The organism is Telluribacter sp. (assembly GCF_035998675.1).
Taxonomy (GTDB): Bacteria; Bacteroidota; Bacteroidia; order Cytophagales; family Spirosomataceae; genus Telluribacter.
Genome location: NZ_DASYHI010000015.1, coordinates 229,654 through 460,339, shown reverse-complemented (window position 1 = coordinate 460,339; position 230,686 = coordinate 229,654). Strand labels below are relative to the sequence as shown.

194 protein-coding genes, 3 tRNA genes and 1 pseudogene (1 of these 198 cut by a window edge) are annotated in these 230,686 nt (G+C 50.8%); 101 read left to right on the top strand and 97 right to left on the bottom strand.

What is annotated here, in order from left to right; genetic code table 11:
- Nucleotides 1–702: the 3' end of a tail fiber domain-containing protein gene (locus tag VGN67_RS09625; RefSeq protein WP_327486599.1), read on the top strand. 1,476 nt of this gene lie to the left of the window's left edge; only the last 702 of its 2,178 coding nucleotides appear in the window; its start codon lies beyond the left edge, outside the window; its stop codon occupies nucleotides 700–702.
- 84 nt (nucleotides 703–786) lie between these two features.
- Here the strand turns inward: VGN67_RS09625 and VGN67_RS09620 are convergent, their stop codons facing one another.
- Entirely contained in the window at nucleotides 787–1,299 is a 513-nt protein-coding gene (locus tag VGN67_RS09620) for a hypothetical protein (protein WP_327486598.1), read from the bottom strand.
- Nucleotides 1,300–1,313: 14 nt separating this feature from the next.
- Entirely contained in the window at nucleotides 1,314–2,468 is a 1,155-nt protein-coding gene (locus tag VGN67_RS09615; RefSeq protein ID WP_327486597.1) for a zinc-dependent alcohol dehydrogenase, read from the bottom strand.
- A 292-nt stretch (nucleotides 2,469–2,760) separates the two neighbouring features.
- Here VGN67_RS09615 and VGN67_RS09610 point away from each other — a divergent pair, with 292 nt between their 5' ends.
- Together VGN67_RS09610 and VGN67_RS09605 are read left to right on the top strand one after the other, a co-directional pair.
- On the top strand, nucleotides 2,761–5,085 hold the full coding sequence (locus VGN67_RS09610; protein ID WP_327486596.1) for an OPT family oligopeptide transporter: 2,325 nt from the start codon (nucleotides 2,761–2,763) through the stop codon (nucleotides 5,083–5,085).
- 504 nt (nucleotides 5,086–5,589) lie between these two features.
- A complete protein-coding gene (locus VGN67_RS09605) occupies nucleotides 5,590–6,075 on the top strand; it encodes an FKBP-type peptidyl-prolyl cis-trans isomerase (RefSeq protein ID WP_327486595.1) in 486 nt (161 codons plus the stop codon).
- Nucleotides 6,076–6,311: 236 nt separating this feature from the next.
- On the opposite strand, the gene VGN67_RS09600 is transcribed toward VGN67_RS09605, so the two are convergent.
- The 4 genes from VGN67_RS09600 to VGN67_RS09585 form a co-directional block, all read right to left on the bottom strand.
- Complete coding sequence (locus VGN67_RS09600; protein ID WP_327486594.1) at nucleotides 6,312–7,691, bottom strand: Gfo/Idh/MocA family oxidoreductase; 1,380 nt, start codon at nucleotides 7,689–7,691, stop codon at nucleotides 6,312–6,314.
- A 25-nt stretch (nucleotides 7,692–7,716) separates the two neighbouring features.
- Nucleotides 7,717–9,873 carry a GH92 family glycosyl hydrolase gene (locus VGN67_RS09595; RefSeq protein ID WP_327486592.1) on the bottom strand — a complete coding sequence of 719 codons (2,157 nt, stop codon included), beginning with the start codon at nucleotides 9,871–9,873 and terminating at the stop codon, nucleotides 7,717–7,719.
- Between the two features lie 250 nt (nucleotides 9,874–10,123).
- Nucleotides 10,124–14,371, bottom strand: coding sequence for a hybrid sensor histidine kinase/response regulator transcription factor (locus tag VGN67_RS09590; protein ID WP_327486591.1), 4,248 nt, complete (start codon nucleotides 14,369–14,371; stop codon nucleotides 10,124–10,126).
- A 439-nt stretch (nucleotides 14,372–14,810) separates the two neighbouring features.
- Nucleotides 14,811–14,945: a hypothetical protein gene (locus tag VGN67_RS09585; protein ID WP_327486590.1), complete on the bottom strand. Its 135-nt coding sequence runs from the start codon at nucleotides 14,943–14,945 to the stop codon at nucleotides 14,811–14,813.
- Nucleotides 14,946–15,055: 110 nt separating this feature from the next.
- On the opposite strand from VGN67_RS09585, the gene VGN67_RS09580 reads away from it, so the two are divergent.
- Nucleotides 15,056–15,790 carry a S41 family peptidase gene (locus VGN67_RS09580; protein ID WP_327486589.1) on the top strand — a complete coding sequence of 245 codons (735 nt, stop codon included), beginning with the start codon at nucleotides 15,056–15,058 and terminating at the stop codon, nucleotides 15,788–15,790.
- 301 nt (nucleotides 15,791–16,091) lie between these two features.
- Here VGN67_RS09580 and VGN67_RS09575 read toward each other — a convergent pair.
- The 4 genes from VGN67_RS09575 to rpoN all read right to left on the bottom strand — a co-directional run bounded on the left by VGN67_RS09575 (nucleotide 16,092) and on the right by rpoN (nucleotide 19,245).
- Nucleotides 16,092–16,165, bottom strand: a tRNA-Arg gene (locus VGN67_RS09575).
- A gap of 91 nt (nucleotides 16,166–16,256) precedes the next feature.
- Nucleotides 16,257–17,036 (bottom strand): enoyl-CoA hydratase/isomerase family protein, encoded by a 780-nt coding sequence (locus tag VGN67_RS09570; RefSeq protein ID WP_327486588.1) that lies wholly within the window; start codon nucleotides 17,034–17,036, stop codon nucleotides 16,257–16,259.
- 38 nt (nucleotides 17,037–17,074) lie between these two features.
- Nucleotides 17,075–17,713, bottom strand: a complete 639-nt coding sequence (locus VGN67_RS09565) for a hypothetical protein (RefSeq protein WP_327486587.1) — start codon at nucleotides 17,711–17,713, stop codon at nucleotides 17,075–17,077.
- Between the two features lie 80 nt (nucleotides 17,714–17,793).
- Nucleotides 17,794–19,245: an RNA polymerase factor sigma-54 gene (gene rpoN / locus VGN67_RS09560; protein ID WP_327486586.1), complete on the bottom strand. Its 1,452-nt coding sequence runs from the start codon at nucleotides 19,243–19,245 to the stop codon at nucleotides 17,794–17,796.
- 335 nt (nucleotides 19,246–19,580) lie between these two features.
- Here rpoN and asnS point away from each other — a divergent pair, with 335 nt between their 5' ends.
- Both asnS and VGN67_RS09550 read left to right on the top strand, forming a co-directional pair.
- Complete coding sequence (asnS, locus tag VGN67_RS09555) at nucleotides 19,581–21,032, top strand: asparagine--tRNA ligase (protein WP_327486585.1); 1,452 nt, start codon at nucleotides 19,581–19,583, stop codon at nucleotides 21,030–21,032.
- A 670-nt stretch (nucleotides 21,033–21,702) separates the two neighbouring features.
- Nucleotides 21,703–23,421 carry a capsule assembly Wzi family protein gene (locus VGN67_RS09550; protein WP_327486584.1) on the top strand — a complete coding sequence of 573 codons (1,719 nt, stop codon included), beginning with the start codon at nucleotides 21,703–21,705 and terminating at the stop codon, nucleotides 23,419–23,421.
- Between the two features lies 1 nt (nucleotide 23,422).
- Here VGN67_RS09550 and VGN67_RS09545 read toward each other — a convergent pair whose 3' ends face one another.
- The gene (locus VGN67_RS09545; protein ID WP_327486583.1) at nucleotides 23,423–24,520 is read right to left on the bottom strand and encodes a hypothetical protein; all 1,098 of its coding nucleotides are present in this window, start codon (nucleotides 24,518–24,520) and stop codon (nucleotides 23,423–23,425) included.
- 287 nt (nucleotides 24,521–24,807) lie between these two features.
- Here VGN67_RS09545 and treS point away from each other — a divergent pair, with 287 nt between their 5' ends.
- Both treS and VGN67_RS09535 read left to right on the top strand, forming a co-directional pair.
- Nucleotides 24,808–28,158, top strand: a complete 3,351-nt coding sequence (gene treS / locus VGN67_RS09540) for a maltose alpha-D-glucosyltransferase (protein WP_327486582.1) — start codon at nucleotides 24,808–24,810, stop codon at nucleotides 28,156–28,158.
- 117 nt (nucleotides 28,159–28,275) lie between these two features.
- Nucleotides 28,276–29,361 carry a complex I subunit 1 family protein gene (locus VGN67_RS09535; RefSeq protein WP_327486581.1) on the top strand — a complete coding sequence of 362 codons (1,086 nt, stop codon included), beginning with the start codon at nucleotides 28,276–28,278 and terminating at the stop codon, nucleotides 29,359–29,361.
- Nucleotides 29,362–29,602: 241 nt separating this feature from the next.
- On the opposite strand, the gene VGN67_RS09530 is transcribed toward VGN67_RS09535, so the two are convergent.
- The 3 genes from VGN67_RS09530 to VGN67_RS09520 form a co-directional block, all read right to left on the bottom strand.
- Entirely contained in the window at nucleotides 29,603–34,945 is a 5,343-nt protein-coding gene (locus VGN67_RS09530) for a LamG-like jellyroll fold domain-containing protein (protein ID WP_327486580.1), read from the bottom strand.
- A gap of 227 nt (nucleotides 34,946–35,172) precedes the next feature.
- Nucleotides 35,173–37,926 carry an ATP-binding protein gene (locus VGN67_RS09525; protein ID WP_327486579.1) on the bottom strand — a complete coding sequence of 918 codons (2,754 nt, stop codon included), beginning with the start codon at nucleotides 37,924–37,926 and terminating at the stop codon, nucleotides 35,173–35,175.
- A 317-nt stretch (nucleotides 37,927–38,243) separates the two neighbouring features.
- The gene (locus VGN67_RS09520) at nucleotides 38,244–38,480 is read right to left on the bottom strand and encodes a hypothetical protein (RefSeq protein ID WP_327486578.1); all 237 of its coding nucleotides are present in this window, start codon (nucleotides 38,478–38,480) and stop codon (nucleotides 38,244–38,246) included.
- Between the two features lies 1 nt (nucleotide 38,481).
- Here VGN67_RS09520 and VGN67_RS09515 point away from each other — a divergent pair, with 1 nt between their 5' ends.
- The 4 genes from VGN67_RS09515 to VGN67_RS09500 all read left to right on the top strand — a co-directional run bounded on the left by VGN67_RS09515 (nucleotide 38,482) and on the right by VGN67_RS09500 (nucleotide 41,867).
- The gene (locus VGN67_RS09515; RefSeq protein WP_327486577.1) at nucleotides 38,482–39,141 is read left to right on the top strand and encodes a DUF6624 domain-containing protein; all 660 of its coding nucleotides are present in this window, start codon (nucleotides 38,482–38,484) and stop codon (nucleotides 39,139–39,141) included.
- A 218-nt stretch (nucleotides 39,142–39,359) separates the two neighbouring features.
- Entirely contained in the window at nucleotides 39,360–40,130 is a 771-nt protein-coding gene (locus VGN67_RS09510) for a hypothetical protein (protein ID WP_327486576.1), read from the top strand.
- Nucleotides 40,131–40,178: 48 nt separating this feature from the next.
- The gene (gene hemH, locus VGN67_RS09505) at nucleotides 40,179–41,243 is read left to right on the top strand and encodes a ferrochelatase (protein ID WP_327486575.1); all 1,065 of its coding nucleotides are present in this window, start codon (nucleotides 40,179–40,181) and stop codon (nucleotides 41,241–41,243) included.
- A gap of 30 nt (nucleotides 41,244–41,273) precedes the next feature.
- On the top strand, nucleotides 41,274–41,867 hold the full coding sequence (locus tag VGN67_RS09500) for an NAD(P)H-dependent oxidoreductase (protein ID WP_327486574.1): 594 nt from the start codon (nucleotides 41,274–41,276) through the stop codon (nucleotides 41,865–41,867).
- 61 nt (nucleotides 41,868–41,928) lie between these two features.
- On the opposite strand, the gene VGN67_RS09495 is transcribed toward VGN67_RS09500, so the two are convergent.
- From VGN67_RS09495 to VGN67_RS09470, 6 genes are all read right to left on the bottom strand, one after another.
- Nucleotides 41,929–43,074, bottom strand: coding sequence for a cysteine desulfurase family protein (locus tag VGN67_RS09495; RefSeq protein WP_327486573.1), 1,146 nt, complete (start codon nucleotides 43,072–43,074; stop codon nucleotides 41,929–41,931).
- A 173-nt stretch (nucleotides 43,075–43,247) separates the two neighbouring features.
- Nucleotides 43,248–44,651: a phosphoglucosamine mutase gene (glmM, locus tag VGN67_RS09490; protein ID WP_327486572.1), complete on the bottom strand. Its 1,404-nt coding sequence runs from the start codon at nucleotides 44,649–44,651 to the stop codon at nucleotides 43,248–43,250.
- Nucleotides 44,652–44,754: 103 nt separating this feature from the next.
- Nucleotides 44,755–45,594, bottom strand: a complete 840-nt coding sequence (locus VGN67_RS09485) for a transglutaminase family protein (protein ID WP_327486571.1) — start codon at nucleotides 45,592–45,594, stop codon at nucleotides 44,755–44,757.
- Nucleotides 45,584–46,327 carry a peptidase gene (locus VGN67_RS09480; RefSeq protein WP_327486570.1) on the bottom strand — a complete coding sequence of 248 codons (744 nt, stop codon included), beginning with the start codon at nucleotides 46,325–46,327 and terminating at the stop codon, nucleotides 45,584–45,586. The genes VGN67_RS09485 and VGN67_RS09480 overlap by 11 nt, the downstream gene beginning before the upstream one ends.
- 92 nt (nucleotides 46,328–46,419) lie before the next feature.
- On the bottom strand, nucleotides 46,420–47,427 hold the full coding sequence (locus VGN67_RS09475) for an alpha-E domain-containing protein (RefSeq protein WP_327486569.1): 1,008 nt from the start codon (nucleotides 47,425–47,427) through the stop codon (nucleotides 46,420–46,422).
- A 209-nt stretch (nucleotides 47,428–47,636) separates the two neighbouring features.
- Entirely contained in the window at nucleotides 47,637–48,500 is an 864-nt protein-coding gene (locus VGN67_RS09470) for a M28 family peptidase (RefSeq protein WP_327486568.1), read from the bottom strand.
- A gap of 189 nt (nucleotides 48,501–48,689) precedes the next feature.
- Here VGN67_RS09470 and VGN67_RS09465 point away from each other — a divergent pair, with 189 nt between their 5' ends.
- The gene (locus VGN67_RS09465) at nucleotides 48,690–50,240 is read left to right on the top strand and encodes a DUF1800 domain-containing protein (protein WP_327486567.1); all 1,551 of its coding nucleotides are present in this window, start codon (nucleotides 48,690–48,692) and stop codon (nucleotides 50,238–50,240) included.
- 19 nt (nucleotides 50,241–50,259) lie between these two features.
- Complete coding sequence (locus tag VGN67_RS09460) at nucleotides 50,260–51,825, top strand: DUF1501 domain-containing protein (RefSeq protein ID WP_327486566.1); 1,566 nt, start codon at nucleotides 50,260–50,262, stop codon at nucleotides 51,823–51,825.
- A gap of 36 nt (nucleotides 51,826–51,861) precedes the next feature.
- Here VGN67_RS09460 and VGN67_RS09455 read toward each other — a convergent pair whose 3' ends face one another.
- The 8 genes from VGN67_RS09455 to VGN67_RS09420 all read right to left on the bottom strand — a co-directional run bounded on the left by VGN67_RS09455 (nucleotide 51,862) and on the right by VGN67_RS09420 (nucleotide 59,709).
- Nucleotides 51,862–52,899 (bottom strand): methionine synthase, encoded by a 1,038-nt coding sequence (locus tag VGN67_RS09455; RefSeq protein ID WP_327486565.1) that lies wholly within the window; start codon nucleotides 52,897–52,899, stop codon nucleotides 51,862–51,864.
- 205 nt (nucleotides 52,900–53,104) lie between these two features.
- A complete protein-coding gene (locus tag VGN67_RS09450; RefSeq protein WP_327486564.1) occupies nucleotides 53,105–53,812 on the bottom strand; it encodes a hypothetical protein in 708 nt (235 codons plus the stop codon).
- 141 nt (nucleotides 53,813–53,953) lie between these two features.
- Nucleotides 53,954–54,733 carry an SIS domain-containing protein gene (locus tag VGN67_RS09445; RefSeq protein WP_327486563.1) on the bottom strand — a complete coding sequence of 260 codons (780 nt, stop codon included), beginning with the start codon at nucleotides 54,731–54,733 and terminating at the stop codon, nucleotides 53,954–53,956.
- Nucleotides 54,734–54,760: 27 nt separating this feature from the next.
- On the bottom strand, nucleotides 54,761–55,549 hold the full coding sequence (gene blaOXA, locus VGN67_RS09440) for a class D beta-lactamase (RefSeq protein ID WP_327486562.1): 789 nt from the start codon (nucleotides 55,547–55,549) through the stop codon (nucleotides 54,761–54,763).
- Nucleotides 55,550–55,687: 138 nt separating this feature from the next.
- The gene (locus VGN67_RS09435; RefSeq protein ID WP_327486561.1) at nucleotides 55,688–56,575 is read right to left on the bottom strand and encodes an ROK family protein; all 888 of its coding nucleotides are present in this window, start codon (nucleotides 56,573–56,575) and stop codon (nucleotides 55,688–55,690) included.
- 9 nt (nucleotides 56,576–56,584) lie between these two features.
- Nucleotides 56,585–57,373 carry an SDR family oxidoreductase gene (locus tag VGN67_RS09430; RefSeq protein ID WP_327486560.1) on the bottom strand — a complete coding sequence of 263 codons (789 nt, stop codon included), beginning with the start codon at nucleotides 57,371–57,373 and terminating at the stop codon, nucleotides 56,585–56,587.
- Nucleotides 57,374–57,479: 106 nt separating this feature from the next.
- A complete protein-coding gene (gene clpX, locus VGN67_RS09425) occupies nucleotides 57,480–58,721 on the bottom strand; it encodes an ATP-dependent Clp protease ATP-binding subunit ClpX (RefSeq protein ID WP_327486559.1) in 1,242 nt (413 codons plus the stop codon).
- A gap of 313 nt (nucleotides 58,722–59,034) precedes the next feature.
- Complete coding sequence (locus VGN67_RS09420) at nucleotides 59,035–59,709, bottom strand: ATP-dependent Clp protease proteolytic subunit (protein ID WP_327486558.1); 675 nt, start codon at nucleotides 59,707–59,709, stop codon at nucleotides 59,035–59,037.
- A 222-nt stretch (nucleotides 59,710–59,931) separates the two neighbouring features.
- Here VGN67_RS09420 and VGN67_RS09415 point away from each other — a divergent pair, with 222 nt between their 5' ends.
- Nucleotides 59,932–60,312, top strand: a complete 381-nt coding sequence (locus VGN67_RS09415) for a helix-turn-helix transcriptional regulator (protein ID WP_327486557.1) — start codon at nucleotides 59,932–59,934, stop codon at nucleotides 60,310–60,312.
- A gap of 203 nt (nucleotides 60,313–60,515) precedes the next feature.
- Here VGN67_RS09415 and tig read toward each other — a convergent pair whose 3' ends face one another.
- Together tig and VGN67_RS09405 are read right to left on the bottom strand one after the other, a co-directional pair.
- Nucleotides 60,516–61,862 carry a trigger factor gene (gene tig, locus VGN67_RS09410; protein ID WP_327486556.1) on the bottom strand — a complete coding sequence of 449 codons (1,347 nt, stop codon included), beginning with the start codon at nucleotides 61,860–61,862 and terminating at the stop codon, nucleotides 60,516–60,518.
- Nucleotides 61,863–62,115: 253 nt separating this feature from the next.
- A tRNA-Leu gene (locus tag VGN67_RS09405) sits at nucleotides 62,116–62,197 on the bottom strand.
- Nucleotides 62,198–62,384: 187 nt separating this feature from the next.
- Here VGN67_RS09405 and VGN67_RS09400 point away from each other — a divergent pair.
- The 19 genes from VGN67_RS09400 to VGN67_RS09310 all read left to right on the top strand — a co-directional run bounded on the left by VGN67_RS09400 (nucleotide 62,385) and on the right by VGN67_RS09310 (nucleotide 82,968).
- Nucleotides 62,385–64,634, top strand: a complete 2,250-nt coding sequence (locus VGN67_RS09400) for a RelA/SpoT family protein (RefSeq protein WP_327486555.1) — start codon at nucleotides 62,385–62,387, stop codon at nucleotides 64,632–64,634.
- A gap of 96 nt (nucleotides 64,635–64,730) precedes the next feature.
- Complete coding sequence (locus tag VGN67_RS09395; protein ID WP_327486554.1) at nucleotides 64,731–65,237, top strand: transcriptional repressor; 507 nt, start codon at nucleotides 64,731–64,733, stop codon at nucleotides 65,235–65,237.
- Between the two features lie 146 nt (nucleotides 65,238–65,383).
- Nucleotides 65,384–66,679 carry an adenylosuccinate synthase gene (locus VGN67_RS09390; RefSeq protein ID WP_327486553.1) on the top strand — a complete coding sequence of 432 codons (1,296 nt, stop codon included), beginning with the start codon at nucleotides 65,384–65,386 and terminating at the stop codon, nucleotides 66,677–66,679.
- A 127-nt stretch (nucleotides 66,680–66,806) separates the two neighbouring features.
- On the top strand, nucleotides 66,807–68,009 hold the full coding sequence (locus tag VGN67_RS09385; protein ID WP_327486552.1) for a glycosyltransferase: 1,203 nt from the start codon (nucleotides 66,807–66,809) through the stop codon (nucleotides 68,007–68,009).
- 115 nt (nucleotides 68,010–68,124) lie between these two features.
- Nucleotides 68,125–69,366 (top strand): sulfite oxidase, encoded by a 1,242-nt coding sequence (locus VGN67_RS09380; protein WP_414717301.1) that lies wholly within the window; start codon nucleotides 68,125–68,127, stop codon nucleotides 69,364–69,366.
- Complete coding sequence (locus VGN67_RS09375) at nucleotides 69,363–69,800, top strand: hypothetical protein (protein WP_327486550.1); 438 nt, start codon at nucleotides 69,363–69,365, stop codon at nucleotides 69,798–69,800. Before VGN67_RS09380 ends, VGN67_RS09375 begins: the two co-directional genes overlap by 4 nt.
- Nucleotides 69,800–70,471, top strand: coding sequence for a hypothetical protein (locus VGN67_RS09370; protein ID WP_327486549.1), 672 nt, complete (start codon nucleotides 69,800–69,802; stop codon nucleotides 70,469–70,471). The genes VGN67_RS09375 and VGN67_RS09370 overlap by 1 nt, the downstream gene beginning before the upstream one ends.
- 179 nt (nucleotides 70,472–70,650) lie before the next feature.
- Nucleotides 70,651–71,799 carry a hypothetical protein gene (locus VGN67_RS09365; RefSeq protein ID WP_327486548.1) on the top strand — a complete coding sequence of 383 codons (1,149 nt, stop codon included), beginning with the start codon at nucleotides 70,651–70,653 and terminating at the stop codon, nucleotides 71,797–71,799.
- A gap of 96 nt (nucleotides 71,800–71,895) precedes the next feature.
- Nucleotides 71,896–73,284, top strand: coding sequence for a hypothetical protein (locus tag VGN67_RS09360; RefSeq protein WP_327486547.1), 1,389 nt, complete (start codon nucleotides 71,896–71,898; stop codon nucleotides 73,282–73,284).
- A gap of 106 nt (nucleotides 73,285–73,390) precedes the next feature.
- Entirely contained in the window at nucleotides 73,391–73,912 is a 522-nt protein-coding gene (locus VGN67_RS09355) for a GNAT family N-acetyltransferase (RefSeq protein WP_327486546.1), read from the top strand.
- Between the two features lie 22 nt (nucleotides 73,913–73,934).
- Complete coding sequence (locus tag VGN67_RS09350; RefSeq protein ID WP_327486545.1) at nucleotides 73,935–74,780, top strand: MBL fold metallo-hydrolase; 846 nt, start codon at nucleotides 73,935–73,937, stop codon at nucleotides 74,778–74,780.
- Between the two features lie 117 nt (nucleotides 74,781–74,897).
- Nucleotides 74,898–76,604, top strand: coding sequence for an AMP-binding protein (locus VGN67_RS09345; protein ID WP_327486544.1), 1,707 nt, complete (start codon nucleotides 74,898–74,900; stop codon nucleotides 76,602–76,604).
- Between the two features lie 190 nt (nucleotides 76,605–76,794).
- The gene (locus tag VGN67_RS09340) at nucleotides 76,795–77,526 is read left to right on the top strand and encodes an alpha/beta hydrolase (RefSeq protein WP_327486543.1); all 732 of its coding nucleotides are present in this window, start codon (nucleotides 76,795–76,797) and stop codon (nucleotides 77,524–77,526) included.
- Between the two features lie 109 nt (nucleotides 77,527–77,635).
- Nucleotides 77,636–79,006, top strand: coding sequence for a sugar porter family MFS transporter (locus tag VGN67_RS09335; RefSeq protein ID WP_327486542.1), 1,371 nt, complete (start codon nucleotides 77,636–77,638; stop codon nucleotides 79,004–79,006).
- Nucleotides 79,007–79,066: 60 nt separating this feature from the next.
- Nucleotides 79,067–80,269 carry an alpha/beta hydrolase family protein gene (locus tag VGN67_RS09330; protein ID WP_327486541.1) on the top strand — a complete coding sequence of 401 codons (1,203 nt, stop codon included), beginning with the start codon at nucleotides 79,067–79,069 and terminating at the stop codon, nucleotides 80,267–80,269.
- A gap of 92 nt (nucleotides 80,270–80,361) precedes the next feature.
- Nucleotides 80,362–81,327: a mechanosensitive ion channel family protein gene (locus VGN67_RS09325; RefSeq protein ID WP_327486539.1), complete on the top strand. Its 966-nt coding sequence runs from the start codon at nucleotides 80,362–80,364 to the stop codon at nucleotides 81,325–81,327.
- Between the two features lie 51 nt (nucleotides 81,328–81,378).
- On the top strand, nucleotides 81,379–82,251 hold the full coding sequence (gene cysM, locus VGN67_RS09320; RefSeq protein ID WP_327486538.1) for a cysteine synthase CysM: 873 nt from the start codon (nucleotides 81,379–81,381) through the stop codon (nucleotides 82,249–82,251).
- A 122-nt stretch (nucleotides 82,252–82,373) separates the two neighbouring features.
- Nucleotides 82,374–82,607: a hypothetical protein gene (locus VGN67_RS09315; protein ID WP_327486537.1), complete on the top strand. Its 234-nt coding sequence runs from the start codon at nucleotides 82,374–82,376 to the stop codon at nucleotides 82,605–82,607.
- Nucleotides 82,608–82,740: 133 nt separating this feature from the next.
- On the top strand, nucleotides 82,741–82,968 hold the full coding sequence (locus tag VGN67_RS09310) for a hypothetical protein (protein WP_327486536.1): 228 nt from the start codon (nucleotides 82,741–82,743) through the stop codon (nucleotides 82,966–82,968).
- Nucleotides 82,969–83,027: 59 nt separating this feature from the next.
- On the opposite strand, the gene VGN67_RS09305 is transcribed toward VGN67_RS09310, so the two are convergent.
- Nucleotides 83,028–85,148 (bottom strand): PQQ-binding-like beta-propeller repeat protein, encoded by a 2,121-nt coding sequence (locus VGN67_RS09305; protein WP_327486535.1) that lies wholly within the window; start codon nucleotides 85,146–85,148, stop codon nucleotides 83,028–83,030.
- 66 nt (nucleotides 85,149–85,214) lie between these two features.
- The gene (locus tag VGN67_RS09300) at nucleotides 85,215–85,637 is read right to left on the bottom strand and encodes a cytochrome B (protein WP_327486534.1); all 423 of its coding nucleotides are present in this window, start codon (nucleotides 85,635–85,637) and stop codon (nucleotides 85,215–85,217) included.
- A 172-nt stretch (nucleotides 85,638–85,809) separates the two neighbouring features.
- Between VGN67_RS09300 and VGN67_RS09295 the strand changes: the two genes are divergently transcribed.
- The 5 genes from VGN67_RS09295 (at nucleotide 85,810) to VGN67_RS09275 (ending at nucleotide 92,876) form a co-directional block, all read left to right on the top strand.
- On the top strand, nucleotides 85,810–86,112 hold the full coding sequence (locus VGN67_RS09295) for a DUF4286 family protein (RefSeq protein WP_327486533.1): 303 nt from the start codon (nucleotides 85,810–85,812) through the stop codon (nucleotides 86,110–86,112).
- Between the two features lie 247 nt (nucleotides 86,113–86,359).
- The gene (gene hpf, locus VGN67_RS09290) at nucleotides 86,360–86,734 is read left to right on the top strand and encodes a ribosome hibernation-promoting factor, HPF/YfiA family (RefSeq protein ID WP_327486532.1); all 375 of its coding nucleotides are present in this window, start codon (nucleotides 86,360–86,362) and stop codon (nucleotides 86,732–86,734) included.
- Nucleotides 86,735–87,003: 269 nt separating this feature from the next.
- On the top strand, nucleotides 87,004–88,209 hold the full coding sequence (locus tag VGN67_RS09285; RefSeq protein ID WP_327486531.1) for a hypothetical protein: 1,206 nt from the start codon (nucleotides 87,004–87,006) through the stop codon (nucleotides 88,207–88,209).
- A 431-nt stretch (nucleotides 88,210–88,640) separates the two neighbouring features.
- Nucleotides 88,641–89,723: an efflux RND transporter periplasmic adaptor subunit gene (locus VGN67_RS09280; RefSeq protein WP_327486530.1), complete on the top strand. Its 1,083-nt coding sequence runs from the start codon at nucleotides 88,641–88,643 to the stop codon at nucleotides 89,721–89,723.
- 39 nt (nucleotides 89,724–89,762) lie between these two features.
- Complete coding sequence (locus VGN67_RS09275; RefSeq protein WP_327486529.1) at nucleotides 89,763–92,876, top strand: efflux RND transporter permease subunit; 3,114 nt, start codon at nucleotides 89,763–89,765, stop codon at nucleotides 92,874–92,876.
- Between the two features lie 93 nt (nucleotides 92,877–92,969).
- On the opposite strand, the gene VGN67_RS09270 is transcribed toward VGN67_RS09275, so the two are convergent.
- From VGN67_RS09270 to VGN67_RS09245, 6 genes are all read right to left on the bottom strand, one after another.
- Nucleotides 92,970–93,866: an MBL fold metallo-hydrolase gene (locus tag VGN67_RS09270; protein WP_327486528.1), complete on the bottom strand. Its 897-nt coding sequence runs from the start codon at nucleotides 93,864–93,866 to the stop codon at nucleotides 92,970–92,972.
- Nucleotides 93,867–93,995: 129 nt separating this feature from the next.
- Entirely contained in the window at nucleotides 93,996–95,276 is a 1,281-nt protein-coding gene (gene metK, locus VGN67_RS09265) for a methionine adenosyltransferase (protein ID WP_327486527.1), read from the bottom strand.
- Nucleotides 95,277–95,303: 27 nt separating this feature from the next.
- Nucleotides 95,304–95,516, bottom strand: coding sequence for a hypothetical protein (locus VGN67_RS09260; RefSeq protein ID WP_327486526.1), 213 nt, complete (start codon nucleotides 95,514–95,516; stop codon nucleotides 95,304–95,306).
- Between the two features lie 70 nt (nucleotides 95,517–95,586).
- Nucleotides 95,587–96,747, bottom strand: a complete 1,161-nt coding sequence (locus tag VGN67_RS09255) for a lycopene cyclase family protein (protein WP_327486525.1) — start codon at nucleotides 96,745–96,747, stop codon at nucleotides 95,587–95,589.
- 134 nt (nucleotides 96,748–96,881) lie between these two features.
- Nucleotides 96,882–97,760: a lipoyl synthase gene (lipA, locus tag VGN67_RS09250; protein ID WP_327486524.1), complete on the bottom strand. Its 879-nt coding sequence runs from the start codon at nucleotides 97,758–97,760 to the stop codon at nucleotides 96,882–96,884.
- 103 nt (nucleotides 97,761–97,863) lie between these two features.
- Nucleotides 97,864–98,625: a hypothetical protein gene (locus tag VGN67_RS09245; protein ID WP_327486523.1), complete on the bottom strand. Its 762-nt coding sequence runs from the start codon at nucleotides 98,623–98,625 to the stop codon at nucleotides 97,864–97,866.
- A 147-nt stretch (nucleotides 98,626–98,772) separates the two neighbouring features.
- Here VGN67_RS09245 and VGN67_RS09240 point away from each other — a divergent pair, with 147 nt between their 5' ends.
- Entirely contained in the window at nucleotides 98,773–99,201 is a 429-nt protein-coding gene (locus VGN67_RS09240; RefSeq protein WP_327486522.1) for an OsmC family protein, read from the top strand.
- Nucleotides 99,202–99,260: 59 nt separating this feature from the next.
- On the opposite strand, the gene ytxJ is transcribed toward VGN67_RS09240, so the two are convergent.
- Both ytxJ and VGN67_RS09230 read right to left on the bottom strand, forming a co-directional pair.
- Nucleotides 99,261–99,614, bottom strand: a complete 354-nt coding sequence (gene ytxJ, locus VGN67_RS09235) for a bacillithiol system redox-active protein YtxJ (RefSeq protein ID WP_327486521.1) — start codon at nucleotides 99,612–99,614, stop codon at nucleotides 99,261–99,263.
- Between the two features lie 85 nt (nucleotides 99,615–99,699).
- Complete coding sequence (locus VGN67_RS09230; RefSeq protein WP_327486520.1) at nucleotides 99,700–100,080, bottom strand: hypothetical protein; 381 nt, start codon at nucleotides 100,078–100,080, stop codon at nucleotides 99,700–99,702.
- A gap of 129 nt (nucleotides 100,081–100,209) precedes the next feature.
- On the opposite strand from VGN67_RS09230, the gene VGN67_RS09225 reads away from it, so the two are divergent.
- Nucleotides 100,210–101,424, top strand: a complete 1,215-nt coding sequence (locus VGN67_RS09225) for a 3-deoxy-D-manno-octulosonic acid transferase (RefSeq protein WP_327486519.1) — start codon at nucleotides 100,210–100,212, stop codon at nucleotides 101,422–101,424.
- A 15-nt stretch (nucleotides 101,425–101,439) separates the two neighbouring features.
- Here the strand turns inward: VGN67_RS09225 and VGN67_RS09220 are convergent, their stop codons facing one another.
- Entirely contained in the window at nucleotides 101,440–102,663 is a 1,224-nt protein-coding gene (locus VGN67_RS09220; RefSeq protein WP_327486518.1) for an ROK family protein, read from the bottom strand.
- Nucleotides 102,664–103,002: 339 nt separating this feature from the next.
- On the opposite strand from VGN67_RS09220, the gene rsgA reads away from it, so the two are divergent.
- Complete coding sequence (gene rsgA, locus VGN67_RS09215) at nucleotides 103,003–103,914, top strand: ribosome small subunit-dependent GTPase A (RefSeq protein ID WP_414717303.1); 912 nt, start codon at nucleotides 103,003–103,005, stop codon at nucleotides 103,912–103,914.
- A gap of 84 nt (nucleotides 103,915–103,998) precedes the next feature.
- Complete coding sequence (gene mce, locus VGN67_RS09210; protein WP_327486516.1) at nucleotides 103,999–104,403, top strand: methylmalonyl-CoA epimerase; 405 nt, start codon at nucleotides 103,999–104,001, stop codon at nucleotides 104,401–104,403.
- 31 nt (nucleotides 104,404–104,434) lie between these two features.
- Here the strand turns inward: mce and VGN67_RS09205 are convergent, their stop codons facing one another.
- Genes VGN67_RS09205 through VGN67_RS09195 form a run of 3 tightly spaced genes read right to left on the bottom strand, consistent with a single transcriptional unit; the run spans nucleotide 104,435 to nucleotide 112,496 of the window.
- Nucleotides 104,435–106,789 carry a BamA/TamA family outer membrane protein gene (locus VGN67_RS09205; RefSeq protein WP_327486515.1) on the bottom strand — a complete coding sequence of 785 codons (2,355 nt, stop codon included), beginning with the start codon at nucleotides 106,787–106,789 and terminating at the stop codon, nucleotides 104,435–104,437.
- Nucleotides 106,786–111,705, bottom strand: a complete 4,920-nt coding sequence (locus tag VGN67_RS09200; RefSeq protein WP_327486514.1) for a translocation/assembly module TamB domain-containing protein — start codon at nucleotides 111,703–111,705, stop codon at nucleotides 106,786–106,788. The genes VGN67_RS09205 and VGN67_RS09200 overlap by 4 nt, the downstream gene beginning before the upstream one ends.
- Nucleotides 111,706–111,764: 59 nt before the next feature.
- Nucleotides 111,765–112,496: a hypothetical protein gene (locus VGN67_RS09195; protein ID WP_327486513.1), complete on the bottom strand. Its 732-nt coding sequence runs from the start codon at nucleotides 112,494–112,496 to the stop codon at nucleotides 111,765–111,767.
- Between the two features lie 325 nt (nucleotides 112,497–112,821).
- Here VGN67_RS09195 and VGN67_RS09190 point away from each other — a divergent pair, with 325 nt between their 5' ends.
- The gene (locus tag VGN67_RS09190; RefSeq protein ID WP_327486512.1) at nucleotides 112,822–114,195 is read left to right on the top strand and encodes a cystathionine beta-synthase; all 1,374 of its coding nucleotides are present in this window, start codon (nucleotides 112,822–112,824) and stop codon (nucleotides 114,193–114,195) included.
- A 96-nt stretch (nucleotides 114,196–114,291) separates the two neighbouring features.
- Here the strand turns inward: VGN67_RS09190 and VGN67_RS09185 are convergent, their stop codons facing one another.
- A complete protein-coding gene (locus VGN67_RS09185; RefSeq protein WP_327486511.1) occupies nucleotides 114,292–116,715 on the bottom strand; it encodes a TonB-dependent receptor domain-containing protein in 2,424 nt (807 codons plus the stop codon).
- A 482-nt stretch (nucleotides 116,716–117,197) separates the two neighbouring features.
- Between VGN67_RS09185 and msrB the strand changes: the two genes are divergently transcribed.
- On the top strand, nucleotides 117,198–117,638 hold the full coding sequence (gene msrB, locus VGN67_RS09180) for a peptide-methionine (R)-S-oxide reductase MsrB (protein ID WP_327486510.1): 441 nt from the start codon (nucleotides 117,198–117,200) through the stop codon (nucleotides 117,636–117,638).
- Between the two features lie 33 nt (nucleotides 117,639–117,671).
- Here msrB and VGN67_RS09175 read toward each other — a convergent pair whose 3' ends face one another.
- The 5 genes and pseudogenes from VGN67_RS09175 to VGN67_RS09155 form a co-directional block, all read right to left on the bottom strand.
- On the bottom strand, nucleotides 117,672–118,439 hold the full coding sequence (locus VGN67_RS09175; protein ID WP_327486509.1) for an EcsC family protein: 768 nt from the start codon (nucleotides 118,437–118,439) through the stop codon (nucleotides 117,672–117,674).
- A 247-nt stretch (nucleotides 118,440–118,686) separates the two neighbouring features.
- Nucleotides 118,687–119,472, bottom strand: coding sequence for an arylamine N-acetyltransferase family protein (locus VGN67_RS09170; RefSeq protein ID WP_327486508.1), 786 nt, complete (start codon nucleotides 119,470–119,472; stop codon nucleotides 118,687–118,689).
- Between the two features lie 124 nt (nucleotides 119,473–119,596).
- Nucleotides 119,597–120,412, bottom strand: coding sequence for a helix-turn-helix domain-containing protein (locus VGN67_RS09165; protein ID WP_327486507.1), 816 nt, complete (start codon nucleotides 120,410–120,412; stop codon nucleotides 119,597–119,599).
- Between the two features lie 152 nt (nucleotides 120,413–120,564).
- Nucleotides 120,565–120,948 (bottom strand): annotated as a pseudogene (locus VGN67_RS09160) (oxidoreductase); the annotation flags it as partial.
- A gap of 45 nt (nucleotides 120,949–120,993) precedes the next feature.
- Complete coding sequence (locus VGN67_RS09155; protein WP_327486506.1) at nucleotides 120,994–121,854, bottom strand: DUF2306 domain-containing protein; 861 nt, start codon at nucleotides 121,852–121,854, stop codon at nucleotides 120,994–120,996.
- Between the two features lie 283 nt (nucleotides 121,855–122,137).
- On the opposite strand from VGN67_RS09155, the gene VGN67_RS09150 reads away from it, so the two are divergent.
- The 3 genes from VGN67_RS09150 (at nucleotide 122,138) to VGN67_RS09140 (ending at nucleotide 126,631) form a co-directional block, all read left to right on the top strand.
- Nucleotides 122,138–123,184, top strand: coding sequence for a quinone-dependent dihydroorotate dehydrogenase (locus tag VGN67_RS09150; protein WP_327486505.1), 1,047 nt, complete (start codon nucleotides 122,138–122,140; stop codon nucleotides 123,182–123,184).
- A gap of 47 nt (nucleotides 123,185–123,231) precedes the next feature.
- Nucleotides 123,232–125,832: an FtsK/SpoIIIE family DNA translocase gene (locus VGN67_RS09145; protein ID WP_327486504.1), complete on the top strand. Its 2,601-nt coding sequence runs from the start codon at nucleotides 123,232–123,234 to the stop codon at nucleotides 125,830–125,832.
- A 148-nt stretch (nucleotides 125,833–125,980) separates the two neighbouring features.
- On the top strand, nucleotides 125,981–126,631 hold the full coding sequence (locus VGN67_RS09140) for an outer membrane lipoprotein carrier protein LolA (RefSeq protein WP_327486503.1): 651 nt from the start codon (nucleotides 125,981–125,983) through the stop codon (nucleotides 126,629–126,631).
- A 154-nt stretch (nucleotides 126,632–126,785) separates the two neighbouring features.
- Here the strand turns inward: VGN67_RS09140 and purQ are convergent, their stop codons facing one another.
- From purQ to VGN67_RS09100, 8 genes are all read right to left on the bottom strand, one after another.
- A complete protein-coding gene (gene purQ / locus VGN67_RS09135; protein WP_327486502.1) occupies nucleotides 126,786–127,475 on the bottom strand; it encodes a phosphoribosylformylglycinamidine synthase subunit PurQ in 690 nt (229 codons plus the stop codon).
- Nucleotides 127,476–127,674: 199 nt separating this feature from the next.
- Nucleotides 127,675–128,991 (bottom strand): adenosylhomocysteinase, encoded by a 1,317-nt coding sequence (gene ahcY / locus VGN67_RS09130; RefSeq protein ID WP_327486501.1) that lies wholly within the window; start codon nucleotides 128,989–128,991, stop codon nucleotides 127,675–127,677.
- 473 nt (nucleotides 128,992–129,464) lie between these two features.
- The gene (locus VGN67_RS09125; protein WP_327486499.1) at nucleotides 129,465–130,292 is read right to left on the bottom strand and encodes a hypothetical protein; all 828 of its coding nucleotides are present in this window, start codon (nucleotides 130,290–130,292) and stop codon (nucleotides 129,465–129,467) included.
- A gap of 12 nt (nucleotides 130,293–130,304) precedes the next feature.
- Nucleotides 130,305–130,712 (bottom strand): hypothetical protein, encoded by a 408-nt coding sequence (locus VGN67_RS09120; protein ID WP_327486498.1) that lies wholly within the window; start codon nucleotides 130,710–130,712, stop codon nucleotides 130,305–130,307.
- 171 nt (nucleotides 130,713–130,883) lie between these two features.
- Nucleotides 130,884–131,033 (bottom strand): hypothetical protein, encoded by a 150-nt coding sequence (locus tag VGN67_RS09115; protein ID WP_327486497.1) that lies wholly within the window; start codon nucleotides 131,031–131,033, stop codon nucleotides 130,884–130,886.
- Nucleotides 131,034–131,390: 357 nt separating this feature from the next.
- Nucleotides 131,391–131,948, bottom strand: coding sequence for a hypothetical protein (locus VGN67_RS09110; RefSeq protein WP_327486496.1), 558 nt, complete (start codon nucleotides 131,946–131,948; stop codon nucleotides 131,391–131,393).
- A gap of 5 nt (nucleotides 131,949–131,953) precedes the next feature.
- On the bottom strand, nucleotides 131,954–132,400 hold the full coding sequence (locus VGN67_RS09105; protein ID WP_327486495.1) for a hypothetical protein: 447 nt from the start codon (nucleotides 132,398–132,400) through the stop codon (nucleotides 131,954–131,956).
- Nucleotides 132,401–132,419: 19 nt separating this feature from the next.
- Nucleotides 132,420–133,007: a hypothetical protein gene (locus VGN67_RS09100; RefSeq protein WP_327486494.1), complete on the bottom strand. Its 588-nt coding sequence runs from the start codon at nucleotides 133,005–133,007 to the stop codon at nucleotides 132,420–132,422.
- A gap of 968 nt (nucleotides 133,008–133,975) precedes the next feature.
- Here VGN67_RS09100 and VGN67_RS09095 point away from each other — a divergent pair.
- The gene (locus tag VGN67_RS09095) at nucleotides 133,976–134,182 is read left to right on the top strand and encodes a helix-turn-helix transcriptional regulator (protein ID WP_327486493.1); all 207 of its coding nucleotides are present in this window, start codon (nucleotides 133,976–133,978) and stop codon (nucleotides 134,180–134,182) included.
- Nucleotides 134,183–134,529: 347 nt separating this feature from the next.
- Here VGN67_RS09095 and VGN67_RS09090 read toward each other — a convergent pair whose 3' ends face one another.
- The gene (locus tag VGN67_RS09090; protein WP_327486492.1) at nucleotides 134,530–134,850 is read right to left on the bottom strand and encodes a hypothetical protein; all 321 of its coding nucleotides are present in this window, start codon (nucleotides 134,848–134,850) and stop codon (nucleotides 134,530–134,532) included.
- Nucleotides 134,851–135,131: 281 nt separating this feature from the next.
- Between VGN67_RS09090 and VGN67_RS09085 the strand changes: the two genes are divergently transcribed.
- The gene (locus VGN67_RS09085) at nucleotides 135,132–135,428 is read left to right on the top strand and encodes a nucleotidyltransferase family protein (protein ID WP_327486491.1); all 297 of its coding nucleotides are present in this window, start codon (nucleotides 135,132–135,134) and stop codon (nucleotides 135,426–135,428) included.
- Nucleotides 135,419–135,772 carry a DUF86 domain-containing protein gene (locus tag VGN67_RS09080; RefSeq protein ID WP_327486490.1) on the top strand — a complete coding sequence of 118 codons (354 nt, stop codon included), beginning with the start codon at nucleotides 135,419–135,421 and terminating at the stop codon, nucleotides 135,770–135,772. Before VGN67_RS09085 ends, VGN67_RS09080 begins: the two co-directional genes overlap by 10 nt.
- 251 nt (nucleotides 135,773–136,023) lie before the next feature.
- Here VGN67_RS09080 and VGN67_RS09075 read toward each other — a convergent pair whose 3' ends face one another.
- The gene (locus VGN67_RS09075; RefSeq protein ID WP_327486489.1) at nucleotides 136,024–137,325 is read right to left on the bottom strand and encodes a UDP-N-acetylmuramoyl-tripeptide--D-alanyl-D-alanine ligase; all 1,302 of its coding nucleotides are present in this window, start codon (nucleotides 137,323–137,325) and stop codon (nucleotides 136,024–136,026) included.
- A gap of 116 nt (nucleotides 137,326–137,441) precedes the next feature.
- Here VGN67_RS09075 and VGN67_RS09070 point away from each other — a divergent pair, with 116 nt between their 5' ends.
- From VGN67_RS09070 to VGN67_RS09055, 4 genes are all read left to right on the top strand, one after another.
- Entirely contained in the window at nucleotides 137,442–139,667 is a 2,226-nt protein-coding gene (locus VGN67_RS09070; RefSeq protein ID WP_327486488.1) for an FG-GAP-like repeat-containing protein, read from the top strand.
- 211 nt (nucleotides 139,668–139,878) lie between these two features.
- Nucleotides 139,879–140,277 (top strand): hypothetical protein, encoded by a 399-nt coding sequence (locus tag VGN67_RS09065; protein ID WP_327486487.1) that lies wholly within the window; start codon nucleotides 139,879–139,881, stop codon nucleotides 140,275–140,277.
- 314 nt (nucleotides 140,278–140,591) lie between these two features.
- Entirely contained in the window at nucleotides 140,592–141,047 is a 456-nt protein-coding gene (locus VGN67_RS09060; protein ID WP_327486486.1) for a hypothetical protein, read from the top strand.
- 216 nt (nucleotides 141,048–141,263) lie between these two features.
- Nucleotides 141,264–141,596 carry a hypothetical protein gene (locus VGN67_RS09055; protein WP_327486485.1) on the top strand — a complete coding sequence of 111 codons (333 nt, stop codon included), beginning with the start codon at nucleotides 141,264–141,266 and terminating at the stop codon, nucleotides 141,594–141,596.
- Nucleotides 141,597–141,708: 112 nt separating this feature from the next.
- Here VGN67_RS09055 and VGN67_RS09050 read toward each other — a convergent pair whose 3' ends face one another.
- A complete protein-coding gene (locus tag VGN67_RS09050) occupies nucleotides 141,709–142,038 on the bottom strand; it encodes a DMT family protein (RefSeq protein ID WP_327486614.1) in 330 nt (109 codons plus the stop codon).
- Nucleotides 142,039–142,254: 216 nt separating this feature from the next.
- Between VGN67_RS09050 and VGN67_RS09045 the strand changes: the two genes are divergently transcribed.
- Together VGN67_RS09045 and VGN67_RS09040 are read left to right on the top strand one after the other, a co-directional pair.
- The gene (locus tag VGN67_RS09045) at nucleotides 142,255–143,658 is read left to right on the top strand and encodes a hypothetical protein (RefSeq protein WP_327486484.1); all 1,404 of its coding nucleotides are present in this window, start codon (nucleotides 142,255–142,257) and stop codon (nucleotides 143,656–143,658) included.
- A 173-nt stretch (nucleotides 143,659–143,831) separates the two neighbouring features.
- Nucleotides 143,832–144,011 carry a hypothetical protein gene (locus VGN67_RS09040; protein ID WP_327486483.1) on the top strand — a complete coding sequence of 60 codons (180 nt, stop codon included), beginning with the start codon at nucleotides 143,832–143,834 and terminating at the stop codon, nucleotides 144,009–144,011.
- Between the two features lie 44 nt (nucleotides 144,012–144,055).
- Here VGN67_RS09040 and VGN67_RS09035 read toward each other — a convergent pair whose 3' ends face one another.
- Nucleotides 144,056–144,205, bottom strand: coding sequence for a hypothetical protein (locus VGN67_RS09035; protein WP_327486482.1), 150 nt, complete (start codon nucleotides 144,203–144,205; stop codon nucleotides 144,056–144,058).
- Between VGN67_RS09035 and modA the strand changes: the two genes are divergently transcribed.
- The 3 genes from modA (at nucleotide 144,204) to VGN67_RS09020 (ending at nucleotide 146,676) form a co-directional block, all read left to right on the top strand.
- The gene (modA, locus tag VGN67_RS09030; RefSeq protein ID WP_327486481.1) at nucleotides 144,204–144,968 is read left to right on the top strand and encodes a molybdate ABC transporter substrate-binding protein; all 765 of its coding nucleotides are present in this window, start codon (nucleotides 144,204–144,206) and stop codon (nucleotides 144,966–144,968) included. The genes VGN67_RS09035 and modA overlap by 2 nt on opposite strands.
- A gap of 204 nt (nucleotides 144,969–145,172) precedes the next feature.
- On the top strand, nucleotides 145,173–145,946 hold the full coding sequence (locus tag VGN67_RS09025) for a LytTR family DNA-binding domain-containing protein (RefSeq protein WP_327486480.1): 774 nt from the start codon (nucleotides 145,173–145,175) through the stop codon (nucleotides 145,944–145,946).
- Nucleotides 145,947–145,998: 52 nt separating this feature from the next.
- On the top strand, nucleotides 145,999–146,676 hold the full coding sequence (locus VGN67_RS09020; protein WP_327486479.1) for an SGNH/GDSL hydrolase family protein: 678 nt from the start codon (nucleotides 145,999–146,001) through the stop codon (nucleotides 146,674–146,676).
- 52 nt (nucleotides 146,677–146,728) lie between these two features.
- On the opposite strand, the gene VGN67_RS09015 is transcribed toward VGN67_RS09020, so the two are convergent.
- The 4 genes from VGN67_RS09015 to VGN67_RS09000 all read right to left on the bottom strand — a co-directional run bounded on the left by VGN67_RS09015 (nucleotide 146,729) and on the right by VGN67_RS09000 (nucleotide 150,298).
- A complete protein-coding gene (locus tag VGN67_RS09015; protein ID WP_327486478.1) occupies nucleotides 146,729–147,712 on the bottom strand; it encodes a sterol desaturase family protein in 984 nt (327 codons plus the stop codon).
- Between the two features lie 186 nt (nucleotides 147,713–147,898).
- Entirely contained in the window at nucleotides 147,899–148,825 is a 927-nt protein-coding gene (locus VGN67_RS09010) for a DNA-3-methyladenine glycosylase (protein WP_327486477.1), read from the bottom strand.
- Nucleotides 148,826–148,910: 85 nt separating this feature from the next.
- Nucleotides 148,911–149,807: a nucleotidyltransferase gene (locus tag VGN67_RS09005; RefSeq protein WP_327486476.1), complete on the bottom strand. Its 897-nt coding sequence runs from the start codon at nucleotides 149,805–149,807 to the stop codon at nucleotides 148,911–148,913.
- Nucleotides 149,808–149,971: 164 nt separating this feature from the next.
- Entirely contained in the window at nucleotides 149,972–150,298 is a 327-nt protein-coding gene (locus tag VGN67_RS09000) for an iron-sulfur cluster assembly accessory protein (RefSeq protein ID WP_327486475.1), read from the bottom strand.
- A gap of 152 nt (nucleotides 150,299–150,450) precedes the next feature.
- Between VGN67_RS09000 and VGN67_RS08995 the strand changes: the two genes are divergently transcribed.
- A complete protein-coding gene (locus VGN67_RS08995; RefSeq protein ID WP_327486474.1) occupies nucleotides 150,451–151,851 on the top strand; it encodes a PQQ-dependent sugar dehydrogenase in 1,401 nt (466 codons plus the stop codon).
- Between the two features lie 53 nt (nucleotides 151,852–151,904).
- On the opposite strand, the gene VGN67_RS08990 is transcribed toward VGN67_RS08995, so the two are convergent.
- The 3 genes from VGN67_RS08990 to thrA all read right to left on the bottom strand — a co-directional run bounded on the left by VGN67_RS08990 (nucleotide 151,905) and on the right by thrA (nucleotide 155,954).
- A complete protein-coding gene (locus VGN67_RS08990) occupies nucleotides 151,905–152,843 on the bottom strand; it encodes a homoserine kinase (RefSeq protein ID WP_327486473.1) in 939 nt (312 codons plus the stop codon).
- A 119-nt stretch (nucleotides 152,844–152,962) separates the two neighbouring features.
- Nucleotides 152,963–153,334: an endonuclease domain-containing protein gene (locus tag VGN67_RS08985; RefSeq protein WP_327486472.1), complete on the bottom strand. Its 372-nt coding sequence runs from the start codon at nucleotides 153,332–153,334 to the stop codon at nucleotides 152,963–152,965.
- A gap of 163 nt (nucleotides 153,335–153,497) precedes the next feature.
- Nucleotides 153,498–155,954 carry a bifunctional aspartate kinase/homoserine dehydrogenase I gene (gene thrA / locus VGN67_RS08980; RefSeq protein ID WP_327486471.1) on the bottom strand — a complete coding sequence of 819 codons (2,457 nt, stop codon included), beginning with the start codon at nucleotides 155,952–155,954 and terminating at the stop codon, nucleotides 153,498–153,500.
- Between the two features lie 178 nt (nucleotides 155,955–156,132).
- On the opposite strand from thrA, the gene VGN67_RS08975 reads away from it, so the two are divergent.
- A complete protein-coding gene (locus VGN67_RS08975) occupies nucleotides 156,133–157,416 on the top strand; it encodes an MFS transporter (RefSeq protein WP_327486470.1) in 1,284 nt (427 codons plus the stop codon).
- Nucleotides 157,417–157,449: 33 nt separating this feature from the next.
- Here VGN67_RS08975 and VGN67_RS08970 read toward each other — a convergent pair whose 3' ends face one another.
- Complete coding sequence (locus VGN67_RS08970) at nucleotides 157,450–158,187, bottom strand: hypothetical protein (protein WP_327486469.1); 738 nt, start codon at nucleotides 158,185–158,187, stop codon at nucleotides 157,450–157,452.
- Entirely contained in the window at nucleotides 158,184–159,779 is a 1,596-nt protein-coding gene (locus tag VGN67_RS08965) for an McrB family protein (protein ID WP_327486468.1), read from the bottom strand. Before VGN67_RS08965 ends, VGN67_RS08970 begins: the two co-directional genes overlap by 4 nt.
- Before the next feature lie 178 nt (nucleotides 159,780–159,957).
- Here VGN67_RS08965 and VGN67_RS08960 point away from each other — a divergent pair, with 178 nt between their 5' ends.
- The gene (locus VGN67_RS08960) at nucleotides 159,958–160,206 is read left to right on the top strand and encodes a hypothetical protein (RefSeq protein WP_327486467.1); all 249 of its coding nucleotides are present in this window, start codon (nucleotides 159,958–159,960) and stop codon (nucleotides 160,204–160,206) included.
- A gap of 18 nt (nucleotides 160,207–160,224) precedes the next feature.
- Here the strand turns inward: VGN67_RS08960 and VGN67_RS08955 are convergent, their stop codons facing one another.
- Nucleotides 160,225–163,182, bottom strand: a complete 2,958-nt coding sequence (locus VGN67_RS08955; protein ID WP_327486466.1) for an FAD-binding and (Fe-S)-binding domain-containing protein — start codon at nucleotides 163,180–163,182, stop codon at nucleotides 160,225–160,227.
- A 168-nt stretch (nucleotides 163,183–163,350) separates the two neighbouring features.
- Here VGN67_RS08955 and VGN67_RS08950 point away from each other — a divergent pair, with 168 nt between their 5' ends.
- Nucleotides 163,351–164,925 carry a TlpA family protein disulfide reductase gene (locus tag VGN67_RS08950; RefSeq protein ID WP_327486465.1) on the top strand — a complete coding sequence of 525 codons (1,575 nt, stop codon included), beginning with the start codon at nucleotides 163,351–163,353 and terminating at the stop codon, nucleotides 164,923–164,925.
- Between the two features lie 132 nt (nucleotides 164,926–165,057).
- On the top strand, nucleotides 165,058–166,377 hold the full coding sequence (locus VGN67_RS08945; protein ID WP_327486464.1) for a porin: 1,320 nt from the start codon (nucleotides 165,058–165,060) through the stop codon (nucleotides 166,375–166,377).
- Between the two features lie 73 nt (nucleotides 166,378–166,450).
- Here VGN67_RS08945 and VGN67_RS08940 read toward each other — a convergent pair whose 3' ends face one another.
- Entirely contained in the window at nucleotides 166,451–167,029 is a 579-nt protein-coding gene (locus VGN67_RS08940) for a DUF4136 domain-containing protein (protein ID WP_327486463.1), read from the bottom strand.
- A gap of 350 nt (nucleotides 167,030–167,379) precedes the next feature.
- Complete coding sequence (locus VGN67_RS08935; protein ID WP_327486462.1) at nucleotides 167,380–168,624, bottom strand: DUF6786 family protein; 1,245 nt, start codon at nucleotides 168,622–168,624, stop codon at nucleotides 167,380–167,382.
- A gap of 239 nt (nucleotides 168,625–168,863) precedes the next feature.
- On the opposite strand from VGN67_RS08935, the gene VGN67_RS08930 reads away from it, so the two are divergent.
- Both VGN67_RS08930 and VGN67_RS08925 read left to right on the top strand, forming a co-directional pair.
- Nucleotides 168,864–170,057 carry a pyridoxal phosphate-dependent aminotransferase gene (locus tag VGN67_RS08930; RefSeq protein ID WP_327486461.1) on the top strand — a complete coding sequence of 398 codons (1,194 nt, stop codon included), beginning with the start codon at nucleotides 168,864–168,866 and terminating at the stop codon, nucleotides 170,055–170,057.
- A gap of 107 nt (nucleotides 170,058–170,164) precedes the next feature.
- Nucleotides 170,165–171,022, top strand: coding sequence for a prephenate dehydrogenase (locus VGN67_RS08925; protein ID WP_327486460.1), 858 nt, complete (start codon nucleotides 170,165–170,167; stop codon nucleotides 171,020–171,022).
- Between the two features lie 31 nt (nucleotides 171,023–171,053).
- On the opposite strand, the gene VGN67_RS08920 is transcribed toward VGN67_RS08925, so the two are convergent.
- Both VGN67_RS08920 and VGN67_RS08915 read right to left on the bottom strand, forming a co-directional pair.
- Nucleotides 171,054–171,500, bottom strand: a complete 447-nt coding sequence (locus tag VGN67_RS08920) for a DUF86 domain-containing protein (protein WP_327486459.1) — start codon at nucleotides 171,498–171,500, stop codon at nucleotides 171,054–171,056.
- Complete coding sequence (locus tag VGN67_RS08915; RefSeq protein WP_327486458.1) at nucleotides 171,487–171,765, bottom strand: nucleotidyltransferase family protein; 279 nt, start codon at nucleotides 171,763–171,765, stop codon at nucleotides 171,487–171,489. Before VGN67_RS08915 ends, VGN67_RS08920 begins: the two co-directional genes overlap by 14 nt.
- Before the next feature lie 162 nt (nucleotides 171,766–171,927).
- On the opposite strand from VGN67_RS08915, the gene VGN67_RS08910 reads away from it, so the two are divergent.
- The gene (locus VGN67_RS08910; RefSeq protein ID WP_327486457.1) at nucleotides 171,928–172,497 is read left to right on the top strand and encodes a Uma2 family endonuclease; all 570 of its coding nucleotides are present in this window, start codon (nucleotides 171,928–171,930) and stop codon (nucleotides 172,495–172,497) included.
- A gap of 197 nt (nucleotides 172,498–172,694) precedes the next feature.
- Here the strand turns inward: VGN67_RS08910 and VGN67_RS08905 are convergent, their stop codons facing one another.
- A complete protein-coding gene (locus VGN67_RS08905; RefSeq protein WP_327486456.1) occupies nucleotides 172,695–173,048 on the bottom strand; it encodes a calcium-binding protein in 354 nt (117 codons plus the stop codon).
- 135 nt (nucleotides 173,049–173,183) lie between these two features.
- Nucleotides 173,184–173,798, bottom strand: a complete 615-nt coding sequence (locus VGN67_RS08900) for a hypothetical protein (RefSeq protein WP_327486455.1) — start codon at nucleotides 173,796–173,798, stop codon at nucleotides 173,184–173,186.
- 186 nt (nucleotides 173,799–173,984) lie between these two features.
- Here VGN67_RS08900 and VGN67_RS08895 point away from each other — a divergent pair, with 186 nt between their 5' ends.
- The 5 genes from VGN67_RS08895 (at nucleotide 173,985) to VGN67_RS08875 (ending at nucleotide 179,847) form a co-directional block, all read left to right on the top strand.
- Nucleotides 173,985–175,298: a TolC family protein gene (locus VGN67_RS08895; protein ID WP_327486454.1), complete on the top strand. Its 1,314-nt coding sequence runs from the start codon at nucleotides 173,985–173,987 to the stop codon at nucleotides 175,296–175,298.
- A gap of 82 nt (nucleotides 175,299–175,380) precedes the next feature.
- Nucleotides 175,381–176,475, top strand: a complete 1,095-nt coding sequence (locus tag VGN67_RS08890) for an efflux RND transporter periplasmic adaptor subunit (protein WP_327486453.1) — start codon at nucleotides 175,381–175,383, stop codon at nucleotides 176,473–176,475.
- A 318-nt stretch (nucleotides 176,476–176,793) separates the two neighbouring features.
- Nucleotides 176,794–178,044: an ABC transporter permease gene (locus tag VGN67_RS08885; protein WP_327486452.1), complete on the top strand. Its 1,251-nt coding sequence runs from the start codon at nucleotides 176,794–176,796 to the stop codon at nucleotides 178,042–178,044.
- Nucleotides 178,045–178,118: 74 nt separating this feature from the next.
- Complete coding sequence (locus VGN67_RS08880) at nucleotides 178,119–178,826, top strand: ABC transporter ATP-binding protein (protein WP_327486451.1); 708 nt, start codon at nucleotides 178,119–178,121, stop codon at nucleotides 178,824–178,826.
- Nucleotides 178,810–179,847, top strand: coding sequence for a sensor histidine kinase (locus tag VGN67_RS08875; RefSeq protein WP_327486450.1), 1,038 nt, complete (start codon nucleotides 178,810–178,812; stop codon nucleotides 179,845–179,847). The genes VGN67_RS08880 and VGN67_RS08875 overlap by 17 nt, the downstream gene beginning before the upstream one ends.
- Before the next feature lie 76 nt (nucleotides 179,848–179,923).
- Here the strand turns inward: VGN67_RS08875 and VGN67_RS08870 are convergent, their stop codons facing one another.
- On the bottom strand, nucleotides 179,924–180,466 hold the full coding sequence (locus tag VGN67_RS08870) for a ferritin-like domain-containing protein (protein WP_327486449.1): 543 nt from the start codon (nucleotides 180,464–180,466) through the stop codon (nucleotides 179,924–179,926).
- Between the two features lie 154 nt (nucleotides 180,467–180,620).
- Here VGN67_RS08870 and VGN67_RS08865 point away from each other — a divergent pair, with 154 nt between their 5' ends.
- Nucleotides 180,621–181,376, top strand: a complete 756-nt coding sequence (locus VGN67_RS08865; protein WP_327486448.1) for a class I SAM-dependent methyltransferase — start codon at nucleotides 180,621–180,623, stop codon at nucleotides 181,374–181,376.
- Between the two features lie 185 nt (nucleotides 181,377–181,561).
- On the opposite strand, the gene VGN67_RS08860 is transcribed toward VGN67_RS08865, so the two are convergent.
- The 5 genes from VGN67_RS08860 to VGN67_RS08840 form a co-directional block, all read right to left on the bottom strand.
- Nucleotides 181,562–182,068, bottom strand: coding sequence for a DUF6691 family protein (locus tag VGN67_RS08860; RefSeq protein ID WP_327486447.1), 507 nt, complete (start codon nucleotides 182,066–182,068; stop codon nucleotides 181,562–181,564).
- A 35-nt stretch (nucleotides 182,069–182,103) separates the two neighbouring features.
- Entirely contained in the window at nucleotides 182,104–182,676 is a 573-nt protein-coding gene (locus tag VGN67_RS08855) for a YeeE/YedE family protein (RefSeq protein WP_327486446.1), read from the bottom strand.
- Between the two features lie 40 nt (nucleotides 182,677–182,716).
- Entirely contained in the window at nucleotides 182,717–184,132 is a 1,416-nt protein-coding gene (locus tag VGN67_RS08850; protein ID WP_327486445.1) for an MBL fold metallo-hydrolase, read from the bottom strand.
- A 411-nt stretch (nucleotides 184,133–184,543) separates the two neighbouring features.
- Nucleotides 184,544–185,341 carry a sulfite exporter TauE/SafE family protein gene (locus VGN67_RS08845; RefSeq protein WP_327486444.1) on the bottom strand — a complete coding sequence of 266 codons (798 nt, stop codon included), beginning with the start codon at nucleotides 185,339–185,341 and terminating at the stop codon, nucleotides 184,544–184,546.
- A 134-nt stretch (nucleotides 185,342–185,475) separates the two neighbouring features.
- On the bottom strand, nucleotides 185,476–186,861 hold the full coding sequence (locus tag VGN67_RS08840; RefSeq protein ID WP_327486443.1) for an MATE family efflux transporter: 1,386 nt from the start codon (nucleotides 186,859–186,861) through the stop codon (nucleotides 185,476–185,478).
- Nucleotides 186,862–187,322: 461 nt separating this feature from the next.
- On the opposite strand from VGN67_RS08840, the gene hflX reads away from it, so the two are divergent.
- From hflX to VGN67_RS08810, 7 genes are all read left to right on the top strand, one after another.
- Nucleotides 187,323–188,585 carry a GTPase HflX gene (hflX, locus tag VGN67_RS08835; RefSeq protein ID WP_327486442.1) on the top strand — a complete coding sequence of 421 codons (1,263 nt, stop codon included), beginning with the start codon at nucleotides 187,323–187,325 and terminating at the stop codon, nucleotides 188,583–188,585.
- A 76-nt stretch (nucleotides 188,586–188,661) separates the two neighbouring features.
- Nucleotides 188,662–188,733, top strand: a tRNA-Arg gene (locus VGN67_RS08830).
- Nucleotides 188,734–188,921: 188 nt separating this feature from the next.
- Nucleotides 188,922–190,103, top strand: coding sequence for a site-specific integrase (locus tag VGN67_RS08825; protein ID WP_327486441.1), 1,182 nt, complete (start codon nucleotides 188,922–188,924; stop codon nucleotides 190,101–190,103).
- A 55-nt stretch (nucleotides 190,104–190,158) separates the two neighbouring features.
- The gene (locus tag VGN67_RS08820) at nucleotides 190,159–190,905 is read left to right on the top strand and encodes a hypothetical protein (protein ID WP_327486440.1); all 747 of its coding nucleotides are present in this window, start codon (nucleotides 190,159–190,161) and stop codon (nucleotides 190,903–190,905) included.
- A 74-nt stretch (nucleotides 190,906–190,979) separates the two neighbouring features.
- Nucleotides 190,980–191,249, top strand: coding sequence for a helix-turn-helix domain-containing protein (locus VGN67_RS24520; RefSeq protein WP_414717300.1), 270 nt, complete (start codon nucleotides 190,980–190,982; stop codon nucleotides 191,247–191,249).
- 40 nt (nucleotides 191,250–191,289) lie between these two features.
- Nucleotides 191,290–191,703, top strand: coding sequence for a hypothetical protein (locus VGN67_RS08815; RefSeq protein ID WP_327486439.1), 414 nt, complete (start codon nucleotides 191,290–191,292; stop codon nucleotides 191,701–191,703).
- Between the two features lie 64 nt (nucleotides 191,704–191,767).
- Complete coding sequence (locus VGN67_RS08810; protein WP_327486438.1) at nucleotides 191,768–193,147, top strand: primase-helicase family protein; 1,380 nt, start codon at nucleotides 191,768–191,770, stop codon at nucleotides 193,145–193,147.
- A gap of 829 nt (nucleotides 193,148–193,976) precedes the next feature.
- Here the strand turns inward: VGN67_RS08810 and VGN67_RS08805 are convergent.
- The gene (locus VGN67_RS08805; RefSeq protein WP_327486437.1) at nucleotides 193,977–194,177 is read right to left on the bottom strand and encodes a hypothetical protein; all 201 of its coding nucleotides are present in this window, start codon (nucleotides 194,175–194,177) and stop codon (nucleotides 193,977–193,979) included.
- A 19-nt stretch (nucleotides 194,178–194,196) separates the two neighbouring features.
- Nucleotides 194,197–195,249: a RimK family alpha-L-glutamate ligase gene (locus tag VGN67_RS08800; protein ID WP_327486436.1), complete on the bottom strand. Its 1,053-nt coding sequence runs from the start codon at nucleotides 195,247–195,249 to the stop codon at nucleotides 194,197–194,199.
- Between the two features lie 1,185 nt (nucleotides 195,250–196,434).
- Between VGN67_RS08800 and VGN67_RS08795 the strand changes: the two genes are divergently transcribed.
- The 4 genes from VGN67_RS08795 to VGN67_RS08780 all read left to right on the top strand — a co-directional run bounded on the left by VGN67_RS08795 (nucleotide 196,435) and on the right by VGN67_RS08780 (nucleotide 199,632).
- Nucleotides 196,435–196,770, top strand: coding sequence for an NINE protein (locus VGN67_RS08795; RefSeq protein ID WP_327486435.1), 336 nt, complete (start codon nucleotides 196,435–196,437; stop codon nucleotides 196,768–196,770).
- Between the two features lie 85 nt (nucleotides 196,771–196,855).
- Entirely contained in the window at nucleotides 196,856–197,881 is a 1,026-nt protein-coding gene (locus VGN67_RS08790; protein WP_327486434.1) for a hypothetical protein, read from the top strand.
- Complete coding sequence (locus VGN67_RS08785; protein WP_327486433.1) at nucleotides 197,862–198,602, top strand: hypothetical protein; 741 nt, start codon at nucleotides 197,862–197,864, stop codon at nucleotides 198,600–198,602. Before VGN67_RS08790 ends, VGN67_RS08785 begins: the two co-directional genes overlap by 20 nt.
- 1 nt (nucleotide 198,603) lies before the next feature.
- Nucleotides 198,604–199,632: a nucleoid-associated protein gene (locus VGN67_RS08780; RefSeq protein ID WP_327486432.1), complete on the top strand. Its 1,029-nt coding sequence runs from the start codon at nucleotides 198,604–198,606 to the stop codon at nucleotides 199,630–199,632.
- Between the two features lie 189 nt (nucleotides 199,633–199,821).
- Here the strand turns inward: VGN67_RS08780 and VGN67_RS08775 are convergent, their stop codons facing one another.
- Entirely contained in the window at nucleotides 199,822–200,172 is a 351-nt protein-coding gene (locus tag VGN67_RS08775; RefSeq protein WP_327486431.1) for a hypothetical protein, read from the bottom strand.
- 467 nt (nucleotides 200,173–200,639) lie between these two features.
- On the opposite strand from VGN67_RS08775, the gene VGN67_RS08770 reads away from it, so the two are divergent.
- The 8 genes from VGN67_RS08770 (at nucleotide 200,640) to VGN67_RS08735 (ending at nucleotide 211,797) form a co-directional block, all read left to right on the top strand.
- Nucleotides 200,640–202,058: a DegT/DnrJ/EryC1/StrS family aminotransferase gene (locus VGN67_RS08770; protein WP_327486430.1), complete on the top strand. Its 1,419-nt coding sequence runs from the start codon at nucleotides 200,640–200,642 to the stop codon at nucleotides 202,056–202,058.
- Nucleotides 202,055–203,425 carry a neutral/alkaline non-lysosomal ceramidase N-terminal domain-containing protein gene (locus VGN67_RS08765; protein WP_327486429.1) on the top strand — a complete coding sequence of 457 codons (1,371 nt, stop codon included), beginning with the start codon at nucleotides 202,055–202,057 and terminating at the stop codon, nucleotides 203,423–203,425. Before VGN67_RS08770 ends, VGN67_RS08765 begins: the two co-directional genes overlap by 4 nt.
- A 21-nt stretch (nucleotides 203,426–203,446) precedes the next feature.
- A complete protein-coding gene (locus VGN67_RS08760) occupies nucleotides 203,447–204,769 on the top strand; it encodes a hypothetical protein (RefSeq protein WP_327486428.1) in 1,323 nt (440 codons plus the stop codon).
- Nucleotides 204,770–204,988: 219 nt separating this feature from the next.
- Nucleotides 204,989–207,463 carry a glycoside hydrolase family 2 TIM barrel-domain containing protein gene (locus VGN67_RS08755; RefSeq protein ID WP_327486427.1) on the top strand — a complete coding sequence of 825 codons (2,475 nt, stop codon included), beginning with the start codon at nucleotides 204,989–204,991 and terminating at the stop codon, nucleotides 207,461–207,463.
- A gap of 233 nt (nucleotides 207,464–207,696) precedes the next feature.
- Nucleotides 207,697–208,323, top strand: a complete 627-nt coding sequence (locus tag VGN67_RS08750; protein ID WP_327486426.1) for a hypothetical protein — start codon at nucleotides 207,697–207,699, stop codon at nucleotides 208,321–208,323.
- 666 nt (nucleotides 208,324–208,989) lie between these two features.
- Entirely contained in the window at nucleotides 208,990–210,087 is a 1,098-nt protein-coding gene (locus tag VGN67_RS08745; RefSeq protein WP_327486425.1) for a hypothetical protein, read from the top strand.
- Between the two features lie 303 nt (nucleotides 210,088–210,390).
- Entirely contained in the window at nucleotides 210,391–211,218 is an 828-nt protein-coding gene (locus VGN67_RS08740; protein ID WP_327486424.1) for a helix-turn-helix domain-containing protein, read from the top strand.
- Nucleotides 211,219–211,290: 72 nt separating this feature from the next.
- On the top strand, nucleotides 211,291–211,797 hold the full coding sequence (locus VGN67_RS08735) for an SgcJ/EcaC family oxidoreductase (RefSeq protein WP_327486423.1): 507 nt from the start codon (nucleotides 211,291–211,293) through the stop codon (nucleotides 211,795–211,797).
- Nucleotides 211,798–211,881: 84 nt separating this feature from the next.
- On the opposite strand, the gene VGN67_RS08730 is transcribed toward VGN67_RS08735, so the two are convergent.
- Nucleotides 211,882–212,046 carry a hypothetical protein gene (locus VGN67_RS08730; protein WP_327486422.1) on the bottom strand — a complete coding sequence of 55 codons (165 nt, stop codon included), beginning with the start codon at nucleotides 212,044–212,046 and terminating at the stop codon, nucleotides 211,882–211,884.
- Between the two features lie 17 nt (nucleotides 212,047–212,063).
- On the opposite strand from VGN67_RS08730, the gene VGN67_RS08725 reads away from it, so the two are divergent.
- From VGN67_RS08725 to VGN67_RS08710, 4 genes are all read left to right on the top strand, one after another.
- Nucleotides 212,064–212,306: a hypothetical protein gene (locus tag VGN67_RS08725; RefSeq protein ID WP_327486421.1), complete on the top strand. Its 243-nt coding sequence runs from the start codon at nucleotides 212,064–212,066 to the stop codon at nucleotides 212,304–212,306.
- 651 nt (nucleotides 212,307–212,957) lie between these two features.
- Complete coding sequence (locus VGN67_RS08720; protein ID WP_327486420.1) at nucleotides 212,958–213,782, top strand: hypothetical protein; 825 nt, start codon at nucleotides 212,958–212,960, stop codon at nucleotides 213,780–213,782.
- Between the two features lie 430 nt (nucleotides 213,783–214,212).
- Complete coding sequence (locus VGN67_RS08715; protein ID WP_327486419.1) at nucleotides 214,213–214,785, top strand: hypothetical protein; 573 nt, start codon at nucleotides 214,213–214,215, stop codon at nucleotides 214,783–214,785.
- Between the two features lie 116 nt (nucleotides 214,786–214,901).
- Nucleotides 214,902–216,461, top strand: coding sequence for a calcineurin-like phosphoesterase family protein (locus tag VGN67_RS08710; protein WP_327486418.1), 1,560 nt, complete (start codon nucleotides 214,902–214,904; stop codon nucleotides 216,459–216,461).
- A gap of 49 nt (nucleotides 216,462–216,510) precedes the next feature.
- Here VGN67_RS08710 and VGN67_RS08705 read toward each other — a convergent pair whose 3' ends face one another.
- The 5 genes from VGN67_RS08705 to VGN67_RS08685 all read right to left on the bottom strand — a co-directional run bounded on the left by VGN67_RS08705 (nucleotide 216,511) and on the right by VGN67_RS08685 (nucleotide 220,081).
- The gene (locus VGN67_RS08705; RefSeq protein ID WP_327486417.1) at nucleotides 216,511–216,930 is read right to left on the bottom strand and encodes a response regulator; all 420 of its coding nucleotides are present in this window, start codon (nucleotides 216,928–216,930) and stop codon (nucleotides 216,511–216,513) included.
- Between the two features lie 214 nt (nucleotides 216,931–217,144).
- The gene (locus VGN67_RS08700; RefSeq protein WP_327486416.1) at nucleotides 217,145–217,603 is read right to left on the bottom strand and encodes a hypothetical protein; all 459 of its coding nucleotides are present in this window, start codon (nucleotides 217,601–217,603) and stop codon (nucleotides 217,145–217,147) included.
- 128 nt (nucleotides 217,604–217,731) lie between these two features.
- Nucleotides 217,732–218,739: a lytic transglycosylase domain-containing protein gene (locus tag VGN67_RS08695; protein WP_327486415.1), complete on the bottom strand. Its 1,008-nt coding sequence runs from the start codon at nucleotides 218,737–218,739 to the stop codon at nucleotides 217,732–217,734.
- 195 nt (nucleotides 218,740–218,934) lie between these two features.
- On the bottom strand, nucleotides 218,935–219,318 hold the full coding sequence (locus tag VGN67_RS08690; protein WP_327486414.1) for a DUF3037 domain-containing protein: 384 nt from the start codon (nucleotides 219,316–219,318) through the stop codon (nucleotides 218,935–218,937).
- Complete coding sequence (locus VGN67_RS08685) at nucleotides 219,296–220,081, bottom strand: HipA family kinase (protein WP_327486413.1); 786 nt, start codon at nucleotides 220,079–220,081, stop codon at nucleotides 219,296–219,298. The genes VGN67_RS08690 and VGN67_RS08685 overlap by 23 nt, the downstream gene beginning before the upstream one ends.
- Nucleotides 220,082–220,424: 343 nt before the next feature.
- On the opposite strand from VGN67_RS08685, the gene VGN67_RS08680 reads away from it, so the two are divergent.
- On the top strand, nucleotides 220,425–221,396 hold the full coding sequence (locus tag VGN67_RS08680) for a L,D-transpeptidase (RefSeq protein WP_327486412.1): 972 nt from the start codon (nucleotides 220,425–220,427) through the stop codon (nucleotides 221,394–221,396).
- Between the two features lie 23 nt (nucleotides 221,397–221,419).
- On the opposite strand, the gene VGN67_RS08675 is transcribed toward VGN67_RS08680, so the two are convergent.
- On the bottom strand, nucleotides 221,420–223,735 hold the full coding sequence (locus VGN67_RS08675) for a hypothetical protein (protein WP_327486411.1): 2,316 nt from the start codon (nucleotides 223,733–223,735) through the stop codon (nucleotides 221,420–221,422).
- Nucleotides 223,726–224,694: a hypothetical protein gene (locus VGN67_RS08670; protein WP_327486410.1), complete on the bottom strand. Its 969-nt coding sequence runs from the start codon at nucleotides 224,692–224,694 to the stop codon at nucleotides 223,726–223,728. The genes VGN67_RS08675 and VGN67_RS08670 overlap by 10 nt, the downstream gene beginning before the upstream one ends.
- A gap of 295 nt (nucleotides 224,695–224,989) precedes the next feature.
- Here VGN67_RS08670 and VGN67_RS08665 point away from each other — a divergent pair, with 295 nt between their 5' ends.
- Nucleotides 224,990–225,223 (top strand): DUF819 family protein, encoded by a 234-nt coding sequence (locus VGN67_RS08665; protein WP_327486409.1) that lies wholly within the window; start codon nucleotides 224,990–224,992, stop codon nucleotides 225,221–225,223.
- 22 nt (nucleotides 225,224–225,245) lie between these two features.
- On the opposite strand, the gene VGN67_RS08660 is transcribed toward VGN67_RS08665, so the two are convergent.
- Entirely contained in the window at nucleotides 225,246–227,459 is a 2,214-nt protein-coding gene (locus VGN67_RS08660; protein ID WP_327486408.1) for a xanthine dehydrogenase family protein molybdopterin-binding subunit, read from the bottom strand.
- 23 nt (nucleotides 227,460–227,482) lie between these two features.
- Complete coding sequence (locus VGN67_RS08655) at nucleotides 227,483–227,950, bottom strand: (2Fe-2S)-binding protein (protein WP_327486407.1); 468 nt, start codon at nucleotides 227,948–227,950, stop codon at nucleotides 227,483–227,485.
- Nucleotides 227,951–228,399: 449 nt separating this feature from the next.
- Here VGN67_RS08655 and VGN67_RS08650 point away from each other — a divergent pair, with 449 nt between their 5' ends.
- Both VGN67_RS08650 and VGN67_RS08645 read left to right on the top strand, forming a co-directional pair.
- Nucleotides 228,400–229,947 (top strand): sensor histidine kinase, encoded by a 1,548-nt coding sequence (locus tag VGN67_RS08650; RefSeq protein WP_327486406.1) that lies wholly within the window; start codon nucleotides 228,400–228,402, stop codon nucleotides 229,945–229,947.
- Entirely contained in the window at nucleotides 229,947–230,666 is a 720-nt protein-coding gene (locus VGN67_RS08645; RefSeq protein WP_327486405.1) for a LytTR family DNA-binding domain-containing protein, read from the top strand. Before VGN67_RS08650 ends, VGN67_RS08645 begins: the two co-directional genes overlap by 1 nt.
- Nucleotides 230,667–230,686: the final 20 nt, after the last annotated feature.

Genomic DNA, 230,686 nt, shown 5'->3' with positions numbered 1-230,686 from the left:
GATGTAAAAGGACTGGACTTCATTCTGAAACTACGGCCGGTGACCTACCACTGGGACATTGATAGTCTCAACCGATTTATCTACGGCAAAGCGGCTGATACGCTTTTCGCCAGACCAGAGGCACAGGAAGGCATAGCCCAGCAGGAACGCATCACTTACACAGGCTTTCTGGCGCAGGAAGTTGAGCAAGCCGCTAAGTCAGTCGGTTTTGATTTCAGTGGGGTAGTAGCTCCGCCCAACAAACATACGCCATATAGTGTTCGCTACGCGGAGTTTGTAGTGCCACTGGTAAAAGCGGTACAGGAGCAGCAGAATCAGTTGGGGCAGCAGAACGAGCTACTGGTAGGCCTTAGTTCCCGTATAGCCAGACCCGTTGTTCAGTTAGCATCAGCCAAGGAGTGGGCGGACAGGGTATTTGAGCCGGGGTATCGACTGCGTCCTTTAAGTGAAGTTGAAAAGTACATGCAGAAGTACAAGCACCTGCCAGGTATTCCTTCGGCGCAGGAGCTGACTGAGAAAGGGATAGATGTGTCACTGATGCTTTCCAAACAGATGGAGAAGATAGAAGAGCTCACCCTGTACGTAGTAGAGCTGGAAAAGAAGAATAAGGTACTTGAGAAGAAAAGTGAGAAACTGGAACAGCTCGCGGCCATAGTAGCAGAACTTCAAAAGGAAATGAAGGAGCAGCGGGGGGTAAAGTAGTACCTTATTTCAAGGTTCTGGCATGTAAATAAACAGCCCGACTCTTCAGAGCCGGGCTGCCTGTTTGTAGGTACTTCTTAGTATTTAATCATCGTCGCTGTCGCGGCTCAGGAAGGTATACAGAGCGGCGGCTACCAGTACGCCAACGGCGACTTTCTTGATAACTCCCTCCGGATTGTGCTTCCACTCCGCCTTGATACCCCGTTCGGCGAAGATGTTGGGTACGTGCCCCTGTTTTATATCATCAATGATACCCTCCACGACATTGACCCGGTCGGCCAGGAGCAGGGGCAGCCAGTGGCCGTAGCTGTTTTCGCTGTATTGAAACGCAAACCGCCGAAGCTGCCCACTCAACCCCTGGGGGGGTACAGTAGCTCCAAATACAGCCGTGACATTGGGCCGCTCGTTGGAATGAAGTACCTCGCTCGTAATGGGTTGTTGCGCCGGACGCTCCCAGCTATAGCCTTTGTGTTCTTCGTTAGTGCGTTGTTTCATGGGGTAAGTAGGATCATTCTTGGGATCAGCATCAATGCCCCATCCCTTGATATGCGAGTGATCGCCCCCCCGGTTATTTTCAAAACTCATTTTATCATCCATACTTTTCTGATTTTTTAGGTTCTGGCGGTTGGTGGCAGAAGTACCGGTTTTATACAATTGTCCAGTTTATCCGCAAACAAACGGTAAGCGTCCGAAACTTCTTCTAGCGGAATGCGGTGCGTAATAAGTGCTTTCGGGTCCAGGATACCGTTCTGTACGTGCTCAATCAGCCTTGGCAGCAGGCGCTTGACCGAGGCCTGATTTGCCCGGATGGTAATACCCTTATTGACCACATTACCAATAGGTACGAGGTTGTCGGTAGGTCCGTAGACACCCACTATAGAAACAATACCTCCTTTCTTTACGGAGTTAATAGCCCAGTGCAAGGCCGTAGCCGAACCCGCCTGTAGCAGCAGTTTACGGCCGGTGATGGTTTGCATGGCATTACCCGCCGCTTCCGCTCCAACGGCATCAATACACACATCAGCCCCCAGTGAGTCGGTTGTTTTTTTGATAAATACTACCGGGTCTCCCAGCGAATTGAAATTATACGCTTCACACTGCGCGTAGTTCCGCACGAATTCCAGCCGGTATTCTACCTGGTCAATGACAATAACCCGACCGGCGCCAAACAACCAGGCACACCGGGCCGCCATAATCCCTACCGGACCGGCCCCAAACACGACAACGGTATCACCCTTCTGAATTCCGCCCATTTCGGCAGCCTGATAACCGGTAGGTACTACGTCGGTCAGCATCACGGCGTCATCCAGGTCCATTCCTTCGGGTATGACCGTTGGCCCAAAGTTGGCATAGGGTACACGCACGTATTCGGCCTGTCCGCCGCCATAGCCACCGGTTGTGTGGGAGTAACCAAAAATACCACCCGCCGCGGTAGCCTGTGGGTTGGCTTCGTGGCAGTTGCCATACAGGCCCTGCTTACAGAAGGCGCACCGGCCGCAGGCTATATTAAAAGGTACAAGTACATTGTCGCCCACTTTCAGCTTATGTACGGCCTCGCCTATTTCTTCTACTACTCCGACAAATTCATGTCCAAACGTTTCACCTACGCGCGTATCCGGTACATTGCCGTTGTACAGGTGTAAATCAGACCCACAAATACAGGAGCGGGTCACCCGTACAATGGCATCCTCGGGATGTTGTATCTGGGGTAAAGGCTTGTGATCAATCCGGACCCGTTGGGGTCCCCGGTAATTCATTGCCAGCATGTGTTTCTCCTTTCTTTTTAGTTAATTATCAAACCCTACATTGCCTGCCTGGCCCGCCAGACAGATCTCTAAAAGCTCTTCCGAAGCAGGATGAGCGCCACACAGAAGGAAGGAACCGTGGGTACAAAGCAGCATAAAAAGTATACCACGAAAAAGTATAAACGACAATGATGTGGGATTGTTTGCCGGGCGTTTCACCTAGTCTTCTGACTCTTTGGGTCGCCCGCCTGGTATTGGAAATTTAATTCTTTACTACTACCTTCCCTTCCTGTAAAAGTCACCTTTCTGTCTGATGACCAAGAATCCCTTTCTGGCAAATTTCCGCCCTTATATTGCCGACACCGTAAAAAACATGCGCGAGCTAACGCCGGTGCCACTCCTGGTAGGTACCCTGCTCGGCGTTATTTTCGGCATCTCTTCGCTGTACCTGGTCCTGAAGGTAGGTCTTACGGTATCGGCGTCTATTCCCGTAGCGGTTATTTCTATTACCCTTTTTCGCTTGCTTTCCCGGTTGGGTCTGCGCGATATCACCATTCTGGAGCATAACATTGTACAAACAGCGGGCAGCGCGGGCGAGTCCATTGCCTTTGGCGTTGGTGTAACCATGCCGGCCATCCTGATTCTGGGCTTTGACCTGGAAATCTGGCGCGTTACGCTGGTGGCGGTACTGGGCGGACTGCTGGGAATTTTAATGATGATTCCGCTGCGGCGGGCCATGATCAGGGAACAGCACGGTTTTCTTAAATATCCGGAAGGAACCGCCTGCGCCGAAGTACTCAAAGCCGGAGCGAATCAGGAATCGCGGCGAGCTTCCATTGAGGCCGAAACAGCGGTAACTGATAGCTCCATCAGCAGTGGCGGCAAAACCATAGGGGCGGGCTTTGGCCTGGGTTTTCTCTTTGTAACGCTGATGCAGGTATTCAAGGGCTGGAAAGAAGTACCGGGCAAGGAATTTGGCCCACCCTTCCAGGGAGGTTCCATTTCCTTGGAAAACAACCCGGCGCTGCTGGGGGTAGGCTATATTATCGGCCCCCGCATTGCCGGGGTGATGTTTGCCGGTGGGGCGCTGGCCTACCTGGTCTTGATTCCGATGATCGCCTACTTTGGGGGAGGCCTGGGCCAGCCCCTGACTCCCGCCACCGCTAAACTAATCAGTGATATGGCGCTGGAAGGCAAAGACAGCATTCAGAGTACTTACATCTTGTACATTGGGGCCGGGGCGGTAGCCGCCGGAGGTATCATCAGCCTGTTCAGGTCGTTCCCCATGATTTTTGGCGGAATCAGATCGGGGATCAGAGACTTCAGGAGTGGCGATAAAGTAGCGGTCAAAGAAGCGCTGCCCCGTACCGACCAGGATATTTCTATGAAGTGGGTCATCGGTGGCATCCTGGCCCTGACTGTTATACTGGCTCTGGTACCTGCTCTCAAAATGAATATCATGGGGGCCGTTTTTGTAATCTTATTCGGCTTTTTGTTTGTGACGGTTTCTTCCCGGCTCACCGGTGAAATCGGTTCCTCTTCCAATCCCATTTCGGGTATGACGGTAGCTACCCTGCTGCTCACCTGCCTGGCTTTTCTGCTCCTGGGCTGGACCCAGCCTGACCCCTATTTTGTAACGGCGCTGTCTATCGGGGGCATTGTCTGTATTGCTTCTTCTAACGGAGGTACTACCTCCCAGGACCTCAAAACCGGCTTTCACGTGGGCAGTACCCCCTGGAAACAGCAAGTGGCTATCCTGGTCGGGGCGCTGGTTTCGGCCCTGGCGCTGGGGCCCGTACTCATCGGGCTCAACGAGGCCTCAACGGTGTACGTACCCGTAGCACCTGCGGCCTTCGCAACCGAGTTTCGGGTACCCGACAGCCAACTGCTGCGGCTTGGCGACGAGCCAAAACGGGAAGGGGTGAAGGATGAGCGGCTGAACGATGAAGCCAGCTATTTTGTCTGGCACAATACCGATGTCGCCCGGGGCGAAGCCGGTAGGTACCTGGTCGATGAGGCCGGAAAACCGGCCTATCTGGTAGACCCCGGCATCAATGGCACCATCACCGAGCGGGCCGATGGTACCTCCATTACCAAGTACTACGCGCCCAAAGCCACCCTCATGAGCTATATCATCAAAGGTATACTGAGTCAGGAGCTGCCCTGGAATCTGGTGCTGCTGGGGGTAATGATAGCCATAGTACTGGAACTCGCCGGTATACCGTCCCTGGCTTTTGCCGTGGGACTGTACCTGCCTATAGCCGTGTCGGCGCCTATTTTTGTGGGTGGGCTGGTGCGGTGGCTGGTCGACAAAGAGGTGGTAAAGGGCCTGCGGGGGCGAAACCTGAAGGAAGAAGAAATCATTGCCGAAACCGATAAAAGCCCCGGGGTACTGCTGGCCTCCGGCTACATAGCGGGTGGTGCCTTAGCCGGTATTATGGTAGCGCTGGCCGCCGAATTCCTCAGCGGCACGGTACTTACCTTCACCAACTGGTCCGAAGCCAACAACCCTTTCTTTGCCGGAGCCAACGCCGACTGGCTGGCCCTCCTGCCTTTTGGGCTATTAGCCGTACTGCTTTACCTTACCGGACGATCCCTGCTGTTGGCCGGAAAGCCTGCGACCGAAGTACCTCGTTAACCATCGGGTGGGAGAGAGGTACCTTTGTTCCTGCCAGCCTGGTACTTTCCGGTGGTACCCCTGCACGTAGTAACCGAAGGCCGCCACCGACGGCTTCTCCCGGGCGTATGGAGCCTTTAACCGGATACTTTGTGAAGCGGGCAGATAGACAAAAGTGGAGGAGTTGTCGATAACTTTCGCGGAAACGTCTATTCTGCGGGCACCAGACTCTCTGGTAGCCTATGTTTGTACCAGCGTTTTATTTCGTGAGAATAGGACAATTTTTCCCGCTTCATCTTCTGATTGAATCTCTGATACGGGATCAAGGGGAATTCTTAACCGACAGTGGTGGTTCACTGTCGGTTTTCTTTTTTATGATCGGGTAGGTATTAAAATTTGTATCGGAAGTACTACGCTCAGCCGGATATTTCAACTAATCCCGCTAACAAACTACTGCATACGAACCATTATCCATCCGGATAGTTAAGACACTATACGACCACTTTACCAACGACGGCAATGGGAATGAAATGGAATGGATTACTTTTACTTACCTTGATGTTACTGGCTAGTAGCTGTCAGAATGACGATTCGACTGATCCGGCTGATTGCAACCTGGCTATCCCCACCACAAAGGCACCACAGAGCGAAGTAACTGCTCTAAAACAATATATTGATACGAATAAAATCAATGCTACGGCTGATGAAAGGGGTTTCTATTACACCATTCACTCCCCCGGCACCGGTGCCAAACCCACTCTGTGTTCTGATGTTACAGTTGACTATACGGGCACGCTAACGAATGGGAGTACTTTTGAAACCGCTTCTGATGTAAGTTTCAACTTATCCAGGCTCATCCTCGGCTGGCAGCAAGGCATTCCCCTGATTAGTCCTGGTGGAAGTATTACATTGTATTTACCGCCAAGTCTGGCTTATGGACCACAGGCCCAGCAGGGTATACCGGCTAATTCAATACTTATTTTCAAGATTGATCTCATCTCCATTGATTAATAGCCTGATTTTTTTACTTTGACTAATCAGTTGGGAAATGGCTTCTGCTTTCAGTATCAGGCCCTATATTTTGAGTCTAAGAGCTGGTAACACCCTTGCCCGGAGGCGCTCCTCCAGGCAAGGATTTTTTTATTCGCGTTTTAAACGCTATTTGATGACACCCTGATTGCAAATCAGGGTGAGCTTGGGGTACCATTATTTTTTTGAATAATCAAGTTCAGGTCTAGATACACTATTTAGACCCGGTCAGGATGCGGGTGCTTGTACGGCTGCCGATAGTCACGCTCGAGCAGCTTGGTGAGCTCCCGGTCCCCGACGACTATCCGTTTCTGCGGGTCATAGACTACCGGGCGGCCCGTCTGCATGGATAGATTCGCGAGGATGCAGCTCGCTGTCGAAATATGGCCCTGTTCGATGTCGGCTATCGGGCGGCTTCCCTTGTCGATAGCATCCAGGAAATTGAGCATATGAAGACGGGTGGCCGGTGCTGCGTTCAGTTCGATTTTGGGGTTCGTGGGTTCAGTCAGGTCTTCGGGGTACTTTTCCTTTTCGTAAACTACGTCCAGGTGAATTTTCTTACCTTTTTTATCTTCCGGAATAAAGTCGCATTGCATGGTGCTGGCCCACAGGGTACCCTTCTCGCCGTAGAGGGTGAATGACCAGGGGTAGTCCGGGTTGTTAGGAGTGCCCCAGGTGCGGTGCTGCCAGATACAGTTCAGCCCATCGTACTCGAAGACAGCCGACTGGGTGTCAGAGATATTGGATTTGCCGCCAGTCTGCACGTAAATACCCCCTTCTGAGTTGATGCGCTTCGGCCAGCCGAGTCCCAGCATCCAGCGCACGGTATCGAACATATGGATGCACATATCGCCAGTGATGCCGTTGCCATACTCCATGAATGTCCGCCACCAGCGCACGTGCGGCAGACCGTCGTATGGGCGCAAAGGGGCCGGTCCGGTCCACATCTCGTAGTCCAGAAAGTCGGGGACGGGCTGCACCGGGGGATTGCCGTTGGCCCGCATGTGGAGGTAGCAGCACATTTCCACGTGGGAAATCTTGCCCAGCAAACCCGCGTCCACGATGTCGCGCTTGGCGGTGATCAGGTGGGGTGTACTCTTCCGCTGCGTCCCGACCTGCACCACTTTTTTGTACTTGCGGGCGGCAGCTACCATCGCCTCGCCTTCCATTACATCGACGCTGATGGGTTTCTGCACGTAAACGTTCGCCCCGGCCTTCACCGCGTCGATCATCTGCAGCGCGTGCCAATGGTCGGGGGTGCCGATGAGCACGATGTCTAGTTCGTTCTCGGCCAGCATCTTCTGGTAATCGCCGTAGAGTTTAGGCGTTTTGCCCGATTTCTGGCGTTGGCTGACGAGCTGAGCCGCGGCGGCAAGCATATTCTTGTCCACGTCGCACAGGGCTACTACCTCCACATCAGTGACCTGAATCAGGCGCAACAAATCGCTTTTACCGTACCAACCCGTTCCAATTAATGCGACGCGCTGGGTTTTGGCCGGATTAATCAAGTCCAACCCCCGCTCTCCGAAGGTTGAAAGTGCCAAAGCGGCGGTGGAACTTTGCATGAAGCGGCGACGGGTGATGTTAAATGAGTCCATAACGATGTAGGGATTAGTGAAGTAATTATTTGGTGAGAATTTCCAGGGTACCGCCATTTTTGAACAAATCGTGGGATACGAAATAGCCCTTGTTAGCTTTGCCATTTACCTTAATGGTTTTCAAGTCTCGGCCTTTGTTGGGCTTTTTGATGGTGAGTGTTTTGCCGCTGCTGGTACGCCAGGTAACCTCATCGAACAGCGGGGCGGTCACTATATATTCTGCATCGGTGGCCGAAAACGGGTACAGGCCCAACGCACTGAACACGTACCAGGCCGAAAGCTCGCCCGCGTCGTCCATGCCGCAGAGGGCCAGACCGTCCTCACCGATGCCGTAGAAGTTGTTCAGAATGTTGTCAAGGATCTTCTGCGATTTTTCGGGCTTGCCGATGAAATGGTAGGCGAACGGAGCCTCGTGGTCCGGCTGATTGCCGTGGCAGTATTGTCCGATGAACGACTCGACGTTCCGGGCGATGTACCTGGGGTTCCATGGCACGGTAAAGAGTGAATCCAGCTTCGACTCAAAGCCAGCTGCCCCGCCATACAGCGCGATCAGCCCCGGCATATCGTGGGGCGCGTAGAACGAAACCTGCCAGGCGTTGGCCTCCCGATACATGTACTCGTAGTAAGGGTACTGCGGGTTGAAGGGCGTAATCCAGTCGCCGTTGGCCAGTCGGCCCCGCATGAACCGGGTAGCCGGGTCGAACACATTCTTATAGTTTTTTGACCGCGCCATCATAAGGCGATAGTTGGTGGTGTCACCCAAGTGTTTAGCGATTTGGGCCACTGAATAATCGTCGTACGCGTATTCCAGTGTCTTGGACACGCCCGCGTTGGCCTTTGTTTCCACTTTAGGATTCGGGATGTCGGGGTCGGAGATGAAACCCTTTTCGATGTATTCGGCGATGTGGGCGCGGGGGCCGCCCGGCATATTGGCGTTTTTGAGCATGATCTGGTAGGTACCCTTGATGTCAAAATCCGTAATGCCCCGCTGGTAGGCCCCGGCAATAGATGATAATCCGTGGTCGCCGTGAAAGAAGGTAGGCAGAAATCCCTTTTTATCCCCTACATCCTTCATGGACTTGATGACATCGAGCGTCACCTTGGGAGAGATAAGGCCCAGCAGAACGTCTTTATTGCGGTAGGTGTCCCATAGCGAAGGCTCCGTGTAGTACCGGAAGTCGCCCTTTACAACCTGCTTTTTGGCATCGGTGTACTCGCCGTTGACGTCGCTGCGCAGGGCGGGCCACAAAAACGACCGGTAAAGGCAGGAATAGAGCATCTGCATCTGCTTGTCAGTGCCGCCCTTCACCTGAACGGACGACAGGAGTTTTTCCCAGGTTTGGGTGGCTTCGTTACGAACGGTTTCAAATGATTTGTCCGCTATCTCAGCCTCCAAATTTTGTTTGGCATTTTCCACGCTCACGAATGACAGCCCGATTTTGAGTTCGACAGGCTGGGTGCTGCCATTCGCCAGATGCACGACGGCATTACCGTTGCGTTGCCCGTCGTCCTTTTTCTCGATCCGGTCGATATTCGTATTCAGGCGAGCGTAGAAGTAGATGCGTTCGCCCGTCTGCTGGTAGCCCTGCACCGCCATCGGCCCGGCCTGCTCGATATTCCAGCCCGAGACACGGTTGTTGGCCCGGCCCAAATCGAAGAGTACCTGCCGGTCCGTGTTGTCGCGAAACGCGTATTGGTGGTAGCCGCAGCGCAACGTGGAAGTCAGCTTCACATCGACGTTATAATCATCCAGATAGACCTGATAAAATCCGGGAGCAGCACTTTCCTTCTGGTGGCTGAACCGGGAAGCGTAAGTCTCGGCCGGTCTGGAAAGCGGCAGAATGGGAATGTTACAAAGGTTCCAGTGGCCTTTGTTGGTGTGGGTAAAGCCATAAATCATGGAATCTTCGTATTCGTAGCCCGCGCCGGATCCGTATTCTGTCACGGGGCTTAGCTGCACCATCGCGTTGGGTAGCGAACTGCCGGGAAAGGTCAGCCCCGCCCACGAACGCCAGCCCTTCGGGTACTCGTAGCCGACAATCTCAGGGTCATAGAGGGGCGCTGTGCCAATAAAGGTGTTGACGTATTTGGTGTAGACGGGTTTGGGCTGGCTTATCCCTAGGGTAGAAACCAATAAAATGATCCCTAACATGGGTATGATGGCGTTGTATTTTATTTTCATAATTGTTTTTGGTGAGTCAATTAACCTGCTGTTTGCCCAGCGTGACGATGCCTGCCATTCACAAACTGGCACAGCAAGGAAGAATTCTCCATCAGACTACGGCTTATACTCTGTACTCGCCAGGACGCCTGCGGAACCCGAGCCTTGGCAAGATCCCTTCGGGTTAAGATTTCGGTTCGGAATGGGACTGGCGCAAACTTAGGTTTTATCAGGCGCTTTCCCGGTGGATATTTTCGTCAAAAAAGGTGTATTATTTCGTCTCACAAGAATTTTCATCAATTCCGGAATGCTGTTTTGCGTAATCTGAGGGCGATAGAATGAATACCCCCTGGAATGTTTTGCGGAAATAATTCAAGTCATCCATACCTACCTGGGCGGCCACCTCCGACACGCGCAGCTGGCCCGTTGCCAACAATTGAGCGGCCCGTTTCATACGGACATCCTTGATGAATTTGACGACCGGCTGCCCCGTAATCGCTTTGATCTGCCGGTAGAACGAAGACTGGCTCATGCCCATTTCCCGAACCAACGTCTGTACATTGAATGCCGAATCATGCATATTGGCTTCAATAATACGCATGGCCTTTTCAAGCAACTGCCGTTCCGCATTCGGAATAACAATGTCGGTCGGCTTTAACAGAATCTGACGCTGGTAATACTCTTTCAATTGATGCCGTCCCCGAAGGATGGACGCAATTTTGGCGTGCAGGATGCTGAGGTCAAAGGGTTTAGCCATGTATTCGTCAGCTCCCGTTTCCAGCCCTTCCAGCTCATGGACAGCCGCTACCCGAGCAGTCAGCAGGATGACCGGAATATGTTGTGTTTTGAGGTTTTGCTTTATTTTCCGGCACAGCGTCAGTCCATCGCTGCGGGGCATCATGATATCACTAATGACCAGGCTGGGCAGGAGGCTGAGCGTTTTCTCCCAACCATCAACGCCGTCGACAGCCGTAAAAACGGTATACGCTGGGGCAAGAAGTTGCTGTAGATACTGCCGTAGTTCGTCGTTGTCTTCAACCACCAGAATACGTGACGCCCCTAAATTGGCTTCCCCTTTCGGTAAATGACTGGTTTCGTCTTCATCAACGACCCTGTTCCGAACCAGGGCTGGCGATTTGGTGGTCGGTGGTTCATCGACTATATCCGTCTGCGACAGGTGTGCCTGACCAAACGGCAACCGCAGGGTGAATTCAGTACCGACATCTGGTTCGCTCGTTACCGCTACTTCACCGGCGTGTGCTTCCACAAATTGCTTCACCAGCGATAGCCCGATACCCGTGCCCATGATATGCATGGTTTCGGTATGCGACGCCTGGTAATAGGAATCGAAAATTCGCTCGATCTCCATCGGGTTCATGCCCACCCCCCAATCGCGCACAACAAGCTGGATATAATTGTCGATTAATTTATTTTCTTTGAATACCGCCGGCTCATCCGATAAGCCTACGACCGAAAGAAACAGCCTGATTTTTCCACCTTCAGGGGTGTATTTCAGGGCATTGGCCATCAGGTTGGTCAAGATGATTTCAAGCTTGTCCCGGTCAAAGTACATGGGTACCGGCGTGACGGGTACTTCAATGGCGTAATCAATGTGCTGTTCCTGAGCTTTGAAGCGGAAGATCATAAATAACTCGTTCACGAACGCAACGATATCATCCCTACTGGCCCGCAGGGAAATATTCCCCGTTTCGACCTTACGGAACTCCATGAGCTGATTGACCAAATTCAGGAGCTTGCGGGTTTGGTGCTGCACCAGGTCCATCTTTTCTTTGAAGCCGGGAAACGAACTTTTGGCGTTGGCCATTTCTTCCATTGGGCCCAGAATCAGGGTGAGCGGGGTACGTAATTCGTGTGAGATACCGGTAAAAAAACGAAGCTTAATATCAGTTACTTCCCTTTCTTTTTCGGCCTGAAATTTTTCCAATGCCAGATTATTCTCCAACCGCTGTTGGGTTAGCGTAATGTGGCGGTAAAGCAACAGAGCACCGATTATCAAAAGAATATACATCCCGTACGCCAGTCCGGTGCGGTACCAAGCGGGCGTGATGGTGATTTTAAGCGTGGCGGGCTTGGTGGACCATTTACCTTCGCCGTTGCTCGCTTTCACCACAAAGGTGTAATCACCGGCGGGCAAGTTGGCAAAGCTGGCCGAGCGTTGACCCGGCGCGGCCGTAATCCAGCCGTCGTTGTAGCCAATGAGCCGGTACGCATAGCTATGCTTGCGGGTATTGGCGTAATGTAGACCCACAAAATCCAGTGAAAAATCGTTTTCGGATGCCCGCAGAGTAATGGTTTTGGTTCCATTGATACCTCTCGTAAGGATCATGTGACCATTGACGGGCTTGTCGGCCTCCACCAGTTTGTTGAAAATACGCAGCCCAGTCAGGTGAACAACGGGCGCATAGGGGTTGGGCTTGATAAACCTGGGCTGAAAATACGTGACGCCGTTGACGCCACCGAAGAAGAGCGTACCATCGGCAGCCCGCCAGGCGGCGCCCACCTTGAAGGAGTTGCTTTGGATGCCGTCGGCCACAACGTAGGACACCCACTGGCCGGTGGCCGGGTTGACCCGCAGCAATCCGGTTCCCGCCAGCCAAAGGTGGCCGGTTTCGTCTTCCAGCAGGCTTTCTACGTCTGATAGGGGTAGTCGATGACTGAACCGTTGAATCACCTCCTGCCCTTTTGCATTGACCGTCAATAAGTTCAAGCCACCGCCAATTGTGCCAATCCAAAGCCGTCCTTGATGGTCTTTGAGTAGCGGCCAGGCATAATTAACGCTTAGGCTGGTGCTATCGTTAGCCCGGTAGCTGAACTGTTTCTGGACCTGAAGGGACTTGGGCGTTAGTTTCAGCTTAAGTACACCTGCGTCATGCGTACTAGCCCACATCAGGTCTTTTTCGGAGTCGTATAGTAAAAAAGTAAAACGGTTGGTAGGCAGGCCGCTGTTTTCGGTATTGAATCGCTGGAGGAAGCGTCCCTGTCGGTCAAAACGCAGTAGTCCCTTGTCAAACGTAGCCACCCAAATGGTTGCGAACCGGTCTTCCACAATGCTTTCCAACCGGGTAGTCCGTAACGAGAACCCATCCGGAAGGACGGTTTGTGTGTGGAGTTGGTCATCTTTGAGCGTGATCAGACCGCTGTACCGGGTACTGACCCAGAGGGTACCATCTGAGGCCCGACAAAACGCCGATACCTCAACCCCAGTCGCATAGCCGGGCAGTGACTGACTGAGGTAGTTACGGTACGTTTTCGTGGTCAGATCGTAACGGGAGAAGCCGTTGCGGGTCCCAATCCAGAGCCAGTTCCGGGCTTCGTCCTTTAGGATCGCATTGACGGCATTGTCGGCCAGCGTCGGTTGACTTGTGGCCTGTCGTTGCAAATTTGTAAACGGTTTATTCCACAGGTTTAATTTGTTTAGACCACCAGACGGGGTTGAGAACCAGATAATCTGGTTGCGGTCCTCAAAAATTTGTTCAACCCGCCCGGAATTGATTGTGTGTGAACTGGCATTTTCCGGCAGAAACAGCCTGTGCCTGTCTGGCAGAACGGGAATCCGGGACGATGAGTCGGACGCCGGACGCGGTTCCCATAAATGCAGCCCGGCGTTCGTTCCCACCCACAGATGCCCGAATGAATCGACATAAATGCACTGAGGTTCGTTGATGGGCTGGGGCAGGGAATATTGCGAGAAAGACCTTTGAGCCAGACGGTCGTCCTGCGACACCCAAAGAATTTGCTGATTAGTCCCAATCCAAAGGTTGCCTTGACGATCGAGGTGTAACGCCCGAATGAAGCGGGTTGCTAACGGAGCCGTCTGCGCCATAGATGGCAGTGACGGCTGCCCCGCACCGATTGACCATAGACCGTTGGAAAGCGTACCAATCCAGATTGTTCCGTCGCGGTCGGCGGCCAGACTCGATACGCCGAATGTAACGTCGGATGGCTTCGATAACCCGATTTGCCGAATATCGATTAGTTGATTAGCGGTGTTTAGGACCAGCACAAATAGCCCATCCGAGCGCGTACCGACCCAGATTCGCTCTTTCTGGTCAGCGGAAATCACTTCCACGTCGGCCAACTGAAGCCGTTCCATCAGCGCGTGGTTGACGGACGAACGGGCCAATTGGCTGACATTGATAAACCGATCGTGCGCGGCATCGAATAAGCTCAGACCGGCCCCCTCGGCACCCACCCACAACCGGTTTTGGGCATCCGTGTACAAATCCCGGATCCGGTTGCCGGACAGACCACTGCGGGTGTTGATGGGGAGCGAATACTTTTTCAGTTCGTAGCCGTTGTACCGATTGATCCCGTCGTTTGTCCCGATCCAGAGGAAGCCCTCGGCATCCTGCTCGGCGCACATCGCATCGCTGTGGGCCAAGCCATCATTCACCGTAATGTGGTCAAAGCGGTATTGGTCCGCAACAGACTGGCCCTGAACGATTGTGGCTATTAAATCAAAAGCCAGCAGAAGAACATACCCGCAAAACCTATTCATGATAAAGTGACACAACCTCCAATGTATTCCAATATAGAAAGGTATGGGAGGTAATGAAACTACTATTAACGAATACTTTGCACGGTACGGATTTAATAGTATGCTACGGAAATGGTTTGACAGGTAGGGGTGGGAGCTGAATGTCAGTGGGATATTGGACATTTCTGCTCCCGTAGCCCGGCGTAGTGAATTTTTTAGGGGTACCGTTTTAGGGCGTGGTATCTCGTCCATAATAGGATTACAAGCTTACTCCCTGTCTCGTCCTGATTTTAATTTACACCTTATCCAGTGTCAAGCAACTCTTTTATATTTTTTTATACCATTCTTTTTTATCCAGTTGGATAGGGTTGTTTCCGTGATGAGGTAGCGTTCAGCAATGTACTTCTGACTCGAACCATGCAGCAGTAAAGCTTCGATCTCCGGCCTGTACTGGTCCAATTTACTTTTCCCCGGGCCAATAGGCCGACCTAGTTTTACTCCGGCCATTTTCTTGTATGAATTCTACCTTTCCTAAATTCTTCTCGTTGGCCAGGTTCAGTATGTCGGCTTTGTTCTTTTCCAGATCCTGGTCCATTGTCGAGACACGTAAATAGGCAATAGTTCAGGACATTTTTTAAGCGATTAGATGAAAACCTAATTAGCCGTATTATTTTATAACAATACCAATACAATATTAAAGGCTTTTTGCTAAATTATCCTTATGGTTATACGACCCTTTTAAATGTAATAATCAACCGATCGAACAAAGACACTACCTTTTACTATGCCGACCCGGCGAAGACAGACGGCTTGATCCTTTCTATGCCGATGTATATATTGACCAGCAGAAAAACTTTTTCAGGCGGTGAGGACTTCAGCTATGGTATGCAGCAGGCCAAACGGGCAACTATCATAGGGGAAGTTACCGGCGGTGGTGCGCATCCCACTAATCCCTTTTCTGTGGGGCAAGGCTATATTGTTCAAATCCCATTTGGCCGTTCATCAAATCCTGTTACTAAGACCGATTGGGAGGGCACGGGTGTAATTCCTGATGTAAAAGTGGAGGCTGCAAAAGCCCTTATCAAAGCACAGGAGCTTATATTTAGAGAACGCCAGGCAACTGCAAAAACTGAAAAGGAGAAACAAAAGATGGAGTACTTGATCAATGCGCTCCATGTAAACCAGGACCTTGGCACCCTACCCGTGGATCAGTTTGATAAATTCGTCGGCACATACGGCCCCTTGGCCATCTATCGTGAGGGAAACAAGCTTTTTTGCAATATCTCAGGTAATATATCTGAGCTTGCTCATATATCTAAAAACCTTTTCGTCTTGGACGGCAATGCGCAGATTGAGTTCATACAAAACAGCAATGGCGTCTATTCCAAGGCCAAGCTGTTTGTCAGTCACGGAGACGTGTTTGAGGAGCTAAGAAAATAGAATGGCGTATATGTAGAGCAAGTACTTCAATTGTAATACTGAAGTATACTGAAATAGCTTTACACTTGTCTCTTCCTGATATTGGTTTACACATTCTATTTTAGGTCAATTCCCGTTGTTCTATAAGCCCCTTTATGTAAAGTATTCAAGCTTAAGAAGTATGCAAGCGAGGCTATTGGGAAAAAATCTTGATCCGATTTTACTCTTTTATGAAAGTGCATTGAAAGAGAAAGCTTATAAATGTGGGCGAGGTAAAAGAAAAAGCACTTAACAATTTCTTGCTAAGTGCTTGATAGTGAAGTGGTCTCGTAGGGATTCGAACCCCAAACCTCCTGATCCGTAGTCAGGTGCTCTATCCAATTGAGCTACGAAACCGTTGTATTGAATCGGACTGCAAAACTAACCGTTGGCGGTATTTTTAGCAAGCGTTCCGGCTAAAAAATTTTGCAAAATACCTCCTGAGCCTCTACCGGCCCTGATACACAGCCTGTCGCTTCTGAAGAAAAGCCCCGATACCTTCGGCCGCGTCCTGGGTTTGGCTGAGTTCGTCCTGGTAGCGGGCTTCCAGTTCCAGCATCGCAGGCAGGTCCGAATACAGAGACTGGTTAAGTACCTGCTTCATGGTACCTATGGCCCGGGTGGGAGCCGAGCGGTAGTAGTCAAGTACTTCGTTGACGGCCTCGTCGAGTTGGGCGGCCGGTACGGCGCGCTGGATCAGCCCCAACTCAACCGCCTCGGGCGCGTACACCCGCCGCCCCGTCGAGGCCAGCTCAAAGGCCCGGGCCATACCTACCAAACGAGGCAGAAAAAAAGTAGAACCGGCGTCGGGCATCAGCCCGATGTTGACAAAAATCTGGGACAGGTAGGCTTCTTCGGTGGCAATGACGACGTCGCAGGCCAGGGCCAGGGAGCAACCCGCCCCGGCGGCCAGGCCGTTGAGGCGGCACACAACCGGCTTGGGCAGGTTCCGCAGCGCCAGGATCATGGGGTTGTAACGGGTACGCAGGGCGTCGCCCATACCGGTGGCTTCGCCCATACCGGCTTTCAGGTCGGCTCCCGAGCAGAAAGCTTTGTCGCCCGCACCGGTCAGCAGTACCACCCGGACGCTCTCGTCGGCCTCGGCGGCCTGTACGGCGGCGGTAATTTCCTGGATCAGTTCGGGGCTGAGGGCATTGTAGACCTGGGGGCGGTGGAGGGTAATGCGGGCCAGGCCGTCGCTTAGTTCGTAAAGCAGGTGCTGATACATGGGGGCAGGAAGTTAGTAGAAGTCGCGAGGCGGCGCGCTCAGAAAAACACAAAGATGGCAATAGTACTTACCCCCATACCCAGTACCAGCCCGGCCCCTACCTGGGCGGGGGTGTGCGCGTTGAGGTGCAAACGGGCGCTCATGAGCCAGCCGGTAATAAGGATACCCAGAATAAGCGGATAAAACAGGGTGTTGTCGCCGTAGCGCAGGAACAGGCAGGCAATAGCCCCCAGACTGCCTCCCATGCCGGTGGCGTGGGCGCTTATTTTCCAGCGCAGGCTCACCAGCGCTACCACAGCCATGGATATGGTAATACTACCCAGCACCACGGCAATGTTGGGGGCCAGCTCACTGATGGGCTGAAACTGCCAGCCAAACAGGTAGGTAGCAAAGCTATAGATCAGGATAGTAACGATATAGGGCAGGCGGCGGTCCCGGAGCGTGTCCAGGTGCAGGCTTTTGACGTGGCCAAGGCGGTAGAAGTAGTAAATGACCAGGGCCGGGGCCATAAAGGTATTCAGGAACAGGAGTACCAGCAGGCTACTCTGCGCCGAACCGCTGAGGGCATTTACACCAAGTACCTCCGGTACAAACAGGAACAGTAAGCCAAACAGGTAGGTGGGCATCAGCAACGGATGCAACAGTACAGACAGAATAAGCGCTAACCGGGTATTCAAAGGAATTGTGACAGCTTCGTTCGTGTATCAAACCACAAAATTAACTTAAAACACTACACGAACAATGTCACTCGGCTGGTTCAGATCTGTTTGCGCAGGCGGGCTACGGGAATATTCAACTGCTCGCGGTACTTGGCTACCGTCCGGCGGGCTATGTTGTAGCCTTTTTCGTTCAATAATTTTTCTAATTTATCGTCAGAAAAAGGTTTGCGCTTAGGTTCGCTCTCAATGAGTTCCCGCAGAATATTCTTCACTTCGCGGCTGCTGACGTCTTCGCCCGATTCGGTCGAGATACCTTCCGAGAAGAAGTACTTGAGCGGATACAGACCAAACTCCGTCTGCACGCACTTGCTGCTGGCTACCCGCGACACCGTCGACACGTCCATGTCAATAATGGTGGCGATGTCTTTCAGGATCATGGGTTTGAGACGGGTTTCGTCGCCTTCCAGGAAGAAGTCGTACTGGTACTTCAGGATGGCGCTCATGGTACGCATCAGGGTAGCCTGCCGCTGCTTGATAGCATCGATAAACCACTTGGCCGAGTCCAGTTTTTGCTTCACAAAAGTGACCGTTTCCCGGATGTTACGGTTGGTTTTGTCGCTTTTCTGGTAGGTGTCCAGCATTTCGGCAAAGGTGCGGTTGACCCGCAGTTCGGGCGCATTACGCGAGTTGAGGCTTACTTCCAGCCGACCGTTGTGGCTGGTAAGGATAAAGTCAGGGGTGAGGTAGTGGGCGCGGTCGTCGTCGCCTTCCACGGAGCCGGGCTTGGGGTTGAGCCGGGTAATAAGGGTAAGTACCTGCCGGGCCTCTTCCTGGTTCATGCCCAGGCGCTTCTGAATCTTTTCGTAATGCTTTTTAGAGAATTCTTCAAAGTAGTGCTCAATGATTTGCAGGGCCAGCTGTACAATAAGGTCGCGCTGGTCTTTGCGGCGGAGCTGTAGCAGCAGGCACTCCTGCAGGTTGCGGGCGCCAATACCGGCGGGCTCCAGGCTTTGTACTTTCTTAAGAATGCTTTCCAGTTCCTGCTCGCTGGTATAAACGCCCTGCGTAAACACCAGGTCACTGGCGATGGCTTTAAGGGGGCGGCGCAGGTAGCCGTCGCCTTCAATGCTGCCCAGCAGGTGCAGGCCCAGGTAGCGCTGCTGGTCGGTCAGGTATAGAAAACCAAACTGCTGGTACAGGCTGTCAACAAGAGTCAGGCGGGTAGGCATGGGGTAGTCGCGGTCCTCTTCGTCGTTGGAAAACGAACCGTCGCCGTACATTTTATAGCCGTTGAGCTCGTCCGGATTAAGGTAGCTCTCAATGTCAAGATCGTCGCTGCGGCGGTCGTCGTAGGTGTCGTCCTGCAGGTCAGTTTCGTACTCGTTGTTTGGTAGTTCTTCGGCCCCTTCTTCCAGAGCCGGGTTTATTTCAAGCTCTTCCTTGATACGGGCATCCAGCTCGGCGGTAGGGATCTGCAATAACTTGATAAACTGAATCTGCTGCGGAGACAGCTTCTGCAGTAGTGTTTGGTTTAAACTCAGCTTTTGCATGTATCAGTAAAGGTTTTTCATAAGCAATATCTGTTTGTCTCACGAGCCTTAAAAACATCAAACATTTAATACTTTATTTGGCTATTCTAACAATAGTTGTACCAAATTAGCGCAAATTCTATAATAAGAATAAAATATTTTGTAACCTTTTTTGATATAATTGAAAATTAACACCTTAGCCTATAAAATATTTTTAATGCTAAGTACAATAGAGGCACAAAAACCCAAAAATAGGGTAAATCTTTAACTTGTAGGGCAGGTAGGTTTTCGAGCCTTAACTTCCTAAATTTGCAGCCTTATTCAGTTAAGCCAGAACATTTAGAAGTTAAATAACAATGGGTCCCGTACAGATTAAGCAGTTAATAAATAGTACGCCCGTAGGCGAGTCGGTAGAGGTAAAAGGATGGGTACGTACCAAGCGCGAAAGCAAAAATGCCATATTCATTGCCCTCAATGATGGCTCCACCATCCATACGATCCAGGCCGTAGCCGAGCCGGGGCAGTTACCCGATGACCTACTGCGTCTGATTACGACGGGCTCCTGTATTAAAGTAACGGGCCAGCTGGTAGCGTCGCTGGGTTCGGGGCAGTCGGTAGAGGTAAAAATCCAGGATGTACAGGTATACGGTACCGCCGACCCGGAGGTGTACCCGCTACAGCCTAAGAAACACTCGCTGGAGTTCCTGCGGGAAATCGCCCACCTGCGCCCCCGTACCAATACCTTCGGCGCTATCCTGCGCCTGCGCCACACGCTGGCCTACGCCGTGCATAAGTACTACAACGACAACGGGTTCTTTTACCTGCATACGCCCATTATTACCGCTTCCGACGCGGAGGGTGCCGGCGAGATGTTCCGGGTTACTACGCTGGATATGTACAACCCTCCCAAAGACGAGGCGGGTAAAATTGACTTCAAAGAAGATTTCTTCGGCCGCGAAACCAACCTTACCGTATCCGGGCAGCTGGAAGGTGAGCTGGGCGCGCTTGCCCTCTCAAAGATATATACCTTTGGACCTACCTTCCGGGCCGAAAACTCCAATACTACCCGCCACCTGGCTGAGTTCTGGATGATTGAGCCGGAAATGGCTTTCTTTGAACTGCAAGATAACATGGACCTGGCCGAAGACTTCGTCAAGTACGTGATTCGTTATGCCCTGGAACACTGCGCCGACGATCTGGCTTTTCTGGAGAAGCGCCAGGCCGAAGAGGAAAAGAACAAGCCCCAGAACGAGCGCTCCATGCCGTTGCTGGAAAAGCTGCGCTTTGTGGTAGATAGCCCGTTTGAACGGCTGACTTATACCGAGGCAATCGATATTCTGGTGAAATCGAAAGCGCATAAGGAAAAGAAGTTTCAGTACCCGGTAGAGTGGGGCATAGACCTGCAGAGTGAGCACGAGCGGTACCTGGTCGAGAAGCACTTCAAAAAACCCGTCATCCTGACCAACTACCCCCGCGAGATAAAGGCGTTTTATATGAAGCAGGACGACGAGTCGGCGGCGGCCCCCGGGCCAACCGTCCGGGCCATGGATGTACTGTTTCCGGGGATCGGTGAAATTATTGGTGGGAGCCAGCGGGAAGAAAATTACGAAAAGCTACTCCAGCGTGTACACGAGGTAGGTATTGAGCCCGAGAGCCTGTGGTGGTACCTCGAAACCCGGCAATTTGGTACGGCTCCCCACGCCGGCTTTGGTTTGGGCTTCGAGCGCCTGGTCCTGTTTGTGTCGGGTATGGGTAATATCCGTGATGTGATTCCCTTCCCCCGCTACCCCAAGAGCGCGGAGTTTTAAGAAAAACCGAGCTTTGAAAATATAGTTTCCAGGCAAAAAGGCCAGAGAACCGCAGCTGCGGTTCTCTGGCCTTTTTGCCTGGTATAGTACCTCGCTCCGGCTTTTGGCAGATTGGACATTTTTACTCCCTTCCCGGGATTCTTCGTATATGGACAGTTGGGGAAAAAAGTACATAAAATTGCTTATCGCTTTCTCCACACTCCGGGCGTTTTAGCACGTATATACGTCTAAAAAAGATAATTGTACTTTTCTAAGCTACTGGCACAATTTTTTGCTAAGTCACCAGCAGGCCTGATAAAAGCCTGCCAGATGTATATCCACGCCATACATAATAGACATATATCCACACCAAACTAAACCAGTCTAATGTTAGTACACTACCTACTCCCACCTGTATCTTTTCAGCCTACGGTACTTCCTGGTGCTGCATCTTTCTACCTGACAAACCTCCCGGAAAAGCAATCCTTTTCATCTCGTTATTCGCTATCAGAATCCAAGTCTGATTGATACGTATAGTTTGATACGTGGAGGAGGAGGTTGGGGCTGCAAGTTTGGAAAACCAGCAACTACCTGCTCAATTATGGCAACATTGCCTGTTGATAGATATTAAATATTAATCTGTCGGCCAGTGTCAGGAAGTCTAGATTACTCTTACTTGCACCAATAGATTATGAAGAAAGGTCTTTACAGATTTTTACTGCTGGCTGTGTACATGCTGTCGTTGACCGCGTATGCGCAGGAGCCTCCAAAAAACCAGCCCAATACAGGCTTTGAACTGACCGGAATCAGGAGAGCATCTATTCCCGGCCAGTCCGTTATAAAGGTACAACCCGCCGGAAAAACCGACAACCGGACAAAAACTTCCCTGGATAAAGAGGACAATCAGCCCGCTGCCACCCTGGTACGTCCTGAAGAACCTGGCTGGCGAACCACGCGGTTTCAAGTTGAAACAGGTACCTATCTTTCCCACGCGGGGCTGTCGCAGGGAGGGAGCCTGCCCTTTTGGTTTCGTACCAATCAGTACGGCATAGTACCCCAGGGGTCGGTAGCCGGAGTACTGCGGGGGAATGTCCATACGAGTTATAAATCAGTAATTCAGACCGCTAAATTTGATAAGGTTGATTTTGGTTACGGTGCTGACGTAGTCCTGAACACTACAGGGCGCGACTGGCAACTGCTGGTACCGGAGGCCTATGTAAAAATGCGTTACGGGCCTTTTGAACTGTACGGCGGTCGCCGCCGCGAGGTAGTAGGGCTACTGGACACGCTGCTCAGTTCGGGGTCGTATATCTGGTCAGGTAACGCCCTGCCTATCCCTAAGGTTGAGCTGAGAATTCCCGACTACTGGCCGGCCCGCTCCTTTGTGGGGATAAAAGCCAGCTATTCACACGGTTTTTTTGAGAACTCGCGTCCTTTTGTCACCGGTGCCCTTCTGCATCAGAAGTCGCTGTACGTACGCCTGGGAAAAGCCGATTCCCGCCTGCGTTTTTACGGAGGCATGAACACGCAGGCACAGTGGGGCGGGCGTTCTCCCTTCTTTTCTACCGAAGGCCGACTCCCAAGTAACCTGGAAGCCTACCTGTACGTGGTTTCGGGTAAGAGTGTAGCGGGTGACTCTCTCAAGTTTGGTAACAGCTTCGACGGGGGCAACCGGGTGGGGAATCACCTGGGGAGTATTGACGGAGCGCTGGAGGTGAATCTGGGCTACTCATCGCTCCTGGTGTACCGGCAAAGTGTCTACGAAGATGGCTCCCTGTATTACCTGACCAGCCTGGTCGACGGCCTCAACGGAATCAGCTGGCAGAACCGCCGCCAGCCGCTGGCCGGTGTACAGCTCGAGCGCCTGACGGTAGAGTACCTGCACACAATGAGCCAGGGAGGTGATATGTTTCTGGACTCTCCCGCTAAGTACCGCGGTCGTGACAACTACTTCAACCACGCCCAGTACCGCGACGGATGGTCGTATTTCGGGCGCACCCTGGGTACTCCATTTATCACGGCCAATCCCGAACTGAAACAAGGACTGCCCCCGGCCGGTGGGGCTTTTACCAGCAATAACCGGGTGCAGGCCTGGCACATGGGGGCTGCGGGCCGTTTTTCGCCAGCGGTGTCTTTTATAGGAAAAGTTTCTTATTCGCGCAATGCAGGTACCTACGACGTCGCCCTTGAACCCATGCTAACCCAACTGTCGGCTTATCTGAGTGTGGGAGCAGACGTGGGTTTCTGGCCGGGGGTACAGGTGAGCGGGGCGCTGGGCTGGGACCGGGGCCAACTGCTCAACGACGCCCTCGGGCTGCACCTGCGCATCCGGAAAACCTGGGTCGACAAGTACCGAAAAGACCTGGTACAAAACGTTGAGGGACAGCCGAAGGGGCTGGCAAAACGCTAAATCAGTTGCCGCCCGTAATCTCCCGTAACAAAGTAAAGAACCCCCGCTTTCTATCGGAATTAATACCCCAGTCGGCGGGTATACTCTGGTAGCCTTCGTGGAATCCTTCCCCTTCTTTGCGGTAGTCGAAGTACCCCCAGGAGGCGTACGCTTTTACGGCGTTTACGAAGTTATTGACCGGCTGGTCAAAGTCAAAATGGTCGTCCTCGTTGAATACAATGGGTTGGTTGCGGTAGCCCTCTACCTGCCGGGTTTGTTCAACCAGGCGGGTAATGCGTTCGGGCTCTTTGATTCCGTTGCCGTGGAGCAGAATAAAGTCGGCGGCGCTTACGACATTAGGCCTGGGCAGGGTGCCTCCTCCGTAACTGGTACTTACCAGCAAACGGTACCCCTTTTCCTCTTTTTGCTGTACCCACTCTATCAGCTCGTGTACGCGCTCGGGTTGCAGAATAGCGTGGTCATAGCGGACATTACACTCGTTATTGATTTCAATGAGGACATGGCGATACCCTTTCCTTAGCAGCCAGTCGGTAGCCCGGTCTACGGCGTTTACTACGGCTTTCTCGTCTTCCAGAATTTCGTCCTGCCCAAAGTAAAAAAGTCCCAGTATAACTACCATCCCGAGTTCATCAGCCCGTTGGAGTATTTTGTCCAGCCGGGTGAAGTAGTCGAACCGGAGGTTGCCTTTGGCATCAAAAGCTGAGTTGACCCAGCCCTTATTGCCGTAGCCGGTGGGGCTGCCACCCTGCAGGTTCAGTGTGAAGGCCAGCAGGCCGTGCCGGTACCACTCTTCCATGGCATTGACAAACTCGTTGGTGTTGCGGTCGGCGTCCCACAGGCGGGTATCGGGGTAGACAAACAACGACCGGGTTTCGGGGTTTTGGTCGTCAAATATGCCCTGTACCATCCGGGAGTTCATCAGCAGGCCTTCTATTTTATGACCATTCCAGTACCGGTTGGGGTAGGTAGGCTGGCCGTTGATGTAGAACTGGTTTCCTTTTATTTCCACAATAGTGCGGGGAGGCTGCTGGGAATAGCTACGGTAAGAAGTACCTACCGTATAGACAAGCAGTACAATAAGAAAAGCGGTGTTTTTCATGACAGATGACCACAGGGCGTAAGTGAGAAATTCTCCTGCTAAAGTACCTTAAGAAAGCTTCTTTCTAAACATGACTACTTAGATACAGTTATAATCATAGGAACGGCTCTGACCACGGCCAATGGGCGGAGGCGCTGTAAATCTATTCAGGCACGGGCTACTTACAAGGCCGGGTATAGACTTTGTAAATAGCAAGTACTTAAACCAAACCTGCCGCTGAACTGCCGGCGCCGCTGGCTGAGGTGGCACGTAAATTATGCACCATACAAAAGAAAAATAAAGAAATTATGGCAAAAAATAAGACGGTATTTGATGATAATCTCCACTGGTACAAAGACGCCATTATTTATGAATTACATATCAAGGCGTTCCGGGACGGTAACGGTGATGGAATCGGCGATTTCCAGGGTATTATGGAAAAGCTGGATTATCTGGAAGATCTGGGCGTAACGGCCATCTGGGTACTTCCTTTTTATCCTTCTCCCCTGCGGGACGACGGCTACGACATAGCAGACTACTACAGTATCAATCCGTCTTATGGTGATATACAACAGTTTCAACTGTTTCTTAACGAAGCGCATAGCCGTAACCTGAAAGTAATTACGGAGTTGGTAATAAACCACACCTCCGATCAGCATCCGTGGTTTCAGCGGGCGCGGCGGGCACCCAAGGGCTCGCCCGAACGTGATTTTTACGTATGGAATGACGACCCGACGAAGTATAAGGATGTCCGTATTATTTTTCAGGATTTCGAAGCGTCCAACTGGACCTGGGACTCCGTAGCGCAGCAGTACTACTGGCACCGCTTTTTCCACCACCAGCCCGACCTCAACTACGACAGTCTGCTGGTGCAGGACGAGATATTCAAGATCATAGACTACTGGTGCGAAATGGGCGTGGATGGTTTCCGGCTGGATGCCGTTCCGTACCTATACGAGCGCGAGGGTACCAACGGTGAAAACCTGCCCGAAACCCACGTTTTCCTTAAAAAGCTACGGACGCACATTGACCAGAGGTTTCCCGGTACGGTCTTTCTGGCCGAGGCCAATATGTGGCCCGAAGACTCGGCTTCGTACTTCGGCGACGGCGACGAGTGTCACATGAACTACCATTTCCCGGTAATGCCCCGGATGTTCATGGCCCTGCAGATGGAAGACCGGTACCCCATTACAGATATATTTGAGCAAACTCCCGACATTCCCGAAAACTGTCAGTGGGCCATATTCCTGCGCAACCACGATGAGCTGACGCTGGAGATGGTGACGGACGAAGAGCGGGATTATATGTACAAGGTATACGCCAAGGACCCAAAGGCGAAGATAAACCTGGGTATCCGGCACCGCCTGGCGCCGCTCATGGAGAACAACCGTCGCAAAATAGAACTGATGAACTGCCTGCTGTTCTCGCTCAGCGGCACGCCCGTAATTTACTACGGCGATGAAATTGGTATGGGTGATAATTTTTACCTCGGTGATCGCGACGGCGTTCGTACGCCGATGCAGTGGTCACCCGACCGTAACGCCGGTTTCTCGTTATCAAATCCGCAGAAACTGTACCTGCCCGTTATTCTCGATCCGGAATACCACTACGAGTCGGTCAATGTCGAAACGCAGCGCCGTAACCCGTCGTCGTTGCTGTGGTTTATGAAGCGCATGATTACTATGCGGAAGCGGTACAAGGCTTTTGGCCGTGGCGACATGGAATTTATCAATGTTGATAACCCGAAAGTACTGGCCTTTACCCGTAGCTACGATGATGAAACGGTACTCGTGATAGTTAATCTGTCGAGGTACTCACAACCCGCCGAACTGGACCTGGGTGCGTTTAAAGGATACGTGCCGGTAGAGGTATTCAGCAAAAATCGTTTTCCGGTTATCAAAGAAGACAGCCCCTACTTCTTTACCCTGGGCTCCTACGGGTACCAGTGGTTTGTGTTGGAAAAGGTATTCCTTAGCGCGGATGAAGTGAGACCACTTCCAAGAATCAGAATAAATAAATGGGAGAACCTGGTTCAGAAAGAAACACTGAAGCAACTGGAAACTAGCATACTTCAGGATTATCTGAAGAAAATGAGCTGGTTTAACGGAAAAAAACGAACGGTACTAAGTGCCGAAGTGGTGCAGCATGCGGGTTGGTCGTTAACCGAAAGCGAGGTCCGCATACTTCTTATTGAGGTACACTACGAAAGCGGATTACCCGAAACGTACCAGTTGGCGCTGACCATGGTAACGGAAGACACCTCAAAACGTATCATTGAAAACTGCCCGCAGGCGGTACTGGCTGAGATACAGGTAGGAGAACAGGCGGGGCTTCTTTGCGATGCTCTCTTTACCGTTGAAATGCAGCAGCAGCTCTTTAAAAATATTGCAGGTAAAGAATCAATCTCGCTCGATAAGGGGCAGCTGGTGTTCAGGGGAGATGGTATTTCAGACCTGCTACCCGAAGGCCAGGAGGAGATAAAGTCGCGGCTGCAGGCGTCAGAGCAAAATACCTACATTACCTACGACAACGATTTCTCGCTCAAAATGTACCGCCGCGTGGACCGTGCCATCAATCCGGACATGGAAATAACGCGTTTCCTGAGCGAGCAGGCCCATTTTGACTATATGCCTTCCTTTATTGGGGCGATAGAATGGAAAGTTGAGGGGGATTCTATTGTACTGGGCATGATGCAGAAATCGGTCGAGAGCCACGGCGAAGGCTGGAACTACATGCTGGAAAGGCTGAACAACTACTACGAGCGTATTCTGGCGCTGGATCAGGACGCGCTGCCTTCTTACCAACTGAAAGGCAGCCTGACCGAGCCGGTGGCGTATGATGATATACCCGAAGACCTGAAAGAGCTGCTGGGCGGGCCCATCGCCGAAGGTACCCGGCTACTGGGTTTACGAACGGGCGAAATGCACAAAGCGCTGGCTTCGGACACCAGTCAAAAAGACTTCGCCCCCGAAGATTTCTCCCTGCATTACCAGCGTTCGTTGTTCTCGGCGCTGCAGTCGCTGGTTCGGGAGACTTTCCAGAACCAGTCCCGCAACCTGCAAAAACTGCCGGATAACGTGCGGGAAGATGCCGAAAAGCTGCTGGCCCAGAAGGAAGAAATATTGAGCCTGCTGAAGCGGATTTATACTAAAAAGCTGGATGTGGTAAAAATCCGGATTCATGGCAATTACCACCTGGGGCAGGTCCTGTTTACGGGAAAAGACCTGGCTATTTTTGACTTTGGAGGAGATCCCAGCCGCAGCCATAGCGAGCGCCGACTGAAACGTTCGCCCCTGCGCGACGTCATCGGTATGGTTCATTCGTTTTACTACGCGGCCTACTCAGCCCTGCTGCGGAACGACCAGATTCGGGAGGAAGACATTCCAAAACTGCTGCCTTTCGCCGAGATTTGGGTACACTACGTATCGGGCTTCTTTATGCAGGCTTACCTGGAAACCGTAGAAGGCAGCCTGTTTATTCCCCGGGAAAAAGAAGACCTGAACGTAATGACCCAGACGTTCATTCTCGAAAAAGCGATCTTTGACCTTAACGAGGAGCTCAATAACCGTCCCGATTGGGTCATCGTACCGCTCCAGATCATTAAATCAATTTTGAATCAGGTAGAAAATCAGAAAGAGGTACCTGAAGCCAGTTCCTGACCGGCTACAGATACCATATTTTCTCTACCTTTGCGGGTAATCAAGTACAAGCCACCCCAGGACCGGTAGCAAAAGCCGGTCCTGGAGTGACTTAGCTGACTAACTACGTACCTGCCCGTGCCTCTTACGCTACTCCTGTTTTTACTTATGGTACCCGGCTTTGTGGTGGTGGGGGTATACCTCGAACGCAAAGTTTCCGCCTTCATTCAGGACCGTATGGGTCCGATGGAAGTGGGAAAATGGGGACTGCTACAGCTGTTTGCTGATTTACTAAAACTCCTGCAGAAAGAAGACATTGTGCCAAAGGCCGCCGATCGCTGGATGTTCCTGCTGGCGCCCATTGTTATATTCACGGCTATCTTTGCCGGCTACGCGGTAGTACCGCTGGCACCGGACCTTTCGGGTTCAGGGGCTGCGGTGGGGGTTTTTTACCTGCTTACTATTGTTTCCATTGATGTCATAGGTCTGCTGATGGCGGGTTGGGGGTCCAACAACAAGTACTCACTCTTTGGGGCCATGCGCGCCGTTGCCCAGATTGTTTCCTACGAGGTGCCGCTGGGGCTTTCGGTGTTGTGCGTGGTCATGATCGCCCAGACCCTGGACCTGCAGGTTATTAGTTTTCAGCAGGGTATTTATTCACCCGATGCCAACTACCTTTTCGGGCTGAAAGGCCTGGGGCTGGACGTCACGAACGTAGGGGGCTTCCTGACCTGGAATATTTTCCGCAATCCGTTCCTGCTCATAGCGTACGTTGTTTTCTTCATTGCTTCCCTGGCCGAGTGCAACCGCGCCCCCTTTGACCTGCCCGAGGGCGAATCGGAGATTGTGGCTGGTTTTCATACCGAGTACTCGGGTATGCGCTGGGCGCTGCTGATGCTGTCGGAGTACGGCATGATGCTGCTGGTGTCGCTGCTGGGAGCTATTCTGTTTCTGGGTAGCTGGAATACCCCTTTCCCCAACATAGGCCCCGTACGCCTGGCCGACTGGACGAGTGGCGAGCCGGGTACTATTTTTGGGTACCTGTCGGGTGCTTTCTGGCTCTTATCCAAGGCCCTGCTGGCGGTACTGGTGCAGATGTGGGTACGCTGGACACTACCCCGCCTGCGCGTAGACCAGCTCATGTACCTGGGCTGGAAGGTACTTACACCCGTAGGGCTGGCGCTGTTTTTCTTCTCGGGCGTGTGGCGGCTGCTGGGGGTGTAGAGGTAGCGCTATTTATATAATCTCTATTTTTTGAAATTAGGGTTATCACCTTTTATCGCTTTTCTTGAAAGAGGCATAAAAGTCATAGTAGAAAGCTACTAACGGTTAGAGGAACAGCCTTTATTATCTATCCGTAGCTATTGCAAAGAAGGAGTTTTGGTGATAGCGTTGACTTGGTAAAGGACAGAGTCCTGACTGCATGGCAGCCAGGACTCTGTCCTTTTGATTATCGGAAAGAACTTTACTGGTTCTTCACCACCTTAATTACTCTCCGCTCAGTTGCTGTCTGCACGTTCAGCAGGTACAAGCCTTCTGGGTACATATTCAGAGAAACTTCCTGACGTAGCCGAGTACCAGCAGTTGGTACTGTACGCGACTGCATGAGTTGACCGCGCAGGTCACGTACTTCAAGTACCACATCCGTAGCCTGAGGAAGCCTGATCTCCACCATAAAGCGGTCACTGGCGGGGTTAGGTCCTACCGTTACCGTCAGCTCCTTCACTGACTCATCCGCCAGGTCAACTACTACTGCGGTAGGTTGTACTTCCTGGGGAGCTGCCGTACGACTGGTAGGCGCTGCGCAGGTACCAAGGGTGCTTCCATTGGCCAAATGAGTGGCTACGGCATTAGCATCTACACAAATCTGGTTCCAGGGATTCTTTGCACTGCTAGTTTTTTGGCATACCAGCACCTTATCATTCTTATTGCCGCAACGCACATCGACCATCTTGACCGATACAACACTCGTGCTCTGCACACAACCCCGGGCGTCGGAGATGCTCACGCTGTAGTTTCCAGCCTCTGTCAACACCAGTGAGGAGCCCATTGAGCCGTTTGACCAGGTGTAGCTGTAAGGCGCCGTGCCTCCGCTAACGACCGGTTCGTAGGTAAGACTCTGAGGGCCATAGCCTACGTAGATCGTGTTGGGCTGCGCCCCCGCCCCGATGGAGTTCACGCTGGCGAGCGACACACTCAGAGGAGCATTGATGACCACCGTACGGCTGCACTGCGAGTGGTTGCCGCTCTGGTCGGTCACCGTCCACTGAATCGTGCTGGTACCCACCTGGAACTCCCCGCTGGCATCTGTGCCTGTACCGGTGCGGTTGGTAGCCCCGCTGATCGTAAAGCTCACCGAAGCAATCTGGCAGTTGTCGGTTGCCACCAGATCCGGAATCGTATAGGTGTTGGTAGCGGCAAAGCAATGGGTTATCTCTTCGGCCGGGCAGGTGATGGCAGGCTGGAGTTTGTCTTCTACGGTTACCACTACCTCAGCCTTAGCGCTGTTTCCGCTGGCGTCGGTTACGGTCAGAATGACGGTGTTGGGGCCAGTGTTTGAGCAGTCGAAGCTGGATTTGTCCAGGCTCAGTTGCAGACTGGCCGCATCGGTGCAGTTGTCACTGGAACCGTTGTTAAGCTGGGCGGGGCTGATTGTAGCCTTACCCGAAGCGTCGAGTTGGACCGTCAGGGGCCTGGCCAGTGCCAGGGGCTCCTTCTCATCCTTAGCCGTCAGCGTAACGATTTCCTCCGTGTAGTTGCCCGCTTCATCGGTGGCCGTGATGGTCACCGTGTGCGTCTGATTCGGCGCTGAACTTAGTACGGTTCCTGCGGCTGGGCTTTGGGTGAAGCTGGCCATGCTGCAGTTATCGGTGCCGGTCAGACCCATCAGCAGATCGGGCACGGTAAAGCTACAGTTTTCCAGCAGGCTCACCGTACGGTCGGCCGGTGTTGTGAATGTTGGGCCCTGCTTGTCTTCCACGGTGATAGTGGTATTGACACTACTTATGGCACCACGTGCGTCCGTAACGGTAAACACAATGTCTGTGACTCCTTTTGAGTAAGGGCCGACTGGCAAGACGCTGAAGGTCAGCTTATCTCCATCGGGGTCAGACGAGCCATCATCGAAGGCCTCTGCCGTAGTGGTACCCTGGCAGTTGGCATCGGCCGAAACAACAAGCGGTTTTGCGACCGCAACCGGAGCTTTATTACAGGAGGACTGGGGGTCGGTTACAGTCACGGTGACCTGGACACTGGTTGATTTTCCGTTTACATCCGTAGCCGTAACTGTAATTGTATTGTCACCGAGGTTGCTGCAATCGAAGCTTGACTTGCTGAGTTGCAGACTGGCTACACCACAGTTATCCGAATAGGCGGTTACCACATCATCAACCTGTATGGTGGCCGAGCCGGCAACCAACGGTATGGTTTTATTAACAGCCGTCAGCGTGGGGGCGATGTTATCGACTACGGTCACCTTGGCCACCGCCGACGAACTCAGGCCCGCTGCGTCTGACACGGTCAAGGTGACGTTGTTCTCGCCAACTCCCAACTGCTGAATAACACCGGGGGCTACGAACGGCTGGTAGCTGGTCATGTTAAAGAGGGTACCATCGTTCTTGCTGGGTGACTTATCCTTTACCTTGGTGCTTCCCGGCCCATCTTCAAAATCATAGTAAGCAAACAGACCGAATTCATTGCCTGATAGCGACTTATCCTTGAAAGTGTTGATGTCGGCGGAACTTCTGGCTACGCTCCAGATACGCACTTCATCCATCTGCCCCTTCAGAAAAGGATCAGCATACTGCGATTTGCCGATAAAGTTGTTGTTCGTAATTCCACCATTCAGGCTGTTCGGGGTCAGTGTCATGGCGTTATTGGTACCCACCACCTTCCCATCAATGTACATGGTGCCGGTCACGCTGTTGCTTGATACCTGCTTGAGGACCACAGCAACGTGGTGCCAGCCCGTGGGCATAGCTATATTGGAGTTAATCACTTGCTCGCCATTTATGCCTCCAATCGTAATGGCAAATCGTGGATTTCCCAAACCAGGATTCCGGCCGTTTTTTGCGGTAAAAAACATGTTTACATTGGTGTTATTACCAAAATCCATGAACCTTGTCCAGTTGCCATTGTCGGTATAATTTACCCAAGCCTCAAACGTGAAATTGGTCAGTCCTTTTACCACGCCGGCGGGTAAGGTAAAATAGCCGCCCGGATTAGTACCATTGAAGGCCAGGGCGTAGTTGGCCGGATTGCAACCGAACGTGGTGTTGGAGATGGCTTTGTTGGTGATAGCCTGATCATCGGTGCTACCGCCGTCAATGTCATCCGGCGTGATAGTGGCCTTGCCATTGGCATCCAGCGCAATGACAATGTCTTTTGCAACCGCAACCGGAGCCTGATTGGCCTTGCCGACTACCGAAAGGACAGCCGGGGTATTGCTCAAGGTATAGTTGTCCAGCCTGTTGTTGGGATCATTCAGGGTGGCGATAATTGGATACCCTCCATCTCTCTCTTCGCTGGTATTATCGGCAGTAGTGCTGTACTGAACAGTTATACCATCAGAAGGTACAATACCAGTAACCGTGCCCGTTAATTGGGGATTGTCCTGGCCATAATCCTTTGTTTTATCATCAACAACAATGGTCAGATCAGCCTGGCTGATTTTTAGTGTTACTTTGGTCCGGCTTGTACTAACGCATCCGTTGAGGGAAGCCTGGGCGTAGAAGGTATAGGTACCTGCGTCAGTGGCTACGGGGTTTTCGGTCTCCCCGCCGGTTGGTGCCAGGAAGTACTGCACAGTAGCACCATTGCCTGCCGTGGCGGTTGCCGTCTGCGTATTGCCATTGTAGGTGAAAGTATTTGACGCATCGTTTACCGTTGGTGCATCAGGTGCAGCAGATTGTACAGTACCTGAGAAGGTTATCTGGGCAGCGGAAGCGCCTGTAATCACAGGGCTTCCTGATACGTTTCCTGCCGTAGCGCCACTGGCAATGCGTACGTACACCGTACTAGCTGTGGTGCCTGTGTTGAGCGTCAGAATATCGGTATAGGTATTTCCATCGGCGGATAACTCAAAATTAGCCGGAGCTTCAATCACAACCGGGTTTCCAATACATTTGCCCAGAACCGTGAATGTTTTGGCGGCTCCTGCAACACATCCAGTAGATGTAAGACTACTAACAGATTGGGTACTGGGGGTTAAGGTTCCATTTAGCCTGGCCACGTTTGCTGCCGGACTGGTCAAAAAGCCTGTGGCATCAACGGGTCCTGTATAGCTATTGCCAGTTCCGCCTAAGGATGTTGGGCCGTTGGGTGCTCCCCAATAGTTACCCCTAGCGATCAAGGTTTCAAGTCCATTGTTAAATACAGCACTGCCATTTCCCTGAAAAGTATTGTCGGTAATAGTAAGGGAGCCATTTGATGTTACAGTCAAGCCCCTTGTACAGCTTACCAGGTTATTGGCGATTAGCTGCCCGGAAGTGGTACCTGCAACACTAATACCTGTTGCCCGGCTACAGACGCTGTTAGTGGTCACTGTAGCCGAACTACAATTGTTCAATATCAGTCCTGTACCAAAGGAGGAGTTTCTATTATACGAAAGGTTAAGTTTCTCTATCAGGGCGTTGTCACAGCTTGCCAGTTGGAGAGCAGTACCGCCGAAGCCGTGAAGGTCCCCATCCCTTAGCACCACATTGGCTCCGCTCACCGACTCATCGCCAATGACCAGACCCTCCATGTTCAGCAGGTATATTCCATTGCCACCCCCGCTGAAGGTGTTGTCTCTGACCAGCAGGCCTTTGGGCAGGCTGGCCGTTGTCACCCCATTTACCTGCAAGGCGAAGCCGCTTCCTGCGCTCGCGTTGACAAAGCTGTTGCTCAGCACCCGCAGGTCCTTGCCCCCGCTAGACGCGATGCCGACTTGGCGGTTGCTAATTTGGCAGTTCTGGATCAGCACATTGTCGTTGTCGGCTCCAGCCAGATTAATTCCTACTCCGAGTACTCCACTGCTTCGACCCACGTCCAGATTGTCGATGACTGCGTTGTCACAAGCTGCCAGTTGGAGAGCAGTACCGCCGAAGCCGTGAAGGTCCCCATCCCTTAGCACCACATTGGCTCCGCTCACCGACTCATCGCCAATGACCAAACCCTCCATGTTCAGCAGGTATATTCCATTGCCACCCCCGCTGAAGGTGTTGTCTCTGACCAGCAGGCCTTTGGGCAGGCTGGCTGTTGTCACCCCATTTACCTGCAAGGCGAAGCCGCTTCCTGCGCTCGCGTTGACAAAGCTGTTGCTCAGCACCCGCAGGTCTTTGCCCCCGCTAGACGCGATGCCGACCTGGCGGTTGCTAAAGGCACAATTAAGGATTATAGCTCCATCGACATTATTTAAGCTTATAGCTGTTCCGACCACACCCGTTACTGACGCCAGCGCTAACCCTTTAATTTCCAGCCTGCTTCCTCCTGAGACGTTAATTATTGTCCCATTGAACAGAATGCTGATAAGAGGGGTACCCCCATAGCCGGGCTGGGTAGTGCCATCAATGGCGACAGAACCATTGATTTGTGGGAGAGCAGCGCTCAAAATAATAGAGTGTGGTCCCGTACCAATATTAAAGTTAATTTCATCCGATCCAGAATTAGCGTTGGCATTCAAAATAGCTTGCCGCAGAGAGCCCGGTCCGTCGTCATTTGTGTTGGTGACGGTAAAAATATCCCCTCTGGCTTGAGAGAACCCGAACAGAAACGAAGATAACAATAACACCCTTGCCAGGTGCCTGAGAAAATGGTAGTGTTGTTTCATAGTAAAAATGGGTTGGTTCTGCAGCACAAATCAAGCCCTTTCTACGTGCACCAGCGTGCCAACTTAGGTACACCAGCGTGCCAATTTGTGTAGCCCATTAATTTTCAGGCCTCTTTTGCAAGAATCAGCTGGCCCAGGATTCGGTAGCCACAAACAAGCCGGGCCGCTTTCCCTAAGGGAGAGCGGCCCGTAATAACTAGCGGCGTAGACTACAACATCGTTCCCTTTTAAAGATAATCGGAAGGGCTTTTGCCAAATTGATTTTTATAGCTTATTGAGAAATGTTTTATCTGCCGGAACCCTACCACAGAGGCCAACTGCTTGATAGAAGTGACCTCACGGTTTTCCAGGAGTTGCCGGGCGTGCCTAAAGCGGGCGGTCGTAATGTACTGGGTGGGTGTAAGGCCGGTCAGCCGTTTTATCTCCCGGAATAGGGTTCGTCGGCTCACGGCCATATCGTCGGCCAGCCACTCCGCCGTCAGGTCGGCATTGCCCAGTTGCGCCAGGGTGGCGGCTTCCAGTTTCAGCAGCCAGGCCATATCCTCGGCCGAAGCCGTCGGAGCGGGCACCTCTTCGCTGTGGGTCGGAGTGTCGGCCTCCGTGAGTACGTGCTTCTGTCGCTCTTTCTGATTGAGGAGGAGGCTGGTGATCCGGGCCAGTAGCTCGTCTTCATCAAACGGTTTGAGCAGGTAGTCGTCTACCCCGATGCGTAGTGCCCGCAGCTTGTCGGCTCTATCGGCGCGGGCCGTCAGCATGATCACTGGGATCAGCCGGTAGGCATCACTGCCTTTCAGGTGGTCGAGTAGTTGAAAACCGTCCATCCGGGGCATCATTACGTCGGATATAATCAGGGAGGGCAGGGTAGTCGCCTGCGCCAGTAGATCCAGTGCTGCCTGACCATCCTCGGCCAGCCATACTTTAAACCGGGGCTGTAGTACAGTTAGTAAATAGTTGCGGAGGCTGGGGTTGTCTTCCACCACCAGCACCGTTTCGCCGGAGGTAGAGACCGGTGGCTCCGCCGGTACCCGAGGCACATAGGCCATATCCTCTTCCGGGTCGGATGCACTGGCTTCGGTACCCGCAGGTGCTACCAGCAAGGGTAGCTCTAAAAAGAAAGTAGTACCCTGGCCCCACTGACTCTCAACCCAAAGCCGCCCCTGCATAGCCCGGGCGTATTCCTGACAGAGAGCAAGACCTATGCCGGTGCCGCCCTCCACGGCTGCGTCAGGCTGGTTGGTCTGAAAGAAGCGGTCAAACACGTGGGGCAGATCGTCGGGGTGAATGCCCCGGCCGGTGTCGCTCACCCGCAGCAGTAGCTTATCTGGGCTGACCTGCACACCCAACGTGATGGTGCCGCCGGCGGGAGTGGCCTTGATGGCGTTTGACAGCAGGTTTTCCAGCACATGGCGGATTTTTTTTACATCCAGCGCCAAAACAAGGAGTTCCTCTACCTCGTAGTTTAGCTCCAGCGCGATGTTGCGCAGCTGCGCTTGTGACTCAAAGTTGGCGACAGCGAGCCGGGCAACCTCAACGAGCCGGACCGGCCTGAGGGATACCGCTACTTTACCGGCTTCTAGCTTACTCAGGTCCAGAATTTCATTTACCAGCTTCAGTAATTGGCGGGCGCTGCGCTGCGCTGTTTCAATCAGCCGGGTATCCTCGCCGTCAGTCCGCTGTCGCTTCAGTACGCTACCGAGCGGCCCCAAGATGAGCGTTAGGGGGGTACGAAGTTCGTGGGAAACATTGGTAAAAAAGTCGGTTTTGAGTTTGTCAAGGGCCTGAATATTTTCGCGCCTGGACTGTTCCAGGCTCAGGTTTTCAGCGGTTCGGATGCGGTCGCGGGTAGCTTCCCAGAGTATACCCACCCAGATTAACGGGGTAGCCAGCGTAGAAAAGAGCAGCGGATATTTAAGGGTTTCTTCACTAATGAGGCCGATAAAGAAACCGGCATTGCGTCCGTAGAAATAGGCATATATCGGGGAGGTCAGGATGATGGAGATTATATACCAAAAGGCTGGCTGTATGCGTCGTCGGTATAAAGCCAGCAGAGTCAGTACAATGGATATATGCATGATGCATAATGCTGCCACTATAGCCCATGTAATGTAAGGGTGCCGTACAAAAAAACTCAGCCCGGCATACAACAGCCCTATTCCCCCAAAAAACTGGTACAGCACCACCACACGGGGCATGTACCTGGGCAGCTTACACACCCTAACAATGTAGTAAGCCAGAACCGGCATGACTATCGCCACACCAACATAATGACTCGTGTGCGCCCAGTACGGGGAGTTAGGAAATATAACGTTTGACAAACCGGTGCCTACTACCGCAGAAGCAGCAACCGCTAACCCCAGAAGACTATAGGCCCGCAGCACCACAAACCGGTACATAAACAGCAATCCACCCAGGGGAAACAGGGCAAGCATGAGCAAAAGCGCGAAGGAAATATACCGCTCTATGTCGGGTAGCCGGTGCGTCATAAACGGAGCCTGGTTCCAGATCTGCCAGCGGTAACTATGGTGCTGTGATGCAAGAATACGGGCGTAAAAGGTCTGCGGCCGGGTGCCCGAAACTGTAACATAAAAAGCTGGAAATCGCGTCGCGGGGGTTCGCCGGGCAAAGGGAATCATGTCTCCCGAATGCTGCACCGACCAGCCTTTCAGCGAATCAGGCTGGTACAGGGTTAGGCTATCAACATAGTAGTTAGTGATTTCCAGCGCGAAGTCCCGGCTGGTATCAGCCGCCTGCTGCAGGGTAAACCGGCACCAGACCGGGTGGGGGGTAAAGCCGAGTATCAAAGTTGGGTCTTCCGAAGTTTGCCAACGGGCCTGTGGACTGCTTACCTGCTCAATAGTAAGCCCATCTGTGGAGTCTACCAGGTACTGGACCCGTAATGAAGTAGGGCTGGCTAAACCAGCGGCGGGTAAAGGATTGGGGGCTGATTGTGCGTTTGCGTTGAAGAATACCAGCAACCACAAGCAAAGAAATGCAATTACCGTAATGGATTGCTGCCTACACCTTCCAGGCTGCTTATGGATAACCCGGAAAGAAAAGAAATGCCAGGGTTCTGCCAACCTAAGCAGAAACCACTTGATATAAAAATAAATAATCAAACAGACAGGAGTTGTTTCTTGATGGTACTATCAGTGTGTTACTACTACTGTATATTCGGGTAAATACCGTGAACTTCAGTTTACTAACCGTTGTAAATCTATACTAAATTCTCAAAATATTCCACTCTATTTCTAATTAAAGTGAGTTAAAAAAGAGAAGTGGTATCTAAGTAGAAGAAGCATTAAAGAAAGCCTATCCAAACATAATACACCCGGGCCAGATACCAGCCCGGGTGTGCAATAAACAACCCATTCACGTGGTCAGAGCGCTGAGGCCTGCGCGTAGACCAGCTCATGTACCTGGGCTGGAAGGTACTTACGCCCGTAGGGCTGGCGCTGTTTTTCTTCTCGGGCGTGTGGCGGCTGCTGGGGGTGTAGGTATTTTTGGGCGATATTGTACTTTTTCCAATAAAGGCCAATATGAAAACTCTTTCTCTTTTGTCAGCCCTAATTTTTACTATTTCCGCTTCTGTTGGTTATGCTCAATTTGATAGTAGCCTTAAGGCTGAATTAGATAGTATTTACAAGGTGGACCAGTTTTATAGAGAAATCTTGGCCAAACAACCAAAGATGGACTCACTGGCGAAAGTGGAAGGAATTAGTCTACAACAAGTTCAGCAAAGAATATTTATCAAAATGAACTCAGTAGATGCGTCAAATACAAGCAGGGTCAAAGAGATAATTGAGCAATATGGCTATCCTGGTAAATCCATAGTAGGAGAACCAACTAACGAAGCGGCTTGGCATGTTATTCAGCATTCAAAGGATATTGAACAGTATTTTCCAATAGTTGAAGAAGCTGGTAAAAAGAAAGAGATTCCTTTTACATTAGTTGCCAAAATGCTCGACAGATTGTTAGTAAATCAAGGGAAAGAGCAAATTTACGGTACGCAAGGAAGGTGTGACTTCCCACAGGGAGGCTCTACACAAAATCAAAAGCCAGATTGCTACATCTGGCCTATTGCGGATGCTGCACATGTAAACGAACGTCGCAAACAAGCTGGATTTACGGACACAATAGAAGAGAATGCCAAACGTCTAGGGATTGATTACCAACCAAGATCCTTATCTAAGAAATAACTATAATAAGAAGCATCACTACTTCCAGCTTGTAGCAGCAAGTACTTTAATTCTTTTATCCAAACACAATACACCCGGACCAGATACCAGCCTGACCTAAGGCCGGGTAGAAAAATGACAGTTGTCAGCTATTTACGTTAAGTTTACAGACAAAACAGATTACAGATTGTTATCTGTAATAAATACTTAGTCACTTACTTAAAAACATCGTAGACTTTATGAAGCTTCGTAGCTTGTACTTCCCCCTGCTGATTGTCACCCTGCTGAGCAGCGCTAGTGTCGCACAGAAGAAATCGTTAAACCCCGCCGCCCAGGGGTTTAATGCTTCCGGCTCTGATCCCAAAGCCGTAGAACTGGCCGACCAGGTAATGGCGGCCATGGGCGGCCGTAAAAACTGGGATAATACCCGCTACATTACCTGGAATTTTCTGGGAAACCGACGTCTGTACTGGGACAAATGGTCGGGCGATGTACGCGTGGAAAATTTGAAAAATGATCAGACGGTACTTCTTAATATTAACACCGACAAGGGACGGGTATTTAAAGGCGGAAAAGAACTCACCCACGCCGACTCCATCGCCAAATACGTAAAGCAGGGCAAAAGCGCCTGGATCAATGACTCCTACTGGCTGGTAATGCCCTACAAGCTTAAGGACTCCGGCGTAACCCTCAAGTACCTGGGCGAAGAGCAGACCGAAGGGGGTGAAAAAGCCGAGAAAATTCAGCTTACGTTTGAAGAAGTAGGCGATACCCCTCAGAATAAGTACTATGTCTGGGTTAGTCCGGAAACGCGTCTGGTGAACCAATGGGCTTATTTTTCCAAAGCTGATAGCGAAAAGCCGAACTTTGTACTACCCTGGAAGAGTTATAAGAAACACGGGAAGGTCATGCTTTCGGGCGACCGCGGGCAGCGACAACTGACCGACATTCAGGTATTTGAAAAGCTGCCACCCAGCGTGTTTCAGGAGTTCGATAAGCCTTCCCTGTAACGGAGGTGAATTTGCTTTTTTACCAGAATAAATAAGGACAGGATTTTCATGACAACCCAAACTTTATCGGTTTCTTCATCAACAACTACCAGGTCGCTTGGTAAAACCGGCGTACTGATTGTAAACCTGGGTACCCCCGATAGCCCCAATACCCCCGACGTAAGGAAGTACCTGCGCGAGTTCCTGATGGACGGACGCGTTATTGATATTCCGTATGTGTCGCGCTGGATGCTCGTGAACCTGATTATTGCGCCCTTCCGCGCTCCCAAGTCGGCTAAAATTTACCAGGCGGTATGGACGCCGGAAGGCTCCCCGCTGAAAGTGTACGGATTAGCCGTGGAAGAAATGCTGGCCAAAGCCCTGGGCGACGACTACGTGGTAAAGCTGGCCATGCGCTACCAGAGCCCGGGTATTGAGGCGGGCCTGAGTGAGCTGCAGCGCCAGGGGCTGTCCCGGATTGTGGTAGTACCTTTCTTCCCGCAGTACGCTTCGGCCACTACGGGTTCGGTGTACGAGGAGGTAATGCGGGTGCTGAAAGACTGGCAGATCATGCCGGAGCTGCGTTTTATCAATAGCTTCCTGGACCACCCCAAGTTCATTGAAGGATTTGTGCGGCTGGGCAAAAAGTACATGGCTGAGCACCCGTACGACCACTACATGTTCAGCTACCACGGCTTGCCGGAGCGCCAGATTCGCAAAGGCGACGTGACCCAGCAGTACTGTAAGCTGGGAAGCTGCTGCGATACGCTGACTGCGGCTAACCAGCACTGCTACCGCGCGCAGTGCTTTGAAACCACCCGGTTGCTGGTCAGGGAGCTGGGTATTCCCGAAGGAAAGTACACAACTTGTTTCCAGTCGCGCCTGGGCAAAGAGCCCTGGATACAGCCCTACACCGAAGACCTGGTACGGGAGCTACCTAAGAAAGGAATAAAGAGCGTGCTGGCGTTTTCACCCGCCTTTGTGTCTGATTGTCTTGAAACTACCATTGAGGTAGGAGAGGAGTACAAGGAGATGTTTGAAGAGGAAGGCGGGGAGCACTGGCAGCTCGTGGAAAGCCTTAACGATAGTGAAATATGGGTCGAAACCCTGGTCGACCTGGTTAAAAGGGCCTGATTTTTTTATTCATTACTACCTGAATTAATTGTGAAAGTTGCTGTACTATCTACCTCCCCCCGCCCGGGAAGCAATTCCCTGAAAGCCGCCAGGTACCTTAAGCGGGTATTGGCGGAGCAGGGGATGAATGACGTAGAACTATTTGATTTTGAAGAAGTAGATGTGCCCATGGTTGGGCGGGGTAGTCTGGACAAAAACCAGCTTACCCCATTTCAGAAGCAGTTGCTCGCTACCTGGAGCACCGCCGACCTGGTAATATTTACCCTGCCCGAGTACAACTGGACTACCAGCGCCGAGTTTATCAATACCCTGCATCAACTGGGTGGTAAAGACTTTGCCCATTTGTTCAACGAAAAAGTATTCGCGCTGGTGGGCGTATCTACCGGTCGGGGCGGGCGGCAGCCGTGTCTCGAAATAAATATGGTTATCAATAAGCTCATCAGCTTCCTGAACCAGTACGCGGTAGTTTCGCCCAAGCTATTCGAATCGCACGAAACGAATAAAAATCTGGACGAAGAAGGAAATTCGACGGGAAACCCGATTTACGAAAAAGGAGTAAAGGACTTCGTCAGCTATACCCTGAAGATTGCCCGGAAGTGGCACGGAGCAGCGATTGAAGCCTAGCGGGAAACAGGTACTTAGAGAAATAGCAAAGCGGCAGCAAGTACTTGCTGCCGCTTTGCTATTAAAACGATACTTCCTTTTTATACAGCTCAGCGACTTTCTCAACGGCATAGTCTACCTCTTCGACCGTATTGTACTTTCCGAACGAAAACCGGACATTGCCCCGCTCCGGCGCGACGTTAAGGGCCGTCAGTACGTGCGAGCCTACATCGGTACCACTGGCGCAGGCGCTCCCCCCCGATACCGATATACCCGAAATATCTAGGTTGAACAGCAGCATATCGTTCAGGTCCGAAGGAGGCAGACTCACGCTTAGTACCGTGTACAGGCTCTGGTCCAGGTCCGCCGACAGACCGTTGAAAGTAACCCCTTCCAGCTTGTCCCGAAGCTGCTCAATTACCCTTATTTTCAGGCTTTCAATGTGTTGCCGGTGGCTGTCCATGTCGCGGTAGGCTATTTCAAGGGCTTTGGCCAGCCCTACTATGCCGTAAACGTTTTCGGTACCTCCGCGCATGTTACGTTCCTGCGCGCCCCCGTGTACAAAAGGATGGATTTTGGAACCGGGCCGCACGTACAGGAAACCGACGCCCTTCGGGCCGTGAAATTTATGCGCGGAACCTACGATAAAGTCTGCTTTCAACTGCTGCAGATCATGTACATAGTGCCCCATAGTTTGTACGGTATCACTGTGAAAGACGGCCCCATAATGCCGGCAAAGGTCACCCACCGCGTCGAGGTCCAGCAGGTTTCCAATCTCGTTGTTTCCGTGCATGAGCGACACCAGCGAGCGGGGCTTGCTTTGCAGCAGTTCTTCCAGGTGCTGGAGGTCTATACGGCCCTGCTCATCCACCCGCAGCAGGCTCAGCTCTACCTGCCCGTGCTTTGCCAGGTGTTCCAGCGTGTGCAGTACCGCGTGGTGTTCCAGGGGAGACGTAATGGCGTGCCTGAGGCCAAAGGTTTCAATACTGGACCGGATAGCGGTATTGTCGGCCTCGGTGCCGCCCGAGGTGAAGAATATTTCGGCCGGTGCCGCGTTCAGTAGCTCCGCCACGGTTTTGCGGGCGCGTTCCAGGGCCGAGCGCACGACCCGCCCGTGCGCATGAATGGACGAAGGATTTCCGAACTGCTCCGTCATGAGCGGCAGCATGGCTTGCAGTACTTCCGGGTCCAGACGGGTGGTGGCGGCGTTATCGAAGTAGGCTTTCATTTTTTAATACCAGGTGAAAATCAGGCAGGTACCGGTACCGTTGTAAGTACCAGTGGGCCGGTGTATTTAGTACAAATATACAATGCCTGCGGTGGGGATAAAAATAATTACTTGTCAATGCAAATAAAGAAGCCCGCCGGAAAGGGCGGGCTTCGGCGTTCTTATTGATAAACCTAGTTCTTACGATCCGAAAGTACCTCCTTGATATCCGAAATGATTTTATTCGCCAGATTTTCGGCGGTAGTGCGGGTTTCGGATTCGGAGTATATGCGGATAATAGGCTCCGTATTGGACTTACGCAGATGTACCCACTCTTTATCAAACTCAATGCGTACCCCGTCGATGGTATTCATGGGTTGTTTGGCGTAACGCGTCTGGATACGCTCCAGTACGTGGTCTACGTCGATATCGGGTGTGAGTTCAATTTTATTCTTGGAAATATGGTAGTTGGGATACGACCTGCGTAGCATGGAGGCCGACTTTCCAAACTTGGCCAGGTGGCTCAGGAATAAGGCTATCCCTACCAGAGCGTCGCGTCCGTAGTGTGATTCGGGATAAATAACGCCTCCGTTGCCTTCGCCCCCGATAACAGCCTGGTGCTCTTTCATCATCGTTACTACATTGACCTCGCCCACGGCCGAGGCAAAGTACTTACCTCCGGCTTTCAGGGTTACGTCGCGCAGGGCGGCAGTCGACGACAGGTTGGAGACCGTGTTACCAGGCTGGTGCTTAAGTACATAGTCGGCTACGGCCACCAGGGTGTATTCTTCGCCAAAGGGAGAGCCATCCTCACAGATCAGCGCCAGGCGGTCTACGTCCGGGTCAACTACCACCCCCAGGTGATACGAGCCATTCTTGATTTCGCTGCGAATCTCCCGCAGGTGCTCCGGCAGAGGCTCCGGATTATGCGCAAAGTGGCCCGTTGGTTCGCAGTTGATCCGAAGGATATTTTCCATCGGAATCCCCAACGCCTGCAGCAGCATGGGTACGGCAATACCGCCCGTTGAGTTCACGGCATCAACCGCTATCCGGAAATTAGCCGCCCGGATGGCGTCTTGGTCTACCAGCGGGAGAGAAAGTATATGGGTGATGTGCTTGGCCAGGTAGCTTTCGTCCTGCTGGTAGGTACCCAGTTTTTTTACATCCACAAAGTCAAATTCCTCTGCTTCGGCTATTCGAAGTACTTCTTTACCTTCTTCACCCGAAATAAACTCACCGGTATGGGTAAGTAGTTTCAGTGCATTCCATTGCATTGGGTTGTGGCTGGCGGTAAGTATAATACCTCCGGCGGCTTTTTCGAGCGGTACGGCCAGCTCGACCGTTGGCGTGGTTGACAGGCCCAGATCAAGTACGTTGAGCCCCACCCCCTGGAGGGCAGCGGCTACCAGGCGGCTTACCATGTCGCCCGAAAGGCGGGCGTCGCGCCCGATAATGACCAGATGATTAGTAGGATTGGTTCGGCGCAGCCAGGTACCGTAGGCGGCGGCAAATTTCACGACGTCAACTGGGGTAAGGGCTTCACCGGTTTTTCCTCCAATGATTCCCCGAATCCCGGAAATAGATTTTATCAGCGTCACAGGTCAGTGTTACTAGTTAGTTTGGGTACAAAAGTAGAAATTTTTGTTCAGTCAGGATTAATGTTTTAATTCAGTGTGCCTTTCTATCCAACGGTAGTTAGGCTCAGGCGGGGTCAATGTCAACCTCCGTAGAAAGGGTGGAGGCAGCCTGCCCCTGGAATGTACCCATAACGGGTGCCAACTGGTCAAAATCAGCGGAAGCACCCAGGCTGATATGATTATTCATAATGGCCCGGCCTTCGGTGGGGTCAAAACCACGCCAGCCCGCTCCCGGCAGATATACCTCCGCCCAGGCGTGCAGCTCGTGCTCCTGCTGCGGGTTACCGTACAGGTACCCACTCACAAAACGGGCAGCAATTCCCAGACTCCGGCAGGCGGCAATGAAAAGCCGTGAGAAGTCCCGGCACGAGCCGCAGCGGTCGCGGAGGGTATCTTCGGGTGGAAGCGCGTTGCCTTGCTCACGCAGCTGATAGGCGAAGTTTTCGTAGATGTACCGGCCGAGCTCCACCAGAAAAGGTACCGTTTCCCACCTGGCTTCGGCGGCAATCTGCCGGGAAAACTGCTCGACGTAGGGCGTGATTTCGTTGCGGCCCAGGTACGGAACCAGGTACTTATAGAGGTGCTCGGGGTACTGGAAGGGAATATTTTTGGTGTTGAAAGGAAACAGTACGAAATCAAACACATTAAACTCATGGGAACTAAGTACCATGGATGCCTCCACTAAGAGGCGGCTGGTTGGCTCCCCGAAATAAACTATCTGCTGTACGTTGCCCTCAGCGTCAACATTCCGGACAATACTGGCGGGCTGGGGGTCAACCCGAAGCTTGTAATCAATGAGTTGCTGGTGGGGGTACGAGCGGGGGTACAGGTACAGGGTGTGTGGGGTTAGTGCTACGGCCTTATCGTACGCATAGGCAAGCCGGTGCTTTACTTTAAGATTCATGGTGTGGTTCCGAATATTTTGAGAAGATGGGGGTCATCCACTCAACGGGCAGTTTTTGTACTGCATTTTTAAGCAAAACACTCCACTGTTTGGCAATATAATCCAAATCGTCTTTTTCGAAGCGATGTTCTATGATATGGAAAGAGTCTTTTTCATACATAACGACATCGACGGGATAGTCTACGTCATTGGAACTCACGCGGGTTGAGTCAAAGGAAAGTACCCCCATTTTCAGGGCATCCTGCATGGAAGTATCATAGCGCAGACTGCGGTACAGGAGCGGCTTGCCGTAGCCCGAGTTGCCAATAATAAAAAAGGGCGAGCCCTGCCCTACCTCTATCCAGTTACCTTCGGGGTACAGCAGAAAAAGCTTATGCTCTTCGTCGTCTTCGAGCTGCCCGCCCACAATGGCGTACAGGTTAAACGACAGGCCGGCGTCGAGCAGGGGTACTTTGTCTTCTTCGGCTACCCGCCTGACCTGCGCTCCAAAGGCGTTGACGGCCTTGTAGAGTTTATTAAAAGTGTCGTCCTGTTCGTCAAGTACCTCTTTAAAGTAGGTAATAGCCTTATCGCGCACCGAACGTAACCCCGAGGTCATAATGAACAGGGAGTGATTTTCGAGCTGATGCACGGATACCTTCTTATTACTGGATACTTCGGACCCAGAAGTGAGGCGAGTATCAGCAATAGCTACTAAGCCGGAAGCTACCTTTATACCAAGGCAATACGTCATAGAGTAATGGGCTACTTTAGGAAGTGGTTAAATGGTGAACAAAAAGGGTAATTGCCTTTGTTCACGAACCGCTAAGTTAAAAAAAAGTTTTGTCAGTCCATTCGCTGACTCTGGAATTGTCCGCCAACTCCCTGGCTTTGGGACTGAACCGGCTTAAGGCCGAAGTACATTTCAAAAATGGCGTTATCCACCTCGTTGTTGCGAATCTGGAACCCATCGAGGTACTGGTGCAGGCCCGCCCGGAAAATATCCTCTATTTCGGTATATTCTATTTCGCTCCGCAGCTTACTGAGCGCTTTTTCGGCCGGATTAGTATACCCTCTTTCGGGCGTAGAACCGGCAATACAATAAAGCGATAGCTCGGCCTGACGCATGCAGTAGGAAATAGACCGGGGAAAAAGCTTGTCCAGGATCAGGAACGCTACGATGTTCATTGGGGTCAGAGCGCGGTGGGTCTGCCGGTACATATTGTAGGCACTCACGGACTTGAGCACAGCCGTCCAAAGCATCAGGTCCAGCGTGGAGCCTACGGTGTTGGTGTCCTGCAACAGGGTAAAATACTTGACGTCCAGGAAGCGGGAGCTTTTGTCGGCCCGCTCGAGGTGGCGCCCTATCCGGCCAAAGTGCCAGGCCTCGTTGCGCGTTATGGTAGAGTCAACCACGCCGTGAAAAAGCTGACAGTCCCGTTTTATGTCGTTAAAAAACTCCTGCATTTGGTCCATATTCCGGAAGTGGTCCGGCGAGGTATCGCGCAGCTTCAGATAGAACGTATTGATACTTTCCCACATCTCCCGGGAAATGGTTTCGCGGATGGTGCGGGCATTTTCGCGGGCTTCCGACAAGCAGCTCACAATGGAGTTGGGGTTGCGCTTGTCAAAAGTCATGAAATGAATGATATCCTCCCGCGTGGGCTTTTCGTAGTACTGATAAAACAAAAAATTATCGGCCGTAGCGATCAGGAGCGGTTCCCACTGCTCGTCTACATTAGGCGGCAGGTCGAGGGCCAGATTAAAATTAACTCCTACAAAGCGAGCGTAATTTTCGATCCGCTCCATGTAGCGGTTCATCCAGTAAATAGAATTGGCAACGCGGCTCAGCATTTTTTAAAAATGATTAGTTCAAAAAGGTACTTAGCGCTTAGGGTATGGTACGGCTAAGGGTACAGATAGGTTAAGAAATAAATGAAAATTGAATGGTAGATGCAAGTAAAGGACAGCGTATCAGAGAAAAGTATAAAAAAAGATCTTAATATTTCCAAATTTGCAGCGGAGGCGCGCTTTGGAATAAAGCAACCGGACTTTTCCGGGTTTCAGGTAAAGTGAGTGATAGCCCGGTAGGTACAGTTCACTACTTCGACCATCCTTTTAAAATCAAGGGTTTCGATGGTATCCGATTTTCTATGGTAATGGGGGTTCCGGATAAAGGAGGTGTCGTTGATCATCAGAGCCGGATACCCAAATTTCCAATAGCTACGCTGGTCAGATAGCCCGGCCAGGCCGTCCCCCGATGGGAATGTAATGACCTGCACATCAATATTCGCGTCGACTTGCATGAGGCGGTGCACCTGGTTGGTAAAGTCCGCGTAGGAATCAATGCCCACTACTATAATAAAATTGCCGGTATGGGGATACAACTTCGCCAGCTCAGGGGTAGGAAAGTGCTGCGAACCCGGCGCATCCGAGAAGTACCCGATCATTTCGTAGCAGAGCATCCCAAGTACCTCGGCCTTCTGGTCATGAAGGGATTTCGCGTGTACGTAGCTTCCCATCTGCTCCGAACCGAAGAACGGAGGTTCTTCCAGGCAGTAAGCTACAAAGTCAACGCGGTAGTCAAGGGCGGGCTTTTGCGCGAACACCAGCCGCGCCGTTTCGAGCAGGCCCGCCACGGCGCTGGCGTTATCGTCGGCGCCGGGCTGGTCGCCGGCCACGTCATAGTGGGCTCCTACCACCAGCCGACGGGTAGCGCCGGGGTTATAGGAGGCAATGATATTTTTGTATTCATTTCCCGCCGCAACCCAGGTTTGGATTTCGGTGGGAGAGCCCGCTTCTTTGAATTCACGCTCGAGGTAGGTAACTACCCGTTCCAGCGACTGTAGGTTCTGGTAGTTCCGGTAAGGTTTTATGGTTGTCAGAAATTCAACATCCTGGTATAATCGGGTTATCTGTGCATTCATTGCATCGGGTATATGATGAGTAGTTATTTACCTCCTTTTACTTCTTATAATTCTTCACTAACTTTGTTCTATTACTGGTCACATTAAGCAGGTAACCAGGACCGATTCAGTAGTTTAGACTTTAAATGTACCTCATTGTGATAGAAGTCTATAACAACCGGTACTCCACGATGTTCTACTAAATTTTTTATGCCCTGGCTAGATATCTACGAGGTTTCACTCACTACTTCCCAACTGGCTCATCTGCTGCGCCGGGCGATATCTGGTCCTCAGCTTGGCTTTGAGGCACAGTATAGGGGACAAACGGCCGCTCAGGTTGTTGACTTACTCATGGCGCCAGTTGAACCGCCCCCTCCCCCTACCGATGCTACCGGTAAAACATTCCATGATCTGTCTTTTGGTGCCCCCGAAACTACACAGGATACCCGGAACAACCTGAACAATCAGCAGCGTCAGCTTCTGAAACAGTGGTGGATAGGGCTCATGGCTCAGCCTGCGCACCGGTTTAGAGAGAAAATGGTCCTGTTCTGGCAAAACCATTTCGTGGTGGCCTCCCAGGATGTGAACGATGTACGCTTCATGTACCGGTACAACGATCTCCTGCGAAAGCACGCTCTCGGAAATTTCCGGACGTTTGTGTTAGAAATCACCCAGGATCCGGCCATGCTCTGGTACCTGAATGGAAACGAAAATGTAGTAGGCCGACCCAACGAAAATTACGCCCGCGAGCTGATGGAGCTGTTTACGATTGGTCTGGGGAACTACGCAGAGGAAGATGTAAAGGCCGCCGCCCGGGTTTTGACCGGATGGCAGGCGGTAGGCTACCGCAACGCCAACACGCCCACTGTCGGAGTCAATTTCAGGTTCAATCAGCACGATAGCGACAACAAGCAATTTTCAGCCCACTTCCAGAACAAAGTCATCAAAAGCGATGTAGGACTTGCTGAGTTGGAAGCTCTCGTGGATATGATTCTGCAGCAGCCGGAAACGGCCCGGTTTATTGTTCGTAAGCTGTACCGTTGGTTTGTGGCGGCGGAAATCAGTAAAGAGATTGAAGAAAATTTTATTGAGCCCCTGGCAGCAGAGTTTCGCCAGGATTATGAAGTGGCCCCTGTGGTGAAAAAGCTTCTTAGAAGTGAACATTTCTTCGCAGAAAGTCAAATAGGCGCTCAGATAAAATCGCCCCTGGACCTGGCTATCGGTACTCTGCTAGGCTTGGGACTTGCAGCACCGTCACCTATAAGCAACCGAAGCGGGTACGATGGCTTTACAAATTATATTCTGGGTCTTACACGCCCTCTCGAGATGGAAGTTATGGAGCAGGCTACCGTCTTTGGGTGGCGTCCCTATTACGACACCGGCTTGTATAAACTGTGGATTAGTGGTACAAGTCTGGGGCTGCGCGGGCAGTTCACGGACCAGGTAATTCAGGGCCTCCCTCTCCGGGGAATATATACGGATCTGATCCATGTCGCAGGTAGCGTGTCTGAACCCAGCGATCCGGTAGTGCTGATCAGAGAGTTGTGGGGGTGGTTCATAGCCGTTCCTCTTTCGGATGAAATACTCACCAGGCTGGTTGACGATGTATTTCTGGAAGGTATACCGCGTTACGAGTGGACCGGAATATGGAATGCCTATCAGGCTGGTAAAGATAACCAGTCCAGATTTCTGGCGGTGCACACCAGGCTCATGGCGCTCTTTATGTACCTGTTCAGACTGGCCGAGTACCAGCTTTGTTAATCTTTTCCATTCTCTGTCCATGAACCGTCGCACATTCCTGCAAAAATCGGCATTCTCAGCTATTCTGCCCTGGGCATTGAATGGCTTTGGAGCGCGGGCCTACAGTAGTCAGGCCTCCGCTTTTCTGTCGGCCTTATCTACTACCTCTGAGATTAATGACAGAGTGCTGATTGTAATTCAACTCAACGGGGGGAACGACGGCCTGAATACAGTCATTCCACTGGATCAGATGGGGTTGTATAATAACCTGCGTACCACCATAGCCATACCAGAAAATAAAGTCCTGAAGCTAGCTAACCGCCTGGATGCAGGCCTTCACCCCAGCATGAGCGGCTTTCAGAACTTGTACAGCGATGGGCAGTTAGCCATAGTTGAAAATGTAGGGTACGCTAATCCAAGTTTTTCTCATTTTGAGGCTAATGACATATGGTTTAAGGCCAGTACCAACACCAATTCTCTTTCATCAGGCTGGTTGGGACGTTACCTTGATGCTCGTTTCACCAACTATCCGGGTGGCTATCCCAACGATACTATGCCTGATCCGCTGGCTATTCAGATCAGCTCGGTTCCTTCGACGGCATTGCTGGGGCCAAACCAGTCGGTGGCGCTCGCTATTCAGGATATCAACACTTTTGCCCGTCTTATTGGGGAGCGGCCTGCCAGTGCACCCGAGACGGGTGGTAAGCTGGCCAGGGAGTACCTTACCTTTATCCGGGAGCAGCAGGTGTCGTCTGTTGCGTATGCCAAACAGCTCCAGTCGGCAGCTGCAAAGGGAGCGAATCAGGTATCCTATCCAACGGGTAACCGGCTGTCAGAGCAGCTCAGAGTGATAGCACGGCTTCTGCATGGGGGACTGAAAACAAAGGTTTTTTACGTATCGTTGGGAGGATTTGATACCCATTCAGGGCAGGTGGATACCGGCGACAAAACCCAGGGGGTTCATGCTAATCTTCTCCGGCAACTTTCGGAGGCTGTGAAGGCTTTTCAGGGAGACCTGAAAGTCATGGGACTGGCCGACCGGGTAGTAGGAATCACTTTTTCTGAGTTTGGCCGTAGGGCACAGTCCAACGGGAGCCGGGGGACCGACCACGGCTGGGCTTCTCCGCAGTTTGTGTTCGGAGAGGCAGTAAAAACCCAGTGGATAGGTCGTACCCCTGACCTGAAGAACCTGGAAAAGAATAATGTCAGAATCCAGACGGACTTTCGTCAGCTATACGCTACGCTGCTGACGGATTGGTTTGGTGCCAATGAGGCTACGGTACGTAAGGTACTGCTAGGTACAGACTACGAGATCCTGCCAATCTTCCAGGACCCTATTTTATCGACGGCACCCCCGGAAGCAGATCGCTGGGTGGTGTATCCTAATCCATGCCGGACAGAGGCCACCCTTGAATGGCCGGAGGGGGAGCAGGTTCAACGTATTCTGCTTACAGATATCGCCGGACGTGAGGTGCCTGTTCAATCCGTACCAGTACGTTCTAACCAAGCTATAGTCCGGGTTAACCAACTGCCAGCCGGCAGGTATACCTTAACATTCCAGACGGGAAAAGGGCATATACATCGACCGTTACTAGTAGTACCTTAGTGAACAGACTAAGGGGTACATAGTGGCGGCAGTACATTACAGCCCCAGCTCCTCCTTTACCTGCCGGGCACCGGCGCACATATTCGCCAGCTTCTGGCGGGAGGCCCAGCGGGCGGTCTGGCTGAGGCCGCAGTCGGGCGCCACGGCCAGTTTCTCGGCGGGCAGGTACTTCAAACAGCGGTGAATCCGCTCCACCACATCGGCTACGCTTTCGACGTAGTAGTTTTTGACGTCAATGATCCCGACGGCCACGTCCATCTTCTGCCCGAACTCCGCGATCAGTTCCAGCTCGTCAAACTCCCGGTTGGCCATCTCTACGTGTACTTCGTCTACGCTCAGGTCCAGAAAGTCGGGCAACATGGGGTGCAGCTTGCGGTACCCGACGGGGCGGCCCTTGAAATTACCGAAGCAAAGATGCGTCGAAAGGCGACATTTTCCGACAATGGGCGCAACGGTACGATTAAATATATCCACGAAGCGACGGGTATTTTCGCGGTAGGCGTAGCAGCTCATGGAAGGTTCATCCACGGTGATTTCGGTGCAGCCCGCCGCTACCAGGTCTTCCAGCTCTTTCCGGACAAAAGGCAGCAGCGCTTCGGTCAGGTCGTAGCGGTCTTTGTACAGGTTGCCATCGGGGATCATCCGGCCGCTGAGGGTATAGGGCCCGGGTATCGAAGCTTTGAGCGTAGGTCCCGCCGGTGCCAGGCGTTTGAGGCGTTTGTATTCCGCTACGGCACCCAGTCCATTGGGAGCGGTCAGTGGCTCCACCACGCTATGCTTGCCGCGCTGGTCGTGGGCGGGCGGGCCAAACTTACGCGTTTCGGAATGATTGGGCTGCAAGCCTTTCAGGAATCCGTAAAACGACAGGTTGAAGTCCAGCCGGGTCTGCTCACCGTCCGAGATTACATCCAGCCCGGCCGAAACCTGGTCGTGAATGGCGGCCACTACGGCGTCCTCGATCATTTCGTCCACGTCGGCGGGACCAAATTTTTCGAGGTTCTGGGAAGCGAATTCCAGCCAGCCGGGAAAAGGATAGCTGCCGATAACGGTAGTACGTATGGGAGTAGGTTGCATGGGTCAAATAGATTAAGAGTTGGTTTGTTAGAATTTGTAAAGTAGTAATAGGCTACTACTTAAATAGATGGTAAGCGGGCGAGACTTGCTGCTGTGGGGGATTTCGAAGCACTTTACTTTCAGCCATCAAAAACGTTTGATCAAAATATAAACCTTAAATTCTGTAAGTAAGCTCACATTGCGTCAAACCCATATGAACACCATTTTATTCTTCCCAAAATATTTTCTTTTTGTTTAACCCTTTGGGTAAAATTTTTCCTATTGGTGTCAGGTCATACCAAGTTGTTCCAATTTCAGGAAGTCCACGAGTAATAGTCCCGTCTTTATTTTTATAGACGAAATTCATACTCTTATTTAGTCTTGTCGATACTGCTATATGAGAAATAGAATCTCCTCTTATCTGTATTGTTGTAGCGCCAAGAGGGAAACGTAAAATTTCATTCTTGTCTCTTACCAAGTGAATGAAAATAGAATCGTTAGTTGTCCGGATAGAGTCAAAGTCTAATATTGACCTGTAACCAGCATTCGACGCTCCATAAAATACCGTCTTCACAGTAAAATCTCCTATTTCCTGGTATTTAACCTTTGTGGGAAAAGTATCTTGTGGCTGTTCTAAGTTTGATTTAAAATTAAAAACCAATAGTGTATCATTTGAAATCCATTCACTTATTGCTCCATTTATTTCTTCACCTTTGCCTTCTGTGAAAGTATCGTAAGCTTTTAATACCTCTGTTCTCGAAATGTCTGAACTAAAAGCCATAGGTCCATATCTTGCATAATCATAGATTATATATTTTCCACTTGGCGTTATTTGTTTGCTAAATCTGTAATATTCATAATTCTCGGCTTTTTCGTCACAAGAGCCAAGTAAGAATATTGTAATTATCAACATTAAAATTCTCTGTATCGTCATTCTCAAAATTTTGAGGCTAATTCTAGGCTATGTACTATTGTAATGGTTAAAAAGTTAGGGCCTTTTCCCCTTGCCCGTTGAGACTCAGGCTTCATTTGACATCTTGTCTGTACAATTGGGAACAAATGTAGCAGCTATCAGCTATTTCCCCACCTGCGCGTACAGTCGGGCCAGGCGGTGGGCGTGCTCGTCGTAGGCCGCTTCAAACAGCTCTACGGCCCGTTCGGCACCCACTACCACGCCGGCACTAAGTACCTTGGGCGGTTGCCCCGCCTCGGTTAGCAGTCGGGCTACTTCGGCCTTGATACAGTTGACCAGTACAGCCCCGCCGAGGGTACTTCCGGGAGCCACGGGCGTATCCAGCCCCGGTACCTGTACCATGGCATCGCCCACCGGAGCGCCGGTATCGAGTACCAGATCGGCAAAGTCGCCCAGTTTCCTGCCATCAGCTCGCTTGGAAGTACTCTTTTCGGAATGTTCTTTCGTAATCAAAGCTACTACCTTTACGCCCCGCTGCTGAAACAGCTCCGCGATCTCGATGGGTACTACGTTGCAGCCGCTCGACGAAATAACCAGCGCCGTATCCTGATCCGACAGGTCAAAGTTACGCAGGATGCGATCGGCCAGACCGGGTACATTCTCCAGAAACATGGCCTGCCGCTGCCCGTTGGCCCCTACCACCAGGTTATGAAACGTCAGCGACAGCTCTACAATGGGGTTGAAACCGGGAAAAGAGCCGTAGCGGGGCCACATTTCTTCCACCATAATACGGCTGTGGCCGCTCCCGAACACGTGTACCATGCGTCCGGCCAGAATGGTGTCGGTAAACCAGCGGGCGGCGGTTTGAATAGCAGACTCCTGGTTGGCGACGGTGTCCAGTATGGCCCGGCTTTTATCTATATACTCCTGAATTACGTTCATGAAGGTGGGGTAGTAGTAGGTACTTAGTTAAAGAATAGTTAAATCGTGCAGGATTTGGCGGGTAATGGTTTTTCGTTTCGGACCGAAATCATCCATTTTCTCGTCGAGCGGTTTATAGATTCGGGTAGCGAAAAAATAGACATTGCCCTTCGACTCTACGTAGCCAATGTACCAGCCAATATCGGAAGGGTCCACTTCGGCCCAGCCGGTTTTGGCGCGCAGCGTATAGGCATCAGTCTTTTCTTCTACCATGATTTCCTTCCCGATCCGGTAGGTACGCTCGCTGAAAGGCAGCGACTCATTATGTACTTTTTGCAAAAATTTCAGTTGCTCTTCGGGAGAGATTTTCAGACTCGTTCCCAGCCAGAACTGCGTCAACCCGCCGCTGATCTCCCGGTTGCCGTAGTCAAGCCGTTTAAGGTAGCTCTTGTACTTATCCGCACCGATACGCCGGGCCAGCTCCTGGTAAAACCATACCGTAGAGTTCTTGTAGGCCATTTTCAGGTCGTTGTCCTGATTCCAGGCGGGTACCATCCGCTGGGTACCGTCCCACTTAAGTACTTCGTTTTCGTCCCTGATAGCCTTTTCTTCCAGTGCAATAAAGGTATTAGGTACCTTAAAGGTCGAAGCGGGTGAGGTAGCTTTTCTGAACTCCGCTTTATCCGTCGTAAAGTACTGCTTTTTGCCCAAATCGTACAGGCTGAAGCTACCGGTAACGTCGGCTTCCCGGAAGTACTTATCGAAGGGGAGCAGGGTCTGGGCGGAAGCCAGCAGGCTGGTCAGGAGTATGAAAAGGGGAATCAATAGGTACTTCATGGTCAGGTACTTGATTGACAAAAAACTTTTTTAAATCAATGATATCCGGCACAGCCGGTGGAGACACAGGAAACGGACGATAGGCTCCTATTATAATGAAAAAGAAGCTAACACCTGATAGCTAACGGCTAACAACTCCTAACTCTTTCTCAGCGCAAAACTCGCCGCCCCGATAGCCCCGGCCATGTCGCCGAACTGCGCCTGGACAATGGGCGTTTGTTTGCCGCCCGGCCGCCATTCGTACACGTCGAGAAAGGAGCGGAGCGGCTCAAACAGAGCGTCATCGGCCAGGGTAATGCCCCCCGCCAGCACAATACGCTCGGGTGAGAATACATTGATGATAGAACTCAGCGCCACCGCCAGTGACCGTACCGAATGGAGCCATACGTAGGAGGCAAAGTGGTCGCCCTGGCGGTAAGCTTCGACTAGTTCCCAGGTAGAGGTAAAGCGGTTGCGGGAGCGTTTGGCTACGGAGTAGTTACCGATGGCGTACTCTAAGCTGCCCGGCATACCTACTATGCTGCACTCGTCGTCGCTGGTGTTGAGGCACAGGTGGCCCAGGTGTCCGGCCATCTGCGAGAGGCCCTGGTAAAGTTCGCCGTTGAGCAGGATACCGCCCCCTACGCCCGTACCCAGGGTCAAAAGTACTACATTCCGGTCGCCCATGGCGGCACCAAAGGCGGCTTCGGCCATGAGGGCGGCGTGGGCGTCGTTGAGTACGTAGGTAGGTAGTTCAAAACAATCACCCCAAACGAAGTTTTCCAGTCCGGGGAGGCGGTTGGGCAGAAACGCAATACTGCGGTTGGTGGCGTCGGGCAGTCCGGGGGCGGAAAGCCCCACGGTACTTACGGGCTCCTGCCAGTAGTTCTGCAGGTACCTGACCATTTCCTTTACGTTTTCCCGCCATAGCCCTTGCGCATCGTCCTGCGTAGGTATGTAGTGTTGTTTAAGTACTTCCCCCGCCTCGTTTATCAGGATGCCTTTTATGTTGGTACCTCCCAGGTCAATGCCTATCGCGACGCTCATAGCTCCGGCTCAGTATTGACCTTCGGTGAGCGCCCAGCCACCGTCGACGGTCAATACCTGACCGGTAGCAAATTTAGAGTAGTCCGACATGAAATAGACCGCCGCGCCGTCCAGATCAGCAGGTATGCCGTTGCGCCCGCCGTCGAGGGGTTGTTTCTGCTGGATAAATTTCAGGATCTGGTCGTCCTTCGAGGCCCGTTGAGACATGGGGGTATCTACCAGCGCGGGCGCCAGCACATTGATCCGGATATCGTAGCGGGCGTAGTAGGAAGCCACCGACTTGGTAAACCCGATCACGGCCGACTTGGAGGCGGCGTAAGCGTGGGTAGAGAAGTAGTGCGGCGAAGGTGACTGTCCCAGTACCGAACCGATATTCAGAATGGTTCCTCCTTTGTTCAGCCCCATAAAAGCCTGAACGGCGGCCTGGTTGGAGAGCATCAGCGAGGTCATGTTCATTTCAAAGGTGCGGTTCCAGCCTTCCAGCGTAAGCTCGTGTAGGGGGCCGTCGCCGTACTTGCGACCGCTGCCACCCGCTACGTGGTACAGGCCGTCAAAGCTGCCAAACTCACGGACACACAACTGAATAGCATCAAGCGCGGTTTGGGGTTGGGTAGCATCGCCCTGCTTGGCGCGTACCTGACGCCCCAGCTCCACCTCCGCCATGAGACAGCTCTCGGGATTACGACCCACTACTACTACGTTGGCGCCATTCCGCACAAATGCCTGAGCGGCCGATAGTCCCAAACCGGTAGTTCCACCGATTATAACAATAGATTTATTAGATAGCCAGTTTTCCACGATTCGCTAAATTTTGAAATATGGGTCCAAAATAAAGAAACTTTATCAAAAAAATACCCCCGCTCTTTCAGAAAGGCGGGGGTAGGGGGTAAGATTAGCGGATTAGCTATGCTACCGAGCGCAGCAGCGAAAGGGATGATTTCTCAAACTTATCGCGGGCGTAGTCCAGTGAAACCGTAAATTCCTTCACTTCTTTTATAGAAGGCAGCTCAAACATGGCGTCGGTCATGATGGACTCGCAGATAGCCCGCAAACCGCGCGCGCCCAGTTTGTAGGCATCGGCCTGGTCAACGATATAGTCCAGTACGTCATCTTCAAAGTGAATGTCGATATCCTCCATGCTGAACAGCTTTTTATACTGCTTCACCAGGGCGTTTCTGGGTTCGGTCAGGATACGCTTAAGGGTAGGGCGGTCGAGCGGGTCAAGGTGCGTCAGTACCGGCAAACGGCCGATCAACTCGGGTATCAGCCCGAACGACTTCAGATCCTGCGCCGTTACGTACCGCATCAGGTTGCCTTTGTCAAATATTTCAATGATGCGGTTGTCGCCCGAGAACCCGATAGGGCGGGTATTGATCCGCTTGGCAATATGGCGCTCGATACCGTCAAAAGCGCCACCACATATAAACAGGATGTTCTCCGTATTCAGGGCGATCATCTTCTGGTCGGGGTGCTTGCGGCCCCCCTGCGGCGGTACGTTCACGATAGAACCCTCCAGGAGCTTAAGCATGGCCTGCTGCACCCCCTCGCCGCTTACGTCGCGGGTAATGGAGGGGTTGTCAGACTTGCGCGACACCTTATCAATTTCGTCAATGTAGACAATGCCCCGCTCGGCGGCTTCCACGTTGTAGTCGGCGGCCTGTAGCAGGCGGGTCAGAATGGTCTCGACGTCTTCACCCACGTAGCCGGCTTCGGTTACGGTAGTGGCGTCGGCAATACAAAAAGGTACCTGCAGAATGCGGGCGATGGAGCGGGCCAGGAAGGTTTTTCCCGTACCGGTTTCACCTACCATAATAATGTTGGACTTCTCAATAATTACATCGTCGTCCGACACGGGCTGGGTAAGGCGTTTGTAATGATTGTAGACCGCTACCGCCAGCGTACGCTTGGCTTCATCCTGCCCGATGACGTACTGCTCCAGAAACTGCTTCATCTCGACCGGCGTAATCAGGTTGAGCTTGGGTAGCTTTGGTTTCTTTTCTTTCTTCTCCTTCGGGTTCATCTCTTCCATCACCACCTGATGCCCCTGCGTAATGCAGTGATTACAGATATGGGCATCTATTCCCGAAAGTAAAAGTTCCACTTCGTTTTTTCGGCGTCCGCAGAATGAACAACTTACTTGTGCCATTTCGTCAATTTATATAATAGAAAAATAAGAGTCAGCTGTCAGGTATTTAGGAGAATAGGCCCTTTGGTTGGGTAGTAGTATTCATTGTTTTCTGTCCTGCCCGTTGCAATATGACGCAGGAAACGAAGTTCCGGCCCCTGCCTTTCGCTTGTAGCGATTGGGAGTACTACCCCAACCCGGACAGAAAAGTTCGTAAAGTTCCGGTTTTTTGGTCGGCTAACCAAGCGGGCCGGGTACCAGGGCCTAAAAAAAAACCTGTAAGGCTCTCAGGGATACCTCACAGGTTTTTTCAGAAGGGGATAGTCCTCTTTTTTTATTTGTCGCGCGTAAGAATCTCGTCAATAAGACCATAGTCTCTGGCCTCACCAGACCGGAACCACTTATCCCGGTCCGAGTCTTTCTCAATGGTTTCCTTCGTTTGACCAGTATGCTTGGCCAGAATCTCGTACAACTCATCGCGCAGTTTGATAATTTCACGGGCCGTGATTTCAATGTCGGTCGACTGCCCCTGAGCGCCACCCGAAGGCTGGTGAATCATGACGCGGGCGTGGGGAAGCGCGGCCCGCTTACCGGCGGCTCCGCCGGCCAGCAATACGGCTCCCATCGAAGCCGCCAGGCTGGTACATACGGTAGCTACGTCGGGACGAACGTACTGCATGGTATCATAAATACCCAAACCGGCGTACACCGAGCCACCGGGGCTGTTGATGTACATCAGGATATCCTTCTTGGCGTCGGCCGACTCCAGGAACAGCAGCTGGGCCACTATAATATTGGCAATATTGTCGTCTACGCCGGTACCCATAAAAATAATGCGGTCGGCCATCAGACGGGAGAATACATCAACCTCGCGGAAATTCATGGGGCGCTCTTCAATAACGGCGCGGGTCATGTTTTCAACGGTGTGTTTTACGTAGCCGTCTACGGTCAGGCCATTCATGCCCAGGTGGTGTACAGCGTATTTTCTAAATTCGTCTCCGTGATTCATTCCTATTCATTTAATGATTTTGAAAATGACAAGTTGAAAATAAGTGATAACAAAAACAACCAAAACCACAAAGACTTAGTTTCGCATGAATGTTCTGCGGCTTTGGGTTGTTCTTTACAAAAATGGGTATTATTTCAGATTATCCTTATCGGCAAGACTGATAAATAGTCGGAACAACCGATAAGGCGACTTTTACAGACCACTAATGATTCCGGAATGGGTATGCAAACAGTAGCTAACTTACCAGAGCGCCTGCGCCAGTTACGCCTACAGAAAGGCTTATCGCAGGAAAATATGGCCGACACGCTCGGTCTGTCTACTACGGCCTACGGTGATATCGAACGCGGCCGCACCGAACTGACGCTGTCGCGGCTGGAAAAAATTACACAGGTACTTGAGGTACCCCTGCCGGAACTACTAGGCTGGTCAGCCGCAGGTACCCTGACCGAAACCGAATGGCTGCACCGGGAAAACCAGCGCCTCAACCTCGAAAACGCCCAGTTGCGCCAGGCGCTGGAACAGTGGCAGCGTAAGTTTCAGGAATGGGTAGCGGCGGCCCTGGTTCGTAAAGCCCAGGAAAGCCGGGAGAAGATTGGGTTTTAAAGGGCTTTAAGCGGTAGGCTGTATGCTTTAGGCATTTTTGCTTAGAGCTTTCAATTGTTTACGAGTGGTAAAGTGGTACCAGGAAGCCTGTATTAGTATTTAGAGGTACCTCTTATAAAAACGGCGGGCCGGGGCAAATTGCTCCGGCCCGCCGTTTTTATTTATTGTAGTACTTATCAGAAACCAGGGAAGCCCCAAGCTACTTACTCTTTGTCCTCGCCGCGGGCTATGCGCTCAAACTCGCTTACTTCGACGGTCTGCTCATCGGTAGCTATCTGGTCCCGGATTACGTCAAGTACCTTGCTGTCAAATACCTGATTGAACACGTTAGAGTAGTTGTCGCGCTCTTTGTCAGCCAGGTACCCGGCCGCGATGCGGTCAATGGTATCCTTCATGCTGTCGTCTTCGCCGTACATGCCAAACTGGCCACGTACCATATTGCGGGTGTATTCGAGCAGTTCGGGGTACTCTACCTTTACATCATGCTTTTCAGCAATCTTATTTTTGATCAGGCTTAGTTTCAGCGATTTCTCAAAATCGTCGTACTGTTCTTCAATCTGCTCACGGCTGAACTTGCCTTCGTTGCTGCGCTCGAGCCAGTCCTTCAGGAAGTCGGCCGGCAGCTCAATGGAAACAGAGTTCAGCAGGGCCTGCTCCATATCGCGGCGAAGCAGGGTTTCGGCTTCGCGGGCGTAGTTGCTCTTGATTATTTCAAGTACCTTTTCGCGGAACTGCTCTTCGTTTTCTACTTGACCCGGTCCGAGTACCTTGTCAAAAAACTCCTGGTTTACTTCGGCGGGGGCGGTGCGGGTAATATCTTCTACCACAAAGGTAAACTCACCCGAAAGCTGCTCCACGTCTTCTTTTTTCTTGCCGGTCACGTGGGCAATGGCCGAAGCGTCAGCAAAGGTATTCTGGATATCGAAAGTAAGGCTGTCCCCTTTGTTTATGCCTACAAACTTAGACAGGCTCTCGGCGTTAAGCTGCCTGGTCGGGATGGCCGTTTTGGTCGAGAACTCCGACGACTCCTGCTTCAGCTCTCCGTACAGCATATCACCTTCTTCGGAAACCTCCGGATGGCTGCTGTCGGCAAAGCGCTCGCGCAGGTTGGTAAGGGTACTTTCCAACTCCTGCTCGTCGGCGTTGATGGTGTAGTGAGGTACCGCCGGAATAGTACTGAAATCAATTTCAAAGTCGGTGGCCAGCCCCAGGTCGTACACAAACTCAAATTCGGTCTGCTGGTCCCAGTCGATGGCGGCCGCTTTTTCGCGGTCGGGCAGGGGGTCACCTACTATCTGAAGCTTGTTATCACGGATATAGTCGCTCACGGCGTGGCTAAGCATATGGTTTACTTCATCCACCAGAATGCTCTTGCCATACATACGATTTACAACATGCGTAGGTACCTTCCCGGGCCGGAACCCTTTCAGATTGACCCGCTTGGAGTAATCTTTGATGGTTTTATCTACCTTGGGTTGGTAGTCTTCCCGGGTAAGCATCACTTTGAGCGAAGCCGTGGTCGGCGAGCTCTTCTCTAACAGAACTTCCATTGGTTAGTTATGCAGTTATATTAAAATAAAAATCCTATAATTCAAGTTACTTACGGACAGGTTAATAATCGGGTACTCTCCTTTTTTCTTCCTGCATTGTACGCCCGGGGAAAGGGCTTTTTTCCAAAGAAATTAAAACAGAAAAGCCCTCAAAACTAACGGTCTGAGGGCTTTTGACGGGTTTGCTACGGAGCTATTCAATACTAATAACAACTTATAGTAGGGAATATAGGCCCCGTCCACCCTATTTTCGTACGGGCGGAGGGAATCGAACCCCCACGCCTTGCGGCACTAGATCCTAAGTCTAGCACGTCTACCAGTTCCGCCACGCCCGCGTTTGGTAATCAGCTCCCCGAAAGGAGATAATTGATTTTGGGAGTGCAAAGGTAAATATATATTTATAAATGTTCCTAATTTTTGGGCAAGTTTTAAGCTTTTAAAAATTGCTATTGTAATCCGTCAGGTAATCCGTTATTTTGGTACAAAGAGTTTCAGAAAAAAAAGAAACATGTGGAAGCTATTGTGATTGATCTCGAGCAGGAGCGGAAAGAGATACTTAAAAGATACCGAAAGCTGTTGCGTACAGCGAAGCCATATCTTAAGGACAACGATGCCAAGCTAATCAAAAAGGCTTTCAATACCTCCGTAGAAGCTCATAAAGAAATGCGCAGGAGGTCGGGAGAGCCGTATATTTATCATCCGTTGGCCGTAGCGCAGATCGTGGTGGAGGAGATTGGGCTGGGGACCACGGGTATTGTGTCGGCGCTGCTGCACGACGTGGTCGAGGACACCGATATGTCTATTGAGGACATTGACCGTATGTTTGGTAAAAAGGTAGCTCAGATTATCGACGGGCTAACCAAAATCTCCGGAAAGTTTGAGTACGGCTCGTCACAGCAGGCCGAGAACTTCCGGAAGATGCTGCTGACGCTGTCGGACGATGTGCGCGTGATCCTGATCAAGCTGGCCGACCGCCTGCACAACATGCGTACGCTCGACAGCATGCCGCGCGACAAGCAACTTAAGATAGCCTCCGAGACTATATATATATACGCACCATTGGCGCACCGCCTGGGGCTGTACGCTATTAAGTCGGAGCTGGAAGACCTCTACCTTAAGTACACCGAGCCGGAGGCCTACCGCGCCGTGGCCCGCAAACTCCGCGAAACCAAAACGGCCCGCGATCGCTTCATTGCCCGCTTTACCGATCCCATCGAACACGACCTTGACGAGGCCGGATTCAAGTACGTTATTAAGGGACGTCCCAAGTCTATTTATTCCATCTGGAATAAAATGCGTAAGCAGAACAAGCCCTTTGAAGAAATCTACGACTTGTTTGCTATCCGGATTATCCTGGATTCTCCCCCCGAGTTTGAACGCGAAAAAGCTTTCTGCTGGCAGGCGTACTCTATTGTTACCGATCATTTCAAGCCCAATCCGGACCGGCTCAAAGACTGGATAAGTACCCCCCGGGCCAACGGCTACCAGTCGCTGCACTCGACGGTGATGAGCAAGAGCGGACAGTGGGTAGAGGTACAGGTCCGGACGGCCCGTATGGACGAGATAGCCGAAAAAGGTTACGCCGCCCACTGGAAGTACAAGGGTAACAACACCAACGTGCGCGGTAATATCGAAACCTGGATTAACCAGGTGCGCGAAACGCTCGAAAACGGCCTGGGCGACAAAACCGCCGCCATTGAGTTTCTGGACGAATTCCGGAGCAACCTGTTTACGGAAGAAGTATTTGTATTTACACCCAAGGGAGAGCTGAAAGTACTGCAGCGCGGCGCCACCGCCCTGGACTTTGCCTTTGATATTCACTCGGAAGTAGGGGCCCGGTGTATGGCGGCTAAGGTAGGAGGTACCCTGGTACCTATCAGCTACGTCCTGCACAACGGGGATCAGGTCGAGATCATTACTTCCAACAAGCAAAAGCCCAATGAGGACTGGCTCCGGATTGTGGTTACCTCCAAGGCACGGGGGCGCATTAAAGAGTACCTCAAGGAAGAAAGCCGCCGCTACGAAATAGACGGGCGGCAAGTGACCGAGAAAAAACTGAAAACGCTGGGGGTTGAGGTCAACCACGAAGTTATTAACCAGCTACGCGCTTTCTTTGAATGCAAAACCCCCGCTGATCTTTTCTACCGGCTTGGGAAAGGCTACATTCACCTGGATGAGCTTAAGAAGTTTAAAAAGTACAAAGAGGCCAAAGACCGCAAGAGCAAGATTAGTCCCGAGGAGGCACCGGATGGAAAAGCTTTTACCAGTCTGCTTAAGAATATCCACGGCGACCGCGCCGACAGCGACACGCTGCTGATTGGGGAGGATATGGATAAAATTGACTATAAGCTGGCCGCCTGCTGTAACCCCATCGCCGGAGACGATGTTTTTGGTTTTGTGACAATTAACGAAGGCATAAAAATTCACCGTACTACCTGTCCCAACGCCGTGGAGCTGATGTCCAAGCACGGCAACCGGGTCATTAAGGCCAAATGGAAGTCCCAGAAAGAAAAGGCGTTTCTGGCGGGACTGCGTATTACCGGCACCGACCGGATGGGTCTGGTCAACGACGTAACCCGTATTATATCCAATGAGTTGAATATAAACATGCGGGGTATTACCATTGATACCAAAGACGGGGTCTTTGAAGGAGATATCCGTTTGTACGTGCAGGACACCAAGCACCTGGATATGCTCATTAACAAGCTCGACCGGGTCGACGGCGTTTTTAAAGTACTACGTTTTGACGCTAACCTGAACGCCGTATCCTGAGAATGAACCCCCAAATAGCAAATGACGTTATGGATTGTTGGACTTGCTGTGATTTAAGTCTAAAAACCACGTAATTTGCACCTGATTATGGAAGCTATGCCACAAGGACGTAAAGCCAACCTGGATGCCGCCCGAAAAATTCTGACGGCTCACCTCGAAAACAAGGGGCTCCGAAAGACGCCGGAGCGCTTCGCGATACTGGAGGAAATATATATGCGCGAAGACCACTTCGATGTGGATGAGCTGTATATTAGCATGAAAAATAAAAAGTATCGCGTAAGCCGCGCTACCGTTTATAATACCCTGGATGTACTGGTAGACTGTGACTTGGTAACGAAGCACCAGTTTGGTAAAAACCTGGCGCAGTACGAAAAGTCGTACGGCTTCAAGCAGCACGACCACCTGATCTGTACCGAATGCCACAAAGTAATGGAGTTTTGTGATCCCCGCATTCAGTCCATTCAGAACATGGTGGGCGAGATGCTGCACTTTAACGTAGTACATCATTCCCTGATTTTTTACGGGAGCTGTACCCGGTCCAACTGCGAGAATAAAAAGGATATTCCCGAAGAAGAGCCCATGGGACAGGTAACCGAAGATTAAAAGCCCTCAATGTATACTTCATCAACGCTATCTGTACTGATTCTCCAACATACTTTAATATTTATACGACGTAGATAGGCACGCAAATGGGTGCCGGGGAGCAGCAGACTCTTATCAGCGTTCGGGTACTTAAATCTAACTAGTGAATGAAAGTTGACGTATTACTTGGTCTTCAATGGGGAGACGAAGGAAAAGGTAAAATTGTGGATGTACTGGCCCCCCAGTACCAGGTTGTAGCCCGGTTTCAGGGTGGCCCCAACGCTGGCCACACTCTGGAATTTGACGGACATAAACACGTACTTCATCAGATTCCTTCGGGCATTTTCCGTACCGACATCCAGAATATAATCGGGAATGGCGTAGTACTGGACCCTATTGTGTTTCGCAGAGAAATAGAAGGCCTGGCCAAATTTAACCTTGACCTGAAAAAAAACCTGTACGTTTCAAAAAAAGCGGCCCTTATACTACCTACGCACCGCCTGCTGGATGCGGCCTACGAAAGCGCCAAGGGAGAGTCCAAAATAGGCTCCACCCTCAAGGGCATTGGGCCTACCTACTCGGACAAGATTGCCCGCCAGGGACTGCGCGTAGGGGATATTCTGTCGGCCCGCTTCCGGGAGAAGTACCAGAAACTGGTGGAGGCACACCGGGTAATTCTGGACTTTCACCAGTTCGATTACCAGGACCTGTTGCCGAAGGCGGAAGCAGATTTCTTTGCGGCGGTGGAATTTATGAAAGAATTTGCCCTTGTCGAGAGCGAATACATGGTCAATGAGGCGCTGGAACGCGGGCAGAACATTCTGGCCGAAGGTGCGCAGGGCTCGCTGCTGGACATTGATTTTGGGTCGTACCCCTTCGTTACCAGTTCCAATACCATGACCGCCGGAGCCTGTACCGGTTTGGGCGTTTCGCCCCGCCAGATTGGGGAGGTGTACGGTATCTTCAAGGCCTACTGTACCCGGGTAGGTAGCGGTCCTTTCCCGACCGAACTACTCGACGAAACCGGAGAGCGCATGCGGCAGGAAGGCCGTGAGTTTGGCTCCACAACCGGACGCCCGCGCCGCTGCGGCTGGCTGGATCTGCCCGCGCTCAAGTACGCTATTATGATCAATGGCGTGACGCAACTGGTCATGATGAAGGTAGACGTACTCAATATTTTTGATACTATCCGGATATGTACCCACTACCGCCTGCCCGACGGTACCGTTACGGAACAACTACCCCACGACCTGTGCGATACGGATGTTGAGCCGGTATACCGCGACTTTGGCGGCTGGCAGCAGTCCCTGGACGCCATCCACGGATTTGACGAACTACCCGCCGGGCTGGCCGCTTACGTGGAATTCCTGGAAAATGAGCTGAAATTACCCATTCGCTTTATTTCTACCGGCCCCGATCGGGAAGCACTCATTCATCGTGAAACCCCTAAGCTGGTAGGCTGAGAGGATGACATTGGCCCGGGTTTGAACAGAAAAGATAAACCCGGGCCCCGTTTTTTCTGTTCAGGATTGAGGCTTACTGGTAATTAAATATCCACACTGACATATAGGTATGGCTGTCCGCAGTAGTATGAAGTTTCTGGTTTTTGACACCATACTGAATGGCCATCATTCCGATTATATTACCTGTTTAATTGAGTACTGGTGCAATAACACCATGCCCGGGGAGCTAATCGTAGTGACACCCCGTGGTTTAGGAGCCTCTCTGCCAGCCGACTACACGGCCTCAACCCGCCTTACCCTCATTGAACTGACCGACCAGGAACTTCGGCAGGCGCAACAAGCCTCCCGGATAAGTCGCGCCTTTGCCGAGTGGAATCTCTTTGTAAGGTATGCCGAAAAAATTCGTCCCGACCATGCGGTGCTCATGTACTTTGACCTGTTTCAACTGGGCGTTTGGCTGGGCAAGAAATCGCCTTGTCCGGTATCCGGAATTTATTTTCGCCCCAGTTTTCATTATACTTCCCCGGACACTGCACCTACTTCATTTAGAGAAAAATCAGTAATACTAAGAAAAAAGTGGGTACTTAAAGGCGTCCTCACCAGCAGCGCTCTTACTAATCTTTTTTGCCTGGATAAGTCCTCGGTACCCGCCATTCAGGCAATGACAAATCGGGTTAGGGTAGTACCCCTAAGCGATCCCGTAAAGCGATACGACGTAACTGCCGCGGAAGTAAAAGCCCTGAGAATGTCCCTGGGGGTAGAAGACCACCGTACTGTATTTCTGCTGTTTGGCTACCTGGACGACCGCAAAGGCATAGAGCCGATGCTGGATGCCATCCGTTGCCTGCCCGAAGAAGAAAGCGCCCGGCTTACCCTCGTTTTGGCCGGTCCTATTACAGAAGCGTATCAAAAGACCGTGGAGGATCATCTTTCGTCGATGAATAGCAGCGCGCAGATAGTCCGGTACTTTAAGGAAATAAAGGGTACTGCCATACAGTTGCTTTTTGAAATGTCAGATTTTGTGCTGACACTGTACCAGAAGCACGTTGGCATGAGTTCAATTATGGTAAGAGCAGCCTTGTCCCAAAAGCCCCTCATCTCCTCTGACTTCGGCTATATGGGGTCGCTGGTAAAAGCGGAAAAGCTGGGAATGACCGTCAATTCTGAATCAGCAGAGTCGATCAGCCGGGCGCTTCGCCAGGCCCTCCGTGGTGAAATTACGTATTCAACGGCTGCCATGCAAAAGCTGGCCGAACAAAATACCTCACTGACTTTTGCTCAGCAAATCTTTGGTACGATCACCCCGGACAAGACTCCTTCCACGCCCTAACGGCAGCCATTCCAGCGAATACCAGGAAGCTAAAGGCAAGGTTTCCGGATAGATTTACGTTTCTCAAATAGTAATTATTCCTAACTTTGGGTAGTAACCATTCTAAAAATTCCCTGTGGTGTCTTCTAATTCCTACTTCAATCGACGTGGTTTTTTGAAAAAGAGTACCCTGGCTGCTATGACTGCCGCCTTAGGTACTGAGATTGTGTTTGCCGACAAGCTTCCTAAAGGGTACCTGCCTCTGATTTTTGATGAGAAAGATGCGCTGAAAGGTAAACACGCCGACATGATTGTACTGAGCGAGCGGCCCTGGAACGTAGAAACGCCGGTACACCTGCTGGACGATAAAGTAACGCCCGTCAGCAAGATGTTTATCCGGAACAACGGACTGGTACCTGAGCGGGTGGATGCTGCTAACTGGACGCTTACTATTAACGGAGAGTCGGTTAAAAAAGCAAAAAGTTATACGATTGACGAGCTGAAGAAGCGTTTTAAACCCTATACCTACCAGCTGACGCTGGAATGCGGTGGCAACGGCCGTGCTGGCTTTGTGCCTACTGCTTCGGGCAACCAGTGGGGGGATGGGGCCGTACATTGCGCCGAATGGACGGGCGTACGGCTGAAGGATATTCTGGCGGATGTAGGTATAAAAGACGATGCGGTGTACATCGGGTACTACAGTAAAGACCTGCACCCCAGCCGCGACCCTAATAAATCAGCGATATCGCGGGGAGTACCTATCCGTAAAGCGCTGGAAAACGAAACGCTGGTAGCCTGGGCGGTTAACGGACAGCCCCTTCCGGAGTTTCATGGGTACCCGTTGCGGCTGGTCATTGGAGGCTGGCCGGCTTCAGTATCGGGTAAATGGCTGCATACCATCGCCGTGCGAAACAAAGTACACGACGGTGCCAAAATGGAGGGCACCAGCTACCGCGTACCGCGTTTCCCCATTCAACCGGGAGAAAAACTGGACGCAACCGACGAAAATTTTAAAATCATAGAAGCCATGCCGGTCAAATCGATGATTACATTCCCGAAGTCGGGGGCTATGATCGAAGCGGGTAAAAAGCTGCCCGTGCGGGGGCACGCCTGGGCGGGCGACCAGCAGGTAAAAACCGTGCAGCTGTCTGTTGATTACGGCGCAACCTGGCAAACTTGTAAGCTGGAAGCCCCGGTAAACCGGCTGGCCTGGCAGCACTGGTCGGCCGACGTGCAGTTCCCGACTAGGGGGTACTACGAAGTATGGGCTCGCGCTACCGATGATAAGGGAGTAACCCAGCCGATGCTTGTACCGGCCTGGAATCCGGGAGGGTACCTGAACAACGCCTGCCAGCGTATAGCCGTAAAAGTAGGATGAAAAAAATAAAACAACAGGGAATTGTCCTGATAACCGGGCTGTCGCTTGCCCTGTTCCTGCTGAGTGCTTTTCGGCAGGATGGAGAGGGGCGCGCGTCTGCGCAGGTACCTAAAGCTGTCGTTATGAAGGCTGATACTTCAAAGAAAGATCCGGATACCGGCCTGGTACTGGACGAAAGCCTGATGATGGTGAAGGCGCAGTGTACCAGCTGTCATTCGTCCAAACTGATTACCCAAAACCGCTTTACCCGCGACGGCTGGCAGCAAAAAATACGCTGGATGCAGGCCAATCATAATCTGTGGGATCTGGGCGAATCGGAGAAGGTAGTACTTGACTACCTTGAAAAGTACTACGCTCCCTCGCCGACCGCCTCGGGCAGTGCGCGCCGGGCACCGCTACATGGGATTGAGTGGTATCCTCTTAAACTGAAGTAATGAGTAATACTCCCGCTTTCTATCAAACACTTTTTCAGTACGATACCCTGTTCAGGGTAGAGGAGGAGCTTAGCGCGCTGCAAGTACCTGCCGCGCCCAAAGAGGCACCCGCGGCTATCTCACCACCTGCCGTCCAGATAGATAATTCTCCGGTAGATGCTCCCCGAGTGGATGCTCCCCGAGTGGATACTCCCGGAGTGGGTGCTCCCGGAGTGGATACTCCCGGAGTGGATACTCCCCCTGTTATTGCACAGCAAAGCCCCCCGGCTACTCCACCTCCGGCAGTGCCATTCCCGGCCCTCAGGCACCGGGTACTGGTACTGGTAGATGAACCAAAACAGCCGGAACTGATCGCTTCGGAAGCCATTCTGCTGGATAAAATTCTGAAAGCCGTGGGGCACTCGGCCGATGAAGCTGATATTATCAACCTGAGTTATTTACCCACCGCCGACGCCCGCTCTGTACTGGCCGGTAAGCTAACCAATCATTTCATCACCTTTGGGGTACCGCTCATCAAGCTACAGCTCGATCTGCTGCTACCGCCCTACACCCCCAAACAGGTAGAGGGAATCTGGTTTTTACTGGCTGACCCTCTGGTTGTTATTGAAGAAGATAAAAATCTGAAAAAACGCCTTTGGTTAGCCCTCCAGAAAATGTTTGCCGTCAGCTGACGCAGCGGCAAATAGTGACCGGCCATCACAATATTTTTGTTTCTTTCGCTGTTTTGGAAGATAATCGCACAGTGATTATTGCCTTTGGTTTGCGTTGCTTCATAAGCCATTACAAGTCAAGGTAATATACGCGGTTTGTTAGGTATTAATTCAGTTATACACAGTACTACTATATTTTTATGGCTACTATTTTGGAGCGTATCACAAAACTTTTCAGAGCGTCAAAGCCCGGTGACCTCGATTACTACGACGACGAGGCCGAGCCCAGTCCGGCGCCGCAGGCGCCCGTAGCAACTGGAAGGGGAGCAGTAGAGGCTCCCGAACAACCGGCACCCCTGCAACCGGTTAGGGCAGAGGCAGTACCTGCCGCGCCTCAGCCGGAGCTCAGCCTTCAACCGATTGAAACACCGAAAATAGATATTCCCTACTGGCTTGAAGACGAAGACACGCTTCGCGATGAGGGGGTATTGTTTGGACTGTCGGAGTCGGAGCCTACCGAAAAAACCGATATTATTCACAATTACTTCGCCCATTTGGCAGCTGACCACGAACGGGCCATTGAGCAGCAGAACGAGCGGGTGCAGGAACTGAACCTGTTTATCGGGCAGAAAGAAAACCGGATCGAAGAGCTTACCGGCAAACTTAAACAACTGGAAGAAAACCGGCCGGACGGCGAACATAACCTGCCCCGTACGCTGGTAGGGCTGGCGCTATCAATAGCGATGTGCGTAGGCAACTATTACCTAATTGAAGAAACCCTGCGTCCCAACTTCGCTACCAGTTCATTCATTGCCCTTGGCGTGTTTCTGGCGGGGATGTTTAACCTTTTTGGGGGTATTTCCCTGTTTCATGATGCCGACTCCAGCGTGACGCGGCGACGACTGCTGGAAGAAGTAGGGATGCCCTTTGCGGCGGCCCTGTTCGTGCTGGCTCAGGCCTGGCAGCACCAGGTCTGGTGGCAGGCGGTATCTCTTTTTGTCTTTGTTTTCTTCCTGTTTCTGTTTGCCGGTAAGCTGTTTCTTAGCAACATTACGGTACTGCGTCAGGACCTGCGGGTGTGGCTGGGCAGGCAGCGTGAACAGCGCGAGGCAAACGGTCATACCGATTCCTGGGAGGAAGAGATCAAGCAGCTTCGCGGGGAAATAGACGAGCTACGCGTACAGAAGTGGCAGGTACTTAAGCAGCAGGGTGAAGCCGAAACCGAATGTGACCGCCTGTACGCCCGTCGCGACATGCTCATAAAATTATTCGAAAGCGAATTCTCCCTGGCGCGCCGCATGAAAGGCCGCCTGAGTGAGCGACAGCTCCGCGAAATACGCGGGCAGTAGCCGGTAGTGGGAGGGCTTGTCTGTTAGGTACCTACCCCTGCCGGAATTACTATTGATTAGAAAATGTTAGTAAGAAATTAACATAAAAGAGCACCAATGGAGGATCAACATCCCAATCAACATCCCGACTATCAGCACGGCTACACGAGCGGTATTGAGGGAGTAGACCGGCAGGTATACGAAGCCTACCTGTCGAGCAAGGTGAGCCATGAGTGGGTAACGGAGCGTCTGGAAGAAAAAAGGACCGAGTTAGGAAAGATAGAGAGCCGCAAGCAGGATACACTTGCCCAGCGTAAGGCCGCCTTTGACCGTATGCAGGAACAACTTATGGGGCTCAATCAGTCATCCCGCCGGGTAAAAGAACTGGAAGATACCCTAGCTACTACCGACCAGCGCAGCCAGACCCTGCGTGAAAAACGGGAGAAGGCCGCTAACGATTATTCCCTGCTGGCCGGTATCATATTTCTGGCGGCCGGTATTTCATTTATTCTGGGTGACCTTATTATCTCGCACGAGATTGTAGCCTATGCCCTTAATATCCGGAACTCTACCGAAGCCTGGGCGTTTGCCATTGGTCTGGCGATGGTGTCCATTCTGCTGAAGCCCGCGTACGACCGTCTGATCGAAGGACCTTACCATACCGACGATTCCCCCCGGGCCAAAAAACGCTATGGAACCTTTAAGGTGGTACTGGCGGTATTTGCCATAGGTACCTTGCTGGTACTGGGCTGGTTCCGCTACGAAGCCTACCGAACCGACAAGCTCAAGGAGGCCATCAATAAGTCAGTTAAGAATTTACAACTGAATGCGGTAGACCCGCTCACGGGTGCTCCCATCAACAGCCCTGAGCTGACCAACAAAATTGAGCAGGCTCTGCGGAATTCTGATAACCTTAACCTCGACCTGGTTAACAGCCCCTGGGCTTTACTTTCCTTTGTGCTGAGTGGAGTACTGTTTGCGATAGCGGGTGCGGTGTCGCTGGGAATGGCTTTGCCCATTCTGCAGGGCTTCTGGTACCGCTGGCTCCAGATAGACCCGCATCTGTGGAAGCTGAAGCGTCGCCGGAAGCGGATACTGAAAGAACTGGCGGCTCAGGAGAAAATTCGGGCGCAACAGATGGTTCAGAAAAACATTATGGAAAATGACCTGACTACCCTGCCTACGCTGGACGAGCTGAAAAACGAAGAGCAGCATCTGCGGGTCGAAATTGAGCGGCTGGAGGAAGATCGCAAGCTGGCCTTTACCGATAGCCGTATCCATTCGTACAGCGATGGCTACCTGCGCGGGGAAGTAGTGCGTGATATTATGACGGAGGAAGAATATGAACAGTGGCGCAACAGCCACCTGACCGTTTCTAACCTGGCGCTAAGGGCCAAGTCCAATGCTACCGACCGCGCGGTACCCCGTACCCGTAGCACCGGTATGCGCCCCCACCAGGCAATCCGCAAGGCTATCACCGACCGTTTTGATCAGGAAGGTACCTAAATAAAAACGAAGACGAAGCCTTGTCTCCCCGTGCTGAAGGAAGTACTCTTCCGGTAGCACGGGGATTTTTTTTATATTGACCAGGAATAACTACCCGCATACAAAAATGATAGAAACTCCCCACCTGCACCTGATCCCCTGTGACGATACCCTGTTTGAAGCCATCCGGATGGGTAATAACGTTTTAGCGCGTGTGCTGGGCGTCAATGTACCTAAAAAATGGACGGGCTACCGCGACGTATTTACCCCCTCGTTTCACCGGTGGAAGGCGCATCCTCCCCTGCGCGACTGGTGGACCCACCTGATTGTACACCTGCCGGATAGAATGCTGATAGGTTCGTGCGGCTACAAGGGCGAGCCCGACGCCGACGGAATCGTCGAGATTGGCTATGAGATACGGCCTTCCCATCGGGAGCGGGGGCTGGCTACGGAGGCGGCTCAGGGCCTGATTGACCACGCCTTTGCGCACGGGGAGGTCAAGAAAGTGATAGCCCACACGCTACCCGGCGAAGGCCCCTCTACCCGTATTCTGAAAAAACTGGGCTTTGTACGTACCGGTGAGTTAGAAGACCCTGACGACGGCCTGGTGTGGCGCTGGGAGCTCAAGAAAGAAGATTTCATTAAATAAAAACTATCTCCTAAAGCTACGTATGACCCTGATTCCGGCTTTCCAGAAAGACGACGCCCTACTGGCCACTATACAGAGTACTAAAACCAGGGAGGAAGGCTTCCGGCTGTGGTGGCTGGGGCAAAGCGGTTTTCTGCTGCAGTACCGGGGCCGCCACCTGCTGTTTGACCCCTACCTGTCGGACTCCCTAAGCAAAAAGTACGCGGCTACCGACAAACCCCACGTACGGATGAGCGAGCTGGTTATAGATCCCGCCCGACTGAACTTCCTGGATGTGGTCACCAGCAGCCATAACCACACCGACCACCTCGATGCCGACACCTTACAGCCCATCCTGGCCGTTAATCCGGGTATTGCCTTTGTTATACCCGAGGCCAACCGGTCTTTTGTTGAGGAGCGGGTCGGGTGCCGGAAGGACTTTCCCACGGGCATGAATGATACCTTTGTCAAGGATGTGGCGGGCTTCCGTTTTTATGGTATTCCCGCCGCGCACAACGAACTGGAGCGCGACCTGCTGGGGCAGTGCCGGTTTATGGGGTACGTGGTAGAATTTGGTCCCTACCGCGTGTACCATAGCGGTGATACCCTCTGGTACGAGGGCCTGGAGGACCTGCTGGCACCTTTTGCTGTCGATGTGGCTTTTCTGCCCATCAACGGCAACCGGCCCGAGCGGCGCGTAGCGGGCAATCTCAGTGCCGAAGAGGCCGCCCGTCTGGGTCGGGAAATTGGGGCTGGCTGCGTGGTACCGCACCATTATCACCTGTTTTCATTCAATACTGAAGAACCCGGGCAGTTTGTACAGGAGGCGGAGCGCTACCAGGTACATTACCGGGTACTGCGGCTGGGCGAGGGGATGCAGGTGCCATAACAGGCTGAAAACAGAAATTTGAGTTTCAGAAATGGTATATATCCAATATTTTTTTAACTTGAAGCATCATTTTTCGTTATCAAAGAAAATCCATAACTATTCTAGCAGCACATACCTATGTCAAACCTAACCTCTGAAACGTATCCCTGGTTGAAGTACTATCCCCAAGGGGTACCTTACGAGATAAATCCGGACGCGTATCCTTCTCTGATAGAGATGTTGGAGGAAGGCTTTACGAAGTTTGCGGATCAGCCGGCTTACTCCAATATGGGTAAGGAGATAACTTTTGCTGAAGTAGACAAGCTTTCGCGCGATTTCGCCGCTTATCTTCAGGGCCTGGGCCTCCAGAAAGGCGACCGGATTGCCATTCAGATGCCGAACCTGCTTCAGTACCCCGTTGCCATGTTCGGAGCCCTGCGGGCGGGCCTTACCGTAGTCAATACCAACCCACTGTATACCCCGCGCGAAATGCTGCACCAGTTCAAGGATTCGGGTGCGCGGGCCATCGTTATTCTGGCTAATTTTGGTAGTCACCTCGAGAAGGTACTTCCCGAAACCGGCATTGAGCACGTAATCGTTACCCAAATCGGCGACCTGTTGGGATTCCCCAAAAAACTGGTTGTAAACGCCGTGGTGAAGTACGTTAAGAAGATGGTACCTGCCTACAACCTGCCCACTGCCGTAGCTTTCAACGATGCCCTGGCCAAAGGAGCCAGTGGTACCTATACGCGTCCGCAGGTTTCGGGTCAGGACATGGCTTTTATTCAATATACCGGCGGTACTACGGGGGTATCGAAAGGAGCCATGCTTACGCACCGCAACCTGATTGCCAACGTAGAGGCTAATAACGAGTGGTCCAAACCTGTATTAAAAGACCAGCCGGGGCATATTATGGTAGCGGCCCTGCCGCTGTACCACGTGTACGCGCTTACTGTCAATGCCTTATCGGCGCTTAAGTTCGGAGGTTTGAACCTGCTGATCACCAATCCGCGGGATATGAATGCCTTCATTAATGACCTGAAAAAGTACCAGGTTACGATGTTTACCGGAGTAAATACCCTGTATAACGGCTTGCTGAATCACCCGCGCTTCGGGGAAATAGATTTTTCTAAACTAAAAGTAACCTCAGCCGGAGGAATGGCCCTGCAGAAGGTAGTGGCGGAGCGCTGGCGTCAGGCCACGGGCTGTCTGCCCGCCGAAGGGTACGGTCTTTCGGAGACTTCGCCGGTACTGTCGTCGAACCCGCTTCTGGGAGAGAATCGGGTAGGTACCATTGGAGTACCCTGGCCCAGCACCCAAATGCGCATCCTGCGGGAAGATGGTACCTGGGCCGATATAGGAGAGTCCGGTGAAATATGCGCGCAGGGGCCGCAGGTTATGCCCGGCTACTACAACCGCTCCAAAGAAACCGCCGCTGTTATGCACGAAGACGAAAGCGGAAGGTGGTTCAAAACCGGTGATATTGGCATTCAGGATGCCGACGGCTTCTTTAAAATTGTGGATCGGAAGAAGGACATGATTCTGGTTTCAGGCTTCAACGTGTATCCCAATGAGATAGAAGACGTGATGGCGCAGTGCCCGGGGGTACTTGAGGTAGCCTGCGTGGGAGTACCCGACGAGAAAACCACCGAAGCGGTAAAGGTATTCGTTGTAAAAAAAGACCCGGAGCTGTCCCTTGAAACCATCAAGAGTTATTGTCGCGAAAACCTGACGGCCTATAAATGCCCCAAGCATATTGAGTTCAGGGATGAACTTCCCAAGACCAATGTGGGTAAAATCCTGCGCCGTGCCTTGAGAGACGAGGAGGTCGCAAAAATGAAGTAGTAACCAAAAAGCTTCTATTTTATAGCAATAAGGAGTACTTTACCCAACCGAATGCGCATGGTTCAACCAGAATTATGCGCATTCTGGTTTTTAACAACCACTACCAATCAGGTTATAAAGACGAAAGAATACCGACGGGTTTATTTTTTGAAAAGAGATTAGTTATATCAGTCAACAAACAATAGGAACCATGAAATTATATAGACAGACCCTCGTACTCCTGCACGGACACGGGGTGGACGATGCTATCTGGGATGATTTGGATGCACTATTGAATGAATGCTGTACCGTTATCCGACCCAATCTATCGCTGCTTTCTTCCTGCCATAGTATGGAGGCCTACGCGGACGAACTGCACCGGCTGCTTTCTACCGCCGGGGTTACGAGATGTACCCTGGTGGGCCATTCGATGGGGGGGTACATAGCCCTTAAGTTCGCTGAAAAGTACCCGGCTATGCTGGAAGGCTTCGGCTTGTTTCATTCCATCGCCTTTGCCGATGATGATTCCAAAAAGGAACAGCGGGAGAAGATCGTTGAATTACTCCGCACGCAGGGGGCTCAGTCTTTCTTAAGGCATACCGGCGCCAATATGTACGGACAGCGGTACAAGGAACTCTATCCGGAAAGGGTGCAGGAACATATTGTACGCTACGGAAAGCTACCAACGGAGGCGCTGGTAGCTGGTGTGGAAGCCATGCGGGAGCGGACGGAGGGGACGGAAGTACTGGCCAGAATGCCTTTCCCGGTTCTATTCATCATTGGAATGCAGGATGATATCATTCCCTTTGAGCGTAGTATGGAAATGGTAAGCTACCCCAAAAAGAGCTACCCGATGATTCTGGCTGAGGCGGGACACATGGGTATGGTAGAAAGACCGGATGCCTCCGCCCGGATAATACACTGGTACATGGACCAGATTTAAGTACTTTATTTTTGTTGGTATAAAGTCCGCCCGATACGCATCCGGCGGACTTTTTTCATTTTATTTGTAAAATGTAGACCTTAACCTACTTCAATCCCGTCACAGCTTTATGTCAACAACTTCTACTTCCACCAATCTTCTGGTTTATGTCATTGCTGCGGTGGCAGCTACGGGAGGGCTCCTGTTCGGGTACGATACGGGAGTAATCAACGTGGCGTTGCCTTCGCTCAAAGCGTATTTTCAGTTAGAGGACTCCCCGAGTACGGTGGGCTGGATAGTGAGTGCGGTACTGGTGGGAGGTATGATAGGACCCTTTATCAGCGGTCCGCTGACAGACCTGCTGGGACGGAAGAAAATCAACATTATTGCCGCTATTGTATTCGTATTGGGGTCTATCCTGACGGCCGTAGCGCCTTCGGTAGCTATCCTGATTCTGGGACGACTGCTGCTGGGTCTGGCTATTGGTATTGTGGCGGCTACCATTCCCCTGTACATTGCCGAAATCGCCCCGGCTAATAAGCGCGGGCAGATGGTAACTTTCTTTCAACTGGCCATTACGCTGGGTATTCTGCTTTCTTACGTAGTAGGTTTTCTTTTCGGCGAACTGGCCGACGGCTGGCGTACCATGTTCTGGGCGGGTTTTATACCAGCGGCCATTCTGCTGGTTGGTATGCTGCTGGTACCCGAAAGCCCCCGCTGGCTCATTAACAAGGGAAGGGGTGAGGAGGCCATGGCCGTACTAATCAGGCTGCGGGGCGAAGCCAACGCCCGCACTGAGTACCAGCAAACCATTGAGCTTATTGAGCGGGAGCGCCTGAGCCGGGCCGACTGGAAAGAATTGTTCAGCCGTCGGCTCCGCATTCCTTTGTTTATTGGTATCGGTATCTTTGCCATCCAGCAGTTTTCCGGTATTAACGCCATTATCTACTACTCCACAGATATTTTTAATTCGGCCTTCGACTCTACCCGCAACGCTACCCTGGCTACGGTAGGGGTAGGTCTGGTCAATGCGTTGTCTACGCTGTTAGCCGTATTTTTTCTGGATCGCCTGGGACGTAAGCCATTACTTTATACGGGGCTACTGGGTACGGCCGTGGCCCTGGCCACGGTCGGTTGCGCGTTTCTTTTCCGGGAGTCGCTCAGCAGTGATCTGCAGCAGACCCTGCTGGTGGGCGGGGTTTACGTCTATATTTTCTTTTTTGCTATAAGCCTGGGGCCCATGGGTTGGCTGCTGATTGCGGAAGTATATCCTTTGCGTATCCGGGGCTTCGCGACCAGTATGGGTAGTTTCAACCACTGGTTTTTTGATTTCTGGGTAGGTTTTACGTTTCCGCTTATGCAGGCAACCGCCCTGGGGCTCAACGGGGGTATCTTCTTTATTTATATGGCCGTAGTACTGCTCGGACTCCTTTTTACCAGGTACCTGGTACCCGAAACAAAAGGCCTGAGCCTGGAAGAAATAGAAGGAAAGTGGAAGTAAACGAAAAAAGGGTGGCCTGCGTTATAGGTTACGAGAACTAACTCTTTTAGCTGTATTTTCATGAAAAAACTACCCAAGGCACTACCTCTGGCAAAAATGTGGGGTTTGGTATTGTGGGGTCTGCTGCTTTTACCTTCCTGCGACCGCGACAATTCCAGTACCGAGCCGCAGAATAAATATTTAGTAGAAAGTAAACTTCTTACCGAGTTAACCAAAGAGCAACTCAGTAATCAACTGGCGGCTTTGAGCCCCTTGCTGGCCGGTTTGGTGCGCAACGGCGTAAAAGTCCACCGGATTACCTACAAAACCAAGAATACTGACGGTGCTGAAATAACCGCTTCGGGAGCCATTGTACTTCCTGCTATTACACAACCCGCTCCCATGATCAGTGTACAACATGGTACCATACGGAGCGAGTCGGAGGCACCCTCTAATTTTAGTCCCGGAACGGAAGCTTACGTGGCCGGATCGCTTTTCAGCGCTCTGGGCTATATAATTGTTTACCCTGACTACATTGGTTATGGTGCTTCCAAAGACGTTCCACACCCCTATGAGCACCGGGAAAGCCTGGCGTCGGCTTCGCTGGATATGCTGCGGGCGGCCAAGGAGTTTCTGAAAGAACAGAAGGACGTAAAGTGGGACGACCGCCTGTACATTACCGGCTACTCGGAAGGAGGGTATGCTACCATGGCCCTGCAGCAGAAACTGGAGCAGGAAGCCGCTGGGGAGTTTAATCTGCGGGCCTCCAGCGCAGGAGCGGGAGCGTATGATAAAACTTCTTTTATGAAGTACCTGGTCAATAACCGGACGAGTGGTGAGGCTAGCCGTAACTCGTTGTACCTGTGGGTACTGCTCACCTACGACCGCGTGTACGGTCTAAATCGTTCGGCCTCGTACTATTTTAAGGAGCCTTATGCCACCCAAATTCAGCAACGAGGGAAAGATGCTTCTATTAATGTGTCGCTGAACGAAATAATCACGGATGAGTTCAGGAAGAGCCTGGCGGATGGTACCGACAAGAAATTTCTGGACGCGGTGGCTGATAATAATGTATACGACTGGAAGCCTGCTACTCCTACCCGCCTGTACCACGGCGACTCGGACCGGCTGGTATTTTTCTTTAATTCGGAGAATGCTTATAACGCCATGAAAAAGCGCGGAGCCGCCAACGTTACCTTGTTCCCGATCCGGGGTGGCGATCATGATACTTCTATTGACAAGTTTCTGCTGGGAACACTAGAATTTTTTACAGCAATTCAGTAATTTGTTTTTATAGTCAGATTCCCGGTTTGCCCATAGTTTGTAAATAGCTATGGGCAAATTTCTGAAGAACAATCAGAAGATTCCAGAGCATTATGATACCACTGCATATTTTGCTGCAGGCCAATACCCCGGCTATTGCCAAAGGGGCCGAGAAAATCAGTCAGGGGCTTCCCCGCGAACTGCGGCAATTTCTGGAATTTACTCTTCTGAAGGTCAACAGGTACGAGATTAATGTCTTTGATGTTTTTCTCATCCTGGCCCTCATTTCAGCGGGACGACTGCTGGTGTGGCTTATTTCGGGGGTACTTCGGCGTCGGTTTTTTCGTCGTAATCAGGTAGATCAGGGACGGCAGGAGGCGGTTATACAGCTTGTTAAGTACTTTATCTATACCATTGTATTTGTGCTGGGGCTGGAAGTGGCCGGCGTGCAGATATCCATTCTGCTGGCTGGTTCGGCGGCCTTACTGGTAGGTGTAGGCCTGGGACTTCAGCAAACATTCAATGATCTGGTATCGGGCCTGATCCTGCTTTTTGAGGGAAGTATCAATGTGGGTGACATTGTAGAACTGGACAATGGCCTGGTGGGGCGCGTCACGGATGTAGGGTTGCGTACATCAAAGCTGGAAACCCGCGACGCCATCGGAATCATTGTCCCGAATTCCAAGTTAATCAATAACAATATTATCAACTGGTCGCACAACCGCTCGCTGACGCGCTTTATTATTGAGGTAAATGTTTCTTACCGCAACGACCCCCGGCGGGTAGAGAAGATACTGCTGTCCAGCGCCCAGGAGCATAAGGAGGTAGCGCAGAATCCGCCGCCTACCGTGCGTATCATGGATTTTGCGGAGTCGGGCCTGCAGTATGAGGTGCTGTTTTGGTCGTACAGCGCGTGGCGCATTGAATACATTAAGAGCGAAATCCGATTTGTGATTTTTGAGCGGTTTCAGGAAGCAAAAATAGAAATACCCTACCCACAACGGGATATCAATCTGCATTTTGGCTGGGAGGATTTAATTGAAAAAGTAAAAGGTAAAAACGACAACCCCAACTCCTGATTACCGGACGGTCCGCTGTAGGAGCGGTACATAGGTAGTACTTAAACTAAAATGGCAACAATCCTTGATTTAGTAGGCAACACCCCCCTGGTCGAACTGACTCACCTCAACCCCAACCGCAACGTACGTATCTTTGGAAAGCTGGAAGGCAACAACCCCGGCGGCAGCGTCAAAGACCGCGCCGCCCATAGCATGATCAGCGGAGCTATTGAGCGGGGAGAATTAAAGCCGGGCATGAAGCTTATTGAAGCTACCAGCGGCAATACCGGCATAGCTCTGGCCATGATAGCCCGCCTGTACGATATAGAAATAGAGCTGGTTATGCCCCAAAACTCCACCCGCGAGCGGATATTAACCATGGAAGCTTTCGGCGCTACCGTTACCCTCACCGAAACCATCGAGAGTGCCCGCGACTACGCCGAGCAAAAAGTGCAGGAGGGCGGCTTCCTGATGCTGAACCAGTTTGCCAACCCCGACAACTGGCGCTCCCACTACCGTACTACCGGACCGGAGATATGGCAGGCGACCAACAAGCGCGTCACTCACTTTGTATCAGCTATGGGTACGACGGGTACCATTATGGGTACTTCGCGCTTTCTGAAAGAACAGAACGAAAACGTACAGATCGTGGGTTGCCAGCCAACCGATGGCTCCAGCATTCCGGGCATCCGGAAATGGCCTCAGGAGTACCTTCCCAAAATATTTGAAGCCGAGCGCGTAGACCGGGTAATAGAGGTATCGCAGGAAGACGCGACGATTATGGCCCGGCGACTGGCCCGGGAAGAGGGCATCTTTGCCGGTACCAGTAGCGGAGGTGCGGCCTGGGCGGCTATTCAGCTGGCGCAGGAGCTGGAAGAAGGCCTGATTGTATTCATCATCTGTGACCGCGGCGACCGCTACCTGTCGAGTGATTTGTTCGGGTAATTTCGGCCTGGTGCTGGAGTAGTACTTGGGGTAGGAATATGTAAAAATAAGGTAACATAATTAGAATTAGACGGTTAATAAATTGTAGCCACCAGTTTATTAACTTTAAATCTTATTTAATTATGAAGACATTACAACGCTATTTCTATACACTTCTGCTTATGGTACTCTCTACAGTATTTTTTTCTTCCTGTTCCAGGAATGTATTACGCGATAGCAACGCGAGCATCGGGAAGTACGATGTGGCCAACATAGACGGTTGCCAGTACATAGTCGTAGAGAGCTATCGGAATAAAGAGGGCGTGGCCATGGCCCACAAAGGGAACTGTAATAATCCTATCCATAACCGCCGGTAGTGGAAAATGACAATAACAAAAAAGCCCCTATGCATGTCAGCAGAGGGGCTTTTTTGTTGTTTGACGATGAGCAAATTAAATGAAAAAGTATCTTAGGCCGTAGTATCAGAAAGCCTATTTGAATAGCCAAGTCATGAAAAAATTCCTTAATTCGTTTTACGTACTTCTACTAGCAGGGGTATCGCTACTAGTCGCTTCCTGCGCCGGACCTAATAAGCTCCGTAATGCCAACTCGAATATTGGCCAATACGACATTACCGTTATTGATAACTGCCAGTATATAGTGTTAAGACAGGGGGAGGCCGGCACGAGCATTACCCACAAGGGAGACTATACCAATCCCATTCATCCGCGCCGATAAGTAGGCCGAAGAAAAAAAGAGAATCCCGATCAGTGCGACAAGGATTCTCTTTTTAGTGGCTATGGCAGCGCAAAGGCTACGTAACTCTCGCCCTTAGGCGTCCCCAGCTTGGTACCTCCGCAGGCAATAACTATATACTGCTTCCCATTGGCCTCGTACACGGCCGGAGTAGCAAAGCCCGCGGCGGGTAGTTTGGTTTCGTAAAGTACCTTACCGGTCTTTTTGTCAAAGGCCCTGAACATACCGTCTTTGGTAGCGGCTATAAACAATACGCCCCCGGCTGTCACTACGGGGCCGCCGTAGTTTTCGGTACCCGTTTGCGGTATTCCTTTTGCGGTCAATTCTTTAAATTCACCCAATACTACCTTCCACAAGTACTCGCCGGTGTTGAGGTTAATGGCACTAAGCTGCCCCCAGGGCGGGCTGATGGCCGGATAGCCGTTCTTGTCCAGAAACTTGTTGTAGCCGTCCATTTTGTAGGGGAGCGGAAACTGGCTGGCGTGTACCGGAGCACCACCTACTTCCTTCTTTTCCTGCTCAAATAAAAAGTCAATCAGTACCTGCCGTTCCTCTTCTTTCAGGTGAGAAAAACCGGGCATCATGCCTTTGCCCCCCTTTACAATAGCGTGGGCCGTAGCCTGATCGCGACGGGCGTTAATGCCTTTGAGCGAAGGGTACCCGCTGGCCGGATTGCCCTGTAGTTCGGGACCGTGGCAGTTGGCGCAGTTGAGAGTATATACCCTGTGGCCAGGCGTTAGTCCGGTCAGGGCATCGGCTTTGGGTACTTCCTCCATCTTCATCACCCAGGCCATTTCGTTGGAGTTGACGTAGAGAATACCCGTTTCAGTGTCGTAGGCCGGGCCGCCCCATTCACCGCCACCGTCAAAGCCGGGGAATATGAGGGTACCTTGCTCGCTGGGTAGCTCAAACTGATTCTTATGCCGTATTTTTTTGAGCCGGGCCAGCAGTTCCTCCCGGTTTTCGGCAAAGGGGCTGATGTCGTTGTCGCCGATGGTTTGGCGGGAAAAGGGGGCGGGCTTCTGGGGTACGGGTTGCGTTGCCCACGGTTTTTCACCGGGTAGGCCGTTGGTAGGTACGGGTACTTCCTTGATCGGGAACAGCGATTCACCCGTAACGCGGTCAAATACAAACACAAAGCCCGACTTGGTGATTTGGGCTACGGCATCAATCACTTTGTTGTTACGCCTGATCTGTACCAGCGTTGGAGCCGAAGGCAGGTCGCGGTCCCATACATCGTGGTGGATGACCTGGTAGTGCCACTTGTGCTTGCCGGTAGCGGCATCCAGCGCCAGCAGGCAGTTGGCGTACAGGTTTTTGCCGGGGCGGTTGCCACCGTAGAAGTCATAACCCGCCGAGCCGGTAGGTACATATATAATGCCCCGCGCCCGGTCAATGGCCATACCGGCCCAGTTGTTGGCGGCACCCACATCGGTATTTTTCCAGTTTTCCTTGCCCCAGGTTTCGTAACCCGGCTCACCCGGGTGCGGAATGGTCCGGAAAGTCCAGGCCAGCTTGCCGGTTTTAACGTTAAAGGCCCGTACGTGGCCCGGTGCGGCATCCGGCCCTTCCGACAGCCGCACGGGCATGACAATAAGATCTTTATATATAGTACCTGGCGTATTGGAGCAGATAAACTTGTTCTGGGCTATTTCGGGCAGTCCCAGGCGCAGGCTTACGCGCCCGCCTTCCCCGAACGACCCGATCATCTGGCCGGTGCGGGCGTCCAGTGCGTACAGCCAGGGGCCAGCTGTAAAAAGTATACGCTTATCGTCACCCTCGGCCCAGTAGGTAACGCCGCGGCTGGTGTTGTACCACTGCGGGTCGCGCGAGTCGGCAAAGCGCCACTTTTCCCGGCCCGTGGCAGCGTCCAGCGCGAATACCTGCACCGAAGCCGTTGTAGCGTACAAAACGCCGTCTACCACTATGGGGTTGCACTGTATCTGTCCGGAGGTGTCGCGGGTATGGTACTCCCAGGCTACCCGCAGGTTCTGGACGTTGTCAGGAGTAATTTGTTTGAGGGGAGAGTAGTGCGTCCGCTCCGGCCCGCCCAGGTACTCCGGCCACTCGTTGGACAAGTCTGCGAGTTTGGTGAAATTTAACAGCAAGGCGCTTACAGCTGTGCACGCGCCCAGAGCCAGTACCGAAATTGATTTTTTCATACAAAGAAAAGAGCCACTTTTATCTCTAAAAGTGGCTTCATGGGGTTAAATACTCACGATGTCTTTTCAGAACCAGCCGGCTCCCAGGTCGCGGAAGGGCCAGGGAATTGCCACCAATATGATGATCAGGGCCATGGCGAAGAAGTACAGAACGGTACGGTGCTTAATGGGGCCCTCGGTCTTGCGCGAGCGAACCCTGCCTACGGTAATTAACACTACTGCCAGCAGCATCATGAGCGAATGCTCTACGGTGAAGAACCGGTAGAGGCGCTCACTCATCATTCCGAATTCCACCTTAGGGCTTATGACGTACAGAATTATCCCGAGCAGTAGCTGGATATGGGTAGCAATCAGGGCGAAAGAATACATCTTGCTATCGTCGGTGTCAGCCTTCTGCCACTTGGAGTAGGCAGTGCCGATAGCGGCCAGCAGGAGGACCAGAACCACGTAGCGAAGTCCGGAGTGGGCGTGTAAAAGACCGTTATACATAGAAAACAGAGTTATAACTGTAAGGATGGTGGTTGTTGATTGTACTTACAAATAAAAGGAAAATTACGGAACCTACTGCTATTTATATCCTCAGTCAACCCCGATGAAACAAATTTTGTTGCCGCTCCGTTGGGTAAGCAGGGAGGTACTTTCCTTCTGAATACCAAGTACCATGATTCTGTACAACATCACGATAAGTATCCTTCACGAAGCCGAGCAGGAGTGGCTCAAGTGGATGAAAACCGTCCACATACCCCAGGCAATGGCGACCGGGCTACCCGTCGAAAACCGTCTGCTGCGTCTGCTGATGGAACTTGATAACGGGGGGGCAACCTACACCTGCCAGTACTACTTCAGTTCCATGGCCGATTATGATATCTTTCAGGCTGTGTACCAGCCCCGGCTTCAGCAGCAGCACCATGATCGCTACAAAGAGCGGTACGTGGAGTTCCGCACCTTACTGGAAGAAGCTTAAATTTTTTTCAGAGTGCCTGACAGCCTCTGAGGGGTGATTTGTAAAAAAAGCCTCCTTTCGGCCTTGACTTATCCCGGTTTATTAGTTAGATTTATTCTACCGATTTCGTCATCTGGCAGTTGGCCCGGCGCGCGTAGCGGTTCGGCAACCCGGGTACCGGAGGGCCGAACCGCTATTTTATCCCCGGCCGTACCTACCGGAGGCAAATCGGTGGTAATCAATGTTTCACCTTAAATTTTGAGTGCTTATGAGACTGCAGATGCGTGCTGTTCACTTTGATGCTGATCAGAAACTTTTATCTTTCATTCAGCAGAAAATGGATAAACTGGATACGTTCTATGATCGTATTACGAGTGGGGAAGTGATTCTGAAACTGGATAAAAACGAAAAAGCTAAAGTACATACAAAACTCCTGGAAGTGAAGCTTTACGTCCCCGGTGGTAGGATGTTTGTGAAAGAGCAGGGAAGTACCTTTGAAGAAGCGACTGATCTGGCCCTGGAGGCGTTAAAAATGCAGGTGAAAAAATATAAAAATAAACGCAAGGATGGACGAGCGCCCAAGCTCACAGAAATGGCTCAGGCGGAGCGGGAAAGTGAAGAAACGGATATGGAAGAAATCTGATTTGTAGACATAACTTATATAACAAGAAGGCAGCTCATTCACATGAGCTGCCTTCTTGCGTTTGGAGTACCCGGATGAATGATTTTAGAAGTGAACTAAAAGCTGGCACAGTTATTTAAAAATCAGAAGTTAATGCGATCCTCAGAAGGGCTCACATTTGGTATCCCAGGCGGATACAATTCTAACCCACTATTAGTGCGAATAGTAAAACCCAAATTATCTTGTAAAGGTACCTTAGGTAATTTCCTTTGCTTAAAAAGTAATGCACTATGTCTCTGTATGTATCCAGGCCTTCGTCGCAAGTCAGCCGCTTCTACGACTACATCGAACACTTTACTCAGACCCGCTTCTGGCAACTGAAGCTGTCCCTGGTTTTATTCGGGTTTGTGTTGCTGACAACCTACCCCAACTACCTGGATATTCTCATTGACCCCGCTCCCCGTACTACCTTTTCCTACTTTTTTGATAAGGTTGCTTCACCCCTGTCACCGGTAACGGGTGTGCAGGAAATAACCCATGGGGCCAAAATAGCTTTCCGGCTCACGGTACCCCTGCTGGCTAAACTGATGAATATTGGCTTTACAGCTACCGGCAAAGACCTGGTGCTGGTGTTTCTGCTGCAATCCCTGTTGCTGTTCCCTTTTTTGCTGATGCTCATCCGTTTACTGAACCGCTATATGGACTCCGTAAGTACGGTACTACTGGTGGGCGCCTGTGCGTCTACGTATATAGCAAAGGCGTTTTTCTGGGATTACCACTGCTGGTTTGATGGCTATGCGTATTTCTTCCTGCTGGGTGGTATGTTCTTTCGGCCCCGGTGGCTGGTGTTCACCTCCCTGCTGCTAGCCTGCTGGACCGACGAGCGTGCTGTTATTGCATTGGGGGGTATATACCTGTTTCACTGCCTGCGCGAGCGCGATTTTGAACTAAGTTCTTTTAAAGAGCTTTTGCCACAGCGGCCCCTTTTCCATACCTCAGCTATTGTGCTGCTGGTGGGAATAACCTACGTTCTGGGCCGGTGGAGTTTGGGCTATTTTTACGGATTAAATACCCCCGCCGGAGAGAATGTAGGAGTAAGTCTCTCCCTGATGCCTTTTCAAATCAAACACCGGCTAATAGGCCTCCTGTTTACATTTGAAGGCCTTTGGATAGTATTCGCGCTGGCTATACTGGTACTCCGGGAGCAGCGAAACCGGTTTTTATCCAATATGTTTTTATTGGGTATGTTTTTACACGCCCTTGTCGCTTATAGTGTGTATGATATTTCCCGTAGTCTGGCTTATGCTTTCCCGCTGGTCATTATTGCGGCTATACTTTTCAGCAAGTACTATGCACACAACAAGAAGCAGATCATGATGCTCGTGATGCTCAGTTGCGTACTTATCCCGACCCACTACGTGGTGTATTATATTGTTCAAATCCCTTGGACGCTATTATCCTTCGAAGAGTTCAGCCTGATTTTCAAACACTTTTAAGTTTTGAGAATTACAAGCTAAGTAAGGGACGGCCGGATTACCTGCCGTCCCTTATTGTATGTCTAGGGGTCAGGTTTCCGGTTCCTGCTTTTTCTTTCAGGTTAGACATGAAAATAGTAGTAGTATAGATAGATGCTCCACCTTTTTGTCTTCTATACATACAGAAAGGGAAGGTCTGTTTTAGTAATGAACCCAAAAAAGTGTAAATGGAAATATTTCATGAGTTGAGTTCATCAGAGAGGAGAGGTACCAGGCGCGAATAAATTATTATAGCCCCGAATTCTAGAATTTCTGTTTGTTTTTTTTAGGTTTACATAAACTTTATTCTGAGAATTCTGATTATTTCCTAATAAAAGTTTCAGGTTAAAAAGTTGGATTTAAGTAACAATTGCTGAATAATCATTGATATAGTACTTTAAGATTAAGCTGGTATGCGTACAATTATATTGGTAGGTGGAGTCATTGCCCTGCTGACACTGGGGAAAGTATTCTTTTTTGCCAAACCTAATACTGAAAAAGCAGCAGGTGGGGGAGCAGTGGCGACTGGTAAAGAGGGGGGGGGAAATAAGGCCGGGGCGGCCGTACCGGTCAATGTGTATCTGACGAAGCTGGAGACGGTGGAAAATACCCTCTTTGCCTCGGGTACGATAGTACCTAACGAAGAGGTAGATCTGAAGGCTGAAATATCGGGCAGGTTAATTAACCTTAATATCCGGGAAGGCAGCTTCGTACAGAAAGGACAGCTAATCGCCAAGATCAACGATAAGGATTTGAGAGCGCAGCTGGCAAAAGTGGAGTACAACGAAGAACTGGCTAAACGCATTGAGGCGCGGCAGAAGAAACTACTGGATATAGAAGCCATCAGCCGCGAAGAGTACGAAATTACGGCCAATAACATACGGACCATTGGAGCCGATAAGGAGGTGATACTGGCGCAGCTGGAAAAAACCGAAATACGTGCGCCCTTCAGCGGTACCATTGGCTTGAAGAACATCAGCGAAGGTGCTTTTCTGTCGCCGGGTACCTCGGTAGTTACGCTGGTACAGACCAATCCGGTAAAGATTGATTTCAATATTCCCGAAAAATATACCCGGTATGTACGCTTAGGTAGTCAGGTCAGGTTGAATCTGGACGGAGATAACGCCAACTATTCGGCCCGGGTAGTAGCCGTGGACCCCAAGGTGGACGCCGAACTCCGAACCTTGCGGGTAAGGGCGGTGTCCCAGAACCCCGGCAACCGGTACGTACCCGGTATGTTCGTGAAGGTACAGGCCAGTCTGGAAGGTAATAATAACGCCATTATGATTCCTACGGAGGCCATCGTTCCCGTCCTGAAAGGTAAAAAGGTATTTGTGGTAAAGAATGGAAAAGCGCAGGAAGCCATGGTCACTACAGGGCTGCGCACCGACCAGCGGATTCAGATTACAGACGGCCTGCAGCCGGGCGACTCGCTGATTGTGTCGGGAATTATGGCCCTGAAGGCCAACTCACCCGTGAAAGTGAAAATGTTATAACCCGCGTCTAATCCGGCCGATCTTTAACTACTACCTGTTATGAGTATCTCTACGATCTCCATAAAGCGCCCGGTGCTGGCCATTGTGATGAACCTGCTCATCATCCTGTTCGGCTTTTTGGGCTTTAAGTACCTGGGTATGCGGGAGTTTCCTTCCATTGACCCACCCGTTGTGTCGGTTCGGACCAGTTATACCGGGGCCAATGCGGATATAATTGAGTCGCAGATAACCGAACCCCTCGAGAAGCAACTGAATAGTATTGAAGGTATCAAGACCATCAGTTCTACCAGCAGTCAGGGCGTCAGCCAGATTACCGTCGAGTTTGACATTGGGGCCAACATGGAGCGGGCCGCCAACGACGTACGCGACAAGGTAGGTTCGGCTGCGCGTTCGCTACCCCTGGATATTGACGGGCCTCCTATAGTGAGCAAAGCCGACGCTAACTCGGAACCGATCGTTGTACTGACGTTTCAAAGCCAGACCCGCTCCCACCTGGAAGTAAGCGACTACGCCGAAAACGTAATAGCCCAGCGCCTCCAGACCATTAATGGTGTCAGTGATATTCGCATATTCGGGCAAAAGAAGTACGCCATGCGGGTATGGATGGACCCCAGCAAAATGGCCGCTCTGGGTATCACCACGCAGGATGTAAAAAGAGCGCTGGACCGGGAAAATGTAGAGCTGCCGAGCGGGAAAATAGCCGGTGACAATACGGAGCTGACGGTAAAGACCATCGGTCGTTTCCGGACGGAGGAGGACTTCAATGAAATGATCGTCAGGAATACCGCTACCCAGACTATCCACCTCAAAGACATCGGCCATGCGGAACTGGGCCCCGAAGTAGAAGAAACTATTCTGCGGCTTAACAACGTACCCATGATCGGCCTGGCCATAACGCCGATGCCCGGCTCTAACTACCTCGAAATTTCTGAGGAAGTAAACAAACGGCTGATTGATATTAAGAAAGAGCTGCCCGCCGATTACGAACTGGATACGCTCATTGATAATACCATTTTTGTCAAACGCTCCATTGAAGAGGTGGGCGAAACGCTGCTGATTGCCATCGTACTGGTGGTACTTATTATCTACCTGTTTTTCCGCGACTGGCTGGTGGCTTTCCGGCCCCTTATTGATATACCGGTGTCGTTGGTAGGTACCTTCTTTATCATGTACCTGATGGGTTTCTCCATTAATGTACTCACCCTGCTGGCCATAGTACTGGCTACCGGACTGGTAGTAGACGACGGTATCGTAGTTACGGAGAATATATTCAAGAAGATAGAGCAGGGCATGAGTCCGATTGAGGCGGCTATCAAAGGTTCCAATGAGATTATATTCGCGGTACTCTCCACTTCCATTACACTGGCTTCGGTGTTTTTACCGGTGATATTTATGCAGGGTTTCGTGGGTAAGCTTTTCCGGGAATTTGGTATCGTTATTTCGGCGGCAGTACTTATTTCGGCCTTTGTATCGCTGACCCTGACGCCCATGCTGAACGCCTACCTCAACCGTAAATCGCAAAAGCGCAGCTGGTTTTATGAAAAGACAGAGCCGTTCTTCGAACGTCTTACCACCAACTACGGCAACGCCCTGGCCAGCTTTCTGCGGGTGCGCTGGGTGGCCCTTCCGCTCATTGCGCTGACGCTGGGTATGATCTGGTTTTTTGGCAAAGGACTACAGTCAGAACTGGCCCCCCTCGACGACCGTAACTGGTTCCGGCTACAGATGACTACCCCGGAGGGCTCTTCCTACGAATTCATGGACAACTACGTGCAGAGCGTAAGTCAGATGCTGATGGACTCCATGCCCGGTAAGAAAGGGATTATGCTCGTGACGTCACCCAATGGCTTTGGCTTGGGCGCCTCCAATACGGGCAACGGCCGCATAGCCCTCTTAGACCGAAAGGAAAGGAATATGTCGCAGCAGGAGATTGCCGACTGGATCACCAAGCGCCTCAAGCAGCTACCCGACGCCAAGGCGTTTGTGGTGCAGCAGCAGACTATCGCCGTGGATTCGCGCGGGGGACTACCCGTTCAGTACGTTATACAGGCACCGGATTTTGAAAAACTGCGCGAGTACCTGCCCCGGTTCATGGAGGAAGTAGGCAGCGACCCTACCTTTGCGGTAACCGACGTAAACCTCAAATTCAGCAAGCCCGAGCTACAGATCCTGATTGACCGCGAAAAGGCCAAGTCGGTTGGGGTGTCGGTGGCGGATGTTGCCCAAACCATGCAACTGGCTTTTGCGGGGCAGCGGTTTGGGTACTTCACCATGAACGGACGACAGTACCAGGTGGTAGGCCAGTATGACCGGGCCAACCGCGACGAGCCACTGGACCTGAAAAGTATGTTTGTAAAAAATAGCCAGGGTACCCTGGTGCAGTTGGACAACATTGTCAAAACAGAAGAGGAAAGCAGCCCGCCCCAGTTGTTCCATTACAACCGCTACATGAGCGCTACGGTGCAGGCTTCGCTGGCTCCCGGCAAAACCATTGGAGACGGCATCGAGGCCATGGACAAGGTGCGGGATAAACTCAACGACGAAACTATCCATACCTCCCTCAGCGGAGCCTCCCGTGACTATGATGAAAGTTCATCCAATACGCTGTTCTCTTTCTTCCTGGCTCTAATCCTGATTTATTTTATTCTGGCTGCCCAGTTTGAAAGTTTTGTTGATCCTTTCATTATCATGATTACGGTGCCGCTGGCGATCGGGGGGGCGGTATTTGCGCTCTGGTACTTCAACCAGACCCTGAATATTTTCAGCCAGATCGGGATGATCATGCTCATCGGGCTGGTGACCAAAAACGGTATCCTGATCGTGGAGTTTGCCAACCAACTGCGGGAGCAGGGCAGAAATGTTAAAGAAGCCGCGCTGGAAGCCGCTACCCTGCGCTTCCGGCCTATTCTGATGACCAGCCTGGCTACTATACTGGGCGCTATGCCCATTGCGCTGGCGCTGGGATCGGCGGGTAAGAGCCGCATGTCCATGGGAATTGTAATTATGGGCGGGCTGGCTTTTTCGCTGGTACTAACGCTTTACGTAATTCCGGCCATGTACACCTTCCTGTCGCGCCACAAGAACTTCGACCGGATGCGGGAGATAGAGAGACTGTCGCAAGAGACACAAACCGAAGAAGTGGAGTTGATATAAACCTCACCCCTCCGCCCCTCTCCTCAAAGGAGAGGGGTACTTTTTCCTTTTAGGAGAAGGGACGGGTGTGGGTGCCGCATGGAGTGAGGTTTATCAGGCAGATAGCTCGTCATAAGCGGCACCTATGCTGCGTTCAATACCTTGTCCCTGCATGTAGGTTACACCTGGTACACTGGTTGCTTTCAGTACCTCTTCCTTGGACTTGCCCGCTTTTATCTCACTATTTACAAAGGTTATCAGCTTTTCAAGGTAGTCTTTGAACAGTTTTATCTCCTCCTTACTGCCGGTTACTTTTTCGGGATCAAAGGCGTGACCAAAGACAAAGAGAGTCTTGTTGTCAAAAGTTAATAAGGTTTTATCCAGTACTTTTACCCAACTCACCACACTGGCGCCGGCGGTCATGTCCACAAAAGGATAGCGACCATTGAACAGCAGGTCGCCCATGTGGGCGACGTTGGCATTTTCAAAATGAATAATACTATCGCCGTTGGTATGGCCGGGTCCAAAGTAGTGCATCCGGATGCTCTCGCCGCCTACCTTCTGCTTCCAGCTGTCGGTAAAGGTGAGATCCGGGAAAAGCTGCTTCTCTACCGAATTTTGCTTCTGAGCCGTGTCTTTCTGATTCTTGAGGGAATTCTGGTGCGCTACAACGTGCTCCGCTACTCCTTTAAAAGCAATATTACCCCCGGAGTGGTCGCCGTGGTGATGGGTATTGAGCAGGTACTTAACGGGCTTGTCGGACCGCTCTTTCAGGGCGGCAATCAGGTGTTGCGACTGCTCTGGAAACTGCGAGTCTACCACGACCATTCCCTGCTTGTTGATCAGGTAAGCAATAGTACCTCCGCGCTCAGTAAAAATGCCCACGCCGCCACGCAGGTCTTTCATTTTGTAGGGGTCTTCGGCCAGGATACCCGCCAGGAGTTCTTTACCGGTAAGCAGGGTAGCGCCCAGGCTGAGGGCGGTAGTCTGAATAAAATGTCGTCGCTGCATGGGGAAGAAGTGAAAAATGAAAAGTTAAAAACGAAAAACTACGGAATTTAAAAGCACATATAGGTACTTAACAACGAAGGCCACTCAAAGTTGAGCGGCCTTCGTTGTAATTCTTTTTAAGCAAATGGATTATACGCCAAAAGTTTCCTTGATCTGATCTACAAAGTCGAGTTTTTCCCAGGTGAACAACTCAACCTCTACCTTTTTTTCTGAACCGTCGGCGGCTTTGAAGCTTTTTGTTACTACTTCATTCCGGCGGCCCATGTGGCCATAGGCGGCAGTTTCGGAGTAGATAGGGTTACGGAGCTTCAGGCGCTGCTCGATGGCGTAAGGGCGCATATCGAAGATCTCCCCAATTTTCTGGGCAATTTCTCCGTCGGTCAGGGATACCTTGGCGGTACCTTTTGTATCCACGAACAAACCGCAGGGCTTGGCAACTCCAATGGCGTACGATACCTGCACCAGTACTTCGTCGCAAAGGCCGGCGGCCACCATATTTTTGGCAACGTGGCGGGTGGCGTAGGCGGCGGAGCGGTCTACTTTGGAAGGATCTTTACCTGAGAAGGCACCACCCCCGTGGGCTCCTTTGCCCCCGTAGGTATCCACGATAATCTTACGACCGGTCAGACCAGTGTCGCCGTGAGGACCACCAATCACAAACTTACCGGTAGGATTAATATAGTAGGTAATGTCACCGGTGAATAATTTCTGCAGCTCGGGGGTCAGGCGCTCCTTAATCCGCGGAATAACAATGTTGATCACATCTTCCTTGATTTTTGCGAGCATGTCCTCTTCGCTGTCGAAGTCGTCGTGCTGAGTAGAGACCACAATGGTATCAATGCGTTGCGGAACGTGGTTGTCGCTGTACTCAATCGTTACCTGTGACTTGGAGTCGGGACGCAGGTAGGACATAAGTTCCGGCTCGTTGTTACGAATATCCGAAAGCTCTCTCAGAATATTATGAGCCAGGTCCAGCGCCAGCGGCATGTAGTTTTCGGTTTCGCGGGTAGCGTAGCCGAACATCATGCCCTGGTCACCCGCTCCCTGAGCGTTGGCTTTCGCTTCAAAGTCTTCGTTCTCCACCTTACGATCTACACCCTGGTTAATATCAGCGCTCTGGTCGTGAATAGCCGAAAGTACCCCGCACGAGTTAGCCTCAAACATGTACTCGCTTTTGGTGTAGCCAATTTTACGAATTACCTCCCGGGCAATCTTCTGTACATCCAGGTAGGTGTTGGTTTTTACTTCGCCGGCCAGTACCACCTGTCCGGTAGTAACGAGGGTTTCGCAGGCTACTTTACTGTTGGTGTCCCAGGCCAGGAAGTTATCAATGAGCGCATCCGAAATCTGGTCGGCTACTTTGTCCGGGTGTCCTTCCGAGACCGACTCCGACGTAAATAGGTAAGGCATAAAGTATAGATTATTGTAGTGATGTAATTAAACAGATACTGATTTGAGTACTAACGGCAACCGGAGCAGAGCAGAAGTGAACGTAGTTTGACCTTTGCGAATGGCTGGCAGAGGCCCGCATCGTTCATGACCACCGTGACGCTCTGACTTAAGCAGTGGCTCGGTTGGCGCTCCGTCAGGCGGCGTACCGTCGGGCGGCGTACCGTCGGGCGGCGCTTCCGCCGAAGCTTCTGGATGCACGTGTGCAAAATTGAATTTTTTCAGGAATATAACCAAGAGTTATAGGGTAATTAAGCTGGATTATTCTGATTTAGATCCGCTTTACAAGCGCATGGATCATTCCGCGGGTAAAAGCCACCAACGGAACAGTAGACATTATACGAAGATCGTCCACCAGGCGGGTATCTTCGTCCAGAAACGCCAGCAACCGGGGGGTAGGATTTCGTTTGTAAAGCCGGGTGAATACATTTTTGCCGGGGTGGCGGCCGTAAAGGAGTACATTGAGAAAAGTACTGTCCATGAGCCCTTTAAAAAATTGACGAATGGTTTTTTTCTGCCGTAGCGGAACCCCCGCCGTCAGGAGCTGACCTACCAGGAGTTGGGTGGAGCGTTGGGTACGGCTAAAGGCATAGCCGGTAGAAGCCTTGACGTAACCGCCCGTAGTACCAATCCGGATTACGTACTTAAGGTTCTTGTCATCCGCGGGTTCGTCGGTCATGGGTATTACCCCAAACTCTTCGTCTTCAATGGAAAAATCCTCAATCTTCAGGTAGTCGCGGATGTAGGTATGAAGTTCGGCGTCGTACTCGGCGGGCTGCAGTAGCTTATCCGAAAACAGTGTATACTCGACCAGCGCCCGGTGGGTATCAATGGGCAGCACATAGCCAAAGCGTACACCCACTCCGTTTTGCTCCACGCGGTAGTCCATCATAGTGGGGCAGGAAGGATCAAAAGCTGCCTGGGGGGTAGTTATTTCCCATCCCTTAAAGTGCTGGAGCATATTGTGGCGCTGGGGATTGTCGAGTTTGAGCGGAGTGACGCTGTCAAATACGTAGTCGGCCATGAACTGTCCTTCGTCAGTAATGACAAAGCCGCCGTTGGCCGTGTCCCGGATTCGTTCAATAGTAGCCGTCAGAAAAGTAATATTGGGATTGGTACGCAGGTCGGTCAGGACAAAATTGTAGAAGTCAATACCCCGAATCCACTTGTAGGAATAGTCGCCCAGATCCAGAGCTTTGGCAAAGCCTTTGGCCCCGTAAAAGTACACTTGTTTCCAGCTCCGGAAGACGATCGGGTCGAAGGCATGGTTGTCGCCTTTTTCCCAGAAGCACCAGGTACGGTCGTTTTTAGTTTTAGCTTCTTTATCAATAATCAGGATAGATTTATTCCGTAAAATAGATTGATTGATATAGTAAGCCAGGCTCAAACCGGCCAGTCCGCTCCCTGCTATTATGTAGTCATATCGTTTCATGAAGCCCCCTTCCCCAGGGAGGAGTAGTAGTTTGTGATGAATATAAAGAAAAAGGCCTTGCCATGGATAGACAAGGCCCTTGTTATTACAACCTTTAAAATTCTGCGGATGTTTTAATTAACGGGCTTTCGGACCTAAACCGGCACGTTTACGTGGCGCTCGGCATGGTAGCTGGATCGCACCAGCGGCCCTGACTCTACGTACTTAAGGCCGCGTTGCAAGCCTTCTTCCCGGTACCGGTCAAATAGCTCCGGCGTAATCCATTCAATTACTTCATGGTGCATTTTGGTAGGCTGCAGGTACTGCCCCAGGGTCAGGATGTCCAGCCCGTGCGCCACCAGGTCGTCCATGGCTTTAAACACTTCTTCGCGCGTTTCGCCCAGGCCCAGCATTATCCCCGACTTGGTACGCTGACCAAAGTCCTTGGTCCGGCGGATTTGCTCGAGGCTGCGGGCGTACTTAGCCTGTGGGCGCACGCCCCGGTACAACCTTTCCACGGTTTCCATATTGTGCGAAACTACTTCCTGTCCGGCTTCTATCATGCGGGTCAGGGCGTCCCAATTCCCTTTTACGTCGGGTATAAGCGTTTCGATGGTGGTAGTGGGGCTCATTTCTTTTACCATCCTGACGGTCTGGTACCATATCTCCGCGCCCCGGTCTTTCAGTTCATCCCGATTTACCGAAGTAAGTACCGCGTGCTTTACGCCCATGAGCTTAATGGCTTCGGCTACGCGGCGGGGTTCGTCCACATCGTACTCGTTGGGGCGGCCCGTGGCCACGGCACAGAAGCTACAGCTACGGGTACACACATTGCCCAGAATCATGAAGGTAGCGGTACCGGCACCCCAGCATTCGCCCATATTGGGACAGCTTCCGCTTTCACAGATCGTATGTAGCTTGTAGGTATCCACAAGCTGCCGCACCCGCAGGAAGTCAGGTCCGGAAGGTAGCTTTACGCGCAGCCAGTCGGGACGTTTCTTGCGTTCAGAGGGTATTACAGGTAATTCAATCATAAGTGCAGTCACTAAGTAGTAGGGCCATAGCCAACGGTAATCGGGCTACGCCAGCGTCATACATTTTTAATTATCCCAAACCAGGTAGCAAAGGTAGTGATAGTTACTGTTTCTTGTTGCCAAAGTAGAGCGTCACGTAACCCGAAGTAAAGAAACTGCGGTTTTGGGCAAACGGCATAATAATAATCTTACGCGAAAAAGCCTCGGCCAGAAATCCTATCTCCAGGCCGGTCATATTATCCCGAAAAGCACTCAACTCAAAGCTGAGGGCGGTTTTCAGGTGCAGGCCGGGTACCAGACTGGTTTTATCAAATCCCTGAAAAAAGCTGCCCGACCCAACGATAAGTTCAGTTTGGGCATGCCGGGCCGGATCGTAGGGCTCCGATACAATAACACCGGGCCTGCTCTGAAACTGAATAATGTAGGGTTTTTCGAGGCCGATAGAAGGACCCGCCGCTACAATACCACTGATAGAAATACCTTCGTCGGAATGGCGGTTGAAAAACATGACCTCCCGGCCGTACTCGGGACGGATAACAAACAGGTAGTTTTGTTTGCCATAGGTAAAGCGGGAGCCCGTAATGAAGTTTTGGGAAGGCAGCTCTTTGGGGTGCTTAACGTTAACCAGTTCCAGCGCCAGGTACCTGAACTGGTGCTTGCCCATCAGCAAAGTGGGCAGGGCCTTGGAATGACGATACACAAATCCACCCAGAATACCCGAGTTGGTATTGGTCGTTACACCTACCGACGAAACAGAATTGTACATTTCTGCTTCGGCTTCGGGATCGGTACGCCGCTGCGCCCAGGAGTCTGTCATCAGTAGCAGGGCAAAAGTACCCGCCACCATATATTTCAAGGGATTCATACGTATAAGTTGCTAGTCATAAATCGGGTTTCAGTTTTCCTTTTTCTATAAGTGAATTTAGGAAAATTAATCTTAAACTTTACGGGTAGGGTACCTCATTAACTGTTTTTTGTAAATTTATGTTCTTATAACGAAAAAAGAACCGAAATGCCTACAATCAAAACCGAATACTTAGGGGAGCTGCGTACCGAAGCTACTCATGTGCAGTCCGGGACCGCCATTATTACCGACGCCCCAACTGACAACCAGGGCCGGGGCGAAGCTTTCTCCCCAACCGACCTGGTGGCCGCTTCCCTGGGAAGCTGTATGATAACCATTATGGGTATTGCGGCCCGCCGCGATGGCATAGACCTGAAAGGCTCAGACATGGAGATAACCAAGGGGATGTCAGCTGATGCTCCCCGGCGGATTGTACGGATAGAGGTAAAGCTAGGTATGCTCACCGACCGCGAGCTGACCGCTGAGGAGCGGGCCCGGCTTGAGCGGGCTGCCCACACCTGCCCGGTCGCGTTGAGTCTGCATCCGGATATTACGCAGGCTATTACGTTCGCGTGGAATGTATCGGAGAAAGTATAAAGAAGGAGAGCCGGATGACAGGTCATCCGGCTCTCTCTTTTTGATAAGATATAGGGCGTCTACGCCTCAATAGCGTTTACCTGCTGCCTGATAGTATCAAAACTAATGTCGAAGTGAGAGGCATTATATACGCATTCTCCCCGGCTGATCAGCAGTACCTGCGGAGACTCGTGCTCGACGGCATAGGCCTGGGCAAGCCGGTTAGACAGGGAACGAAAACTTATCAGGTCCAGATAGTAGGGTTGCAGGTCGCCTACTTCTTCTTTTTTCCAGTTGCGTTCCAGCCGGGCCCAGGTGGTGGCGCTAATGGAACAGCGGGTGCTGTGCTTAAAAATCAATACCGGATATTCGTGTGATTCCTGTTCGATTGCGGCCAGCTGGGCTTCGTTTTCAAGCGGGGTCCAGTTATTCATAAATCAATTCCTTTGTTTCGGGTACCTATTTATACAGGAGCGGGTGCTCCTGTATAAAACCCGCATTGGTACTCATAAAGTTTCATTAGTCCGGCTTGTACCGGGCCGTAATGTAGCGAGTATCCAGTTTCTTGATCATTTCATGCGACAGGGTATCGGCATAAACGCCATAGGCGTCGACCAGAGTACCTTTAAGTCCGGAATTCGATTCAATAACATATAATATAGCATTGTCTGACGGACTTGATGGTCCCTCAAACCGACGTACCTCTATAATCTCAAATTCATCCGGTGAAAGGGTCATAGGCTTGCCATCTTCAAAAAACTCAATGGCATGAGCGGTCAGATTGAAGTCGTACCTATAGCCTCTCTCTTTAAGCTCTTCCAGTACTTCACTCATGGTATCAAGCTTATTTCTGGCCTCTTCACCATTGTCATTTTCTTGATCTTGTGGGCGGTTATTCATTGCTTTGTTTGTTTATAGGTTTTGGTTTTGAAACAGGAAATCTGCGTAGCTTTGTACTTTCATCTCCAAAGTTTACATCATTTGGCTGCTTTTATTTATCAGTTATCCATCAGGTTATATCTGTTTGTCATGCATGTAGCTGCCTGGTTTCACCCTAAAGCCAGGTTATGGGTAGAGGGAAGGAAAGGACTGTTGCCACGGATAGCGGATGAACTTCCCACCCGGACCCGGCAGCGTCCGGTTGCCTGGTTTCACGCGGCTTCACTGGGTGAGTTTGAACAGGGCAGGCCGGTGATAGAAGCCTTTCGGGAGCGCTATCCCCACTACTTTATCCTGCTTACTTTTTTCTCTCCTTCCGGCTACGAAGTGCGAAAAAATTATGCCCTTGCCGATTATATCTGCTATTTGCCCCTTGATACCCCCCAAAATGCCCGCCGATTTGTAGAAATCGTACAACCTCGCTTTGCTTTTTTTATCAAATACGAATTCTGGTACAATTACTTGGGTGAGCTCCGGCGGCAAAAGGCGGTTATCCTCTCTTTTTCGACTATTTTTCGCCCTAAACAGCTCTTTTTTCGCCCCTACGGAGGATTTTACCGAAATATATTGAGGTACTTTGACCACATATTGGTACAAAATGGGGAATCACAGGCGCTTTTGCATCGAATAGGTATTCATTCAGTAACGCTGGCTGGTGACACCCGCTTTGACCGGGTCAAACAAATTGCCGCATCCACGCGGGAGCTGCCCGAGATAGCCGCTTTTGTGAATGGCTCCCTCTGTATGGTTGTGGGCTCGGCCTGGGAAGCCGATATGCAGGTACTTATTCCGTTTCTGAATACCGTAACGGTACCTCTTAAAGTTATCATAGCGCCCCACGAAATCCACGGGGAAGAAATAGAGCGGTGGCGGCAGCAACTGACCCAACCGTCTCTGCGCTACTCGGCCTATGCGTCCGGTGAATCAGTAAGTACCGATTCATTCCAGTGCCTGTTTATTGATAATATAGGAATGCTGTCGTCGTTGTACCGCTACGGGTACCTGGCCTACGTGGGAGGGGCGTTCGGTACCGGACTCCATAATATACTCGAAGCGGCTACCTTTGGCCTGCCGGTATTTTTCGGTAATAAAAAGTACCAGAAGTTTCAGGAAGCCGTAGACCTGGTTGAGTTGGGAGGGGCGCAGCCCGTGCAGGATACTGCGCAGCTCAGCCAGCAGGTACTTCCGCTGCTTCAGGATAGTACCCTGCGCGAGCAGAAGGGGGAAAGCTGCCGCCAGTATGTACTGACCCGTACCGGAGCTACCCAACAGGTACTGGGCGTAGTGGAGCGGTACACGCCTTAGTACCTGCGCCGTCGTTTATACAAACTCCCGGGCTATCAGATGCTCAAACAGGTGCGCCTGGGTCCCCAGCAGCCGGGCCCTGGTACCCAGTTGGGATATACGCAGCGAAAGGTTATTCTTAAAGTCGGCCAGGCAGTACTTATTTATAGCCTGCTCGATTGGGTTAGAGATGAACGGACCGGCCCCGGCCAGCACCCCACTGACAATGATTATCTCGGGATTGAACAGGTGGACCGCCGTAGCCAGACCCTTGCCCAGTTCAGTACCTACATCACTCAGCAAGTCTATTGAAAATTCATCGCCGGCGTGGGCCGCCTCAATAACGTGGTTGGTATCCAGGCTGTCGATGTTGCCCTGTACCATCTGCGGCAGTATGGTGGCGCGGCCGGCCTGTATACCTTCCTGCGCCTGACGGATAAGCGCCAGCGCTGATACCACGGTATCCAGGCAGCCGATTTTTCCACAGTGGCAGAGCAGGCCATCCGGCCGTACCTGTATGTGCCCCAGCTCACCGGCGTATCCCGACGCGCCATTGAATACTTCTCCGTTGAGCAGGATACCCAGCCCAATGCCCCAGTCACTGTTGATGGTCAGTACGTGTGATTTGTCTTTGGCCAGCCCGAAGCGGTACTCCCCGATGGTGGTGGCGCGGGTATCGTTAATAAGGCAAATAGGACGCTGAAAATGCTCGCCGATGCGGGTAGTGAGAGGTTCGCCGGGACTGGTCAGGCTCAGATAGGTTTGGTTAATACCATACTGCGCATTGATGAGGCCCGGCATTGAAATACCGATTCCCCACAGCCGGTCACGGCGGATGTCGTGGTATTCCAGAAAATTATCGGCTTCGGCCAGGAGGCGGTCCAGGAAGGTAGCCGTATCGTCGAGTTTTAGGTCGATCTGCCGCCGTACAATGAGTTGGTTTCTCAGGTCAAAAATAACCAGCTGGGTGTCGTGCCGGTTAATGTCCATGATCAGCGTCAGGTACTTCTGGGGGTTGAGGCCGTAAAGTACCGGGGGCCGTCCGGCCCGGGCCGGACCCGTTCCGGTTTCTATCATCCATCCTTCCCGCATCAGCTCGTTCACGATGGCCGTGGCCGAGGGAATACTGGCGTGGAAGAGCCGGGCCATTTTATTTATGGAGGTATCACCTGATTGGAACAACTCGAGGAGGAGGTTGCTTCTAAGGCGGTTTTTACGTATATCAATAACTGAACTAGGCTCCTCAGAAATAGAACTCATACGAATTGGCGGCTAGCGTGTTTGGGTATGGATTACACAAGTTTTCCATTTTCGATAAATATAGTAACAAAGAAAATAGAATAGGTTATTTGGGGGCATATTGTCCCTTCTGATTCTAAATTAGTTAAAACTATTTATAAAGTACCTGTCTGTTCTTAATAATTTTAATTTAAGCAGTGCGGTTATAAAGTACCGGAAGAGGAGTGAAAAGTAGTAAAGCCAGTGCGCCTGGCAGCCGCAGAAATGCTATTGCAATAAACTTCTCTATATTCGTAGCGTTATAGTTGATATAAAGAAGACTTTACATTACTGGTTTTAGATTTGAAAGAAGGATTAGTCATGCGTTCCACGGGCTCGTGGTACGACGTTCGGGATAAGGCAAACGGTCATATCTGGCAGTGTCGCCTGAAGGGGAAGTTCAAGATAAAAGACCTGAAGGTTACCAACCCCATTGCCGTAGGAGACCGGGTACAGTACGATGTGGAAGATGAGGTGGAGAACACCGGCATTATTCTGGATATTCTGCCGCGCGACAACTACATTATCCGCCAGTCGGTCCACAAAACGGCCCACGCTCACCTGCTGGCCGCTAACGTTGACCAGGCTATATTGATAGCAACGCTGGTATTTCCGCGTACTTCCCTGGGCTTTGTAGACCGCTTTCTGGTGACGGCCGAGTCGTTCCGGATACCGGGCGTACTTATTTTTAACAAGCAGGACTTACTTAATAACGAAGCCAAAGAATTTCAACAGGAACTGATAGATCTTTACGAAAGCCTGGGCTACCGCTGCCTTACTACTACCGCTACGGAAGCCGAGGGTCTGGAAGAGTTCAGCCAGCTACTGCACGGAAAAATATCCCTGCTGTCGGGGCACTCGGGGGTAGGTAAATCTTCCCTGGTTAACGCCATAGCGCCCGGGCTGGACCTGCGTACGCAGAACGTCTCGTCCTTTGCCAATAAAGGCGTTCATACTACTACCTTTGCCGAGATGTTTGAGCTGGGGCCGGGTACTTTCCTGATTGATTCGCCCGGCATCAAAGAACTGGGATTGGCGGAAATGGAACAAAGCGAAATTAGTCACTATTTTCCCGAGATGCGGGAACTGCTGAACGAATGCCGTTTTCACAACTGCCTGCACGTTAATGAACCCGGCTGCGCGGTTAAAGATGCCGTCGAGAGTGGCCATATTTCTATCAGCCGCTTTGAAAGCTACCTGAGTATGCTGGGGAACCAGGACAACCGGAAGTAGTACCTGTCCGCAGCGCCCGGCTCTAAGTAGTACTTACCGGCCTGGCTTACCCGTACCTTTTACTTTACCTACTTTAAGCAACCCATGCTGACCAACGTTGAACATATAGGGATTGCAGTCAGGAGTCTGGCGACTTCGGATGACCTTTTTACCAAACTCTTTAACGCGGCGCCCTATAAGCATGAGGCCGTAGAAGCCGAAGGGGTAACTACTTCTTTTTTTAAGATTAATCAGACGAAGATAGAGCTGCTGGAAGCCACCCGGCCCGATAGTGCCATTGCAAAGTTTATTGAAAAGAAAGGAGAGGGTATCCACCACATCGCCTTTGAAGTAGCGGACATCGAAGCCGAAATGGAGCGTCTGAAAGCGGAGGGGTTTACCCTGCTCAACGACATTCCCAAACGGGGCGCTGACAACAAACTGGTGTGTTTTCTGCACCCCAAAGGTACCAACGGGGTACTGGTAGAGCTCTGTCAGGAGATACGTTAGAAGTACCCCCGCCGACTAGGTACTTCCGCTTCTAAAACGGATACGCCACCGCTATATTCAGCACCAGGTTTTCCTGACGCCAGGCTTTGCTGCGAAAATTAAATTCGTCGAATACCCACGCGTTTTCTTTGTTCGGGAGCCGGGTGTACCAGGGCTTTCGGAAAGGCGTAGCCAGGTCGAGCCGGAGTACCAGGTACGTAAAGTCCAGCCGAAGGCCTACTCCACCCCCCACGGCTATCTGCTTGTAGAATTCTTTGGTAAATACCGACTCTGGTCCGTGGTATCCATTTTCATCATTGCGGTAGTTCCAGATATTACCGGCGTCAACGAAGGCGGCTCCTTCAATGATGGAGGTAATGTCAAACCGGAGTTCGGTATTGGCTTCGAGCCGAATGTCTCCAAAAGAATTATTCCCAAATATTGATCGTGTAACGGAGTCGGCCTGGTAGGCGCCCGGTCCCAGCGTACGGGCGCGGAAGGCGCGGATACCGGTACTACCTCCCCCAAAGTACTGCTTGAATTGGGGTAATGCCAACGAGTTGCCATAAGGTATACCCAGGCCACCAATAAATCGGTTGGCCAGGCGCATTTTGGGCGACAGGTCGAGGTAGTAGCGTACTTCCCCGTCAAACCGGGCAAACTGCTCGTAGGGTATGTCAAATATCTGACCTCTGACCTCACTATCTTCGCGACCGTTTCTGACAATGAGGCCCGCCAGGTTACCCGCCAGGTTGATACCCCCATTGAGCAGGAACCGGTGCCTGGTGTAGGGCTTGGGAGTAGGGTGGTACGAAATGGTATACAGCGATTCGAGGATGAGCCGGTTCTCAGTAATTCGGAGAAAGCGCAGAATGTCTTGTGGGTTTTTGCTAGTGAATATCGAATCAACAAAGGCTTCCGTGATATTAGTAGGGCGGATCAGGTTAATGCCAAAGGGGGTAAGCGAATGCTCCACTTCGGAGTTGCGCTGCCAGACGTACCCCCACTGGGTGCGGGCGGAAGTCTGGGTGTAAAGGCCCTTCTGTCTTAGTGTTTCGTAGGCGGCAGTCAGGATCGTCTTGGGGAGAGCCTGGTTTGCTACGGGGTCATACTTGAAAAAAGGAATAAGAAAACGAGGGAATGATAGTTCCCCCTGATTGTTGAATCGTACGAAGTCATTGCCCAGGTTGCGGCTTCCCCCACCTACTTGGAAGTCGAGGCCTACGTTGCTGGTCAGGCGCAGTTGTTCGGCGCCGCGGAAAGCATTGCGGTTACTCCAGGTCAGGCTGACCTGGGTACCAGCCAGGTTATTGGACTTTGTTACACCGCTCAGCTCGGTACGCAGTGACTTCTTCTGCAAAGGGGTCAGATAGTAATATACATTCAGGAGGGCGGAGTCGGAGCGGGGAATCAGCTCAAAACGGTTCTTGACAAACTTAAAGTTTCGGAGGTTAGTTAGCCGCGAAAGGGATACGTCGTGCATTTCGCTGTTGTAGCGCATGCCCGTCTGAAACCCAATGGCATCATCAAATATCCGGGGCTTGAAGGTTCGCTCTTTGTCTACAATATGAAGTCCCCGGCGTAACCGCGACAGACTGGGCAGGGTATCCGGTGAGGGTGCGTCATAGTCAGCGTAGACGTAAATTTCGTTGATGTAGTACTGCTTAAGCGCGGTCTGGGGAGTCGTGAGCTTTGGTTGCAGGTACAAATTCACCTTGTGCTCCCCGATGGTGGAGTCTACCTCCATGATGAGGTAGTCAGGGCTGAAATAGTAGTACCCTTTGGTTTTCAGGAACTGGTCAATCCGCTGGCGTTCGGCTTCAATAATTTCAAAACGATAGGGGTCGTTAACCCGTAACAGTGTTTTTTTCTCACTTTCGAGCAGGTTTTTGCTAAACTCACTACTGTCATGAACCACAAAGTTTATTTCATTGATATAGTACCTTGGCTTCACGAAGGCCGTATATTCTGCCTTTGCGGTCTGGTTTTTTTTATCGACCAGCTGCCCCGTTGCCGTAGACCGGAAGTACCCAATGTTGCCCATGTAGGCTTCCATGATTTGTGAATTGGTAGCTACAATACGTGGCGTGACAAATACCGGCGGTTCGCCGAGCTTGTTTCTGAACCAGCTCCGGAAACCATTTTCCCGCTTGGGTTCACCAATTACGTAGTAGAGCCAGACTTTATAGGGAAAGCCGAACAAGGTCTTATTCGGATTGGGACGCAGCAGCCCCTCCAGCTGGTCTTCCAGGCCTGATACCTGATTGCGGGCGGCCGAATCGGGCTCAACCTTAACACTACCACCTACGTACAGACTCTCGTTGGGAGGCAGATAACGGCTGACCGAACAGCTTCCCAGGAGTAGTCCAACCAAAAGGAGTAGTATGTAGTGTGCGATAGGTCTCATTGGTTTTTCTTTTGAAACAAATCCCGAAACTGATCATAGTCCAGATTGACAATAAAGCTCACCCCGGTTTCAATTACAAACCCTTCCAGAACCGCCTGATACTGGTTTTTTCGATAAACCCGCACGAGGTAGCGTCTGTCCTTGGAAAGGGCATAGTTGACCGCCAGGTTGTCGAATATCTCGTTGGAAGCCGCGGCAGTAGTATTGTTTTCAAGTTCAAAGTTTCGCCCTACCGATACCGTAAGCCGGTCGTCGAGGAATGCCTTGCTAAGGCCTACGTTCAAATCGGTGCGGGCGGCGGAGCCTTCGGCGGTTGAATTCAGGTCAAAGTTAAGATTGACCCCCTGAACAAAATTGGTGGCCAGCATATTGAGCTGCTCACTAAGCAACTGGCTGACACTTTGGCGAGCCAGCGCCTCGGCGTTAAAGCCCCCGCTACTACTGCTACCCTGGTCAGTCATGAAGCGGTTCAGCACCAGCAGGGCAAATACCTGCTTGTTCATTTCGGCGGTATTATTCTCCAGTTCTCCAAACAGATTATCATTCTGAATCTGGGTGGTGGTTTCTTCCGGAACATTGGAGGCTACGTCAATGTCAAAACTGATGAGCGGATTGGACAGGTTTCCCTGCATTTTGAGAAGTACATCCAGCGGTACTTTACCATATTTGACTCCCGCTGGCCCCAGGGGTTCCAGGTCGGCATTGACTGTATATACGGCGGTGATATCAACTTCGGCTTTCATGGGGTCGCCGGTCCAGAGCAACTGGCTTCCCCGCTGAATAGAAAATTCTCTTTTTAACACCTGAAAGGTCAGGTCATAAGAGCCTTCCGAAAGCTCATAAAGCCCCACCAGATACAGCTGGCCGTTCGGGGCGATACCCGTATTCAACTGGGCATTTCCCCGTACCTGCAGATTATCTCCGTTCAGCTCGTCAACGATGATGGTCAGCTGCGACTCGTCGGTCGCTTCCAGGTTGAGGGAAAGCTCAGAGGCAAAGTCTACCTGTAGGCCAGTATCAACTACCGTTGTATCGGCTTCCTGCTCATTGGGGGCACTCTTATCCACGAACCTGACTACCCCCTCGGTCGACTGGGCTCCGGCGGCATCGTCGGGCAGTAGTATGGTAATATCGCTTCCCGGCCGCAGCTTTACGGTACCATCAATGATAGACTCAGTACCAACACCTTTAATATTGATGTGGGTATCAATGGCTCCGTTACCGTAAAACATTTCATTTTGGCGGCGGCTGGCGTTCAGTACGGTAAAGTTGGTGGCATCAACGGTGAGGTTATACCCTACGTCCGGGATGTTTTTAATACTTACCGTTCCGTTTACTTCCAGGTTATTATTCAGCGAATCTTTTATTACAAATTTGTTAAACACGACTTGTTGGCCCTGCATCTGAATCTGGTTCTGATGGATGGTATACAAGGCACCCAGCTGAGCGACTTCGAAGGCTACACTGTCAAACCCAATCTGGCCGTTCAGGACGGGGCTGTCGGTACTGCCTTCAATGGTGACTTGCCCCACCAAAGCCCCGCGGGCCCGGCGCAACTGGTCAAAGCTGAAGGCTTCGATGGTCTTCGCGCCCAGCCGCTCAATATCCATTGTAAAGTGGAGTGGATTAGGCCCTTCGGTCAGGTAGTAGCCCGTCAGGGCTACGTCGTTCTGCTGGCTTTGCAGGCTGGCCTCCACCTGGATTCTTTTAGCGGTTTCATTGGACGCCTGTACGTTAAGCGTACCAATGGGAATTTCCATGAAGCTCAGGTTATTCACCAGAAAATCTCCAGTAAAGGCGGGTGATTCCATGTAGTTGCTCAGCAGGATATTGCCATCAAGCGTACCTGACGCCAGGGTAGTGTCCTGAGTGGCCAGTGCTATGAAAGGGCTGATGGCTATACTATCAGCTTCAACACGGATGGGGCCGTTGGGCTGGTCGGTAGTAGAGTTTATCAACAACCGCTGACCCGTTCGGCTAATGGAAAAATCCTGAGCCAGTATCCCGTTGGGGCCGTACTGGATAAAGCCGGTAGAGTCGGTCTGCCAGGCGCGGTAGTCCAGCAGCAAACCTTCGCGCAGGTGAAAGCGGTACTGCTCATTGGCATACGCCAGCCGCCCCGACACGGCGTGTCGGTTCTCGTCGGTCGAGTCTTTTACGGCAAAGTCAAATACCACATTATTATTGGCTACGTCGCCGTCCAGGAAGGCCCGGCGCACCCGGAAGTCATTGTAGTGCAGTTCACCTACCCGTCCGGCAAAGCGGGCTTCGCCGTTGGCGCCCGCTATGTCCAGCGAAGCGTTTTCAACCCGTATGGTATCGTACTCAACCAGGGGTGCTACCAGGCTGGCCGTAAGGGTAGTGTCGGTCTGGTTGCTGAGCCGGGCCGTCAGCCGCACGGTATCCATCTGGTTTAGCTCCGGTACAAAGGTTTGCAGGGCCGGGTGATTGGCCATACGGGCGTCAATCTGCAGGTTATAGGGAGTCGTGATGGGGGTGTAGGCGGTATCCGAAATCGTGAAGTACTTATTGACTTCGGTAAATACTATGTTCCCCAACTGCGGATAGCTGAACTCCCCGCTCATCCGGGCTTTCAGGAAAGGCGAATACAGGATGGCCTCCCGGACTCCCGCGTCGTTGCGGAGCAGCAGGTTAAGGCTGTCAATGGTAATGGGCTGTCCTTCGTTGGTAATCACCAGCTGGTTGGCACTGATTATCCCCAACGGATTTTCGGGGTTGGTAGAAGTAAGGTCCACATCTATTCGGCCCCGCAGGCGTACATCGTCGGAGTACAGGTTCAGCGCCTGCAGGTTCAGGCGCTCTACAACGGCGTTGGCCTGCACCGTAGGGTACTCCTGAGAAATATCCGCGTTGGCGGTTATCTGCAGCGCTATGTTCTGGTCCTGTAAGTTGGCTTCAAAGTCAACATTACCATTGTTGATGTTGCCCGCCAAAGTCAGGTCGTTGTACACGTACCCTTTGAGAGAAGCACTTTGTACGGTACCATCAACGCGGGCCTGCATAGTAGCCGGGTCAAAACCCTGTCCCTGTAGCTGGGTATTCAGCGTAATTTTGCCCAGTTCTTCGGGAGGTTGCTTCAGGAACCGGCCCATATCAAAGTCAGTAAACCCTAGCCGGCCGTTGTAGCGGGCCTGTTCCGGGTTGGTAGCGTTCTGAATGTTTCCTTCAAATGAGCCGGTACCCAGGGAGGTGGTCAGGGTTGCATCCATGTTCAGGTCAGCGAGGGTACCCCGTACCTGACCTTTAAGCTCTACCCGTTCCGGCAGCTCAATGGAAGTAGGTACTGATCCGTCAGGAATCATTTGCAGCAGATCAGTCCGGGTCGACGACAGGTTCTCAATATTGACATCCAGGGCCAGCCGGTCGGTATCGGGTAGGCCCCGGATACGGCCGTTCAGGGCCAGACGAGTACCGGATAGCGTCCGGAAATCGGCGTTAGAGACGAGCAGGTTATCGACCGTACCCGTAACCAGACCGGTACCGGCAATAAAAGCGTTCGGATTTTTGTTGAACGGAGGTACATCGGCCAGGTCAGGTACCAGCGTAAGTATATCCCTAAAGGCCAGCTGACTGTTCAGAAGCCGCAGCCGGACTTGTACATTTCCGGGATTTTCAGCAAGCTGTTCCTGGCTCTGGTAGCGCAGTACCAGTTCGTCGCGCAGTACTGAGTTGGGAGTCTTCAGGTAAAGGTTGCGCAGGTAAGTCTGCTGGGCCGCGTAGGCAAAATCGGTGCGCAGCTGCTGGAGGGTAAAACCACTTTTTTCCTGAAAGGCCATGCGTTCCAGCTTCCCGGAAATGTTGTCAGGTCTAAAAACGAAATCAGAAATATCGGTCGTAAAATTGCGAACGTCCAGGTGGGCGAAGTCAATGCCACGGGGCTGGCGGGGTTCGTTGAAGTCGTCGTACCGCAGGGCATTGTTGGTAAGTTTTATCTCTCCCACCCGTACTTTCCACCCCCCCGCTGAACTGGTATCGGCCGCGTCAGAAGTAGTAGTACCGGTGGGCTCGGCCGCGGCAGGACGGGCGGCAAACTCAACGTAGGTAGAGGTGTTTTCAAGCAGTACATTGCGGAGGTCTGCCTGCTGACCATCCAGGTAAATCTTTTCAATCCGACCTTCCAGCCGTCCCAGATCAATGCCGTTGGTAATACCGGCTACTTCGTCGGTATAGCCCCATTTAAAATTCCGTATATTCACGTCCCCCACGTTCAGGTCAAGCGTGTCGACCTGATCTTCCGGGTCAGAAACCGGGGGTACCAGCGGCTCGTACATCCGCATGTCAACCCGGGCTCCGTTCATAGTAAACCGGCTGGGATGGTACAGGGAGCGGGTAGGATTAAACGCGGCAAAAAGTACCTGGGCTGAGTTGATATTGGCTTCCGCATCCGTACCGACAATAGCATCCCGGTAGGTGAGATATACCCGCCGCAGGTTAAGTTCGTCGAGCCGCATTTCGAGAGGAGTGGCCGCCGTGTCGGCGGGTGTAGCGGGGGCGTCGGTGACGAAGGCGTCAACAATAAATTGAAAGTTGAATGTGGTATCGGGCAGGGTGCGGTTAATCTTGACGCGCAAACCTTCCAGCTCCACCTGATTAATTCCGATGTTCCCCTTAATAAGCCCCAGCATGTCCAGATTCACGTAGAGGCGCTCACCGGATAGCAGCGTATCGCCCTGCTGGTCTTCAAAATATACCCCTTCCAGGGTAATCCAATCGGGAATGTCAAACCGGATTTTATTGATGTCAACCCGGGTCTGTAGTTTTTTGCGCAGGTATGAGTTGGCTTGTTTGGTCAGGAAGTTCTGTCCGGCGGGCGTTTGTAAACCCCAGAACAGCGCCCCCACCAGTACAATGAGAACCAGAAAAATAATAGCCAGTACGGTTACAGCTTTTCTCATACACTATGCTAAACCCCGTACCTCGCTGTCGGATGAAGTACGGGGGTAATAAGTCATTTTTATCTTTTAAAATAGTCCGGATTTATGGCTTCATTAACGGTAAGCGAAGAAGTGACCGTAACCGATTTTTTATCTTTTGAGCTGGTTTCTACCGTGGTGCCCGGGTACATAATACCGTAGCTGCACTTTTTGTAGTTCGAGTACTCACTGACGATTTCCTCCCCGGGCAGGGCTTTTTTCTCCCGTACCAGCAGGCCGGTAGCATCGTCAAAATACAGGTTATATTTGACACCTTTTCCCTGAAGCTCTACCTGATTGACCTTCTTGCCGTTCAGGGTTTCTTGCCCTACGAAGGTAGCAATATAGCCCCGGTCATTGAAGTTGATAAAGGGCACCAGCAGATCATACATTTCCATCCTCATGTTTTCCTGCTCGCCGGAGCTCAGGTCCTTTACCTGGTAGTTGGCTACTTTGTCGTAGCTGCCCAGTGGGATTTTCAGCCAGCCTTCGTTGCCTTTTACCGCATAAACAAAATTGCGTTTCAGGATGATCTTGGACTTGTGCATGGCCTTCTCCGGTAGCGACACGTATACCTCGGCGTCATAATCGGCAGAAGAGTTGGAACGGTAGGACTGCTTCATAGAATAGGATTTCAATCCATCCCACAAAGCTTCGCCCCCGGTGGCTGCATAGTACCGGGAAAAGATGGAGTCAACCGACATTTGGGCTTGTCCGAACGAAAGGGAGGTGGTCAGGAGGATGACCAGCAGAATTCCGATGTTTTTTTTCATGGTTTTTGTTTTAGCTTACTTACTATTAATGAATTATCCGAGGAACGAGTATCGCCACGGGATGCATTGACGATTTCGGCAAAGAACAAATATAGAAGTATAGAAGCAGCTATTGTTCACTGTAAAAATACAGCTTGCTATATACTACTATCTGTATACTAAAATTGTTCCAGCTAATTGTCAAGCCTTTTTTTGACAAGAAAAAAAGGAAAAGGTTTAATACGGAAGGAGTAGTTGTCAAAACAAAATACCCAGGGCGGATTCTAACAACAGGTACCTCCTGAAAGTTAGGAAAGCAGAAGAGCAACCTTAACTCTAAAAGACTATGCAGTACTACAATTCCATTATAGATACCATTGGCAATACCCCTCTTGTGAAGCTGCACCGGGTTAACAAGGGAATAAAGGGTACCATCCTGGCCAAAGTGGAGTACTTCAACCCCGGTAACTCAGTCAAGGACCGGATGGCCGTCAAAATGATTGAAGACGCCGAAAGGGATGGGGTACTTAAGCCGGGCGGTACCATCATAGAGGGTACCAGCGGGAATACCGGCATGGGCCTGGCGCTGGCCGCTATTGCCAAAGGGTACAAGTGTATTTTTACCATGGCTGATAAGCAGTCGCAGGAGAAGATCAATATCCTGCGGGCGGTAGGAGCGGAGGTAGTGGTGTGCCCTACCAACGTGGTGCCCGAAGACCCGCGCAGCTACTACTCAGTAGCACGAAAACTGAACCAGGATATTGCCAACTCGTTTTATCCCAACCAGTACGACAACCCTTCCAACTCCATTGCCCACTATGAAACTACCGGGCCGGAAATATGGCAGCAGACCGACGGCCGTATCACGCACTTTGTTACGGGAGTGGGCACCGGAGGTACCATAAGCGGTATCGGTAAGTACCTCAAGGAGCAGAGCCAGAAGGTAGTCAACATCGGAATTGATACCTACGGCTCCGTTTTCAAAAAATATAAAGAAACCGGCATCTTCGACGAAAAAGAAATATTCCCGTACCTCGTGGAAGGCATCGGAGAAGATATCCTGCCCAAGAACGTAGACTTCGATGTGATAGACCACGTCATAAAGGTAACGGATAAGGATTCGGCCATTATGACCCGCCGTCTGGCGCGCGAAGAAGGGCTTTTTGTGGGGTGGAGCTGCGGGTCGGCGGTACACGGTGCGCTGGAGTACGCCCGCGAGCACCTGACCGAAGACGACGTGATGGTTATTATCCTGCCCGACCACGGTACCCGCTACCTCAACAAAGTATACAACGACACCTGGATGAAAGACCACGGCTTTCTGGAACGTACCTTCGCTACCGCACGCGACATTGTACACCGGAAAAACGGGCAGGCTAACCTGCTGACGGTGTCAACGGGTACCGTGGTTGGCGAAGCCATCAGCCTGCTGAACCGCGAAGGAATTTCCCAGATTCCGGTCCTGGACGGAAGTGGAGACGTAGTAGGAAGCCTGACCGACTCGGTAATCCTGCACCGCCTCATCGAGAACCCCGAGGTACGGCAGCGCAAGGTGGAGGAAGTCATGGACAAGCCCTTCAAGTTTGTGGCGCTGGATAGTACTGTAGATACCCTTTCTTCGCTCATTGACCGGGAGAATAAAGCACTGCTGGTACGTGACGAGAGCAATCGGGTCCATATTATCACCCAGGCCGACCTGCTGGCAGCCATGACCCAGTAACGGGATAGGTAGCTGTACGCTTGTAAAGCAAAAACAGCCTCGGGGTTATCCCGAGGCTGTTTTGTTGTATTAGGTGACAGTACCTGCACATACGGATCAGGCGTCGTCGCCGCTGGCATCCGCCGATATCCGGCCAAACTTGTACTGGAAAGTCAGGCCTACGTAGCGGTTGGTACGCTGCCAGAGCGAGTTCTGTATGTAGTTGTCGGTCCGGAGTTCATTCTTATAAATTCGCGACAGCAGCAAGTCCTGCATATTGAGCGACAGCGTGGCCTTCCGGTCCAGGAGATCTTTACGGACCCCCATGTTGGCCACAAATACCCCCTGCCGTGTTCCCTGAGCTATGGCCCGCGGGCCGTCGTAGTTGAGGTAAGCCGAGGCCCGAACGTTGTAAGGCAACTGCACGAAAGCATTGAGGTTGCCCGAGTACGTCCAGATGCGGCTGTCAATATTGGCCGCAGCCGACACCACCTCGCTCCTGAACACCCTTCCGCTGGCGTTGACCTTGACCTTTTCCCCGAGCTGGTGCGATACATCCGTTTCAAAACCATAGGCAAGCTCCCGGCCTACGTTGGCAAACTGCGTGTAGGAAATACCCGCTTCATCAATGGTACGAATTCGGGTAATAGCGTTATTGGAATAGTCGGCAAACAGGGAAGGCCCCCAGCCTCCTTTTTGCTCATAACTGGAGTACCCTACCTCGGCTTTGTGCGTAAATTCCGGACGCAGGTTGGGGTTGCCACTCTGGATATTTCGTGGGTCAGAGATATCAGTGAACGGATTGAGCCAGTCGGCCTGTGGGCGCTGCACGCGGCGGCTGTAGTTGAGCTTGAGCTGCGATTCGTCGTCCAGTTTGCGGGTCAGGGCCAGCGAAGGTACCAGGTTCAGGAAATGGACCGAGAAAGCCTGCTGGCGGCTTATTTGATTGATGTTCTGGGTAGCATCCGACAGCCGCAGTCCGCCCCGGATTCCCCACAGATCGCTCTTCTGGGTAAAGGTCATGTAGCCGGTATGAATGGCATCGGAGTACCCAAAGCGGTTGCTGGCGTCCAGGTTCTGGGAATAAAGCTCGTTATAGGGGTCAAAGGTATAGAAGGCATTGTTGCTTTGACGGCTGTTCAGACGGGACCGAACCCCAACTTCCAGCGTAGCCCGGGTAGTGACCGGCCAGCTGTAGTCGGTATTCAAAAAAAGCGATTTCCGGTTATTGTCGCGCAGGTTTCTCTGGCGGCGGGCCAGTTCTTCCTCGTCACTGCGCTGGTCAAATTCCGAGTAGCCTTCCGACGCACCTTCGGAGTAGTTGGCCGTAAAGGTCAGTACGTGGTCGTTATCGCTGAACACCCGGCGGTAATCGAAGTTAGCATTGATGTTGTTACCGTGAGAGTTACCATTAGAAATACGGTCAAACTGCTGGATGATCTCCCCGTTGGGCAGGCGTGTTTCGTTGTGGTTGAAACTGTTGTTGAACCGGTTGTCTCTGGAAATATTGAACGAAAGCCCCAGGCTGTTTTTGTCGTTGATGTCGTAGTTGACGCCCAGGCGGCCAAACAGGTCCTGGTTGCGGTCCCGGCCCGTACCGGATTGTTCCAGCAGGGTGGGGGTTTCGCCCAAAAAATTCTCCCGTTCCAGCGCGCGGCGGTACATCCACACCCGGTTCTGGGCGTTTCCGGAAGCCCTCAGCGCCCACTTTCCAGCTTTGTAATTAATATAGCCCGAGGCATTGCTGTTCCAGTCGTTGGCAAGGCTGGCCCGTATACTGCCGTTGGTACCCCGGATTCGGCTTTTCTTGGTAATAATATCAATCACGCCCGAGGCACCTTCGCCTTCGTACTTGGCCGAGGGGGTAGTCATGACATCAATGCGCTCAATCAGCTCGGCCGGAAACGACTGCAGAACAGTAGGAAGATCATTGCCGTAGAGGGTTGAGGGTTTGCCGTCAATCAGTACCACTACATTGCCCTTACCGCGCAGCATGGGATTCCCGTTTTCGTCCATCGATACCGAGGGTACCTTTTCCAGAATCTCGCTGGCGTTGTTGCTGGTAGCGAGCAGATCTTTGCCAACGTTGACTATTTTCTTATCAATATCGTTGACGATCATGGTTTTTTCTCCCCTGATTACCACCTCATTCAGGCTTTGGACCGCCGAGGTCAACGGGATTATACCCAAGTCGGTGGTGCTGGCTTCGGTGGCCACGTTGACATTAGGGACAAAGCGGGTGTCGTAGCCCATCAGCGTAATCCGGAGCAGGTAGTTGCCGGGCGCTACTTCCGGAATTAAAAATACGCCGTTTTCATCGGCCATTGTACCGCTGATAACGGTCGAGTCGGGACGAAGCAGGGCTACGGTGGCAAAACTGGCCGGGGTGTCTTTTCCGTTTCCTTCTACTACTTTGCCAAGAATCTTTCCCTGATCCTTACGACTTTCCCTGTGGGATACCTTCCCGTTGTCAGCTACTGCACCAATAGCCGGCACGGCTACTATCAAAGCTCCTACCAGTCCGAAGACCTTTAATCCCATTTTCACGATAATTGTATTTTTATAGGTGGTTACATTTTTCGCCCAACCCGAAGTACCCATTTTTCCTCCTCCCGATCCAGCCCTAAATGTATACTTTGTTTGGTACCATATAGTTTTTATAAATATAAAATAGATAAGGGAGTATCTTTTCCTGATATACCTGCCAGTTTTAAAAAAATGTAAAAAAAGAAAGACCAATAGGGCTTTTCCAAGATAATATTTTACTTTGATACTATTCAGGGGTAGCGACCGAGTCTCTTGGTTTCCTTCCCGGTAGGGCAATTCAAAGTACCTGCTCCTTGCGGGTACCTGAGCGCTTCCCTCTTTTTGGCAAAGTACTGCCCCGCATCCACCCAAAGTCAGTCGTTGCCACTCAGAAATTGGATGCTTAGCCAGCCTGTTTTTCAGTTTCAAAACCGAAGCCTTCGATTAGGTGTTGTGACTTTAACTTTATTTGGATACTAAAAAGAAGTGTAAATAATATGAACTGGAATGATGTGCTGGACTACGCCAGCAAAGGAAACCCCGAGCCACCGCGCCGGGTAGAAAAGACCGAAGCCGAATGGAAAGCGTTGCTTTCGCCGGAAGAATACTACGTGACCCGCCAAAAAGGTACCGAACGGGCCTTTGTGGGTGAGTACTGCCAGAGCCACGACCCCGGCCTCTACGGCTGCCGCTGCTGCGGTACCCCGCTTTTCGACTCTACCGTTAAGTTTGAGTCGGGTACGGGCTGGCCCAGCTTTACGGAACCCGTGTCGCAGGATGCGATCAAGTACGAGCAGGATACCAGCTACGGTATGCGGCGGGTGGAGGTAATGTGTAACGTGTGCGACGGGCACCTGGGGCACGTCTTTCCGGACGGGCCACCGCCGTCGGGCCTCCGGTTTTGTATTAATTCTATTTCTATTCTAAAAGAAAAATAAGCCGTGTAAAGCGGTTAAGCAGGTACTTTATGGTTAAAGCTGCTTTCTCTCGGGTGGAGGAGGCAGCTTTTCTTCTTTTGCCTTTGCTTCCAGCCAGCGCATCCGGTAGGCATTCATGGCCACAGTACCCAGGCTGTTGATGAGCCGGTAATTGACCACCAGCCCCACCGCCGCCCCTACTCCCGGTATCAGTTGGGCCATCTTGGCCAGGTCAATGTAGTCGCGGTACTCGAGCTGAAAGGTGAGCCAGTCAAACTGATTGATGTCCTCGGGCAGGTACCTGCTTTGCGCATCCCAGTTTTCTATTTGCTTAAATACTTCACGGCGGCGCTCCTGACTCGAAAAAGCCAGTTGGAAAATATGGAGGATAAAGAGCCGCTCGCGGTAGTCGTCAACAGAGTAGCCGTAGAGGGATGCTATTTCGAAAAGCATCTTCATTTTGATACCAAGCAGGAGTGGAAAATCGGCCAGCGCCAGCCAGAATCCTCCCGCTCCGGTCAGGGCGCCTTCGGTAGCGCCAGTTTTTTTATAAAAATCAATGCGTTCCCGTACGGCTACTTCCCGCGTCTGAAGAGAAGCGTCGGTGGCGGGCGTGCGGGTCGTAAAGCCAGCTCCGTACAGGACCGCCCGGGTCATTTGCTTGATAGCCGCCGTAACCGCCTGGTGTACTTTATCGGGAATAAAGCGGTTGATACGGCTCTGGAAAGCTTTGGCTAGCCGGTTAGCGGCCGAGGGGTGCTTCTGCATCTTTTGCTGCCATTGGTGCAGCTCCTGCTGGGTTACTTGCTCGTATAAGGTCATGGCCGAAAGGAATAGCGGTATGTACTTTCAATTAGAATGACATTTCTGTAAAGCTACACGTATATAAACACTTTGTACAGACCATTCTGTTACAAATGCAGGTACTTCGGCGCAAAGACTGAAGGTGAGCAGGCCGGGGCGGCGGCTGCGGGTAGCAGCCGCCAATAGCTATACAGCCCGGCGCTGCCTTGGTGAGGCAGCGCCGGGCTGTATAGCTGGGTTTCAGGGATTTTTCTTTTTGGTAAGCTTAGGCAGGTACTGTGGCTCCGGCTTCCCGTGAGATGCCAAAGTACTCCATGAGTTTCTCGTCAAATTCGGCCTCCGACTGGACAACTTCCTCCTGCTTTATCCCATTTTTGGTAATAGTCAGAGAGGTACCCGTCAGCGTAATACGCCCCTCGGGGGTAGGGCGGGAGCAGAGCGGCTGCTTATTGAAAGGGGCCTGCGGTGCCACCTGATGGAACTGACACAGCTCTGCAAACTCGGAGAACGCGCGGGGCGTGAGTTTAAATTTAAACATTCTAGTGTAGTTTTCGCCATCCGCTGACTTTTCCAGCAGTACTTCTTCGTCGGGTAGCTGAGTGAAGCGGTACCAGGTACCATACTGCAACCGGGGAAGAGCAAAGTCCAGTTTAAGCGGCTCAATGAACGCATCCCCAAACCCCACATCCACCAGGTACAGTTCTTCATCCACCCGGGTAATCAGGGCTACGTGGCCGTAGTCGGTACCGTAAATATCCAGCGCAGGTACGTACACATTGCAGGAAATAAACCAGGACTCAAATCCGATCTCGTCAAGTACCTGCTTAAAGAGACCATTCATCTCGTAGCAGAAGCCACCCCGGTTGTTTTCGACTATTTTAATATAAAACCGCTGTGGGTCCAGCCGGATAGGTACCTTCCGAATCACGTCCAGGTTCTCAAAGGGTACCGTAAGGGTGTGGGCGCGGTGCAGACCCGTAAGGGTTTCGGTGGATACAGAGGGAGTACTTGGGTAGTTGACCCGGTTGAGGTAAGCTGAAAGATTCATCATGGCTTTTGAGTTATTTGGTTGTTAAAGATTGATTATAACTAGTTGTATTTTTTTATAAAAATAGGGGCAAAGTACTTCCTGCTTACATTTCTGGGTAAGTAGCGATAGCGGGAAACAGGAGTACTTAACTAATGGGTAGTAGCCAGGTAGTTAGCTGGTTGTCAGGGTGCTGGGGGTCGGGGAGGTGGTGAAATTTAAAATAGGATACCCCTTCCCGATGGTGCCACTGCGGCTGACCAAAAAAATGCTTATTGATGAGCAGGGACGTTTTCTTAAGTTCGGCCACCGGACAGCAGAAGGTGTAGCAGGCAAAGCGGCCCTCTGGTAACCGGCTCTCAAAAAATTTATCGGGGGATAACTGTACACCGGGCCTGGGTACTATGGCTGCATCGTAGCGGTTCGGGCCGGCACTTACATTCTGGCACCCATAAAACACGGCGTAGTACTCAAAGCTGTCTTCACTTACTCCGGCGGCTCTTATATACGCTTTCACATCCTGCCATACCTTGTATATATCTTTTGAGAAGTAATCACCTAAGCTGGGGAATACGATGGCCCGCTGGTCGGGTAGGGTGGTAGTACGGGCGGCCAGCGACACGTAACCCTCCTGTGCCCGAAGGCTGTCCCGGAACAGGTTGGCGGTACGGTACTGGGTGGGGGAGCATTGCTTAATATCCCTGAACGCCCGGCTGAAGGCGCTGTCGTCGGAATAGCCCACCATTTCCCGGATCTGCGCCACGGGAATCTGCGTTAGCGACAGCAGGTAAGCCGCTTTTTCCATGCGCTGGCGCTTGATGAAGCTCCCGATTGGTACCTGCAGCTCCTGTTTAAGCTGGCGGTGCAGGTGGTAGGGCGAGTACCCGCACAGCTGAGCCAGGTCTTGCAGCGAGATTTCCTCGTCCAGGTGGTGCGTGATATGCGTAAGTACTTCCTTGATCATGGCTGACTGATGTTCATTTTCTGATACAAATGTACAAGCCTTTTTTTGGAAGGAGTGTGCAGATCTTGCTCTTTACCAAGGTAGTTGTAAATTAATCAAAGCAGCGTCGGGAGGTACTTTTCCAACGCTGCCTGCACTTTATAAAAGTACTGCTACTGCTTCGCCCGCTCGTACTGCACCGGCCAGGGTACATCCGCACCCAGCTCCCGGGCGGCGTGTAGCGGAAAATAAGGGTCGCGCAGGAATTCCCGGGCCAGAAACACCAGGTCGGCCTTTCCGTCGGCTATGATTTCTTCGGCCTGAGCGGCTCCGGTTATCATGCCCACGGCCGCCGTTTTGATATTGGCTTCTTTCTTAATCTGCTCGGCAAAATGCAACTGGTACCCCGGACCGACCGGTATACGGGCTTTGGCTACATTGCCGCCCGAAGAGCAATCGACCAGGTCCACGCCGCAGGTTTTCAGTTCCCGGGCCAGCGCCACGGAGTCATCCGCCGTCCAGCCGCCTTCGGTCCAGTCGGAGGCCGAAATGCGTAGTTCTATATTCTTTAAATAATGTAAAGTTTAGTTAAAGCTATCCTATCAGGTACTTGCTACCCACTTCAGAATAGCCGGTCCCCAGTAGTGCAGGGTAAAGAAATAGGTACCTAACACCAGAAATGAAGTGGCCAACAGCAGCACCAGGGAAGCTACAATTTTAAGGGCCGGAGAGGCAGCATAGCTACGGGCCCGGATGAAGGCTTCGGCTACCAGCAAATTGGGAATATAAAAAAAGAAGGCCATGATGTTATCAAACAGACCACTGAAATTGTCAGCGTGCCCCACGCCCCCCGTAAAGAAAAACCAGAAACCATAGTCCATGCGGTAAAGCCAGGACCCGATAGCCAGTGCGTACAGGCGCAGCGCCCAGGCCCGGTGTTTTTCTAGTTGTCCGGCCCTCGCGTAGCGGTAGGTTGCCATAGCGGCTACCAGCATAAGTACCCCGTACAACCCAAAACCCAGGTCCATGACCAGCCCGCCAATGGTACCTTTAAGCGCAATAAACAGGAGCCCTCCCACCGCGGCCAGCAGCGAAGCCAGTACATACACGCGGCCAATCCAGCGGTGTACCACCGGCCACCGCTCCCGTATACTACCTATCAGTTGAATGCTCCCCAGGATAAGTATGATACCCCCCATGGCAAAGTGTAAGCCGATGCCGGAGGTAGTGGCAACCGAACCTTTGTCATACAGGCCGGGTAGTACTTCGTTCCAGCGCTCCATATTATCCTGGTACAGGGCGGCGGCGTAAAACGCCAGAATATACAAACCAAACAAACAGGCACTGGCCCAAACGGTAGTAACCAGCAGCGTACCGGACCAGCGCAGAGCCACCACACCCAGTTTTGTCAGCCGGCTTGGCTGGGCCTGTACCGCAACAGGGGGAGTCAACGTTCTTTTCATGGAGGACAATCAGTTTCTTATTCTTTTATTTCGAAGCAGGAGTTGTTTTTGTAGCAAGTTAACCATTTGCTAAATTTTGAGCCAAAACAAGTGGGAAACATTTTGCAAAAGTACCTGCCGGAGCCATAAACCGGGCTTTAAACTGGCGGTGCCCGAGGCGATACAACTAAGGCACTGCTGGTAAAAGAGATGGAATATTTTAGTCCTCAACCCCCGGCCGCAGACTAAAAATAAATACCCGTTGAATGGTTTCCTCCTAGCCGGAACCTTCTATTTTTGCGCTATGTACAAACGTCTGCTGTTACCCCTCTTTTTTCTGTTTGATGCCGAGCAGGTTCATTATTTTGTGTGTGATGCCCTGCGGTTCTTTTACCGGCTGCCGCTGGTACCCGGCTTACTACGCAGGCTCTATACCTACGAGCATCCTTCGCTGGTGCAGGAAGTAGCCGGACTGCGTTTCCGGAACCCGGTTGGGCTGGCGGCGGGCTTTGATAAAAACGCCGAACTCGTCGACGAAATGGCTGCTCTGGGTTTTGGCTACGTTGAGATAGGTACCGTTACCCCCCGCCCGCAACCCGGCAACGACCAGCCGCGGCTGTTCCGTCTGAAGGCCGACGGGGCGCTGATTAACCGAATGGGGTTTAATAATAAAGGAGCAGCGGTAGCAGCCGCCCGGCTCAAAAGCCGGAAGTCGGACATACTGGTGGGGGGCAACATTGGAAAAAATAAAGTAACGCCCAACGAGCAGGCGCTGGACGACTACATAACTTGTTATAAGGAACTATACGAAGTAGTGGACTACTTTGTGGTCAATGTTAGTTCACCCAATACGCCGGGCCTGCGGGACCTGCAGGAGAAAGAACCCCTGACGCACCTGCTGCGCGAACTTCAGGTACTTAATCTGGCCCAATCCAAAGCAAAGCCAATCTTTTTGAAAATAGCCCCTGACTTAAACCTGAGCCAGCTGGATGATATCATTGATATTGTGAAAGAGACAAAGATTGCGGGCGTGATTGCGACCAATACCACTATTGTACGGAAGGGATTGGAGACATCGGTGGCCGACGTGGAAAAAATTGGGGCCGGTGGACTAAGCGGACAGCCACTTCGATACCGTTCAACGGAGGTAATTCGTTATATTTGTACTAAATCGGAGAATGCTTTCCCCGTCCTAGGTGTGGGAGGAATAGCTTCTCCTTCCGACGCCCTCGAAAAAATACAGGCCGGGGCCTCTCTTGTTCAGGTATATACCGGTTTTATCTACGAAGGACCGGGCCTGGCCCGACGCATCTGCAAAGCCCTGGTTGCGGCGAATGAGCCCCGCTCTTGAAAAGACGTTTCGACTGAAGAAGAAAATTGTAAACCATTACCGTTACAATGCCCGAAAAAACACCCCGAGGAAATTCATATCGCCCTAAGGAAAAGCAGGAGAAGCCATCCGGGTTTCAGTTGTCACTGAGCTGGGAGGGACTCGTATCCAATCCCAAAAGCTCACTCGCCTGGGGCGTGTTCTTTATGCTGATCGGCTCCCTGCTCGAAATCGCTTTTCTTTCCTATATTTTTACCGGTACCGCCGACCAAAGCGTGGTAGACGGCCTGGGGCAGGAGCCCCTGCGGGAAGCGGGCCGCCAAACCCGCAATGCCCTGGGGTTGTTCGGTGCTACGGCTTCACACATATTTGTCTACCGCTGGTTTGGGGTGGCGGCGCTGGCGCTGCCGCTGGTACCTTTTCTTGCGGGCTGGAAGCTGGTGTTCGGCACCGAGTTGCTGCCCCTGGCCCGCACGACCAAGGAGGTAGTCTTTTATACCCTCTGGGTTAGCGTCCTGATGGGCTACGTGGTACTTATGAGTGGTACCGAACAAAGCCTTAGTTTTCTTTCGGGGGGGGTTGGTTACGAAGCCAACACGCTGCTGTTTGGTATACTGCGCTGGGGAAGTATTCTGGCCATCGCCTTTGTACTATTTCTGTGGGTGGTGTATTTCTACGATGTTACCTCGCTGGACCTGAAAAAGAAGCCCTCAGTCCAGCCGCAGGGACAGGAACATACTCCCGTGGTACCTGCTCCTGCTGCGGATAGCGGGTTAGCCGACTACGCGTCTGCCGACTACGCGTCTGCCGACTACGCGTCTGCGGACTACGCAGCTGAGCCGGAAGCGGCTAACACCTATCGCCCCCTGGAAGAATACCACTACGATGAGGAGCCGGACAACGCTTTGTCGGGCAACGCTTTGCCGGGCGATGCTTCGTCGGGCGACGCCTCGCCGGAAGAGGCGTCCATAGTAATCGAGAAGCCGGGAGTAGAAGATCCGGAGGAGGAAATTCGTGAGCTATTTATGCTTGACCGTACCACTACCCCTTCCGAACCCCCGCTGATTCTGGAAGTAGACGATATGCCCCCGCTGGCTTTGCCCCCGGACGACGACGAGGAAGATATCAGTGAAAAAATTCTGCGCGAGGCCGGGTACTACGACCCCACCATTGACCTGCCCAAGTACCAGTTTCCGACCGAGGCGCTGCTGAACGAAATCAATGAAAGCCAGCAGGAAAAGGTGTCGCAGGAGGAGCTGGAAGGTAACAAAACCCGTATCGTTGATACGCTGAGGAGCTACGGGATTAATATTGACAAGATAAAAGCGACCATCGGGCCTACCGTTACGCTGTACGAAATCATCCCCGAAGCAGGGGTACGTATTTCCAAAATAAAAAACCTGGAAGGTGATATTGCGCTGAGTTTGGCGGCGTTGGGTATCCGAATTATCGCCCCAATGCCGGGCCGGGGTACCATTGGAATTGAAGTACCTAACAAAAACCGCGAAACCGTATTTATCCGCTCGGTACTGGGCAGCGAACGCTTTCAGAAAGTAAACTACGACCTGCCGGTAGTACTGGGTAAGACCATCTCCAACGAAATCCATATTGCCGACCTGGCTAAAATGCCCCACCTGCTTATGGCCGGAGCAACCGGACAGGGAAAGTCCGTGGGGCTGAACGTCATTCTGGCTTCGTTGATTTATAAGAAGCACCCTTCCCAGCTGAAATTTGTACTGGTAGACCCCAAAAAGGTAGAACTTACCCTGTTCAATAAGCTGGAACGCCACTTCCTGGCCAAGCTACCCAACAGCGAAGAAGCCATTATTACCGATACTAAAAAGGTAATCTATACCCTGAATTCGCTGTGTATTGAGATGGATAACCGCTACGATCTGTTGAAGGAAGGGGCGGTACGTAATATCAAAGAGTACAACGCCAAGTTTGTTCAGCGCCGCCTGAACCCGGAGAAGGGGCACCGCTTCCTGCCCTACATAGTACTGGTAATTGACGAGCTGGCTGACCTGATGATGACCGCGGGCAAGGAAGTTGAGACGCCCATTGCCCGCCTGGCGCAGCTGGCCCGGGCGGTAGGTATTCACCTGGTACTGGCTACGCAGCGCCCCTCGGTCAAGGTTATTACGGGTTTGATCAAAGCCAACTTTCCGGCCCGCCTGTCGTACCGGGTTACGTCCAGTATCGACTCCCGTACCATCCTGGATACGGGCGGAGCCGAGCAACTGGTCGGGCAGGGCGATATGCTGCTGGCTATCAATTCCGATATTGTGCGCCTGCAGTGCCCCTTTATTGATACCCGCGAGGTTGAGGATATTTGTGATTTTATCGGAAGTCAGCGGGGGTACGAAGAGGCTTACGCCCTGCCGGAGTACGAAGGCGAAGACGGTGGCGAAGGACGCAGCGAAGTAAACGTGGAAGACTTTGACCAGCTACTCGCCGAGGCTGCCCGTCTCATTGTGACGCACCAGCAGGGAAGTACCTCGCTGATTCAGCGCAAAATGAAGCTGGGCTACAACCGGGCCGGCCGTATCATGGACCAGCTGGAGGTAATCGGAGTAGTAGGGCCGTTTACCGGTAGCAAAGCGCGCGATGTTCTTTTTCACGATCTGGAGAGCCTCGAGCAGCATATCAAGAGTATGGCTATTGCCTAGTACACCACCGCACCTATTCAATTGGGAACAAGTAAGGATACTACTGCGTTAAACCTCATAGTCTTTTGTTTGTCCAAGTTCCAGACCTGTTAACCAAAGCAGGGGTGCCCCCAGTAAGAATTACGTTTAGCAATTAATACAGTATATTATGAAAAGAACAATGGTAGTAGTAGTGCTGGTAGTGGCCGGGTTACTGACCGCGGTTACCAACCCCACGCTGGCTCAGAATGACAAAAAAGCCGCTGCAATTCTGGATGCGATGAGTAACAAGTATAAAAACATGAAGTCGTTCAAGGCGGCCTTTACCTACTCGCCCGAAGGAGGAAAGGCCATGAAAGGCGACGCTACGGTAAAGGGTACCAAGTTTCGGTTGACCATGGCCGGACAGGAAATATTTAACGATGGTACTACCATGGCTACCTATATTAAGGAAACCAACGAGGTAAACATTCAGGACTTTGACCCTAACGAAGCCGGTGGACTGGACCCCACCAAGATTTACACCGCTTACAAGACTGGATTTAAGTATAACTTCCTGAAAGAAGTAAAGGAGGGTGGACAGACGTATGAACTAGTAGAGCTAACCCCTACTGCGAATAAGAACAGTCAGGTATCCAAGGTAGAGATTCAGGTAAATAAGGCCGATAAGTCGATCAAGAGCTGGAAGATTTTCCAGAAGAATGGGCAGCGCGTTACCTATAAAGTAGATAACTTCCAGCCCAACGTCAATGTAGCCGACAGCTTTTTCGCTTTCAACGCCAAGCAGTACCCCGGCGTAGAGGTAGTGGATCTTAGGTAGCTGTTAGTTCTTAGTAGTTAGCTCTTAGTTTCTTTTTTAGATATAAATATTTAGTATTAAAATGAGAAGAGGGTGAAACGATATCGTTTCACCCTCTTCTGTTATATGACGTAATAAAGCTTTTAGCTAACACCAAATGGCTGATAGCTAAAAGCTACACCAACACAGTAAGTACCTGCTCCAGGATTAACTTACCGTCGGTATTACCCAGGGCGCAGTCGGCAGCGCGCTCCGGGTGGGGCATCATACCGAATACATTACGACCTTCGTTACAGATACCGGCAATGTTATCCAGGCTGCCGTTCGGATTAGCGGCTTCGGTGATAGCACCGTTCTCATCGCAGTACCGGAACAAGACCTGATCATTGTCATTGAGGCGCTTGAGAGAATCCGCATCGGTAAAGTACCTTCCTTCGGCGTGCGCAATGGGAATTTTATAAGCCCGGTCCAGCTCCAGTCCACTGGTCAGCAGGGAGTTGTTAGTCTGGGGCTTCAGATGCACGTTTCGGCAGATAAATTTCTGACCATTATTTCGTAGCAATACACCAGGTGTCAGCTCGGCTTCGCACAGGATCTGGAAGCCATTGCAAATACCCAGTACGTACCCGCCACGCCTGGCGTGCTGAATGACCTCGTTCATGATGGGCGAGAAGCGGGAGATAGCTCCCGAGCGCAGGTAATCACCGTACGAGAATCCGCCCGGTAGTACAATCAGGTCACAGCCCTGCAGGTCGTGGTCTTTATGCCATAGCTTAACTACCTCCTGCCCCAGGTTGTGCTGTAAGGCAAACACGGCGTCGTCGTCACAGTTAGAGCCTGGAAAAACTACTACTCCAAATTTCATAGTTGAATTATATATAAGTATGTCTAAATTCTACCGCAAAGATAACGCTTTGACGCAATGAATCATTCATGAGGCTGTGTGAATTATGCAAATACCCCCGGGCCGGGTAGGACCAGCTTTGCCTCTGCCACGCTCCCAAAAGTAAAGCCGCTCCAACGATAAGTCGGAGCGGCTTTACTAAACTACTGTTTGCAAACTATTAATAACGGTAGGTATCCGGTTTGAAAGGACCCTGTGCCGTAACACCGATGTACTCCGCCTGGTCCGATTCGAGGGTTTCCAACCGGGCACCCACGTGCGCCAGGTGCAGGGCGGCTACTTTCTCATCAAGTACCTTAGGTAGTACATATACCTTATTCTCGTAGCTCTGCGAATTGGTCCACAGTTCGATTTGCGCCAGCGTCTGGTTAGAGAACGAGCAGGACATCACGAACGACGGGTGACCCATAGCACAGCCCAGGTTCACCAGACGGCCTTCGGCCAGTACAATAATATCTTTACCTTCGATATTGTACATATCTACCTGCGGCTTAATCTGCGACTTGGTATGACCGTAGGATTTGTTCAACCAGGCCATGTCAATCTCGTTGTCAAAGTGGCCGATGTTACAAACTACGGCCTTATCGCGCATTTTCCGGAAGTGACGCTCAGAAATAATGCGGAGGTTACCGGTAGCCGTTACGAATATGTTAGCCCGCTCAGCGGCTTCGTCCATGGGTATTACTTCAAAGCCGTCCATAGCGGCTTGTAGCGCACAGATAGGGTCAATTTCAGTCACCAGTACGCGGCAGCCCGCGCCCCGCAATGACTCGGCCGAACCTTTTCCTACGTCACCATAGCCCGCTACTACGGCCACTTTACCGGCGAGCATCAGGTCAGTAGCCCGGCGAATCGAGTCAACCAGTGACTCGCGGCAGCCGTACTTGTTGTCAAACTTCGACTTGGTTACCGAGTCGTTTACGTTAATGGCCGGCAGGTGCAGGGTACCTTTCTTCTGGCGCTCGTACAGGCGGTGTACACCGGTAGTAGTTTCTTCCGAAAGACCTTTGATGCCCGCAATCAGTTCGGGGTATACGTCAAATACCATGTTGGTCAGGTCACCACCGTCGTCCAGGATCATGTTCAGGGGCTGGCGCTCTTCGCCGAAGAACAGCGTCTGCTCAATGCACCAGTTAAACTCCTCTTCGTTCATGCCTTTCCAGGCGTACACGGGGATACCGGCGGCGGCGATAGCGGCCGCGGCATGGTCCTGCGTAGAGAAAATATTACAGGATGACCAGGTAACTTCGGCACCCAAAGCAGTAAGTGTTTCAATCAATACCGCCGTCTGAATCGTCATGTGCAGACAACCCGCTACCCGCGCACCTTTCAGCGGCTGTTGAGGGCCGTACTCCTCCCGGATAGCCATCAGACCGGGCATTTCGGCCTCCGCCAGGGTAATTTCTTTCCGGCCCCAGTCGGCCAGTGTAATGTCTTTTACTTTGTACGGAATGTACGTTTGGGTTGAAGTCGACATGTTCTATACAGGTTTGGTTTTTAGTCAAATCAAAGCACAAATTTAAGTACTTAAACCCGTTTTTGGAAGTTTTGTAGATGAATATTGGGGTTTGGCTTACAAAAATAGATATTATGTCTAAAAGTATGACAGCCGGTAGAAATCCTTAGAAATATAGTAGGGTTGGGTACCTGTTTGGGAGATAATTTGTCTATGCTAAAAAAGCAACTCCCCAGCCGGGTCTGGCCCCGCTGCCGCCAGTTTGCAACTGGTGGCTTCAGGCTATGACTCAAGTCTGTGACTGGCGCATCAACCCTTCTGCTTAACCCCTAACTTCCAGAACGGTAGTAGTAGGGTAGCTACCGCTGGGCCTACAAGTCAAAGACTTACATAAGATAGCCCACCAGTTGAAAACTGGCGGGAGCCTCGGGCAACTATCCATCAGGAGCATTTTAATAATTCTCTGAAGGTACTTTTAGCATCAATTTAAAAATTTAATACAAGCGATACCTAAGGCCCGCTATCAAACTGGTACCGTTGGCTCCGGTCTGGGAAAGTACTTTATAGGTGGTACCCTGGGTATCTTCTACGAGCTGGCTTTCCAGCTGGAGTACCGTAGCGGGGCCAAAGAACCGCTTCGCGGCCACGGTAAGCCCAAGTTTTCTGCCGAAGAACCAATTCAGCTCCAGACCTACCTCACCCGTTACAAAACTTGGCTTCTTTGTGTAATTGCTCCTAGTAGTATAGGATAGCATGGAGCCATCGGGCAGGCCAATACCTACCTGCATGGCCACAGGTCCGGCAAATGAGATACCGTCGTTTCCTTGCCAACTGTATCCCATTCCCAAAGTGCCCAATGCGTTTATCTTTCTGGAAGGTCGCCATACCACCACTTTTCCGGTCACAGGAATATGCCAATAGTTTATGCGCAGCCCGAGCCCGTCTAAAGAGCCCGGAGCTGCTCCAAAGGATTTGTGTTGGTCAAACTCTATAGAAGTATAGATTCCCAGCTTTTTCAGCCCTGTCTCTATTTCCCACTTATCCCTAAAACTAAAACCGGCTATAAGGCCCCCCTTGACGTTTAGCCCGAAGGGAGCTACCGAGTAAAACTCATCGCCCGCTATGCGGGAGCGAACCCGGAAGGTACTGGCTTCTGCCCGGATGTAGTAGTGGCTTTTTATTCGGCCGTAAATAAGGCTGGAATCAGGCTTCGGTTTGGGGGGTGATGGCGTGTAGTACGCATCCTGAGCCTGTACCACAGTACCACCCCACCACACCATTACAAATACCAACAGTAGACTACGAGTTAGAGCAGTCAACATCAGATGCTTGGATTAAATAGTTGTGTCAATAAATCCATTACGTTGATAAGTTCCACCATTACGTCCATAGGCATTCCAGTAAATTCTTGTTGTATAAATATGCCTTGTTTGAGTGTCATCTGGTGTTTGAGAATATCTATAAGGTTGATACTGATCTCCTTCATATAGAGGGAATGCATTAGCCTGAACATCTACTTCGACAGTATTTGTGGCTACTCTAGTTATTTTCCATTTATAGTCGCCACTCCAGTTAAAAGCGTTACTTGATCCCCACCCCCACCAGTTGCGGCGTTGATGAGCAATGTTATAGCCAGTGGACCAATAATTTTGAAGATAATATCTTTTAGCCCAGTAATTAAAGCTAAATCGATGGTCTACTCCATCATAAACATAGGCTTGAGACCTATCATATTCATCCACATCAAGTGTCCTTGCTCTGTTATCTTTGAAATTGATTGCTATGTTTTCAACCTTCCTGACTTCTACATGGCCAGATGCTATATTATCTAACTCATTAGCAAATTTATAATGCGTTTTTCGAACTTCTATGTCATTTACTTTGTAAATAGTATCTCCAATCTGTACAATACCTTAATGATTAAGAAGTGAAGCCAAAAGGTTATCAACAACAGCCTTTTCATAGAATACGCCACCGGAATCTTCTTTCTTGGTGAGTATATCTTTAGCATTTTTAACTTTTTCAAAATCCTCTTTATCCAACTGTTTATACGCTTGATTCATAGATTTGAAGCCTTCGAATTGTTGCTCCCACTGAGAAAAGTCTTTTTTATTTAGGTACTATGTTTTAGTTTATACTGATAAATCGTCATGATAGATGAGTTAGCTTAGCTATTATGACGTACTGCAAGGTAAGAGCAAAACAAATACGCAGCGAACGGAGAATCCGGGCAATTTGAACGGTAAATCCGAGCAAATTGAGGAAGGAGGCATTTTCTATGTTAAAAGCAAGCCCAGGAATATTTTACATAGAAAAACAGTAGGATAGTAATGACTTGAACAGATATTTTGTCTATACCCACTAAATGAAACGAGCAGCCTGGTGAAGCTGCTCGTTCAATAAAAAATAAGGGAATAAATCTACCGGAACCCAATGCCCAGCGAGGTACCTAGCCATTGAGGAAAAAAGGAGTTAGGCTCTCCAAAAATCCAGGTAGGAGCCCAATATAGGCGCCAGATGATTCCGGTACGGAAGGGCTGCACCCGAATCCCTACATTGGCCACTCCGTCATTAATAGTGGTACGGCGATACTTGTGTAGAATACTAACATGGTCCTCATACTCATACCGTCGATGAGCTACTATCACACCGGCTCCGGCTTCAAATGCTATTCTACGTGCCGACGTAACGTAGTTGATGAGGATAGGCCCCGAATAGGTCATGGTGATTCCTGAAGGATCGGGGCGTGTTATACCAATACGGAACCCTAGGCCATCTAACCCTTTTTTGAAACGCATGTCGTAGTTGAGCGAGTAGAAAAACCCACTGCTTCCTAGCGCTTCCACGTAGATGGCCTTAGCGCGCCGGTTGGGTACAGGCAGTTTAGATACGCCGGTACTATCGGCCTGGGCTAGGGCATCTACGGCAATCAGTAAACTTAGGCAAACTACCAATGGGTAGACTAAGATCTTTTTCATAGGTACTATTCCAATCGTCTATAGAAGTAACGTACCGTGTCCTGCGCTCCCCCGATTTCGGGGACGTAGCCGGAGGTTTCCAACCGGACCAGCCCCGGCTCCATCATAATCTTGTGGAAACGCTTGATGTCAGGCCAGTAGTTGATGGTTATCTCCATCTTGGCTGCGCTGCCGGTGGGTCCAGGTACGCGGGTCCAGTCATAGGTGGCTATTAGCGTATCGTTTCGGTATACTTTGTCATAGTCTTTAGTACCATCATTACCTGTCTCAACAATTTCCCGGTAGCCTATCTGCGAGCCGGTGAGTGTTCGGGTAGGGGTTACTATTTTCTCCAGCTCCCAATGACCCCTCAGGTAGCGTGAAATTGGCCCGCCCGCATCCATCAGGCTATCCTTTTCACACCCGAGGCACAGCAGTAGGGACAAGAAGGCTAATTTTATGATAGGTTTCATATATGGATAAAATGAGGTTTTATACGGGTATCAATACTTTATAAGTACCATCAGGATAGAATGTAATTATTTTATCATTTTTAGCATTTCCACCCTGAATCCTGACATCCTTGCTCCTAAGTGGTTTACCCGTTTTGGCATGACGAATAGGCACTCCGGGTTTCTCCTCTACATCGTACCATCTATCCTGCTTGGGAGGACGAATGTAAAGCCTGTCCTGAATGACCTCCTGTAAGCAATTGATCAATTCCGTTTTCAGGCTATCAGTCAATGGCCCTGGCAAATGATGATCGCTATTATATATAAGAATAACTTTACCATTGAAGGAGGCCCATTGCGTGGGAGGACGATCACGGTAACGATCATCAATGACTGCCTCTAAATACCAGTTCTCTTTCCCCATAGAGTCCTTAGACTTTGTTAAGTGAACTACTCCTTTATCTCCATGAAAATACCGTTCCCGGTAAGATTCTTGTATGTACTCCATCAATAAGTTTCGCTGTTGATCGTCATGTAGCTTCACTTCCTGGCATAGCTGACCTTTACTGGTTGCTGGCTTTAGGAATAGGAACAGCAAAGGCAATAAGTAATAAAATCCTGGTTTCATGCGGACATAATTTTCATAAGGATAAAATTTAAAAGTGAAAAATTAAGTTTAGCTTTTGTAAGGGAGTAAAGGCTATGCGATTAGTTCGGGAATAGTCAAAGCTTGTAATTTGTACAGTGCCTCCTGTAACTCCCCCAACAGAAATAAGTCCGGTTACATTATATGTCCTATAAACAGGATTCTGGTAATTGAAGCCTGTCTCAATGTAAAAAGACAAGTTCTTAAGGAACATATAACGATACCCTAGGAATAGTCCCGCTCCCAGCATATGCCTGTACGTCCTAAATTCCTGCATTGTCATTGCTGTTAGATTTCGGGTATCTAATATGTAAAGTCTAATTCTATCTCTCTCATACTGCAGATCCATCCCATAATGTAAGCTTGATTTTGGGGAGAAGTACTTTACAAATTCATAGCCCGGGTAAATAGCGTAATGATTATCTATGGGAGCGCCCGAGCCTTCAAACGAAATATTGGTTCCTATCTGAACCCTTAGTGCTGAATGCTCATTCATCCGCCACCGTACCAAAATAGTTGGATTTCGGGTTTCCTGTTTTCTGATAATGGGCAATACATTGATCCCTATTTCCCACCGGGGAGCCAGGGCAGTAGTATCCTGGGCTTGCAGAGAAAGAGTACAGAGACAAGTACTTAGGAAAAAGAAAAAAATAGAGCAACGAAAGATACGGTTCATTCTGGCTAAGGGTATATTCTTAAAGAATTAGAATTGATTGTAGTTAAAAGAGCGGACTTTTCTCCCCGGAAACCTATTGATAACCGATAGGCAAGATAAAGACTAAAACAATACGAGATGAACGGTAAATCCTGTCAATTTGTAGGATAAAGCCTATTAATTTTAGAAAAGTGACCGTTGAATAAATAATGAAGATAAAGGTTTGGTATTTTAGTAGGAGGTGGATATACTTGACCCAGTAAGAGCTTACCTACCCTCTAAGACTACACCAGCCATGCAAATAGGAAGCAGACTGCGCCAACTGCGGTACCAGCACAAAGCCTCCACCCGTGAAATAGCCGACCAGGCAGGCGTTTCCCAAAGTACTTATATGGATTGGGAACAAGATAAAACCTCACCTACCCTTAGTAATTTTGAGAAACTGGCGAAGGCTTTCCAACTCTGCCCCACTGAACTGATGAAGTACCTGGTAGAACAGTAAAGAGCCCTTTTGGTGGCGAGTACCTTTGGGCTTTGAACCAGTACTTGTACTAAATTCTGCTAATTTACTCTGTATCTACCTTTACAATAAAAAGCGCAAACAGATCGGTTGCGCTTTTGTCTGATATACCACTTATCGATAGATGAATTAGTCTGTAAACTATTGTCAGGCTGAGCGAAGTCGAAGCCCCTCTCGTCCTCGACCGCAGCGGCGGCCGCTGCGCTCGGACTGACACAAAAAAGCAGACTTTACAATTTAATGCACTGCTCTGTAGGTACCTAAAACAGCACGTAGAAGCTCTTGAAAATACGCCTGGTTCACAGCCATTCAGCGCCGATATTACCGGCTTAATTAGAAAGTTGTTCGTCTTTGATATACACCTTGATCCCTCCGATGCGGGGTGCCAGCAGGTTATACACGAAGGCGAACAGGTACCCGATCACAACGCCAATTATTCCGTACAGGAGCGGCATGAATATAATCATCGCAATACCTCCCCCGTAGAGCCACATACTAGTAACATCGCCCGACGAACCTCCGCGAATCATAGAAGCCAGATACCCAAAAACCAGAATTATCAGGACAAAAATAAAGCCGAGGAAAGCCAGCAGCGCGCCGTACATAAGCGCAACGGAACCGGGGTCTAGCCGGGTAATTTCTTTTTTCATGAGAGCGGAAAGGTTAGAGTGTGAAGAGATTCGGGACTGTGCGGCGGTTAAGTTAGAGAAATAATTATTCAAAATCATACTGTTGAAAGCGGGTCCAGGTTGCGGAGGAAAAACGGGTCGGGAAAGTGCTGGAAGAGTTTATTAAATTTGAGCTATGAGAGGGTTATATACTACCTGATCTGGATTCTGGAAGTGGGAAGATTACATGGTGTGCGGGCGGTAGCAATTATTTTGTTATGGACTGATTAGTAGATATATTTGACATACAAACGCATAATACAATGCTAACTCCCGACGAAATAGAAGCCAGAATCCGGGCTCTGAAACCCAGGCTCATGGAAGAGTACGCGGTGTCAAAGATTGGGTACTTTGGCTCATTCGCGAGGGGGAACTATCATGAAGATTCGGATGTGGATGTCCTGGTAGACTTTGAAAGGAGCGTCGGGTGGAAGTTTTTTGATTTAAAGGAATTGCTTGAATCAGTACTAAATAAAAAGGTGGACCTGGTTACGGAACGTTCGCTGCGGAAATCATGGCGGGAGACTATTCTTCAACAGGTTAAGTATATATGGAAGTAAGGGACTCATTGACCTTTGTATCAGATATGATTGAGTCCATTGATAAAATCATACGATATATACATACCGTTTCTGATTCGTCAGCATTCATTAAGAATGATATGCTCATTGATGCTGTAACCCGCAACTACGAAATAATCGGGGAAGCAGCTAATAAAGTACCTAAATCAATTAAAGATAAATATCCTGATGTACCCTGGCGACAAATGTATAGCCTCAGGAACTTTGCAGTACATGAGTACCATACTATTGATCCACAAGTACTTTGGGAAATAGCTGTGGAGCATTTGCCGACTAATAAAAGACAATTAGAATACGTACTTAGTCAGGAGAAGGTAGAGTAAACCTACGCCTCCCCCCGCTGCCGCCAGTTTGCAACTGGTGGCTTCAGGCTATGAATCAAGTCTGTGACTGGCGTATCAACCCTTCTGCTTAACCCCTAACTTCCAGAACGGTAGTAGTAGGGTAGTTACCGCTGGGCATACAAGTCAAAGACTTACAGAGTATATCCCACCAGTTGAAAACTGGCGGGAGCCTCCCAGGGAGAGTTAAAAATAAATCTGTAAAAGTACTTCAACTCCCCTAGCCCCTCCTCTCATATAAACTGCACCACGCTTTCCAGCCCCATGCCGCGCGAGCCCTTGATGAGGATGTGCGTATCCTGCTGCGGGTTGTCCATGATCCAGTTATGGAGCGAAAACTTGTCCGGGAAGTAGTAGGCCTTCGGCAGGGGCGGCAGGGCGTGCGCCATGAGCTTCCCGGCCAGTATCACCACGTCAAAATTCCCCTCCGCCACCAGCTGCCCCAGCGCCAGGTGTTCCGCTTCGGTTTCGTCGCCCAGTTCCAGCATATCACCCAGGAGCACCATCTTGCGTTTGGCCTTGAGCTGGATAAAGTTTTGAATGGCCGCCGCCATGGACGAAGGATTGGCATTGTAGGCGTCCAGTAGTATGGTGTTGGTACCTTTCTGAAAGACCTGCGAACGGTTGTTGTCGGGCTGGTAGTCGGCTACGGCCTGATGGGCGTCCGCTTCCTCTACTCCGAAGTACTTCCCGATGGCCAGCGCCGCGCATATATTATCAAAATTATAGCTGCCCGGCAGGTGCGAAGTGACAGTCTGCCCGTTGTTGCCCCGGTACACCACCCGCGGACTATCTTCCAATAGGGCGGGGTTTACAGGGGTACTTTCAGACCGATAAAAAACGATCTCCCGGAAGGAGCGCCGCTTACTGACCATCTCCATCAGCACATCATTCTGGGTATTTACAAACACCACCCGCTTCTTTTTGGACAGGAAATCGTAGAGCTCACCCTTGCCCTTTTTTACCCCTTCTATACCGCCGAAGCCTTCCAGATGGGCCTTGCCTACATTCGTGATAAGGCCGTGCGAAGGCTCCGCAATACTGCTGAGCAGGACGATTTCCTGCTGGTGATTGGCCCCCATTTCCACGACCGCCATCTCATAGTGCTTGGGGTCAATGGCCAGAAGCGTGAGAGGTACCCCAATGTGGTTGTTAAGATTCCCGCGCGTAGCGTAGGTCCGGTACTTCCTGGAAAGTACGGCCGCAATCAGTTCTTTAGTGGTGGTTTTACCGTTAGAGCCGGTCAGGCCCACTACCGGAAAGCCGAACTTACGGCGGTGGTGCCGGGCCAGGTCCTGCAGGGCCAATAACACATCCTCAACGAGCAGGTACCGCTCGTTCTGTACTACCTCCGTGCTGTCTACTACCGCGTAGGCGGCGCCCTTTTCCAGGGCAGCGGCGGCGAAAAGGTTTCCGTCGAAGTTTTCACCTTTTAGGGCAAAAAACAGGCAGCCGGGTGTGATCTTGCGGGTATCGGTAGATACAACGGGGTGGCTCAGGTAAATATCGTAGAGTTCGGCAGTAAGGGTTGACATGATATTGAATTAGGATCTAAGACCAAATAGGCGTATTTTTCGTTTCTTAATAGAAGCAAGTCATCCATTCGTTGCTTTTATTCGTAGGTCCAAAAATACATGAATATTCTTCAACGATGAGAATACCTCTCCTGTATCTATTCATACTTCTTCTAACCGCTGCCCCGCTCCTGGCCCAGACGGGCTGGTTCCGGACCGATACCCTGACGCCGGTCAGCTACCAGGGCAAGCCCCTGCTGAACCCCTGGGCGGGCGGACTGAACGCCGGTCAGTTCTCGACCATGCACCTGAATGGGGACGGTGTGGAAGATCTGGTGGTATTTGACCGTACCAATAATAAAGTAAGTACCTACCTGGCCGACCCCGTTGCCAAAACCTACCGCCACGCACCAGCCTACGAAGCACGCTTCCCGGCCATTCAGAACTGGATGCTGCTGGCCGACTACGACCGCGACGGTACCAAAGACCTTTTTACCCACACTCCCCAGGGGGTGCAGGTGTACCGGCAGGAGCGCAGCGGTACCGCCTGGACCTGGAAACTCTCCCGGCCGCTCCTCTATTCCCGCGGCTTTTCCAGCCGGATCAATCTGCTGGTTTCGGCTACGGACATTCCGGCCCTCGTCGATGTGGATGACGACGGCGACCTGGACATCGTTACCTTCGAAATGTTGGGCCACTACGCCGAAATGCACCAGAATATGAGCATGGAAAAGTACGGCGTACCCGATAGCCTTGAGTTTGTAAGAAATGGGCAGTGCTGGGGCAACTTTACAAAGGACCACTGCAATGACTTTAGTCTGGGAGTTGATTGCGGAGCCACCGAGAATCTGGGTAGCCGCACCGACCCCACCGCCCGGGTCATGCACTCGGGCGATGCCCTCCTGCTCCTTGACCTGAACGGTGACGGAAAAAAGGATATGCTGCTGGGGCACGTGACCTGTTCCAATATCATGCAGCTCACCAACACCGGGAGCAACCGGGTGGCCAACTACACCAGTTTCAAGTCTGTTTTCCCCGCGAAAGATCCTATCGATTTTGCAATATTTCCGGCGCTGTACCTGGAAGACGTGGATTTCGACGGCGTAAAAGACCTGCTGGCGGCGCCCAATGTATACGCCAACGAAGGCAACCTGATGGACTTCCGGTCGTCGGGCTGGTACTATCATAATAGCGGAACCAACCAAAATCCTGACTTTGTGCTGCGCCGGAAAAACTTCCTGCAGGACCAGATGCTCGATGTGGGCGAAAACGCCGCCCCGTCTTTTTTTGACGTAGATGGGGACGGTGACCTGGATATGGTGGTAGGTACCGGTGGAGTACGAAAAGCCAACGGCTTCCGGGCCAGTATGTGGCTGTTGCGCAATGTAGGTACCTCCCGCGAACCCCGTTACGAAGTAGCTTCCGAAGACTACCTGTCGCTTTCGGAAACCCTGCAGCTTACCAACCTGCGTCCGCTCTGGGCCGACTTCAATGGCGATGGTGTACCGGATTTGGGCTTGGCCGGTAATTCCTTCAAAGGTCTGGAGGTTCGGTATATTCCAAACCGCGCCGCCCGCGGAAGCGCTGTAGGCCTGAATGCCGCCGAAGCCGTAACCCTGGTACTTCCCGCCGGAGTACAGGCTGGCGACTCGCCCTACTTCTACGATACCGACCGCGACGGCGACCTGGACCTGGTGGTGGGAAAGGCGCAGGGGAACATAGCTTACTACCTCAATACCGGTACGGCCCGGCAACCCACTTACCAGCTCCAGACCGACGAACTGGCCGGAGTATCCTTTAACTACCGCGGGCAGTTTGTAAGTGTGGCAGTCGATGATATTAACCTGGACGGCCAGCCCGACCTGCTTACCACCGACCAGAGTGGTACCATGAAAATTTTTCATACCGGAGAATGGGGGAAATGGAGCCAGCGCGACAGCCTGCTGGTTGAAAACCCGGTAACGGGGCGGGTGAACCAACCTAACCTGGGTACTTACCTGCAACCAACCCTGGCCGACTATACCGGCGACGGCAAACCCGATGTGGCCGTGGGTACCAATGCGGGCGGGCTGCGCCTGCTGACGAATATCCTGCCGGCTACTATCACCGCCACTGAACCTATCCCAGTCCGGGACATTTCGGTCTTTCCCAATCCTACCGATAACTTTATTTACATTCATTCCGACAGCGAGGCCGAAATACAAGTACTGAACGTGCAGGGTGTACCCATGCTGCCCCGGCCGTCCCAGGCCGGGGCAGGCCAGGAACTGGTCCTGGAAACGCGTAACTGGGCGCCGGGGCTTTATCTGGTACGCATCAGCAACGCCCGGGGGGTAGTAGTAAAGAAGGTACTGGTACGGTAGTACGGTTAACTCCCCGAGAAGAAAGCTTTACCGTTTACTAAATAGGTAGATTAGAAATGAGGTGCCCCTAACTTTATCTTTCATAGTTTGTTAGGTACTTGTAGCTTACCCCTGCCAGGGGTAGGTAGCCGTTCCGGCAAGTACCAGACTGGCTTGAAATTTGCATAGCATCATACAGTTTTGTTTCATTCAGTAGCTGACCGAATGTTCTATGGAAAAGTCGAATATTTACGTACTGATAGAGTTGGAAAAGTTCTTAAACGGACTGGCGGCCCACTATTCCGATTTACAGAAAGCACTCCTGAAACACGTAGCCTACTTCCAGATTATCGAACCAGATTACCTTTCCAGCGCCCTTAAACCCAAATGGAAAGGCATTTTGATGGATGCCAGCCGACTGAAGGACCCGTACGCGGCCAAGCAGGTAGTCCTGAAAAACCAGATTATTTTAACTATAAGTCAGCTTTCTGAGCTAGAGTGCTATGAATTAGCGATGAAAATTGCCAACTTGTTCTTCGAAGTCAGCGCTGAATTAGAAAAGACAGAACCCGATACAAAACTACCCTCCCAGTCCGCTCCTAAGCCCTATTTGCCCTCTATCCTTCATTGATTTTTACAATTTGATTGTTAGTACCTTTCCTCTATTCCTTTAGAGGTGCAACGGGTATTCCTGTGCTATTTTGCGTTCCATGGGAGAGTACCTATCTTTGTAGTTACACTTTAGAATGTTTACAGAACTACCAGTTTCTGTTGAAATTGAGAATCCCCGGATAGGTACGCTATTTTTTAGCTATTAAATTATAATTTATCGGTAACATAATTCGCTGCAGGTAGTTGTAACAGGGTGGTTCCTTAGCGGAACTTCTAACAAGTATACACATACGTTCAGAAGGCAGTTAACATATATCCCATCAAGAAAGAGTTATGAATAAAAAAATACTTCCCGCCAGGGCAGCTAAGGTAGAGCTGACTCTGCTGCTCAGTACCATTTTCCTGCTTACCCTGGCGTACCTGGGTGTCAGACAAAACCGCGAATCGGCTAGTGTCGCCTCGCAAACCTCGTTTACAAGCAATGGTCAAAAGGTTTTTGACAATACCTTCGGCGTATTCAGAGGAGCCGTACTGGCCTCCTACGACAATGAATTTCCATTGCTGAATAGCCAGATAAAGCAGTACGAAATAGAAAAAGGACTGCGGGACGGTATTATTGTCCTGATAAAAAAAGGAACAAAAGTACTTGTCCTGAAGCGGGATAAAGTTGTGTCGCTCGTAGAGGTACAGGTGGGCGAACATGCAACCAAAAAATTATACGTACTTAGCTCCTGCCTGAGAGAATACCAAAAGGCAATTCAGGAGTCTCCTGAATATCCCCTTTACTGATTATACACAGCTGAATACAATCCCTGTTTTTATTTTTCTGTTGAAGGTACTTGCCTGAGGGCAAGCGTAATAGCCTATGTATTACCCTGTTCAACTTCGGGTTACAAAATAAAGGATTTAATAGTTACAAAAATCTTGCCATTTTAGAATTTATTACAGATATTGCTGGTAGATTTGTAAAAAAATCCACCCTACCAATAACTGTGATAATTCAAGATGAACTCAACGTCTTCGTGTGAAATTTACGAAAAGCTGTACGCTATCATCAATGGGCTGATAGTGGGGAAAGGCGATATCAGGTCACGCCTGCTGCACAAGGATCGGTACCTGGTTGAATTGGACGAGGAGAATTTCTCCGAAACTCTGTTGCCCCTGTGGCTTTCCATCCGAATCCGGTTGATGGGCTACGTCCAGTACCCAAACCGTAACCAGAAACTGGCCGCCGTCCAAAAGAACGGGGTGCAACTGTCGCCCGAAGAATGCTCCCGCATCGCCTCTGACCTGCACGAGCTGTACATTAAGCTCCAAAACGAGTACTACGCCCGGTAATTTTTCCATAACCGGATTTATAGCTGTTACTGATTTTCCTGCACACTTTACACACATTTATTTTCTTACCGAGTGGCTGAGGCTGTACCTGGCCGTACGGGGAGCGATTGCTTTACCATTTTTTAAAAATGAAGTACACCGCCAGTACCATGAGGACAAAACCCACCAGATAGTTCCACTTCACCGGCTCCTTCAGATACACCACCGCGAAGCCTACAAATACCGTCAGGCTCACGACTTCCTGTATTGTTTTCAGCTCAAAGGCATTGAAACTGTACGACCCGATGCGGTTGGCCGGTACGGCTATGCAGTACTCCAGAAAAGCAATCAGCCAGCTGATCAGAATAACCTTCCAGAGGTCGGTTTCCCGAAACTTAAGGTGCCAGTACCAGGCCGTGGTCATGAACAGGTTCGAGAGCAAAAGCAGTAGTATGGTGCGCATAGCCAATGGAGTAAGGAATGGATAAAAATTTCCCAAACAAATATCAACAAAGGAAGCGACAAAAACAGAGGTGACGGTTTTGGTACTTTCCATGACACCACAGGAAAGTTATTTTTAAAAAGAGATGGTACTTTGAAAGGAAATATAGTGACCGGAGGCCTTTCTATACATAGAGCCCGAAAACCTACTACTTAACCCCTAATCTGCCATCTGTACATGAACCTTTCCCAGTTTACCGATAAACTAAATGCCGTAGAAGAACATGAGCGAGAGCGCGTACCGGAGCGAAAGTTGCGGAGCGGGCGTAGTTTTCTGGGCCTGTACGCCGGTGAGCATACCGCCGGTACCGAGTTTGTGATCGGGCCGCTGTTTGTGGCGCACGGCGTCACGGCAAGTGACCTGGTGTTCGGCCTGCTGGTGGGGAATATCCTGGCGGTACTGAGTTGGGCTTTTTTGTGTGCACCCATAGCGGTCAAAGAGCGGATTACGCTCTACTACAAGCTGGAAAAAATTTGCGGTCCGAACCTGACCAAGGTATACAACCTGGTGAACGCGCTGATGTTCTGCTTCCTGGCGGGCTCTATGATAGCCGTATCGGCCACGGCGGTGGGTATTCCCTTCAACCTGCCGCTGCCTACCCTACAGGACGTCCTGCCCAACAGCGCCCTCTGGATAGGTATCGTACTGGTGGTGGGGCTGGTGACTACGGTCATTGCCATGCTTGGATACGACCTGGTATCTTATGTAGCTAATCTGGCGGCGCCCTGGCTGTTCCTGGTGTTTGTAGCGGCAGCGGTGGCGGTTTTGCCCGAGGCAGGTGTTACCTCCCTGGGTGATTTCTGGGCCACTGCCAATAATAAAATCTGGACCGGTGTACCGCTGGAGGGGCAGTCGAAGTTTACCTTCTGGCACGTCATGTTCTTTGCGTGGTTTTGTAACATGGCCATGCACATCGGTATGGCCGACATGTCGGTACTGCGCTACGCCCGCAGCTGGAAGGCCGGTTTTACCTCGGGAGCGGGTATGTTCCTGGGGCACTACATTGCCTGGGGGGCGTCGGGTATCCTGTACGCCATTTTCCTGCAGCAGGCAGCCAACAAGCTAGAGTTCTCGCCCGGACCCGTGGCCTTCTACGCCGCCGGACTGGCCGGTGTTATTTGTGTGGTCATAGCAGGCTGGACTACCGCCAACCCTACCATTTACCGGGCGGGACTGGCGCTGCAGTCGTGGTACCCCAAGTGGAAAACCTGGAAAATAACCCTGCTGGTGGGGCTTATTACTACCTCGGCGGCCATGTTTCCGGCGTTGGTGATGCGCCTGTTGGACTTCGTAGCGCTGTACGGGCTGCTGCTGATGCCCATGGGCGCTATCATATTTACGGATGTGTACCTGTTGCCGCGGCTGGGCCTGAGCGAAGAGTATGCCCGCGAACGGGGCCTGCGCGTCAACTGGGCCGCCGGCCTCACATGGGTACTGACGCTGGCGTTTTGCCTGGCGCTGAACTGGTTCTTTGGGTTGGAGATATTCTTCCTGGGCCTGCCGGGCTGGTTTGTGGCCGTCGGGCTGTATCTGGCTATGAGTAAGGTTCTTCAGGCGGAGAAAGTACCACAAGCAGCTTGATGAGTTATTAGCCGTTAGCTGTTAGCTCTAGCTAGGAGCCGTGTCAACAGCTACCATGCCATCAGGAATGAAATGAATGGCAGTTCGCCCATATACACGATCAAAGTCTGTAGCTTGCAGCCTAATAACCGCGCGGCGGACCGCCTACTACCTAACAATCTAACTAACTACCTATGACAATCCCAAAAACACTTGCCTATATCCTCGGTGCGCTCGGGCTGGGCCTGACAATAGTACCTTCCATGCTGGTATTTTCGGGCCTTATCAGCCAGGACCAGAACAAAACCCTGATGGCCGTTGGGATGGTACTTTGGTTTGTTGCCGCCTTCCGGATTATGAAGCAGAACCCCTAAGGTACCTTAGGGATATACCGCTATGAAGATACAGAGGTAGTACTTCATCCGGCTTCTGGTACTACCACGGCCACCAGCCGGAATTTTCTTTCTTCTGTACAATTCAGGCCCGCCGTTCGCACATTTCTCAACTCTTTACTACCTTTACCCTGCACTAAAACCTCTCCGTAGGCGAGGTCTTCACCAGGGTTCATGCATAAAGTTTTACTATTCATAATACTGGTACTGACCGGCCTGGCAGGTTGTAGCGGACCAAATGAAAAAGTAGTGGTCGCTACGGCGGCTAACCTTCAGCACGTGATGCCGGAACTGAAAGCCGCGTTTGAAAGCCAGTCCGATTCCGAAATAGAGATTCAGTTTGGCTCGTCGGGACAACTCAGTACCCGCATTCGCGAAGGTGCTCCTATTGATATATTCGTATCGGCCGATACCTTGTACCCTTACGAAATTCACCGGAACGGGGGCAGCGACGCTCCGCCCCAGGTCTACGCCCGCGGTACCCTGGTACTCTGGACGCTGGATTCAACTACCACCACCGACCTCTCGTTAAGTACCCTGTTGGGTAGCTCTGTTTCTAAAATTGCCCTGGCCAATCCGGCTACTGCTCCTTTCGGTCAGGCGGCTGTGCAGGCCATGCAGCAGGCAGGTATCTACGAACAAGTAAAAGACAGGTTGCTGTACGCTGAAAATACTGCCCAGGTGACGCAGCAGCTTACTTCCGGGGCCGCCGGGGCCGGTTTTACGGCCCTGTCGATAGTACTTTCACCTGCTATGAAAGGAAAGGGGCGCTGGATAAAAATAGATAGCGCGGCCTACCGCCCTCTGGTGCAGGCGGCGGTGCTGCTCCGGCACAACGAAGACTCTTTTAAGCGACAACCCAGCCGGGATTTCTTTGAGTTTCTGTATTCCGAAAAAGCAAAGGCTATATTCCGGAATTACGGCTATGCTGTAGATTAGCTACTTCTGGCTCATAGTGCTGGTGTTTCGACTGCCCATGTGGCTGTAGCCAGTAGTGAAATCCGGGGAGGTTGGTTTCAATAGCCATCACCCAACTTTGGATTCGGTACTATTCAATTTACTATTTATTACGAATAATTCTCGGACAACTTCCTCGGACCAGCTAACTGTTTGGCCCTACGTTAGTAAGTACCTACCTCCTCTATGCAAATCCTGATTATTGAAGATGAACCACTCGTGGCCCGTACCCTGGTCAAAGCCGTCCGGGACATTGAGCCCCAGGCCCGGCTGGAAGGCCCGCTTGAAAGCGTGGAGGAGGCTATTAACTGGTTCAGCAGCCACGGTTCGCCCGACCTGATTCTGTCGGACATCCAGCTGTCCGATGGCGTAAGTTTTGAAATATTTCGACAGGTCAATACCGACTGCCCCATTATCTTCACCACCGCCTACGACGACTACGCCATCCGGGCCTTCCGGCTCAATAGTATCGACTACCTGCTCAAGCCCGTCCACGAAGAAGACCTCAAGCGGGCCTTTGCTAAGTACCACCGCTGGCGCGGTACCGGCCACACCGACCATTTTCCGAGCCAGCTGAGCCAGCTGCTCGAGCAGCTCGATACCCGCCCGGCCAAAGCTTACAAGCACCGCTTCCTGGCCCACCACCAGCGTACCGTAGTAGCGGTACCGGCCGAGCGGGTGGCGTTTTTTGTGCGGGATGAAATTATCTGGCTGGTGACGTCGGAGGGGCAACGGCTCATTACCGACTACGTTTCTCTCGACGAACTCGACGAGCTACTGGACCCCCTGCACTTCTTCCGGGCCAGCCGCCAGCATACCGTACGAAAAGAAGCCCTGGAAGGCTACCGTACCCACTACACCGGCAAGCTGGAACTCATCACGAAGGCCGCTCCCGACGAATCCATTACCGTCAGTAAGGAAAAAGCGGCTCAGTTCAGGCGTTGGTTTGAGGAAGGGTAAGGTAATTTTGGGGATACACTTCCTTATTTTATAAAAATTCAATTCAACCCGTATGCAGACATTATTAAAACTACTACGCATTTCGTTTATGACCCTACCCCTGCTGGCGATGCAGCAGGCCAAACCCACCCGCGTTATATTCTTTGGCGACTCCATTACCCAGGCGGGCGTAGGTACTAAGGGCTACATTAGCCAAATGAAAGAAATATTACAGTCACGGGGTATGGGCGACCAGTACGAGCTGATTGGCGCGGGTATTGGTGGTAATAAAATATATGACCTGTACCTCCGGATGGAGGAAGACGTGCTGGCCAAAAATCCGGATGTGGTATTTGTGTACGTAGGCATCAACGACGTCTGGCACAAGCGTACCCACGGCACCGGCACCGACCCGGATAAGTACGTAAAGTTTTACGAAGCCATTATTAAAAAGCTACAGGCTAATAATATCAAGGTAATTCTGTGTACGCCTTCGGTGATTGGCGAAAAAACCGACTATTCCAACGAGCAGGACGGCGACCTGAACTACTACGCCAGTATGATCCGGGACCTGTCCCGAAAGCACAACCTCACGCTGGTGGACCTGCGCAAAGATTTTCAGGAGCATCTGGCAGCCAACAACGCCGACAACAAAGACCGTGGCGTATTGACCACCGACCGGGTACACCTGACCGAGGCGGGAAATAAATTCCTGGCCGAAAAAATGCTGGACGGCCTGCTGAAGAAGTAATGACAGCCGGGTATTTATAGAAAAAGGGGAGCCGGTACCGGCTCCCCTTTTTCTATGAGGCCTTTCGCGTCAGCTTTACCTCCTCCTGATTAATAGGGCTGACCGGAAGTGGTTTTTTCTTACCGTATAGGGCCTCTTTGGTTTTGGCAATATCAATGGGGTCACCAAACAGGTAAAAAAGTTTCATCCTGAATCCCTTGGCTCTTTTAACATCCTCCCAGATATCCATGTACTCGTGGAAGTTAATGTAGATTGGGTTTGACTTGTGCTCAAGGCTGGTCGTGATCCCATAGACGACCTGTTCTTCCTCTTCCTGATACGTACCAAATATCCGGTCCCAGATTATAAAAGTAGCGCCGTAGTTCTTGTTGATGTACTTCTCCTGCGAGCCGTGGTGTACCCGGTGGTTGGAAGGCGTGGCCAGGAGGTACTCAATAGCCGGATGCAGCTTACGGATGTACTCGGTATGTACCCAGAACTGGAACAGGACCGCAATTTGATTCACTATAAAGAAAATAATGGGGTGAAAGCCCATCAGCGCAATGGGCAGGAAGAAGATGAGCTTGAGGTGCTGTACCCAGCTGAGCCGGAACGATACCGTGAGGTTGTAGTTTTCGCTGCTGTGGTGTACCACGTGCGTAGCCCACCAAAACCGCTGCTCGTGCGAAATGCGGTGTGCCCAGTAGCTGCACAGGTCAAACAGTACGTAGCAGGGAATGAAGGTCCACCAGGCAAAATGCATACGCCAGGGTACCTGGTTATAAAACCAGACTACAACGGTGAACAGGAAAAATTTAAGGGCAAAGGCGATGGCTACGTTTCCCAGCCCGACAAAGATGGAGCCTACGGTCTCCTTTTTATCATACAGGTCACGGTGTTGGTAGTAAGAGATGCCCCATTCCACCAGTACAAAGAAAAACATGACGGGCGCGGCCCACACTATTATTTCGGGAGCACTTTTACTAAGGCCTTCAATTTGGGTAAAATTAATTTCGGGTGCACCAAAAAGGGTGGATAAGCTAACTAAGAATGCCATTCTGAAAATTCTTTGTGGTTCTGTTAGTAATAAACGTTCTAGCTGAGAATTGTTTCAAAAGATATTAATCTCTACTCACCAATAGGCTGTTCTTACAGGTTAAAGCTAGTAAGTAACTAATTTTAACCTTATCAACCTAACATTATTGACCTAAAAAATGCGTATTCCGGGAATGATAAAGAGGCCTCAGGGGTGTAGCTTAGGGAGCAAAGGGGTACTTAGTGTGCGCCATAAGTAAAAAGTAAGATAGGCCTGCCAACCGCAAAATTTACCGAAAATAGCCTCCAGTTCCGCCCGGGCGGGGCGTTTGGGCAACCCTTTTACGGCATGAAGCGCGTTGTATAGACCAACATCGCCGTGGGGAATACAGGTAGGTACTTTTAGCGATTTCATTAAAGCGTAGTTGGCCGTCCACTCGCCAATGCCTTTCAGCGCGGTCAGCTCCTGAATCATCGCTTCGGCCGAAGGTAAAGCCAGGAGTTTTTCTTTGGATATCTCGCCGGCAGCGAAGGTACGGGCTACGGTAATGAGGTACTCCGCTTTCCGGCCGGAGAACTGAAGCGCCCGAAGTACTTCCGGCTCCACGGCCGCCACCTGCTCCGGGGTAGGAAACAGGTAGTAACGTGTATCGTCCCAGTCGAGGGGCTGGCCCAGCGTCTTGACCAGCCGCCGCTTGAGAGAATAGGCAAATGAAAGATTGATTTGCTGACCAATGATGCTCCAGCACAGGGCTTCAAACAGGTCAGGAATACCCATCAGCCGCAGCCCAAAATACGCTTCTGCCATAAAAGCCAGCTCCGGGTCTGTTTTCAAAATGGTATAAAATGGGGCTAGGTCCAGGTCCAGATCAAATAGTTCACGCACGTAGTGAATCAGGGCTACCGGTTCGGTAACCTCACCTCGCAGTACCTCAATAACTAATTGCTGATGCCCTTCCGAAATTTTTACCAGCAGGGGTCTTCCGGCGATCCGGATGGGTTTTATGACCGCATCCGGCAGAATCCGGTGCATGATGTCGTCGTAGTTCCGGTCCAGAAACCACAGGCATTCCCGAAAGCTGAAAAGGAGTGGGGTAGGGGTGTAGTAGGTGCGGGGGCGGCTATCGGGTACCATGGGTATACTACTTAAAAGTTAAACCTAAAATAGCCCGGCCCCACCGGGCTATTTTAGAAAAAGGTACTTGGCAGGTACTTCCGGTCTACCACAAGGTAGGAGGGTACTTACCCGAACTGTGCAACTCGCTCAGGGCCGCCTGCACGGTGGGTTTGTCTTCGGGGTAGGTAACGCCAAACCAGTCCGACTGGCTGGTGAAGACCCGGCATTGGCCCAAATCATTGAAGATCATATTGGTAACAATATAAGGAATATAGAACTCTGCCTTGGGCGTAGTTAAATTAGCCGTGGCGTAGGCTTCAAAAAGCTGTTTGGTAAGGGGGAATACCGAAGGCTTGAAACCCCAGAAATTCATGGAAACGGGAGTGTCAGCGGGTAGCTCGGTAAGTATGTCATCTTCCTCAAAGTAGATCCGGCCCAGGTCCTGGTATATTTTGGTCCGCTCCACTACCGACGACAGGTTACCATTACTGTTCACTACACATACGCCGCGCGACACAGTACCATTCTCAGACAAGGTACGCTTCAGCTCGTAGCCAATCATGGCGTGCTGGTTATCATCGGTGTCGTTCTGCAGGAACTCCGCCATGGTAGCAAACGCCTCCCGACCGTAAAAGTCATCGGCATTGATGACCGCGAAGGGAGTAGAAGTTTGTTCCCAGGCGCACAGCATGGCGTGGCCGGTACCCCAGGGCTTGGTGCGCTCTACGGGACCCAACTCTGCGGGTACATAAGACTGGATGCCCTGAATGGCAAAGTCGTACGCTATTTTTCCCCGCAGCCTGGGGGCAAACACAGCTTCCATTTCATCCCGAATTTCGTCGCGGACAATAAAGACTACTTTGCCAAAGCCGCCGCGGATAGCGTCAAAAAGAGAATAATCTATGATAGTTTCACCATTGGGGCCAAACTGATCGAGCTGTTTGATGCCGCCGTAGCGACTGCCCATGCCGGCTGCTAATATCAAAAGAGTAGGTTTCATTGGTCGTGTGAGTTTGGATTAAAACAGGTATTGGAGCGGCAAGTTAAAAACTTATGCCTAAAGCATTGAACTTGTACCCGGGTGTTTTGAAAGATAAGGAACAAAAAAAGCGCCGCGTGGAAGCTCGCGACGCTTTAAACTACACTTAATCAAAAAATAAAACTTTATACAGAGAAGCTTTCCCCGCAACCGCAGGTACGGGAAGCGTTGGGATTTACAAACTGAAACCCTTTACCGTTCAGGCCGTCGCTGAAATCCAGCACTGTACCGGCCAGGTAAAGAATGCTTTTTTTATCAACTACGATACGAATCCCCTTATCTTCAAAGATCATATCCGTAGGTTGGGTATTGGTATCAAATTCCAGATTATACATCAGTCCCGAGCAGCCCCCGCCCTCTACACCCACACGGATGTGGTTTTCGTCGGTGCGGCCTTCTTCGCGGCGCAGTGTTTCAATTCTCTCTTTGGCTTTGTCCGTTACCGTTACCATAATTTTCTTTCAATTGGGATTTATTACTAATAACTTTTTTAAGAAAAGGAAAGTTCGGATTATAGCGTACTGACGTTAAAAAGGCAAAGTTAAGGAAGCTTCTGATACCATAGGCAGGAGTAGAAAGAGAAATCCGGTTAAAATTCACCTATATGAAATATGTGCTGTCTGCCATTTTTTTGCTTGTAACCTTTGGCGTTGGGTATGCCCAGGAGGGTAAAAGCCTGTATAGTACGCATTGTGCGGGTTGTCATGGCGTCAGTTTAGCCGGAACAACGTCAGGTCCGGCGCTGATAAAAAATGACTGGAAAACTACGGCCGGCAAAGAGATTATTGCTCATGCCATCCGGGCAGGGGTACCCGGTACTACGATGGTTGCCTGGGACAAGGCGCTGACCTCCCGGCAGATCGAAGCCATTACGGATTTTATAAGTACCTCCCAACAAACACAGCCGGGGCAACAGGCAGGGGTTTCTCCTGTTAGTAAGACTACCTCTGCCTATACGCTGAAAATCGAAAAAATAGTAACTGAGAATCTCAAAACTCCCTGGGGTATTGAATTTGTCAGTAAAGACAGCGCCCTGGTAACCGAAAAGCGAGGTACCCTGCGGTGGCTAGTGAAGGGGGAACTGGTTGCTGAACCCATATCCGGACTACCCGTAGCCTACCTGGGTACCAGCACTGCTGGCCTGATGGACATCGCACTGGACCCTGACTACCGGACCAAAGGCTGGGTGTACCTGGCCATAAGCCAGAGCAACGGGGATAGTCAGGCAAAAAATGCCCTGGCCTTAACGAAGATCATTCGGGGAAAGGTAAAGCAGAATCGGTGGGTGGAGGAACAAACCCTGTTTGAGGTACCTGACTCTCTCAAAGTGGTCAACGGCAATCGCTGGGGTTGTCGGTTTCTGTTTGATAAAGACGGGTACCTGTTCTTCTCGATAGGGGACATGGGAAAAGCCATGGACTCACAGGATCCGGGCAAGGCTACGGGCAAGGTTTTCCGGATCAATCCGGACGGGAGTATTCCCAAAGACAACCCTTTTGCGGATAAAAAAGGCGCTTTGGCGGCCCTGTACTCGCTTGGAAACCGGAACGTACAGGGAATTTCGCAGCATCCGGAAACCGGGAATATCTGGATCACCGAGCACGGTCCCAAAGGAGGTGATGAGTTGAACATCCTGAAAAAAGGCGCCAACTATGGATGGCCCGTTATTACGTACGGAATAGACTACAACGGAGATACAATTACGGATAAAACGCATCAGGAGGGGATGGAGCAGCCTGTTACCTACTGGACCCCTTCCATTGCTGTATCGGCGGCGGAGTTCTGCACCAGTCCGCTGTTTCCGGCCTGGCGAAACAATCTGCTGGTAGGGGCACTGGCTTTTCAGGAACTCCGGCGACTGTCTATTGATACTGACAAAGTAGTAGATCAGGAGCTGCTTCTGAAAGGGATGGGAAGGATACGTGATATAAAATTCGGCCCGGACGGTGCCCTGTATGTACTGACCAATGATCCGGATGGCATTCTTCGGATCACGGTTGAGTAAATGGTACCTCCCCGGGCAGGATGAAAAACGCGGTAGCTGCCCACTACTTGTCCCTACCTTTTTTCCAGCAGTTTAGGACCTTCTTTGTTGATACCTGACACGTGCAGCTTACTGCTGATTCCGGCCAGTTCGAAGGTTTCCTGCATGGCTTTCCCGATGCGCGCGGCTTCCAGACGGCTTTTACTCAGGGCAAACATGGACGGTCCGGCTCCCGAAATACTGCACCCGAGTGCGTCATTGTCCAGGGCGGCCTGCTTGACTTCGTTAAATTCAGGGATCAGAATAGCGCGCACGGGTTCAATGATCACATCCACGAGCGAGCGGCTTATCAGGTCAAAGTCTTCCTTCATCAATCCGGTTATAAGGCCCGCCACATTACCCATCTGCGAGATTGTATTCTTGAGCGATACCTCGTTGCGCAGGATATAACGGGCGTCTTTGGTATTCACCTCAATGTCGGGATGTACCAGCGTACAGTGCAGACTATCGGGTACGGGTACGGTGAAAACATCCAGCGGCTGGTAGCTTCGAATAACCACAAAACCACCCAGTAAAGAGGGCCCTACGTTATCGGCATGCGCCGAGCCGCAGGCGATGCGTTCGCCTTCAATGGCAAAGGGCAGGAGTTGGTGGCGCGTAAAAGGCTGGCCCAGCAGCTCGTTGATGGCAAAAACCCCGGCCACGGCACTGGCCGCGCTGGAACCCATGCCACTACCCAGGGGCATATTTTTGTGCAGCGTTACCTCACAGCCCACGTCCAGGCGGTCCAGCTTCTTCAGCAGGTGCTGCATAACCACCGTAACGGCGTTGCGGGAGGCGTCGCGGGGGAGCCGGCCTTCGTCACCCGTTATATCCATAATAACAATACCCGGCTCATCGCGACGACGTACCTCTACTATGTCGCCGGGTTCATCTACGGCAAAGCCAAATATGTCAAATCCGCAGGCTACATTGGCTACCGTAGCGGGGGCAAAGGCTTTTATATAATTCATGTGTTCGGTCTGTTCGGCTCTTTTACACCTTCCTTTTTTAGCTCCAAACAAGAAGGTCCCTTTACTTCCCTCCTAACAAAGAGGGACTGAGGCGGCCGCCGCGCGGGAGGTGTATTTAGTTACAATTTCCGCTCTTCAAAATCTGCAATATAATTTTCTATTGCTTTCAGTACGCCATTCATATTATTCATTACTTCTCTATCATCAAACCGAAGTACTTTTAGTCCCAACTTCTGACAAGCTTCTTCCTTGCGCAGGTCATTGGTCGCTACTTCCTCAAAGCTATGGCTATATCCATCAATTTCTATTACAAGCATTAGTTCATGACAGAAGAAGTCCGCTATATAGTTGCCAATAGGCTTTTGTCGATGAAAATCATAACCCATCTGGTCACGCTTAAGGTACTGCCACAGCCGGATTTCAGACTTGGTGGCGTTATTCCTTAGCTGCCGCGCCAGTTCCTTCAGCTTGGGATTATAATAGATTTTCATGGCTGTGTTGACTTTTATACCCTCCTCTTAATACACCCTCCTCAATCCTCCCTTATTAGGGAGGAGGTACTTTTTTACTTCCCTACTAACAAGGCACGGTCCGGAGGAGCGCCTCCCGCCGCAGCAGGGAATAAAGCGGCTACAGCGCGGGAGGTGTTATAATCTACCCCAGATAGCTACTGATGCTCATGATATCGGCAAATACGCCCGAGGCGGTCACTTCGGCCCCGGCGCCGGGGCCCTTCACGACCAGCGGTCGGTCCTTATAACGTTCGGTGGTGAAGGATACTATATTATCACTACCCGACAAGGTATAGAACGGGTGCTGAGGTCCTACAGTACGTAACTCCACCTTGGCCTCTCCGTCTTCGAGGGTCGCTATGTACCGAAGTACTTCCCCTTTGGCCTGCGCGTTGGCCAGGAGCTCTTCAAAATAATCATTCCGGGCTTCCAGTTCGGCAAAGAAACTTTCTACGCTGGGGGCTTTCAGGCAGCTGTCAGGCAGTAGCTGGGCTACGGTTATATCTTCCGGCTCCATCGGTACGCCTACTTCACGCGCCAGGATCAGGATTTTGCGGGCTACGTCGGTACCGCTAAGGTCGTCGCGCGGGTCCGGTTCGGTGTAGCCCTTAGCTTTGGCGTCGCGTACTACGTCCACAAACCGGATATTCTGATTAAAGGTATTGAATATAAAAGACAAGGTACCCGATACGATGGCTTCAATTTTAAGAAACTTGTCGCCGCTGGCCATTAGGCCCTGAATGGTGTTGATAATGGGTAATCCGGCCCCGACGTTGGTTTCGTAGAGGAATTTCACGCCGCGCTGCAAGGCTGTCCGCTGCAGGCGCAGGTACTCGTCGTAGCGTCCGGAGTTGGCTACTTTGTTGGGTGTTACGACCGATATGCTGGCGTCAAGCAGCGTTTCGTAATAGCGGACAATGTCTTTATCGGAAGTACAGTCGACGAATACACTGTTGGGCAGGTTAAGTTCTTTAATGCGCTGCACAAAGGCTGGCAAACTGGTTTTTACGCCCTGGTCAGCCAGGTGGTCGCGCCAGTCTTTCAGAGAAACGCCGTCCGGTTCAAGCAGCATCTTGCGGGTATTGGATAACCCGATAACATTAACGATCAGCAGCTTTTCGTTACGGAGGTACTTCTCCTGGTCACAAAGCTGCTTGAGAAGGGTACTCCCGATCAGTCCGACCCCCACGATAAAAAGGTTGAGAGATCGGGTCTCAGACTGAAAAAAAACACCGTGGATGGCGTTAAGCGCCTTAGAGAGGTCATTTTTGGAAATAACGACGGAAATATTCAACTCCGAAGAGCCCTGGGCGGTAGCGATAACATTGATACCATTCTTACCCAGAACCGAAAACAGCTTGCCGGATACCCCCGTACTTTGCCGCATTCCTTCTCCCACAATGGCCAGAATAGAAACGTGCTTCTCAATGCTGATGCTGTCGATATCTCCGGTGGCAATTTCAGCCTGGAATTCTTTTTCCAGTACCTCGCGGGCCTTGTCGGCGTTGCGCGGGTCAATGGTAAAGCAAATAGAATGTTCCGAAGAGGCCTGCGAAATAAGGATTACGCTGATATAATTTTCAGAAAGTGTCGTAAAAAGGCGGGCCGATATGCCAGCCACCCCAATCATACCACTTCCCTGAATATTAACCATGGCGGTATCGTCAATGGACGAAATACCGGTGATGGCGTAGTCTTTGCCGTTGGCTGAGCGACTCACCAGGGTACCTTCAAAACCCGTATTGAACGTATTAAGTACCTTAAGCGGTATATTTTTGGCAAAAGCAGGCTGCAGACTGGGCGGATAAATGACCTTGGCCCCGAAGTGCGACAGCTCCATGGCTTCGGCGTAGGAAATCGAGGGAATGGTAAAGGCGTTGGGTACCTTGCGCGGGTCAGCGGTCATCATACCGTCCACGTCCGTCCATATTTCTATAACGTCAGCGTCCAGGGCAGCCCCAAAAATAGAAGCCGTGTAGTCGGAACCACCGCGCCCCAGCGTAGTGGTAATACCCTCCGCCGTAGAGGACACAAAGCCCGTAATACACTGTAGGGCGCTGCTTTTGGCAAAATGTTCCAGAATGTGGCGATCCGTAGTGGTAAAATCTACTTCGGCCATGCCAAAATGGGCGTTGGTGCGTACCAGCTGGCGGGCATCGCAGTATTCGGTGGCCACACCGCGGTGCTTAAGCGCCTCGGTAATGATGGTCGTGGAAAGCCGCTCGCCAAAACTCATGATCAGGTCGAGGGTGCGGGGGGTCAGCTCCCGGATCAGGTACACGCCGCGCAGCAGGTCTTCCAGTTCATTAACCAGCCCCTTTACGGTAGCGAAAGTACTGCTCTGGCTCTTGACACCGATCAGTCCGCGGATGGTCGTAAAGTGTCTTTCTTCCACCGCTTTCAGCAGGTCCAGGTACTCGCCGTTGCCGGCGGCCGCCATCCGGCCTATCTCGATGAGCCGGTTCGTAACGCCACCCATGGCCGAGAAAACGACCGCAATGCGCTCTCCCTGCGCCAGATTATTTTCAAGAATACTGATTACCTGCTTAATGCTGTCAACCGTACCGACCGACGTGCCGCCAAATTTGAGAACCTTCATTACTAAGTAGTCACGAAATGATAAAATATCAGCCGAATGAACCTGTATCAGGCTGATTCGGCTGCAAATATAGTAATTCATAGGGCTGTCGGGACGGTGCACTCTAAAAAGTACAGGTATTCAGCGCAATAAGTCTAAGAAAATAAAGATATTGAGAATCCGAACCCAACCTCACTCTATGCTGTACCGCTACCGTGTCCTGATCTTTCTGTTTTCGCTGTCGATGATCACTTACCTCGACCGCGTGTGTATATCGGTGGTTGGGAAGCGTATGAAAGACGACCTGGACCTGACCAACGAGCAGTTTGGCTGGATACTCGGTGCCTTTTCCCTGGCCTACGCTTTATTTGAAGTACCTACCGGCGCCATGGGCGACCGGGTGGGGCCGCGGCGGGTACTGCTGCGGGTGGTACTATGGTGGTCGCTTTTTACAGCCCTGACCGGGGTGGCGTCGGGGCTGGTCATGCTGGTTGTTATCCGGTTTTTATTCGGGATGGGGGAAGCGGGAGCCTATCCAAACAGCTCCATTGTAATTGCCCGCTGGTTTCCGGCGGTCGAGACCGGCCGCGCCCAGGCCTTTATCTGGGGCGCCGGACGGCTGGGCGGCGCGCTGGCGCCCCTGGTGGTGATACCCCTGGCGGCCTCGCTGGGCTGGCGGGCGTCGTTTTGGGTCATGGGGCTTATCGGGGTGGTGTGGGCGGTGGTATGGTACTGGTGGTTCCGCGATTTTCCGGTAGAGAAAAAGGGGATCACTGAAAAAGAGCTTAGCTACATTCAGGACAATCGCCGGTTCCGGTCACACGAACACGGACTGGCCTGGGGCGCGCTGCTGCGGAGCCGCAACCTGTGGGCGCTGGTGCTGATGTTCCACTTTTACATGTACGGCGCTTACTTCTTTTACAGCTGGCTGCCTATTTACCTGCAGGAAGGGCGTCAGTTTACCGAACGGGAAATGCAGTTCTTTACCACGCTTCCCTTTATTTCGGGCGCTATTGGTTGCTTTATGGGGGGCTTTGTCAGTGACTGGCTGGTGAAGCGGTTCGGGCTGCGCGTGGGGCGGGCCAGTGTGGGCATGGTAGGCATGGGATTGTCAAGCCTGGTCATGTGGGCATCGGCCCTTTCGGAGAATAACCTGACGGCCGCCTACCTGCTGTCGGTGGGCATGCTCTTCAAAGACCTGACGCTTCCCGTATCTTTTGCGGTATGCGTGGATATTGGCAAGAGCCGCGCCGGTACCGTGGCCGGTACCATGAACATGATTGGTCAGCTGGGAGGCTTCTTTCTGGCCGTTTTCTTTGGTCGAATCGTGGACTTATCCGGCAACTACAACTTTCCGCTTTATATAATAGGTACCCTGCTGGGCTTCAGTAGCCTGCTGTGGCTGGTGATTGACCCCACCAAAGAACTGAACTGGGGCTACGAAAGAAAGGGTGGGGTAGATACCGGCCTGCTGGATGGGTAACAGGCAAGGATCCTATCCTCCGGAGGAGCCCACTCAAAACGTTACGGCCAACCCTGCCCCTACGTTAAGTACCCCCACAAAGCGCTTCGGGCTGATAAGCCCCTCAAAGGGGCCGTTGTCGCCCACTTTGGTATAGGTAGGTACGTCTTTAAGTTGAATGCTGGCCGCGACCCAGTCCCCGGTAAGCTGAAAGCGGAGGCGCTCGGTAATGGGAATCCGGACACTGGCACCGGCGCCTATTCCGAGGGCATTGGCGCTGGATTTGGCTACGCGGGCGTCGACCGGATTACGGCCGGTCGAGGAAGTACCTACCACGTTCAAACCGGGCGATTCGGCTAATACCAGACCTACCTGAGCGTGCCCCTCCAGACCTACCCGCCCTACCTGCAGGTACCCCGACGGACCGGCCATAACCGTCCCCAGCCGCCACTGTGTTACGTCTGTCGTCCAGGTGTAGGTTTCGGGTTGGGGCAGTAAAACACTGTATTGCCGGATAACCGGATCCGGATTGGTCTGGTTGATGTTCAGGCTGCCCGACAGACGCAAACCCAGCCAGGGCAGAAACTTTCGCTCGTAACTGAGCTGGGCAAAAAAGCCCGGACCGGCCAGGCCCGCTTCGGGGTCGTTGAGCTGCTCGCTGGCAAATTTGCCGAGGGCGACACTGTATCCGGACGAGAAGGAAACGATATTGGAAGTTCCCTGGGCCCAGGCAGTAGGCACCAGGCCCAGGAGCAGTACGAAAGCGCCCAGGTAGCGGTAGGATAAAATCATGGTTTGCTGACAGGTTTTTGGTAAATGTACATAAATGCTTCTTTAGGTACCTGATCGTACTCCTTTCGGGTCAGGAAAGGGTTAATCTCGAAAAAGTAAGGTTCGTTGGAGCGGACTATTTCCTCGCCAAACAGCTCCCGGTCGTTAAAGGTAGTACGCCGGACCAGCTGTTCATCAAAAGACTTTCCCCAGCGGGCGTTGTCACCCAGTACCAGCTGAATTTTCTCCCAGTCGTCGTAAAAATACTCCCGCAGCAGCGGAATAATCTTCATCCGGAATACCTCACACAACGCAGGAAAGGTCTGGACTGGTAGCAGAAACGCGTGTCCCAGCGTGTGGTCGCGGTCGTAAAGGGCTTCAATTCGTTGGTTCAGGGTTTTCAGCAGCAGCCTCAGGTCAATACCCTCCACGACCCGACCCGCCAGGAGTTCCGGTTCGGGGGCCAGTTCCTCAAAGTCAAACCGGCGGCGCAGGGCCGTATCAAGCAGGGCAATGGAGCGGTCGGCGGTATTCATACTACCGGCTACGTACAGGTTGGCGGGCAGGCCAAAGCGGGTACGCGAGTAAGGGAGCTGTACGGTCTGCTGGTGGAGGCCGCCCAGCCGCTTGTCGGGTTCCAGCAGGGTAATCAGCTCACCCAGTACCGCCGACACATTGGCCCGGTTGATCTCGTCAATCAGGAGTAGTACTGGCTCGGCTTCGGCAAAGCGCTGGCGGCGGTTTTCGGGGGTATCGCTCAGGCAGCCGTCAAACGAGCTATAGTTGGCTTTACGGAGTGCCTCCAGACAAGCTTCGTAAAAAATTCCTTTTTTGATCTGGTAACTTACCTGTCCGCCCGCGACCTCGGGCCGGATGCCTTCCACGAATTCTTCGTAGCTGAACGACGGATGAAACGTAACGAAGTAGTGACTCCGGACTTCCCGCATCAGCTGCTGCAGGCGGTAGGTTTTGCCCGTACCCGGCGGACCAAACAGGATATAGTTAAGAGGAATGGCCGGTCGGGCTGGTACCTGTATGGAGGAGTACTTTTCCTGACCTTCTTCCACCCGGTTGGCTTTGCCATCTTCCTTGTGGATATCCGCGTTAGTGACCCGCATCAGCAGTTCGCCCCGGAAGGCTTCGTCCATGGCGGCCTGGTAGGTCCAGTCATTATGCTGCTCCCGCTTGGGGCTCTGGTTCATTTTTTCGGCTACTTCGTTCAGGCAGTCCTGCCACACTTTCTGAATGATAGGATTTTCGATCCAGTGCTTTTGCTCGTAGGGAATCTGCAGGTGCAGGTAGTTGCTGCTTTTGGTAAAATTAACGTAGGAGAACTGGTTTATTTCAGAGAGCTGCTCGCGTCCATCCGGTTTGATAAGAAGTAAGAAATGAACGCCTTTTTTCCGCCGGATAGCCAGCGCCGTATTTAGGTTTACATTCACCGAAATCATCTTATTTTTACGAATCACTATGGCCAGCCGGTTATCATTATCCGAAAGGCTGAGGTAGTCGATCAGGTCGTGGAGTAGCTTGAAGAAAGTCCGGCAGGCTTCGGGATGGTCTATTTCCCGCAGTTTTTCGATCAGTTGCCTTCTTTGTTCGTCTTTACTCATAACCTTTTTAATTAAAGAGCCAATATACATAAAATGTATGCAGGCCCGTGCAGAGCGGCTGAAAAGGCCATTCAGTGGATATTTTTCCCCATTAAAATAAAAAAGAAAACATCTCCTCGGAATGAAGCAACTGGTACAGAATTAGTGCAAACTAATCTGAAAAAAATAAACTACTAACATGGACAGAAACGAATTAGATGATGAAACCAAAGCCACCAAAAACACGGCTAACTCCAGAAAGATCTGGATATGGGTGATTGGTGCTGGTGTTGTCCTATCGCTTATAGGTCACTTTGGTGGATGGTGGAATCATAATTGGAACATGACGCCAAGCACCAGGCCCGAACAGCAGGTAGTACCTTCTGATACCGCCCGAGGCGATGTTATTATGAATCCCGACACGATGGCGACGGATGTAAGGCGCTAAAACAAAATTAAACCGATATTATTTTTTTAATGCTTCCCAAAGAATTTCAACCGGATGTAAAGCTTTACGTCCGGTTCCGTCCTTGATCTGGTGCCTGCAGCTGGTACCCGGGGCCGCAATGATGACCTCCTCGGGCTGCTGGCGTACCGCCGGGAACAAAACCAGTTCACCAATCTTCATTGAAACCTCGTAATGCTCCGCCTCGTAGCCAAACGAACCCGCCATACCACAGCAGCCGGAAGGAATAAGCTGTACTTCGTAATTGGCCGGAAGTGACAGGGTTTTCTTGGCGGGTACCAGCGAAGACAAGGCTTTCTGATGGCAATGTCCGTGTAGTTTTATCAGTCGCTTTTCGGTTGTGAAAGCGTCTTTATTCAGGTACTTGTTTTCTATTTCGCGGGCAATAAATTCTTCAAAGAGCAGACTGTGTTCCGCAATCAGGCGGGCATCTTCCAGCAGGTGCTCAGGTACCAGGTCGAGGTACTCGTCGCGAAAAGTCAGGATAGCCGACGGTTCAATACCGATGAGCGGCGTTTCGGCCGAAATCAATCCTTTCAGAAGTTCTATATTTTTTACAGCTATCTGCCGGGCTTCTTTCACAAAACCCTTCGACAGGTAGGTTCGTCCGGATTCGATGTGAGCGGGTATAACTACATTGTAACCCAGTTTTTCGAGCAGCAGTACCGTTTTCTTACCAATTTCTACGTCGTTGTAATCGGTAAATTCATCACAAAACAGGTAGACGGTTTTGGCAGAGGAAGGGGTACTTCCATTTTTCCGGTGTTTCCGGTACCAGCTCCGCAGGGTGGTGGTACTTAGGGAAGGCATGGTACGGTCGGGGTGAAAGCCGACGGTTTTGTTGGCCACCCGCCGCAGGGCCGGATTCCCAAACACGGCATTGTAAGCCCAGGGTGCCAGCGACGCCAGCTTCATTTGTTTCGTAAAATTAGCGATTAGTTTGGCCCGGGCCGGTGCACCTTTTTTATCGTACTGCTGCTGGGTAAACTCGGCTTTCATCTTGCCTACGTCCACCGTAGAAGGGCATTCGGCTTTGCAGCCTTTGCAGGATAAACACAGGTCCAGTACTTCCTTGACCATGTCGGCACTGGTAGTTTCGTCGGTGGGCGCGGGGGCGGCGGTATAGTACTGCCGCAGCATATTGGCGCGGGCGCGGGTGGTGTCGCGTTCGCGGCGCGTGGCCATAAAGCTGGGACACATGGTACCTCCGGTCAGCTGGGTTTTGCGGCAGTCGCCGGAGCCACTGCACTTCTCGGCCAGGCGCAGGATACCTTCGTCCGCCGAAAAGTCGAAGGTAGTAGCGACGGCGGGCGCGGCATAGTCGGGCAGGTACCTGAGCGACTCGTTCATGGGCGGCGTGTCCACGATCTTGTTGGCGTTAAACACGCCGTTGGGGTCCCAGATGCGCTTCACCTGCCGGAACATTTCGTATACTTCCTGGCCCATCATGAAGGGGATAAATTCGCCCCGTAAGCGTCCGTCGCCGTGCTCGCCCGAGAGGGCACCGTTGTATTTTTTTACCAGTACGGCCGTGTCCGCCAGTACCTCCCTGAATTTCTCCTTGCCTTCGCTGGTTTTGAGATTAATCATGGGTTCTACGTGCAGCTCACCCGCTCCGGCGTGGGCGTAGTAGGATGCGTGCAGACCGTGCCGGGCCAGGAGTTGCTCGACATCGGCTATGTACGCGGGCAAATCCTCGACGGCAACGGCGCAGTCTTCAATGAGATTGACGGGCTGGGTGTCGCCCGGCAGGTTCCGGATCAGCCCCAGACCCGCCTTGCGGATATCCCAGGCCTTGTTGGCGTCGGCTCCGAACAGCAGCGGGTAGGCATAGCCCAGTTCTTCCTGCTGCAGGTCAGCAATCAGTGAAACCGCTTTTTGTTTGACTTCTTCTTCGGTATTCCCCCAGAACTCCACCATCAGCAGGGCCGCCGGGTCGCCCTCCAGAAAAAAGCGGTTTTTGGAGTACTCGTGGTGTTCCTTAGTAAAGTCCATGATGTACTTATCCACCAGCTCCGAGGCTTTGGGCTGGTGTTTCATCGCCACCCGGTTTACGTGCAGGGCTTCGGCCAGGCTGGTGGTATGGACACAAATTACCCCTACGGCCGCCGGAGGTACTTCCACCAGACCAATTTTTATTTCGGTGATAAAACATAAGGTACCTTCCGACCCGGCTATGAGGTGGCAGAGATTGATTTGCTGGTCGTCAAAACCTTTGATCAGGGCATCCAGTGCGTAACCGGAGTTTCGGCGGGTTACGGTTGGTTTGGCAAACTGTTTTTTGATCAGCTCCTGATCCACCGGATTGGACAACATACCCCACATACCGGCATAAATCGACTGCTCGCGTTGGCTGGCCGTATCGGTACCGCTTATTTTTTTTACGTACTCATCCGCCGGGAGGTTATGAAACGTCGCCTCGCTACCGTCCGAGAGCAGGGCTTTTACTTCCAGCAGGTGGTCGCGGGTGGTACCCCAGGTGATGGAATGCAGGCCGCAGGAGTTATTTCCGACCATTCCGCCGATCATAGCGCGGTTGGCGGTGGAGGTTTCCGGCCCAAACAGCAGCCCGTGGGGAGCCAGGTACTTGTTCAGGTCGTCGCGGATCACGCCCGGCTGTACCCGTACCCATTTTTCTTCCGGATTTATTTCCAGGATTTCCCCGAAGTACTTCGAAATATCCACTACTATTCCTTTTCCTACTACCTGTCCGGCCAGCGAAGTACCGGCCGCCCGGGGTATTAGCGTTACCTTTTGCTTTTGGGCAAAGTGAATCAGCCGACGAATATCCTCCACAGTACGGGGCAAGGCTACGGCCAGCGGTAGCTCCTGATACACAGAGGCATCGGTGGCGTACAGGTGGCGCTGCGCGGCGTGGAGGGTGGAGTCGTCGTAGTAAAGTTCGCCTTCAAAAGCGGAACGCAGGGTATTGAACTGAAAAAGGAAAGCGCGGTTCATGGAATAAGTAAAGTAATTGACACAAAAATAACACACAGCGCAGGGATTCCCTATCCTTAACCTGAAATTGGCTGCATCTAACTGCTCTTGCCTCAGCGGTGAAAGCAGGGTTGGCAAAGTTTTTTTAATGCAGGTCGTACCATAAATTTAATCCTGGGACGAGTCTATATGAAAATCTACAAAATAGCGCTGGCTCTGCTGAGCCTGCTGGGAGGGCCACTGACCTGGGCTCAAAACACGGCGCGGGTAACCATTACGGCGCCGGAAGGTCTTAATCAAACGGTTTCGCTGACGGCGGAGCGGGTGCAATTTCACGAAACCCTGGGCGTAGGGTTAGCCGATACAAAATATGAGAACCTCGGGGGAGTGGACCTGAGCACGCAGAAAAACGGTGCCATTGCGGTAGAACTGGACAAACCGACCATGGTATGGATGACAATAAAACCAAATACGGGAGGTGCCGGAACAGCTGCCAACGTGGGTAACGCGGGTACTTCCAGTCCGGGTGCTTCAGGTATGGGTAGTACTACCGGTACTGCGAATGCCGGACCGGCAAGTACCTCAACCCAAAGCAAGACCCAGCTCCTGTACCTTAAGCCGGGTGATAATCTTACTGTGAAACTTAATGGCGAGAAAGGCATTGAGTTTTCTGGTAGTAATGCGGCTTATCAGCAGTTTCTGGGTGATTATTACCGCCAGAACCACTACCAGTACCTGCCGGCATTCAGCTATAAGCCAACGCAGATAGATAACCAGTCCATACTAAAACAGAGCGACAGTCTGCAGCAACTCCGCCAGACCCGCTACAAGGAATTCTCTTCGGCTAATACCGTCGATAAAGAATTTGCTGCGTACGTACAGGCTATCTCCATGACCGAGCCGTACCTGTTACAGGCCCTGGTGATGGACCGGGAAATGCGTAAAAACCGGCCGGTGAAGCTGGATGCGGAGCAACAGAAGAAATTGTCGGAGCTGACTTTACAGAATTTTAAACCTATGCCCGACGAGGCTCTCCTGAGCCAGACCTACCGCAATGAACTTCGAAACTGGATTAGGCTCTCAGCCACCCAGGGCAGTACCGACGGACAGAATGCCATGAGTGCGCAGACGCTTGAGAAAGCTTACCAGCTGACGCAGGAAAAGCTGAAAGACTACCCCCGCCAGCGCGAGTACCTCTCGACTTACTGGCTCAACCAGGCCAGTATCGCTTATCCTACTACCCAAACCGCCCGTACACTCCTGGCTGACTACCTGAACAAGTACCCGCAGTCGAAGCAAGTAGCTTATTTTGACAAGGTACTTACCACAAAGGAGCAGCTAAAAAGCGGCACCATGGCTCCCGACGTAACCTTACTGGGCGTAGATAGTACCCAGGTTTCACTGAGCAGCCTGCGCGGGAATCCGATGATCCTGGCCTTTGCCTTTAACCTGAAACAGCACGAACCTTCACTGAAAGCGCTGGAAGAAAGCCATAAGGATAAAGTAAACTTTGTGTACGTAAATGTAGCTCCCGGGATACCCTTTTCTACCTGGAAGCAGTACACGGAGGCGCGTCCGGGCGTGATGCACCTTTGGGCTTCTGAACAGACCATTGAGGAATTAAAAAATAAATATGCCATTGAACCCGGTCATCCCTTTGTCCTGATTGACGCCCAGGGGCGGATAGTGAACCGCTGGATACCCATGGGATTTCCGGAAAGCAAAACTTTACAGACAGAGCTGGATAGGGTAGCTGGAAGATAGGGGCCAGCCGCTAATTCTTCGAAAAATAAGCCATCACGGTGGCCGTCTTAACAAGCATAGGTACTTAGCTTCTTTTTCTACAAAGAAAATAAGTACCTATGTTTGTGCCTGATTTCACCCATTGGAAGTTTAATGAAGCTTACATTTCCGAGGAACCTGAGCCGGTACCTGGTGCTGGGCTTGCTGAGCAGATGTTTTTTCGTTCAGGAAAGTTCAGCCCAATTTATTATGGATGACTACACCGATACGACCAGGTATCAGGCGGCCATATTTGCCATTTATCAGGACAATGATCGACTCCGCTTTAGTGGCTACATTCAGCCCCAGTACCAGATTGCGCAGTCCAAAGGAGCTCCCAGTTATAACGGGGGCGACTTTTCGGAAGCGGTCAATAATCGGTTTATGATCCGTCGGGGGCGCTTGCGGGTTGATTATTCTCATAATAATAAAAAAGGCTTGCCCATGGCTTTTTTTGTCTTTCAGTTTGACGGTACCGAGCGTGGGGTCAATGTCCGGGATTTTTTCGGGCAGTTCTACGAAAACAAATGGAGCGTTCTTAACCTCACCACAGGTATCTTTCCCCGTCCGTTTGGCTACGAAATTAATTTGAGTTCGTCCAGCCGCGAATCACCCGAGCGGGGGCGAATGTCCCAGATCCTTATGCGTACGGAACGCGATATTGGTGCCCGGTTATCCTTTGAAGCCCAGCGGAAAGATCACCCACTGGATTTCCTGCGGGTAGACCTGGGCGTATTCAACGGGCAGGGACTAACCGCAACGGCCGATTTTGACAGCTACAAAGACGTGGTCGGGCGGATTATGTTCAAGCAGAAGGAGGTGTGGCCGGGCGTAGTAGTGTCGGCAGGAGCATCTTTCCTGTACGGAGGTATGCAGCAGTTTACCAACGAGATCTACCGGATGGAAGGCGGTGCTTACCGGTTCGACGATGCCTCTGCGAACGTCGGACGGCAGGCGCCCCGGCGCTACTACGGAGGGGACCTTCAGGTAAAGTTTCCCTACGGCCGAATCGGTACCGAGCTGCGGGCAGAGTACATCACCGGCACACAGACTTCCACCCGAACTACTTCCGAAACCCCGGGGGAAATTCCCCAATTTAGCAATGGATTGCTGGCACCTCTGTACATCCGTCCTTTCAACGGTGCTTATCTGTACTTTCTACAGTCTTTCTTTAATCCGCAGCATCAGCTGGTGGTAAAGTACGACTGGTACGATCCGAACACAATGGTAGCGGGTACTAACCTCGGCCCGGGATTTACGGGAGCGGATGTAGCTTTCAGAACGTTAGGTGTAGGCTACAACTACTATGCCTCCGACAACCTGCGGTTTCTGCTGTACTACGATATCGTAAAAAATGAGAGGACGCGGCTGGAAGGGTACCAGTCCGATCTGAGAGATAATATCTTTACTTTCAGGGTCCAGTATAGTTTCTGATAAGCATAAAAAAGGCCCGATAGCGTTTCGCTGTCAGGCCTTTTTTATGCTTATCGTTTTTCAGATTAACTGCTTACCTGGTGGTGTAGGTATCAGCGGTGGCTCCGGGGAACGGACGAAGAATGTCCATCATAATGTCCTTTATCATAGACTGACGGTCATCCCGCTTGTTGGCTGGTTTTACGCGTCCGGAAGCCCATCCCTGCCATATCATCTTGTTGCTAGCCTGATTCTGATAAACATTCAGAATAAAGCGGCCTTCCTCGTAGTTATAGGTAGAAATGTTGTTGTTCATTGGACCATACCACCACCAGTAGGGACCCATGTTATTATTAGATCTAACCTGCTGACGATCTTTAACATCGGTCAGATACCGTAGTACCAGGTCCGGATTACGCTGATCAAGTACATATCCTTTGCTCTGCATTACTTCTACAATGGCCTCATTCAGACGACGTCTGTTGAGTTCACTACCCAATAAAGGGTCCTGTTGCATATCCTTCTCCGCCTCTACGCGGAAAGTTTTAAATTGCTTCAGATTCACCGCAGTATCGTAGTCATGTTGTACCTGAAATGATGGGCTACAGGCTACCAGGGCCGTCCCCACCATCGCTACCATAAGGTAGTTAACTATTTTTCCTATTCTTTTCATGGAGTCAAAATTTAAAAATACGGTGTATAAAGTATACAGTATTATAAACTCAAAAAACCATACCATTAGTATACTAATGATTGTGAATATGTAATTATGTCAGTCAAAAAATGGTCCATTCCTGACATATTTAATGAAGCGGGAGGTAGTAAGCTCATCACAGCAAAATTAGTCATCCTAGGGACTAAAATAATTTTATTTGTCTGCCTGATTGACAGGTTTTTATCCTGCCTAATCGGGATAATCCGTCAAATTTTAATTAGTGCCAAGCCCCGTAAAATCCGGGTGGAAGAATACGTTTTTTGGAGCAAATACGGTGGTAAGTAACTAAGCCGGTAATCATGTTGGTCTTAATCGTTTTTGAGAGAAGCCAGGTCAAGGCCCAGTACCTTCGAAGCTATGTCAGAAAGTGCTTTTATATCTCCTTCAAAATGAAAAGTGCGGTGGTGATGGACCAAGCTTTCTCCCTTTTTTAGCGCTTTTACGGATGAGTTGGATTCCAGCTCATAGAAGGGGCCCATTTGTGATCCATCTTCCAGCGGTCCGTCGTTGTAGGCGTTCAGCGCGTCACCCAGGTAGGGGTCTTTGTGTATTTCCCAGCTTGACTTGAGGTAGTCGCCCTGCGGGTTCAGGTCGTACTGTACCAGCGTGAGTATCCCTTTTTCGGCATCGTAACTGCCCGCCACCGGCCGGGCCGACTGCGCCGCCAGCCCGATCTTGCTCCGGTACCTGCCATCGGCGCGCAGGAGTACCGCCGAATTAGTCACGCGCAGGCGGTCAGCTGGGATCTTGCCAAAGTAGTTATCCGTCAGCAGGAGCTGATTGGACTGCCGCCGGTCAACCGGAGCGATAATGGTGGTTTGTTCGGTCGGCTTAAACATCCCCAGTATCCAGATTCCCAGCACGCCCTCGTCCCGCTGCCAATCGTCGCCCCGGTTAATCAGGGTATTGCTGGATTCATAAGCCACCGACTGTACCCCCTCGGGCAGCGTAATACCCAGCCTTTCCTGAATAGTACCTTTATCCAGCATACGAATCTCCCGCTCAATGTCAAAACTGAATCGGGTACCACTGTAATTTTCCAGTTCCGCCTGTTTTCTGAACAGCGCCGAACCAGCATCCGCCCGAACTACCTCAAAAGATTCACTGTCGATGAGGGCCGGAGTTTGCCAGTTTTCGAAGGTAAAGGGTTTGTCTTTTTCAAAATAAACCGAAAATTGACCTCCTTCGGGCGAAAGCCAGAAACGCTCTTCGCCGCCGTAGGCGTTCATATGGGGGGTACTTTGGCCGCTGCTGATGTGGGCGTAGTTGAGCCAGCCGTAGCTGTTTCCGGCGGTGCCACCGGCAGTACTTGTCATAACCCGCCCCTGGTAGTCAGGTACCAGCACGGCCTGGGCCATAGCGTTGTCCGGGGCCTGTAACAGAATAATTTCTTTCTGTTTTTTTAGAAAAGCTACATCGTAGCCAAAGGTACCTTCCATAGCGGTGGAGTCTTGGGTAGTAGTGGAATGGTCGGAAGTGGTTTGCTGGGTCTGACAGGAAAAGGTACTCAGAAGTACCGCCAGGGCCACGGCCAGAATTAGAGATTTTTGCATACAGGATTCAGGTCAGTGGGGCTATGGTACTAAAAGCAGCCGGAAGGCCGAATATAACAGGAAAGCTGCTCCTGCTCCCGGATAAGTACCTGACCCAAGGTACCTGCTCATTTTTTCAAACATTATTTCGCTAACTTGCCACTTATTTTAAGGAATACAACGGCTGGCCGTAAAAGTACCTGTAAAGTACCTCTTTGCCCTGCCAACCGCCGGACCGAAATTGTTGATTTTTTTGAGTAATGATAATAGAAACCGCGCAACGTACGCGCCAAACCTCCGAGTACTATTTTTCTGTGAAACTGGCCGAAGTACGCAAGCTGATGGCCCAGGGACACGATGTCATTAATCTGGGCATCGGTAACCCCGACATGATGCCGTCGGAGCAGACGCTGGCCACGCTGGCCGAAGCCTCGCAAAAACCGCAGGCCCACGGGTACCAGCCCTATACCGGTACCCCCACTTTCCGGCAGGCCGTGGCCGACTACTACCTGCGTACCTACGGCGTTACGCTGGACTCGACTTCTGAGATTCTGCCCCTGATTGGTTCCAAAGAAGGCATCACCCATATTTCCCTTACTTTCCTGGACCCGGACGACGAGGTACTGGTACCTGAGCTGGGTTACCCGGCCTACCGCGCCGTAAGCCAGATGGTAGGGGCAAAGGTAAAAGAGTACTCCCTGCGCGAGGACTACGGCTGGCAACCCGACTGGGCAGCTATGTCCGGCCTGGTAACGCCCCGTACCAAGCTACTGTGGCTCAACTACCCCCACATGCCTACCGGCGCCCCCGCTACCCGCGAGCTGTTTGAGGAGGCGGTAGCTTTTGCCCGGCAACACCGGGTACTGCTGTGCCACGACAACCCGTACAGCCTGGTCCTGAACAAACAAAAACCCATCAGTCTGCTGTCGGTAGAGGGGGCCAAAGAAGTAGCCATTGAGCTCAATTCCATGAGCAAGTCCCACAACATGGCCGGTTGGCGGCTGGGCTGGCTGACGGCGGCCAAACCTTACGTGGACGCCGTCCTGAAAATCAAAAGCAACGTTGACTCCGGCATGTTCTGGGCCTTACAGGAAGCCGCCGCCACGGCCCTTCGGAATACCGAGGAGTGGCATGACGAGCGAAATGCCGTATACCAGGGCCGCTTGGAAGCCGCCGAGGCCTTTTTGTCCGCGCTGAACTGTACCTGGGACCCGAAGCAGGAGGGAATGTTTTTCTGGGGCAAACTACCAGAAGCGGTCGAGTCCGCCGAAAAACTGGTAGATGAACTGCTGTACCAGAAGCACGTGTTCATCGCTCCCGGTTTTATATTCGGCCCCAAAGGCCAGCGTTACATCCGCCTTTCGCTTTGTACTCCCAAAGAGCGGCTGTGGGAAGCAGTAGAGAGAATTAAGGAGGAAGGGCGGCCGCCGCTGCGGTTAAAAGGAGGAAAGTAAAAAATTGTCGGCTCTCGAGTCCAGATTGTAGAGACGCAAAATCTTGCGTCTGTTTCATACAATATAAAAAGCCTAAAGCATACGGCATATAGCCTAAAGCATTAAAAATGATAGTTAGTATAATAGGAGTAGGGTTACTGGGCGGCTCGTTTGCCCTGGTACTTCGGGAAAAGTACCCCAACATGAAGTTTGTGGGCGTAGACCTCTCAGAAGTAAACCAGAAGATTGCCCTGGCTAAGGGAATCGTAGACGAAATACTACCGCTGGAAGAAGCCCTGCGGGTGGCCGAACTAAACGTGCTGGCTACGCCGGTGGATACTATCGTGCACCTGCTGCCGGTCCTCCTGGACGGACTACCCGAGGGCGCTACCGTTATGGACCTGGGCTCCACCAAGGAACTGATATGCCGGGCCGCCGACGCGCACCCGCGCCGGGCGCAGTTTGTGGCGGTTCATCCCATGGCCGGTACCGAAAATTCCGGTCCGGGTGCTGCGTTTGGGGAGTTGCTGCCGGGCAAGAACGTCATTATCTGCGACCGGGAAAAAAGTCGGCCGGATTCGCTGGCGCTGGTAGAGGCGCTGCTGCGCGACATCGGCATGAAGATCCACTACATGACCCCCACCGAACACGACCTGCACCTGGCCTACGTATCGCACCTGAGCCACATCAGTTCGTTTGCATTGGGCCTGACGGTACTAGAGAAGGAAGCCGACGAAAAAGCCATTTTCGATATGGCCAGTACGGGTTTTTCCTCCACGGTACGCCTCGCCAAGAGTTCGCCCCAGATGTGGGCTCCCATCTTCGATCAAAATAAAACTAACGTATCCAAAGCCCTGGCCGACTACATTGAGTTCCTGAAACGCTTCAAAGACGCCATCGACAACGAAGACCTCGACGCCAGCCTCCGCTTCATGTCCCGCGCCAACGACATCGGCCGCATTCTGGGGGGCATTGAGAAGAAGTAGTTAGTCTATAAATTAAAGGGGGGTAAGGTAGTTACGAAAGGATTTTTTCAAACTCAACATGCTTATAAAAGGTACTTTGACGAGCGGCTTCTAATTCTCCCCTATCGAAGGTATTGTCGGCAACCTCATTGGTGAGTAGACTCATTAGCTGCAACTTAAAAGCAGGAACTCTTTCTTTGATTATGTCAAAAACCATTTCGTAATCAATTCCTGTGTAGTCATGGGCAATACGATTTCTTAAGTTGCGAATTTCCTGAAAAGGTAGTAGTGAATGCTTTCTTCTTAATTCAGCAGACAGTTTGTTGCTTTGTTCCCCAATGTTAAGGAGGAGTAGCAGACTAGCGTTGAAGTGTAGCTGGTCGTTGGCATAAAATAACATTTCGGGGGTAGTGAACCCGGCAGCATAAATTTCTATTTTACCTATTGACTCGAGCATGACGAGCAGTGGTAAAAGGTCGTTAGCTTTATCGGGTAACATACCTGAGGTCTTTGTGAGCGCGGTAAAGGATGATAGGGTCGGCAAATTTTGCCGGCACCAGGTCCACCTTGGTATTAAGTAAGGCTTGTAGCCTGCTCCGAAGCCGTTCACGTACTTTATAGTCGAGGTGCTGTTCCAGCAGAATATCTATGTCGTGGTAGTTTTCTCCCCGGGCAAATGACCCGAATAGCCCCAAGCGGCTAATTCCAAACTCCTCAAAAACCCCCTCCCGGCGTAGAATTTTTTCCAGTTCCTGAATCGTCATAACTCATTCTTTTTTCAAATATAAATAAAATCCCTCGACGCCAGCCTCCGCTTCATGTCCCGCGCCAACGACATCGGCCGGATTCTGGGAGGGATTGAGAAGAAGTAGGAAACAGCAGGTACTGTTTTTTTCGTTACATTAGTAGAAAATCAGGATACTGCTATGGACAATGTGTTTAAGATAAAAACGGTAGAGGGACTTACAGATGATCTGTTCTTTGATCTGTGCCAGGCTAATTCGGAACTGCGCATGGAGCGCGATCAACACGGAAATATTATCGTTATGTCGCCAACGGGAACTGATACAGGGCATTTCAATCTGGGTATAAGTGCCAAAATCTGGTTTTGGAATGATCGCTCTAAACTTGGATTTGCTTTTGATTCATCCACAGGATTTACACTTCCCAATAGTGCTGTACGCTCTCCCGATGCCTCTTGGGTATCTAAGAGTCGATGGGAAAGCCTGTCCAAAAGTGCTCAGGAGAGATTTGCCCCGATTTGCCCGGACTTTGTAGTAGAAGTGCGTTCCAGAACCGACCGCCTCCCCGACCTTCAGTCCAAGATGGAAGAGTACCGTGAAAACGGCTGCCGTCTGGGCTGGCTCATTGACCGTCAGGACAAGACCGTACATATCTACCGTGCGGCGGGTTCAGTCGAAATTGTGACGGGTGAATCTGTAACGTTATCGGGAGAGGAGGTACTGCCGGGGCTGGTAATGGAGGTGAGGTGGTAGGGGAATTCAAAGGAAATTAACTTATAAATTTCCAGGAACCCATAAGTGGCAGAAGAACAGAAGGCCTGAATAATACTGATGTGTTCCTGAATTGTCTTCATTTGATTTTTATCTTAATCAGAGATAGACATTTTCAAAATGATGAGTAAAACAGTGGATTCAAAGAGTGAAAGGAAAGCTTAGAAAAATAGGGTCAATTATTCATTACTCACCCAATAGTTCCAGATCTGGAACATATCCAAGGTGCCTTCGTCGGCGTCAATGTCGCTGAGTTGGGTGTACTTGACAGTCACCCGGTAGTCGCCCAGTTCTATTTGCAGATGAAAATCTTTGTCCAAAAACTGCGCTGGTTCACCGGATAGCCCCACCACCGTAACGCGCTTGGCCTCGGTACCGCCGCCTTTTTTGGTGAGCGTGGCCGTGGCTTCAAACGGAAAGTTCAGGCGGTCGTTCATAGTCTCGTACCAGCCCGAGCTTATTTCGTATTCGTCGTAGGCATCCACGATGATTTCGTCGTCAATGATTTGCTGAATTTGGTCGGGGGTGAGCATAGGGATATAGCTTAGGCAGGTATCAGAAAAATTGATCTCTGTGCGCAGAGTCGGTCTAAAACAATGATTTTCTTTTCAAAAGACAGAGGAAAGGTACGGCAATGTAAACTGCGCCCCAGATTTACCAGAGATGGGCTAGTTATCCTCGTCAGCAAAGCCTTCCGGTACTAGGTCGAAGTAGGTGTCGCGTCCAATGTGCTCACAGATTTTCTCGGCCAGGTATTCCAAATCCGTCGAACGTTCCAACTCCACGTAATCGTGACCAAAGAAACTCATAAACACAATACGTTCCACCGCAAACACACGCGGTGACCGGCTCACTAACACAAACCGGACGTAATCACGATACTGCTTCCAGCGATCAGAATGTTCACCCCAGAGTTTGCGGGCTTCCTCGGCAGAAAGACTCTCTTCCTGTCCGGCAATAGAACTGAACTGTGAAATATAGACCATGATTTCCTTCTCCTGGGCCTCCACGATAAAATCTGATACCGCCGATAGATTGGCCATTGCATCTTCCACTAGTTGTCGCTCTGACGGGTAGATATGGGAGGGCTTTCGCTTCCGAAAAATAATGCGGGCGTCCGCCGGGTTTTCGTAAAACTCAAACCCTGCTGGCATTTCTTCGATTAGGTCAGGGTTCTGTGGCTCCTTGGTAATATAGTAACGCGTTCCGCCCTTCTTAGCCGTTACAGCCCGAATATAAGCGGTACTACCCTGACGGTTGGTGTAAGAGAGGGGGTGGGGCATAAGGATCTTTGAAAGTTAAGATTAAACTTAGCGATTTCTAATTTTAAAAGTACAAGACAATGAACACTGAATAGCAATTCCCCCTCTCTGCTTCGCCCCGATTTTCTTCCGCTTCGTAGATTTAATTTTTCCGGTTTCGTGCCTTTCGCTGACCTTTGAAGCATGAAACCCGATTATTATTTACCCATGAAAAAGTACCTGCTGATTGGATGCCTGCTGGCAGGAAGTATAGCACAGGCGCAAACTGTTCTGAATAATGTAGAGGAAGCCCTGTCGCTGGCCCGCCAGCACAACCCTGATCTACAGGCCGCCCGACAGACGGCCCGGTGGCAGGCCGGAGCGGTAGACATAGCCAGAGCGGGCCGCCTGCCTACTCTGCGCGCCACGAGTGCGCTCGAATACAACTACGCCCTGCCCGTACAATTGGTACCCGCCGAATTTTTGGGCGGTAACCCCGGCGAGTACCAGCGGTTGCAGTTTGGGGTACCCTATAACCTGACGGCCGGTCTGGAGGCCAGCTACAGCCTGCTGAACCCCACACTTTTGCACGACATCCGCCTGGCCGACCTGAACCAGCAAATCGCCGAAACCCAGGTTGCGGCGCAGCAGGACCAGCTGGCAACCCAGGTGGTACGGGCCTACTACCTGACGGCCCTGGCCCGGGAGGCGGTGCAGCTCTCCGGGCAAAACCTTCAGAACGCGGATACCCTGCTGGCGCTGGCCCGCGAACGCTACCGCGCCGGCGTTACCGAACAATTGGACCTGAACCGAACCCAAAGCACCCGCCTTTCCCTGGCTGACCAGCTGGAACAAAACCGCCTGGCCTATACCAATAACCTGAGGCAACTAAGGCTGCTGGTAGGGCAGGAAGTAACAGTACCTGACGGGGCCGCGCAGGGCTGGGCTGCAACTGGTGAGGTGCCGGCCTCTACTCTCCCGGACAACTACCCCCAAATCCGGCTCCGGGCCAGTCAGCTCACCTACTACCAGGAATCCATCCGGCGCGAGCAGGCTACCCGACTTCCGCAGCTATCGCTTTACGGCCGGTATTCGGCGCAGGCGCAGCGCAGGGAATTTAACTTTCTGGATTTTGGGCAGCCCTGGTTCAGCATCGGGGTAGTGGGAGTACGGCTGGAGGTACCTGTTTTTAACGGGGGCGTGCGTCTGCATACCATTGCCCGCGCCAAAGTACGGGCCGATATCGCCCGCACCGAGCTGGAGGCCGAACGCCGCCGTCAACTGGCGCAGGATGAGGAGTGGCAGACTTCCTACGCACAGGTGCAACGGTCATTGACTTTGGGCCGGGAAAACCTGGACCTATCTACGCAGAACCTGGACCTGGCCCTGATCAAGTACCGGGCCGGTACCTACACCTACGACCAGTACCTGACGGTATTCAACGAATCGCTCCTGACCCAGAACCGCTACCTGACTACCCTGGCCAATGCCATGATATACGGTGGCCTGCTCTGGACCCGGCCTTTACTATCCGGTGAATAATGACTCGGAAGAAACCTCCTCTTTTTAACCCGCTATATCGAGAATTTATAGCTACCAACTTAAAAGCTACTACCCGTTCACCATGAAACTAAACTATATATCTGGTCTGATTGCCCTGGCTATACTCGGCTGTAAATCGGATGAAGAAGGTACTACCCCCACCTACAAAGAGCTGACTGAGGCCGTGTACGCTTCAGGAAACGTGTATCCCCAGAATGAGTACAGGCTCTTCGCGGAAGCCGACGGAGTACTTACCCGGCAGCTGGTCAACGAAGGCGACAGTGTAGGCAACAACCAGCTCTTGTTTGTGCTGGAAAGTGCGTCTACTGACGCCCGCTCGCAGGCAGCGGCTAACATTTACCGACAGTCGGAAGCCAATCTGACGCAGAGCTCGCCGGTATTAAACGAACTGGAAACGCAGATCAGAACGACCCGCACCCGGGTAGAGAACGACTCCATCAACTACGTCCGGCAGCAGGGCCTCTACGAGAAAAATGCCACTTCCAAGGCCGAACTGGAACGGGCTGAACTGGCCTACCGTACCAGCCGCAACGAGCTGGCGGCACGGCAACAGGCCCTGCAGCGTACCCGCAATCAACTGTACGTGGAGCTTCAGAACGCCCGCAGCCAGTACCAGGTCACGTCGGTGGATGCCAATAATTACCGCCTGCGCAGTTACGGGAGCGGGAAGGTATATGAGGTGTACAAAAAGCCGGGTGAACTGGTACGCCGGACCGAAGCCGTGGCCCTGATCGGCAGCAGCAACCATGCCTATGTCCAAATGGCGGTAGACGAGAGTGATTTTACCAAAGTGAAGGTAGGGCAGGAGGTACTTATTAAGGTAGATGCCTTTGACCAGAAGGTATACAAAGCCCGCGTATCCAAGATTTACCCTAAACTCAACCGCGTAGACCAGTCGTTCCGGGTGGATGCGGAGTTCGAAGGCGAAGCGCCCGAAGGGTACTACGGACTCACCGTGGAGGCGAATATCATCATTAGCCAGAACAATCGTGCCCTGACCCTGCCGAAGACCTACGTAGTGGGTGGTGATAGTGTATGGATTCAGGAGGGAAGCGAAAAGAAGAAAATCAAAATCAGCAAAGGCGCCGAAAACCTGGACCTGGTGGAGGTAAAGAGCGGACTGACGGAGAATACGGTAGTGTTGAAACCAATGTAATTCTGAATTCTTAATTAGTAGTGTACGAAGGAATTATTTTTGGTGCAAAAGCGGCCCCAGAGGCGGACGGCCGCTGCCGGGCTAAACCTTAGTAGCAGATTAGCAAGTTGGAAAGATTTCAGCCCCGTAGACGGTCGGCCGTTGCCGGGCGACACCCACCATTAAATGTGCCGCTGCCACGGTGGCCGCTCCTACGGAGCTTTTTGTACACTTTTGATGCTATTTCTACTAAAGTATCGCCCCGATGGGGCTAAAATAAAATTTCTTCGTACACCCCTGATTCATAATTCATAATTCAGCATTCAGAATTTATAAGATATGAATTTAAAAATCGCTTACAATATCGCGCAGACGCATTTACTGACGAAAAAGAAACAAACCCTGGTGGCAATGCTGGGCGTGACCTTCGGGATCGCCATGTTCATCGTCATGATCAGCTTTATGCAGGGCGTTAATCAATTTCTGGAAGACTCGGCCCTGGACGCCTCGCCGCACGTCCGTATCTACAAGCAGATCACCTCCGACCGTCCGAGTTTAATTGAAATGGTCAATCCGGACGGGTTCAACGTAGTACACCACCAGAAACCCAAGCAGGAACTGGCCCGCATCAAGAACGGACTGGTCATAGCGCGGCACATTGAGCTGCAGCCGGAGGTACGGGGTGTTTCGCCACAGGTGAGTACGCAGGTGTTTTTTAACGTAGGCTCGGTGCCCGTGCCGGGTACCCTGGCCGGGGTGGATATTATGCGGGAAGAGAAACTGTACCGCCTGAGCCAGCGTATGAAATCGGGTAGTATCGAAGACCTGCAGTCCAACTCCAACGGGGTTATTCTGGGCAGGTTGCTGGCCCGCAAGCTAAACCTGAAAGTGGGCGATAAGGTAAACGTTACCTCCTCAACGGGTGGTACCGCATTGCTCCGGGTAGTAGGGATATTCAGTTTTGGTATCCAGACCGTCGACGACGCCCGGGGCTATGTGAACCAACCCAAGGTACAGGAGCTGATTCAGAAGGATGCCAACTATATCACCGACCTGCACATTAAGATGAAGGACCCCATGCAGGCCATTCCGTTCGGGCAGCAGCTGGCGCGGCAGTACGACTACAAAGTAGAGGACTGGGCCACGGCCAATCAGGCCATTCTGGCCGGGGAGAAGATCCGGGGCGTCATGACCTTTGTGGTGTCGTTTACCCTGCTGGTGGTGGCGGGTTTTGGGATCTACAACATTATGAATATGAACGTGATGAACAAAATCAAAGACATCGCCATTCTGAAAGCAACTGGTTTTAGTGGCAAGGACGTCATCGCTATATTCATGATCCAGTCTGTTATTATTGGCTTGCTGGGAGCGGTATTGGGAGTATTTATTGGGTTCAGCCTTAGCTACATGCTCTCGATCACACCTTTTAATGCCGGCGATTTTCTGGCCATTGATACCTTCCCGGTCAAGTTTGACCTGAAGTACTACGTGCTGGGGGTACTGTTTGGGATTATTACTACCCTGCTGGCGGGGTACTTTCCTTCCAAACGCGCCGCTAAAATTGACCCCGTTGAAATTTTAAGAAGTTAACGGAGGTACTTTAAACGGGCAGCGGGCGACGCTCATAAACTCATATACTCTAAACTCATGAACTTTACAGACTCATGAACTCCAAAGAAACGGCTGTTCTTAAAGCTACAAACATAAACAAGTACTTCACCGACCCGGTAAAATTTCAGGTACTGAAGGACATTAATTTCGAAGTAAAAAAAGGAGAATTTCTGTCCATCATCGGTAAGTCAGGCTGCGGAAAGTCAACCCTGTTGTACATCCTGTCAACCATGGATACCAGCTACGACGGTACTCTGGAAGTTAACGGACAGCGACTCACCGGTCGGAGCCAGGACGAGCTGGCGGCTTTTCGCAACGAACACCTGGGTTTTGTTTTTCAGTTTCACTTCCTGCTGCCGGAGTTTACAGTACTGCAGAACGTCATGCTGCCCGGCCTGAAGCTGGGTAAGTACCCCGCACGGGAAGTTGAAGAGCGGGCCTACGCGAAGCTACGCCTGGTCGACATGCACGAGCACGCCCTGAAGCCTTCCTCGAAGCTGTCGGGCGGGCAGCAGCAGCGGGTGGCCATAGCCCGGGCGCTGATCAACGAGCCAACCATTATTATGGGCGATGAACCCACCGGCAACCTCGACAAGACCAATTCCGAGCTGGTTTTTGATATCTTCCGGGAAATTTCCCGTACCAACGGGCAAACCATCATCACCGTCACGCACGACCCCGACTTTGCCATGGGTGGCGACTGTATTATTGAAATGTCGGACGGAGCCATAATCTCACACGGCTATGAAGCTAAAATTTAACCTGTACGTCGAACTCATCTTTGGCTTTTTTTCCCTGCTGGGCTTAGCCGTTCGGTACTGGGCGGTTCCCGAGTTCAGTTTCGGTCTCCATGTGGTTTTTGCTATCGCTCAGTTTTTGGCTTTTAACCTGATCTGGATTTTTTACTATTGGCTGGACTACAAACTGAACCAGGTGATGCCCTTCGAAAAGGGAGTTGCCCGCAGGGTGGTGGTACAATTGCTGCTAGGCTGGGGAGTTATGAAGGTATTCCTGATTCCGATGGGCCTTGTCATGCTATTTGCGGCCATACCCTCCATTACCAACTATATCAATAAACTTAATATAGTCTTTATTGGTCTAACGGCTTTCTTTGGAAGTACCGTTATGAACGCGGGCTTTATTGCGATGCATTTTCTGAAGCGCTGGAAGGAGAACGCCGTCCGGGCGGCTAATCTCGAGAAAGAAAAAGCCCAGGTACAGTTCAATACGTTGAAAAATCAGGTTAATCCGCACTTTCTGTTCAACAGTCTGGCTTCTCTGGATACCCTTATTCAGGAAAATCCCGCCCTGGCCCGGCAGTTTGTTCACCAGCTTTCCAAGGTGTACCGTTATGTACTACAGAGTCAGGAAAAAGGGCTGGTACCGCTGGAAACCGAGGTGGATTTTGTGAATAATTATATTTCGCTGCTCAAAGCCCGCTTTGACGGCTCACTGCGGGTCCATTTTCAGATCCCCGACGAACTCTACGAGCGGCAGATCGTACCAGTCACGCTACAGGTCCTCATTGAAAACGCCATCAAGCACAACGTAATCAGCAAAGAGCATCCCCTGCAAATTGAAGTAGCGGCCAACGAAAATCAACTGGTCGTGACGAACACCATTTGCAAAAAGAAAAAGATAAAGATAGAGACTTCCAATGGGTATGGTCTCAATAACCTGAAGGCCCTGTACCACTACCTGAGTAAGGAAGATGTACAGGTCGAAGAGTCGGCGGACCGGTTCACGGTACGGGTGCCCTGGGCTGTTGAGGGAGCCAGCTAAGCTGTTTTGACCGGAAAGATAAAGGCAAAAAGAAAGGCCTCCCGCGCGGGAGGCCTTTCTTGTATGGGATAGAAACCTACGTTTCTATCAAATCGGGTTTAGGCGCAAAAATGGTGTCTTCACCCAGGAAGTGCTCAATATGGTGGGCCCGGTCTTCGGTCAGGTAAAGGATACCCTCCAGTAAGTTCTTCGTTCCGTAATCGCCCATTTCCATCGCCTTTCCAATGCTTTTCCGTAGCTCAATGGCTATTTTTGATTCCGCCGCCATATCATTTTTCAAACTATCCCGAATCCGGAATACCCCTTCGGGCTCATGCTCGACGTAGGAAAGCTTATATACTTTTTCGGGATGACAGGTAGGGGCAATGCCCATTACCGTCAGTCGTTCGGCAATCTTGTCGTAATGCTCGTGGACCTGGGTGTAGTTGGCCTCAAAAAAGAGGTGCAGGTCACGGAACTGCGGGCCTTCTACCAGCCAGTGGTGCTTGTGGTACTGCTGGTACAGCGTAATGAACGAAGCCAGATGCCGGTCCAGTTCTTTGGCCATTTGAGTTGCGGTTTCTTTGGTTAACCCAATGGGGTTTCCCTCGTAATCCTTGTTTTCTCTTAGTTTTTCCATGAGTGAAATATCTGTTTCAGAAGGTAGTACTAAAAGTATTCCGGTGGGCATTTAACCGGCTGCTGCTGGTTCTGGAGGGGTTTTGAGGAAGGTTTTTCTACAACTTGGTCATAATAATGGTTACCTTCACCGGCTGTACACCAATGGAAAAGCCGTGGCCTGGTATCATACATTTTTTGAGGGTTTGCCCCAGCAAGCCTGGAAGCTGAATCAGAATGAAGAGTATACGCTTTGGGAAGTTGACTTCCTGGCCGATGTACTCGAACTACAACCTGATGCTCAGGTACTTGATGTCTTTGGTGGTTACGGCCGCCATGCCCTGCCGCTGGCGCAGCGGGGGTACCAGCTCACCAGCGTTGATATAGCCCCGGACTACTGCCGGGAGTTAAGTCAGGCGGCTTCGGCACAGGGGTTACCCATTGAAGTTATCTGCGGCGATTTCCTGACGGTACCTTTGGCTGATACCACATTTCAGGCGGCCTACTGTCTGGGGAACAGCTTCAGCTTTTTCCCCTATGAGCAGATGGTTCAGTTCCTGCGGCGTATTAGCCAACTTCTGGAACTGGGGGCGCAGCTGGTAGTGCATACCGAACTGGTCGCCGAAAGTGTACTACCGCACTTTGTAAGCCGGAGCTGGATGCCCGTGGGAGAAAGCGAGGAGCTGCTTTTCCTGATGAACAGTACGTACGACCCGCTGGCGGGTTGTATTGAGGCCGAGCTGACCTACGTACAAGGTACCGAGCGGTTGAGCCATACCGTGCAGCAGTACATTTATTCACTGGCCGAGTTAAAACGAATGTTTAGCCAGGCCGGCCTCACCATTACCGAAACCTTCTCCGACCTCGAAGGTGAACTTTTCCGCCTGGGCGACGAACAGCTGTACCTGCTGGCGGTGAAAAATTTTAAATGAGAGATTGAGTGATTTAGTAATAAGAGGAAAAAGGAAGAGCTAGGCATTGTATTGCTTCGCCCTTAGCTCAACCTAATATTAGTTCTAAAAACCATTCGACAAACGCCCCGTCGCAACGGAAACCGGTAACAGTTGAAATTTGAAAACAGAATTCAAACAATCACCACTCACTCATTCAATCATTGTTAATGTGGTAGCCGTTCGCGGAGGTAGCCGTAGGTCCAGGTACCCAGGATGGCGCTGAGTAGTGTGACAATAACGGCCAGGTAGCCGCTGCCGATCTGCGCGAAAAGGGGACCCGGACACGCCCCCGTTATGGCCCAGCCCAGTCCGAAGAGCAGGCCGCCGTAGATTTGTCCCTGCTGAAAGGTCCTGGTCGGTATCCGTACCGATTCGCCCGCCAGGGTTTTAATCCTGAATTTCTTAATAAAGTACACCGAAAGTACCCCCACCATAACCGCCGAACCGATAACCCCGTACATGTGGAAAGAATCGAGGCGAAACATTTCCTGAATCCGGAACCAGGAAATGATTTCCGCTTTGACAAATACGATTCCGAATACGGTGCCCATGAGCAGGTACTTGAGGAGGGAAGCCGGTCCTTCGGGGCTTTCCTGCTGGTTGGAGGCATCACAATCCAGAGTACTGTAGGTAGTGTCAGTGACCAGTTCTTCCTGTTGCTGCGCTTTCATAGAGAAGTCTTTTTAGAATGAATAAATAGAAATACCTACACCAGACTCAGGAGCCAGGGCAGCAACAGGTGAGTTCCCGCAAAGCCCCCGATCATGAAGCAGACGGTCGCCACCAGCGAGGGCCACTGCAGGTTTGACAGTCCCATGATAGCGTGGCCGGAGGTACAGCCGCCGGCGTAGCGCGTTCCGAACCCCACCAGAAAGCCTCCCAGTACCAGGAAAATCAGGCCCCGGGCCGAAAAGATATGCGTTGCTGCAAACAGGTCCGTGGGCATCAGGCCCGTAAAATCGGAGATACCCAGGTCGGCCAGACTGCGCCGGGTAGCGTCGGCAATGACGATTTCGTTCGGGTCGGACAGAAAGTAAGTGGCTAAAAAGCCGCCCATCAGAATACCCGTTACGAAGTACAGATTCCAGCTTTCTTTTCGCCAGTTATATTGAAAAAAGGGTACTTGAGCGGGTAGGCAGGCCGCACAAATGTGCCGCAACGACGACGAGATTCCGAACGATTTGTTACCCAGCAGCAACAGCAGCGGGACGGTCAGCCCCACGAGCGGACCGGCTATGTACCAGGGCCAGGGACTACGGATTAACTCTATTAATTCCATATCAGATTAGCTTTTTTATTGGAGAGTTTCAATTAGGTACTCAGGACTTTTTCAGCGTGGTGGGGCAGACAAAGCTGGTACGGGAGACATCCGTTTTGGCGAGTGCTCCGAATCCTCCGGCTATATCTACTACGTTGTCGTAGCCCCGGGCTTTCAGAATAGAAGCCGCGATCATGGATCGGTATCCACCGGCGCAGTGCAGGTACATGGTTTTGTCTTTAGGGTACTCGGCCATTTGCTCATTAATAAAGTCCAGTGGCAGGCTCCGCGCACCTTCTACGTGTTCAGCTTCGTATTCGTCGGTTTTGCGGACATCTACCACCGTCAGGTCGCTTTCTTTCCGCTGTGCGGCCAGTTCCTCCGCCGACACCTGCTCCACCGTGTCTATTTCCTTGCCCGCTTTTTCCCAGGCATCCAGGCCCCCATGCAGGTACCCCAGCGTGTAGTCATATCCTACCCGGGCCAGTCGCGTTACCACTTCCTCTTCCCGGCCCGGCTCCGTAATTAAGAGCAGCGGCTGTTTGAGGTCCGGAATCAGCGCTCCAACCCAGGGGGCAAAACTACCGTCAATGCCAATGTTGATGGAGTTAGGGATGAATCTCCGGGCAAACTCCCGCGCGGCGCGGGTATCCAGTACCAGCGCGCCGGTTTCGTTGGCGGCCGTTTCGAAGGCATCCGGACTTAGCGCGTGGGCCCCGCGTTTCAGTACGTCGTCGATGCTGTCGTAGCCTTCCTTGTTCATTTTTACGTTTTGCGGGAAGTACTGCGGTGGGGCCGGCAGGCCATCTGTTACTTCTTTTATAAATTCTTCTTTTGACATATCCGCCCGCAGGGCGTAGTTGGTCTGTTTCTGATTACCCAGCGTATCGGAGGTTTCCTTGCTCATATTTTTACCACAGGCCGAGCCCGCTCCGTGGGCCGGGTACACGATGATGTTGTCGGGTAGGGGCAGGATTTTACGGCGGAGGCTGTCGTAGAGGTAACCGGCCAGGTCGTCCATGGTCAGATCACCTTTTTGAGCCAGGTCAGGGCGGCCCACATCCCCTATGAACAGGGTATCTCCACTGAACAGGGCCGCAGGCTTATCCCCTTCGTCCAGCAGTAGGTAACAGGTCGACTCCATCGTATGGCCGGGCGTATGAATAGCCCGAATGGTAACGTTTCCCAGTTTAAAGGCCTCGCCATCTTGGGCAATATGCGCCGGAAAGCTGGGGGTAGCGTTAGGGCCGTACACAATGGGAGCGCCCGTTTTTTGCGAAAGGTCCAGGTGGCCTGATACAAAGTCGGCGTGGAAGTGGGTTTCAAATACGTACTTTATTTCTACCTGCTCGCGGCTGGCTTTCTCGATATAGGGGGTTACTTCGCGCAGCGGATCTATGACCGCCGCCTCGCCTTCCGATTGGATGAAGTAAGCTCCCTGGGCCAGGCAGCCGGTATATATCTGTTCTATTTTCATGGTTGTTAGGTGTTAATTTTTAGGTAATAGCTGTTAGTAATTAGCTATATATAATAGACTTGTTGCAACGCTGATTATAAGGTAGTTATCTTAAATTGTCACTTATTTAACGACCTCTAAAACAAGCCACAGACGCTAGAAAGCTCAGGTGGGCTGTTACCTTACCAAAATTGATAGAGATTTTTAGTCTATTGGGCCTCTCGAAATTCGATTAAAGTTCTGATTAAGAACAGATTATAATTTAACCTCCATCACCACAACTCTAATATATTGATAGTGATTTGATTATGTATATGTACTTAAAAATTATCTTTAAAAGAAGTACTTTAAATTTCCAAGTATAGGATTTCCACTCTGTTTATAAGCCTTTTAACCATTGAAAACCAAGACCTAAAAGCTAACAGCTATTATCTACAAATTACTGATTTCCTGCCATATAATGACAAAGGCCAGCAGAAGTACAAACCAGCCGAAAGCGCCTTTCAGCTTCTGACCCGAAATAAAGCGGGTGAGGTAAGCCCCGACGAATATCCCGACGACCGACATACCCGTAAACAACAGCAGAAAGTCCCAGTCTATGACCTGCTGACCCACATCGCCCAAAAATCCAATCAGTGATTTGGCCGCGATAATCAGCAGGGAAGTACCTACGGCCATTTTCATAGGGAGTCGCGCCAGCAGTACCAGCGCCGGAATAATCAGAAATCCCCCACCCGCTCCCACCAGTCCGGTCAGGCCGCCAACAACGGCTCCTTCCAGCGCAATAAGCGGGTAGTTAAACCGGATGGCCTGTTCTTCGGCGGGCTCGGGACTCTTTTTTTGACGCAACATGGAAAAAGCCGCAGCCAGCATAATCAGGGCAAAGAGCGCCATAATAGCCATGTCTTTGCTTACTTTCAAATTATTCAGGGTAAAGAGCGGGTCGGGCAGGGCCGGAATCAGGTACCGGCGGGTCAGGTATACCATTGTGAATGAAGGTACGGCAAATACCGCCGCCGCCCGGTAGTTGACCAGTCGCCGCCGCATGTACGTCACCGAGCCTACCAGCGAGGTAGTACCTACCACAAACAGGGAATAGGCCGTCGAAAGCAGCGGACTGATTCCTACCAGGTACACCATGACGGGGACAGTCAGGATACTGCCCCCGCCGCCAATGAGGCCTAGGCTCATGCCAATCAGTACCGATGCCAGAAATCCTGCGAATGTCATGCCTGGTAGTAGTCAGATAATAACCTTGTAAACAAGTCCGGGAGCGACTTGGCTTACATTCTCCCGTTTCTTTTACAAAACTACTACCCGACTACCCGCTCTGTCAGTGACAAAAGTCACACGGCAAAAAGATCTTACACCTGCACCAGTTTCCATTTACCCCGCCTGAACACCCATATCCCCAGCAAGGCCAGGAGTGACTCGCTGATAGGTACCGACAGGAATACCCCCAGCGGCCCCATCTCCAGCCCCATTGCCAGCAGGTACGCCAGTGGTATTTCTACCAGCCAGAAGCAGATAATATTCAGCAGGGTGGGGGTTCGGGTGTCGCCCGCGCCGTTGAGCGCCTGGATGATCACCATCCCGAAGGCATAAAACCCGTAGCCCAGGCACAAGACCCGCAGCGCCCTCACGCCCGTATCAACCACCGTAGGGGTGGAGTTGAACCAGCCGATAATGGTATTCGCCCCCAGGTAAAACAACAGCGCGACCAGCAGCAGGAAAACCATGTTGATATAAGCCGACCGCCAGACCGAGGTTTCGGCGCGGTCGGGTTGGGAGGCCCCCAGGTTTTGGCCTACCAGCGTGGCGGCGGCGTTGGCCATGCCCCAGGACGGCAGCAGCGTAAAAATAATAACCCGAATGGCGATCGTATAGCCAGCTACGACATCGCTGCCAAACTCCGCCAGAATACGGGTCAGGAAAATCCAGCTGGCCGACGACACCAGAAACTGCCCGGTACCCCCGGCGGCCACACTCAGAATACTCGCAATAACGGCACGGTCGGGGGTGAAGTCGGACCACCGGATGGCAATACCACGGGTCGTTTTCGTCAGGAAGTAAAATTGGTAAGCTACCCCGATGCTGCGACCAATGGTAGTGGCCACAGCGGCTCCGGTCACGCCCATTTCCGGAAAGAAGCCAATCCCGAATATGAAAAGCGGGTCCAGGACAATGTTAAAACCGTTGGCGATCCAGAGCGACCTCATGGCCGCGGAAGCGGCTCCGGCACCGCGCAGGGCACCACTCAGCGAGTACAGCAGCACAATCACCGGACTACTCAGAAACTCAATACGGGCGTAGGTAGTACCTACGGCAATGACTTCTTCCGAGGCACCCATTAATCGCAGTATATGCTCCGCCGAAAAGACACCCACCAGCCCCATGATGACCGAAACGACCAGCGAAATCAGAATGACCTGCCCGATGGCCCGGCCGGCCTGCTCGGGATTGCCCTCGCCAATGCGGCGGGCTACCATGGCCGTGGCGGCCATACTCAGACCAATGGCGACCGAGTACACCAGGGTAATCACCGACTCGGTAAGGCCTACCGTAGCGACGGCCTCAATGCTTACTTTGGATACAAAAAAGACATCTACCACCGCAAAGAGCGACTCCATGATCATTTCCAGGATCATAGGTACCGAAAGTAGAAAGATAGCCCGGTTAATACTGCCGGTTGTATAGCTTTGCTCCGACCCGTCCAGGGCCGTACGAAGCAGTTTAAACCACTTTTTCATGGATAATAGTGTATTAAAAGAATAGGAATGGAAGGAAAGCGTGTACGTAGCAGGTACGTACCAGTTCCTCAAAATTTGATTTGAAAAGAAAGAAGATGGCCTGAATTAAGCCAGGGCTAAAACAATCATCGGCTTGGAAGTTTTGGCAAATGTAAATAAAGTGTTTTGATTGTGCTGATAGTCAGGGGATATTTTTTACGAAGAGCTGTTTAAAGGTTGATTTTTAGTATAAGTAGTCTTTTCTAATCGTTTTGACCAAGTTCAAGCGTGGTTGGGCTAGATCAAGACAAATAAATTGATGAGGGTGAAATACAGCATTACTAAATAGAGCTGAATCAGGTCAGAAAAGCATACGTATAGGAAGATTTTGCCTTACAGTGGCTTGAACTATTAGTACTGCTGTACAGTTATCTTTAGCCCGCTTCACCCAAACCTTTTTTACATAGAAAAACTTCGACTGAATGATTGATAAAAGTAAACTGAACTCTACCGCCAAGCGGCAGGAGACCGCCGTTCTGGTGGCGGTAAGTACCCAACGGCAGACCGCCGAAAAAACCCAGGAGTACCTGGACGAGCTGGCTTTTCTGGCTACGACCCTGGGCGTAAAAACGATCCAGACCTTTTCCCAGAACCTCGACCGGACCGACATCCGGACTTACGTGGGCAAAGGAAAGCTGGAAGAGATAAAGACCTTTATTATTGATAACCCGGTGGACATGATCATCTTTGACGATGACCTGACTCCCTCGCAGGTGAGAAACCTGGAAGGTGCCTTTGAGGAAATAAAGGTACTGGACCGGGGCCTCCTGATCCTGGATATTTTTGCCATGCGGGCGCAGACCGCCCAGTCCAAGGTGCAGGTAGAACTGGCGCAGTATCAGTACATGTACCCCCGCCTGACCCGCATGTGGACGCACCTAAGCAGTCAGAAAGGGGGAGTAGGTATGCGCGGACCGGGTGAAAAAGAACTCGAAACGGACCGTCGTATCATCAAAGACCGCATTACTTTTCTAAAAGAAAAGTTGGATAAGATAGACCGGCAGAGCGCCACGCGCCGCAAGGAGCGCAACCGCCTGGTGCGGGTAGCGCTGGTAGGCTATACCAACGTGGGCAAGTCTACGCTGATGCGCCGCCTGGCCAAAGCCGACGTTTTTGCCGAAAACAAGCTCTTTGCTACCGTGGACTCTACGGTACGCAAGGTAACGCTGGAAAACATACCTTTTCTGCTCACCGACACGGTAGGTTTTATCCGCAAACTACCCACTACGCTTATTGAGTCCTTTAAGTCAACCCTCGACGAGGTACGCGAGGCCGATATGCTGCTGCACGTAGTGGATATTTCACACGCGTCGTTTGAAGAGCACATTGAGGTAGTAAACAGTACCCTGGCCGAAATCGGGGCGGCTGATAAGCCCACCATCCTGGTCTTTAACAAGATTGACCTCTACCAGCAAACCGAAGAGGAGGATCACTGGCACGAGGAGGAGGCTTCCCCGGCCGGCGAACCGCTGGTGGAGCAGGTACCGGCCGAAACGCTCATTGAGCGCCTCAAGAAAAGCTACATCGCCCGCAAAGCCGACCATGTCGTGTTTATTTCGGCGGAGCAAAAAGAGAATCTGAACGAGCTACGCACCCTGATTTTCAAACTGGTAAAGGAAAAGCACTTCACTATTTATCCCAATTGGGAGAACGCCAGCCTTTCTGACTTCGATTGGGAAGAGTAAGGGTTTGGTAGAAAAGGGAAAATTGCTGAAATTCGCGCCACGGTTCCCGGAAGTACTTCGGGAACCGTTCTTTCCTGACCCCGTAGTTCAACGGATAGAATAGAAGTTTCCTAAACTTTAGATATGGGTTCGATTCCCGTCGGGGTCACTGAGTAACAAGCCGTAAACAGGGAATAGGGCCGGTAAAAGCCTTATTCCCTACTTGCGGTAAATAAAAATAGCAAGATTTGTTATAGCTGTTTTACTAAGTTGTACCAAAGAAAATGATACCAGTTTGATACCGTAACTCTGATTACCCTTTGTGATTACGTTTGTAGATACACAATCACAAAGACAATGTTCAAGGACCAATTAGTACGTTTCAAGGTCATTTTCGATCGTAAAAAGGAAGTGGCCACAAAAGGAAAAGCTTTGGTACAGATAGAAGCATATCAGAATGGTAAGCGTCGTTACTTTTCCACGAGTATCTATCTGAGCCGTGACCAATGGAACTTTAAAAAGAAAGAGCCCAAAGACCAATTTACACTCTCCCAGGTACGCTCCTTTGTTACTGCTCTGGCAGATTATGAAAAGGAGCAAAGGTATTATAACAAAGGAGCCTTTACCTTAAAAGACTTTGACCAGCTAGCGGATCGGATGAACGTTCCCAAAGACGTGTCGGTATTTAGCTTTAACCAGTTCTTTAAAGAACAACTCCAAGCTCGTAAGAAGGAACTAAGGCATGGTACTTATAAAAATCACAATGCTTGCCTTAATACCCTGAACGAGTTTAACCAAGCTATCCGGTTTGAGGATATAGACTATAAGCTAATTGACCAGTTTCATCAGTTCCTAATAAGTAAGCGGCATAAGCCTTTTACCTGGCACAAACGCCACATACAGCTGAAGACCTACCTAAAAAAAGCCGTAAAGCTTAGGCTCCTGAATCGTAGTCCTTACGAAGACTATAAAGTACCTACTCCCAAAGCCGATATTATACCGCTACACATGGAAGAAGTCCGAAAGCTAGAAGAATTGGCGTTTAAACCCACAGAGAAACGAAACGAGAGGGTACGAGATATGTTTTTGTTTTCGGTGTATACTGGCTTGCGCTGGAGTGATGTATCAAGCCTGACAACAGCTAACTTTATCGAGACAGCGGACGGGCTTACGCTTCGATTCAAATCGGCAAAGGAAAGCAAATCCGGTACCCTCCCATTGCATATCGTATTTGATGGGAAGGCTGAAGCCATAGTTCGTAAGTATTGGCCGGATCAAGAAGGAGGTAAGCTTTTCAAAGGAATTTCAAATGCCTTTGCTAATCTGAGGCTTAAAGAACTTGCTACCCAGGCCGCAATTAAGAAGAGTATACATTTTCATATAGCCCGGCATACATCAGCAACTATCTACGCTCAGAAAGCAGATGTATTGACCGCTCAGAATATTCTTCAGCATTCCAAACTTAGTACTACGCAAGGCTATTTGCACATATCCAACCAAGAACGAGATAACAAGCTTAGAGATGTGGATTGGAAGTGATTTTTTTAACTGTACTGTTGAATTTTCTTAACAGACGAAATAAACCCATTGACTTATGGAAGCCAAAGAAGCTCCAAAGCGGAAGTATAAAAAGCATAAAACCGATATAAAAATAACGGTAAAGCATTACTTCAATGATCGTATTAAGATGCTTGATGAATACGATAAGGAAAAACACCCTTTGTATTTAAAAATCATCATGCAACAAAAAACCACTTACTATAAAAGTAAGCTCGAAATATTTGGTAATCCTGGTGAAATGTACCTTACTGAGCAATTATATGGAAAGGCTCTTGAGGAGGAAAAGGAGGGTATAATTGAGTTAATCAATGAAAGTACTCCTGCTACAAATCCTAGCTTTTCATTAAGTGAAATAATGTTTTGGTACAGGAGCCAGCCTAGTTTGATGGAATTTGTAAATCAGAAGCTAGTCTTTGAATTAACTGAAGCTATATTTGACCAAGAGGAAAAATTTGAGGGAGTTATAGGATCAGACACCATTCTGAAGAACGTTCCGGCTTTGATGCTTTACGATAAGTATAAAGAACTTAGTAGTGTTAAAAAGGTAAAAGAATCATATCCTGAAATGATTTGGTACTTACCCTATTATTATGAAATCTTCTGTAGCAAGTTGCATTCAAGTTACTTTTACAAAGATTATGCTTACCATTTGTTAAAACCAAGTGTTAAGGATTATCTTAGAGGAGGGTTCAAAGCTGAATTGTTAATTTTTTACGCCACAAAAAATACTGGAAGTCAGCTAGTTAAGTCAATTGATGGATTGCTAGAGAAATATATTTAGTAAATTTATGCGTAACGATACACATAAATTTACTAACATTGTCTTTGTAAAGTTTACCAAACCTCATAAAGACAATGGGAATACGACAGAAAAGTACACTAAGTCCCGAAGGGCAGTATCTTTTAGATACCTTCACTGAACAGTTAGAACGCCTCGAGCGAAAGCTCGGAACACAAACACCGCCCAAAAAAGACTACTACAGGGCTACTGAGGTATGTCAGATCCTGAACATATCTCGGTCAAAATTTGAGCAATTCAAACGTGATGGCCTGTTCCCTACTCACAAAGTAGGTGGTATGGTCTATGTTGCAGCTTCCGAAATTGATCGGCTCCTACCCAGGTAATCTTAATCTTACTATTTAACGCATTAACCTTTTATAAGCTATGGGAACATTGCATGTGAATGATATTTCTTTGGAAATGAGAAGTATACAATACCAGTTAAAAGAAATGTGGGAGTATACTCATATAAGTGAACAGGGTAATATTGAGTTCTACTACAAGCTTGAGGATTTATTCACAGTGCTACTCCAGGGGCAATTTCAGAAAGCCACTCTCAAGCACTTCGAGATTTATATTAAGGCCAGACTTGAAACCGGATTTTGTTTTGGATGGGACCTTGAAGCATACGCCGCTGCCCAATACCAGGAATTAATAAATGGTATCCTTTTATATATTTCAACAGAGGATCTAAAGAAGGTATTAAAAGAAATAAAGCCACTGCACCAACTATCTAATATAAATGGTAAAAAGGCTTTATTAGCGGAGCTTGAAAATATGAAAAAAAACCCGCTCTGACACAAACAGAGCGGGTTTTTAAATATCAAACTAACTGTATATCACTTGTATATATAACAAAGTTATGGAAAACTCTCCAAAAGAAAAAAATAGTAAAGAGGCAAAAGACAAAGTGCCTGGTAGCGGTAAAGTAAAAGAAAAGAAATCTATTGAGCAGGCAGCTAAAGAGTTTATTCGTGTAGGAGATGAATACTATAAGATAACTCACCGGCCAGATAAAAATGGTAATCTTCATAGGTTGCTGGCAAAGCGAATTAAAGGTACAATCATTGATGATTATTCACGAGTTATTCTAAGCTACATTCCAAAATATGAGGATTTTGTAATAGTACCTTCACATACAGATTACAAACAGGTAATTCACGGCCATTATAACAAGTACTATAAAATTTCTCATGAGCCTAAGCCTGGCCCATATGGTACTATTAAGAACTTTCTTGAACACATATTTGGGAGCCACTATATGGATTTTATTCTTGATTACTTTCAGCTCCTATACTCCAGGCCAACTCAGAACTTACCTGTAATTCTACTTGAATCATTTGAAAGGGAAACTGGTAAAAGCACTTTTGGAAAGTTTGTAGAAAAGATATTCCAGTTTAATACAGTAGCAGTGGGGAATAAAGACCTGCAATCAGATTTTAACTCTGTATGGCTGGATAAACTGTTAATTGTACTTGATGAAACCTCCTTAGACAATAAAGAGGTTATGCAGACGATTAAGCGGCTATCAACGGAAAAAGGACAAGTATTATCTAACTCCAAGGGAAAGGATAAAGTAAACCTTGACTTCATTGGTAAATTCATTTTTATGTCTAATGAAGAAGGAAAGGCCCTGCGAATTGAACGAGGGGAGAAGCGTTTTGCTGTATTCAAAGTCCCTACTTTTAAAGACAGAGGACTTGAGAACGATCCTGATATGTTGCAAAAGCTGGAGGCTGAAATTCCGGCCTTTCTTCATTATCTAAAGAACCGGAAACTAGTACATGAGGAGAAAACCCGTATGTACTTTGATTTGAGTGTATACGCAACTGAACAGCTCAAGGTTTATTTCCGTAGTGGTGCGAGCTATATTTCCAGAGCTATAAGGGAGCTAGTAAAGGATACATTCGATATGTTTTCTGAAGAAGGCCAATTTTCGTTCTCTACCAACCAGCTTATTTTTGAATTAACTAAAGGTAATTATCTGCGAAGCGTAGACAGGCAGCAGGTAAACAGAGCAATCGAAGATGATTTAAACCTGAAGCTTCAGAAGAAGGGCCGGTATACCTATTTCTCTCTTTATAAAGCGGAGACTGATAATTCTAACAGCTACTATCCCACACGTAATGACCAAATCAATACACATTATACCTTTTCAAAAATTGACTTTTTGTCCGTTTCTGAATCTACAAATAGTACAAATGTAGATTTACAGAAAGTGCAACAAGAGCTAGTTTTGTAGCAACATGCAACAAGAATGGAACAAATTGGCCTTTTTTTGATATTAGTTAATTGCTTGATAAACAGAAGTTTAAGAATTGATTTTGAAAATAGAATAAATGAGTGCAACAATGCAACATTCTATATATATTATTGATTATAAGATACTTACTTTGTTGCATTTCTGTTGCATTCTTGTTGCATGTTCCAACTATGTTGCATTGTTGCACTCTTTTTTATATCTCCAAATACGTAGTTCATAGTACAATTTTGACCGAGGTATAAACCCTCCTTTCAAAGAATAGTAGTTCACATTAATAATAGGTCAAATTATGAAAGCTAGTCCCTCTGAAAAGCTAGGATTCTATGCCAATTGTCCGGACGGTACCCGCAATAAGCTATTTACCTACTCAGTCTATGACCTAAGCCACTCCATAGACCTACTCAATAAATTCACGGCCAAGGGTTTCGAGATAAAGAAAGCTTATCACACTTTCGATAATGGTAAGAACATGCAGCTAGATCCATTAATGTACGGGATTGATGGAAGTCTAAGTGACATCTATGCCGCAAGGAAGAAGCAATGAATAAGTTGAACTATTTAAATTGACCTATTGAACCTTTAGGTAAGGGGTTTTACTCCTGCTAATATTGCAATTGTACTACCTAATACCCAGGCTACAACGATTTTATTAGCTACCTGGTGGCAACATATTGGAAAGACGATCCAGAATGCTAGGTATCGAAAAGAGAATAGAAGCACAGTACAAAAAAAAGTACCTGAATAAATATCAGGTACTTTAATGAAACAAAACCAAAATTGATAAGTAATAGAGCTTGATTTAATATTCTTAATCGGTTTCTTTTCCAAGAATATGTTTAAATATATTCTCAGGAAATATCCGTTTGGAGTACTTTTTTGTGTCTTCTGAACTAGCATGTAAAGAGAGTTCTCCTTTTTTTGTCCAAGGCCAAACTTTAAAAGGAATACCCGTTTTTGGATCTATTTCTATTTGCTCTGATTTATATTCAGCATAAGAATTGTTTTTCATAATTGGTAACTTAATTAATTCATTTTAATAATTCAGACTCTAATTTGGCTAGTCTTCTAGAAATTGATGAGTTTCTAAGTTCTTCTACTTCTTTATCCGTTTGAGAAAAAATGGTACTTGAAGTACTTTCAAATGTGTTTTTTATTTGTTGTTTTTCCTCCTTTATATTCTCCTTCTTATACTTTTTTGATTTTTGTTCTATATGCTTTACTAGGTCAACAAACCAATTTCCACAAACTGATATTGAATGAGTACCCATATTGCTGTTAATTTCAACTACATAGGATTTGCCGTTTTTGTCTTTCAATAAATCTACCCCGCAAAACTCCAAGCCTATTGATTTGGCAGCCTTCACGCATAATTCTTTGTCTTCGTCATTAAGCTTTATTTTAGCTCCTGATCCGCCCTGGCTAATATTTGCCCTAAAATCCTTTTTCCCGGTTCGTTCCATTGATGCTACAACCTGATCTCCTACCACAATTACACGAATGTCCTTTGAGCCCGCATCAATGAATTGCTGTAGCTTAATACTTGCTTCCAGCTTATAAAAGCTTTCTAGGGTAGTATTTGCAGCTTGTGGAGTCTCCAGAATGAATACCCCTACTCCCTGGCTCCCTCTAAGGAGCTTTGCAATTGTAGGTAATCCGCCGGTTTTATCTATTAGCCAGTCAGTATGAACCGGACTTTTAGCATATGTAGTTATTGGCACCCGTACACCGTTTAAGCTGAGTTTTTGGGTTGTCTTCAGTTTGTTGGATGCTGTTTCTATACCATCAGCAGTTTGTGCTGAGTATATACCTAAGTTCTCATTTAAGTGCCTTAGAATGCTTGCACCGTGGTCGATACTTGAGCCTATTCTTGATATAACTGCATCATAATTCCTGGCAAGCAGCCTAACAGGGGTCTCAAGGTCGCTGTGGCCGTTGTATAACCTGTCATATCCGCTTGTAGAATCAGAAACAAGCATGTATAAATGATTTGGGTTGTGGTGTTCCCAGGTGTGTCCACGCTCCTCCAGAGCATTAATGAGATGTTTTGAAGGTTGTCCAGTTGCTAGAATCAATACTTTCATTAGTTCTTATATTTTGGTTTACCCAAAGTGAAGAACAAATACAGTGATAGTAAAGGAAAGTAGCTATGCCCATGCACTTCGTTCATATATCGCTCTAGGTGCCTGGCTGCAATTGCAATTCCGTTCAGTGCGTGGTAGGGGGTTTAGAGAGAAAAAGTATGTTATTTGAAAAATTGGTATTGTTTAAGGCTCTGATATACAGGATAATAAGCATTTTGTTGTTTGTACTTTTACCCTTAATAGCGTTTCAAATTTGAAACGCTATTAAAATTTACCTTGGTGGATTGGGTTGATATACAGATAGATACGTGCAATTATTGGTATATATGATGCTTTTTAATCGTACAGTTATTAATGTGAAGTCCTATAGCTAGTACTTACTGCTTTTAGGTGCTGCTTTTGATACCGCTTTTGATACCCGTTTATATTAAATCCATTAATTGTTTGTCTGTCAATGTATTAAATATTCCCGTCGGGGTCACATTTTGAATACGAGGTACTATGAGGTACCATCAAAAACCGCCTTAGATATAAAAAGAGGGCGGTTTTTGTTTTCTTTAGAGCCTTCTGGAAATGCAAAGTATTCGGAGAAATGTTCCTTCATTCATTATTGACCATTTTGCTATTGTATATTGCGATGGTTATGCTATTTTGCATTTACATCGGGCGCTTAGGATAAGCGAGGTGTACAAAGTCCCCGATTAGCTAATTAAAGGTGAGTCGCTACAAGCCATATTTTAAGGGCCTAAAAACGATTACATACGCATCCCTAAGGATAAGTTAGTTAATCAATATTCCCGAAAGACAAATCGAAATCAGGAAGAAGAACTAAGAGAAGCAAAGCAGCAAGTGGAGCGCACAAAATAATCAGGATGTTCCTGACCAGCGATAATTAGCTAGCATACGTAATCCCCTAGCGCTACGCATATGGATACCGTTCCATAACATTTGCTACCGCTTAATAACTTTTTACTGAACATCCACAACCATTTGCCTTCATTTCAACATGGATGCAGAGAAAAATAGAAAGTTAAATTTTACTATAATCCTCCTGCTTTATTTGGTTGCCCTGGCAAGTATTATCTGGGTGCTTATAAGGTAAGGTTTTTGCGGGGTATGGTACCTGCCTAAGGTTGTGTTTATATTTTTTTCCTATACCTGTTCCCACTAACCACTCACTCTATCATGAAAGACAAAAATTCTACCGGTATTCTGGCCTTCTTCCTGGGAGGCTTAGGCGTTCACCGCTTCTACCTGGGCCAAACCGGCCTGGGCATCCTGTACCTGATCTTCTGCTGGACCTTAATCCCGGCCATCATCGCGTTCATCGACGCCATCATCTTCTGGACGCAAAGCAAGGAAGCCTTCGATGCCAAGTACAATCAGGGAGTACAGCAACCAACTTACGGTGCAAGTACAACCAATGTTGCCGACGAGCTATCCAAGCTGAACAGCCTCAAACAACAGGGAGTACTTACCGAGGACGAGTTCCAGGCCCGGAAGGCAAAGATCCTCGCATAGGCTTCGCTGTACGTATAATACTATCAGTATCTTCCTTTTTATATCCTCTCTATATCCAATAATCCATTTCTAAACCCTCGTCCACATGGCAACAAACCCAAAACTTGAATTTTATTGCTTCGAGCTTGCACCTAAGAATGAAGATGAAGAGAAAACATTTAAGGATTTTATTATTGATGAACTAGGGGGGCGACGTTCTCATTCAGATCACCAATTATTCATTAGGTGCTATGACTATTTTGTAAAGCAGTTATCTGGTGAACACGCCAAGGATGATAAGTTGAAAAAGAGAGTCAAATTAGAAAAGAAAAATAATAAGCACTACAGTAAAAGACCATCAGCAAGCGCTGAAAATTATATTATATCTGGCGTCATAAATGGAGGTCCTTATGGTAGAGATGGTCTGATTTCAAAATCCGATGATGATAATGATAATGATCCATTGAAAGAAACAAATACTATTCTTTCGTATTTTTATTTTCTCGCCTATTTGCCCCTAGATTATGATAAAGGTTTCTTTATGATACATTCAAACAGTAATGATGACTCTATTACGCGGGTATTTAAAGGATTTATTACAAAAATATTTAAGGGAAAATATTATAACACAGCAAGACCATCTTCTTATTGTCCACAAATTTTTAAAGATGATTTTAAAGAAGGGGCTGTGCTAGGTACTGTTCAATTCCAAAATACATTTGTAGAGAATACTTTCAGTACTAATGAGTCTTATTATGACTTTGGAGCTTATGATATTAAAATTATCGCCACTCCAAAAAACAAAAGTGTTCCGGCAGAAGCGGCGCCTGGATTCTTTGAAATTTTAAGGAAGAAATCATTTGTTTTTAGGGATAAAAATATTAATTTAGAAGAGTTTGAGAAGGCAAATTACACTACAAAGAATAAGAAGTCTAAGACAGAACGGACCTTTGAGTGGAATAAAAGCGACCATGATTTTGTGCCCGTTGTTCAACTAAAAAACAGAATTAACAGCTTTTACCCGGATGGCACTCCTGATTTTGTAGAGCTGCATCAATTTTGTATTGATATATTCCATAATGAGATAATAGGGGAAATTAGGCCCGATTCATATGTCGCTAAACTTATATAAATATGTAGTAGATTTGAGGACTCAGTCTCTAAATTCTGAGATAGGTGGAATTAATGGGATTCCTTTCAAAAATAAAGGAAGTGAGAAAGAAGAGAAAGAAAAGAATAAAAGAAAGAGGGATGCCTATGGCTATAGAATCGTCATTGCAATGATTTCAATGGCTATAGTCTGTAGTCTAAAAACTGGCTTTGAAGATGTTTTCGTGTCCTATTTCTCCTCTGTACTCTCAATACTTGTAGGATTGTTCATTACGGCTTTGGTGTTTAGTTTTGATAAGTTTTATACTAAAGCGGATGATGGGATAAAAATATATAATATTGATGTAAATGAGGAGAGTGTTCCAGATGTAGATAAAAGTTACACTATAGCAGTCAAAAATAATATTAGTTTGACGGCTGGTGATAAAGTGTGGGATACGCAATCACATAACTATTCTTTAATATTTGCGTATGTTACTGGGTACAATATTGTGCTTTGTATAATAGTAATTGTCCTTCTTGCTTTAAATACATTATTTGAACATGAATTAAATATTAATATATTCAAGTACTATTTAGACATAAAGGATATTACATTGAACTCATTAGGTAATTTATTTTTAGTGGTATTCAATATAATTCATAGGTTTTTGGTGCTATACTGGATAGGTTTTGTTCTTTATAGAACTATTTTTCTGGTTAGCAGTATGGTTTCATATATGACAACAAAAATTAGAAAATAATATGATTGATTTTAATGAAACAATTATTCGTAAGTTGATCGTGCACCGAATTAGTAATGATGCTCATAAGTCTTCTGTCAGTGACAACCTATACAATTATCAAAATGAAGAAGAAGAAGAAATACTAAAAAAGATATTCCTTAAGCCTTTTGCTTCCATTTCTGCAACTAATGAGTTTACTCATAAAATTAATATTGCCTTAAACCCTTTATTCAAAATATCACAGGCGATTTTCGAGGATGAAGACTTTATTGGGAAATCGAAAGATATTTTTACTCATCTTAAATCAGTATCAAAGCATCCCAATATTAAAGATGGAGACCTCTTTATTGTCAAGTATGACGACATAAAGATGGATAACGGTTTCTATGAAGCCTTGGGGATTTATAAAATTGAGAACAAAGAAAGGTTTATTGAGACTACCACCCGTGAAAACGGCGAGATTGGACTTAATTTCAAAAGTGGAATAGGAGGTAAAAGACTTGACAAAGCCTGTCTTATCGTATTTAATAAGGTACCTTATACGTTGTTAGTCATCGACAATGGGGCCGTTGAAACAGAATACTGGAAGAACGATTTCCTGAGTGTCGACTATAAGAATGACTACATCAACAGCACCAATCAATTTATGGCATTAACTAAGTCTTTCGTTACAGACCGCTTCCCGGTAGAGCATCAGGTGACTAAGGCTGACCAAATAGACTTGCTGAACAGATCAGTTAACTACTTCAAGAGCAACGAAACCTTCAGTAAGCAAGCTTTCGAGAAAGATGTTCTACTGGAGGAGAGTGTCATCAATTCATTCCGGGACTTTGATTCAGCTTTTCGCGAAGCCAAGGGCATAGACCTTAAGGATGATTTTGAAATATCTCGTCAGGCCGTAAAGAAGCAAGCTAAAATCTTCAAGAACGTACTAAAGCTCGACCGGAACTTTGATATCTATATACACGGCGATAAGAGCTTAATTGAGCACGGAGTAGAAAAGGATGGCCGTAAATATTATAAAATCTACTATAACCACGAGCTGTAAGGGGGAATAATTTCGGGAAGTTAATTTTTAAGAGCTGATAACCTTTCGATTACAAGTAGATTATGATCTTTTTGAATAAGCCCGTCGGGGTCACATTTTAGATACGAGGTACCACCAAAAACCGCCTTAGCTATAACTAGGGCGGTTTTTATTTTTTCTGCTGATGTATAAAGAAAGTGGAGTAACAGCCTATGCAGGTACTTCCAGCTGAAGGCCGGCATTGACCAGGGTCTGATCCAGTTTTGCCAGAAAGTCCTGAACATTTTGTCTGATACTGTGGCCATGTTGCAGCTCATGCCATAGTATCACGGCTGCGTGTAAGGGTATGCTGAAAGTATAGAGCTTCTTTTTTTTATGGACGTGGCGGCACTTGCTTACCCACTCCTCAATAGTAGGAGTAGTAATGCGATGCAGATAATCATTGAGTGTCATATGGTAAGGGTGAGCATTAATTCCAACTTCTGAATAATGCTCGTATATAAACTGATACATGCCCATCCACTCATAGGCGTATATACGGAAGGAAATATCCTGCTTCATTTCAATTCACATTTATTTCATGGCCTGGTCCAGAGCCGCTACGGCTTCTGTCTTCACTATCAACTTGATGAAAATGTCGTATTTTGATTCTATACGTTGCATACCTCTCCTACTTTTTTTCATGTTTAGTTAAACTCCACTTCCAGAAGAGAAAGGATAAGGGCTATTATCTCCTAAGGATTTAAAGCAGTAGCTGATTAAATAATAAGCCCGTTTTGTTGACCCTTTTTCTGGTCTTCCTACTTCAGGTTTTTTTGTTCGGTGATACTATCAGCAATGCCTTAAAATAGTATCTTCAAGATAAAAGTAGGCTGGTATCGGTATTACTGCGGGTACCGCTACTTTTTAGATTCTATGGCATGTGCCTTACCGTTCACGCCCTGGTAGTATACCGGGAGTGCTTAGTCAGAACAGGGGGGAAGTGTCGTACAGCCCTTTATTCCTGAACTCCCCTAACCAGTAAGCGCATGTCAAAAAACTACTTTTCCAGACGTGAATTTATCCGGCGCAACTCCCTGACCGGCCTCGGAGCGATGCTCACTCCTGCTCTGCTGGCCGAGGGGGCCAAGACTCCGCTTCCCCTGGCAGATAAGCTGGCTGCACCGACTGTAATCAATACTTCGGGTACGGCGGCCCTACTGGGGGGGCAGCCCGTCCGTACCGGCGAGTGGCCCCAGTGGCCCCTGTGGAAACCCGAAGCCGACGAGAAAAAACTGCTCGAAGTGATCAGGAGTGGCGTGTGGTCCAGGGGAGCTACGGTGGCTGAGTTTGAGAAAGAATGGGCCAAAGCCCTGGGGGTGAAGCGCAGCCTGGCGGTGGTGAATGGGACCAACGCCCTGATCGTAGCCCTGACCCAGCTGGATATCCGGGGAGGCGATGAGGTAATCGTACCCCCTTATACGTTCATCGCTACGGTGTCGGCGGTACTGGCTACGGGAGCCATGCCCGTTTTTGTGGATGTGGACCCGGAAACCTTCCAGATTGACCCGGCTAAGATCGAGGCCAAAATCTCCCCGCGTACCAAGGCCATCATACCGGTGCATATTCTGGGCTTACCCGCCAACATGAAGCAGATCATGACCATCGCCAAAAAACACAACCTGGCGGTAATTGAGGATGCCTGTCAGGCCCACCTGGCCGAAATAGATCACCAGAAGGTAGGTACCTTCGGCAACGCAGGATGTTTTAGCTTTCAAAATTCCAAGAATCTGCCCATCGGCGAAGGGGGAGCGGTCGTCAGTAATGATGACCAGTTTATGGATCGCTGTTTTTCTTACCAGAACTTCGGGAATCCCTACGGAGCCACTATCGGGGCGGTGAGTATGGGTAGTATCATGCAGGGTACCAAGCTGCGCTTCACCGAGTACCAGGCGGCCATCGGGCTGGCCCAGATGAAGCGCCTGGAGGAGCAGACCGAGCGGCGCAGCCAGAATGCCGCCTACCTAAAATCCCAGATCAAGGACATACCCGGTATAGTACCTTACAGGCTGTACGACGATGTCACCCGGGCGGTGTTCCACCTGTTCCCGTTTCGGTACAGGCAGGAAGAGTTTAAAGGCTTGCCGAGGGAGGCATTCCTGCAGGCGCTTAAAGCCGAAGGCGTACCCTGCCAAAGCGGCTACGCTACGCTATACAACCAGCAGTTCCTGAACGATGCCTTCCAATCCAAAAACTATAAGAAGATGTACCCGAAGGAAATGCTGGACTTCAACGCCTTTGTGGAGAAGAACAGCTGCCCGGAAAACGACCGGCTGTGCAACGAGGAGGCCGTATGGCTGACGCAGAATATGCTGCTCGGCCCCCAATCTGATATGGATGAGATAGCCGGTGCTATCCAAAAGGTATACAACAATGCGGAGCAACTCAAAAAGCTGACGAAGAAATGAGAAAGATATTCTTACTCCTTACTTCGGTTTGCCTGCTGGTTACCCTGGGGGCCGAAGCTGGCGGCCTGGCGGCTAAGGGCTGGAAGGCAGGCGTAGCCCGCAGGGTCATTACGCCGAAGCAGTCCATGTGGATGGCCGGCTTTGCCGTTCGTGACCACCCGTCCGAAGGTACCCTGCACGACCTGTGGGCCAAGGCACTGGTACTGGAAGACGAAGAGGGCAAGCAGGCCGTACTGGTAACCACCGATCTGCTGGGATTACCCAAGGGAATTTCAGACCGCATCCGTACCCGCCTGTACACCGACCATAAACTAGGTAAGGCACAGATCATCCTGAACAGCTCGCATACCCACTCGGGGCCGGTGTTATCGGATGCTCTTCTGGATATTTATCCGGTGGATGCCGAGCAGACCGCAAGAATTAATCAGTACTCCAGATTTCTTGAGGAACAAATAGTGGCGGTGGTAGGGGAGGCCCTTCGCAAAACCGAACCCGCCCGCATTTACGCCGAGAACGGTGTCACCCGCTTCCAGGTCAACCGACGGAACAATAATGCGGCCGTACTGCATCGCCTGACGCAGCTACAGGGGCCCAACGACTACGCGGTTCCCGTGCTGAAAGTGGAGAACGAAAAGGGAGAACTGAAAGCCGTGGCCTTTGGGTATGCCTGTCACCCTACCGTGCTCAATGGGTATCAGTGGTCCGGTGACTACGCCGGATTTGCGCAGCTTGAACTGGAAAAATCGCATCCTGGCGTTACGGCCATGTTCTTCCAAAGTACCGGGGCGGATCAGAACGCACTTCCCCGCAATACTATACCTCTGGCGCAGCAGTACGGTCGTGAGCTGGCCGCGGCGGTAGATCGGGTACTTGATGAGGATATGCACGCTATTCCCGCCCGACTATCAACGGCTTACTCTGAAATAGAACTACCCCTGACTGCGCACCCTGACCAGGAAGGCTACGCTAAAATAGCCCGTGAAACAACCGTGGACTACTACAGGCGCTGGGCTAATCGAATGGCCGGTAAGCTACAGCAGGGCGAAGCCATGCCCAAAACCTACCCGTACCCGGTGCAGGTGTGGTACCTGGGCGACCTGCCCCTGGTGACGCTGGGCGGGGAGGTGGTGGTGGAGTACGCTATCAAGCTCAAGCAGATCCTCGGCCCCAGTACCTTTGTGCTCGGCTACTCCAACGACGTCATGGCTTATATCCCGTCAAGTACTATCCTGCGCGAAGGCGGCTACGAGGGAGAAACCTCTCAGATGGTCTACGGGCTGCCCAGTACCTGGGCACCAACCATCGAAACCATGATCCTGTACGAAGCGGTCCGGCTGGCGCGACAGGCCGGTGTACCCACTCCCTAACCTCCACTACCCACTGACCAGATGAGCACCATCGCCGATAGCCTCACTACCCAGCCTACCCCCCGCAACCAAACCCTGACCGCCCGGGCCTACTATTCAGGCTTTGAGCTGGCTCACGATACCTACAACGCTATCACGGTAGCCAGCGACGGCAAGGTATACTACGTACTTTCGTCCGAAGCCCACGATCGGGGAGGGCAAATGTACGTGTACGACCCGGCTACGGACCAGATCCAGCACCTGGCTGACCTGACCGAACTGTGCGGCGAGGCCCACTCTAAAGCCATCGTGCAGGGCAAGAGTCACGTTCGTTTCTACGAGCGGGCGGGGAAGCTCTACTTTGCTACCCACGTGGGCTACTACGAGATGATCGACGGCATGGAGCGCCTGCCCCAAAATGCACCCGAAGGCTACAGCCTGTATCCAGGCGGACATCTGCTTTCATATGATCTGACTACGGGAGAGTTTGAAGATCTGGCTCTGGCTCCCGACGGCGAAGGTATCCTGACCATAACGCAGGACAAAGATCGGGGGCACATCTACGCGCTTACCTGGCCGCTGGGCTATTTTCTGCACTACAATCCGGCTACCGGCGAGCTGAAAAACCTGGGACTGACCTGCGCCCGCGGCGAGGCCGGTACGCCCGGCGACGACTACCGCGTTATTTGTCGGTCGATGTTCGTGGACCCGCGCGAGGGAGCCGTGTACTTCTCCACCGCCGAGGGCCATGTATTTACCTACCGGCCCGGCGCTACTGAGTTACGGAAGCTGGAAGATTTTGATATCCGGCTCGACTACTTTGGCCGGTACGATGCCACCCGTCCCGGCAGCATGGGGTACAACTGGCGCAAGATATTCTGGTACGCCCCCGAAGAGGTAGCTTACGGCGTCCACGGCAATTCCGGCTACCTGTTTCGCTTTGATCCGCGCGAACCTAAGATCGAAATCGTGGAGCGGATTACGTCCGAGCCTTCGCGGCGAAGCGGTATGTTTGACCAGTTTAGCTACGGGTACCTGGGCTTTCAGCCGGGGCCTGACGGCGACACCATCTACTACCTCACCGGTGGCCCCATCTACCTCAACGGCAAGCGCGTAAAGGGAGCGGACGAAATTGCCAAAGGGGGCGTCAAAGGGCTGGAAAATCTGCATCTGGTCACCTTCCACCTACCCAGCCGGACCTATACCGACCACGGCCCTATCTTCTATCCCGATGGGCAGCGGCCTACCTACGTCAATTCCATCGCCATTGGTCAGGAGGGTACAGTCTATACCCTGGCGCGTTTTGAACACAACGGCAAGGAGATTCAGGACCTGGTCAGCATTCCGGGTCCTTTTGCCAATTAGCAGCAATGGACCTTGATCGTGAAATCATTTGGAGAAATAAGTACCTCTTTATAGCCTTTAAGCCTTTGGTTTACAGGCTATATGGTTTAATGAGCTTCCGGTTGACCTGGTTGTGTTTCAGGAAAGACTTATCAATTACTAAAAGTAATAATTATCATAAATTGCTTTTTAAAAAGAAGTCTGCCCGAAAACAGGAGTTCAATAAATATCCAGAAGCGTATGCGTAAGCTAGTAGTATTGTTTTTATTGTTTATTTCCTTTGGCCTTTTTGCTCAGAAAAGTACCCTCTCCTCTGCCACCACCGCCCGCACCATTCCGTTTGATAACGGCTGGCTTTTTATAAAAGACAGTACCATCCAGGCTGAGCCGCCGGGCTACCAGGATGCCAACTGGCGAAAAGTAGACTTGCCCCACGACTGGAGCATTGAGGATTTGCCTAACCAGACGCCGGAGCAGGTGGTTGGCCCCTTTGACCGAAGCAGTATCGGATCTCACTCCACCGGATTTACGGTGGGTGGGACGGGTTGGTACCGGAAAAAATTCAGAACCGGCCGGAACGAGCAGAGCAAACTGATAAGCATTCATTTTGATGGTGTTTACATGAATTCGGATGTATGGCTGAACGGCCATCATCTGGGCTTCCATCCGTATGGGTATACGCCTTTCCATTATGATCTGACACCTTATCTGAAACCAGCCGGTCAGGACAATGTACTGGCGGTACGGGTACGCAACGAGGGGAAAAACTCCCGCTGGTACAGTGGCTCGGGTATTTACCGGCACGTGTGGCTAACGGCTACCGCGCCGGTACACGTAGCGCCCTGGGGGGTATATATTACCACGCCGGAAGTATCCGACAAAGAGGCTAAGGTACAGGTACAAAACCTGGTCACGAACCGGCAGGCCTCTCCAGGTACCTTCACGTTATCAACCACCCTGGTAGCTCCCGATGGCAAAACCGTGGGTCGAAGCCAACGTACCCTGACCGTCCAGCCCAATGCCTCCGCTACCGATACGCAGAACCTCACGCTCACCAGCCCGGTGTTGTGGTCGGTCGATAGCCCCCGGCTGTACAAAGCCGTTACCGAAATTAAGGCCGGTACCCGCCTATTAGACCGCGTAGAAACCCCTTTCGGCATACGCAGCATCCGTTTCAGTAGTACGGAAGGCTTTACGCTCAATGGAAAAAGGGTACTTCTGAAAGGCGGCTGTATCCACCACGACAACGGACCCCTGGGAGCGGCCGCGATTGACCGGGCCGAGGAACGAAAAATTGAAATCCTGAAAAAGAACGGCTTCAATGCCATCCGTTCCAGTCATAATCCGCCTTCGGAGGCCCTGCTTGATGCCTGCGACCGCCTGGGTATGCTGGTCATTAACGAGGCCTTTGATATGTGGCTGGTACCCAAAAATCCGCAGGACTACCACCTGTATTTTGAAGAATGGTGGCAAAAAGATATGGAAGCCCTGATCCGGCGGGACCGCAACCATCCGTCGGTTATTATGTGGAGTATTGGCAATGAAATTCCCGAACGGGCCGATAGTGTAGGTTTACGCATTACCAGGCAGCTGGTAGACGCAGCCCACCGGCTGGACCCGACGCGTCCGGCAACCGAGGCCATCTGCGGATTCTGGGAGCCTATGAACCGGGGCAAACAATGGAACGACACCGCCCCGGCCTTTGCCCTGCTGGACGTTGGTGGCTACAACTACCAGTGGCAGTACTACGAGTCTGACCACCGCCAACACCCCGACCGGGTTATGGTTGGCAGCGAGTCGTTTGTCAGGGAAGCCTTGGAAAACTGGAGTAAGGTGGAGAAGTACCCGTACGTAATCGGCGATTTTGTGTGGACGGCCTTTGACTACATGGGCGAAGCGTCCATCGGGCATACGGTCCTGAGCAACCAGAAAGATAGCCCCATTCTGGGCTGGCCCTGGTACAACGGCTGGTGCGGGGATATTGACCTTATCGGGTACAAAAAGCCGCAGTCCTACTACCGCGATGTGGTGTGGCGGCAAAGTCCGATTGCCCTAATGGTACATCAGCCCCTACCGGAGGGGCTGACGGAGATCGTCAGCAAGTGGGGCTGGCCCGAAGAACTACCCAGCTGGACCTGGCCCGGTGCCGAAGGCAAGCCGTTACAGGTCCGGGTGTTTTCCCGGGCACCCCGGGTACGCCTCACCCTGAACGGTACCCTGATTGGTGAACAAGCCATCGCCGACACCAGCATTACGGCGGTTTTTGAGGTATCGTATCAGCCGGGTATTCTGAGAGCGGTGAATGTGGAGGATGGAAAAGAAACCGAGGCCATAGTACTTAAAACCGCCGGAGCCCCCAAACAGCTCCGCCTTACCGCCGACCGTAGTACCATTAAAGCCAGCCGCAACGACTTATCCTACGTAACCGTGGAAGTGGTGGATGCGAACGGGCAGGTAATACCCACCGCCGGGCTACCCATTCAGTTTTCCCTGACCGGCACCGGTGAGTTAGCCGCAGTCGGCAATGCCGACCCTACCGATGTTTCCAGCGTCCAGAAGCCGCGGAAGAATACCTTTCGGGGCAGGGCTTTGGCCATTGTACGCCCTACCGAAAAGGCAGGTACTATTACCCTGAGAGCCACTGCTCCCGGCCTGCCCCCCGCCGAAATCAGGATTATGACTAAGCAGGAAAGTACGAGCGGTTCAGGTAGGTGAGCCCTGGCCAGACTCCGGGGTACCTCCGGCCCGGGCCGGATTTGGGCTTAGGCATCATTTTTTTGGGATACTACACTAGATTTTAGTGAATTGTATCATAACTGCGGTGGGCAGGTACCTGGTTGGTAGTAATCTCTGGCCGGGCTTATGTGCTTACTCTTCGTAGGAACCTCCCCGCCAACTGTAGCTATGAACACCCAAAAAATGATTGTTTTACCATAAAAACAAAAATTATGAACCGGCAAGAAAAAAGTGTACTACGAGTGGTTATGAATGGGCTGTGCCTTTTCGCGTTATTGGGTTTGGCCGCCTGCTCTGACAATAAAGAAAATGAAGAAGGCGAAATGGGTTCGGAAGGAACTGCTACTGCCGAAACCTATGACAGTGATAAGTTTTATAGTACCATCGCAATAGATAGCCAATTTAAAGAGTGGGATACAAATGGTGATGGATATGTGGAGGACACCGAGTACCGTGCGGGCCAATACAAAAGCTGGGATTCCAACCAGGACAACCAGGTAGACCGGAACGAATGGAACACATCAGCCAGTATGTATGGTCGGGATACCGTGGGCTGGGCAAACTGGGACATTGATGCCAGCGAATTCCTGAATGACGAAGAATACACAGCAGGCTTTAACCGGGAAGGCTGGTACAAGACGTGGGATACCAACGGCGACAATCGGTTAAGCGATCGGGAATTTTCCGACGGCCTATTTAAGCAATTTGACAAGAATGGAAATGGCCAGCTGGATTCAGACGAGTACCAGAGCTATCAAACTTACCGGCAGATGGGGGCCGGAACAGATAATCCAATCGGTGCTCCTGTTCAAACTGGTAGCGGAGCTGGTAATCAGTAGTACCTACCCCATTATAGTTAAATTCAGAACGCCCAGGCTCTATCAGAGTCTGGGCGTTGTTGTTATATATTAACTACTGCGTGTGGAAAGGTACTGCCAAATTAGACTGGGACACCAGCTTTTATTCTTAGGCACCTGCTTAGTAATGGGTTTTATTTTCTTGTTGGCAGTAGCATTCAAAATCTAAACTTCTTCCTGATTCCTATGCGTCGGTTCACCTACCGCTGATGATGGTGCAGACTAAGAATTGATGCAGGATCCTTTTGGCTGTATATAGATACCTTTGACTACCGTAGTTGGCTATGTACTAATACCAGCAACTGCTACCTATCTAGGCTCTAATATGAAATTTATATACCGTTAAATAAAATTATGAAGCATAGAAGTAATGTCTTAAGGCCATTTCGTATATTAGGGGAGGTTATAGCAGGTTCCAAGCTAATGATCGTATCAAACCCTTCGTGCCAATACTATCCGTGCTAAAAAATACGACTACAATTTTCATATTAACACTCCTAAAAATTGGCTTCATATATACATTCAGTAAAGGGATTGAAAAGGTGGGAGAATCCAGCTTTTTGAGGGTAGGCAAAAGAATGATAATGCAATTTTTAGATGGATGTATGAAGGTAGCATAGTTTTAGGCAGCTTAACCAGAATAGAGGAGTGATTATTTTAGGGGGGGTTAGTTTTAATTATCCTCCTTTTTACTACGATTCTAATATTAAAGCAACTATCCAAAAGTTTGAATATATGTACTTCTTTGACTTTTCGTCACTTCACTTACAACCATCAGGAAACATTTTTGAACTTCATTATTGGTTTGACGATCAAAGTCATACAATGGATGCTGTTGTGCAAAACAGGTGTGAAAAAGAGTTTCTTGGAGTAGTGAAAGCTATTGCATCTATTTTGAATGCAGAGATTACTATTGAAACGGAGCCTTTTGCAGAAGGGGGGCTTAGGCGATGGTTCCGCGTTCTCATCAAAGAAGAAAACAAAAAGGCTCCGTTAACAGCTCTCCTTATTATGTCATTGGCAACTAATATTTTGATTGCACCAATAACAACTTCAATTAATAAGGTAGTTGAAGAGGTCGTTGAAAGTTTTCTTCGGGATGATGAAAAGAATAATCTTGAAAAGTTGAAGCTCAGGCTTGAAGTCGAAAAACTAAGGCAGGAAATAAATTTAGAAGATAGTCACACGAGCGATTTTAATATAATTAATAAAAGAAAATCAAATTTTTACGAAACGCTTCAGGCCTACCCTAAAGTAAAAAAAGTTTCATTTTCAATAAGAAGTCACACCGGCAAAAGTTTTGCTGAAAGGGAAGTTGAACGTACCACCTTTGATGAATTCATACTTGAAAGTGATGAATTAGAACCTGAAGAAATTGATAATATTATAATTGAGATAATATCTCCTGTACTAAAACAAGGTAAGTATAAGTGGATGGGGCTATATAATGGTAACCCAATATCATTTAGTATGAACTCAAAGGAGTTTAAGGGGCGTGTTCAATCAGGTCAGATACAATTTAAAAATGGAGCAGCAATAAATTGCGCTCTAGTTATCAAAAGAAAGCTAGATAATAATGGGATAGAAAAAGAAGTTGGATATGAAGTTATACGAGTCAATTCCTATTTTGAAAATGATAAGCCTGTTGAGACACGTGAAGGAAGATTACATCGAACTAGAAAGGGAACAGTAACTCCACCACAGTTAGATTTGTTTGGAGGTATTGAGAAAAGAGATACTGAATAAATACTTTGATTACTTATAGATGTTATCATTAACAAGTCTACTTCTTAGTAAGTATTATTTGTATTTGATCCCTAAGTTTATATCTCGTTCCACGTCTACTACTCCTCTCGCAAACTTACTTACCCCTATTGCATCCCCTCCACCTTTGTTGTACTATAGCGCTGAGAGTAATGATGTAGCGTATTTTTAGCCATCAATAGCCTTAAACCATATGCCAGATTGTATCTGTCGCTGTAGGAGTTGAACAGGTACGTAAAGTTTGCCGGATTAGTACAAGGTGGAGGAAGAAAATGGATTGTTGTTATGTTTGTTCAGTTTTACCGGCCCTGCCAGGCGCTTCAGCCTATCGTCAGTAACTACATGCTGATGCACGTCTATCTGGACAGGCATCAGCCCCCCGTTGTAAAACCCTACCCGACCAATCCGGAGCAGTGTCTGTTTTTCTACGCGCGTGACGCCGTGGAAGTTTTTAATTACGCCCTCGAAAAAGAGGAGTTCAGTCCCCCCAGCATTATTGTAGGTCCGCAGGTAGCGCGGGTTGATATCAAAATGAGTCAGGAGCACCTGACCATCAAGGTGGGGTTTCAGCCCGGCGGGTTGTTCCGGCTGCTGGGTATGCCCATGTGGCAGTTACTGGATCAGTCGGTGGATAGCCACTACCTGCTGGGGCAGGAAATCAATGAAATTAACGAGCAGCTTCGGGCCCTGGATAACTACCCGGATATGATCAGGCTGATCGAAAAGTTTTTGCTGAAAAAGATGGCCGCACGGAATACCGACGTACATGCGATTGATAAAGTGGCTCAGCTTATGCTCCATTCACGGCACTACTCACTGGACTGGCTGGCCGACCAGGCATGCCTCAGCCCGAGGCAGTTTGAGCGGAAATTTCTGGAAAGGGTAGGGATGAGTCCGAAGCTATTTATGCGGGTAGTCCGGTTCGCGCAGGCGTACCGGATGAAGGACCGGCAGCCCCAGCTCGACTGGCAGGATATCGTGTACCAATGTGGCTACTACGACCAGATGCACCTGATCCGGGACTTTAAGCTCTTCGCCAACGTAACTCCCACCGGCCTCATGAAAGAGGAGGAACGCTCCCCCGTCAAGATCTTTCCGGGCAACCCATTCTGATGTCGGAATTTTACTATTTTTCCGGAGCGGCAGGCTCTAATTTCGCTTCATCACCAAAATCTATGAAGCACTATGAAAAAGGTAATCTGCTTTCTCCTGATAGCATTAGCAGCAGGCTCAGCCAGCGCTCAGTCCGGCAAACCATCCGCCGCCGAAGAAAAGGCAATATTACAGGTCTTGGAGGGAACTGTACAAGCCTGGAATGAGCACAACACGGAAAAGTACTTCAGCTACTTTACGCAAGAAGCACAGTGGGTGAATGTAGTAGGCATGTGGTGGCGCAATCTGAAAGAGCACCGGCACTCTCTGAATATCTTTATGGACCTCATGTTTAATAAGACCACCCACAAAATTCTGGATTCGGAAGTGAAAATGCTGCGGCCCGACCTGGCCCTGGTCCGGCATAGCTGGCAACTGGATGGTTGGAAAATGCCGGATGGTACCGACATGAGTGACTACTCTACAGGAGTGATGACCATGATCATGGAAAAAAGGGATGGTAAATGGATGGTTATTGACGGGCAGAATACGACCATTGACAAAAAAGCCATTGATCCTGCCAAAACAATGAACAAATAGGTACGTCTGGCAGGATCAGGAAACTCTCACCAAGGGTGCAGGCAAATGTACTACTTACCTGCACCCTTGGCGGAGTTCTCCCCGTTACTGCCGCTTGTTCACCTTATAGTCGGGCTCGGTGCCCAGCAGGCTTTTGATCTGACCGACCTTGAGGCTGCCGGGATTATTAGGCTCCGGCAGTACCAGCCGCTGGCCTCCCGGTAGGCCCGCTGGTCGGTGCCCGCACCTGGGGCGGCCTCGTAAAGTCATCGGTACACTACGCGCTGGTGGACGGTGGTGCCCTTACCGCCCCCGACAATGCGGTATTTGACCCGATCAATAAAAAATGGGTGGCAGAAAACGAAGACGTAGCCCCCGACATAGCGGTACGTCAGGATGCCCGGTCGCTGGACAGCGGCCGTGACCCCCAACTGGAACGCGCCGTGCAGGAGGCCCTTCGCCTGCTGGAACAAAAGGGTACCACTACCGTAACGGTACCGGCCTACTCAACGCCGGCTATTCATAAGTAAGATAGTATTCGATAAAAGCTAAATCAAACCCCTGCGGGCGCGGAGCTCGCAGGGGTTCTTTGCTTGAGGGTAGGTACTGGAAATACTATACTAGTAAACTCATCCTCTCGTATACTTCAATAATTTTATAATATGTTGACTATAAAGCAGATATATAGACTGCGTATACGCTCCCCAGCGTTGGGTAGCCGTTGTACCATAAGGTGACTTTTTGAGGTTTTTTGACCACAGTGTGCCGGTATATCAATGTCAGCGCCGGATATCTCTCTGGCGGGAATAGAGGGGTTAGGAGAAGGTATTTTTCCGGTGCTGAGATGGGTTTAGAGCCCAGCAGACTACATTTTTGAGCCCTTGCTGCTGTAGATTCGTAGTCGTGGTACGCGGGCTATGGCCGCAGGCTTGGTACGCAGGTATTATTTTTTTCATTTTTCTACTGTGTTGCTGTCAGAGCAAAGACAGTAACAGGGTGATAGTCAACAATTAACTTTTGACTCACCTGATTAGAGGTAGTGGGAATGAATAGCTATGGTTCGTCAGGGCAGAGAAGAAGTCTAAGATCGGGCAATTACTTTCCGGAAGTGGCTTCTGACGTTCCGCCGATTTTATTCGGCCACTATTATTATTACTAGTAATAATGTAAAACCATAAAAGATGAAAGTTATGAACAAGCAGGGAAAAAGTGTTCGGAATATGGTTATTAACGGTATCTGTCTTTTCTTTTTGGTAGGCGCGGTTGCCTGTTCCAATGGGAATCAACGTAATAATGATAATGGAGCAGAAGGAACGGCCGGGGAAGGTAGCGAGATGGCAGCCGGAGATACCTGGGATAATAACCGGTTTAACACCACTTTCGCCTCCAGCAACCGGTATGGGGAGTGGGATGCGAATGGCGATAGTTACCTGGATGAAAATGAGTACAGCAGGGGCTTCTACAGTACCTGGGACACCAACCGGGATAATAAATTAGATCAGAACGAGTGGAATACAGCCTCCAAGGATTTTGGAATGCAGAACCAGACCTGGGATAAATGGGACACCAACCGGGATGGCTCCCTGGACGAGAAGGAGTATGGTACCGGCTTTAACCAGAATGGCTGGTACCGTGAATGGGACCAAGATGGCGATAAACGGATGAGCCAGCAAGAGTATAGCAATGGCTTGTTTGGCCGGTGGGACCGAAACAGTGATAGCATGCTGGATGAAAACGAGTACGGTACCTATAATACCTACTATGGTAATGGCAACGGTGCCGGAAACGGTATGAATACTGGAAATGGTGCCGGAACAGGCACTGGAACCGGAACAGGCGACAGAACTGGTAACGGAACTGGAACAGGTAACGGAACCGGAACGGGTAATGGCACTGGAACAGGCGCTGAAAATGGCACTGGAACAGGTAACGGAAATGGCGCTGGAAATGGCACCGGAACAGGTACTGGAAATGCTAATAGACCAGGCACCGGTAATGGTAACTAAGCCGGATAGCCGGTTGAAATTTAGGGCAGCCAATTATCTGATATAGAGTTTAAGATGATAGCAGATACTGCCTATTATAAATGAAAAATCGGGAGACCTGAACTTTAACTGGTTCGGGTCTCCCGATTTTTGTTGTTATAGATGTCGTACGCGTCTGGCTGAGTTGTCACATATGGCTAGTAGGATATGCAGCGGTATGTTCATCATCAATAAGAAGTATATTCTTTCTCACTGGACAAGTAAATTAAGTGATATGTTAACCAATAAGCTTTGAAACTACTATATCAGCAGGTACGCTAAAGTAGTGATAAAGCAGTAGGATAAAACTAGTATTTGTCAAAATTTACAGGAGATACTGGAGGTTGGGGATATTTATTAAACACCTGCATCATTACTTTCGTAGTACGTATACGTTCAACTACTACACCACATGTTAAAAACACTAAGCCTGGCGATCGGCCTGCTGCTTCTGAGTACCTTTGCCTACTGCCAGACGGCCGAAGAAAAACTTTCTGCACTAAAAGGGCAGTGGCAGACCAGCAAGGATGGCTTTTTACAATACAAAAGAACGGTACAAATTCCGGGTCTTAACATAGAGGATATTGCTAAACGAGCCAGGGAGTACTACCAGTCCAAATCCTATGAGAACCTGACGCAGCCGACAGCTGGTCCGGTTATACTGTTGGGGGGAACAGGTACCTTTAAAGAGGTACAGGCATCCGAAAGTAACGGAGTTAAAACTACGGTAGATGCTACCCACTACCTGCACGTAGCTTCGGCCGATGGCAAAGCCGAGATCGTGATTACCTGCCTGCAGTACCTTTTTCATATCGGATCGGGGAGCGATGCCGGCTACGACGCAGTACTGATCTCTACGCTGTATCCGGTTAATGCGCAGGCCCCCAGAAGTGATAAGCTCATCGACGCCTTCCTGGGCACCACCCAAAGCGCTACGGCCCGGCTGGACGAGATCGAAAAGGCCCTGAAAGAGGGAAAGCCATGATGAGAGCCGCAGGAGGGCAAACGCCTTACGCAGAAAGTAGGCAACTACGTAGCCCGAATACGCACGGGAGCAGTAAACTATAAGTACCGAACTACTGAATAGTTGTAACTCCTGCTATGAAACTTCTGCCTCCGGTCTTCTTATTTATTGGTCTCCTGGCTAGTACGGCTCACGCTCAAGACCGGGCTTCTGGCCTGGTATTTCATGATCTGAATAAAAACAAGGTACTTGACCGGGGCGAACCTCCTTTGTCGGGGATCTGTGTTTCCAACGGGCGGGAGGTAGTCAAGACCGGAAAAGACGGGAGATGGACACTACCTTCGGGAGAAGATACCGGTTTTTTTGTCATCAAGCCGGCAGGGTACATGACCCCGGTCAGCCCCGACATGATTCCGCAGCACTACTACCTGCATAAGCCAGCGGGCTCGCCCGGACTAAAAGTGGCCGGGGTAGCGCCTACCGGTAAGCTGCCCCAATCCATTGACTTTCCGCTCTGGCCGCAAAAAGAAGACCGTAAGTTTAAGGCACTGGTATTTGGGGACACGCAGGCGCGGGGAATAAAGGAGGTTAATTACGTAAGCCACGACGTGGTCGAGGAGTGTATAGGTACCGGGGCCAGTCTGGGGATTAGCCTGGGCGATATCGTGGCCGATGATCCAAATCTGTTTCAGGAAATCAACCAGAGCATAAGCCAGATTGGGGTACCCTGGTATAATGTATTTGGCAACCATGACTTCAACCGCGGCGCCCCGGACGACCGCTACACCGACGAAACCTTCGAGCGCTTTTATGGGCCCAGTACCTACGCCTTTGAGTACGGGCAGGTGGCGTTTATTTCGCTAAAGAATGTCTATTTCAATTCCGAAGGAAAGTACATTGCCCACTTCACCGGGCAGCAGCTGGACTTTGTCCGGAACTACTTGGCTCAGGTACCCACCGACAAGCTGGTAGTACTGGTCATGCACGCCCCCGTCGTATCCTGCGACAACCGCAAGGAGCTGTTTGACATCCTGAAAGAGCGCCCGCATACCTTATCCATAGCCGGACATACGCACACGATGGCCCATGTATTCGCCGATGAAAAGCAGGGCTGGCACGGCCCCCGGCCGCACCACCATTTTATTAATGCGACGGTTTGCGGGAGCTGGTGGTGCGGGATTAAGGACGAAACGGGTATCCCGCATGCCACCATGAACGATGGCGCGCCCAACGGCTACTCCCTGCTAACTTTTGACGACAACCGCTATTCCATCCAATTCAAGGCCGCCCGCCGCCCCGCCGACTACCAGATGAATATTTACCTGCCCGACGATATACCTCAGGCCGGGCTGGATACTACTTCGCTGGTTGTAAATGTGTTTGCGGGCTCCTCCCGCTCCCGGGTGGAGATGAAAGTAAAGGGGCAGTCGGACTGGTACGGACTGGCTTACACGCCCATGCACGATCCGGGAGTAGCGGCTATGCAGCCTTATAATCCTTATCTGGAAGCCAAAATAAATGGTACTGCCCTGGACACCGTTTTTGGCTGGCAGATGGATAGCCCGGCGATGTCGTACCACATCTGGAAAGGAAAGCTGCCGGGGACTCTTCCGGCCGGTACCCACCTGCTCATGGTCAGGACCACCGATATGTTCGGGCAGGTCTATACCGGCCACCGGATATTCCGGGTCAGGTAGGGGACTGGCTATAACGTCCTAAGGCTATCAGTGGAGAGAAATACCCGGTCTAATTGTCGAAGAAGTGCTTCAGGTTTTTATGCTTTTTGAGCATGTTCAGCTCTGAAATAAAAATAGGCTTGCTGACAAAAGTTATGACACTGGAATAGTGGAAGGCGTGTAATTTATCTTCCGGGTCGGTAGAAGAAGTCAGCATACAGATACTGACGTCTGGAAACAGGTGGGCAAAGCTACCGGAATACTCGTCCAGAAAGTCCCAGCCATTCATAACGGGCATATTTATATCCAGAAATATCAGGTCCGGAACAATACCCGCTTCACCAGCGGCCAGCTTTTGGAAGTACTCTACTCCTTCCTGACCATTCCTCAGGGAAATTATATTTTCAGCAAAGCGATGCCGGCTGATGGTAAGCTTCAGGATTTTGATAGTAATGTCGTCGTCTTCAATCAGTAGTATATTTTTTATCATCAGCAGGCTGGTTGGTCGGTTACAAGAAAAAGCTTGTAGGTTACAAATCCTAACCGTTTATACAACCGTACTAATAAATTTAGCGCAGGAGGTACCCCACGGGTATATCCTGCGATCCAGCAAATGAATGTAAACCTTACAAATAAGGCCGAAAACAGGCTTAAAGAAAAGATGGCAGAACGACGACAGCAGGTACCTGCCCGGTGCCACCTGCCTACACCACCGCCATCTCTTCCGGTTTTTTTACCGGAGCTGAAAAGCTCAGCCGTAAAAACAGCAGGATATAAAACAGGTCAATGAAGACCGGTACTACCGAGCCGGGCCCCTGGTAGAGGGCGTTACCGAAGTAGTTGTCGGAGGTGCGGATGTCCAGGAAGAAATAAACGGAGTGCATCAGTACCAGCGCCCGCGCCACCCAGACTTGCTTTACCGGGTTTTCGGCCAGAATGCCAAGCATCATGATCAGGCCGCCGATCATGAACATGTGCAGAAAAACCCAGAACATGGCGTCGTGGTAGTGCGGTGAGGCCAGGAGGTTGGTAGGTACGTTAAACTCCGCCATTTCATTCATGACGCCTCCCACCAGCATGGTACTGGCCAGGAACATATCCAGTGTACCTACGGTGATACAGGTGGCTTTAAAGCCAGGCAGGAATTTAGTAATTGAGAACATAGCGTGTAAGGAGAGTTGCGCCTAAATTTAAAAATATTGCGATACAGCGTATTCAGCGCGCGGCAGAATTTTCAGGATTGTCCCGGATTCTGTCGGTAATTTTCCCTTTACAGCGTAGTGTATTTACTTTATTTGGCTGGCTTTAAAACAGGTCGTGATTGGGCAGGTACTACTTGCGATGGGGAAGGTACTACTTCCGCTACCTCTTCACCTGCCCTGTCGGGTACCCTGATTTCGTACCCCCGGGCCGGTACGCTCAGCGAGTAGCTGGAGGTGTTGATAAGCCAGGGGTTCAGCTCCCGTAGCTCCTTATAGGTCGTGTTGTGCTGCTTGGCAAAGGCTATCATGTTTATATTCCTTTCTACCCGTACCATCTTGAACTTGTAGGGCTGGTACTGGTCTTCGGGCCGGATAAAGTACCCGTAATCCTCCGGATTTTCCATGATCAGTTTGAACGCGATGAGGCGGTATACGTAGCGGCCGGTTTCGGGATTGAGGTACAAGTCCCAGAAATTATCCGTCTGCTGCACGTTGAGAATACCTTTTACACCGCTGAGTCCCCGGTTGTAGGAGGCCGCTACCAGCGACCAGCTTCCCAGGTGCTTGTGGGCCCACTTCAGGTACTTGCTGGCGGCCTCGGTGGCCAGTTTGGGGTCTTTGCGCATGTCTACGTCACCACTGATGGTCAGGCCGTAATCCCGGGCGGTAGCGGGCATAAACTGCCACATACCCACGGCTCCGGCGTAGGAGCGGGCGGTATTCTGAAACTCGCTTTCGGCTACGGCCAGGTATATAAAGTCAGTAGGTACCCCGTTGTCGCGCAGGGTTTTCTCGATCAGGGGGCGCCAGCGTTCTATCCGTTTAAGGATAAACATGGTATTGGAATGCCGGAAGGTATTGACAATTAACTCATGTTCCACCCCTTCCCGTACGTCGTCGCGTTCCAGGGGTATTTTTTCACCGGCAAAGGTTAAGTTCTCCGGAATGGGAGGCATACTAACTGTTTGCGGACGTTGGGGAAAGTCGCCGCTCGCCAGCGCTTTCTCAGTCGCGGTACTGTCTTTTTTAGGAGATGCAGCTTCCCGGGAGCTGCATCCCAGTAGCAGAATTAAACCGAAAAGAGATACATAACGCATAGTTCAAAATTAAAACGGGTGGAAAAAGGTAACAAGTGCAGATGCGTTTTGTTTGTCAGGATTATCGTACGGTGTTGTAGCAGGAGGGGTATATTAGCAGGATTTCGGGCTGAACAACTTCCTGCTGACATTAAAACCGACCATTTATCCTTACGGGGAATAAAAGGAAAAAAGAAGTACCTATGTAGCCCCCAACTACTGTACCAACTGAAGGTACAGCCGGTCCAGGGTAGTGGGGGCGTCGGTACAGAGGCCCGGATGAACCGCCGAGGTCTGCACAACGGTACTGCGGGCGGCGGTGAGCCAGCGAAAGCGACTGGCCACCGGCAACTGCCCGATGGGGCCACCTTCCCGGCGCCCCGCGCAGATGCGCTCAAAAGCCCGCAGGCGTTCTTTGAGTTCCTCCAGGTCCAGTTCGGGCGAAAACGCCCGCAGCCGCGGCTCGTTCAGTTCGTAACGGGTCTGCAGAAATCCCTGCGCCGAGCAGTAAAGGATAACGCCGACATTCAGGAACTCCTCGCGCTCGACCCGTGGTACTACCCGGATAACGGCATACTCAAATAAGTGCTTTTCTGGCATTCTCTGCTTCGTTGACAAATACTTCTGAATGGGCCAGGCGGGTAGTCAGAAACTGTACGTACACCTGCCGCTGCTGCCGGGCTTCTCCTTCCGGCAGCCACTCATCCGGCACCAAAGATACAATAGATTGAATTCGCTCCTTAGTAAGCAGGGAGCGGAAATCGGCGTCAACCGCCCCGAGTTCGGTGGCCAGGGGCAGCAGCACGTGGTCTTTGACCGGTAAAAAAGGTCGCCGGGCCTGTTCCTCCCAGTTTTGCTCCGAATGGTGAAAGTACAGCGAAGCGCCGTGGTCAATCAGCCAGAGTTCCTTATGCCACATGAGCATGTTCGTATTGCGGGCGGTACGGTCTACATTGGTGACGAGGCAGTCCAGCCAAACGATCTGGGAAGCCAGCCGCGCGTCCGGAGTTGTCACCAGCGGGTCAAAGGTGATGGCCCCGGACAGGTAGTGAAGCGCCAGGTTCAATCCCTCACTGGCCCGCAGCAGGTCCTGAATTTCCTCGTCGGGTTCGGTGCGGCCAAAGGCTTCGCTGAGTCCGGCAAAAACGATTTCCGGAATGCGCAAACCCAACGCGCGGGCCAGTTCGCCGGCTATGAGTTCGGCAATGAGTGCTTTGGGTCCTTGTCCCGCCCCCCTGAACTTAAGTACGTACAGAAAATCGTCGTCGGCTTCCGCAATGGCGGGCAGTGAACCGCCTTCGCGCAGTGGTGTCACGTAGCGGACTACCTGAACGGTTCGGAGTTGCGGTTTGGTGTCACTCACGGGGGTACAATTAAAATCATTCAGGCCGGCTCTCTACCGGCATTAACTAAAACTAAACCCGGCGGGAGTTGTGCTGAAATGTAGGGTTAATTTCTCAAAAAAGTCTATTTCTCCGCTTTTCCTGACTTATAACTACCTGTCAGCTTACTTTCTTTTTTAGCCCCGAAATGAGAAAAAGATTTCCGGTATTAGAGCTCTTACTGGCTGATGAATAAGCCTGACCGCATGGCCCATTTTTTTAACTTATATAGTTACAATGCCCTTTTGGGTTTGCAAAGACCTTTTTCAGGTAAACGTTGGTTACCTGAATCTATACATTACCCATCAACAAGACCCGTTAAACATGAAAAATATAGCGAAAATACTCCTGATAGTACTGCTCACAGTAGGGGCAGTCAGCTACACGAGCAGGCAGGTACAGCCCATAACTCCCGTACTCAAAAATAACCTGATACGTGTTACTGCTACCAGCCCGGACCAAAATGAATCTCTGGATACTCTTGGCACTGACCGAATAACTCCCAAAGATACATTGTATGAAAATGCCGAACCGGCCCTGACCCCGGCGGAGGTACGCTACATCTGGATGAAGACGACCGATTCCCTGAGAAAAAACCTGAGCGGAACAAAGAAAGAGCTGGTGCTGGCCCTGAACCGGATCAGCGAAAACAGGATCAGACGACTGGATTCACTTATAGTACCGGATACCGTTACTGCTGATTTTCTGGCGTATTCGCCCTTCCCGTTTCAGCTTGATTCTTTATCTGAAGTGGAGAAAATGCTTTTCTTCGACTACCGGATTCAGGCTTTTGGTGTGTACGAAAATGGGAAATTGCTTCGCTGGGGACCGGTAAGTATGGGTCGTGAAGGGAAACTTACGCCTACCGGCTTGTACCACACCAACTATAAAAAGAAACGTAAAATAAGTACCGTAGACAGTGACTGGATCATGGACTGGTACTTCAATATTATGAATTTTGAAGGAATAGGTATGCATGAGTACAGCATGCCGGGCTACCCGGCCAGTCATGGGTGTCTGCGTTTGCTGGAAAAAGACGCCTTGTGGATTTATAACTGGGCCGAGCAGTGGCGCCTGACCCCCGACGAAGGTAGTGTAGTGGCGCATGGTACGCCGGTACTTATTTATGGTGCGTATGACTTTGGTAGTACCCCGCCCTGGCACGAGCTGGCCCATGATCCCAGAGCCACGGCTATTCCGGCCGATAGCCTCAATTATAAAGTAGGCCAGCACCTTGATAAGATACTTAAGCGGCAAACGGTCCGGGACTCGGTGCTGGTAGCGCGTGGGGACTAAGGGTAAGACCGAATGGGAGCCGACTACCAGAGTCGTACTCCCATACGTATGCCCAGAGTGCGGAAGTAGGCTTCGGAAAGTTCAGCCGTTCCGGAGGCAGTAAGGGCCCTGGATTTATAGATTCCGGAAAAATTATAGGTACCGGTAACTTCGGCAAAAAAACCGAAACCGGTACGTTGTAACTCTATCCCCACGGCACCCATGGCCCCTAGGGAGTATTTTTTCAGGTAGTCGAGGTTATTGGTAGAGCCGCTGGACAGGAAATCCTGCCGGTGATAGGAGGTAGGTACCACACCTTCCGCCCCGATCTTGAGGTAAGGGCGCAGCCGGTCGGTGCTTTTGGCGGGCTTTTGTATTTTTAGCGCCGCATAGGCGTCAAAACCCGTAATATCAAACTGGCTGGCCGCGTAGGTAGCTTCATTGATTTCAACCACCGACTGGTACTGCGTACGAAAGTATTCAGCGCCCAATACTACGCCAACGGGTTTGTTTTTGGACAACAAGGATAGCTGTAGACCTCCGGATGTATAATAGCCCGTGTTGGTTCCCTTGGTAGTGCCGTCTTCGGAGTACTGGGGTTTATTACCGGCAATACGGAGGGTAGGTTCCAGGCGGACGGTCAGGTTGAGTTGATGGCAGCGCTCTGGGAAGGCTTTGCATTCCATATCCTTGAGTAATTGACGAATTGCGTCCTGCTGGGGTTGACTGGCGCACTGGGAAGCCTGCTGAAAGTAGTCGTAAGCTTTTTTCCAGTCTTTTTCCCGGACATAGTAGCTGGCCCGGTCTTTGGCATTGTTGTAGCAAAGGGTCTTCTCGCAGGCGGTCACCTGGTTTAACTGACGGTTTACAAAGACCGATACTTCTTCTTTATTGCACAAATCCAGGGTACTTATCTGCTGGTACAGCTTCCGGGCCAGACCGCACTGACTGCTTTGCAGGGACTGATTGGCCTGAGCCGATAATACCGCGAAAAGACTGTCGGCGCGGGCCAGGGTTGTAAGTGAGTCCCGCAGGGATACGTACTGGGGTAGGGCGTGAGGCTTAAAATCACCGCAGCCTGCCCAGCTTATCAGCGTTTCGTCCCATAGTTGTTTGGCATTCCTGACCCGGCAGCCCGCTATTTCCTTTCTGATCTTAACAACTATTTTGTCAAAATCCTGGCGTGATCCTTCGCAGCCTACCTTAGCGGCCAGCCGACTCTGCCGGGCATCCAGTTCTTCGGCCAGGTCTGGTAATCCCAGCCGCCGGGCTTCGGTCAGGTGGCGGAGAGCTTCCTGAAAGTAGTTCCTGTCCCCGGAGGTATCTCCCGATTTCTCAAGCTCCCGGGCAATTGTCAGCAGGTAGGCAGCGTAGCTTTTGCGGGCGCACAGCTGCGCCAGGTCTCCTACTTTGGGGAGTTGAGCGGCCTTGCCAATGAGGTTGGTATAAGCACTTTGTACAAAAGCCCGGTTGTTCAGGTCGGAGCGGAGGGGGGCAATCCGGGCTTCGATGTCCCGGTATTCTGACAAAATACTAATGAACAGCCCCGACTGAGGTACCCGGGCCGGATTATTCTTCGCGTAGTTAAGGAGGTCGTTAAGCCGACATTCGGAAGCGTATTTCTGTAAAATAGTGGAGGCATCGGCGGGTGTCACCCCTTCTTCCAGACTCTGGATCTGGTACTCCAGCGATTCAATGATATAACCAGATACCGAGCGGTAATTTTTCAGGGTCTCCAGTAATTCCTGCTGGTTATTGGAAGCTTTTGCTTTGGCGAAGGCCGCACCCCAGGTACTTAGCGCCCTGGTTTCGCGCAGGCCCTGCTGGTACTGCTCCCGTAGCACGGTATTGAGGCCGCCGCCCAACTGCTGAGCTTTCACAAAACTTTTGCGGGCAGCGGTCGTGTCCAGGTTGGCTAGTTGCTGCTGGCCCCGGAATGCCCACTCAAAACCCGCCACTACCCGGGTACTTTCCCGCAATTTTTTACTCTGAATTTTATCGAGCTGCTGGAGACAGGCCTGAATCCTTTTCTCAAACAGAGACGAATGGATATCTTTCTGGAGGTCACGGTACTTGCTGTACATTTCCAGCGCCTGGGCGTAGTTGCCGAGCTCGTACAGTTGTTCGGCCGCCTGAAAAGTAGCTTTCAGGCCCCGGGTCAGGACTATTCTTTTCTGAAATTCCGGCACTTCAGGTACTCCCGAGTACAGGGCAAGCGCTTCGTCAAACTTACCGGCGTTGAGTTTATGATCAGCTGTGATCCAAATGTCGTAAAGGTTACGGTTCTGGAACAGCTGGGCCCGGGCACCGGCCGGCAGAATAAGCAGAAGTACTACGAAAAGTAAATGTTTTATTCGCATTTCTTAGGTGCGGATTCAGACAAGGCAGCCGCATACTGGTAATACTGATTGGGAATAAAATACAAATTCGGGCTTTGGGCAGTATGGTACTTCTGGCATTCGGCCGTAGCCCGGGCTTCGTAGGCGGTAGCCAGACTGTCGAGCCGGGCTTCGGTTTCGTCCGAAAAAGGCACGGCAGCCGCGGTTTTAAAGTGCTCCATTGCTTTGTCGTATTCGCCTTTTCTTTCTTCGGCCATGCCCATTTCAATGGAACGATCAAAGGCCGCCAGGTTGGGATGCCGCGTGGCGGGTGCAATACCTTTAACCCGCAGGGCCGCAAGGGCCAGTATCAGCCCGATTACGGTTAATAGCAGAGCGGTGGGGGTTAGCCGGAAACGGAGAAACGTCCGGGAGGGAGCAGTTTTGAGTACTTCTTTTGGGAGTTCGGGAGCAGGTGCCAGGGCGGTATCTGCCGCGGGCGCAATGGCGAGTACACCTTTCCAGAACCGGCGGATCAGGTCGTGCTCCTTGGGGTCAGCGTGTTTGCTGGCCTGCTTCCGGTAAAATATCAATAGTCCGTCGCCCAGCCGGAAAAATTCGGGCGTACTGACCGATACAATCGTTTCGTGCGGTGTAACGGGCAGGGTGTCAATCAGGAGGCTCAGCTGTATTTTTTCCTGCGGAAGCAGCTCGCTGTTGATGACCGGAGCGCAATTAACCGGCGTGCCATGCTCCCACACAAAGTACCGGCAGTTGCCGCTCAGTGACTGGCCTACCTTCCGCAGCCCCCGCACGGCCGAATGGTGCCAATACAGATTGGCGTCATATTCGTAGGCAAATATTTGGATAATAACCGGCGTTTTCTGGCCCGAGGAGTAGTCGTCGGCCAGCCACTGTTGCACGTTCAGACTGCTGTCCGCGTCTACTTCTTTGGTAAGTTGATAGGCTCCTTCAAAGAAACCGCCTACTTGTAATGACATAATATTGAGAGGAGGAATAAACTCTAAAAACCGTTCACTTCAATTGGATTGGACCATCTAATCTTATCCAGCAAAAATGATGCTATAAATTTAGTTAAAATAATAGTGTCCTCATATTGAACGGCTGGCTTATAGTCTGGATTCTTAGTAAACGGTACTATAATTTTAATCCCAAACCCGGAGAATGTGTATTTGATACTACTGCTTCAACCGGAAAGTAGAAGGTGCCGGTTCATAATAAGCCGCGCTATGCGCGTATTGTGACATTCCGGCCCTGATTCGGGACGGACATCTGGTGGTCATACCCATTATCGTGCTGGTACACGGTATCTTGATTGTGGGGATTGCCCGGCTCTTCCGGCAGGACTGGGACGTAGTAGCCGTAGCCTCGCAGGCCAATATCGGCGGGGCCAGTTCGGCCCTGGCCCCGCCCGACCTGAAGTTACCGGCTATACTGGTAGGTACCCTGGGCAACGGCCTCGGTACCTACGCGGGCTTTCTGGTGGCGGAGTGGCTGCGGCAGGTATAGCCCTGTAAAAAATCAGGTACCATTAGCCCGCTACCGCCGCCGCCCGCACCGGCAGGTGCCGGATGCGCTTACCGCTGGCCCGATAAATAGCGTTGACGACCGCCGCCGCCGTAGGCCCCTGCGCGGCTTCGCCGGCCCCGAGCGGCTCCTCGTTCGGGCGGGGGATGACGACTACCTCCACCAGCGGTACATCGCTGTACCGGAAAATAGGGTAGGAGGTCCAGTCACGGCTGTTGACGTGTTGCTTATCAAAAAGTACTTCCTCTTTGAGCGTCCAGCTGGCCGATTGCACCATACCGCCTTCGGTCTGGTTGATGATGCCGTCCAGGTTTATGACTTCTCCGGCGTCTATTACGGCCCACATGCGCAGTACCTGTACCTCGCCGGAAGCCTTGTTCACGGCTACTTTGGCGGCCACAGCGCAGTAGGTAGCCGTATTTTTATAGCGCGAAAAGGCTACGCCCATTCCCTCGCCGGGGCCGGGTTTTTCCGGTTGTATCATTTCTTTCAGCTTCTGCATCACGGCTATGGCTCGCTCGTCAGTAGAGTGCATGATCCGGAAGTCCAGCGGGTCTTTATTCGCTTTTACCGATAATTCATCCATAAATGATTCAATCGCGAATACATTAGCATAAGCACCCAGGCTCCGCAGCGCCGACACCCGTAGTGGTCCCTCGAACGCATGAGCGTCTATTTTGAGATTAGGAATGGCATAGTAAGGCTCCGAGTTGCGGAAACCACCCCCGGCATAGCCTCCCGAAGGCGGGGCAAACGGCTGCGCCAGGTAGCGCGCCGCCAGCAGGTTGCCCGGATTACCACCGGGACGGGTACTGTGCGAGTCGGTCCAGAGGGCGTAGCGCCAGTGGCTGATTTTGCCCGTCTCGTCCAGGCGGGCTTCGGCTTCCATGCGCATGGCGCTGCCGTAGGGTTCCCAGGCGTGTTCGTCCTCCCGCATCCACTGCATGCGCACGGGGCGGTCGGGATAGGCCATCGCTACCAGGGCGGCGTCGGCGGCTACATCGTCGGCGCCGTTGTGGCCGTAGCAGCCCGAGCCGGGTACTCCCTTTAGGTGAATTTTTTCGGGGTCCAGGCTTAGCATTTTGGCCAGCGCGTCGCGCAGCGGGTACACGCCCTGCGTGTGTGTCCAGACGTGCAGGGTACCTGCCTGGTACAGCGCTACTGCGCAGGAAGGGCCAATGGAGCCGTGCATCTGGTAAGGCTTAAAGTAGCTGGCTTTCAGCGTACGGGCATCCGGCTGGTCCAGCGCGGAGGTGGTACCCTGGTTTTTGACGCTCTGGCTCTTGAGGGGAAGCGTTTTTATATACGTTTCCAGATCCTGTCCTTCGGGAAGCGGCGGGGTAGCAGACCAGCGGGCGTGTTCGCGGGCGGCTTCAAGCGCTTGCATCGCCTGGTACTCCTGCTCCGTTACCACCGCCAGAAAGGTACCATTGACCACGGTTTTCAGCAGCCCCGGTACTTTAAAGCTCTTCTCGTCGAATCCTTCCAACCGGGCCCGGTAGGCCGGGGGCCGTACCACCCGCGCGTGTACCATGCCCGGCAGCCGCAGGTCCTGCACGTACACCGGCTCGGCCCGTACCATCTGCTCAATGTCGGTGCGGGGAATGGCCTTGCCCACGTAGCGGTACTCGCTCTTTGGTTTGAGCTTCACCGACGGATTTACTTCCCCTTCCAGTTGTTTGCCGTTCAGGAGCTGCGCGAAGCTAAGTACCTGGTCAGTAGTCCCTTTCAGGCTGACCTTGCCGTTGCTCAGGCTAAGCTGTTCCGGCTTCTTGCCCCAGCGCTGAGCGGCTAGTTCCAGCAGTTGCTGGCGGGCGGCGGCGGCGGCATAGCGGACCGACATGGCGCTGCGCTCAATGGAACCGCTCCCGGCGGTGTAGCCTTCGTTGGGCGTGCGACCGGTTTCAGCCAGATAGACCTCTACCTGCGCCAGTTCAAGGTCCAGTTCTTCGGCGGCTACCTGCGCAATGGCCGTCCGGATGCCCTGCCCCAGCTCCATTTTTCCGGTAAATACCCGCACGCGGCCGTCTTCAAGTACTTCCAGCCAGGCGTCTATGCGGTCTTCTACGGCCAGACTTCCGGGTAGGGTACCCTGCAGGGGCGTAGCGGAGGCATCGGCCCAGCGGGTACCCGTCATCGAAAAGCCAATGGTAAGACAGCCAAGGCTGCTGATAAACTGCCGACGCGACTGCTGTGGATTATAGGCTGATTCTTTCATAGGGGAGCTCGTAATAAGTGGGGTCAGGACTCTTTGGCGGCGCGGCGGATGGCTTTCATCACCCGCGTCTGCGAACCACAGCGGCAGAGGTTACGCTCCATGCCGACCCGGATAGCCGCATCGTCGGGTTGCTTATTGGTTTCCAGCAGCGCTACGGCAGCTATGACCATACCGTTGAGGCAGTACCCGCACTGGGCGGCCTGCTCCTGCACAAAGGCCCGCTGCACCGGGTGCAGTTCGCCGTTGGGGTGGGTAAGGCCCTCGAGGGTCATAATTTTCCGGCCCTCCATGGACTCCACCGGTACCCGGCAACTGGGCATAGCCACGCCGTCCAGTAGTACCATGCATGCTCCGCATACTTCGTGGCCGCAGCCGTACTTGGGGCCGTTCAGCTCTAGCTGGTTGCGGAGTACGTACAGCAGGGGCGTATCAGGCTCTACCCGGACGGTATGCGGCTGGCCGTTGATGTGTAGCGTGAGGTCTTTTTCCATAGCGGCGGGGGAGTGGTTGGGGAAGTACTATAAAGATAACAACCGGTACCTCGGTTTATTGTTGGAAAAGGCAGGTAGTGGTTGAATTTACCCTCTTTCTATTGCCCTAGACCACCGCCTCCCGGCTAAGTGTATCTGCTAACCCTGATTTGTAATCAGGGGCGCCCGGCCAGGGTTGTATCGTATAGCGTCTGTGACGTGATTTAATAGCGGGGCTAGTGTCGCACGGTTCTCCGCTGGGGTTGAAAACGCTACCTGAAACAATCCCAGCGGGGAACCGGCCCAATTACAAATTGGGGTTTGCTGCTGTCCGGGAAGTGATAGAACTGGGAAATCGTGACTTGCAGCCCTATAACACATTCGTACCATTTTATGGCTTTTTTACGTCATTTTCTACCGCAGCAAGGGAAGAGTACCTAGTTTTGGTCAAAAACCCGACCTGATAACCCATGCTTTCTACTTCCACCATCCGCCGCTACGAACTTCTGATAGTACTCAGCGCGGCAGCGGCTTACGTTGTTCGCCGTCTATTTGAAATTGCCGACCAATTTGACCCCGATATCCGGCTGGCTCAATCGGAAAATGTCAAAACTTCGGTCATTCTGGAAGACCTCGCGACTTTCGATTACAATCAGAACGTTATTTTTCCGACCATAGCGGGTGCCATACTTTTTATGAGCGCCTGGTATGTTTTTCACTACCTGGTCTTTCCGCGTATCCGTGAAAAAAACTTCGAAACGACCACGCTCATTCTTGGGGCGCTGACCGTAGTGCTGGTGGTAGGTAGCCTGTTTGTGTACAGCTATTTCAAGCTGGAATGGCGTTTTCGCTACGATGCCGCCAGTATTTCCGGTTTCCGGGTGTACTCCCTGTTCCGAAAGCTCTATTTGTTGACCAACACCGTGGGGCTACTCCTGATTTTGCTCTGCTACGAAGCCTTCGCCCAGGTGTTCTATTATACGGCAGAGCTATACGAACGGCAGCGCCAGCCCCGGCATCAGATGCTCCTGTACGCCATGCTTGTGCTGGTAGGAGCTACCCTTATTGTATGGGTAACGACGGGGCGCATAACCAATCTGGTCCTGGGCGGGCAGGGCGTTGCACCCAGCCTAGTGATCATCACCTTTACAGTAGTATTGCATCATCTGTTCTTCAAAAAAGTAATACCGTATTTCTCACGTTTCCAGCTTAATACGCTCGATGGCTTCCTTTACATGTTTGCGGGGATTTGTGCCTACGGGCTGTTCAGCCTGCTGATGTTTTTTATTGTGATGCGATTTAGAGGCGGGGATGGCTCACCGGTTGTGGCTTTTTACCTGCTACCCAGCGGACTGGGGCTGGCCACAGCCATTATCCGCTGGATTTTCTTTGTCGAGAACCAGCAACTCCAAACCCAGGTCTTACAAAAGTCAGCCGAACTCAGTACTCTGCGCTCGCAGATAAATCCTCATTTTCTGTTCAATGCGCTCAATACTCTGTATTCGGTGGCGATGAAAGAAAAAAGCGAAACTACCGCTGATGGAATTCAGAAGCTCGGCGATATGATGCGCTTTATGCTCCACGAAAATAACCAGGACCGTATACCACTGAGCAAGGAAATAGAATACCTGCACAACTTTCTGGATTTGCAACGGATACGGCTGGACGAATCGCAGGACATCGAAATCCGGGTAAATATTCAGGAACCGGACCGGAAAGTCTACCTGGCACCCATGCTGCTCAATCCCTTTGTGGAAAACGCCTTCAAGCACGGTATCAGTTTCCGTAAGCCCTCGTGGGTATACATTACCCTCACGCAGGATGCCACCAAACTGTACTTTAAAGTGCATAATAGCTCACATCCCCGAAATTCTCCTGATCTGGAAAAAGGTCAGTCGGGCATCGGGTTGGAAAACGTCCGAAAGCGTCTGGAACTACTCTACCCCAATCGGCACACGCTGGATATTCAGGCCACGGATCATGATTTTTTTGTATCATTGATCCTGGGAATTTACTAATGAGTATGATACTGACCGCCATTGCCATAGACGACGAACCTCACGCGCTGGACGTAGTGCAGATGCACGCCGCCAAAGTTTCGTTTCTGGATATCGAAGCGACTTTTACCGACGCCTTTGAAGCAATACCCTACCTGCAGGAACAAAGCATTGATCTTTTGTTTCTGGATGTAAAAATGCCTGACATTTCCGGAATCGAATTTGTTAAATGCCTGCAGCAAGTACCCATGGTGATTTTTTCAACAGCTTATTCAGAGTACGCCGTCAAAGGGTTTGAACTGAACGCCGTGGACTATCTGCTCAAACCCTATTCGCTGGTCCGATTCACGCAGGCCTGCAATAAAGCTCTGGAAATAAAGCAGCTACGCCAGGGAACTTTGGCCGGAAAAATACTGGCTATCCAAGGGTTTATATTTGTCAAGACTGGGTATGAACTGGAAAAAATCTGGTTGAAAGACCTGCTCTACCTCGAAGCCGAGGGGAACTATGTAGCCTACGTACTAGCCGACCGCAAACTTCTGAGTAGACAAAGCATCTCGGAAGCCCTTCAGACTTTGCCGGGTCAGGGCTTCATCCGGGTGCATCGCTCCTTCGTGGTAGCCACGGCCCATATCCGAAAAATAAGTAAACAAAGCGTCTGGATCAATAACCGGGAAATTTCAATCGGAGCCTCATTCGAAGGAAAATTCGAAGAGATTCGGGTACTGCTTTCTATCTAACGAATCAATCGTACCTGCCG

Bases quoted from the DNA above. Each gene is read 5' to 3' on its own strand.
- VGN67_RS09165 (WP_327486507.1), bottom strand. From the start codon at position 120,412: ATGATCAAGGAAGTACTTACGCATATCACGCACCACCTGGACGAGGAA.
- VGN67_RS09365 (WP_327486548.1), top strand. From the start codon at position 70,651: ATGGCTACTATTTTGGAGCGTATCACAAAACTTTTCAGAGCGTCAAAG.
- VGN67_RS09550 (WP_327486584.1), top strand. From the start codon at position 21,703: ATGAAGAAAGGTCTTTACAGATTTTTACTGCTGGCTGTGTACATGCTG.
- VGN67_RS09620 (WP_327486598.1), bottom strand. From the start codon at position 1,299: ATGGATGATAAAATGAGTTTTGAAAATAACCGGGGGGGCGATCACTCG.
- treS (WP_327486582.1), top strand. From the start codon at position 24,808: ATGGCAAAAAATAAGACGGTATTTGATGATAATCTCCACTGGTACAAA.
- VGN67_RS08810 (WP_327486438.1), top strand. From the start codon at position 191,768: ATGGAAAACTCTCCAAAAGAAAAAAATAGTAAAGAGGCAAAAGACAAA.
- VGN67_RS08710 (WP_327486418.1), top strand. From the start codon at position 214,902: ATGAAACTTCTGCCTCCGGTCTTCTTATTTATTGGTCTCCTGGCTAGT.
- VGN67_RS09315 (WP_327486537.1), top strand. From the start codon at position 82,374: ATGAAGACATTACAACGCTATTTCTATACACTTCTGCTTATGGTACTC.
- VGN67_RS08990 (WP_327486473.1), bottom strand. From the start codon at position 152,843: ATGAATTATATAAAAGCCTTTGCCCCCGCTACGGTAGCCAATGTAGCC.
- VGN67_RS08950 (WP_327486465.1), top strand. From the start codon at position 163,351: ATGAAAATCTACAAAATAGCGCTGGCTCTGCTGAGCCTGCTGGGAGGG.
- VGN67_RS09065 (WP_327486487.1), top strand. From the start codon at position 139,879: ATGGAAAAGTCGAATATTTACGTACTGATAGAGTTGGAAAAGTTCTTA.
- VGN67_RS24520 (WP_414717300.1), top strand. From the start codon at position 190,980: ATGGGAATACGACAGAAAAGTACACTAAGTCCCGAAGGGCAGTATCTT.
- VGN67_RS09510 (WP_327486576.1), top strand. From the start codon at position 39,360: ATGAAGCTTCGTAGCTTGTACTTCCCCCTGCTGATTGTCACCCTGCTG.
- VGN67_RS09035 (WP_327486482.1), bottom strand. From the start codon at position 144,205: ATGAACCCTGGTGAAGACCTCGCCTACGGAGAGGTTTTAGTGCAGGGT.
- VGN67_RS09345 (WP_327486544.1), top strand. From the start codon at position 74,898: ATGTCAAACCTAACCTCTGAAACGTATCCCTGGTTGAAGTACTATCCC.
- modA (WP_327486481.1), top strand. From the start codon at position 144,204: ATGCATAAAGTTTTACTATTCATAATACTGGTACTGACCGGCCTGGCA.
- VGN67_RS08800 (WP_327486436.1), bottom strand. From the start codon at position 195,249: ATGAAAGTATTGATTCTAGCAACTGGACAACCTTCAAAACATCTCATT.
- VGN67_RS08915 (WP_327486458.1), bottom strand. From the start codon at position 171,765: ATGACGATTCAGGAACTGGAAAAAATTCTACGCCGGGAGGGGGTTTTT.
- VGN67_RS09150 (WP_327486505.1), top strand. From the start codon at position 122,138: ATGTACAAACGTCTGCTGTTACCCCTCTTTTTTCTGTTTGATGCCGAG.
- VGN67_RS09140 (WP_327486503.1), top strand. From the start codon at position 125,981: ATGAAAAGAACAATGGTAGTAGTAGTGCTGGTAGTGGCCGGGTTACTG.
- VGN67_RS09005 (WP_327486476.1), bottom strand. From the start codon at position 149,807: ATGAAACCTACTCTTTTGATATTAGCAGCCGGCATGGGCAGTCGCTAC.
- VGN67_RS09420 (WP_327486558.1), bottom strand. From the start codon at position 59,709: ATGAATCACGGAGACGAATTTAGAAAATACGCTGTACACCACCTGGGC.
- VGN67_RS08715 (WP_327486419.1), top strand. From the start codon at position 214,213: ATGTTAAAAACACTAAGCCTGGCGATCGGCCTGCTGCTTCTGAGTACC.
- metK (WP_327486527.1), bottom strand. From the start codon at position 95,276: ATGCCTTACCTATTTACGTCGGAGTCGGTCTCGGAAGGACACCCGGAC.
- VGN67_RS09590 (WP_327486591.1), bottom strand. From the start codon at position 14,371: ATGAATAGGTTTTGCGGGTATGTTCTTCTGCTGGCTTTTGATTTAATA.
- VGN67_RS08855 (WP_327486446.1), bottom strand. From the start codon at position 182,676: ATGGAATTAATAGAGTTAATCCGTAGTCCCTGGCCCTGGTACATAGCC.
- VGN67_RS08820 (WP_327486440.1), top strand. From the start codon at position 190,159: ATGGAAGCCAAAGAAGCTCCAAAGCGGAAGTATAAAAAGCATAAAACC.
- ytxJ (WP_327486521.1), bottom strand. From the start codon at position 99,614: ATGAATAACTGGACCCCGCTTGAAAACGAAGCCCAGCTGGCCGCAATC.
- clpX (WP_327486559.1), bottom strand. From the start codon at position 58,721: ATGGCACAAGTAAGTTGTTCATTCTGCGGACGCCGAAAAAACGAAGTG.
- VGN67_RS09050 (WP_327486614.1), bottom strand. From the start codon at position 142,038: ATGCGCACCATACTACTGCTTTTGCTCTCGAACCTGTTCATGACCACG.
- VGN67_RS08960 (WP_327486467.1), top strand. From the start codon at position 159,958: ATGGACAGAAACGAATTAGATGATGAAACCAAAGCCACCAAAAACACG.
- VGN67_RS09305 (WP_327486535.1), bottom strand. From the start codon at position 85,148: ATGAAAAAATCAATTTCGGTACTGGCTCTGGGCGCGTGCACAGCTGTA.
- VGN67_RS08970 (WP_327486469.1), bottom strand. From the start codon at position 158,187: ATGATTTTATCCTACCGCTACCTGGGCGCTTTCGTACTGCTCCTGGGC.
- VGN67_RS08805 (WP_327486437.1), bottom strand. From the start codon at position 194,177: ATGAAAAACAATTCTTATGCTGAATATAAATCAGAGCAAATAGAAATA.
- VGN67_RS08700 (WP_327486416.1), bottom strand. From the start codon at position 217,603: ATGTTCTCAATTACTAAATTCCTGCCTGGCTTTAAAGCCACCTGTATC.
- VGN67_RS09310 (WP_327486536.1), top strand. From the start codon at position 82,741: ATGAAAAAATTCCTTAATTCGTTTTACGTACTTCTACTAGCAGGGGTA.
- VGN67_RS09225 (WP_327486519.1), top strand. From the start codon at position 100,210: ATGCATGTAGCTGCCTGGTTTCACCCTAAAGCCAGGTTATGGGTAGAG.
- VGN67_RS09285 (WP_327486531.1), top strand. From the start codon at position 87,004: ATGTCTCTGTATGTATCCAGGCCTTCGTCGCAAGTCAGCCGCTTCTAC.
- VGN67_RS08750 (WP_327486426.1), top strand. From the start codon at position 207,697: ATGAACCGGCAAGAAAAAAGTGTACTACGAGTGGTTATGAATGGGCTG.
- VGN67_RS08760 (WP_327486428.1), top strand. From the start codon at position 203,447: ATGAGCACCATCGCCGATAGCCTCACTACCCAGCCTACCCCCCGCAAC.
- VGN67_RS08740 (WP_327486424.1), top strand. From the start codon at position 210,391: ATGTTTGTTCAGTTTTACCGGCCCTGCCAGGCGCTTCAGCCTATCGTC.
- VGN67_RS08955 (WP_327486466.1), bottom strand. From the start codon at position 163,182: ATGAACCGCGCTTTCCTTTTTCAGTTCAATACCCTGCGTTCCGCTTTT.
- VGN67_RS09205 (WP_327486515.1), bottom strand. From the start codon at position 106,789: ATGAGACCTATCGCACACTACATACTACTCCTTTTGGTTGGACTACTC.
- VGN67_RS09095 (WP_327486493.1), top strand. From the start codon at position 133,976: ATGCAAATAGGAAGCAGACTGCGCCAACTGCGGTACCAGCACAAAGCC.
- VGN67_RS09045 (WP_327486484.1), top strand. From the start codon at position 142,255: ATGAACCTTTCCCAGTTTACCGATAAACTAAATGCCGTAGAAGAACAT.
- VGN67_RS08785 (WP_327486433.1), top strand. From the start codon at position 197,862: ATGTCGCTAAACTTATATAAATATGTAGTAGATTTGAGGACTCAGTCT.
- VGN67_RS09480 (WP_327486570.1), bottom strand. From the start codon at position 46,327: ATGACGTATTGCCTTGGTATAAAGGTAGCTTCCGGCTTAGTAGCTATT.
- VGN67_RS09385 (WP_327486552.1), top strand. From the start codon at position 66,807: ATGAAGTTTCTGGTTTTTGACACCATACTGAATGGCCATCATTCCGAT.
- VGN67_RS09280 (WP_327486530.1), top strand. From the start codon at position 88,641: ATGCGTACAATTATATTGGTAGGTGGAGTCATTGCCCTGCTGACACTG.
- VGN67_RS09615 (WP_327486597.1), bottom strand. From the start codon at position 2,468: ATGCTGGCAATGAATTACCGGGGACCCCAACGGGTCCGGATTGATCAC.
- VGN67_RS09110 (WP_327486496.1), bottom strand. From the start codon at position 131,948: ATGAAAAAGATCTTAGTCTACCCATTGGTAGTTTGCCTAAGTTTACTG.
- VGN67_RS09145 (WP_327486504.1), top strand. From the start codon at position 123,232: ATGCCCGAAAAAACACCCCGAGGAAATTCATATCGCCCTAAGGAAAAG.
- ahcY (WP_327486501.1), bottom strand. From the start codon at position 128,991: ATGTCGACTTCAACCCAAACGTACATTCCGTACAAAGTAAAAGACATT.
- VGN67_RS09390 (WP_327486553.1), top strand. From the start codon at position 65,384: ATGAAAGTTGACGTATTACTTGGTCTTCAATGGGGAGACGAAGGAAAA.
- VGN67_RS09465 (WP_327486567.1), top strand. From the start codon at position 48,690: ATGCCCTGGCTAGATATCTACGAGGTTTCACTCACTACTTCCCAACTG.
- VGN67_RS09220 (WP_327486518.1), bottom strand. From the start codon at position 102,663: ATGAGTTCTATTTCTGAGGAGCCTAGTTCAGTTATTGATATACGTAAA.
- VGN67_RS08845 (WP_327486444.1), bottom strand. From the start codon at position 185,341: ATGACATTCGCAGGATTTCTGGCATCGGTACTGATTGGCATGAGCCTA.
- VGN67_RS09455 (WP_327486565.1), bottom strand. From the start codon at position 52,899: ATGCAACCTACTCCCATACGTACTACCGTTATCGGCAGCTATCCTTTT.
- VGN67_RS09515 (WP_327486577.1), top strand. From the start codon at position 38,482: ATGAAAACTCTTTCTCTTTTGTCAGCCCTAATTTTTACTATTTCCGCT.
- VGN67_RS09070 (WP_327486488.1), top strand. From the start codon at position 137,442: ATGAGAATACCTCTCCTGTATCTATTCATACTTCTTCTAACCGCTGCC.
- VGN67_RS08945 (WP_327486464.1), top strand. From the start codon at position 165,058: ATGAAGCTTACATTTCCGAGGAACCTGAGCCGGTACCTGGTGCTGGGC.
- VGN67_RS09340 (WP_327486543.1), top strand. From the start codon at position 76,795: ATGAAATTATATAGACAGACCCTCGTACTCCTGCACGGACACGGGGTG.
- VGN67_RS08655 (WP_327486407.1), bottom strand. From the start codon at position 227,950: ATGGAAAAAGACCTCACGCTACACATCAACGGCCAGCCGCATACCGTC.
- VGN67_RS08795 (WP_327486435.1), top strand. From the start codon at position 196,435: ATGAAAGACAAAAATTCTACCGGTATTCTGGCCTTCTTCCTGGGAGGC.
- VGN67_RS09000 (WP_327486475.1), bottom strand. From the start codon at position 150,298: ATGGTAACGGTAACGGACAAAGCCAAAGAGAGAATTGAAACACTGCGC.
- purQ (WP_327486502.1), bottom strand. From the start codon at position 127,475: ATGAAATTTGGAGTAGTAGTTTTTCCAGGCTCTAACTGTGACGACGAC.
- rpoN (WP_327486586.1), bottom strand. From the start codon at position 19,245: ATGCAAAAGCTGAGTTTAAACCAAACACTACTGCAGAAGCTGTCTCCG.
- VGN67_RS08870 (WP_327486449.1), bottom strand. From the start codon at position 180,466: ATGGAAAAACTAAGAGAAAACAAGGATTACGAGGGAAACCCCATTGGG.
- blaOXA (WP_327486562.1), bottom strand. From the start codon at position 55,549: ATGAAGTACCTATTGATTCCCCTTTTCATACTCCTGACCAGCCTGCTG.
- VGN67_RS08690 (WP_327486414.1), bottom strand. From the start codon at position 219,318: ATGCCAGAAAAGCACTTATTTGAGTATGCCGTTATCCGGGTAGTACCA.
- VGN67_RS08695 (WP_327486415.1), bottom strand. From the start codon at position 218,739: ATGCGTTATGTATCTCTTTTCGGTTTAATTCTGCTACTGGGATGCAGC.
- VGN67_RS09325 (WP_327486539.1), top strand. From the start codon at position 80,362: ATGATACCACTGCATATTTTGCTGCAGGCCAATACCCCGGCTATTGCC.
- VGN67_RS08925 (WP_327486460.1), top strand. From the start codon at position 170,165: ATGATAGTTAGTATAATAGGAGTAGGGTTACTGGGCGGCTCGTTTGCC.
- VGN67_RS09275 (WP_327486529.1), top strand. From the start codon at position 89,763: ATGAGTATCTCTACGATCTCCATAAAGCGCCCGGTGCTGGCCATTGTG.
- VGN67_RS09155 (WP_327486506.1), bottom strand. From the start codon at position 121,854: ATGAAAAGAACGTTGACTCCCCCTGTTGCGGTACAGGCCCAGCCAAGC.
- VGN67_RS08815 (WP_327486439.1), top strand. From the start codon at position 191,290: ATGGGAACATTGCATGTGAATGATATTTCTTTGGAAATGAGAAGTATA.
- VGN67_RS08985 (WP_327486472.1), bottom strand. From the start codon at position 153,334: ATGAAAATCTATTATAATCCCAAGCTGAAGGAACTGGCGCGGCAGCTA.
- VGN67_RS08920 (WP_327486459.1), bottom strand. From the start codon at position 171,500: ATGTTACCCGATAAAGCTAACGACCTTTTACCACTGCTCGTCATGCTC.
- VGN67_RS09415 (WP_327486557.1), top strand. From the start codon at position 59,932: ATGCAAACAGTAGCTAACTTACCAGAGCGCCTGCGCCAGTTACGCCTA.
- VGN67_RS09170 (WP_327486508.1), bottom strand. From the start codon at position 119,472: ATGATGAATCTTTCAGCTTACCTCAACCGGGTCAACTACCCAAGTACT.
- msrB (WP_327486510.1), top strand. From the start codon at position 117,198: ATGAACTGGAATGATGTGCTGGACTACGCCAGCAAAGGAAACCCCGAG.
- VGN67_RS09475 (WP_327486569.1), bottom strand. From the start codon at position 47,427: ATGCTGAGCCGCGTTGCCAATTCTATTTACTGGATGAACCGCTACATG.
- VGN67_RS08730 (WP_327486422.1), bottom strand. From the start codon at position 212,046: ATGACTTTACGAGGCCGCCCCAGGTGCGGGCACCGACCAGCGGGCCTA.
- VGN67_RS09090 (WP_327486492.1), bottom strand. From the start codon at position 134,850: ATGAAAAAAGAAATTACCCGGCTAGACCCCGGTTCCGTTGCGCTTATG.
- VGN67_RS09125 (WP_327486499.1), bottom strand. From the start codon at position 130,292: ATGTTGACTGCTCTAACTCGTAGTCTACTGTTGGTATTTGTAATGGTG.
- VGN67_RS08975 (WP_327486470.1), top strand. From the start codon at position 156,133: ATGCTGTACCGCTACCGTGTCCTGATCTTTCTGTTTTCGCTGTCGATG.
- VGN67_RS09195 (WP_327486513.1), bottom strand. From the start codon at position 112,496: ATGAAAAAAAACATCGGAATTCTGCTGGTCATCCTCCTGACCACCTCC.
- VGN67_RS09370 (WP_327486549.1), top strand. From the start codon at position 69,800: ATGAGTAATACTCCCGCTTTCTATCAAACACTTTTTCAGTACGATACC.
- VGN67_RS08645 (WP_327486405.1), top strand. From the start codon at position 229,947: ATGAGTATGATACTGACCGCCATTGCCATAGACGACGAACCTCACGCG.
- VGN67_RS09115 (WP_327486497.1), bottom strand. From the start codon at position 131,033: ATGAATCAAGCGTATAAACAGTTGGATAAAGAGGATTTTGAAAAAGTT.
- VGN67_RS08860 (WP_327486447.1), bottom strand. From the start codon at position 182,068: ATGAAAGCGCAGCAACAGGAAGAACTGGTCACTGACACTACCTACAGT.
- VGN67_RS08995 (WP_327486474.1), top strand. From the start codon at position 150,451: ATGAAATATGTGCTGTCTGCCATTTTTTTGCTTGTAACCTTTGGCGTT.
- thrA (WP_327486471.1), bottom strand. From the start codon at position 155,954: ATGAAGGTTCTCAAATTTGGCGGCACGTCGGTCGGTACGGTTGACAGC.
- VGN67_RS08790 (WP_327486434.1), top strand. From the start codon at position 196,856: ATGGCAACAAACCCAAAACTTGAATTTTATTGCTTCGAGCTTGCACCT.
- VGN67_RS09485 (WP_327486571.1), bottom strand. From the start codon at position 45,594: ATGAATCTTAAAGTAAAGCACCGGCTTGCCTATGCGTACGATAAGGCC.
- VGN67_RS09175 (WP_327486509.1), bottom strand. From the start codon at position 118,439: ATGACCTTATACGAGCAAGTAACCCAGCAGGAGCTGCACCAATGGCAG.
- VGN67_RS08670 (WP_327486410.1), bottom strand. From the start codon at position 224,694: ATGTCATTACAAGTAGGCGGTTTCTTTGAAGGAGCCTATCAACTTACC.
- VGN67_RS08850 (WP_327486445.1), bottom strand. From the start codon at position 184,132: ATGAAAATAGAACAGATATATACCGGCTGCCTGGCCCAGGGAGCTTAC.
- VGN67_RS08930 (WP_327486461.1), top strand. From the start codon at position 168,864: ATGATAATAGAAACCGCGCAACGTACGCGCCAAACCTCCGAGTACTAT.
- VGN67_RS08825 (WP_327486441.1), top strand. From the start codon at position 188,922: ATGTTCAAGGACCAATTAGTACGTTTCAAGGTCATTTTCGATCGTAAA.
- VGN67_RS08895 (WP_327486454.1), top strand. From the start codon at position 173,985: ATGAAAAAGTACCTGCTGATTGGATGCCTGCTGGCAGGAAGTATAGCA.
- VGN67_RS09330 (WP_327486541.1), top strand. From the start codon at position 79,067: ATGAAAAAACTACCCAAGGCACTACCTCTGGCAAAAATGTGGGGTTTG.
- VGN67_RS09350 (WP_327486545.1), top strand. From the start codon at position 73,935: ATGACCCTGATTCCGGCTTTCCAGAAAGACGACGCCCTACTGGCCACT.
- VGN67_RS09355 (WP_327486546.1), top strand. From the start codon at position 73,391: ATGATAGAAACTCCCCACCTGCACCTGATCCCCTGTGACGATACCCTG.
- VGN67_RS08905 (WP_327486456.1), bottom strand. From the start codon at position 173,048: ATGCTCACCCCCGACCAAATTCAGCAAATCATTGACGACGAAATCATC.
- VGN67_RS09085 (WP_327486491.1), top strand. From the start codon at position 135,132: ATGCTAACTCCCGACGAAATAGAAGCCAGAATCCGGGCTCTGAAACCC.
- VGN67_RS09530 (WP_327486580.1), bottom strand. From the start codon at position 34,945: ATGAAACAACACTACCATTTTCTCAGGCACCTGGCAAGGGTGTTATTG.
- VGN67_RS08965 (WP_327486468.1), bottom strand. From the start codon at position 159,779: ATGAGTAAAGACGAACAAAGAAGGCAACTGATCGAAAAACTGCGGGAA.
- VGN67_RS08680 (WP_327486412.1), top strand. From the start codon at position 220,425: ATGAAAAATATAGCGAAAATACTCCTGATAGTACTGCTCACAGTAGGG.
- VGN67_RS08660 (WP_327486408.1), bottom strand. From the start codon at position 227,459: ATGAAAGAATCAGCCTATAATCCACAGCAGTCGCGTCGGCAGTTTATC.
- VGN67_RS08885 (WP_327486452.1), top strand. From the start codon at position 176,794: ATGAATTTAAAAATCGCTTACAATATCGCGCAGACGCATTTACTGACG.
- VGN67_RS09075 (WP_327486489.1), bottom strand. From the start codon at position 137,325: ATGTCAACCCTTACTGCCGAACTCTACGATATTTACCTGAGCCACCCC.
- VGN67_RS09185 (WP_327486511.1), bottom strand. From the start codon at position 116,715: ATGGGATTAAAGGTCTTCGGACTGGTAGGAGCTTTGATAGTAGCCGTG.
- VGN67_RS08880 (WP_327486451.1), top strand. From the start codon at position 178,119: ATGAACTCCAAAGAAACGGCTGTTCTTAAAGCTACAAACATAAACAAG.
- VGN67_RS08720 (WP_327486420.1), top strand. From the start codon at position 212,958: ATGAAAGTTATGAACAAGCAGGGAAAAAGTGTTCGGAATATGGTTATT.
- VGN67_RS08780 (WP_327486432.1), top strand. From the start codon at position 198,604: ATGATTGATTTTAATGAAACAATTATTCGTAAGTTGATCGTGCACCGA.
- VGN67_RS08900 (WP_327486455.1), bottom strand. From the start codon at position 173,798: ATGCCCCACCCCCTCTCTTACACCAACCGTCAGGGTAGTACCGCTTAT.
- VGN67_RS08650 (WP_327486406.1), top strand. From the start codon at position 228,400: ATGCTTTCTACTTCCACCATCCGCCGCTACGAACTTCTGATAGTACTC.
- VGN67_RS08935 (WP_327486462.1), bottom strand. From the start codon at position 168,624: ATGCAAAAATCTCTAATTCTGGCCGTGGCCCTGGCGGTACTTCTGAGT.
- VGN67_RS09295 (WP_327486533.1), top strand. From the start codon at position 85,810: ATGATTCTGTACAACATCACGATAAGTATCCTTCACGAAGCCGAGCAG.
- cysM (WP_327486538.1), top strand. From the start codon at position 81,379: ATGGCAACAATCCTTGATTTAGTAGGCAACACCCCCCTGGTCGAACTG.
- VGN67_RS09255 (WP_327486525.1), bottom strand. From the start codon at position 96,747: ATGAAACGATATGACTACATAATAGCAGGGAGCGGACTGGCCGGTTTG.
- mce (WP_327486516.1), top strand. From the start codon at position 103,999: ATGCTGACCAACGTTGAACATATAGGGATTGCAGTCAGGAGTCTGGCG.
- VGN67_RS09190 (WP_327486512.1), top strand. From the start codon at position 112,822: ATGCAGTACTACAATTCCATTATAGATACCATTGGCAATACCCCTCTT.
- VGN67_RS09015 (WP_327486478.1), bottom strand. From the start codon at position 147,712: ATGGCATTCTTAGTTAGCTTATCCACCCTTTTTGGTGCACCCGAAATT.
- VGN67_RS08890 (WP_327486453.1), top strand. From the start codon at position 175,381: ATGAAACTAAACTATATATCTGGTCTGATTGCCCTGGCTATACTCGGC.
- asnS (WP_327486585.1), top strand. From the start codon at position 19,581: ATGGGTCCCGTACAGATTAAGCAGTTAATAAATAGTACGCCCGTAGGC.
- VGN67_RS09240 (WP_327486522.1), top strand. From the start codon at position 98,773: ATGCCTACAATCAAAACCGAATACTTAGGGGAGCTGCGTACCGAAGCT.
- VGN67_RS09495 (WP_327486573.1), bottom strand. From the start codon at position 43,074: ATGAAAGCCTACTTCGATAACGCCGCCACCACCCGTCTGGACCCGGAA.
- VGN67_RS09545 (WP_327486583.1), bottom strand. From the start codon at position 24,520: ATGAAAAACACCGCTTTTCTTATTGTACTGCTTGTCTATACGGTAGGT.
- tig (WP_327486556.1), bottom strand. From the start codon at position 61,862: ATGGAAGTTCTGTTAGAGAAGAGCTCGCCGACCACGGCTTCGCTCAAA.
- lipA (WP_327486524.1), bottom strand. From the start codon at position 97,760: ATGATTGAATTACCTGTAATACCCTCTGAACGCAAGAAACGTCCCGAC.
- VGN67_RS09080 (WP_327486490.1), top strand. From the start codon at position 135,419: ATGGAAGTAAGGGACTCATTGACCTTTGTATCAGATATGATTGAGTCC.
- VGN67_RS09020 (WP_327486479.1), top strand. From the start codon at position 145,999: ATGCAGACATTATTAAAACTACTACGCATTTCGTTTATGACCCTACCC.
- VGN67_RS09100 (WP_327486494.1), bottom strand. From the start codon at position 133,007: ATGAAACCAGGATTTTATTACTTATTGCCTTTGCTGTTCCTATTCCTA.
- VGN67_RS08840 (WP_327486443.1), bottom strand. From the start codon at position 186,861: ATGAAAAAGTGGTTTAAACTGCTTCGTACGGCCCTGGACGGGTCGGAG.
- VGN67_RS09375 (WP_327486550.1), top strand. From the start codon at position 69,363: ATGAAAAAAATAAAACAACAGGGAATTGTCCTGATAACCGGGCTGTCG.
- VGN67_RS09585 (WP_327486590.1), bottom strand. From the start codon at position 14,945: ATGGACCAGGATCTGGAAAAGAACAAAGCCGACATACTGAACCTGGCC.
- VGN67_RS09605 (WP_327486595.1), top strand. From the start codon at position 5,590: ATGAAATGGAATGGATTACTTTTACTTACCTTGATGTTACTGGCTAGT.
- rsgA (WP_414717303.1), top strand. From the start codon at position 103,003: ATGCGTTCCACGGGCTCGTGGTACGACGTTCGGGATAAGGCAAACGGT.
- VGN67_RS09460 (WP_327486566.1), top strand. From the start codon at position 50,260: ATGAACCGTCGCACATTCCTGCAAAAATCGGCATTCTCAGCTATTCTG.
- VGN67_RS09450 (WP_327486564.1), bottom strand. From the start codon at position 53,812: ATGACGATACAGAGAATTTTAATGTTGATAATTACAATATTCTTACTT.
- VGN67_RS09010 (WP_327486477.1), bottom strand. From the start codon at position 148,825: ATGGTACCCGATAGCCGCCCCCGCACCTACTACACCCCTACCCCACTC.
- VGN67_RS09470 (WP_327486568.1), bottom strand. From the start codon at position 48,500: ATGAATGCACAGATAACCCGATTATACCAGGATGTTGAATTTCTGACA.
- VGN67_RS09600 (WP_327486594.1), bottom strand. From the start codon at position 7,691: ATGGACTCATTTAACATCACCCGTCGCCGCTTCATGCAAAGTTCCACC.
- VGN67_RS09335 (WP_327486542.1), top strand. From the start codon at position 77,636: ATGTCAACAACTTCTACTTCCACCAATCTTCTGGTTTATGTCATTGCT.
- VGN67_RS08770 (WP_327486430.1), top strand. From the start codon at position 200,640: ATGTCAAAAAACTACTTTTCCAGACGTGAATTTATCCGGCGCAACTCC.
- VGN67_RS08705 (WP_327486417.1), bottom strand. From the start codon at position 216,930: ATGATAAAAAATATACTACTGATTGAAGACGACGACATTACTATCAAA.
- VGN67_RS08940 (WP_327486463.1), bottom strand. From the start codon at position 167,029: ATGAAAAGAATAGGAAAAATAGTTAACTACCTTATGGTAGCGATGGTG.
- VGN67_RS08735 (WP_327486423.1), top strand. From the start codon at position 211,291: ATGAAAAAGGTAATCTGCTTTCTCCTGATAGCATTAGCAGCAGGCTCA.
- VGN67_RS09200 (WP_327486514.1), bottom strand. From the start codon at position 111,705: ATGAGAAAAGCTGTAACCGTACTGGCTATTATTTTTCTGGTTCTCATT.
- VGN67_RS09445 (WP_327486563.1), bottom strand. From the start codon at position 54,733: ATGAACGTAATTCAGGAGTATATAGATAAAAGCCGGGCCATACTGGAC.
- VGN67_RS08765 (WP_327486429.1), top strand. From the start codon at position 202,055: ATGAGAAAGATATTCTTACTCCTTACTTCGGTTTGCCTGCTGGTTACC.
- VGN67_RS09105 (WP_327486495.1), bottom strand. From the start codon at position 132,400: ATGAAACCTATCATAAAATTAGCCTTCTTGTCCCTACTGCTGTGCCTC.
- VGN67_RS09245 (WP_327486523.1), bottom strand. From the start codon at position 98,625: ATGAATCCCTTGAAATATATGGTGGCGGGTACTTTTGCCCTGCTACTG.
- hpf (WP_327486532.1), top strand. From the start codon at position 86,360: ATGAGACTGCAGATGCGTGCTGTTCACTTTGATGCTGATCAGAAACTT.
- VGN67_RS09055 (WP_327486485.1), top strand. From the start codon at position 141,264: ATGAACTCAACGTCTTCGTGTGAAATTTACGAAAAGCTGTACGCTATC.
- VGN67_RS09595 (WP_327486592.1), bottom strand. From the start codon at position 9,873: ATGAAAATAAAATACAACGCCATCATACCCATGTTAGGGATCATTTTA.
- VGN67_RS08875 (WP_327486450.1), top strand. From the start codon at position 178,810: ATGAAGCTAAAATTTAACCTGTACGTCGAACTCATCTTTGGCTTTTTT.
- VGN67_RS08755 (WP_327486427.1), top strand. From the start codon at position 204,989: ATGCGTAAGCTAGTAGTATTGTTTTTATTGTTTATTTCCTTTGGCCTT.
- VGN67_RS09435 (WP_327486561.1), bottom strand. From the start codon at position 56,575: ATGAGCGTCGCGATAGGCATTGACCTGGGAGGTACCAACATAAAAGGC.
- VGN67_RS09300 (WP_327486534.1), bottom strand. From the start codon at position 85,637: ATGTATAACGGTCTTTTACACGCCCACTCCGGACTTCGCTACGTGGTT.
- VGN67_RS09060 (WP_327486486.1), top strand. From the start codon at position 140,592: ATGAATAAAAAAATACTTCCCGCCAGGGCAGCTAAGGTAGAGCTGACT.
- VGN67_RS08775 (WP_327486431.1), bottom strand. From the start codon at position 200,172: ATGAAGCAGGATATTTCCTTCCGTATATACGCCTATGAGTGGATGGGC.
- VGN67_RS09270 (WP_327486528.1), bottom strand. From the start codon at position 93,866: ATGCAGCGACGACATTTTATTCAGACTACCGCCCTCAGCCTGGGCGCT.
- VGN67_RS09360 (WP_327486547.1), top strand. From the start codon at position 71,896: ATGGAGGATCAACATCCCAATCAACATCCCGACTATCAGCACGGCTAC.
- VGN67_RS08675 (WP_327486411.1), bottom strand. From the start codon at position 223,735: ATGCGAATAAAACATTTACTTTTCGTAGTACTTCTGCTTATTCTGCCG.
- VGN67_RS09395 (WP_327486554.1), top strand. From the start codon at position 64,731: ATGCCACAAGGACGTAAAGCCAACCTGGATGCCGCCCGAAAAATTCTG.
- VGN67_RS09025 (WP_327486480.1), top strand. From the start codon at position 145,173: ATGCAAATCCTGATTATTGAAGATGAACCACTCGTGGCCCGTACCCTG.
- VGN67_RS09230 (WP_327486520.1), bottom strand. From the start codon at position 100,080: ATGAATAACCGCCCACAAGATCAAGAAAATGACAATGGTGAAGAGGCC.
- VGN67_RS09570 (WP_327486588.1), bottom strand. From the start codon at position 17,036: ATGTATCAGCACCTGCTTTACGAACTAAGCGACGGCCTGGCCCGCATT.
- VGN67_RS09040 (WP_327486483.1), top strand. From the start codon at position 143,832: ATGACAATCCCAAAAACACTTGCCTATATCCTCGGTGCGCTCGGGCTG.
- VGN67_RS09610 (WP_327486596.1), top strand. From the start codon at position 2,761: ATGACCAAGAATCCCTTTCTGGCAAATTTCCGCCCTTATATTGCCGAC.
- hflX (WP_327486442.1), top strand. From the start codon at position 187,323: ATGATTGATAAAAGTAAACTGAACTCTACCGCCAAGCGGCAGGAGACC.
- hemH (WP_327486575.1), top strand. From the start codon at position 40,179: ATGACAACCCAAACTTTATCGGTTTCTTCATCAACAACTACCAGGTCG.
- VGN67_RS08910 (WP_327486457.1), top strand. From the start codon at position 171,928: ATGGACAATGTGTTTAAGATAAAAACGGTAGAGGGACTTACAGATGAT.